This is a genomic window from Devosia sp. MC521, from assembly GCF_014127105.1.
Lineage (GTDB): Bacteria > Pseudomonadota > Alphaproteobacteria > Rhizobiales > Devosiaceae > Devosia.
On record NZ_CP059902.1, the window covers coordinates 979,334 to 1,209,181 of the forward strand.

212 protein-coding genes, 3 tRNA genes, 4 pseudogenes and 1 riboswitch (2 of these 220 only partly in view) are annotated in these 229,848 nt (G+C 57.5%); of the genes and pseudogenes, 107 read left to right on the top strand and 112 right to left on the bottom strand.

All coding sequences use genetic code 11. The features are described from left to right. Positions 1-123: the end of an IS481 family transposase gene (locus H4N61_RS04635; protein WP_182394494.1), read on the top strand. The gene continues 771 nt to the left of window position 1, outside the view; 123 of the gene's 894 nt are visible here — the last part of the coding sequence; its start codon lies off the left edge, out of view; the stop codon is at positions 121-123. Between the two features lie 142 nt (positions 124-265). Here H4N61_RS04635 and H4N61_RS04640 read toward each other — a convergent pair. The 3 genes from H4N61_RS04640 to H4N61_RS04650 form a co-directional block, all read right to left on the bottom strand. Next, a tRNA-Gln gene (locus H4N61_RS04640) sits at positions 266-339 on the bottom strand. A 220-nt stretch (positions 340-559) separates the two neighbouring features. Next, on the bottom strand, positions 560-2,203 hold the full coding sequence (locus H4N61_RS04645; RefSeq protein ID WP_169196671.1) for an iron ABC transporter permease: 1,644 nt from the start codon (positions 2,201-2,203) through the stop codon (positions 560-562). A 2-nt stretch (positions 2,204-2,205) separates the two neighbouring features. Next, entirely contained in the window at positions 2,206-3,267 is a 1,062-nt protein-coding gene (locus tag H4N61_RS04650; RefSeq protein WP_169196672.1) for an ABC transporter ATP-binding protein, read from the bottom strand. 129 nt (positions 3,268-3,396) lie between these two features. Here H4N61_RS04650 and H4N61_RS04655 point away from each other — a divergent pair, with 129 nt between their 5' ends. The 5 genes from H4N61_RS04655 (at position 3,397) to H4N61_RS04675 (ending at position 8,295) form a co-directional block, all read left to right on the top strand. Beyond that, the gene (locus H4N61_RS04655; RefSeq protein WP_169196673.1) at positions 3,397-4,383 is read left to right on the top strand and encodes an extracellular solute-binding protein; all 987 of its coding nucleotides are present in this window, start codon (positions 3,397-3,399) and stop codon (positions 4,381-4,383) included. 35 nt (positions 4,384-4,418) lie between these two features. Next, positions 4,419-5,432, top strand: coding sequence for a hypothetical protein (locus H4N61_RS04660; RefSeq protein ID WP_169196674.1), 1,014 nt, complete (start codon positions 4,419-4,421; stop codon positions 5,430-5,432). Continuing rightward, complete coding sequence (locus tag H4N61_RS04665; protein ID WP_169196675.1) at positions 5,432-6,250, top strand: DeoR/GlpR family DNA-binding transcription regulator; 819 nt, start codon at positions 5,432-5,434, stop codon at positions 6,248-6,250. The genes H4N61_RS04660 and H4N61_RS04665 overlap by 1 nt, the downstream gene beginning before the upstream one ends. A 130-nt stretch (positions 6,251-6,380) precedes the next feature. Next, positions 6,381-7,562, top strand: coding sequence for a Ppx/GppA phosphatase family protein (locus H4N61_RS04670; RefSeq protein ID WP_248306564.1), 1,182 nt, complete (start codon positions 6,381-6,383; stop codon positions 7,560-7,562). Further along, positions 7,552-8,295, top strand: a complete 744-nt coding sequence (locus H4N61_RS04675; RefSeq protein ID WP_169196676.1) for an RlmE family RNA methyltransferase — start codon at positions 7,552-7,554, stop codon at positions 8,293-8,295. Before H4N61_RS04670 ends, H4N61_RS04675 begins: the two co-directional genes overlap by 11 nt. Before the next feature lie 66 nt (positions 8,296-8,361). Here the strand turns inward: H4N61_RS04675 and H4N61_RS04680 are convergent, their stop codons facing one another. Both H4N61_RS04680 and H4N61_RS04685 read right to left on the bottom strand, forming a co-directional pair. Next, entirely contained in the window at positions 8,362-9,750 is a 1,389-nt protein-coding gene (locus H4N61_RS04680) for an MFS transporter (RefSeq protein ID WP_182395165.1), read from the bottom strand. Positions 9,751-9,852: 102 nt separating this feature from the next. Beyond that, positions 9,853-10,599: a GGDEF domain-containing protein gene (locus H4N61_RS04685; protein ID WP_169196678.1), complete on the bottom strand. Its 747-nt coding sequence runs from the start codon at positions 10,597-10,599 to the stop codon at positions 9,853-9,855. A 290-nt stretch (positions 10,600-10,889) separates the two neighbouring features. Here H4N61_RS04685 and guaB point away from each other — a divergent pair, with 290 nt between their 5' ends. The 12 genes and pseudogenes from guaB to H4N61_RS04735 all read left to right on the top strand — a co-directional run bounded on the left by guaB (position 10,890) and on the right by H4N61_RS04735 (position 22,645). Further along, on the top strand, positions 10,890-12,392 hold the full coding sequence (guaB, locus tag H4N61_RS04690; protein ID WP_182395167.1) for an IMP dehydrogenase: 1,503 nt from the start codon (positions 10,890-10,892) through the stop codon (positions 12,390-12,392). Positions 12,393-12,513: 121 nt separating this feature from the next. Then, positions 12,514-12,753: a hypothetical protein gene (locus H4N61_RS04695; protein WP_182395169.1), complete on the top strand. Its 240-nt coding sequence runs from the start codon at positions 12,514-12,516 to the stop codon at positions 12,751-12,753. Beyond that, on the top strand, positions 12,750-12,875 hold the full coding sequence (locus tag H4N61_RS18445) for a hypothetical protein (RefSeq protein ID WP_282567620.1): 126 nt from the start codon (positions 12,750-12,752) through the stop codon (positions 12,873-12,875). The genes H4N61_RS04695 and H4N61_RS18445 overlap by 4 nt, the downstream gene beginning before the upstream one ends. 74 nt (positions 12,876-12,949) lie before the next feature. Next, on the top strand, positions 12,950-13,375 hold the full coding sequence (locus H4N61_RS04700) for an MAPEG family protein (protein WP_182395171.1): 426 nt from the start codon (positions 12,950-12,952) through the stop codon (positions 13,373-13,375). 10 nt (positions 13,376-13,385) lie between these two features. Then, positions 13,386-14,675, top strand: coding sequence for an RsmB/NOP family class I SAM-dependent RNA methyltransferase (locus H4N61_RS04705; protein WP_169196682.1), 1,290 nt, complete (start codon positions 13,386-13,388; stop codon positions 14,673-14,675). Between the two features lie 68 nt (positions 14,676-14,743). After that, the gene (locus H4N61_RS04710) at positions 14,744-15,229 is read left to right on the top strand and encodes a TspO/MBR family protein (protein WP_182395173.1); all 486 of its coding nucleotides are present in this window, start codon (positions 14,744-14,746) and stop codon (positions 15,227-15,229) included. 102 nt (positions 15,230-15,331) lie between these two features. Beyond that, positions 15,332-16,900, top strand: coding sequence for a glutamine-hydrolyzing GMP synthase (gene guaA / locus H4N61_RS04715; RefSeq protein WP_169196684.1), 1,569 nt, complete (start codon positions 15,332-15,334; stop codon positions 16,898-16,900). Between the two features lie 265 nt (positions 16,901-17,165). Further along, positions 17,166-17,534: pseudogene (locus H4N61_RS18485) on the top strand (PAS domain-containing protein); the annotation flags it as partial. A gap of 182 nt (positions 17,535-17,716) precedes the next feature. After that, on the top strand, positions 17,717-18,892 hold the full coding sequence (locus H4N61_RS18490) for a diguanylate cyclase (RefSeq protein WP_349236475.1): 1,176 nt from the start codon (positions 17,717-17,719) through the stop codon (positions 18,890-18,892). A 92-nt stretch (positions 18,893-18,984) separates the two neighbouring features. After that, complete coding sequence (locus H4N61_RS04725) at positions 18,985-19,719, top strand: tetratricopeptide repeat protein (RefSeq protein ID WP_169196686.1); 735 nt, start codon at positions 18,985-18,987, stop codon at positions 19,717-19,719. Between the two features lie 24 nt (positions 19,720-19,743). Further along, positions 19,744-21,198, top strand: a complete 1,455-nt coding sequence (der, locus tag H4N61_RS04730; protein ID WP_169196687.1) for a ribosome biogenesis GTPase Der — start codon at positions 19,744-19,746, stop codon at positions 21,196-21,198. Between the two features lie 160 nt (positions 21,199-21,358). Continuing rightward, the gene (locus H4N61_RS04735; RefSeq protein ID WP_169196688.1) at positions 21,359-22,645 is read left to right on the top strand and encodes a hemolysin family protein; all 1,287 of its coding nucleotides are present in this window, start codon (positions 21,359-21,361) and stop codon (positions 22,643-22,645) included. Positions 22,646-22,719: 74 nt separating this feature from the next. Here H4N61_RS04735 and H4N61_RS04740 read toward each other — a convergent pair whose 3' ends face one another. The 10 genes from H4N61_RS04740 to H4N61_RS04785 form a co-directional block, all read right to left on the bottom strand. Continuing rightward, positions 22,720-23,454 carry an SDR family NAD(P)-dependent oxidoreductase gene (locus tag H4N61_RS04740; RefSeq protein WP_182395176.1) on the bottom strand — a complete coding sequence of 245 codons (735 nt, stop codon included), beginning with the start codon at positions 23,452-23,454 and terminating at the stop codon, positions 22,720-22,722. Further along, positions 23,454-24,944, bottom strand: a complete 1,491-nt coding sequence (gene purF, locus H4N61_RS04745; protein WP_182395178.1) for an amidophosphoribosyltransferase — start codon at positions 24,942-24,944, stop codon at positions 23,454-23,456. Before purF ends, H4N61_RS04740 begins: the two co-directional genes overlap by 1 nt. 151 nt (positions 24,945-25,095) lie before the next feature. Further along, the gene (locus H4N61_RS04750) at positions 25,096-25,734 is read right to left on the bottom strand and encodes a CvpA family protein (RefSeq protein ID WP_169196691.1); all 639 of its coding nucleotides are present in this window, start codon (positions 25,732-25,734) and stop codon (positions 25,096-25,098) included. Between the two features lie 116 nt (positions 25,735-25,850). After that, on the bottom strand, positions 25,851-27,257 hold the full coding sequence (gene radA / locus H4N61_RS04755) for a DNA repair protein RadA (RefSeq protein ID WP_169196692.1): 1,407 nt from the start codon (positions 27,255-27,257) through the stop codon (positions 25,851-25,853). A 207-nt stretch (positions 27,258-27,464) separates the two neighbouring features. After that, positions 27,465-28,622, bottom strand: coding sequence for an alanine racemase (gene alr / locus H4N61_RS04760; protein WP_169196693.1), 1,158 nt, complete (start codon positions 28,620-28,622; stop codon positions 27,465-27,467). Between the two features lie 2 nt (positions 28,623-28,624). Continuing rightward, positions 28,625-30,112, bottom strand: a complete 1,488-nt coding sequence (locus H4N61_RS04765; protein WP_169196694.1) for a replicative DNA helicase — start codon at positions 30,110-30,112, stop codon at positions 28,625-28,627. A 237-nt stretch (positions 30,113-30,349) separates the two neighbouring features. Next, positions 30,350-30,916 carry a 50S ribosomal protein L9 gene (gene rplI / locus H4N61_RS04770; RefSeq protein WP_169196695.1) on the bottom strand — a complete coding sequence of 189 codons (567 nt, stop codon included), beginning with the start codon at positions 30,914-30,916 and terminating at the stop codon, positions 30,350-30,352. Positions 30,917-31,013: 97 nt separating this feature from the next. Next, a complete protein-coding gene (rpsR, locus tag H4N61_RS04775; RefSeq protein WP_182395940.1) occupies positions 31,014-31,262 on the bottom strand; it encodes a 30S ribosomal protein S18 in 249 nt (82 codons plus the stop codon). Positions 31,263-31,287: 25 nt separating this feature from the next. Beyond that, the gene (gene rpsF / locus H4N61_RS04780) at positions 31,288-31,686 is read right to left on the bottom strand and encodes a 30S ribosomal protein S6 (protein WP_169196697.1); all 399 of its coding nucleotides are present in this window, start codon (positions 31,684-31,686) and stop codon (positions 31,288-31,290) included. Positions 31,687-32,001: 315 nt separating this feature from the next. Further along, positions 32,002-33,390, bottom strand: coding sequence for a GGDEF domain-containing protein (locus H4N61_RS04785; RefSeq protein WP_182395180.1), 1,389 nt, complete (start codon positions 33,388-33,390; stop codon positions 32,002-32,004). A 240-nt stretch (positions 33,391-33,630) separates the two neighbouring features. On the opposite strand from H4N61_RS04785, the gene fabD reads away from it, so the two are divergent. From fabD to gmk, 6 genes are all read left to right on the top strand, one after another. Next, positions 33,631-34,581: an ACP S-malonyltransferase gene (gene fabD / locus H4N61_RS04790; RefSeq protein WP_169196699.1), complete on the top strand. Its 951-nt coding sequence runs from the start codon at positions 33,631-33,633 to the stop codon at positions 34,579-34,581. A 49-nt stretch (positions 34,582-34,630) separates the two neighbouring features. Continuing rightward, positions 34,631-35,368, top strand: a complete 738-nt coding sequence (gene fabG / locus H4N61_RS04795; protein ID WP_169196700.1) for a 3-oxoacyl-[acyl-carrier-protein] reductase — start codon at positions 34,631-34,633, stop codon at positions 35,366-35,368. Positions 35,369-35,578: 210 nt separating this feature from the next. Beyond that, positions 35,579-35,815 (top strand): acyl carrier protein, encoded by a 237-nt coding sequence (locus H4N61_RS04800; RefSeq protein WP_169196701.1) that lies wholly within the window; start codon positions 35,579-35,581, stop codon positions 35,813-35,815. A gap of 17 nt (positions 35,816-35,832) precedes the next feature. Beyond that, positions 35,833-37,098 carry a beta-ketoacyl-ACP synthase II gene (gene fabF, locus H4N61_RS04805; RefSeq protein WP_169196702.1) on the top strand — a complete coding sequence of 422 codons (1,266 nt, stop codon included), beginning with the start codon at positions 35,833-35,835 and terminating at the stop codon, positions 37,096-37,098. Positions 37,099-37,233: 135 nt separating this feature from the next. Then, the gene (gene mltG / locus H4N61_RS04810) at positions 37,234-38,340 is read left to right on the top strand and encodes an endolytic transglycosylase MltG (protein WP_182395182.1); all 1,107 of its coding nucleotides are present in this window, start codon (positions 37,234-37,236) and stop codon (positions 38,338-38,340) included. Positions 38,341-38,446: 106 nt separating this feature from the next. Then, a complete protein-coding gene (gene gmk / locus H4N61_RS04815) occupies positions 38,447-39,082 on the top strand; it encodes a guanylate kinase (protein ID WP_169196704.1) in 636 nt (211 codons plus the stop codon). Positions 39,083-39,171: 89 nt separating this feature from the next. On the opposite strand, the gene rsmA is transcribed toward gmk, so the two are convergent. The 5 genes from rsmA to H4N61_RS04840 form a co-directional block, all read right to left on the bottom strand. Then, positions 39,172-40,026, bottom strand: coding sequence for a 16S rRNA (adenine(1518)-N(6)/adenine(1519)-N(6))-dimethyltransferase RsmA (rsmA, locus tag H4N61_RS04820; protein ID WP_169196705.1), 855 nt, complete (start codon positions 40,024-40,026; stop codon positions 39,172-39,174). Next, complete coding sequence (pdxA, locus tag H4N61_RS04825; RefSeq protein WP_169196706.1) at positions 40,023-41,024, bottom strand: 4-hydroxythreonine-4-phosphate dehydrogenase PdxA; 1,002 nt, start codon at positions 41,022-41,024, stop codon at positions 40,023-40,025. Before pdxA ends, rsmA begins: the two co-directional genes overlap by 4 nt. A gap of 71 nt (positions 41,025-41,095) precedes the next feature. Next, positions 41,096-41,986 carry a SurA N-terminal domain-containing protein gene (locus tag H4N61_RS04830; protein WP_169196707.1) on the bottom strand — a complete coding sequence of 297 codons (891 nt, stop codon included), beginning with the start codon at positions 41,984-41,986 and terminating at the stop codon, positions 41,096-41,098. A gap of 105 nt (positions 41,987-42,091) precedes the next feature. After that, positions 42,092-43,162, bottom strand: coding sequence for an LptF/LptG family permease (locus H4N61_RS04835; RefSeq protein WP_169196708.1), 1,071 nt, complete (start codon positions 43,160-43,162; stop codon positions 42,092-42,094). Beyond that, positions 43,159-44,232 (bottom strand): LptF/LptG family permease, encoded by a 1,074-nt coding sequence (locus H4N61_RS04840; protein ID WP_169196709.1) that lies wholly within the window; start codon positions 44,230-44,232, stop codon positions 43,159-43,161. Before H4N61_RS04840 ends, H4N61_RS04835 begins: the two co-directional genes overlap by 4 nt. A gap of 107 nt (positions 44,233-44,339) precedes the next feature. On the opposite strand from H4N61_RS04840, the gene H4N61_RS04845 reads away from it, so the two are divergent. Both H4N61_RS04845 and H4N61_RS04850 read left to right on the top strand, forming a co-directional pair. After that, positions 44,340-44,786, top strand: coding sequence for a DNA polymerase III subunit chi (locus tag H4N61_RS04845; protein WP_169196710.1), 447 nt, complete (start codon positions 44,340-44,342; stop codon positions 44,784-44,786). Then, positions 44,783-45,400, top strand: coding sequence for a YitT family protein (locus H4N61_RS04850; RefSeq protein WP_169196711.1), 618 nt, complete (start codon positions 44,783-44,785; stop codon positions 45,398-45,400). The genes H4N61_RS04845 and H4N61_RS04850 overlap by 4 nt, the downstream gene beginning before the upstream one ends. Here the strand turns inward: H4N61_RS04850 and H4N61_RS04855 are convergent. Together H4N61_RS04855 and H4N61_RS04860 are read right to left on the bottom strand one after the other, a co-directional pair. Further along, positions 45,397-46,296, bottom strand: coding sequence for a DUF4344 domain-containing metallopeptidase (locus H4N61_RS04855; RefSeq protein WP_182395183.1), 900 nt, complete (start codon positions 46,294-46,296; stop codon positions 45,397-45,399). The two genes, H4N61_RS04850 and H4N61_RS04855, sit on opposite strands and share 4 nt — an antisense overlap. Positions 46,297-46,367: 71 nt before the next feature. Continuing rightward, positions 46,368-47,171, bottom strand: a complete 804-nt coding sequence (locus H4N61_RS04860; RefSeq protein WP_182395185.1) for a DUF4344 domain-containing metallopeptidase — start codon at positions 47,169-47,171, stop codon at positions 46,368-46,370. 310 nt (positions 47,172-47,481) lie between these two features. Between H4N61_RS04860 and H4N61_RS04865 the strand changes: the two genes are divergently transcribed. Next, positions 47,482-47,868: a hypothetical protein gene (locus H4N61_RS04865; RefSeq protein WP_169196714.1), complete on the top strand. Its 387-nt coding sequence runs from the start codon at positions 47,482-47,484 to the stop codon at positions 47,866-47,868. Positions 47,869-47,883: 15 nt separating this feature from the next. Here H4N61_RS04865 and H4N61_RS04870 read toward each other — a convergent pair whose 3' ends face one another. Continuing rightward, a complete protein-coding gene (locus H4N61_RS04870; protein WP_182395187.1) occupies positions 47,884-49,755 on the bottom strand; it encodes an ABC-F family ATP-binding cassette domain-containing protein in 1,872 nt (623 codons plus the stop codon). Positions 49,756-49,935: 180 nt separating this feature from the next. Between H4N61_RS04870 and H4N61_RS04875 the strand changes: the two genes are divergently transcribed. The 3 genes from H4N61_RS04875 to H4N61_RS04885 all read left to right on the top strand — a co-directional run bounded on the left by H4N61_RS04875 (position 49,936) and on the right by H4N61_RS04885 (position 53,177). Beyond that, positions 49,936-50,319 carry a hypothetical protein gene (locus tag H4N61_RS04875; protein WP_169196716.1) on the top strand — a complete coding sequence of 128 codons (384 nt, stop codon included), beginning with the start codon at positions 49,936-49,938 and terminating at the stop codon, positions 50,317-50,319. Positions 50,320-50,471: 152 nt separating this feature from the next. Continuing rightward, the gene (gene ndk, locus H4N61_RS04880; protein ID WP_169196717.1) at positions 50,472-50,894 is read left to right on the top strand and encodes a nucleoside-diphosphate kinase; all 423 of its coding nucleotides are present in this window, start codon (positions 50,472-50,474) and stop codon (positions 50,892-50,894) included. A gap of 354 nt (positions 50,895-51,248) precedes the next feature. Continuing rightward, a complete protein-coding gene (locus tag H4N61_RS04885; protein ID WP_169196718.1) occupies positions 51,249-53,177 on the top strand; it encodes a DEAD/DEAH box helicase in 1,929 nt (642 codons plus the stop codon). A 141-nt stretch (positions 53,178-53,318) separates the two neighbouring features. Here the strand turns inward: H4N61_RS04885 and H4N61_RS04890 are convergent, their stop codons facing one another. Beyond that, positions 53,319-54,530, bottom strand: coding sequence for an MFS transporter (locus tag H4N61_RS04890; RefSeq protein ID WP_182395188.1), 1,212 nt, complete (start codon positions 54,528-54,530; stop codon positions 53,319-53,321). 94 nt (positions 54,531-54,624) lie between these two features. Then, on the bottom strand, positions 54,625-55,830 hold the full coding sequence (locus H4N61_RS04895) for an MFS transporter (protein WP_182395189.1): 1,206 nt from the start codon (positions 55,828-55,830) through the stop codon (positions 54,625-54,627). A 295-nt stretch (positions 55,831-56,125) separates the two neighbouring features. Here H4N61_RS04895 and H4N61_RS04900 point away from each other — a divergent pair, with 295 nt between their 5' ends. Then, entirely contained in the window at positions 56,126-56,743 is a 618-nt protein-coding gene (locus H4N61_RS04900; protein ID WP_169196721.1) for a hypothetical protein, read from the top strand. Between the two features lie 75 nt (positions 56,744-56,818). Then, a complete protein-coding gene (locus H4N61_RS04905) occupies positions 56,819-58,912 on the top strand; it encodes a molybdopterin-dependent oxidoreductase (protein ID WP_182395190.1) in 2,094 nt (697 codons plus the stop codon). 137 nt (positions 58,913-59,049) lie between these two features. On the opposite strand, the gene H4N61_RS04910 is transcribed toward H4N61_RS04905, so the two are convergent. Continuing rightward, positions 59,050-59,814 (bottom strand): sulfite exporter TauE/SafE family protein, encoded by a 765-nt coding sequence (locus tag H4N61_RS04910; protein WP_182395191.1) that lies wholly within the window; start codon positions 59,812-59,814, stop codon positions 59,050-59,052. 263 nt (positions 59,815-60,077) lie between these two features. Between H4N61_RS04910 and H4N61_RS04915 the strand changes: the two genes are divergently transcribed. The 3 genes from H4N61_RS04915 to H4N61_RS04925 all read left to right on the top strand — a co-directional run bounded on the left by H4N61_RS04915 (position 60,078) and on the right by H4N61_RS04925 (position 62,639). Continuing rightward, on the top strand, positions 60,078-60,518 hold the full coding sequence (locus tag H4N61_RS04915; protein ID WP_182395192.1) for a glyoxalase superfamily protein: 441 nt from the start codon (positions 60,078-60,080) through the stop codon (positions 60,516-60,518). 239 nt (positions 60,519-60,757) lie between these two features. Continuing rightward, positions 60,758-60,847, top strand: a tRNA-Ser gene (locus H4N61_RS04920). Positions 60,848-60,938: 91 nt separating this feature from the next. Next, positions 60,939-62,639: a site-specific integrase gene (locus H4N61_RS04925; RefSeq protein ID WP_182395193.1), complete on the top strand. Its 1,701-nt coding sequence runs from the start codon at positions 60,939-60,941 to the stop codon at positions 62,637-62,639. Here H4N61_RS04925 and H4N61_RS04930 read toward each other — a convergent pair. The 4 genes from H4N61_RS04930 to H4N61_RS04945 form a co-directional block, all read right to left on the bottom strand. Next, positions 62,626-63,237, bottom strand: coding sequence for a hypothetical protein (locus H4N61_RS04930; RefSeq protein WP_182395194.1), 612 nt, complete (start codon positions 63,235-63,237; stop codon positions 62,626-62,628). The two genes, H4N61_RS04925 and H4N61_RS04930, sit on opposite strands and share 14 nt — an antisense overlap. A 50-nt stretch (positions 63,238-63,287) precedes the next feature. Further along, entirely contained in the window at positions 63,288-63,827 is a 540-nt protein-coding gene (locus H4N61_RS04935; protein ID WP_182395195.1) for a recombinase family protein, read from the bottom strand. 313 nt (positions 63,828-64,140) lie between these two features. After that, positions 64,141-64,992 (bottom strand): ParB/RepB/Spo0J family partition protein, encoded by an 852-nt coding sequence (locus H4N61_RS04940; RefSeq protein ID WP_182395197.1) that lies wholly within the window; start codon positions 64,990-64,992, stop codon positions 64,141-64,143. After that, positions 64,982-65,122 carry a hypothetical protein gene (locus tag H4N61_RS04945; protein WP_182395203.1) on the bottom strand — a complete coding sequence of 47 codons (141 nt, stop codon included), beginning with the start codon at positions 65,120-65,122 and terminating at the stop codon, positions 64,982-64,984. The genes H4N61_RS04940 and H4N61_RS04945 overlap by 11 nt, the downstream gene beginning before the upstream one ends. 457 nt (positions 65,123-65,579) lie before the next feature. Here H4N61_RS04945 and H4N61_RS04950 point away from each other — a divergent pair, with 457 nt between their 5' ends. Beyond that, positions 65,580-67,199, top strand: a complete 1,620-nt coding sequence (locus H4N61_RS04950) for a hypothetical protein (RefSeq protein ID WP_182395205.1) — start codon at positions 65,580-65,582, stop codon at positions 67,197-67,199. Positions 67,200-67,435: 236 nt separating this feature from the next. Here the strand turns inward: H4N61_RS04950 and H4N61_RS04955 are convergent. Beyond that, a pseudogene (locus tag H4N61_RS04955) lies at positions 67,436-68,873 on the bottom strand (IS1182 family transposase). Between the two features lie 400 nt (positions 68,874-69,273). Between H4N61_RS04955 and H4N61_RS04960 the strand changes: the two are divergent. Next, positions 69,274-69,549 (top strand): hypothetical protein, encoded by a 276-nt coding sequence (locus H4N61_RS04960; protein WP_182395207.1) that lies wholly within the window; start codon positions 69,274-69,276, stop codon positions 69,547-69,549. 4 nt (positions 69,550-69,553) lie between these two features. Further along, the gene (locus H4N61_RS04965; protein ID WP_248306565.1) at positions 69,554-72,022 is read left to right on the top strand and encodes an ATP-binding protein; all 2,469 of its coding nucleotides are present in this window, start codon (positions 69,554-69,556) and stop codon (positions 72,020-72,022) included. A 660-nt stretch (positions 72,023-72,682) separates the two neighbouring features. Here the strand turns inward: H4N61_RS04965 and H4N61_RS04970 are convergent. Together H4N61_RS04970 and H4N61_RS04975 are read right to left on the bottom strand one after the other, a co-directional pair. Further along, on the bottom strand, positions 72,683-72,970 hold the full coding sequence (locus tag H4N61_RS04970; RefSeq protein ID WP_182395208.1) for a hypothetical protein: 288 nt from the start codon (positions 72,968-72,970) through the stop codon (positions 72,683-72,685). A 300-nt stretch (positions 72,971-73,270) separates the two neighbouring features. Then, entirely contained in the window at positions 73,271-73,903 is a 633-nt protein-coding gene (locus H4N61_RS04975; protein ID WP_182395210.1) for a tyrosine-type recombinase/integrase, read from the bottom strand. Between the two features lie 157 nt (positions 73,904-74,060). Here H4N61_RS04975 and H4N61_RS04980 point away from each other — a divergent pair, with 157 nt between their 5' ends. Next, positions 74,061-74,537: an NUDIX domain-containing protein gene (locus H4N61_RS04980; protein ID WP_169196963.1), complete on the top strand. Its 477-nt coding sequence runs from the start codon at positions 74,061-74,063 to the stop codon at positions 74,535-74,537. A gap of 433 nt (positions 74,538-74,970) precedes the next feature. Here H4N61_RS04980 and H4N61_RS04985 read toward each other — a convergent pair whose 3' ends face one another. Next, positions 74,971-76,416, bottom strand: coding sequence for an NAD-dependent succinate-semialdehyde dehydrogenase (locus H4N61_RS04985; protein WP_182395212.1), 1,446 nt, complete (start codon positions 76,414-76,416; stop codon positions 74,971-74,973). Positions 76,417-76,425: 9 nt separating this feature from the next. After that, on the bottom strand, positions 76,426-77,697 hold the full coding sequence (gene gabT / locus H4N61_RS04990; protein ID WP_182395214.1) for a 4-aminobutyrate--2-oxoglutarate transaminase: 1,272 nt from the start codon (positions 77,695-77,697) through the stop codon (positions 76,426-76,428). 102 nt (positions 77,698-77,799) lie between these two features. On the opposite strand from gabT, the gene H4N61_RS04995 reads away from it, so the two are divergent. The 10 genes from H4N61_RS04995 (at position 77,800) to H4N61_RS05040 (ending at position 86,681) form a co-directional block, all read left to right on the top strand. Continuing rightward, positions 77,800-78,696 carry a LysR substrate-binding domain-containing protein gene (locus tag H4N61_RS04995; protein WP_182395215.1) on the top strand — a complete coding sequence of 299 codons (897 nt, stop codon included), beginning with the start codon at positions 77,800-77,802 and terminating at the stop codon, positions 78,694-78,696. 79 nt (positions 78,697-78,775) lie between these two features. Continuing rightward, entirely contained in the window at positions 78,776-79,519 is a 744-nt protein-coding gene (locus tag H4N61_RS05000; protein WP_182395217.1) for a gamma-glutamyl-gamma-aminobutyrate hydrolase family protein, read from the top strand. A 94-nt stretch (positions 79,520-79,613) separates the two neighbouring features. Further along, entirely contained in the window at positions 79,614-80,093 is a 480-nt protein-coding gene (locus H4N61_RS05005) for a DUF3830 family protein (protein ID WP_182395219.1), read from the top strand. Positions 80,094-80,125: 32 nt separating this feature from the next. Beyond that, positions 80,126-81,160: an ABC transporter substrate-binding protein gene (locus H4N61_RS05010; RefSeq protein WP_182395220.1), complete on the top strand. Its 1,035-nt coding sequence runs from the start codon at positions 80,126-80,128 to the stop codon at positions 81,158-81,160. Between the two features lie 177 nt (positions 81,161-81,337). Continuing rightward, a complete protein-coding gene (locus tag H4N61_RS05015) occupies positions 81,338-82,159 on the top strand; it encodes an ABC transporter permease (RefSeq protein ID WP_182395221.1) in 822 nt (273 codons plus the stop codon). Further along, positions 82,152-82,955, top strand: a complete 804-nt coding sequence (locus tag H4N61_RS05020) for an ABC transporter permease (protein WP_182395222.1) — start codon at positions 82,152-82,154, stop codon at positions 82,953-82,955. Before H4N61_RS05015 ends, H4N61_RS05020 begins: the two co-directional genes overlap by 8 nt. 2 nt (positions 82,956-82,957) lie before the next feature. Beyond that, positions 82,958-84,001 carry an ABC transporter ATP-binding protein gene (locus H4N61_RS05025; RefSeq protein ID WP_182395223.1) on the top strand — a complete coding sequence of 348 codons (1,044 nt, stop codon included), beginning with the start codon at positions 82,958-82,960 and terminating at the stop codon, positions 83,999-84,001. 15 nt (positions 84,002-84,016) lie between these two features. After that, a complete protein-coding gene (locus H4N61_RS05030; protein ID WP_182395224.1) occupies positions 84,017-85,447 on the top strand; it encodes a gamma-aminobutyraldehyde dehydrogenase in 1,431 nt (476 codons plus the stop codon). 49 nt (positions 85,448-85,496) lie between these two features. Further along, the gene (locus H4N61_RS05035; RefSeq protein WP_182395225.1) at positions 85,497-86,417 is read left to right on the top strand and encodes a LysR family transcriptional regulator; all 921 of its coding nucleotides are present in this window, start codon (positions 85,497-85,499) and stop codon (positions 86,415-86,417) included. A 173-nt stretch (positions 86,418-86,590) separates the two neighbouring features. Continuing rightward, positions 86,591-86,681: transfer RNA gene (locus tag H4N61_RS05040), tRNA-Asp, on the top strand. Between the two features lie 624 nt (positions 86,682-87,305). Here the strand turns inward: H4N61_RS05040 and H4N61_RS05045 are convergent. The 4 genes from H4N61_RS05045 to H4N61_RS05060 form a co-directional block, all read right to left on the bottom strand. After that, entirely contained in the window at positions 87,306-87,938 is a 633-nt protein-coding gene (locus H4N61_RS05045; protein WP_182395210.1) for a tyrosine-type recombinase/integrase, read from the bottom strand. Between the two features lie 383 nt (positions 87,939-88,321). Then, positions 88,322-89,344 (bottom strand): glycine betaine/L-proline ABC transporter substrate-binding protein ProX, encoded by a 1,023-nt coding sequence (gene proX, locus H4N61_RS05050; RefSeq protein WP_182395226.1) that lies wholly within the window; start codon positions 89,342-89,344, stop codon positions 88,322-88,324. Positions 89,345-89,432: 88 nt separating this feature from the next. Next, positions 89,433-90,359, bottom strand: coding sequence for a proline/glycine betaine ABC transporter permease (locus tag H4N61_RS05055; RefSeq protein ID WP_182395227.1), 927 nt, complete (start codon positions 90,357-90,359; stop codon positions 89,433-89,435). A gap of 33 nt (positions 90,360-90,392) precedes the next feature. Further along, entirely contained in the window at positions 90,393-91,655 is a 1,263-nt protein-coding gene (locus tag H4N61_RS05060; RefSeq protein WP_182395229.1) for a glycine betaine/L-proline ABC transporter ATP-binding protein, read from the bottom strand. 455 nt (positions 91,656-92,110) lie between these two features. Between H4N61_RS05060 and H4N61_RS05065 the strand changes: the two genes are divergently transcribed. From H4N61_RS05065 to arsH, 6 genes are read left to right on the top strand one after another with little or no spacing between them, the layout of a single operon-like run. Beyond that, positions 92,111-92,473: a metalloregulator ArsR/SmtB family transcription factor gene (locus tag H4N61_RS05065; protein WP_182395230.1), complete on the top strand. Its 363-nt coding sequence runs from the start codon at positions 92,111-92,113 to the stop codon at positions 92,471-92,473. Continuing rightward, a complete protein-coding gene (locus tag H4N61_RS05070; RefSeq protein WP_126148534.1) occupies positions 92,463-92,993 on the top strand; it encodes an arsenate reductase ArsC in 531 nt (176 codons plus the stop codon). Before H4N61_RS05065 ends, H4N61_RS05070 begins: the two co-directional genes overlap by 11 nt. Continuing rightward, positions 92,993-93,397, top strand: a complete 405-nt coding sequence (locus H4N61_RS05075) for an OsmC family protein (RefSeq protein ID WP_182395232.1) — start codon at positions 92,993-92,995, stop codon at positions 93,395-93,397. The genes H4N61_RS05070 and H4N61_RS05075 overlap by 1 nt, the downstream gene beginning before the upstream one ends. Before the next feature lie 4 nt (positions 93,398-93,401). Further along, complete coding sequence (arsB, locus tag H4N61_RS05080; RefSeq protein WP_182395236.1) at positions 93,402-94,463, top strand: ACR3 family arsenite efflux transporter; 1,062 nt, start codon at positions 93,402-93,404, stop codon at positions 94,461-94,463. Then, entirely contained in the window at positions 94,460-94,882 is a 423-nt protein-coding gene (gene arsC, locus H4N61_RS05085) for an arsenate reductase (glutaredoxin) (protein WP_126148537.1), read from the top strand. The genes arsB and arsC overlap by 4 nt, the downstream gene beginning before the upstream one ends. Continuing rightward, positions 94,857-95,582 (top strand): arsenical resistance protein ArsH, encoded by a 726-nt coding sequence (gene arsH / locus H4N61_RS05090; protein ID WP_182395241.1) that lies wholly within the window; start codon positions 94,857-94,859, stop codon positions 95,580-95,582. The genes arsC and arsH overlap by 26 nt, the downstream gene beginning before the upstream one ends. A gap of 366 nt (positions 95,583-95,948) precedes the next feature. Here the strand turns inward: arsH and H4N61_RS18355 are convergent. Further along, positions 95,949-96,260 (bottom strand): annotated as a pseudogene (locus H4N61_RS18355) (IS3 family transposase); the annotation flags it as partial. A gap of 501 nt (positions 96,261-96,761) precedes the next feature. Here H4N61_RS18355 and H4N61_RS05095 point away from each other — a divergent pair. Continuing rightward, a complete protein-coding gene (locus H4N61_RS05095; RefSeq protein WP_182395242.1) occupies positions 96,762-98,522 on the top strand; it encodes a methyl-accepting chemotaxis protein in 1,761 nt (586 codons plus the stop codon). A gap of 797 nt (positions 98,523-99,319) precedes the next feature. Here the strand turns inward: H4N61_RS05095 and H4N61_RS05100 are convergent. Further along, complete coding sequence (locus H4N61_RS05100; protein ID WP_182395243.1) at positions 99,320-100,189, bottom strand: ferric reductase-like transmembrane domain-containing protein; 870 nt, start codon at positions 100,187-100,189, stop codon at positions 99,320-99,322. A 183-nt stretch (positions 100,190-100,372) separates the two neighbouring features. Here H4N61_RS05100 and H4N61_RS05105 point away from each other — a divergent pair, with 183 nt between their 5' ends. The 3 genes from H4N61_RS05105 (at position 100,373) to irrA (ending at position 102,177) form a co-directional block, all read left to right on the top strand. Beyond that, positions 100,373-101,056 carry a HupE/UreJ family protein gene (locus tag H4N61_RS05105; protein ID WP_182395244.1) on the top strand — a complete coding sequence of 228 codons (684 nt, stop codon included), beginning with the start codon at positions 100,373-100,375 and terminating at the stop codon, positions 101,054-101,056. Further along, complete coding sequence (locus tag H4N61_RS05110) at positions 101,053-101,646, top strand: hypothetical protein (RefSeq protein ID WP_182395246.1); 594 nt, start codon at positions 101,053-101,055, stop codon at positions 101,644-101,646. Before H4N61_RS05105 ends, H4N61_RS05110 begins: the two co-directional genes overlap by 4 nt. Positions 101,647-101,724: 78 nt before the next feature. Then, complete coding sequence (irrA, locus tag H4N61_RS05115) at positions 101,725-102,177, top strand: iron response transcriptional regulator IrrA (protein WP_282567621.1); 453 nt, start codon at positions 101,725-101,727, stop codon at positions 102,175-102,177. Between the two features lie 19 nt (positions 102,178-102,196). Here irrA and H4N61_RS05120 read toward each other — a convergent pair whose 3' ends face one another. Continuing rightward, on the bottom strand, positions 102,197-104,059 hold the full coding sequence (locus H4N61_RS05120) for a hypothetical protein (RefSeq protein WP_182395248.1): 1,863 nt from the start codon (positions 104,057-104,059) through the stop codon (positions 102,197-102,199). Positions 104,060-104,227: 168 nt separating this feature from the next. Here H4N61_RS05120 and H4N61_RS05125 point away from each other — a divergent pair, with 168 nt between their 5' ends. The 15 genes from H4N61_RS05125 to H4N61_RS05195 all read left to right on the top strand — a co-directional run bounded on the left by H4N61_RS05125 (position 104,228) and on the right by H4N61_RS05195 (position 118,225). Then, positions 104,228-104,728: a hydroxyquinol 1,2-dioxygenase gene (locus H4N61_RS05125; RefSeq protein ID WP_182395250.1), complete on the top strand. Its 501-nt coding sequence runs from the start codon at positions 104,228-104,230 to the stop codon at positions 104,726-104,728. 22 nt (positions 104,729-104,750) lie between these two features. Then, complete coding sequence (locus tag H4N61_RS05130) at positions 104,751-105,791, top strand: hypothetical protein (RefSeq protein WP_199368542.1); 1,041 nt, start codon at positions 104,751-104,753, stop codon at positions 105,789-105,791. A gap of 92 nt (positions 105,792-105,883) precedes the next feature. Next, complete coding sequence (locus H4N61_RS05135; RefSeq protein WP_182395251.1) at positions 105,884-107,347, top strand: aldehyde dehydrogenase family protein; 1,464 nt, start codon at positions 105,884-105,886, stop codon at positions 107,345-107,347. Between the two features lie 20 nt (positions 107,348-107,367). Next, a complete protein-coding gene (locus H4N61_RS05140; RefSeq protein WP_182395253.1) occupies positions 107,368-108,420 on the top strand; it encodes a maleylacetate reductase in 1,053 nt (350 codons plus the stop codon). A gap of 9 nt (positions 108,421-108,429) precedes the next feature. Continuing rightward, positions 108,430-108,735 (top strand): YciI family protein, encoded by a 306-nt coding sequence (locus H4N61_RS05145; protein ID WP_182395255.1) that lies wholly within the window; start codon positions 108,430-108,432, stop codon positions 108,733-108,735. Beyond that, positions 108,728-109,138, top strand: a complete 411-nt coding sequence (locus H4N61_RS05150) for a Rieske 2Fe-2S domain-containing protein (RefSeq protein WP_182395257.1) — start codon at positions 108,728-108,730, stop codon at positions 109,136-109,138. The genes H4N61_RS05145 and H4N61_RS05150 overlap by 8 nt, the downstream gene beginning before the upstream one ends. Beyond that, positions 109,135-110,121, top strand: coding sequence for an AAA family ATPase (locus tag H4N61_RS05155; protein ID WP_182395259.1), 987 nt, complete (start codon positions 109,135-109,137; stop codon positions 110,119-110,121). Before H4N61_RS05150 ends, H4N61_RS05155 begins: the two co-directional genes overlap by 4 nt. 716 nt (positions 110,122-110,837) lie before the next feature. Then, positions 110,838-111,743: an AraC family transcriptional regulator gene (locus tag H4N61_RS05160; RefSeq protein WP_182395261.1), complete on the top strand. Its 906-nt coding sequence runs from the start codon at positions 110,838-110,840 to the stop codon at positions 111,741-111,743. A 148-nt stretch (positions 111,744-111,891) separates the two neighbouring features. After that, a complete protein-coding gene (locus tag H4N61_RS05165) occupies positions 111,892-113,199 on the top strand; it encodes an ABC transporter substrate-binding protein (protein ID WP_182395263.1) in 1,308 nt (435 codons plus the stop codon). A gap of 5 nt (positions 113,200-113,204) precedes the next feature. Then, a complete protein-coding gene (locus tag H4N61_RS05170; protein ID WP_182395264.1) occupies positions 113,205-113,933 on the top strand; it encodes an ABC transporter ATP-binding protein in 729 nt (242 codons plus the stop codon). Further along, positions 113,930-114,631 (top strand): ABC transporter ATP-binding protein, encoded by a 702-nt coding sequence (locus H4N61_RS05175; RefSeq protein WP_182395266.1) that lies wholly within the window; start codon positions 113,930-113,932, stop codon positions 114,629-114,631. The genes H4N61_RS05170 and H4N61_RS05175 overlap by 4 nt, the downstream gene beginning before the upstream one ends. A 2-nt stretch (positions 114,632-114,633) precedes the next feature. Further along, complete coding sequence (locus H4N61_RS05180; protein ID WP_182395268.1) at positions 114,634-115,491, top strand: branched-chain amino acid ABC transporter permease; 858 nt, start codon at positions 114,634-114,636, stop codon at positions 115,489-115,491. Positions 115,492-115,585: 94 nt separating this feature from the next. Further along, positions 115,586-116,596: a branched-chain amino acid ABC transporter permease gene (locus H4N61_RS05185; RefSeq protein WP_182395945.1), complete on the top strand. Its 1,011-nt coding sequence runs from the start codon at positions 115,586-115,588 to the stop codon at positions 116,594-116,596. After that, entirely contained in the window at positions 116,593-117,453 is an 861-nt protein-coding gene (locus tag H4N61_RS05190; protein WP_182395270.1) for an intradiol ring-cleavage dioxygenase, read from the top strand. The genes H4N61_RS05185 and H4N61_RS05190 overlap by 4 nt, the downstream gene beginning before the upstream one ends. 7 nt (positions 117,454-117,460) lie before the next feature. Continuing rightward, on the top strand, positions 117,461-118,225 hold the full coding sequence (locus H4N61_RS05195; protein WP_182395271.1) for an SDR family NAD(P)-dependent oxidoreductase: 765 nt from the start codon (positions 117,461-117,463) through the stop codon (positions 118,223-118,225). A gap of 232 nt (positions 118,226-118,457) precedes the next feature. Here the strand turns inward: H4N61_RS05195 and H4N61_RS05200 are convergent, their stop codons facing one another. The 16 genes from H4N61_RS05200 to H4N61_RS05270 all read right to left on the bottom strand — a co-directional run bounded on the left by H4N61_RS05200 (position 118,458) and on the right by H4N61_RS05270 (position 134,197). Next, on the bottom strand, positions 118,458-120,335 hold the full coding sequence (locus H4N61_RS05200) for a cation-translocating P-type ATPase (protein ID WP_199368557.1): 1,878 nt from the start codon (positions 120,333-120,335) through the stop codon (positions 118,458-118,460). Further along, positions 120,326-120,532: a hypothetical protein gene (locus H4N61_RS18265; protein WP_199368559.1), complete on the bottom strand. Its 207-nt coding sequence runs from the start codon at positions 120,530-120,532 to the stop codon at positions 120,326-120,328. Before H4N61_RS18265 ends, H4N61_RS05200 begins: the two co-directional genes overlap by 10 nt. A gap of 121 nt (positions 120,533-120,653) precedes the next feature. Then, positions 120,654-121,091, bottom strand: a complete 438-nt coding sequence (locus H4N61_RS05205) for a cytochrome c (protein WP_182395273.1) — start codon at positions 121,089-121,091, stop codon at positions 120,654-120,656. Between the two features lie 136 nt (positions 121,092-121,227). Further along, the gene (locus H4N61_RS05210; RefSeq protein WP_182395274.1) at positions 121,228-121,719 is read right to left on the bottom strand and encodes an Rrf2 family transcriptional regulator; all 492 of its coding nucleotides are present in this window, start codon (positions 121,717-121,719) and stop codon (positions 121,228-121,230) included. Between the two features lie 23 nt (positions 121,720-121,742). Then, on the bottom strand, positions 121,743-122,378 hold the full coding sequence (locus H4N61_RS05215; RefSeq protein WP_182395275.1) for a HupE/UreJ family protein: 636 nt from the start codon (positions 122,376-122,378) through the stop codon (positions 121,743-121,745). Between the two features lie 100 nt (positions 122,379-122,478). Next, a complete protein-coding gene (locus H4N61_RS05220; RefSeq protein WP_182395276.1) occupies positions 122,479-123,453 on the bottom strand; it encodes an energy transducer TonB in 975 nt (324 codons plus the stop codon). Then, positions 123,450-123,887, bottom strand: coding sequence for a TonB system transport protein ExbD (exbD, locus tag H4N61_RS05225; protein WP_182395277.1), 438 nt, complete (start codon positions 123,885-123,887; stop codon positions 123,450-123,452). Before exbD ends, H4N61_RS05220 begins: the two co-directional genes overlap by 4 nt. Beyond that, positions 123,888-124,652 carry a tonB-system energizer ExbB gene (exbB, locus tag H4N61_RS05230; protein ID WP_182395278.1) on the bottom strand — a complete coding sequence of 255 codons (765 nt, stop codon included), beginning with the start codon at positions 124,650-124,652 and terminating at the stop codon, positions 123,888-123,890. A 45-nt stretch (positions 124,653-124,697) separates the two neighbouring features. Continuing rightward, positions 124,698-126,611 (bottom strand): TonB-dependent receptor, encoded by a 1,914-nt coding sequence (locus H4N61_RS05235; protein ID WP_182395279.1) that lies wholly within the window; start codon positions 126,609-126,611, stop codon positions 124,698-124,700. An 11-nt stretch (positions 126,612-126,622) separates the two neighbouring features. Continuing rightward, positions 126,623-127,450 (bottom strand): (2Fe-2S)-binding protein, encoded by an 828-nt coding sequence (locus H4N61_RS05240; RefSeq protein ID WP_182395280.1) that lies wholly within the window; start codon positions 127,448-127,450, stop codon positions 126,623-126,625. Continuing rightward, complete coding sequence (locus H4N61_RS05245; RefSeq protein WP_182395282.1) at positions 127,450-128,043, bottom strand: hypothetical protein; 594 nt, start codon at positions 128,041-128,043, stop codon at positions 127,450-127,452. The genes H4N61_RS05240 and H4N61_RS05245 overlap by 1 nt, the downstream gene beginning before the upstream one ends. A gap of 2 nt (positions 128,044-128,045) precedes the next feature. Further along, positions 128,046-129,023 (bottom strand): hypothetical protein, encoded by a 978-nt coding sequence (locus H4N61_RS05250; RefSeq protein ID WP_182395284.1) that lies wholly within the window; start codon positions 129,021-129,023, stop codon positions 128,046-128,048. Continuing rightward, entirely contained in the window at positions 129,020-130,222 is a 1,203-nt protein-coding gene (locus H4N61_RS05255) for an ABC transporter substrate-binding protein (RefSeq protein WP_182395285.1), read from the bottom strand. The genes H4N61_RS05250 and H4N61_RS05255 overlap by 4 nt, the downstream gene beginning before the upstream one ends. Continuing rightward, on the bottom strand, positions 130,219-131,274 hold the full coding sequence (locus H4N61_RS05260; RefSeq protein ID WP_182395287.1) for an ABC transporter ATP-binding protein: 1,056 nt from the start codon (positions 131,272-131,274) through the stop codon (positions 130,219-130,221). The genes H4N61_RS05255 and H4N61_RS05260 overlap by 4 nt, the downstream gene beginning before the upstream one ends. Beyond that, positions 131,274-132,371, bottom strand: coding sequence for an iron ABC transporter permease (locus H4N61_RS05265; protein ID WP_182395289.1), 1,098 nt, complete (start codon positions 132,369-132,371; stop codon positions 131,274-131,276). The genes H4N61_RS05260 and H4N61_RS05265 overlap by 1 nt, the downstream gene beginning before the upstream one ends. 269 nt (positions 132,372-132,640) lie before the next feature. After that, on the bottom strand, positions 132,641-134,197 hold the full coding sequence (locus H4N61_RS05270) for a carboxylesterase family protein (RefSeq protein ID WP_182395291.1): 1,557 nt from the start codon (positions 134,195-134,197) through the stop codon (positions 132,641-132,643). Positions 134,198-134,409: 212 nt separating this feature from the next. Between H4N61_RS05270 and H4N61_RS05275 the strand changes: the two genes are divergently transcribed. From H4N61_RS05275 to H4N61_RS05315, 9 genes are all read left to right on the top strand, one after another. Further along, positions 134,410-135,345, top strand: coding sequence for a hypothetical protein (locus H4N61_RS05275; protein ID WP_182395292.1), 936 nt, complete (start codon positions 134,410-134,412; stop codon positions 135,343-135,345). Positions 135,346-135,387: 42 nt separating this feature from the next. After that, on the top strand, positions 135,388-135,792 hold the full coding sequence (locus H4N61_RS05280; RefSeq protein WP_182395294.1) for a DUF6152 family protein: 405 nt from the start codon (positions 135,388-135,390) through the stop codon (positions 135,790-135,792). Between the two features lie 56 nt (positions 135,793-135,848). Then, complete coding sequence (locus tag H4N61_RS05285) at positions 135,849-136,331, top strand: DUF6644 family protein (RefSeq protein WP_182395296.1); 483 nt, start codon at positions 135,849-135,851, stop codon at positions 136,329-136,331. A 14-nt stretch (positions 136,332-136,345) separates the two neighbouring features. Next, a complete protein-coding gene (locus tag H4N61_RS05290; RefSeq protein WP_182395298.1) occupies positions 136,346-136,855 on the top strand; it encodes a DUF6644 family protein in 510 nt (169 codons plus the stop codon). 123 nt (positions 136,856-136,978) lie between these two features. Continuing rightward, positions 136,979-137,776: an AraC family transcriptional regulator gene (locus tag H4N61_RS05295; protein WP_182395300.1), complete on the top strand. Its 798-nt coding sequence runs from the start codon at positions 136,979-136,981 to the stop codon at positions 137,774-137,776. 365 nt (positions 137,777-138,141) lie between these two features. After that, entirely contained in the window at positions 138,142-139,173 is a 1,032-nt protein-coding gene (locus H4N61_RS05300) for a hypothetical protein (protein ID WP_182395302.1), read from the top strand. Positions 139,174-139,191: 18 nt separating this feature from the next. After that, complete coding sequence (locus H4N61_RS05305; RefSeq protein ID WP_182395304.1) at positions 139,192-139,671, top strand: DUF6152 family protein; 480 nt, start codon at positions 139,192-139,194, stop codon at positions 139,669-139,671. 65 nt (positions 139,672-139,736) lie between these two features. After that, positions 139,737-140,240 (top strand): DUF6644 family protein, encoded by a 504-nt coding sequence (locus H4N61_RS05310; RefSeq protein ID WP_182395306.1) that lies wholly within the window; start codon positions 139,737-139,739, stop codon positions 140,238-140,240. 11 nt (positions 140,241-140,251) lie between these two features. Further along, positions 140,252-140,773, top strand: coding sequence for a DUF6644 family protein (locus H4N61_RS05315; protein WP_182395308.1), 522 nt, complete (start codon positions 140,252-140,254; stop codon positions 140,771-140,773). 193 nt (positions 140,774-140,966) lie between these two features. Here the strand turns inward: H4N61_RS05315 and H4N61_RS05320 are convergent, their stop codons facing one another. Genes H4N61_RS05320 through H4N61_RS05330 form a run of 3 tightly spaced genes read right to left on the bottom strand, consistent with a single transcriptional unit; the run spans position 140,967 to position 143,542 of the window. Next, positions 140,967-141,356, bottom strand: a complete 390-nt coding sequence (locus tag H4N61_RS05320) for a cytochrome c (protein WP_199368554.1) — start codon at positions 141,354-141,356, stop codon at positions 140,967-140,969. A gap of 2 nt (positions 141,357-141,358) precedes the next feature. Then, on the bottom strand, positions 141,359-142,966 hold the full coding sequence (locus tag H4N61_RS05325) for an FAD-binding oxidoreductase (RefSeq protein WP_182395310.1): 1,608 nt from the start codon (positions 142,964-142,966) through the stop codon (positions 141,359-141,361). Positions 142,967-142,987: 21 nt separating this feature from the next. After that, on the bottom strand, positions 142,988-143,542 hold the full coding sequence (locus tag H4N61_RS05330) for a hypothetical protein (RefSeq protein ID WP_182395311.1): 555 nt from the start codon (positions 143,540-143,542) through the stop codon (positions 142,988-142,990). A gap of 473 nt (positions 143,543-144,015) precedes the next feature. On the opposite strand from H4N61_RS05330, the pseudogene H4N61_RS05335 reads away from it, so the two are divergent. Next, positions 144,016-144,990: pseudogene (locus tag H4N61_RS05335) on the top strand (DDE-type integrase/transposase/recombinase); the annotation flags it as partial. 78 nt (positions 144,991-145,068) lie between these two features. Continuing rightward, complete coding sequence (locus tag H4N61_RS05340) at positions 145,069-145,386, top strand: TonB-dependent receptor (protein WP_182395312.1); 318 nt, start codon at positions 145,069-145,071, stop codon at positions 145,384-145,386. A 61-nt stretch (positions 145,387-145,447) separates the two neighbouring features. Here the strand turns inward: H4N61_RS05340 and H4N61_RS05345 are convergent, their stop codons facing one another. From H4N61_RS05345 to H4N61_RS05365, 5 genes are all read right to left on the bottom strand, one after another. Then, positions 145,448-145,948, bottom strand: coding sequence for a flavin reductase (locus H4N61_RS05345; protein WP_182395313.1), 501 nt, complete (start codon positions 145,946-145,948; stop codon positions 145,448-145,450). Positions 145,949-146,106: 158 nt separating this feature from the next. Beyond that, positions 146,107-147,135 carry a methionine synthase gene (locus tag H4N61_RS05350; RefSeq protein ID WP_182395314.1) on the bottom strand — a complete coding sequence of 343 codons (1,029 nt, stop codon included), beginning with the start codon at positions 147,133-147,135 and terminating at the stop codon, positions 146,107-146,109. A gap of 23 nt (positions 147,136-147,158) precedes the next feature. After that, positions 147,159-148,145, bottom strand: coding sequence for a putative oxygenase MesX (locus tag H4N61_RS05355; protein ID WP_182395315.1), 987 nt, complete (start codon positions 148,143-148,145; stop codon positions 147,159-147,161). 242 nt (positions 148,146-148,387) lie between these two features. Then, a riboswitch (cobalamin riboswitch) is annotated at positions 148,388-148,602 on the bottom strand. Between the two features lie 127 nt (positions 148,603-148,729). Further along, positions 148,730-150,055 carry a sigma-54 dependent transcriptional regulator gene (locus H4N61_RS05360; RefSeq protein WP_182395316.1) on the bottom strand — a complete coding sequence of 442 codons (1,326 nt, stop codon included), beginning with the start codon at positions 150,053-150,055 and terminating at the stop codon, positions 148,730-148,732. After that, the gene (locus H4N61_RS05365) at positions 150,052-151,887 is read right to left on the bottom strand and encodes an ATP-binding protein (protein WP_169196254.1); all 1,836 of its coding nucleotides are present in this window, start codon (positions 151,885-151,887) and stop codon (positions 150,052-150,054) included. The genes H4N61_RS05360 and H4N61_RS05365 overlap by 4 nt, the downstream gene beginning before the upstream one ends. A 206-nt stretch (positions 151,888-152,093) precedes the next feature. Here H4N61_RS05365 and H4N61_RS05370 point away from each other — a divergent pair, with 206 nt between their 5' ends. Continuing rightward, positions 152,094-153,434, top strand: coding sequence for a dicarboxylate/amino acid:cation symporter (locus H4N61_RS05370; RefSeq protein WP_169196255.1), 1,341 nt, complete (start codon positions 152,094-152,096; stop codon positions 153,432-153,434). A gap of 117 nt (positions 153,435-153,551) precedes the next feature. Here H4N61_RS05370 and H4N61_RS05375 read toward each other — a convergent pair whose 3' ends face one another. From H4N61_RS05375 to H4N61_RS05460, 18 genes are all read right to left on the bottom strand, one after another. Continuing rightward, positions 153,552-154,544, bottom strand: a complete 993-nt coding sequence (locus H4N61_RS05375; RefSeq protein ID WP_169196256.1) for an SMP-30/gluconolactonase/LRE family protein — start codon at positions 154,542-154,544, stop codon at positions 153,552-153,554. Between the two features lie 467 nt (positions 154,545-155,011). After that, the gene (locus H4N61_RS05380) at positions 155,012-155,773 is read right to left on the bottom strand and encodes a TIGR02186 family protein (protein WP_169196257.1); all 762 of its coding nucleotides are present in this window, start codon (positions 155,771-155,773) and stop codon (positions 155,012-155,014) included. After that, a complete protein-coding gene (locus H4N61_RS05385) occupies positions 155,773-156,705 on the bottom strand; it encodes a sulfite exporter TauE/SafE family protein (RefSeq protein ID WP_169196258.1) in 933 nt (310 codons plus the stop codon). The genes H4N61_RS05380 and H4N61_RS05385 overlap by 1 nt, the downstream gene beginning before the upstream one ends. Before the next feature lie 88 nt (positions 156,706-156,793). Then, positions 156,794-157,735: a formylglycine-generating enzyme family protein gene (locus H4N61_RS05390; protein ID WP_182395317.1), complete on the bottom strand. Its 942-nt coding sequence runs from the start codon at positions 157,733-157,735 to the stop codon at positions 156,794-156,796. Positions 157,736-157,755: 20 nt separating this feature from the next. Next, a complete protein-coding gene (locus tag H4N61_RS05395) occupies positions 157,756-159,303 on the bottom strand; it encodes a sulfatase (RefSeq protein WP_182395318.1) in 1,548 nt (515 codons plus the stop codon). Positions 159,304-159,388: 85 nt separating this feature from the next. Then, a complete protein-coding gene (locus H4N61_RS05400) occupies positions 159,389-160,354 on the bottom strand; it encodes an aliphatic sulfonate ABC transporter substrate-binding protein (RefSeq protein ID WP_169196261.1) in 966 nt (321 codons plus the stop codon). A gap of 24 nt (positions 160,355-160,378) precedes the next feature. Next, the gene (locus H4N61_RS05405) at positions 160,379-161,161 is read right to left on the bottom strand and encodes an ABC transporter ATP-binding protein (RefSeq protein WP_182395319.1); all 783 of its coding nucleotides are present in this window, start codon (positions 161,159-161,161) and stop codon (positions 160,379-160,381) included. A 2-nt stretch (positions 161,162-161,163) separates the two neighbouring features. Further along, on the bottom strand, positions 161,164-161,892 hold the full coding sequence (locus tag H4N61_RS05410; protein ID WP_182395948.1) for an ABC transporter permease: 729 nt from the start codon (positions 161,890-161,892) through the stop codon (positions 161,164-161,166). 70 nt (positions 161,893-161,962) lie between these two features. After that, complete coding sequence (locus tag H4N61_RS05415) at positions 161,963-163,111, bottom strand: ROK family protein (protein WP_182395320.1); 1,149 nt, start codon at positions 163,109-163,111, stop codon at positions 161,963-161,965. Positions 163,112-163,322: 211 nt separating this feature from the next. Continuing rightward, on the bottom strand, positions 163,323-163,940 hold the full coding sequence (locus tag H4N61_RS05420) for a hypothetical protein (RefSeq protein WP_182395322.1): 618 nt from the start codon (positions 163,938-163,940) through the stop codon (positions 163,323-163,325). Next, entirely contained in the window at positions 163,940-164,548 is a 609-nt protein-coding gene (locus H4N61_RS05425; RefSeq protein WP_182395324.1) for a hypothetical protein, read from the bottom strand. The genes H4N61_RS05420 and H4N61_RS05425 overlap by 1 nt, the downstream gene beginning before the upstream one ends. Then, the gene (locus H4N61_RS05430) at positions 164,545-165,342 is read right to left on the bottom strand and encodes an ABC transporter ATP-binding protein (RefSeq protein WP_182395326.1); all 798 of its coding nucleotides are present in this window, start codon (positions 165,340-165,342) and stop codon (positions 164,545-164,547) included. The genes H4N61_RS05425 and H4N61_RS05430 overlap by 4 nt, the downstream gene beginning before the upstream one ends. Continuing rightward, positions 165,339-166,373 (bottom strand): iron ABC transporter permease, encoded by a 1,035-nt coding sequence (locus H4N61_RS05435; RefSeq protein WP_169196268.1) that lies wholly within the window; start codon positions 166,371-166,373, stop codon positions 165,339-165,341. The genes H4N61_RS05430 and H4N61_RS05435 overlap by 4 nt, the downstream gene beginning before the upstream one ends. Continuing rightward, the gene (locus H4N61_RS05440; RefSeq protein ID WP_182395327.1) at positions 166,366-167,415 is read right to left on the bottom strand and encodes an ABC transporter substrate-binding protein; all 1,050 of its coding nucleotides are present in this window, start codon (positions 167,413-167,415) and stop codon (positions 166,366-166,368) included. The genes H4N61_RS05435 and H4N61_RS05440 overlap by 8 nt, the downstream gene beginning before the upstream one ends. Before the next feature lie 286 nt (positions 167,416-167,701). After that, positions 167,702-168,400, bottom strand: a complete 699-nt coding sequence (locus tag H4N61_RS05445) for a fumarylacetoacetate hydrolase family protein (protein ID WP_182395329.1) — start codon at positions 168,398-168,400, stop codon at positions 167,702-167,704. A 15-nt stretch (positions 168,401-168,415) separates the two neighbouring features. Continuing rightward, a complete protein-coding gene (locus H4N61_RS05450) occupies positions 168,416-169,279 on the bottom strand; it encodes an ABC transporter permease (protein ID WP_182395330.1) in 864 nt (287 codons plus the stop codon). Continuing rightward, positions 169,269-170,093, bottom strand: a complete 825-nt coding sequence (locus H4N61_RS05455; protein WP_169196272.1) for an ABC transporter ATP-binding protein — start codon at positions 170,091-170,093, stop codon at positions 169,269-169,271. Before H4N61_RS05455 ends, H4N61_RS05450 begins: the two co-directional genes overlap by 11 nt. Beyond that, the gene (locus H4N61_RS05460) at positions 170,090-171,088 is read right to left on the bottom strand and encodes an ABC transporter substrate-binding protein (RefSeq protein WP_182395332.1); all 999 of its coding nucleotides are present in this window, start codon (positions 171,086-171,088) and stop codon (positions 170,090-170,092) included. The genes H4N61_RS05455 and H4N61_RS05460 overlap by 4 nt, the downstream gene beginning before the upstream one ends. A gap of 106 nt (positions 171,089-171,194) precedes the next feature. Here H4N61_RS05460 and H4N61_RS05465 point away from each other — a divergent pair, with 106 nt between their 5' ends. After that, positions 171,195-171,884 (top strand): GntR family transcriptional regulator, encoded by a 690-nt coding sequence (locus H4N61_RS05465; RefSeq protein WP_182395334.1) that lies wholly within the window; start codon positions 171,195-171,197, stop codon positions 171,882-171,884. Between the two features lie 2 nt (positions 171,885-171,886). Here the strand turns inward: H4N61_RS05465 and H4N61_RS05470 are convergent, their stop codons facing one another. Continuing rightward, positions 171,887-172,513, bottom strand: a complete 627-nt coding sequence (locus H4N61_RS05470; RefSeq protein WP_182395336.1) for a TetR/AcrR family transcriptional regulator — start codon at positions 172,511-172,513, stop codon at positions 171,887-171,889. Positions 172,514-172,950: 437 nt separating this feature from the next. Between H4N61_RS05470 and H4N61_RS05475 the strand changes: the two genes are divergently transcribed. Continuing rightward, positions 172,951-174,096 (top strand): FAD-dependent monooxygenase, encoded by a 1,146-nt coding sequence (locus H4N61_RS05475; RefSeq protein ID WP_182395338.1) that lies wholly within the window; start codon positions 172,951-172,953, stop codon positions 174,094-174,096. 31 nt (positions 174,097-174,127) lie between these two features. Next, on the top strand, positions 174,128-175,135 hold the full coding sequence (gene dctP / locus H4N61_RS05480) for a TRAP transporter substrate-binding protein DctP (RefSeq protein ID WP_169196276.1): 1,008 nt from the start codon (positions 174,128-174,130) through the stop codon (positions 175,133-175,135). Between the two features lie 107 nt (positions 175,136-175,242). Here the strand turns inward: dctP and H4N61_RS05485 are convergent, their stop codons facing one another. Then, entirely contained in the window at positions 175,243-175,632 is a 390-nt protein-coding gene (locus H4N61_RS05485) for a RidA family protein (protein WP_169196277.1), read from the bottom strand. 247 nt (positions 175,633-175,879) lie between these two features. Between H4N61_RS05485 and hpaD the strand changes: the two genes are divergently transcribed. From hpaD to hpaI, 7 genes are all read left to right on the top strand, one after another. Then, positions 175,880-176,899: a 3,4-dihydroxyphenylacetate 2,3-dioxygenase gene (hpaD, locus tag H4N61_RS05490; protein WP_169196278.1), complete on the top strand. Its 1,020-nt coding sequence runs from the start codon at positions 175,880-175,882 to the stop codon at positions 176,897-176,899. A gap of 26 nt (positions 176,900-176,925) precedes the next feature. Beyond that, positions 176,926-178,260 carry an FAD-dependent monooxygenase gene (locus H4N61_RS05495; protein ID WP_169196279.1) on the top strand — a complete coding sequence of 445 codons (1,335 nt, stop codon included), beginning with the start codon at positions 176,926-176,928 and terminating at the stop codon, positions 178,258-178,260. Between the two features lie 39 nt (positions 178,261-178,299). Next, positions 178,300-179,343 (top strand): amidohydrolase family protein, encoded by a 1,044-nt coding sequence (locus H4N61_RS05500; RefSeq protein WP_169196280.1) that lies wholly within the window; start codon positions 178,300-178,302, stop codon positions 179,341-179,343. A gap of 88 nt (positions 179,344-179,431) precedes the next feature. Continuing rightward, the gene (gabD, locus tag H4N61_RS05505; protein WP_182395340.1) at positions 179,432-180,886 is read left to right on the top strand and encodes an NADP-dependent succinate-semialdehyde dehydrogenase; all 1,455 of its coding nucleotides are present in this window, start codon (positions 179,432-179,434) and stop codon (positions 180,884-180,886) included. A gap of 25 nt (positions 180,887-180,911) precedes the next feature. Then, positions 180,912-181,781, top strand: a complete 870-nt coding sequence (locus H4N61_RS05510; protein WP_169196282.1) for a fumarylacetoacetate hydrolase family protein — start codon at positions 180,912-180,914, stop codon at positions 181,779-181,781. Next, positions 181,781-182,581 (top strand): 2-oxo-hept-4-ene-1,7-dioate hydratase, encoded by an 801-nt coding sequence (gene hpaH / locus H4N61_RS05515; RefSeq protein ID WP_182395950.1) that lies wholly within the window; start codon positions 181,781-181,783, stop codon positions 182,579-182,581. Before H4N61_RS05510 ends, hpaH begins: the two co-directional genes overlap by 1 nt. Before the next feature lie 8 nt (positions 182,582-182,589). Further along, the gene (hpaI, locus tag H4N61_RS05520) at positions 182,590-183,399 is read left to right on the top strand and encodes a 4-hydroxy-2-oxoheptanedioate aldolase (protein ID WP_182395342.1); all 810 of its coding nucleotides are present in this window, start codon (positions 182,590-182,592) and stop codon (positions 183,397-183,399) included. 384 nt (positions 183,400-183,783) lie between these two features. Here the strand turns inward: hpaI and H4N61_RS05525 are convergent, their stop codons facing one another. Next, positions 183,784-185,016, bottom strand: a complete 1,233-nt coding sequence (locus tag H4N61_RS05525; RefSeq protein ID WP_182395344.1) for a DUF3500 domain-containing protein — start codon at positions 185,014-185,016, stop codon at positions 183,784-183,786. 124 nt (positions 185,017-185,140) lie between these two features. On the opposite strand from H4N61_RS05525, the gene H4N61_RS05530 reads away from it, so the two are divergent. The 9 genes from H4N61_RS05530 (at position 185,141) to H4N61_RS05570 (ending at position 192,766) form a co-directional block, all read left to right on the top strand. Continuing rightward, positions 185,141-185,839, top strand: coding sequence for an FCD domain-containing protein (locus H4N61_RS05530; protein ID WP_169196286.1), 699 nt, complete (start codon positions 185,141-185,143; stop codon positions 185,837-185,839). A gap of 13 nt (positions 185,840-185,852) precedes the next feature. Then, positions 185,853-186,662: an IclR family transcriptional regulator gene (locus H4N61_RS05535; protein ID WP_169196287.1), complete on the top strand. Its 810-nt coding sequence runs from the start codon at positions 185,853-185,855 to the stop codon at positions 186,660-186,662. A 167-nt stretch (positions 186,663-186,829) separates the two neighbouring features. After that, positions 186,830-187,555, top strand: coding sequence for a dienelactone hydrolase family protein (locus tag H4N61_RS05540; RefSeq protein WP_169196288.1), 726 nt, complete (start codon positions 186,830-186,832; stop codon positions 187,553-187,555). Positions 187,556-187,565: 10 nt separating this feature from the next. Continuing rightward, entirely contained in the window at positions 187,566-188,348 is a 783-nt protein-coding gene (locus tag H4N61_RS05545; RefSeq protein ID WP_182395346.1) for an SDR family oxidoreductase, read from the top strand. Further along, positions 188,348-188,749 carry a nuclear transport factor 2 family protein gene (locus tag H4N61_RS05550; protein ID WP_169196290.1) on the top strand — a complete coding sequence of 134 codons (402 nt, stop codon included), beginning with the start codon at positions 188,348-188,350 and terminating at the stop codon, positions 188,747-188,749. Before H4N61_RS05545 ends, H4N61_RS05550 begins: the two co-directional genes overlap by 1 nt. A 37-nt stretch (positions 188,750-188,786) precedes the next feature. Next, positions 188,787-189,644, top strand: a complete 858-nt coding sequence (locus H4N61_RS05555; RefSeq protein ID WP_182395348.1) for a fumarylacetoacetate hydrolase family protein — start codon at positions 188,787-188,789, stop codon at positions 189,642-189,644. A gap of 134 nt (positions 189,645-189,778) precedes the next feature. Next, positions 189,779-190,798 (top strand): hypothetical protein, encoded by a 1,020-nt coding sequence (locus H4N61_RS05560; protein WP_169196292.1) that lies wholly within the window; start codon positions 189,779-189,781, stop codon positions 190,796-190,798. 140 nt (positions 190,799-190,938) lie between these two features. Next, positions 190,939-191,448, top strand: a complete 510-nt coding sequence (locus tag H4N61_RS05565; protein ID WP_169196293.1) for a TRAP transporter small permease subunit — start codon at positions 190,939-190,941, stop codon at positions 191,446-191,448. 1 nt (position 191,449) lies between these two features. Further along, positions 191,450-192,766, top strand: coding sequence for a TRAP transporter large permease (locus H4N61_RS05570; RefSeq protein WP_169196294.1), 1,317 nt, complete (start codon positions 191,450-191,452; stop codon positions 192,764-192,766). 73 nt (positions 192,767-192,839) lie between these two features. Here H4N61_RS05570 and H4N61_RS05575 read toward each other — a convergent pair whose 3' ends face one another. From H4N61_RS05575 to H4N61_RS05625, 11 genes are all read right to left on the bottom strand, one after another. Continuing rightward, positions 192,840-193,670 carry an IclR family transcriptional regulator gene (locus H4N61_RS05575; protein WP_169196295.1) on the bottom strand — a complete coding sequence of 277 codons (831 nt, stop codon included), beginning with the start codon at positions 193,668-193,670 and terminating at the stop codon, positions 192,840-192,842. 290 nt (positions 193,671-193,960) lie between these two features. Next, the gene (argG, locus tag H4N61_RS05580) at positions 193,961-195,298 is read right to left on the bottom strand and encodes an argininosuccinate synthase (protein WP_169196296.1); all 1,338 of its coding nucleotides are present in this window, start codon (positions 195,296-195,298) and stop codon (positions 193,961-193,963) included. Positions 195,299-195,480: 182 nt separating this feature from the next. Next, positions 195,481-196,227, bottom strand: coding sequence for an SDR family NAD(P)-dependent oxidoreductase (locus H4N61_RS05585; RefSeq protein ID WP_169196297.1), 747 nt, complete (start codon positions 196,225-196,227; stop codon positions 195,481-195,483). 49 nt (positions 196,228-196,276) lie between these two features. After that, positions 196,277-197,320, bottom strand: a complete 1,044-nt coding sequence (locus H4N61_RS05590) for a Gfo/Idh/MocA family oxidoreductase (protein WP_169196298.1) — start codon at positions 197,318-197,320, stop codon at positions 196,277-196,279. 11 nt (positions 197,321-197,331) lie between these two features. After that, positions 197,332-198,333 carry a Gfo/Idh/MocA family oxidoreductase gene (locus H4N61_RS05595; protein ID WP_169196299.1) on the bottom strand — a complete coding sequence of 334 codons (1,002 nt, stop codon included), beginning with the start codon at positions 198,331-198,333 and terminating at the stop codon, positions 197,332-197,334. Positions 198,334-198,346: 13 nt separating this feature from the next. Continuing rightward, positions 198,347-199,123, bottom strand: coding sequence for an SDR family oxidoreductase (locus H4N61_RS05600; protein WP_169196300.1), 777 nt, complete (start codon positions 199,121-199,123; stop codon positions 198,347-198,349). Further along, complete coding sequence (locus tag H4N61_RS05605) at positions 199,123-200,301, bottom strand: hypothetical protein (protein ID WP_182395350.1); 1,179 nt, start codon at positions 200,299-200,301, stop codon at positions 199,123-199,125. Before H4N61_RS05605 ends, H4N61_RS05600 begins: the two co-directional genes overlap by 1 nt. Continuing rightward, entirely contained in the window at positions 200,298-200,636 is a 339-nt protein-coding gene (locus H4N61_RS05610; RefSeq protein WP_169196302.1) for a hypothetical protein, read from the bottom strand. The genes H4N61_RS05605 and H4N61_RS05610 overlap by 4 nt, the downstream gene beginning before the upstream one ends. Positions 200,637-200,691: 55 nt before the next feature. Further along, positions 200,692-201,729: an ABC transporter substrate-binding protein gene (locus H4N61_RS05615; RefSeq protein WP_248306567.1), complete on the bottom strand. Its 1,038-nt coding sequence runs from the start codon at positions 201,727-201,729 to the stop codon at positions 200,692-200,694. A 143-nt stretch (positions 201,730-201,872) separates the two neighbouring features. Continuing rightward, the gene (locus tag H4N61_RS05620; RefSeq protein ID WP_169196304.1) at positions 201,873-202,721 is read right to left on the bottom strand and encodes an ABC transporter permease; all 849 of its coding nucleotides are present in this window, start codon (positions 202,719-202,721) and stop codon (positions 201,873-201,875) included. Positions 202,722-202,739: 18 nt separating this feature from the next. Further along, a complete protein-coding gene (locus H4N61_RS05625; protein ID WP_248306568.1) occupies positions 202,740-203,537 on the bottom strand; it encodes an ABC transporter ATP-binding protein in 798 nt (265 codons plus the stop codon). Positions 203,538-203,830: 293 nt separating this feature from the next. Here H4N61_RS05625 and H4N61_RS05630 point away from each other — a divergent pair, with 293 nt between their 5' ends. Together H4N61_RS05630 and H4N61_RS05635 are read left to right on the top strand one after the other, a co-directional pair. Then, positions 203,831-204,769 carry a MurR/RpiR family transcriptional regulator gene (locus H4N61_RS05630; protein ID WP_169196305.1) on the top strand — a complete coding sequence of 313 codons (939 nt, stop codon included), beginning with the start codon at positions 203,831-203,833 and terminating at the stop codon, positions 204,767-204,769. Positions 204,770-204,773: 4 nt separating this feature from the next. Further along, complete coding sequence (locus tag H4N61_RS05635; RefSeq protein ID WP_169196306.1) at positions 204,774-206,234, top strand: D-aminoacylase; 1,461 nt, start codon at positions 204,774-204,776, stop codon at positions 206,232-206,234. A 26-nt stretch (positions 206,235-206,260) separates the two neighbouring features. Here H4N61_RS05635 and H4N61_RS05640 read toward each other — a convergent pair whose 3' ends face one another. The 14 genes from H4N61_RS05640 to H4N61_RS05705 all read right to left on the bottom strand — a co-directional run. Beyond that, positions 206,261-207,190: a helix-turn-helix domain-containing protein gene (locus tag H4N61_RS05640; protein WP_169196307.1), complete on the bottom strand. Its 930-nt coding sequence runs from the start codon at positions 207,188-207,190 to the stop codon at positions 206,261-206,263. Positions 207,191-207,497: 307 nt separating this feature from the next. Further along, on the bottom strand, positions 207,498-208,274 hold the full coding sequence (locus tag H4N61_RS05645; RefSeq protein WP_169196308.1) for a transporter substrate-binding domain-containing protein: 777 nt from the start codon (positions 208,272-208,274) through the stop codon (positions 207,498-207,500). A 3-nt stretch (positions 208,275-208,277) separates the two neighbouring features. Further along, on the bottom strand, positions 208,278-209,144 hold the full coding sequence (locus tag H4N61_RS05650) for an ABC transporter permease (RefSeq protein WP_248306066.1): 867 nt from the start codon (positions 209,142-209,144) through the stop codon (positions 208,278-208,280). After that, positions 209,141-210,136, bottom strand: a complete 996-nt coding sequence (locus H4N61_RS05655) for an ABC transporter ATP-binding protein (protein ID WP_169196309.1) — start codon at positions 210,134-210,136, stop codon at positions 209,141-209,143. Before H4N61_RS05655 ends, H4N61_RS05650 begins: the two co-directional genes overlap by 4 nt. Beyond that, positions 210,133-211,062: a DUF58 domain-containing protein gene (locus tag H4N61_RS05660; RefSeq protein WP_169196310.1), complete on the bottom strand. Its 930-nt coding sequence runs from the start codon at positions 211,060-211,062 to the stop codon at positions 210,133-210,135. The genes H4N61_RS05655 and H4N61_RS05660 overlap by 4 nt, the downstream gene beginning before the upstream one ends. Next, entirely contained in the window at positions 211,059-212,060 is a 1,002-nt protein-coding gene (locus tag H4N61_RS05665; protein ID WP_248306569.1) for a MoxR family ATPase, read from the bottom strand. The genes H4N61_RS05660 and H4N61_RS05665 overlap by 4 nt, the downstream gene beginning before the upstream one ends. Beyond that, the gene (locus tag H4N61_RS05670; protein WP_169196311.1) at positions 212,057-216,214 is read right to left on the bottom strand and encodes a VWA domain-containing protein; all 4,158 of its coding nucleotides are present in this window, start codon (positions 216,212-216,214) and stop codon (positions 212,057-212,059) included. Before H4N61_RS05670 ends, H4N61_RS05665 begins: the two co-directional genes overlap by 4 nt. A gap of 34 nt (positions 216,215-216,248) precedes the next feature. Beyond that, positions 216,249-217,619 (bottom strand): hypothetical protein, encoded by a 1,371-nt coding sequence (locus tag H4N61_RS05675; protein ID WP_169196312.1) that lies wholly within the window; start codon positions 217,617-217,619, stop codon positions 216,249-216,251. Next, complete coding sequence (locus H4N61_RS05680; protein WP_182395353.1) at positions 217,616-218,188, bottom strand: hypothetical protein; 573 nt, start codon at positions 218,186-218,188, stop codon at positions 217,616-217,618. Before H4N61_RS05680 ends, H4N61_RS05675 begins: the two co-directional genes overlap by 4 nt. Then, entirely contained in the window at positions 218,185-219,075 is an 891-nt protein-coding gene (locus H4N61_RS05685) for a transporter substrate-binding domain-containing protein (protein ID WP_169196314.1), read from the bottom strand. The genes H4N61_RS05680 and H4N61_RS05685 overlap by 4 nt, the downstream gene beginning before the upstream one ends. Before the next feature lie 58 nt (positions 219,076-219,133). Then, the gene (locus H4N61_RS05690; protein WP_169196315.1) at positions 219,134-220,897 is read right to left on the bottom strand and encodes a PQQ-binding-like beta-propeller repeat protein; all 1,764 of its coding nucleotides are present in this window, start codon (positions 220,895-220,897) and stop codon (positions 219,134-219,136) included. Between the two features lie 99 nt (positions 220,898-220,996). Beyond that, the gene (locus H4N61_RS05695; RefSeq protein WP_169196316.1) at positions 220,997-221,515 is read right to left on the bottom strand and encodes a cytochrome c; all 519 of its coding nucleotides are present in this window, start codon (positions 221,513-221,515) and stop codon (positions 220,997-220,999) included. A 577-nt stretch (positions 221,516-222,092) separates the two neighbouring features. Continuing rightward, entirely contained in the window at positions 222,093-229,283 is a 7,191-nt protein-coding gene (locus H4N61_RS05700; protein ID WP_182395355.1) for a DUF5801 repeats-in-toxin domain-containing protein, read from the bottom strand. A 382-nt stretch (positions 229,284-229,665) separates the two neighbouring features. After that, positions 229,666-229,848: the 3' end of a TonB-dependent receptor gene (locus tag H4N61_RS05705; RefSeq protein WP_182395357.1), read on the bottom strand. It continues 1,731 nt past the right edge of the window; the window shows 183 of its 1,914 coding nt (coding positions 1,732-1,914); its start codon lies off the right edge, out of view; the stop codon is at positions 229,666-229,668.

The following is a 229,848-nucleotide window of genomic DNA, read 5'->3' on the forward strand; positions in this document are numbered from 1 at the left end:
TACAAGGGCGATGTTGATCTCGAGGCGAAACTGAACGAGTGGGAACGGTTCTATAACTTCGCCAGGCCGCACGGCGCGTTCAACGGAAAAACCCCTTACGAGGCCCTCCGAGAAAAGCTATAATCAGACAGAAAGATGTCCCGAAAGCACCTGCAGCTTACAACTGTACTTACAATGACTTAGCTGTACGTGACATGTGCAACACAGCGGAAGACTGCCAAGTTGCGGATGAAGCATAAGTAATTGATTTCATTGAAGAAATAGATGGCTGGGGAACCTGGACTCGAACCAAGATTGACGGAGTCAGAGTCCGCTGTTCTACCATTGAACTATTCCCCAGCAGGCCCAAAGGGCTGGCAGCGTGGCTGCTGGTCAGTCGGATGAAATTCGTAAACTTCACTGTCCCGCTGATGGGTGTGTCTTAAAAGCGGAGTGGGCTTTGGGTCAAGCCTTCATTGGGTAATCAGTTCGCGAGTTCGCGAAATCCTGTTGATTTCTTCTCGTGGTCCGTATCGGGAAGAGGGCCATCTCGCTTTGGGCGAGATGGCGGTTTGGGAGGCTAGAGCAGAGCCTGCTCATTTTTGCCCATCAGGCGGAACGCGATGTAGACCGCAATGCCACTGATCAACAGCAGAATGGTCGACATAGCGGCCGCCACCCCGAAGTCACCATCGAGAATGAGAACGTAAATGCGCACCGGCATGGTGATCGTCGATCCGACATAAAGCACGAGCGAGGACGATAGCTCGTTGATCGCAGTGACAAAGCTGAGCATTGCACCGGCGATGATGCCGGGAACGATCAGCGGCACGGTTACGCGTAGGAATGCCTGGAATGGGCTGTATCCCAGTGAGACCGCTGCTTCCTCAAGACTGGGCGAGATTTGGCGCAGTGCCGAACTTGTCGTGCGCACCGTATAGGGCAGCCGACGAATAAAGATCGAGAGGATGATGATGGCTGCCGTGCCAGTCAGGACGAGTGGGCCCGTGTTGAACGCGGCAATATAGGCGATACCGATAACAATGCCCGGCATCACATAGGGGATCATGAACGCCCCATCGAGCAGGGAGGTGTTGATGCTGGTGCGGCGAGCGACGAGCACGCCGATTATGGTGCCAGCGACAACGATCAAGGCCACGGCGATAGCGGAGAAGGTGAGCGAATTGCGCACGACATCGCCGAGGTTGAAGATGATGCGCTCATAGCTTTGTAGCGCGAAACCATCCTGAAACACAGGGCCGTTGGTCTTGCGCAGCGAGTAAATGACCGAAATGATCACCGGCATGGCACCGCACAGGCCGATGAAATAGACAGCGAAGTGCGCCAACCAATTGCGCCAGCCTCGGAGCTGGATTTTGATCGGCTTGTTGATCATGTTGCCGTGGTAGACGTTCTTGCGCGACATGAAGCGCTGGATCATCACAAAGGCCATAGAGACCATGATCAGCACCACCGAAATGGTGGTCGCCATGGACATGTTGGACCCAACTTCAGCCGAGTAAAGCGCATAGGCTTCGGTGGCGAGCACGTTGTAGCCACGGCCGAGCAGACGTGGCGTGCCGAAGTCCGCGATAGACTGGATGAGCGCCAGAAGACCGCCTGCCGAGAGCGCTGGCAGAACGAGCGGAAACGAGATCTTGAATGTACGCTGTAGTGGGGTCAGGCCAAGGCCTTCTGCTGCCTCTTCAAGCGAGCGGTTGACGTTCGATAGTGCGCCCGAAACCATCAGGTAGACGAAGGGATAGAACTTCAGCGCGAAGACGATGAGAATGCCGCCCAGCCCATAGATTGGAGGCATGTTGATCCCGATTTCGCGGGCCCAACTGCGGACGACACCGCCAGCGCCGAACAACACAATCCACGAGTATGCGCCGATGAAGGGCGGTGACACGAGGGCGAGGATCGCGAGGAGCGAGACGAACTTGCCGCCCTTAATCTGGAAGCGCGAGATGCAGAAGGCCATGATCGAGCCGAGCAACATGGCGCCAAAGAGTCCGCCAAAGCCCACCACGAGCGTATTCAAGAAAGCCCGCTGATAGCGGGGCTCCATAACGAACGCCAAATAGTTGGCGAGCCCGGTGTTGCCGGAACGATCGACGAAGCTCGAAATGAGTACCGAGCCGACCGGTATAATCAACAAGAGCGCAAGGATCGCCCACGTCGCGAAACTTACGATTTTCCAAAAGTCGAAACGCGCTGTCATGGTCAGCCCCCCAGTGCCACGCGCTTCTTATCTGCGTCGAACGCCATAAGGTGCTCGCGAGCAATAAGAATACGGACGGCATCGCCTGGAGTGTAGATTTGCTTCAGTTCGGCGGCGCCGAGCTGAACGGTGATCTCGCCCGCGGGTGTCTTCACGAGAATATGGGCTTCGCGGCCGAGGTAGGTGTATTTGACGATCTCGCCGTCAACAGCCACAGCGCCTAAACCGGCGGCCTCATCTGCTGCCAGAAGACGCATGCTTTCTGGGCGGATGGCCCAAGTTGTTGCGTTTGCGGCCACAAGGTTGAGCTGACTGAGAAGCTGCGTGAGCCCCGCCGAGTCAGAGAACGTATTCAGTGTCCCGACGAAGTTCGCGACGAACAGGGTCTGCGGATTTCCGTAGATTTCCTGAGGGGTGCCGATCTGTTCGATCTGGCCCGCGCTCATCACACAAATGCGGTCGGAGATCGCCAGCGCTTCTTCTTGGTCGTGCGTAACATAGATCGTCGCGATATTGACGCGCTTCTGAATGTCACGAATTTCTTCACGCAACTCGATACGCAGCTTGGCGTCGAGGTTGGAAAGCGGTTCATCCATAAGCAGAAGGCATGGATTGATGACCATGGCGCGAGCGAGGCCGATGCGCTGTTGCTGCCCGCCAGACATGGCGGCCGGAAGGCGTTCGGCTAGCGCGCCCAAATGCACGGCGTCGAGAGCCGCAGCGACGCGGGTTTTGATTTCTGCGGCAGGAACCTTGCGGGGCTTGAGGCCAAAAGCGACGTTATCAAACACGCTCAAATGCGGAAAAACGGCGTAGTCTTGGAAGACCATGCCGATATCACGCTGGTGAGGGGGCTGCGCGCGCAGGTCTTTGCCCGCCAATGTGATGCTGCCCGACGTCAGATCGTTAAATCCGGCGATGGCACGCAGAAGGGTGGTTTTCCCGCAACCAGACGGTCCCAGCAGCGTGAAGAATTCCCCTTCCTCCACTGAAATCGAAACGCCATTGAGCGCGCGGAAGCCCACGAACTGCTTCACCCCGTCGGTGACTGTCAAATAAGCCATTCCAGCCCCTCATTTCCCTCGTTCTCTGTGCTTTGAAAGCAAACACAATTTTCGTATTGCAACAAGTGCAATGTCGCTCCATGATCAGAAACGATCATAAGTTTGATCAAAAGGGAAAAGGAGGAACAAATGAGTGTTGCAAAACGGACATTGGTCGGATTTGCCTTCGCACTAGCAGCAACGACTGCAATGAGCCCCGCAATGGCAGCCGAAGGCTCGGTTGTCGTGTACACTGCGCACAAGTCATCCATCGTGGACCGCCTTCTGCCAGTATTTGAGGCTGACACAGGCCTTAAGGCCGAAGTTATTCAGCTCGGTTCGGGCGACATCTTCCGCCGCGCACGCGCTGAAGCAGGCGCACCAGCAGCAGACGTTATCTGGTCGGTGACCGGTAGCTTGCTGACCGAAAATGCTGATTTGCTCGAGCCTTATCAGGTTAAGGATCACGCAGCGCTCAACGCTGAGTTCGTTCGGAGCGATGCTTGGACCCCGTACACTGCGGTTGTTTATGTCCTCGCCGTGAATACCGACATGGTCTCGCTCGAAGACGCACCTAAGAACTGGGCTGACCTGGTCGATCCTAAGTGGCACGGCCAGATCGCATCTGCTCGCGCAGATAACTCGGGTTCGGCTGTGCAGCAGCTTCAGACCGCGCTCACCGTTTTCGGTGATGACGGTTGGGCCAAGTACACAGAAATGGCGAAGAACTTCGTCTTCACCGATAGCTCGGGTGCCGTTCCACGTTTCATCGCTGACGGCGAAACCTCGATGGGCTTGACCCTCGAAGACAATGCCATCGAATACCGCAATGGCGGCGCGCCAATGGCTGTCGTACTTCTCGCTGACGGCACAGTCGCGGCGCCAGATGGTATCGCGCTCGTCAAGGGTGGGCCAAACCCAGATGGCGGTAAGGTCTTCCTCGACTGGGCAATGTCCAAGTCGACCCAAGAACTCCTCGCCAATGAGATCGGCCGTCGTGCAATCCGCACCGACGTTGCTCCACCTCCAGGTGCACCAGACCTGAACACCGTCAAACTGATTGAGATCAAGTCGCTCGACGATCTTGGTGGCACCGAAGAAGTGCTCGCCAAGTGGCGCACGGCAATCGGCGAATAATCTGACTATCTATAAGACTGACGGGATTTGTTTGAATGAAGCACATGGAAGCCTTTTCGCTCGGCAAGAAGTTCGCCGATCCAGGGGCCAATGAAGATAGTCTCGTCATTCTACCAAATAGGGGTTACGCCGTTATCGACGGCGTAACCGACCGCAATGGGACGCGGTATAACGGCATGTTGTCGGGCCAGTTTGCCTCACGCACCGTCCAAGCGGCCATTGAGAAGTTCCTTCTGGCACAGGGCGATGCTCGCCAGCCGAACCTGCAATTTGCAGGGGCCGAGCATTTCATCGACTACCTCGGGCAGGCGATATTCGCCGAATATGAGAAGGCCGGCGCTGTCGACGCCGTTACAGCGGACTGGAAGCTGCGTGGCGGTTGTACCGTCATCGCCGCGCTGATCATCGGTGATCGCCTAGAGATCATCGCTGTTGGCGACAGTGGCGTGCGCATCAATGGCGAAGATGTTCTGCAGGTCCTCAAGCCTTTGGACGATGTTACGGCCATCATGCGCCGCGAAACGTGGAGCCATTTCCGCGCTCTGGGGTACGATAGCGTGCGTGCAGATGCGCTAGCAGCCAACATCACGTGGCGCGGCACCAAGCATCAGGAAGCTGGTACAGACACGGCCGATCCTCAGTTCCTCGCTGACATCGAGCAACGCGCGCTGGCGGCGTGCACGGCGCATTTGCCGAATGTTCCTGAGGCTGAAATTCAGGCGCTCATTCATGGTGGTATCTGTTTCGCGCAGGGCGATTTCCAGAACGTAACCGACTTGGTGCTGGGCTACGGCGGGCTCGACGGTTTTGCTGTGCCTTCACGCTACATCGAAACCCGTAGCTATGCCCTCAAGGATGTTCACACCATCGAGCTGTTCTCCGATGGCTACTTCAAACTTGGCGATCGTTTTGGCGTAGCCTCATGGGAGGCCGGTCACGAAGAGGTGGAGGCAGAAGACTTCCACAAAATCGCCCGCTATATGAGCACAAAGGGTACGACTGATACCCAACTCACCGATGATAGAACCTATCTAGGGATAAAGCTCTAATGAGTGGCCGGACGCGTGTTGAAGGATTGTTGTCTCAGCGCGCGGACTCTCCGGCCGCTTCTAACGGCCTGAATGAGCGGCAAGAGCGAATTCTTGTCGCCATTGGTGCCAATGGCGCAGCATCTGTTTCTGAACTTGCTGAGCAGTTTAACGTCACCACCCAGACTATTCGGCGGGACTTAAAACTGCTCAACGAACGGGGCCTGCTGGTCAAAGGTTTTGGCGGCGCTTTCGCGGCCCCGGGTGTCGCGCGATACACTTATAATGAGCGCGGTAGCACCGAAGTCGACATCAAACGCCAGCTCGTCAATGCGCTCAAGCCGATCCTGTTTGACGGCGCCACGGTCTTCGTGGGCCTGGGGACGACCTTCCATGGCCTCCATCAAGTTGTTGCCGAATTTCCTGGCATGCTCTTGGCGTCGCCCAATCTGGAAGTGATCTATAGCTGCGCGATGAATACCGACGCCACCGTCTATGTTTACGGCGGCTATGTGCGCAATAAGGACACTTCCATCCTCACCCTCGCCGACACTAGTCGACAAAAGTTCAAGTTTGATATCGCCATCATCGGCGCAAGCGCGATTGATCGGGAGGGCTCTGTGCTGGAGTTCGATCCGATGGAGGTCGATCTGGTGCGTGACGTTCTCGCTTTGAGTCGGCGGGTCGTACTCGTCGCTCATGACGGAAAATTCAGCCAGAACGCGCCCCATGTGGTCACGCATCTCTCCGAAGTCGATGTGCTTGTCACAAACGGTGATCCCGCCACATATTTTGACGACGCTACGACCTTGAAAGGTCTCGATATCATCCGCGTGTGAGGATGAGGCGGATGCTTTTGATTGCGCTGGGGCATGCCATGCTCTACCTTAGTCTCAACAACGCAACAAAGGTGCGTTCGGGCGCGGCCGGCTTTCCGGCCTTGGCGACCGCGCACTAAGGAGACATCCCGTGGCCGATCTTACTCGGTCCGCCGCTGTTTCGGTCTTAAAAGCCGAGGCAGGGGCCGGTGTATCTTCCGGTCAAAGCCGGAAGGATAGGGCAGCCATTGCGCCGCCCGGATCGCCGGATCCGCGGACCCTAAACGCCCCGAATCCCCGTCGACACCGCGGCGCCATTTACGCTGCGCTCGATTTGGGAACGAACAATTGCCGTCTTCTTATTGCCAGACCCCATGAAAGGGGTTTTCGCGTTTTAGATGGCTACACACGCATTGTCCGACTAGGCGAGGGCGTTTCTGTCACCGGTCGTTTGGCTGATGGCGCGATGGAACGCACCATGGACGCGCTGCGGATGTGCCGTAACAAGTTGCGCGAGCATCAGCCGACGCGCATGCGTTTGATCGCAACCGAAGCCTGCCGCGCCGCTGAAAATGGTCCTGCATTTTTGGCCCGTGTGAAGAGCGAGCTCGGGATCGAACTTGAGATCGTTGATCGTCGCACTGAGGCCGAATTGGCCGTTACCGGTTGCGCCGATCTGATTGATACTCAGGCGCAAGGCGCGCTGATGTTTGATATCGGCGGGGGTTCCTCAGAGCTGGCTTGGCTCGACTTCCGTGGCGGTCGCCCGCGTTCGCAGGGGCGGATGTCTGCTTCTATTCGGTCGTGGCAGTCCATGCCGGTTGGCGTGGTCTCGATTGCCGAAAAATTCGGCGGTGTGAATGTCACGCGCGAGACGTTTGAAGACATGGTCTCCTACGTTTCTGAGCACCTCCGTCAGTTCCGTGGCCGCGAAAAGCTGCGTCAGATGATTGCCGAACATCCAGTCCATTTGATTGGCACGTCAGGTACGGTGACGACGCTTGCGGGTTTACATCTCGGCCTGGAACGCTATGAGCGTCTGAAAGTTGACGGCCTTTGGATGCGGCGCGATCAGGTTGATGAAACCATGCGCGTTCTGCTGAACATGCCGTTTGAGCGCCGTGTCGCGCATGCTTGCATAGGCAAGGATCGCGCCGATCTCGTGCTTCCCGGTTGTGCTATTTTTGAGGCCATCCGTCGTGAATGGCCTACGGATCGCGTTCGGGTTGCCGATCGTGGTCTTCGTGAAGGTATTTTGATTTCCCTTATGGACGCTGATCGCTCCCAGAAGCGTCCAATTCGACATCCAAGGAGGGCGGGCAATGGCCAATAGTAAAGCCCTGGGCACAGGCGGTCGTAAGTCCGACAGAGACTTTAAAATTCGCGTTAAATCGGCCAAGGGCCGTAAAGTCGCGTCGACGAAGTGGCTTGAGCGTCAGCTCAACGACCCCTATGTGGCGCGCGCACGCTCTGAAGGGTATCGCTCTCGAGCTGCCTTCAAAATCAAAGAGATGGACGAAAAGCACAAGTTCTTCAAAAAGGGCATGCGCGTCGTCGATCTTGGTGCAGCGCCGGGCGGCTGGTCGCAGGTAGCGGCGACCGCTGTTGGCTCAACGCCGGACAACGTGCTCGTCATCGGTATCGACTATATCGAAATGGACGACATCCCCGGTGTGAACCTGCTGCGCAAGGATTTCACCGAGGATGATGCTCCGGGCATGTTGATCGACATGCTGGGTGGCCACAAGGCCGACGTCGTCATGTCCGATATGGCGTGGCCGACGACAGGCCACCGTCCGACTGACCACCTTCGTATCGTTCACCTGATCGAGATCGCGGCAGACTTCGCCATTGAGGTCCTCAAGCCCGGCGGCACGTTTGTGGCAAAGGTTTTCCAAGGCGGCACCGAGCATGAGCTGTTGCACATGCTCAAGCGTCACTTTGATACGACCTTCCACTCCAAGCCTCCCTCAAGCCGCAAAGACTCCGCAGAGGCTTATCTCGTGGCGAAGGGGTTCAAAGGCCTGGATTTCCGGCATGAACACAACAACGATCACGACGAATAGTCAGCCGCGAGACTGAACCATAAGACCGCCCTTCGAGGCGGTCTTTTCGTTTCATCTTGGTGCGCGTCAGCCTTTAGCGCGGCCCTTATGCCCCGACACGTCGCTGCCCGCGTTTGCGGGCAGGGTGAAATAGACCAATCCACCGAGGGCGCTGAGGGTGCCGACCGCGAAGAATGCGATCTGGAAGTTTATCAGCGTCAGCGCGCCACCGGTGAAATGGCGCGTGATCTCGATCACGGCACCCGCCACGGCAACACCGAAGGCGACCGACAACTGCTGGGATACCGCCACGATGGCGGTGGCTTGGCTGGCTTCTTCATCGGAAATGTCTGCGTAGCCCAGGGCGTTCGACCCCGTGAAAAAGATCGAGCGGAGTACGCCGCCGAATACGATTACGCCCATCATGACCGCCGCCGCTGTTTCGGCTGTGAACAGACCCTGCGCGCCGATGAGAAGGCCGCCTAACACCGCCGAGACGCCCAGGACGCGCGGGAAACCCCAGCGGGCGTAGACACGTTCGGCGATGAACTTGCTCCCCATCGCGCCGAGCGCCGACACGAATGTGATGGCGCCACTTTCAAATGGGGTCATGCCAAAGCCGAGTTGCAGCATCAGCGGGAGGAGAAACGGAACAGCTCCCACACCGATGCGAAACACCGAGCCGCCCGTTATCGAGGATCGGAAAAGCTTGTGGCGCAACAGCTTGGGATCCAGCAGGGGATAGGTCACCCGGCGCGCGTGAAGCACGTAAAGGGCAGCAGCAACAAGCCCAATCGCCAGTGTTAGATAGCCATACGTGATGGGAACGGCTGGAAGGCTGATCACAGACAGGCCGAATACCGTGCCCGAGAAGGCGACGGCGGCGATGAGAAATCCGACCAAATCGATAGGGCGCGGTGCGCGCTCATCCGGCACTTTGAGGTAGATGCCCGAAAAGATGATCCCGGCGATACCAATCGGGATGTTGATCCAGAAGATCCAATGCCAGCTGAGATATGTTGTCAGAAAACCGCCGATAAGCGGGCCTGTCACAGGAGCAATCAGCGCGGGGACTGTGAGCCAAGCCATGGCTGACACGAGTTCATTTCTGGGTGTTGAGCGCACGAGTAGTAAGCGTCCGACGGGTGTCATCATGGACGACCCTATGCCTTGGAAAAAGCGCGATGCCACAAAGGTCTCGAGCGAATTGGCAAAGGAACATGCCAGAGACCCCAGCATGAAAACGAAGATCGCCAGACGGAAGATGTTCTTCGCTCCGAAACGGTCGGCCATCCACCCGCTAATAGGGATAAAAATCGCCAGCGCCACGAAGTAAGCCGTCAGCGCCAACTTTAGGGCGATGGGCTCAGAGCCGATATCGGCTGCAATTGCAGGTAGGCTGGTGGCGATGACAGTCGAGTCCATCTGTTCCATGAACAGAGCGACCGCCAAAATGAGCGGGGTGACGCGGATCACAAAGCTAACCAATGAGTCTATGGAAAGGGTAGGCAGAAGCGGAAGCAATTATGGTGGGTTTGACCTCCTGCGGCCAGCCCGATCCATCTTAAATCGTTCGTTCTATCGAACTCTATTCTTACCTTCGCTTTTAGCGACCGACAATTTCGCGTCGGCGCGACGAATAAGTGTCTCAGGCGTGTCCTCTGCCTCAAGCTCTGCAACGCCTACGCTGATGGTAATGGCGACGGGGACCCCACCAAGCATAAACGCGTCGCTGGCCACGGCTGCACGCAATCGCTCGGCCATGATGTGCGCTGCCAATATCTCTGTTCTGGGCAGGATGACGTAGAATTCGGCGTCGCCCATGCGGCCAATGACGTCTTGACGTCTCAATAGGCTTTGGCATCGCTCAACCAGCATGGCGAGGACTTTATCGCCCGCCGCATACCCATATTGAAGGTTGATCTTCTTGAAGCTGTCGATGTCCAAGATCATGACAGCGAGAAAATTCTTGTTGTGTAGCGCGCGATTGAACTCGCTGCGAATGATCGCTGCACCATGTTCGCGGGTGAATACTTCAGTAATCGCGTCCGATTGTTCGACGATAGTGACTTCCCGTGCCACTCGAGAAATCTCGAAAAGTAGAAAGACAATGATTGTGCACGCTACAATAATGGCCATCAGGACCAGTGCATGGTCGGCGAAGGGGAAAGCGTCAGGAATATGGTCAGACCAGCGTTGGGCCTGTGAAACTTGGTGAAGCGCAAAAACGATGATGCTCAACATCGCGATTGTGCGCAGGAATCCTAAGCGCGCTGCGGCCGATCGAAAAGCATTGGTAATTCGGGAGATAGCGCGAATTCTCAAGCTGATCTCCTGAAACCGAAACCCATGTTGGGCTGCATACTAGTTCCCCACCGGAAGACTATGCATAGTGCCAATAGCTATTTACTAAGTGATTTAAGTTTGTCGCGCTATTACATCAAATGTGTCGATGAGCTCCTGATTGTGTCCCCTTACCAATCAGACGCACTCAGGCACTAGGCAAGTCGCCACTCCGGTGGTATGCACCATCGCCAACCTGAACCCGCGACGGTCTCCGCGCCGGTTCACATTCCAACATCTCTGTACTGACAGTAGGCAGGAAGGTTCTGGCCTTGGCAAAGATTATTACCACTATCACTGGCGATGCCGCGCTCACGTTTGACGACGTGCTCCTTCAGCCTGCGCGCTCTGACATTCTGCCGACCGAAACCGACATTTCGACCTACGTGACCAAGGATATCGCGCTCAAGCTCCCGATCCTTTCCTCGGCCATGGATACCGTTACCGAAGCGAACATGGCGATTGCTATGGCGCAGGCCGGTGGCATGGGTGTTATCCATAAGAACCTGACCGCTACTGAGCAGGCGGAACAGGTTCGCATGGTCAAGTCGTTTGAAAGCGGCATGGTCGTAAACCCGATCACCATTGGTCCCGATGCGACCTTGGCGGATGCGCTCTCGCTCATGCAGAAGAGCCGTATCTCGGGTATTCCTGTTGTCGAAAACGGCGGTAAGGGCGGTCGTTTGACTGGCAAGCTGGTTGGTATCCTCACTAACCGCGACGTGCGTTTCGCAAAGAGCCCAGCACAGCCGATCTCGGAACTGATGACTCATCAGAACCTGATCACGGTCCGTGAAGGCGTTTCGAAGGAAGAAGCGCAGGTTCTGCTGCATCGTCACCGCATCGAGAAGCTGCTGGTCGTCGATGAAGACTACCGCTGCATCGGTCTGATCACGGTTAAGGACATGGAGAAGGCTCAGCTCCACCCGAACGCCGTAAAGGACGAGCAGGGGCGCTTGCGCGTGGCTGCGGCCTCGACCGTCGGTGACAATGGTTACGAACGCTCGCAAGCCCTGATCGACGCTGGTGTTGACCTGCTGGTCATCGACACCGCCCACGGTCACTCGGTGCGCGTTGCCGAAGCTGTCGAGCGCATCAAGCGCGAAAACAATAATGTCCGCATTGTAGCGGGCAATGTTGCGACTGCGGAAGCCACCAAGGCCCTCATCGATGCTGGCGCTGACGCCGTTAAGGTCGGCATTGGTCCGGGCTCGATCTGCACTACCCGTATCGTCGCCGGTGTTGGCGTTCCGCAGCTTGCGGCCGTTATGAGCTGTGCGGAAGAAGGCGCAAAGGCCGGCATTCCTGTCATCGCAGACGGCGGCATCAAGTTCTCGGGCGACATGGCCAAGGCACTTGCTGGCGGTGCGGCCTGCGTCATGGTTGGCTCGCTGCTCGCAGGGACTGACGAAGCTCCGGGCGAAGTGTTCCTCTACCAGGGACGTTCGTATAAGTCTTACCGCGGCATGGGCTCGGTCGGAGCAATGGGTGCTGGTTCGGCTGACCGTTACTTCCAGCAGGACGTGCGCGATCAGATGAAGCTCGTTCCTGAAGGCATTGAAGGTCAGGTTCCGTATAAGGGCCCGGCTGGCGCGGTTCTCCACCAGCTCGCTGGCGGTCTGCGTGCATCCATGGGCTATACCGGCGCGCACAATCTCAAGGACTTCCGCGAGAACTCTGTGTTCGTCAAGATTTCTGGCGCTGCACTGAGCGAAAGCCACGTCCACGACGTGACCATCACCCGCGAAGCGCCGAACTACCGCTCCGGCCGCTAAGGTTTGTAGCCGGTTCAAATTGAGGGCCTCTCCCGCACGGGAGGGGCCTTTTTGCTTTGGGAGATTTGCCGGTTATCGCTGGGGGCTTTGGTGCTTAAAATCACAGTTTTGGAGGGAGCCTATGCAGTCTGATGTAAAACACGAACAGATCAAGCTTGCCGCGAATGCACTTAATGGGATCGGTGTTGGCACGATATTATCTTCAGTCGTTGCGCCCTATATCGGGATTGGGATCGGCTCATTAAGGCCAGAGGTGGATTGGCTGAACCTTGCCGGAGTGAGTGCATTTGGTCTACTCTTGGGTGTCATCTGTCTCTTTGAGGCGCAGCGGCGTCTAGAAAAATTGGAGTTGGCAGAATGAATGAAACTCTCTTTCTCTGGCTTTGGGCACCTTTCGCGATCGGCTTTGTAATCGTGGCGGTCCGTCTGATGGAATTTTGGGCCGACAGGCGCCATCGCAAGCGCCACCATCCGGCTGAATAAACACTGTCAGCCGAAACATCCTATCTTTCGGCGCGTTAGCCCCGCATTCCGACTCTCTTCCAGAGCTTTGCCAAATGCAGCTAACTGCGAAAATTCTGCTATTTTCCGTTGTCGCTCAAGTGATCCTCGCGCTCGTCATTTTGGTTTTGATGGGGCGGGAGCGGGTGCCGCGCATAGCACGCGGTGAAATCCGCATGGCGGATGTTGCGGTCGATCGAACCGCTTATCCGCTGAAAGCGCGTTTGCTTTCAAACTCCTTTGACAATCAATTCCAGCTCCCCGTGCTGTTCTATGTGGCCGTTGTGCTGTCGCTACAGATTGGCGCGGTCGGGTGGATTGAAGCGGCGCTGGGCTGGCTTTTCGTGGCGTCTCGCTATATCCACGCTGGCATACACGTCACTACCAATAATCTGCCAAAGCGGTTCGTGGTCTATTGCACCGGCCTTGTCGTGCTCGCCCTGTTCTGGCTATGGCTCCTCATTCGCATTCTCTTAGCTTGAGTATTTGTCCATGCGTCTTCCCGGCCGTATCGCCGCCGCCATTGTAGTTCTGTCCGATGTGGAGCAGCGCAAGCGCCCGGTTTCAGAAGCGCTCAAGGCTTGGGGTATCAACAACCGTTTCGCTGGCGCAGGTGACCGCGCCGCTATCGGCAATATCGTCTACGACGCATTGCGTTCGCGGTCCTCACTCGCGGCTGCCATGGGCGCAGACACCCCGCGCGCCCTTGTGTTGGGCGTTATCCTGCGAGGCTGGGGCGAAAGCCCGGAGGCGCTCAACGAGCTGTTTGCTGCGGATAGCCATGCGCCAGAAGCGCTGAGCGCTGAAGAAATCGCTGGCGCGACCGCCGATCTTTCGAGCGCGCCGGAACACGTCCAGGCCGATTTGCCCGAATGGCTCGTACCGTCACTCAAGCGCGCTTTTGGCGATGATTTTATTGCCGAAGGTCATGCCATGACTGGCCGTCCGTCGCTCGATATTCGTGCCAACGCGCTGAAGGCGACATCGCAAAAGGTCGCAAAATCGCTGGCGCGTTTTACCCCTGAAGAAACTGCGATTGCGCCATTCGGTCTGACCATGCCGGCCGGTCCACGCGATGCGCGGACGCCCAATGTCACCACCGACGAAGGCTACCTTAAGGGTTGGTTTGAAGTTCAAGATCAGGGCAGCCAGATCGTTTCGGCTTTGGCTGGCGCCAAGGAAGGCGAACAGGTTCTCGATCTTTGCGCTGGGGCAGGGGGCAAGACCCTTGCGCTGGCCGCGACCATGGGCAACACCGGGCAGATCTTCGCCTATGACAGCGACCGCTCGCGTCTGGCGCCGATCTATGACCGCCTCAAGCGCAATGGCGTGCGCAACGCACAGGTTCGCGCTCCGAACCCTGGCGCGCTCGACGAGTTGATCGGCAAGATCGACCGCGTCGTTGTTGATGCGCCCTGCACCGGTACGGGTACTTGGCGCCGTCGCCCAGACACCAAGTGGAAGCTCACTCCAGAGCTGATCGCTTTGCGTCAGTCTGAACAGGCTGCCCTCTTGGAACAAGCTCTGACCTTCCTGAAGGTGGGCGGAACGTTGGTTTATATTACCTGCTCCGTTCTCCCCGAGGAGAACGATGATCAAGTCGTTGATTTCGTTAAGAGCCACGCCAATGTCGAAACCGTCCCGATGGCAACAGCTTGGCGCAAGGCTTTGATCTCGGACTTGCCTGAAGGTTTGGAGACCCCAGCCGGTGGCTTGATGCTAACGCCAGCACGCACCAACACCGACGGTTTCTACATCCACCTGCTGCGCAAAAAGGCATAAACCGCCCTCCGCATTGAACTTTACGGCAAACTCGGCGTTCTCCTCCCAAATGGGCCTGGAGAACGCTAATGTCCGCCGCGACAACTGACTACCGCACGCCACAATCCTGGATTGTCCTCGCTGTCTTCATCGTCGCTGTCGTGGGGATCGGTAGCTTTATCGGCACCCAAACCCCTCCCGGTCCTTGGTTCGAGAGCTTGGCTAAGCCCTCGTGGAACCCGCCCGGCGCAGTTTTTGCCCCGGTCTGGACCATACTTTATGTCATGATCGCTATCGCTGGTTGGCGCGTGGTCATGGACAATCCCAAATCCAAAGCCATGATGCTGTGGTATGCCCAGATGGTGCTGAACTTTCTGTGGTCGCCCGTGTGGTTCGGGGCGGAAATGCCTTGGCTCGCCTTCGGCATTATTGTGGTGCTCTGGGTAACAATCGTCGCCTTCATTTTGACTGTGCGCCATCGCGATACGCTCGCGGCGTGGCTGTTTGTGCCCTATCTGGCGTGGGTGAGTTTTGCGACGGTCCTCTGCGGCACAATCGCCGCGATGAACAGCTAAGCCTTGCGAAACTGAGGGAGTGATCCGCTCCCTCGATTTTGCAACGCAAGTCTGCGCATCACTGGTCTTGCGGAATCCCGAAACTGGCTGTAAAGCCCGGCCATGCAGCACCCAGACACCGCCCCCACCGACACCATCCTCATTGTCGACTATGGCTCGCAGGTCACCCAGCTGATCGCGCGTCGTATCCGCGAGACTGGTGTTTACTGCGAAATCCATCCGTTCCAGTCCGCTGACGCCGCTTTTGCGGCGATGAACCCCAAAGGCGTGATCCTTTCGGGCTCCCCAGCGTCGACGCTCGATGAGAACGCTCCCCACATTCCAGAAGTCATCTTGACCTCTGGTCTGCCGATCTTCGGCATTTGCTACGGTCAGCAGGCCCTCTGCATGGCGCTCGGTGGCAAGGTCGAAGCCGGTCACCACCGTGAATTTGGTCGCGCCGAAGTTGTCGTCTCCAAGCCTAGTGCTCTTTACGAAGGCGTCTGGGATGACGGTGCCGCTCACCAAGTTTGGATGAGCCACGGCGACCGCGTCGTTTCCCTGCCAGAAGGTTTCGAAGTCGTTGGGACGTCGCCAAATGCGCCGTTCGCGATGATTGCGAACGAAGAGAAGAAAATCTGGGGCGTTCAGTTCCACCCTGAAGTGGTTCACACGCCAGATGGCGCCAAGCTGTTCCAGAACTTCGTCCATAAGATTTGCGGCCTCCAGTCCAACTGGACCATGCAGGCTTACCGCCAGAAGATGATCGACAAGATCCGCGAACAGGTCGGTTCCGGTCGCGTTATCTGCGGTCTCTCCGGCGGCGTTGATTCCTCCGTTGCCGCTGTTCTGATCCACGAAGCCATTGGCGATCAGCTCACCTGCATCTACGTTGACCACGGTCTGATGCGTATGAACGAAAGCGAACAGGTCGTGACCATGTTCCGCGATCAGTTCAACATTCCGCTGGTTCACGTCGACGTTTCCGACAAGTTCATTGGCGAACTTGAAGGTCAGGTCGATCCTGAAACCAAGCGCAAGATCATTGGCCGTCTCTTCATCGAAACCTTCGAAGAAGAAGCTAAAAAGCTTGGCGGCGCAGAGTTCCTCGCTCAGGGCACGCTTTATCCAGACGTCATCGAATCCGTGTCGTTCACCGGTGGTCCTTCGGTCACCATCAAGTCGCACCACAATGTGGGCGGCCTGCCAGAACGCATGAACATGAAGCTGGTCGAGCCGCTGCGCGAGCTGTTCAAGGACGAAGTCCGTCAGCTTGGTCGCGATCTCGGTATTCCGGATAGCTTCATTGGCCGTCACCCATTCCCGGGTCCAGGCCTTGCGATCCGTTGCCCGGGCGGCATCACACGCGAAAAGCTCGACATTCTGCGCAAGGCAGATGCGATCTATCTCGACGAAATCCGCAAGTCTGGTCAGTACGACAAGATTTGGCAGGCATTTGCCGTTCTGCTGCCGGTTCAGACCGTTGGCGTGATGGGCGATGGTCGTACCTATGAATTCGTCTGCGCTCTGCGCGCCGTGACCTCGGTCGATGGCATGACGGCTGATTTCTATCAGTTCGACATGAACTTCCTCGGTAAGACCGCGACCCGCATCATCAATGAAGTCCGTGGCATCAATCGCGTCGTCTACGACGTGACGTCCAAGCCACCCGGCACCATTGAGTGGGAATGATCTCCCGCACCTGATTTGAAAGTGCCGGTAGAGCAATCTACCGGCACTTTTTGTTTGTTGCCGTTGGTTTGCAACTCCGCCTCCGGTCGACGCGTTATTATGGTGCCAATAAGGCAAAAAGTGTCGGTTGGCGTCAGTGCCGGTTGAAGGGTTCATTTACTGCAGCAGAGTCTGTGATTTCAGATTTGCAGCAGTCTTTGGGATAGGTCTTCGATTGGCGGGCGCCGATAGGGGGTTAAGCGAAGTGACGAACCATCTCTCCATTGTGTCATTGCAGGCTGGGCCTCCACCCAACAAGAGCGACACGCAGTCCCGCTTACCGGTCGGTGATTTGGCGTCTACTATCGTCTCTGCCTTACCTTCGCCGGCTGCTGTGTTGAACCGACAGGGTCTAGTCTTGGCGATCAACGCTCAATGGCAGGACGTCAACACTCAGGCTGAAACCACAAGCATTGGAAATTCCTGGCTGAACCTTGTCGAGCCGGGGGATCGCTATGTGGCGCTTTCGTGCTTTTCTGAGGCAGCTGCCAATGCCCGCACCTCGATTGAATTGCGCCTGCTCACCCGGTCTGGATCATCCCGCTGGCATGTGGTCACATTGAGCCCACTGACCGCCGACACCTTGCTCTGCGTGGCCACGGACATCGATGCCATTCGCCGCCGTGAGGCTTTGCTCGAGACCAAGGCTTCGATGCAGACACAGATGCTCGACATCTCCGTAGATTGCATCAAGCTCATCACGCCCGATGGCATGGTCTTGCACATGAACAAGTCTGGTTGTCGCGCGCTGGGGTGCCAGAAGGCTCATCCTTTGGAGTGCCTTGGTTGGATCTTTTGCCCGACGATGTCCGCGAGGCCGGTCGAGCGGCCATTGAAGCTGCGCGCAATAGCAACATTGGTCGTTTCGCGGGTCGAAGCGTCATTCCCGGGCAGGCGCCGCAGCACTGGGACAATAGTTTGACGCCGGTTTTGGATGCCAATGGGCAAACCACTGCGATCCTGGTGGTCTCGCGTGAGGTCACCGCACAGCACATGGCAAATCAATCTCTCAGGCAGAGTGAAGAGCGCCTGAGCATGGCAGCCAATGTTGGCGGCCTAGGAATTTGGGACTACGACATTCGCGCCGACAAAATGGTTTGCGATGATAATTGGTATCGCATCGTTGGTCGCGACCCTTCGCAGCCGATCTCGTCGGTGGCCGAATTCGGACCGATGATCCATCCTGAGGATGTGCAGATCGCAACGGAGGTGCGCCACACTTCCGAAGAACTGCTCGCCACAGGTGAAGACTACCGGATCGTCTTCCGCGTGGTGCACCCTGACGGTGAGGTGCGCTGGGTGCGCTCGGCAGCGGCGATACAAACGCAAGACGGGCAGGCGGTGCGGGCGACCGGGTTCATGGTTGACGTCACTGAGAGCGTCCTGCGGGAACAGGCCCTTCAGGAGCAAAATCAGCGTTTGCTGATAGAGCGCGAATCTCTGGCGCTGCTGAGTTCTCAAGATGCGCTAACGGGCGTTGCCAATCGGCGCGAACTTGATGATCGGCTTGGTAAGCTTTGGGCGGACGCCAAATCGACTGGAATTCCGTTGGCGATTGTTATGGTCGATGTCGACCACTTCAAAGAATTCAACGATCACTATGGGCACCTGGCGGGAGACGCTGTGCTCAAGCGGGTCGCCGAAGCGTTGCTCTCGCTCACCCGGAGCACCGACCTTGTCGCCCGTTACGGCGGCGAGGAGTTCTTGATGGCTCTACCCGGCGTTATCAGGCCTGTGACCATACTCAACCGCATCAACGAAGTCGTGCGCGAGTTGGACGTTAATCACCTCTCCTCGCACACGGGGCGGCTAACAGTTAGCGCAGGATGCGCCGTTGGCGCGAATGTCGAAGGATCTGTCGAACACTTGATCGCGCGAGCCGATGAGGCGCTTTATCAAGCCAAACAGCAGGGGCGCGATAGATATGTGATCAACACTGCGGGGGAAGCCTAGAATAGTCCAACGAGACGCAGCCTATGGATGTTTGCAATCCGGGGACCTCATGCTAAAGCTGCCGGGAAATTTCGAACCAATTCAGGTTGCCAATGTCTCAGGACAATATCTTCCGCGAAATCGATGAAGAACTGCGCACAGACCGTATTCGGTCCATGTGGAAGCGGTATGCTCCTTTTGTCATTGGCGGTGCCGTCGCGATCGTCGCTCTGGTAGCGGTCAACGAAGGCTGGAGCTGGTATACGAAATCACAGTCGGCAGCGGCATCAGAAGAACTCTATTTGGCCTATGATGCGGCCGAAAATGGTGATCTTGAAGCGGCTCGCGCTCAGCTCGAAGCCATCTCGGCTAAGGGCGGCGGCTACGCTGTTTTGGCGCAGTTCCGCGCTGCAGCACTTCTGGGCGAACAGGGCGACTCGACAGCCGCCGTTGCCGCCTATGATGGTGTCGCCAACACCCAGTCCAACCCGCGCCTGCGTGAGCTGGCTCTCTTGTCGGCCGCTCAATTGCTCGTCGACACGGGCACTCTGGCTGACGTTGAAGCGCGCATTGCAACGCTGGCAACTGACGACAATCCACTGCGCCGTGTGGCGCGCGAACTGCTGGGCCTGGCTCAGTATAAGGCTGGCGAAGGCGAAGCGGCTCAGGCCAGCTTCGAAGCGGTTCTGAATGATCCGCTCGCTGCTCAGTCTACGCGCAGCCGCATGTCGTTCTATCTTGCACAAATGCTCTCGGAAGGCGTTGTCACTGCTGACGCGCCTGCCGCCGATGAGGCTCCAGCCGCTGACGAAGCGCCTGCGGCTGAAGAAGCCCCGGCAGCTGAATAACATACCCCTTGAAGGGACGCCGCCATGACGGTTACCGTTGCCATTGTCGGCCGCCCAAACGTAGGCAAGTCGACCCTATTCAACCGGCTCGTTGGTCGTAAGATCGCGCTGGTTGACGACACCCCCGGCGTCACGCGTGACCGCCGTGAAGCTGAAGGTCATATTGCCGATCTTACCTTCCGTGTTCTTGACACGGCAGGCTATGAAGACGTTCGTGACGGCAGCCTAGAAGATCGCATGCGCCAGCAGACTGAGCTGGCAATCAATGAAGCCGACGTCATCCTGTTCATGATCGACGCGCGCGCTGGCGTTGTGCCGCTCGACGAACGCTTTGCGCAGGTTCTGCGTAAGGCGGGCAAGCATGTCCACCTCGTGGGCAATAAGGCCGAAGCCAAGGCTTCCGAGCATGGCCTCGTGGAAGCGTTCAAGCTCGGCTTTGGCGAGCCGATCGCGCTTTCGGCAGAACATGGTCTTGGTCTTTCTGAACTCTACTCCATCGTTTCGGCTGCTATTGATAAGGCTGCTGAAAAGAAGGCGCAGGAAGAAGCTGATGCTGCGGCTGGTGAACAGTCCGATCTCGACTTCCTGCCTGAAGTTGATGTTGATATCACTCCCGACATGCTCGAAGGCGAAGGCGATGACGCAACACTGCGTTGGAACCCGAAGCGCTATTTGAACGTCGCCATCGTTGGCCGCCCGAATGCGGGCAAGTCGACCCTCGTTAACCGCATGGTTGGTGAAGAACGCGTTCTGGTCGGCCCAGAAGCTGGTATCACCCGCGACAGCATTCTCGTTCCATGGGAATGGGAAGGCCGCACGATCAACCTCGTCGATACCGCTGGTATTCGTCGTCGTTCGCGCGTTCAGGAAAAGCTGGAAAAGTTGGCAGTAGGCGACAGCCTGCGCTCGCTGCAATACGCGGAAGTCGTTGTGCTTATGCTCGACGCGACGATCCCGTTTGAAAAGCAGGATTTGGCTCTGGCCGATCTTGTGGAACGTGAAGGCCGCGCCATGGTCATCGCGCTCAACAAGTGGGACCTGATCGAAGACAAGAACAAGACGCTCACTGAGCTGCGTGAGGAATGCGAACGTCTGCTGCCGCAGGTGCGCGGTATTCCGCTCGTGACGCTTTCTGGCCTTACCGGCAAGAATATCGACCGTCTGATGGAAGCGATTTTCGAGGTGGAGCGTTCCTGGAATGCTCACGTTTCGACCTCGCGCCTCAACCGTTGGCTTTCGGGCATGATCGAGAGCCATCCACCTCCGGCAGTTGCTGGTCGTCGTCTCAAGATGCGTTACATGACGCAGGCCAAGACACGTCCGCCTTCGTACATCATTTTCGCTTCGCGTCCCGAAGTCGTCCCGATGAGCTATCAACGCTATCTTGTGAACGGCCTTCGTGAAGCCTTCGGTATTAAGGGATCGCCTATCCGTATTTGGCTACGCGGCGGCAAAAACCCCTACGCGCCAAAAGACTAAGCGTTTCGGTTCGGAGCTAGCTCCAAAAGTAAAGAGGGGGACGAGGGATTGTAAGGCAAACTTACTCCCTCGTCCCCTATTCACATCTGGACCGTGATCCCTATACTGGCGCGGTCGTAACAGCCCGTCATTGGTCACGGCCTGCCAATTTTGCACTTTGTTGCTTACAGAGATCCTCATCGTCGTCGTTCTGATTCTCGTGAACGGCGCCTTGGCCATGTCAGAACTGGCCGTCGTTTCTTCCCGTCCCGCCCGCCTCAAGGTCATGGCTGACCAAGGCAATAAAGGCGCAGCTACCGCTATGCGTCTCGCGGAAGAGCCTGGGAAGTTCCTTTCATCCGTCCAGATCGGTATTACGCTGGTCGGCATCCTTTCGGGTGCCTTCTCCGGTGCAACACTCGGTGCGCGCTTAACCGTCTGGCTTTACTCCGTTGGCGTTCCGACCAACATCGCCGATGTCGCTGGTGTTGGTGTTGTTGTCGTCCTGATCACCTACGGGTCGCTGATTTTGGGTGAGCTGGTGCCCAAGCAAGTGGCGCTGCGTAATCCCGAACTGGTTGCGTCGCGCGTCGCCCAGCCCATGTATATCTTGGCTAAGGTCGGTACGCCGATCGTTTGGCTCCTCGATATTTCGGGCAAGCTGGTGCTGCGCCTGCTCGGTCAGAGTGGTCAGAGCGAAGAAGTTGTGACGGAAGAAGAAGTCCGCACAATCATCGCTGAAGCGACTACTGCCGGTGTTCTCGAAACCGAAGAGCATTCGATGATTTCGGGCGTTATGCGCCTCGCGGACCGTTCTGCTCGCGGCATCATGACCCCGCGCCCTGACGTGGTGACGATCGATATTCGCGATCCTTACGAGGTCAGCCTGCAGACGATTCTGTCGACGAACCACACCAAGGTCCTCGTTGCAGATGGCGACGAAGATTCGATCATGGGTGTGATCTCGCTCTCAGACCTTCTGCCTGCAATGGCGACCGGACAGCAGCCCGATTTGCGCAAGCTCGTGCGCTCTATGCCGGTGGTGATGGAACACGCTGATGCCTTCGACGTCGTCGAAGCCATTCGCAACTCTTCAGCCCAAATGGCGCTCGTTGTCGACGAATATGGTCACTTTGAAGGTATCGTCACCTATGGCGATATTCTCGAAGTCATTACAGGCGTTTACAACGAAGAGCCGGGCGACGAACCCGCTATCGCTCAGCGCGATGACGGCTCGTGGCTGGTTGCCGGTTGGATGCCTGTCGATGACCTGTCGGAGCGCTTCAAGCTCAACATCCCCAAGGATGCGCGCTATGAAACCCTCGCCGGTTACATCCTCTCCATTCTCAATCACCTGCCAAAGCTGGGTGAGAGTTTTGAGCGGGACGGTTGGCGGTTTGAGGTGATTGACCTTGATGGTCACCGCATCGATAAGGTGCTGGTGACAGCGGTCGCCCCTGCGGCTTGAGCCGACCAAACAGAATAAGAAAAGGGCCCGTACCGGAATGGCGCGGGCCCTTTTGATTTGAGTGTCGGCTGCGATTAGATCGCTTCGAATGCCTTGGTTTCGATATTGAAAACCTTACCGTTTTCCGTGACCGAGGCGCTTAGCAGGTCGACAATTGCCGGAGCAATGTCAGACGGCTGGGGCAGGGTGTTTGGATCTTCGCCCGGCATAGCCTTGGCGCGCATCGCTGTGCGGACCGCACCCGGATAGAAAACATTGGCGCGCACATTGGTGGTGCTGATTTCACCCGAATACGACTTCACCAGTGCCTCAAGCGCCGCCTTGCTGGCTGCATAAAGGCCCCAGAAGGGCTTTGCGGAGCGCGCTGACGAGGAAGAGACGAAAACCGCACGACCAGCGTCGGCCTGGCGCAAAAGGACGTCCAGCGAGCGCAGCAGGCGATAATTGGCGGTGACGTTGACCGAGAAGACCTTGTCGAACTCGTCTGGCTTTAAATGCGCTACCGGGCTCAACACGCCTAGAAGGCCCGCATTGGCAACGAGACCGTCCAGCTTGCCCCAGCGCTCGTATATGGCCGCGCCAATGCGATCAATGGCGTCGCCATCGCGCAGGTCGAGCGGAACGAGGGTCGTTGAGCCGCCAATCGCCTGAATGGCGTCGTCTAGCTCTTCAAGGCCGCCTACCGTGCGGGCGATGGCAATAACATGTGCGCCGCGTCGAGCAGCCTCGAGGGCAGTGGCGTAGCCAATGCCGCGTGAGGCCCCGGTGACGACAATGACCTTGCCAGCAAGTTCAGTATTCTCAGACATTAACCAGCCACCTTCAGAAGCGAAGCTTTGTGTGGGTCGTGCTTAGACGTACCATTCATGTCCGTCAAAGCCGTTGGGTAATCGCCTGTGAAATAGTGGTCGGTGAACTGTGGAGCTTCTGGGTTCCGCTTTTCGCAACCAACAGCCTCGTAAAGGCCATCGATGGAGATGAACTCCAGCGAATCCGCGCCGATGAATTCACACATCTGCTGCAGTGTTTCGTACTGATTGGCGATCAGTGTTTCCGGGTCCGGAGTGGCGATGCCGTAGTAATCCGAGTGATAAATCATCGGGCTCGCCACGCGGAGGTGAACCTCAGTGGCTCCCGCATCGCGGATCATCTGTACGATTTTGACCGAGGTGGTGCCGCGCACGATAGAATCGTCCACCAGCACGACGCGCTTGCCAGCAATGACTGCGCGGTTGGCCGAATGCTTGAGCTTGACGCCGAACGCACGGATTTGCTGGGTCGGCTCGATGAAAGTGCGGCCCACGTAGTGGTTGCGGATAATGCCAAGTTCGAACGGAATGCCGCTCTGCTGGGCATAGCCAATCGCAGCTGGCGTGCCGCCATCTGGGACGGGCACGACAACGTCGGCGACGACGGGCGCTTCCTTGGCCAAGTTCGCGCCCATGTTTTTGCGGGCTGTATAAACACTACGGCCCGAGACCATCGAGTCCGGGCGCGCAAAATAGACATATTCAAAGAGGCACGGGCGTTCCGGCTGGGTATCGCGCGGCTTGCGGGCATCGATGGTCACAGTGCCATCGGGCTGCAGTTCGCAGATAATCACTTCGCCATTTTCCACGTCGCGGACATAGGTCGCGCCGATGATGTCGAGGGCGCAAGTCTCAGAGGCAAAGATTGGTTTGCCGTCGAGATCGCCCATGACCAGCGGGCGAATGCCGACCGGGTCACGCGCGGCCATCAGCTTGGTGCGGGTCAGCGCCAACATGGCGTAGCCGCCTTCCATCTGGCGAACGGCATCGATGAAGCGGTCGGTCGAGGAGGTCTGGCGGGAGCGGGCGATGAGGTGGAGAACGACTTCAGTGTCGGAGGTCGACTGGCAGATTGCGCCGGTCGCGATGATCTGGCGACGCAGGGTCAAGCCATTGGTGAAATTGCCATTGTGGGCAACGGCAATGCCACCGGCATCAAGTTCTGCAAAGAGTGGCTGAACATTGCGCAGGGCAACTTCGCCAGTGGTGGAATAGCGGGTGTGGCCGATGGCCATGGGGCCGGGGAGACCGGCGAGAACGGCTGGGTCGGTATAGTGATCACCCACGAGGCCCATGCGTTTTTCCTGATGGAAACGCTCGCCGTCGAAGGAAACGATACCGGCCGCTTCTTGGCCGCGGTGCTGGAGAGCATGCAAGCCGAGCGCCGTCAGGGTGGCAGCTTCAGGGTGTCCTAAAATGCCAAACACCCCGCACTCTTCATGCAGGGTGTCTCCATCAAGGTCGAAAGCGTCATCTGCGAGATGGGTCACCTTGGGTCTCCTTGCAGTTGGACCGAGCTATTCCATAACAGGAATGGGGCTCGTTTACGCCAGCTGTTGAGCCCCGCCAATAGCCCATTTTGCTATGGCTAGCAAAATGACAGTTTCGTTCGCCCGCCTAAGCGGTTGAGGCGAATGATTCTTAGTTCTGCGGTGTCGCTGGCAATGTGGTGATTGACGGCGAAGCGGCTGGCGCAGGCGCGACAGTGCCATTGCCGACAGCTTCGGGTGGAAGAGCCACAGGCGCTTCCGTATCGTCGGTCAGATTGCCGCCGCCGCCACGCAGAATGTCGGTGACCTGAGCTTCAAGCCCATCTGGCAGCATGGAAATCAGGGTGGTGCCCATGTTTTGCAGATGTGGGCGAGTCTGAGCCTTGTCGGCCCATTCCGGCAGGTTTGTTCCCAAGAGCCACACACCGAAGATGGTGATGACAATCGAAATCAGAATGCCGCGCAACACGCCAAAGACGAAGCCAAGCGTACGGTCGATCGGCCCAATGCGGCTATCGATGACAAAGTCAGCAATGCGCATGGTCAAAAGGTGGAGCACAATCAACGAGATGATGAAGCTCAGGACAACTGTGGCAATGTCCGCGACAACCGGCTCAGCAATGTAGCCGCGCGCGATTTCGGGGTGGTACTGCCACATATAGACAGCGATAGCGGCAGAGCCAGCCCATGTCGCCAGCGAGAGAACCTCGCGTGTAAGGCCTCGTGCGGTCGCTAAAATAGCGGAAATGAGCACCAGTACACCAACACCAACGTCAAATGCAGTTAGCATATGTTCTCGCCTACTTGTCCGAGCCGACAGTCAATTGAGGCAGCTTTAACGGAGTTAGTAGGGCCTGCCAAGGCTGTGTAAAAGCCAGCATGCAAAAGTCCACGAAAACCGTTTGTTTACCATCCCTCCGCCTCTGGCTCGGGAATGGCACGCTGCCCCTTGGCTGCAATGGCGCTCACCATGTCGGCCAATTGCGCATATTCAGTGACCATGAGGTTTTTGCTCTTATCGGCCTTGCCCAATTTGCCTGTCGCAACGGAGCCAAACCCCAGCTTTTCTGCCTCTCTCAGGCGTAGTCCAGCATGGGAAACCGGGCGGACGCCGCCCGCCAAAGAGATCTCGCCAAAATAGGCAGCGTCTTGCGGAAGGGGGGAATTGGTGAGGGAAGAAATAAGCGCTGCGGCGACGGCGAGGTCAGCAGCAGGCTCGTTGATTTTGAGGCCACCCGCGACGTTGAGATAGATGTCATTGGCGCCGATACGGACGCCGCAGCGGGTTTCGAGAACCGCTAACACCATGGAAAGACGTTGCGAATCCCAGCCAACGACAGCGCGGCGTGGGGTGCCGAGGGGGGAGGGCGCGACGAGCGCTTGGATTTCGATGAGCAGGGGGCGGGTGCCCTCCATGCCAGCAAAGACAGCTGAACCGGCGGAGTTTTTATCGCGCTGATCAAGGAAAAGTGCTGATGGATTAGCGACTTGCTCGAGACCGCCCTGGGTCATGGTGAAGACGCCGATTTCGTCAGTTGCGCCGTAACGGTTTTTCACGCCACGCAAAATGCGGAAGGTGTGGCTGGCGTCGCCTTCAAAATAGAGAACGGCGTCAACCATGTGCTCGACCACGCGGGGCCCGGCAATGGAGCCATCCTTGGTGACGTGGCCAACCAGAACGACAGCAGCGCCAGTTTTCTTGGCGACGCGGGTCAGAGCTTGCGCCGAGGTGCGGACCTGCGTGACGGTGCCGGGAGCGGAATCAACCCGGTCGGTCCATAGGGTCTGGATCGAATCGATGATCACGAGATCGGCTGGCGGGCCCTCTTCGAGAGTGGCGAGGATGATTTCGACATTGGTTTCCGCCGCCAGCAGTACACCTGTGTCCGCAAGGCCAAGTCTTTGAGCACGCAAGCGAACTTGCGCGACCGCTTCTTCACCCGAAACGTAGATAACGCGTTTCCCCTGGCGGGCGAGGGCGGCAGCGGACTGGAGGAGCAGGGTCGATTTCCCGATCCCTGGATCGCCGCCAACGAGGAGGGCCGAGCCTTTGACAAAGCCGCCGCCGGTCACCCGATCGAGTTCGGCAATGCCGCTCACCACACGGGCTGCGCCTTCGGTTTCACCGGCGAGAGACACCAGCGTTGTGGCGCGGCCACCGGCCTTGGCGGATTTGGGGCCCGCACCGACGCCAGAATCGACAACTTCTTCGACAATGGTGTTCCACTCACCACACGCGTCGCACCGCCCCTGCCAACGGCTCGAAACCGCGCCACATGCCTGACACAAGAACGAAGATTTCAGTTTAGCCAAGGTGGGTACTTTCCTCTGGGGCGCGGCTGGGCAGATAGGTGGCTTCTGGCTGGCATTCTCTGGCTTCTCGACGGGCACGCCATTGGCCTTTTGGGGCCTCAGTGCCAACAAAGAAGGGAGCGCCAAAACGGCAAAACCACCTGCTATTGGGCCGGAGCCTAACAGCAAGTGGTTTCAAAAAACAAGAACAAAGGCGGAACTTTGTAATCAGCCCTGTGGGTGGGGCTGAGACGGCTGGCTTGGTGGCAGCGCGCCATCACCAATGTAGATGCGATTATAGCGCCCTTTTAGGGCGGTGAGGATTTCATAGCCGATGGTGCCCGCTGCGTCGGCCTGATCGTCGATTGGAACATTGGCGCCGAGCACTTCAACGCCTTCGCCCGGCGTGGGGAGATCGGAGCCAAGCTCGGTGATGTCGACGATGGTCAGGTCCATCGAGATTTTGCCCACGATCGGGCAGAGGCGACCGCGCACGAACACCTTGCCGCCCGGACGCTGATTGGTGCCTGAGAGGGAGCGGAACAGACCATCGGCATAGCCGTGACCGATGACGGCGAGGCGCGACGGGCGATTGAGCGTATAGGACGCGCCGTAGCCTACGGTTTCACCCGTGCGACCTTCAATGACCGACAGAATCGGAACATGGAGCGTCACGACATTGGCCATTGGGTTCTTGCGACCAGCAACGGCTCGGCCGCCGTAAAGAGAGATGCCGGGGCGAACCATTTGGAAATGGTAGTCGCGGCCGCTCATCAGCCCGGCCGAATTGGCCAGCGAAGCAGGGATGCCGGGGAATTGCTGCATAACCGAGCCAAAGAGCGCCAGCTGGGTGCGGTTCTTCTCGTGGTTCGGTTGATCGGCACAAGCCAAATGGCTCATGATCATCTGCGGGGCAAAGCCGAGCTTTTCGATCTTTTCGCGCACGGCACTGGCTTCACTGAGGCGGAAGCCCAATCGGTTGATGCCGGTGTCGAAATGGAAGGCGGCTGGATAGGCCTCATTGCGTTCGACGCACTTGGCGAGCCATTCCTCGAGCATTGGCATAGAGCCAAGGACGGGCATGAGGTTCTGGCGAATGTAAAGGTTCGCCGCCCCCGGATAGAGCCCGTACAGCACGAAGATATGCGCTTCTGGAACGGCGGCGCGAACTGCCAATCCCTCATCGGGCGTGGCCACGAAGAAGAAGCGCGCGCCAGAGGCGTAAAGCGCCTTGCTCGCAGCTTCCGTCCCGGTGCCATAGGCATCGGCTTTGACGACGGCAGCCGTCAATGCACCCGCGCTCACCTTGTCGAGCGCGCGCCAATTACGGGCAAGAGCGCCCAAATCAATGCTCAGTTGGCCGCCAAGGCCGGAGGTCAGAGTCATACCTATTCCATGCGTTCGGGCAGATAGTCTGCCCGAGCAAGATTACCAAAGCGGGTAAATTGCGCCTCGAAGCTGAGCTGAACAGTGCCGGTGGGGCCGTGACGCTGCTTGGCGACGATAACTTCCGCCTTGCCGTGCACTTGCTCCATTTCCGCCTGCCAAGTCAGGTGTTCGGGCGTCCCCTCTTTGGGCTCCTTGTTCTTGAGATAGTATTCTTCGCGGTACACGAACATTACAACGTCCGCGTCCTGCTCGATAGAACCCGATTCGCGAAGGTCGGAAAGCTGCGGATGCTTGTCATCGCGCGTTTCAACCTGACGGGAGAGCTGGGACAAGGCGATCACTGGGCACTCCAGCTCCTTCGCCATGGCCTTGAGCGTCGTGGTGATTTCCGTCAGTTCCTGCACGCGGTTCTGCTGGGAGGCTTTTGACGAGCCCGAGAGCAGCTGCAAGTAGTCGACGATGAGGAGGTCGAGCCCCTTCTGGCGCTTCAAACGGCGGGCGCGCGCGGCGAGCTGGGCGACCGAGATACCGCCGGTATCGTCGATGTAGAGCGGCACCTTGCTCATCATATTGGACACGTCGACCAGCTTAGCAAACTGCTCGTCGTGAATACGACCGCGGCGAATGTCGGAAGACGAGACTTCCGCCTGCTCGGCCAGAATACGCGTTGCGAGCTGTTCGCTACTCATTTCGAGCGAGAAGAAGCCAACAACACCGCCATTGACGGTTTTCAGATTGCCGTCGGCCTGCACTTCGGCGCGATAGGCGCTGGCGACGTTGTAGGCGATATTGGTCACCAGCGAGGTTTTACCCATCGCCGGACGTCCTGCCAGAACGATCAAGTCGGAGCGCTGAAGGCCACCCATTTGTTTGTCGAGGTCGTGCAGAGCCGTCGCGACACCCGATAGACCACCGTCACGGGCAAAGGCTTCGCCTGCCATCTGGATCGATGCACTCAGCGCGGCGCCAAAGGCCTGGAAGCCACCTTCCGCACGCCCCTTTTCAGCGAGCTGGAAGAGTTCGCCTTCGACCTTTTCGATCTGCTTGGTTGGCGTGGTTTCAATGTCCGCGTCATAGGCGGTCTGCACCATTTCTTCGCCAACCTGGATGAGGCTGCGGCGAATGGCGAGGTCATAGATAGCCTGACCGTAATCAAGCGCGTTCAGAACCGTCGTCGCCTCTGCCGCCAAACGCGACAGATATTGCATCATGGTGACGTCGGGGAGCAGCTGATCGGGCAGGTGGGTTTTGAGCGTCGCCGGCTCCGCAGCCTTACCGGCGCGGATGATTTTACCGGCGAGTTCATAGATCTCGCGGTGAATGGGCTCGTAAAAATGTTCGGCCAGCAGAAAATCGGAAACGCGGTAAAACGCGTCGTTATTGATCAGGATCGCGCCCAGCAGCGCCTGCTCAACATCGACGTTATGCGGTGCGACGCGGAACGATTTTTCTTCTGCTGTGGGATGTAGACGGGCGATCTCAGCCAAAGCGCACTCCTGATGTTCACCGTATCAATGTCAGGCGAGTTTGCAGTGAGTCTGGCTTACGTCCCTAGGGTTAACGTCTCTGACCATGCTCTCGAATAACCCAATGTGAAGACTGGGAACAATGGGGATAACTTAGGTACGAATTTAGCTAAGTCTATGGCCGAACGTGTCAACGGACAAAAGAAAAAGCCGGGCATGAAGCCCGGCTTTTCCAAAGGGGTCGTCGCGTACCGAAGATTAGTCTTCGAAACGGTCGTCCTGTTCTGCGTCCTTCTGGCCAGCAGCGAAATCGCCGTTGTCTTCCAGATCGAACGAGTGAACGGTGACGTCTTCGCCAGCTGCCTGACGCTCAGCTTCGTCAGCCGAACGAGCGATGTTGACGGTGATCTTAACAGCAACGTCCGAGTGCAGGTTCAGCGGAACGGTGTGAACGCCAACGGTCTTGAGAGCGTCTGGCAGATCAACCTGGTTGCGCTGGATAACAAAGCCGTCAGCTGCGAGAGCTTCGACGATGTCACGCGATGCAACCGAACCGTACAGCAGGCCGGTTTCGCCAGCCTGGCGAACCATAACGATGCTGTGGCCGTTGAGGCCTTCAGCAATGCCAGCAGCTGCGGTGCGGCGTTCTTCGTTGCGCTGTTCAATGTGAGCACGCTCAGCTTCGAACTTCTTGCGGTTTGCTTCGGTTGCGCGCAGTGCCTTGCCCTGTGGGAGCAGGAAGTTACGTGCAAAGCCGTCCTTTACGGTGACTTCGTCGCCGATGGTGCCGGTGCGGCCGATGCGTTCGAGCAGAATGACCTTCATGTCATTTATCCTTTTGGCTGTCCCGTTTCCGAGAAACGGTTAGGAGCCGCGGACCATCCGCGACCCCAACAATGAGTTTTCGAAAGACGGTTAGGTCTTACGATACGACGTATGGCATCAGGCCGATGAAGCGCGCGCGCTTGATGGCACGAGCCAGTTCACGCTGCTTCTTCGCCGAAACGGCGGTGATGCGCGAAGGAACGATCTTGCCGCGTTCCGAAACGTAACGGGACAGCAGACGAACGTCCTTGAAGTCGATCTTTGGCGCGCCTTCACCCGAGAATGGGCAGGTCTTACGACGGCGCTGGAACGGACGGCGAGCCTGGGAAGTGGTCAGGTCTTTAATAGACATTGTTCTCGTTCCTTATATCTTAGAAGCGGCGTGGGCGACGTTCGCCCGAGAAGCCACCACGATCACCGCCACGGGCGTTGTCGCGGTCATCACGATCGCGCTTCTGCATCATTGCCGATGGGCCTTCTTCAAGCTCTTCAACAGCGATGGTCATGAAGCGCAGGATGTCTTCATTGATGCGCATCTGGCGTTCCATTTCAGCAACGGCAGCCGGAGTGGCGTCGATGTTGAGCAGGGTGTAGTGAGCCTTGCGGTTCTTCTTGATACGGTACGCGAGACCCTTGAGGCCCCAGTATTCGTTCTTGGTGACCTTGCCACCGTTCTGGCCGAGGATTTCGGTCAGCGCAGCGGTCAGTTCTTCAACCTGCTGCTGAGAAACGTCCTGGCGAGCCAGGTAAATGTGTTCGTAAAGGGCCATGGATGCGCCTTCCTTTGGATTTGAACCAAGCATTCTTCTGGCGCGGAGCCCCTTCGAAGCCGGAAAGGCATCAAAGCAGTCTTGCAAAGAGCGGGAACACGGGAGGCCGGACTTTTTGACGGTCCTATCTTGTCCTTATGGGCAAGAGCCCAAACGGCAAAACCCTCCGTTCAGCCCCCGGCCAAACGAATTGCTGGGTGGGCTATAGGAGGTTCATGGGGGAATATCAAGCAGAAACGCTGTGGTTTGGGTCTGCGGCGACAGCCTTGTGACGGGGAGCAGTAGCCGCTTTTGCCCCCCGGCGCTGTCGCTGAATTAGCGGTTGTGACGCCGGTCGGGAACGGGGGAGTTGACCATCTGCTTGATCTCTTCGGTGAAGGCGACCACGCGGTCACGCCCAGTGCGCTTGGCGAGATAGAGGGCGTTATCGGCACGACGCAGCATTTCAACGCTGTCAGCGCCAGGGCCGAATTCGGCGACGCCAAAGCTCATGGTGAAGGGCACGGGTTTCTCGACCGCGTCAAACACCTCTACGCCCAACAGACGTTTGCGAATGCTCTCAGCATGGCGCACGGCATTTTCCAAAGTGCCGTTGATAACGATGGCAAATTCTTCGCCCCCGATTCGTCCTGCGCCTTCGTTGCGGCCCAGGCCCTCGCGCAGCTCGAAGCCGACGTTGCGCAACACGTCATCACCGACATTGTGGCCGAAGGTGTCGTTGATGGTTTTGAAGTGGTCGATATCGCCCATGATTAGGCAGAACGGGGTGGCGCGATAAACGGCATTATTGAGGACTTCGATCGTGCCGCCACGATTGAGGAGGCCTGTGAGCGAATCTTGGTTGGCAAGCTGCTCTAGATTGTGGTGGGCGGTGCGCCAGCCGGAATTGATGATGGTGATGGCCAGAGTGCCAATCGCGATCATGGCGATAGACAGGCGGAAGGAGGTCAGTGCGTCCGCATCGGTGAGGTCATAGCCAAGATCGATACCGCCGAGGGGAGCTGCGATCAGCATAAAGGTAATAATGATCGCGCTGATTGCGGCGGCGGCAAAGGCGCGGAACACAATCGCGCACCAGATTAGGCCCGGAATGACGTAATTGGGCGAGCCGGGCCCGCCAATGAGCACCATGAAGCCAACGAGCAGGAACGCGCAGGCGAGCGCTGCATATTGATTATTGCGTTGGTTCGCATTGGCCGAAAAGAAGCGGAGGCGGCGCGTCGTGCCAATGTTGGCGGCCAGCAGTACGGGCAGATAGATAGCGTAATTGACCAGCTCGGCCGCGAGCCACACCATAAAGGAGTGGGAGGCATCCATATTAAAGTGCGTCGGGCCAATGATTGCCCCTGCCATCGCTGTGGCGACGGAGGCGCAGGTCATAATGAAGATGATGATGATGGCGTCGTCGGGGCGGGCGAGGGTCAAGGTTTCGAGTGTCAGGACACGCGCAAGGGCTGCGCCGACGAGAACGCCCACCATATTCGCCCCATTTAAGATGAGGGCGAGATTGACCGGCGCGCCGGTTGTGAGATCTGCAATCACATAGGCCGCTGCGGCGACACTCCACGTTAGCGCCGTGACGGCTTGTGCGCGCAGGAGCACAAAAGACAGCAAGATCGCGTTCGCTGGCCATATGCTGGCCAAGGAAAAAATCATCCGAGACTGAATGCCGACGTAGCACGCCAGCAAAATAACGATGCCCAAGAATAGGTTATCGAGGACCCAAGGCCTGACGAGAGGGGCGGCACTCAATCTTTTCGATAACCACTGCATAACTTATGGTGCTCTTAAACTTTGTCGTTGCGGAACAGCTCCACGTGGTTCTGTGGGCTTTGGTGATACGCGCGACGCCTTGACTCCGCCGCATGTAGGTTGCAAAGCCCGTTTTACCGGCGACTTACCTTATCGCCACCTTCCAACGAATTCGTTACCGGGGAATTCATAATGTCGAGCACAGCATTCACCTTTCCAGGTCAGGGCAGCCAGGCCGTTGGCATGGGCAAGGACCTCGCTGACGCGTTCCCTGAGGCACGCGCAGTCTTTGAAGAAGTCGATAGCGCGCTGAACGAGAATTTCACCGCCATCATGTTTGAAGGTCCGGAAGACGTACTCCGTCTGACCGAAAATGCCCAGCCAGCACTGATGGCTGTGTCGATGGCCGTTGTCCGCGTGCTGGAAGCCAAGGGCGTCAAGCTTGCCGATCATGCCGCTTTTGTTGCTGGCCATTCGCTGGGCGAATATTCCGCGCTTTGCGCTGCGGGCACCTTCTCCATCGGTGATGCGGCGCGTCTGCTGCGTACCCGTGGTCAGGCGATGCAGAAGGCCGTTCCGGTCGGGCATGGCGCTATGGCCGCTCTGCTGGGCCTTGATCTCGACACCGCACGCGCTGTGGCTGAAGAAGCCGCACAGGGCGACGTCTGTCAGGTCGCAAACGACAATGCGCCAGGGCAGGTGGTTGTCTCTGGCGCCACAGCTGCCATTGAACGCGCGCTGGAACTGGCCAAGGCCAAGGGCGCCAAGCGCGCCCTGTTGCTTCCTGTGAGCGCACCTTTCCACTGCGCGCTGATGCAGCCAGCGGCGGAAGCCATGCAGGCGGCGCTTGCCGACGTGGCGATGCACAATCCAGTTGTCCCCGTGATTTCCAACGTCCTCGCGGCGCCGATCACCGATGCGATTGAGATTCGTCAGCGCCTCGTTGAGCAGGTCACCGGCGTTGTTCGCTGGACCGAGAGCGTCACCTGGTTGGCCAATGAAGGCGGCGTAACCAAGCTGGTGGAAGCCGGTGCGGGCAAGGTGCTTACAGGCCTGGCCAAGCGCATCGCTCCGGAGCTGGCAGCACAGGCTATCAACACTCCAGCCGATATCGACGCATTCGTCGCCTCGCTGAACGCATAATGTGGGCTTAAAAGCCCCATCTGAGATACATCCCCGAAAGAGGACACCCATGTTTGATCTTACCGGTAAGCGCGCGCTCGTAACGGGTGCCAGCGGCGGCATTGGTCGTGAAATCGCCAAGGCCCTCGCTGCTGCAGGCGCAACTGTTGCCCTCTCTGGGACCCGCGTTGCAGCTCTGGAAGAGACCGCCCATGCAATCGGCAAGGATTGCCCGATTCTTCCAGCGAATCTGTCCAAGCTCGAAGAGGTCGATGCGCTCGTTCCAGCGGCTGAAGCCGCTATGGGCGGCGTCGATATCCTCGTGAACAACGCTGGTCTGACTCGCGACAATCTCTTTATGCGCATGAAAGATGCGGAATGGGATGAAGTGATTGCAGTGAATTTAACTGCGGCATTCCATCTCAACCGCGCCGTCCTGCGCGGCATGATGAAGGCCCGTTGGGGTCGCATCATCGGTATTTCTTCGGTTGTCGGTGTCACCGGCAACGCGGGTCAGGGCAATTACGCAGCCTCTAAGGCTGGCCTGATCGGCATGAACAAGGCACTCGCCTACGAAGTTGCAAGCCGAAATATCACTGTAAACTCAATCGCTCCCGGCTTTATTGCATCGGCAATGACGGATGAATTGAACGAAAAGCAGCGTGAATCCATTCTCGCTTCTGTTCCAGCTGGTCGCCTCGGCACCGGTCAGGAAATTGCAGCATGTGCCGTCTTTTTGGCGAGCGATGCTGCAGCCTATATCACCGGTCACACACTGAACGTGAACGGCGGTATGGCGATGATCTAAGGCTTCTAGCCTTGGATAGAGGTGTATTCGCGGCTGGCCTTGCCTGGGGAAACGTGTTACCCCGCGCCGCGTTTACCCATGCCGTCGGCTTGCGGGCGCACAATATGCCGCCTACATTGCCGCCGAGCTAGTCAACAGCATGCTTGATGTATTGGCTTGCCGCCAATAAGAAGCGAATACGAAACGTCGATTTCAAAAAGGAAGTCAAACATGAGCGATGTCGCTGATCGGGTCCGCAAGATCGTTGTAGAACACCTCAATGTGGATGCGGAAAAGGTCGTAGAAAAGGCCAGCTTCATTGACGATCTGGGTGCAGACTCGCTCGATCAGGTTGAGCTGGTTATGGCTTTTGAAGAAGAATTCTCGGTCGAGATCCCGGACGACGCAGCTGAGTCGATCCAGACCTTCGGCGATGCCGTTGCGTTCTTGACCAAGGCTACCAGCTAATATTGGCTGGCCACACCATGGAACTACGTCGAGTCGTCGTAACCGGACTGGGTCTAGTCACGCCTCTTGGCTGTGGTGTTGAGGCTACATGGTCCAACATCCTGGCTGGGAAGAGTGGCGCCAAGCGTATCGACGGCTTCCAAGTCGACGATATTGCCTGCCAGATCGCCCACCTAGTTCCTCGCGGGGCATATGCCGATGGCATGTACAACCCCGACGAGTGGATGGAGGTCAAAGAGCAGCGCAAGGTCGACGAGTTTATCGTCTACGCCATGGCTGCGGCCACTCAGGCTATCCAGGATGCGGGCGTTGAGCCCAAAACCCAAGAAGAGCAGGAACGCACTGGCGTTCTGATCGGATCGGGTATCGGCGGTATCGGCGGCATCTATGATGCCTCCGTTACGCTGCACGAGAAGGGCCCACGTCGGATCAGCCCCTTCTTCATCCCAGGTCGTCTGATTAACTTGGCCTCTGGCCATGTTTCAATCCGTTTCGGTCTCAAGGGGCCGAACCATTCCGTCGTAACCGCTTGCTCCACCGGTGCGCACGCCATTGGCGATGCGGCCCGTCTGATTTCGTTCGGCGATGCAGACGTTATGGTTGCGGGTGGTACGGAAGCTTGCGTCAATCGTTTGTCGCTGGCCGGCTTTGCGGCTGCCCGCGCACTTTCGACTGGCTTTAACGACAACCCAACCGCAGCGTCGCGTCCTTATGACAAGGATCGTGATGGCTTCGTGATGGGCGAAGGCGCTGGCATTGTCGTGCTCGAAGAATACGAGCGCGCTAAGGCTCGCGGCGCCAAGATTTATGGCGAAGTGATCGGTTATGGCCTTTCCGGCGATGCTTATCACATCACTGCACCAGCACCGGAAGGTGAAGGTGGGTTCCGCGCAATGAGTGCTGCAGTCAAGCGCGCAGGCATTTCTGCCTCCGAGATTGACTACATCAACGCTCATGGCACTTCGACGCCACTCGGCGACGAACTGGAACTGAGCGCAGTGACGCGTGTTCTTGGCGATGCTGCGAACAAAGCAGTTATGAGCTCGACCAAGTCGGCTATCGGTCACCTTCTGGGTGCTGCTGGTTCGGTTGAAGCGATTTTCTGTCTGCTCGCCATGCGCGATGGAATCGTGCCGCCGACCCTCAATCTCGACAATCCTTCCGTCGAGACCGCCATCAATCTTGTTCCCCACAAGGCGATCAAGAAAGAGATCAACGTGGCGCTTTCCAACAGCTTCGGTTTCGGTGGCACCAACGCTACTCTGGTGATGCGCAAGGTCTAAGCGCTTTTTTCCAATATTTTGCGAGGGGCTCTGCGCTTTCCAGCGCGGAGCCCCTTGTCTTTAATCGGTCTTCGCCACAGTTTGGCACTAGAAGACTGACAAAAGGCCACCTCAAGGCCCGGAGAGAGTTGATAGATGAACGAGCACAGAAAACGCCGCCGCAAACGCTCAGGTAACGGGCTGATTGACGTTCTCAATGGCCTTCTTACACTGCTCGTAATCGGGCTGGTTGTTGTGGGCGGTGCAGGTTTTTATATCGCTTCCCAGTATTATGGTGATGGCCCAACGCAGGAAGACCGCGTGTTTCGCGTTGAGTCCGGCAATACGCTGAGCACCACTGCGAACCGTTTGGAAGAACAGGGGTTCATTTCCAATTCGCTGATCTTCACCCAATTTGGATCGCGCGTTGAGCAAAGTGCTGTCGTCAAGGCTGGTGATTTCAACATCCCTGCTGGCTCCAGCATGTCCAAGATTTTGCAAGAGCTGACGCTGGGCGACCCCATGCGCTATGCTGTGACCATTCCAGAAGGCTGGACGGTCTGGCAGGCCGTGCAGCGCATCAATGCCGATGATCGCCTGACGGGTGACATTAGCCAGCTGCCGCCAGAGGGTTCGATCCTGCCGGGCAGCTATGACTATGTGCCGGGCGACTCGCGCCAGACTGTCCTCGAAAAAATGCAGGCGGCGATGACGCAGGCTTTGGCCGAAGTCTGGGACAGCCGTCAGCCAGATCTGCCACTACAGTCGCCAGCGGAGATGCTGACACTCGCCTCTATCGTCGAACGCGAAACCGGCGTTGCCTCGGAACGTCCGCAGATCGCAGCGGTGTTCGTCAATCGTCTGCGCACCGGCATGCGTCTGCAGTCTGACCCGACGATCATCTATGGCATTACGCTGGGTCAATCGACGCTCGACCGCGGCATTCGCCGCTCGGAAATCGAAGCCAAGACCCTGTATAATACCTATCAGATCGACGGTCTGCCGCCGACGCCAATTGCCAACCCTGGCATTGAAGCGCTCCGCGCTGTCGCCAACCCAGATAGCCACAACTATCTCTACTTCGTGGCCAAGGGTGCAACTCCTCGCGAAGGTCACGTCTTTGCGGAGACCTATGACGAGCATCGTCAGAACGTCGCCCGCTACCGTGAAATTGAGCGTGAAGCGGCAGCTCAGGCAGAGGCAGAAGCCGAGGCTGCACGGCAGGCGCTAGAGGCCGAAGAAGCCGAAGACGCGCCACAATAAGGTGAGATTGAGGGCAGGGCAGTGCGTAAAGCCTGCCTTGCCCTTGACCATTTTGGGGGGATGTCGCAACAAACGCGACAAGAGTTTTACGATAAGAGAACCGACAATGGACTTTCAGCGCCGCGGCGTCATGCTGGTGATTGCATCTCCCTCAGGAGCAGGCAAATCCTCGATTTCGCGAGCCCTGTTTGGTGATGATCCAAACATCCGCCTGTCTGTCTCTGTGACGACGCGTGAGCGCCGGAGCGATGAAATCGACGGCAAGCACTATCACTTCATCGACGTCGAGACGTTCAAGAAGATGCAGGCTGCGGGCGATCTGCTCGAGTCCGCTGAAGTGCATGGCAATTTCTACGGCACGCCGCGCTCCAAGGTTGAAGAGCAGCTGGTCGCGGGCCACGATATTCTCTTTGATATCGATTATCAGGGTACGCTGCAGCTCTATGAAAACGCGCGCGCCGATATGGTGACCGTGTTCATTCTGCCGCCGTCGATTAAGGAGCTGCGCTCCCGTCTTGAGCGTCGCGCGCAAGACAGCGTCGGCACGATCGAGAAGCGCCTCAAGAACGCAAAAATCGAGATGGACCACTTTGCTGAGTACGACTACGTGATCGTCAACGAGGACTTGGAACAGTCGGTGGCGCGCGTCCGGGCCATTTTGGCCTCAGCACGTCTTGCGAGCCGTCGTCAGGTGAACCTTGAAGGTTTTGTCCGCGAGCTGCAGGGCCAAATCGAAGGCTGATTTTTGGTCTTATTGGATGGTAAAGCCTCGGCGTGAGCCGGGGCTTTTTTGTTGGTTCTTACCCCGACCCTAAAGACTTGTGGCGGCGCTTAACCCTGGCGCAGGCCGGGGAGCGCGCGGGCCATGGCGAGGAAGCTTTCGACGGGAAGGACTTCAGCGCGTTCGTCGCCCTTCAAATCAGCCGCCGCGAGGAGGGCCTCAACCGGCACGCCAAGCGATTTGAGCGACTGGCGGATCATCTTGCGGCGCTGGCCAAAGGCGGCCTTGGTAATCTGCTCGACATGCTTGACCGCAAGACCTTCTTCCACGGGCTTGGGCACCAGATGGACGACAGCCGAGGTGACGGCCGGGGCCGGGACAAAAGCCTGCCGCGGCACATTGAAGGCAATGCGCGTGTGGCAGCGCCAATTGGCGAGAACGGCCAAGCGGCCATAGTGATTGTCGCCCGGCTGGGCGCAAATGCGTTCGGCCACTTCGCGCTGGAACATCAGCGTCAGGCTGTCAAAGAACGGTGGCCAAGGATCAGTCGTCAGCCAGCCAATAAGCAGCGGGGTGCCGATATTGTAAGGCAGGTTGGCGATGAGGCGCGTCGGACCAGTGGTTGAGGCGAGGGAGCGATAGTCCATCTCCATCGCGTCGCCGCTGATGACGGTGAGGCGGCCATTGTAGTGATCGGAGACTTCGGCAAGGGCGGGCAGAGCGCGGGCATCGCGTTCGATGGCGATGACTTCGTGAGCGCCTTCTGCCAGCAAAGCGCGCGTCAGACCACCGGGGCCGGGGCCAACTTCAATAACGCGAACCCCTTCGAGCGAACCCGCAACGCGGGCAATGCGGGCCGTGAGATTGAGATCGAATAGAAAATTCTGACCCAGCTCTTTTTTGGCGCGCAGATCGTGGGCGGCGATGACGTCGCGCAGCGGCGGGAGATTGTCGATTTGGCTCATGACTTATTGGCCGTCATTTGGTGCGCCATGGCAATGGCCGCAGCGAAACTGGAAGGGGAAGCTTTGCCGGTGCCGGCAAGAGCATAAGCGGTGCCGTGGTCGGGCGAGGTGCGCACGATGGGCAAGCCCAAGGTGACATTGACCCCAGCGTCGAAGGCCACGGTTTTGATCGGGATCAGGGCCTGATCATGATACATCGCCAACACCGCATCATACTGACGCCAGTGGGGCGGGAAAAACAGCGTATCGCCGGGCAGCGGGCCGATGGCGTTTATGCCCTCGGCGCGCGCGGCCTCAAGAGCGGGCACGATGATTTCTACGTCCTCGCGGCCGATGGTGCCGTTTTCCCCCGCGTGCGGGTTTAGCCCAGCCACAGCGATCTTTGGCGCAGCGATGCCGTAGCGCGCGGTGAGATCGCGCGCCATGACGCGCAGGGTCTCGACGATGAGATCGTGGGTGATGAGCCCCGGCACGTCCTTGATGGGGACGTGGATCGTCAGCGGAACGGTACGCAGGTCTTCATGCGCCAGCATCATCACCGGGAGAGGCACAATGCCGTTTTCGGCGCAGAGTTCTGCAAGATATTCGGTGTGGCCAGGATGCGCGAAGCCGACCTCATAGAGCGCAGCTTTGTTGATCGGGGCGGTTACCACGGCGCTGGTGCGCCCGGCGCGTGTATCGGCCACAGCGCGGGCGATAGCCTCAATCACCACTTTGCCGGTTCCCGCAACGGACTGACCCGGCGTGTCGGGCACGTCACCGGGTAGCGAGAGCACGGGCAGGGCGTTCGGAAACTGTGAAGTTGCCGTCTCTGGCGTCGCCTCAACTATAGAAATGGAAAGTCCGAGACGCTGGGCGCGTTGGCGAAGAAATTCGGCGTGGCCATAAACGAGAAAAGCGGGCAGGGCCCGCGCATCACGCTCAGCGTAGAGTTGGAGGATGAGGTCCGGGCCGATGCCGGCCGGTTCGCCCATGGTCACAGCCAATGGAGCAGTCATTCTGGCTCTCATAAATCATGCGGCCGCAAAACTGCGGCCGCTGGGATTGGTCCAATCAGCTGCGCTGAAGATCAGTTGTAGATGACCTTAGCGTTGGTGCGCAGCGTTTCCATATAGTCCTTGGCTGCCTGCTCGTATTGGCTCTGGCCAACTTCGTCACGCAGACCGCCCTTCACAAAGGTCAGATCCTGCGCCTGAACCTTTTCGCACACGGCGAGCATGGAGAGGCCGTTTTCGACAGCGCGAGGCTTGGTGACGCCGCCGACATTGAGAGCTGCGAGCTCCTTAGCGAGGGCATCTGGGAACTGGGTGGCGTGACGACGACCAACGTCAATCACAGCAACGTCGTTATACGCGAGTGAGAGATCAACTGCGGTATCGCAACCGGCAAAGCTCGAGCGGTACTTATTGGCCTGGCCGGAACGACCGCCACCACCAACGAAGATGACTTCCTTGAGGATGTAATCAAAGCTTTGGAAATCAGCCAGCTGCGAAGCGGCGCGCTGATCGAGTTCAAGGTCGGAAATCTGGACCTGCGAAGCCACTGCCGACTGCTGAATGCCGTTCCAGGCGATAGCAGCGCGCAGACGATCCTGCAGGGTTTGGGCGGAAACGCCGCCCTGCTGAAGAACCTGCATTAGGCGATCTCGGCTGAGCTGAAGATTGCGCGCGACCTGAAGGAAAGCGTCATCGACCTGAGCATTGGACACAGTGATGCCGATGCGCTTGGCTTCCTGCATCTGAATGGCTTCATCGACGAGCTGCTTGAGCGCGCCCTGACGGCCAGTCTTATTGCCTTCCATCTGGAAGAGACGCAGGCGCTGATCGACCTGCACGTCGGTAACAGGCTCGCCGTTCACTGTGGCAACCGTGGCAGCAAAAGCTGAGGTCGCACCGCCAGCAACGAGCATAAGGCTCACGAAGATTGCGCTCAAACCGCGCCGAAGGTTGACAAGAGTCATAGTTCGCGTCCGCTCATTCATTTGCCGCCTTCAATGCGGCGTCCGCACAGGACTGTCAATTGCTTGATGATTACGGCCAAAATCCGAATGGGACTGTTGGCAGGGTTAAGTCCAACCATCTTCGCGCCGTAACAATACGGTCACCCCAATGATAATGGCAACGAGGGCCGGTGAAATAGCGGCGACCAGAGGATCAATTGCGCCGGTCGAGCCTGCACGATCCGCCATCTCGGTGATCACAAAAACTAAGAAGCCCAGCACCATGCCATAGAGTACTGAAGGGCCGATTTGCATGCGGCGGCTGTAGCCTGCCGTGAAGGCAAACGCGATGAACAGCGAGCCGACGAGAACCAGAGGCAACGCGAGGAGCTTGATCAGGCGCATCGCCGTGGCCGAGGCGACCATTGGGTCAGCGATGCCCTTTTGCATCAGTGTCGCCAACTCGAAGAAGGTCAAATCGTCGGTTGAGGAGGTTTTGAGGCTGATTTCGGAGGGCGTCGAAATGGTCGAGAGGCGCACCGAAGGCAAAGTTTTGGCGACGGCGTCGGCACGACGGCCAATAGCATCGCTCAGAACCCAATAGCCTTGCTGGAGCACGGCCGTCGGCGCTTCATAGCGCGCGTAATCGGCTTCCTGGAGGTTAAAGACCGTGACATCGGTCAGCTGTTCGCCGCCCGGCGACATGGCGCGTGCCATCAGCACGTAGTGGCTGTCCTCGCCATATTGCTCCAGCCAGATTTCGCCCGCTGGGGTGAGCTGCGCCGTTTGACCCGGGGGAATGGGATAAAGATCGCGATTGATCTGCGTGCTGACGGTTTCTGCGCCAATGGCGATGACGAGGCTTGCAGCGGCGAGCACCAGAGTGGGCGCGCGCAACACGCGCCAAATGGAGATGCCGCTGGCCTTGATGACGGTCAGCTCGTGGCGCATCTTGAGGTCAACCAGCCCCAGAATGGCCCCCATCAATACGGTGACGGGCAGGGTTTTGATGGTCCAGCGCACAGCGCTCATGGCAACCATGAGAAGGGCCATGAAGAAGCCGCGTTCGCTCTCAACAACCGAAAAGCGCCAGGTGTCGAGTGACTCGACCAGCGCAATCAGGCCGTAGAAGATGAAGACGGTGACGCCGATACGGGAGGCGAGGCGGCCGAGGACGAGACGATCTATCTGGTTCATGCTGCAACCCCATCCCGCGTAATGCGCCGGGGCCAGATCTTAAAGGCAAAGACAAGAATGCCGACCACAAAGAGCACGACGCCACCTGTGCCGGGGCCCCAGGGAGAATAAGCGCTCATGCCGCGCTCGCCAAAGGCGATGAGCATAACGACCGCTTCCATCGGCAGCTTGAACCGGGTGCGCTTACCGCTTGGGAAGCCAGAGATAGCGACAACGAGAACGCAAAGGCCGATGACCCGCAGGCCTTCGGCGGAGCGGTTCGATAGGTGGCGCAAGATTTCGCTGTGCCAATTGCCCGTCTCGAGCGCTTCGCGGACCATGGAGATGGAATCCATGGAGGCGTATTTGTCGACGTAAACGCTTTGCTGGCTCAGCGTGTCGATGCCCAGCTCATATCGGGCAAAGCGCACTTCGGAATAGCGACCATTGGCGTCGAGGTTCTCGATTTTGCCGTCGCGCAATTCGAGGAAGTAGTTTTCGCCGTCGCCCATAACGCGTGCAGTTTCGGCGATATAGGTGCGGCGCATGCCGGGATCGCGTCGATCATCGGCATAGAATTCGTTGATCAGCCCGCTGCCTTCGCGTCCTCCAATGAGCAGCACGACGCCCGGCGTCGCCTGCGTGAAGCGATTGGGCTTGAGGGTGGAGCTGACGAGGTCGGCGGCGACCGCAGCTTGCAGCTCATAGGATTTGCGGTTGGCCATCGGCTCAAGGATATGAGCGAGGAACATCACCGCAATAACCGAGAGCGTGCACACGAAAATCGTTGCCCGGAACAGCGACTTCAGACCGCCGCTCGAATGGATAATGTGCAACTCGTGGCTGTTTTGCAGCGCTGCGAGCGCGCGCACAATGCCAATGCCGATACAGATGTAGAAGAAGGCGAGTGCCAGAGGCGGCATGGTATAAAGCGCTTGGACAGCGAGGGTGCCAAACCCTTGCCCCTTGACGGACACCACGTCGAACTGGCGCAAACAGTTCACCAGCCACAACAAAAAGCAGGCGATCACAAACAGGATCACCGCGTCTGTGGCGAATAATCGCGAAATATAGGCTGTCAGCTTCTTCATCGGCTGCACCATGCTTGAATTCGCCCCGGCAAACAATCTGTTAGGCGACAGAACCAGCGCTTGTCTTGTGCTAGCGCGCCGATTTGAAGCGCGATAAGGTCGCTTTCATGGCCGAAATCCTCTTCTATCACCTCGAAGCGCGTCCGCTGGAAGCTGTTATCCCGCAACTTCTTGAGAAGACCGCAGAACGCGGTTGGCGTGCGGTTGTCGAAGTGGGGAGCCAAGAGAAAGCGGAAGCGCTTGATTCTCTGCTCTGGACCTTCCGAGATGACTCGTTTGTGGCCCATGGTTTGGCCGGTGACGAGCTGGACAGCCAACAGCCTATTTTGATCACCACCGGCCAGGAAAACCCCAATCAGGCGACGGTGCGGTTCTTTGTCGATGGCGCAGTGCCGCAATCGGCAGAGGGTTATAATCGCCTCGTCTTTATGTTTTCGGGCCATGATGAGAACGCCGTGGCGCAGGCGCGTGTCGCTTGGAAAGCGCTGCGTACGGGCAATGAAGTGACGTATTGGCAGCAAGAGCCGACTGGACGCTGGGTCAAAAAGGCATGACGCACGATCTTCTAACGCCGAGCCGGCACAATCTTGCCGAAGACATTTTTGCTATTTTCATCGGCACGACGCTGGTGGCGCTCGGCATTGCCTTCTACGCCGAAGCCCAATTGGCGACGGGCAGCACAGCAGGCCTGGCGTTGCTTTTGCAATACGCCACGGGCATTCCGTTCGGCTGGCTGTTCTTTGCCATCAACCTGCCGTTTTATGCGCTGGCCTTCATGCGCATGGGCGTGCCTTTTGGCCTCAAAACCATGTTCAGCGTGGCGCTGGTGTCCTTGTTCTCGGCCCAGATTCCGGTGTGGATCGATATCCAAACCATCAACCCGCTCTTTGCTGCGCTGGTGGGTGGCGGGCTCATTGGGCTGGGTGTGCTCTCGCTATTTCGGCACAAAGCCAGCGTCGGCGGGATTAATATTCTCTCGCTCTACCTGCAAGAGAATTTCAACATCCGCGCGGGCTATTTCCAATTGGCAGTGGACGCCGCCATTTTGGTCGCTGCCTTTTTCGTCCTGCCGCTCGATCGCGTCTTTTATTCGGTGCTCGGGGCGCTGGTGATGAACATGATTGTTGCGCTCAACCACCGCCCCGGCCGTTACGTCGGGTTCAGCTAATTGGCCGTGTCGCCCCATCCCATGATGTCATAGACGTAAAGGGTGCGCATGGCGTCGGCCAATTCATAGCAGTAAACCACTTCCCCTTCCGCCGGGTAGTAATAGGCATTGGCTTCGCCGCACTGGGTCACGCGGAACGTCACCTTGCGGGGGAGGGTGAATGTCGTGGCAATCGATGCGGCCGCGATGTCGATAATGGCGCGGGACTTGAGTTCATCGGCGATGTCTTGATAGTCGCCAGCTTCCTCGTAAATCACCTCATAATCAGAGACCGCATCGCTCTCCGCGATATGCGGTTCGAGCAGGCGCATCCAGCTTCGGAAGGCGTCACTATAAGTGCTCTCGCAGCTCTCCTGACGGTCACTGTCGATGTCGTAATCATCCGCCGTATCGCCAAACACCGAATGGTCTTTGCCAACCATATAGCAGACCATCGCATAGGCGCGGTGGAGGTCGAGCGTGTGGTCGGCAGAGTAGGCGAGCTCTTCAAATGTGCTGGTGTCGGCCTTTAGAGCGTTGAAATACCAGCCATCGGCGGCACTGACCAGAGCGTCGTAGCTATCCTCAGCTTCGTCAAACTCCAGCAGCCAGATCGTACCCAAAGCGTCGGCGGCATCTTCTTCCTTGCCCAGAACTGGCAAATCGAGCTCTCCAATGAGCAGATGCGCGACTTCGTGGTAAATGGTGAAGCTGGCATCGTGCATGGCGAAGGTCATGGCATCGCTCATGATGTCGCCTGCGTCTTCTGGCAGTTCGGCTGGCGCCTCGTCCGATGCGGCTTCCCGCGTGATGCTGTGGGATGAATATGTGGCAAAGCCGTTAAAGCCTTCCCCTTCATCCAGCGGCCCGTCTTTGGCTAAAGCCGTGCCTGCAGACAAAACAAAACTAAGGGCCACCAGACTGGCCCCTAAACCTCTGCGCATGAGAAATCCCCCGATACGTGATCCCTCGATCACGTCACAATTTTCTAGCGCTGATTTACTGCAGTGGGAAGGTCCGCGGAATAGCTCTGGAGAAACTCTTCCATCAGTTCGTAGCAAAAAATGATTTCGCTGGTCGTGGTGTCATAAAAGGCATTGGGCTCGTCGCAGACGCGCACCGTCATCAGCACCCGGCCGGGGATTTTGAAGTTGGTGCGCAACTCGTCGGCGACCTTTTCAATGACGCCACTCCGCCGCAAAGCGCGCTCGGCGAGACGCAGCGAGCGCCCAGCGGGAAAGTATTTCACATCAACGCGCGAAGGGCCTGTCTGCTTGCTCAAAAGCGAGGAGACGCTTTGATAGGCCTGCTCATAAACGAAGGCGCATTCGTGTTGGCGGCCAGAGGCTAAGCCGTGGCTATTGGCAAACTTGCGGAACGCTGCACCATCGGCACCCACCATCAGGCACATGATCTGATAAGCGCGGTGGCGATCTGGGCTATAGCCTGCGGTATAGTCCTCGATATTGAACGCGGCCTGATAATTGCGTGCCGTGGTGAGCCACCCCTCAGCCGCATCCTGCAAGGCGCGGTTCATGTCGGGGGATTTTTTCTCCAGCATCACATAGGTCGCGATCGTGTCCGCTGCGTCTTCCTCGCGTCCCAGAACGGGCAGGTTGAGCTTGTCGATGAGCAGGTGGGCCGTCTCATGATAGAGCGTAAAGAGGCTGTTGTTTGCGGCATAGCGCAGGGCGTCAGCGCGCTGGTGCTTTGGCAGATCCCCGAACTCGGCAGCTGCGGCAGGCACAATTGCCATCAACGCGACGGTGAGCAGCAGCCAAATTTTACGCATCAACACGCCCCTTTGTTGCCGGCATGAAAGAAGACCCATGGCGTGGTGTCAATCTGGGCGTGTGAATTTGGTGAAGAGGCTGCCAAAGTTCGCTGTTCTGGCGCTTGTCATTGGGGCCCATGGGTGTTTAGCTCGATCAAGAGTTTTTTTAAGCCGTTTGAGTAGTTATGAGTATCTCGGTTTTGATGGCCCCTAGAGCTCGGGGGCGTGCACCCAATTGCGGGGCGCGGAGCAGATTCACATCCGCGTGTGTGATGGAACAGAGCCTGCGCTCGACCATTGCCGGACATTGCTATGTGAGACCGGCATTATGTATTTCATTTTAGGCTGCCTGTTGCTGGGCGGATTTTATTACGCTGAGCTTTGGTTCGTTGCTGCAATTATCGCGGCTTATCTGTTTTTCACCAGTCCCGCGTTTCGCCACGGTCCGGTCGAAGCCAAATTGATCCATATGGTGCAGCAGCACCAGAATTATGCGCAATTCTCAGACCTGGGGTTCGACCGCGCAAAGCGCTTTGCTGTCGATAAGGGCTCAAAGCGAGCCGATCAGCAGACGGCGTTTGTCGCCATTCTGCTGCACGATGTTGGCTATGCGGTGAGTTTCACCCGCGTGCCCGATGGTGGCACGGCGATCTTGCTCGAAAAACTGTCCGATCTACGCCGCCAGTTCCAATATGCTCGGGCACAGCGCCGCTGAAAGGCGAAAGAAGGCTTATTCCTTCTCCGCCTCTTCCAGCTCGGCTGACAGCATCAACCAGCTTTCCTCGAGGGTTTCGAGCTCGCTGCCGAAGCGGGACTTGTCCCTCCCAAGCGCGATAATCTTGTCCGAGGGGCCGTTGTAAATGGCCGGGTCGGCAAGCTGGGCGTCGATCTTGTCGAGCTCTGTCTTGAGCCGCGCCATTTTCTTTTCAGCGTCAGTGATCTTCTTCTTGAGCGGCGCAAGCTCAGCGCGACGGGCCGCGGCTTCCTGACGACCAAGTTTGCGCTCACCCTTGGCGTCAGAGCCATTGCCCTTGGTGTCTTTGCCGGAGGTAATGCTGCGCTGATAGCTATCGAGGTCTTCGTCCAGCTCGCGGATGGTGCCGTTTTCGGCAATCCAGAGCGTGTCGCAAGTGGCTTCGATCAAGTGACGATCGTGCGAGATGATGAACACTGCGCCCTGATAGTCATTGAGCGCATGCACCAGCGCATCGCGGCTGTCGATGTCGAGGTGGTTGGTCGGCTCGTCGAGGATCATCATCGACGGGCCACCAAAGGTGATCAGGCCCATGAGCAGGCGTGCGCGTTCGCCACCTGAAAGGTGCTTGGCCTTGGTGTCCATGCGGCTGGTGGTAAGGCCCATCTGCGCCAGACGGCTGCGGCGCTTGGCTTCCGTGTCATAGGGCGTGAGATCGACCACGTGCTCGAGCGGGGTCCACTCGGGCTTGAGCTTGTCCATCTGATGCTGGGCGAAGTGGGCGATCTCGAGCTTTTTATGCATCTTCATCGCGCCATCGATGACCGGGATGTCGCCCGCGAGCAGCTTGGCAAAGGTCGACTTACCATTACCGTTGACCCCGATCAGCGCGATGCGCGCGTCTGGGTCAATGCGCTGGGTGATATTGCGCAGAATGACCTTGTCGCCATAGCCGGTGGACACCCGATCCAGGGTGATCATCGGCGTGGGCAGGTCGATCTTTGGCTGCTGGAAGGTGAAGGGCGAGGAGTGCTCGTCAAACATCGCTTCAGGCGGCCGCAGCTTCTCGATCATCTTGACGCGAGCCTGCGCCTGCTTGGCCTTTGTGGCCTTGGCCTTAAAGCGATCCACGAACTTTTGCAGATGCGCGATCTGGTCGAGGGTCTTCTCGCGGCTCTTGTTGTTGAGCTCCATCTGCATGCGACGGGTCTGCTCGAAGGTGTCGTAATTGCCCTTGTAGAAGGTCAGCTTACGGTGCTCGAGGTGAACAATCGAATTGACGGCTTTATTCAGGAGGTCTCGATCGTGCGAGATGAGGAAGACGGTATAGGGATAGGTCGAGAGATATTTCTCGAGCCACAATGTGCCTTCCAGATCGAGATAGTTGGTCGGTTCGTCGAGGAGCAGCAGGTCGGGCTGGCTGAACAGCACGGCCGCGAGCGCCACACGCATGCGCCAACCACCCGAAAGCTCGCGAGTAGGGGAGTTTTGACGATCCTGCGCAAAACCTAGGCCATTCAGAATGGTGGATGCGCGCGCCTCAGCAGTGTGGGCCTCAATGTCGGCAAGGCGGGTGTAAATTTCGCCAATACGATCTGGGTCGGTGGCCGTTTCGGCTTCCGCCATGAGCGCGGTGCGCTCCTTATCGGCAGCGAGCACAACGTCGAGCACGGTTTCGTCGCCGGCAGGGGCTTCCTGCGCTACGGCGCCAAGCTTGGCTTTTTTGTTGATCTCATACGAGCCGGCATCAGCGTTGATGTGACCCTGAATGATATGGAACAGCGTGGTTTTACCGGTGCCGTTCTTGCCCACGAACCCAACTTTGGCACCATCGGGCAGAACCAGCGACGCATCTTCAAAGAGCTCGCGCCCTTGGATGCGGTAGGTCAGATTGTTGATGGTCAGCATGGGCCAAGTCGATCCGCTAGTCAGCGCCAGCTTGCGCCGGCGCTTTAGAAAAAATGATTGGTGCTGGATTAGGGGCTAAGCGCTGCGTTGGCAACCGCTGGGCGAATATCATGGGACAAGAGGGGGAGCGAAATCATCGCTTGACCATTGACGAGGACCAACTCCGAAGAGGACCGAACCATGATGAAGACCACTCTAGCTCTAGCCCTCGTCGCTGCAACCACACTGGCAACGCCTGTCTTTGCGCAGGAAGCGGCCAATGCGCTGCGCTTTGCGGACATTGATGCCGAACGCGTCAATGCTACGCAGGTCGAGTTCGACATCGAGTATAAGAATGGCGGGTGTGACCAGATCGGTGTGCCAACTCTGGGTGCGCTGACCAATGGCGTGCTTGAGGTGCAACTGGCCGTTTCTGGCGAGAGCCCAAACTGCACAACCCGCGATAAAGAAGGCGATGTGACCTATGTCATTGAAGCGGATGAGACGATCACCCAGCTCAACGTCACCCTGACCAGCGCCGACGGCAAGGTTTTGGGCAGTGAAGTGGTCACCATCGACCGCTAAGGGAAAAGGCAGACCGGCTCGCGGCGCCGGGCTGTCACTTTTTGTGTGTGCTCGGCGATGAAGTCTCATCCGAGCGCGCACACCGTCTTGCGCCTGTAACAAGGCTCCGCTAAAAGGCCCCACCTTTCTCCACGCAACAGGATTTGACCGCCATGGCGCTCGAACGTACTTTCTCCATCATCAAGCCAGATGCCGTCCGTCGTAACCTCATCGGCAAGATCGCTGCCAAGTTCGAAGACGCTGGCCTTCGCATTGTTGCGATGAAGAAGATCCACATGACCCGCGAACAGGCCGAAGGCTTCTACGCAGTTCACAAGGAACGTCCATTCTACGGTGAACTCGTAGAACAGATGTCGGCTTCGCCGGTTGTTGTTCAGGTTCTGGAAGGCGAAGGCGCAATCCTCAAGAACCGTGAAGTCATGGGCGCGACCAACCCAGCACAGGCTGCTGAAGGCACCATCCGTAAGGAATTCGCTCTTTCGATCGGCGAAAACTCCGTACACGGTTCGGACGCTCCAGAAACCGCTGCTGAAGAAATCAAGTACTTCTTCACCGACGCAGAAATCGTTGGCTAAGTGCCGATGACAGAGCTCATTCCGATAACGGGATAAGCTCTAGAGATTGGAAGGGCGGGCCAAAACGGTTCGCCCTTTCCCTTTAAATGCCCCTCTGTCGCACGGTCCATAGTGACGCACCATGCCTGTGGGGCAACCTGTCTCTGGTATTTTGCTCCAGTCCTCGTTACTGAGAGACTCATGGGGCTGCCCGCTAGAGGCGGCCTTTTTGCTTGTTTGTGCTATAGACAACAAACCTCCGGGTTCCCTAGCCCCCTGTGGAACCCAAATTATGCAGAAGCTTTATTGGTCATCCGTTCCTTCTTTGTCGGAACCGGCAACCGCCAAGCATGCTGCATCGCATGAAAGAACGTGATGACCCTGCCTGAAAACATCCTCGCTCCAATCGCCCGCGCGCTGACCGCAAAGGGCTACGACAGCCTCACTCCTGTGCAGGCTGCGATGATCGAGGACAACACCGAAGGACGCGACCTGCTCGTGTCCGCACAGACCGGCTCCGGTAAGACCGTGGCCTTTGGTATGGCGATTGCGCCAACCCTTCTCGGCGAAGACGATCGCCTGCCGCCTCCGGGCGCACCGCTTGCCCTCTGCATTGCTCCGACCCGTGAACTCGCTATGCAGGTTCAGCGCGAATTGACCTGGCTCTATGCCGAAACTGGCGCGGTTACCGCTGCTGGCGTCGGCGGCATGGATCAGCGCGCCGAACGTCGTGTGCTCGATCGTGGTGCTCACATCGTTGTGGGTACACCGGGTCGTCTGCGTGACCACATCACCCGTGGCGCGCTCGACATGAGCCAGCTGCGTGCCGTTGTGCTCGACGAAGCAGACGAAATGCTCGACCTTGGTTTCCGCGAAGACCTCGAGTTCATTCTCGACGCCGCTCCGGAAGATCGTCGCACCCTGCTGTTCTCGGCAACTGTTCCTAAGCAGATTGCTGAACTGGCCAAGACCTTCCAGAAGAACGCACTGCGCATCACCGCCACCAGCTCGGGCCAGCAGCACGCTGACATCGAATACAAGCTGATGTCGGTTTCCGCATCCGAACGCGAAAACGCGGTGATCAACACGCTGCTCTGGTACGAAAGCACCAACACCATCGTGTTCGCCTCGACCCGTGAAGCGGTAAAGCACCTCTCGGCTCGCCTTGCCAACCGTGGCTTCGCCGTGGTGACCCTGTCGGGCGAACTCTCGCAGGCCGAACGTACCAATGCGCTGCAGTCGATGCGCGATGGCCGCGCTCGTATCTGCGTTGCAACCGACGTTGCGGCTCGCGGTATCGACCTTCCAGGCCTCGATCTCGTGATCCACGCCGATCTGCCGATGAACTCGGAAACCCTGTTGCACCGTTCGGGCCGTACTGGCCGCGCGGGCCGCAAGGGCACCTGCGTTGTTATCGCTCCTGCACACCGCAAGCGCGTTGCGCTGTCGATCCTGCGTGGCGCAAAGATCGACCCAGAAAACATCAACCCGCCGACCGCAGACGAGATCGATGCGCGCTATCGCGAGCAGATGCTCTCGGCAGAAATGCTGAGCAATGCGGCTTCGGAAGATGAAGCACCATTGGTGGCAGAACTGCTGGAGCGTCACGCGCCAGAAGCCATTGCGGCCGCTTACATCCGTCTGCAGCTGGCAGCACGTCCGGTTCCAGAAGATGTGAGCCCATCCTCGGGCGACGACTTCAACTCCCGCGAACGTCCATCGCGTGACGCCTTCAATGGCGGCGCATGGTTCAAGGTCTCGGTTGGTCGCAAGCAGCGCGCTGAGCCGCGTTGGTTGTTGCCAATGATCTGTAAGGCTGGTGGCGTTGGCAAATCTGCCGTCGGCTCGATCCGCATCTTTGAAACGGAAACCGTTTTTGAAGTAGCTGCTGACAAGGTTGACGCCTTCAAGAAGGCTGTCGGCAAGGGCGGCACGCTCGAAAAGGGTGTCTACATCTCCGAGACCGAAGCTCCAGCAGCGCGCTCCAACGAGCGTCCGCAGGGCAACCGTCGTCCAACTGGTCCATCGAGCTACGATCCGATGGCGCCACGTGAAGACCGTAAGGCACGTTACCCCAAGAAGGCACGTTCTGACGACTTCGGTGGCGGTGAGCGCCCAGCCAAGAGCTGGGATGACAAGCCAAAGACCTGGGACGACAAGCCACGCGCCGAACGTCCTCGCGCTGACAAGCCAAAGTTCGACAAGGACAAAGGCAAGCCAGCTTGGTCCAAGCCAGCAACTGAAGGCGATTTCTTCGTGAAGAAGCCTAAGGTCAAGGACCACAAGAAGAAGCGCACTGAATAAGAGCGCAGAGTTTTAAAAGAGCCGGGGGGAAACCTCCGGCTTTTTTGTTTGTGGGCAGGGAGGCCGTACCTTGTATGCCGCGGGTTGTTCTTCCTTCTCCCTCCCCCTTGAGGGCAGGGCCGGGGTGGGGGTACTCCGCGCCTATCCCTCATTCACCGGCAAAAGCCGCAGCCGTTTCACATTTGCCCCGACCATAATGACCACGCCGAGAACCGCCACGCCCGCACCAACCATCAGCGCAAACCGATAATCGCCGCCGCTGGTCAGCACCCCGAAAGCCGTCGCACCCATCAGATTGGCGGAAATGGCGATGACATCGAGCAGCGAGGTCGAGAGCCCGACACGGCCTTTGATCGCTTCCTGCACATAGGAAATATTGAGCCCCATCAGTGCTGCAGTCGCAAAGCCGTTGAGGATGAGCAGCCAATACAGCATCGGCAGCGACTGGCTCATCGCCGCACTCAGCATAAACAACGCGAGGATAACGCCCGCGCTGGCGAGCAGGATCTCTTTGGTAAAGCGCATGCCCAGCCACCCCCAGATCAGCAGGCTGGGAACCTCAATCGCCGCGGTAATGGCGGCGTAAAAACCCACGTCTGGCAGAGAGCCACCCAAATTGGTGACAATGAGCAGGGGCACCGTGAAGGTGAGAATGCGCGCTGCGGCAGTCATCACGGCAAGGCTGATGAGCCCCCCAAGGGTGCTGAGCGGTAGTGCGAAGGTGGAGAGAAGCGATGCGCCTTCGGCCCGAACCGGCGGCGGCATTTGGACCGCGGTGGTCGGATCAACCATCATCAGCGCGAAAATCGCGCCAATGACCACATAGGCCAAAGCGGCCATGAGGTAGACGTTGAAGATCGAAAACTCAGCCGCCACCCAACCCGCAAGCGGGGGGACGATCACCCAGGCCGCCGTAAACACCGAGCGTAGCGTCGTGACCATGACGTCGGCGCGAGCGGGCGCGTTCTTGGCGTAAAAGACGCGGATATAGGCAAAGCACTGCGAAAAACTCGCGCCCGCCAGCGGCATGAGCACTATGGCCGAAAAGGCAAATCCGAATTGGGTGGGAACGGCATAGACCGTGAAATTGGCAGCAACCCCGGCAAGGGCCGACAAAAGCAGCAGACCACGCCGATCTTTGATCTTGTCGGAAATATAGCCCAGAAACAGCGACACCAATGTGCCGACGACCCCGCCGATGGCCATGATGGTTGCGAACACTCCGGGGCTCATGCCCAGCGTGTCGACACCCACGAGCGAGGCATAGGGGATGGTCGCCGCATAGGTGATGCCCGAAAAGAACATCGAAGTGGCCAGCATTGGTGTAACCGGCATTCGAAGCGTTCTGGCCATAGTGTCCTCCCTCAAGGCGGCAAAGGGGTAAGGGGTTAAATCGATTTCGTCTAATGAAAAGCGCTAATTTGAGCCATCTCGGATGCTGATCGGCCTAGGCCGAGCGGAGACGGCCTAGGCGTTTGAAATTGCTACCCGCCATAGAGAGCGCCCCAATGAGGGAGAACCCGGCCGCACAAGCGATGGCGAGGCGATAGTCGTTCAAGCCCATCAGCACAGCAAATGCTGCGGCCGATAGAAGGTTTGTCGCGATCCCCATTAGGTCGATCAGCGAGGTGGACAACCCAACGCGCCCCTTAATCGCATCCTGCGCATAGGCGATGTTCTGTGTCTGGATGAGCGCGACGCCGACAGCGTTAATGACGAGAAGGCAGTAGATCACAAGGATGGAGGGCGCGAGGCTCACGCTGGCGAGAAACACCGCGAGGCACAGGCCGGCAATTGCAAGCAGCGTTTCCTTGCTGACCTTGGTGGTCAGCCACGCAATAGCAAACATGGTCGGCGCTTCAATGGCAGCATTGATGCCCGAATAAATACCTACATTGGCAAGCGTGCCGTCCAGTTCTTTGACGATAAACAGCGGCACGATATAGCTCGCCGTCCGCGCGCCGGTCCACATCAGGACGATTGAACAGAGGCCAAATACCTTGGGCCGCTCAATCGCAAAGGTTGAGAGCAATGATGCCCCTTCCGCTCTTTCGATGCGTGGCGATTGCACCGCGGTGTCGCGGTTTCGCAGCAAGGCGAGGAATATGGCGCCAATGGCCAAATAGCTCAGTGAAGAGAGCAGATAGACCAGAAAAACGTTGTATGCCGAAGCGATCCATCCCACCAGCGGGGGGACGATCACCCAGGCCAGGGTGAACATCATGCGCATAATGGTCATGATGAAGTCGGCCCTGTCCGGCCGATGGTGCACGAAGTATACGCGCATAAAGCCTAGGCATTGGGAAAAACACCCCAAGCCCAAAGGCATGATCACGGCCGTGGCGATGATGAAGGTGAGGGGCGATTGACCCCAGAATATCAGTGCGTGGCCTGTCATGCCCGCAAAGGCCGTCAGTATGACAAGCCAGCGGCGATCTTTGATCCGGTCCGAGAGCAGACCCAGCCCGACAGCACTGATCAGGCCGATCAACGAACCAATGGCCATCACCGTTGCGAAAACGCTTGGTGCCATGCCCAGTGCGTCGACGCCAACCAGCGACGCATAGGGAGCGGTGGCTGCATAGGTGATGCCGGAAAAGAACATGGATGTTCCCAGCATCGGCGTCACCGGCATGCGGACTGAATGCCCCATTGTTTCCTCCCAAACGGCAGGAGGACGGGTAAGGGGGTAAATCGTTTCCGTCTAATGAAAAACGACAATTTCTGAAATCAAACTGAGTGATGATGGAGAAAGCAAGTCTCTCAATAGGCCTGATTGGGCTCAATTGATCAGGTCAATTCTGTGAGGGCTGCGAGACACACCCCCAGCAAGAAGTGCTGACATTCCTGCGAGCCGCAAAATTGTGAATAGCCAAAACAAGTTTCCTGCTGCGATGTAGGCGAAATTACTGCCGTTTGCGTCGCGGCCTATTTCTGGAGACAAAAGCGTGCCTTTGCGTTGGCAAGAAGTGGCTCTGCCGCTCGTTATTATTACTGTCCTGATCGCCCTCAAATATGTACCGGCGTTCAGTCAGTTGCCCCTTTCACGAGCAGCGGGTGTTGTTGCCTTCGGCTATGCCGCCTTCCTCGCATTGCGATTGATGCAGCCCGAGGTCGCCCTTGTGACAGAGGACGGATGGAGCGAATTGCGGCCCTCGCTGGTCGAATATTTTGCCTGTTACGGCGCTGCGGCCCTGTCGCTGGTGCTGCTGTTGGGTGTGATCACCTTGGGTCATAATGCCGATCTGCTGGAAGTCTTTGCCACCTATCTGGCCGCGCTCTTATTGCTGGTCGGGGCTGCCGGTATCGGGCTGGTTGGCCTCTTTACCAACACCCGTTGGGATCACCGCCGTCTGGTGCATCGCTCGGCCTTGGGGCGTACCACCACAATCGAATGGAGCAAGGTGCACAAAGTCATGCCCAATTGGCGTGGCGTTACCGTGGTTGCCTCGACCGGCGCGATTACTTTTTCTCAGTTTCACGCTGGTGCAGCGCAGCTGGTGAGCCACGCCGCCATGCGCGCGCGGCGCAATTCGGAAACCGCCACAAGCGCTTTCGGTCTCTAATTCATCAACGGGATTGATCCGAGCTATCGCAATTCTGCGTTTGCTCGGGTTAGGCCTTGGGGGTAGTTTTCGCCTATGAACGCACAAGCCCCCAGCCGCACCATCCGCTCTGTATGCCCGCATGACTGCCCATCGGTCTGCGCGCTCGACGTCGATATTTTGCCAGATGGCAAGGTGGGACGCGTGCGCGGGGCGAAGGACGACCCATACACAGCCGGCGTGATTTGCGAAAAAGTGGCGCGTTATGCAGAGCGTATTCATCACGCTGAGCGCTTAACCCATCCGATGCGCCGTGTCGGTCCCAAGGGGGCAGGGCAGTGGGAGCGCATCACTTGGGACGAGGCGCTCGACGAGATTGCGACCCGCTTTCTCGCCATCGAAACCGAGCATGGGGCTGAGGCCATCTGGCCCTATTTCTATGCGGGCACGATGGGGCATGTGCAGCGCGACGGCATTGAGCGCCTTCGCGCCACCCGTGGCTATTCGCACCAATATGACACCATCTGCACAGGTCTGTCGTGGCCCGGCTATATCGCTGGCACGGGCCTACTCGGCGGCGTCAATCCCGAGCAAATGGCAGAGAGCGATTGCGTGGTGATCTGGGGCACCAATGCGGTCAACACCCAGATCAACGTCATGACCCACGCCACCCGCGCGCGTAAAACCCGTGGCGCGAAAATCGTGGTCATCGATATCTACCGCACGACGACCATGGATCAGGCCGATCTGGCGCTCATCCTGCGGCCGGGAACGGATGGGGCGCTGGCCGTCGCGACCATGCACATCCTACTTCGCGATAGTCTCGCGGATCGGGATTATATGCGTGAATACACGGACTTCTCGCCAGAGTTTGAATCACATCTGCAAGCGCGTACCCCGCAATGGGCGTCTGAAATCACCGGCCTAAGTGTCGATGAAATAGAAGCCTTTGCCCGTCTGGTCGGCGAGAACAAGAAAAGCTTTTTCCGCCTCGGTTATGGCTTCTCGCGCCAGCGCAATGGCGCGACCTCGGTCCACGCCGCGCTCTCCATTCCGGCGATGACCGGCGCTTGGCAATATCGCGGTGGTGGCGCTTTTCACTCCAACTCCGGCACCTGGGGGCTGGATAAATCGCGCCTCAAAGGCACGTTCCTGCAAAAGGGCGCGCCGCGCGCCTTGGACATGTCCGAGGTCGGGCCCATCCTGACGGGCGACGCGAAAGCCTTGCAGGGAGGTGGGCCAGTGCGGGCGATGATCGTTCAAAACACCAATCCCGCCTCGGTTTGCCCCGAGCAGAACCGCGTGCGCGAAGGATTTATGCGCGACGATCTCTTCCTCGTCGTGCATGAGCAGTTTTTGACTGAAACCGCTGAACTGGCGGACATCGTCCTGCCTGCCACCATGTTCCTCGAGCACAACGACTATTACACTCGTGGCGGCCATACGCGTGTGCTCTATGGCCCAGCCGTGGTGGATCGCCCCGGCGAATGCTGGTCGAACCACGAGCTGATCAACGCCCTCGCCATTCGCCTCGGCGAAACCGATCCGGTGTTCTTCACCAAGGATCGCGAAGTCGTCGCTGACACCTTTGCCCGCTCGGGCTATCCGGCTTTGGAAGAGGTGGAAGAAACTGGCTATGTCGACCGTGAGCGGCCTGACGATGTTGCCCGCTTCGCTAAGGGATTTAATTGGGAAGACGGACGCTACCGGTTTGCGCCCAATTGGCAGGAGGTCGCCGATCGCAAGGGCTATCGTTGGGTGTGCGATCCCGCCATCATGCCGAAGTTCGCCGATCATTGGGCCGTGAACGAAGTCGTCACCGAGGCGCTACCCTTTAAGCTGGCGACAAGCCCAGCGCGCACCTTTCTCAATTCCTCGTTCAACCAAACCCCGGGCAGTCTCAAACGCGAAGGCGAGCCTTCGGTCTTCGTCCATCCTCAGGACGCCGAGCGGCTTGGCATTGCCGATGGCGATGCCGTCCTTCTTGGCAATGATCGTGGCGAGGTTGAACTGACTGCGCGTATCCACACCGGGCTTTCAACCGGGGTGCTGATTGCCGAAGGTCTGCACCGCAACAAATCCCATCGTGGTGGCAAAGGCATCAACGTCCTCACCAGCGCCATCCCCGCCGCCCCCTTCGGCGGTGTCCCCTTCCACGACGCCGCTGTGTGGCTGAAGCGAGCTCTGTAGTCTCCCTCCACCTCTCCCTTTGGGGGAGAGGTCGGCCGCAGGCCGGGTGAGGGGGCCTCACTATTCCGCCGAGAACTCCTTCTTCTCCCTCCCCCTTGCGGAGCGGGCCGGGGTGGGGGGCTAGCGCCCCAAAAATCTCACCCAAAAGCCGCCCAGAAGAAATACGCCGTCATAAACATCCCATAGACAATGACCCCAATGCGGATCCATTGGCCGGGGATGTGTTGAGCCATACGCGCGCCGAGATAGCCGCCCGTCGTCACGCCAATCAGCGCGATGGAGCCATGATACCAATCAATCGAGCCATTGAGCGCAAAGCGGATCACGGCGACGAGCGCCACCAGCGTCGAGATGTAGAGTTTTAGCCCATTCATCGCGTGAATATTGGTCAGCCCGGCCATGGCCAAGGCCGCCAAAAGCAGAATGCCTAGGCCAGCATTAAAGAAGCCGCCGTAGACACAAACGCCGCCCATTAGCAGCAGGATCAGTGCTGCGCCGAGCTTTGCCATGCGGCTTGTTCCGCTGGAGCGCGCTTTGATAAAGCCGTTGAGCTGATTGCCAAAGGCAAAGAGCGCGACCGCAAAACTCATCAGCCAGGGCACGACCAACTCGAACTGCGCGTCACTGACGACAAGAAGCAGTTCCGCGCCGATATACCCACCGATGATCGCGACAATACCGAAGGACAACATTTGCCCCCGATACATCTTCATGGACTGCCAATAGCCCGCTACGCCGCTGGCATAGCCGGGCAGGGCCGCATAAGTGTTGGAAGCATTGGCTAAAACCGGCGGTACGCCGACAAACAAAAGCGCCGGAAACACAATAAACGAGCCGCCGCCCGCCAGAGAGTTCACGGCACCGCCGAGAAAACCGGCCAACAGCAAAATGATTTCAGTCATAAGTCCCCCAAGCGCTTGGCGCTTTGCTAAACACTAGAGGTTTGGCAGCCTTCGTCCACCCCAATCTGCCTCGGTTGGACCTGCTCTTGACTTCCGCGCGGCGTCGCACCATTTACGCGACAGGGTGCTGCCCCTGCCGCTCGCGGGCCTTTGGCCTATGGTGAAGTCAGCGTGAGACACGATCCGCTTCGGAACACTCCCAAGGCGCATCATGGCAATGCGGGCTCCCATGAACACAGTCGCCTCTCATTGGAGAGACCGAAATGTCGTATTCACTTGATACCCCGACCGCCACCACTCTGAAATCTGAAGCCAAAGACCTGCGCGATAGCTTGGCTCAGATGGGTCAGACGCTCAGCCACAGTGCGGCTTTGGAACAAATCGCGCAAAAGCATGGCTTCCGCGATTGGAACACCGCTCGGGCGGCGCTGCCAGAACGCGCGATCGCTCCCTATCAGGTCGGCGAGCGGGTCAAAGGGCTTTATCTGGAGCAAGCTTTTTCCGGCCAGATCATCGGCGTCCAGATGTCTGGTAATATGCAGAGCTATACCGTGACCATCCAATTTGACGAACCGGTCAATGTCACGCCCACTTTCATGTTCGCGGTCCTGCGCCATCGCGTGACCGCAACGCTCGACGAGCACGGATTTTCCATATCGCAGCGCGGCAATGGCAATCCGCAGATGCATATCTTCCGCCGCTAACAATATGCCCCTCCCAGCTCCGGGAGGGGCGAACACTCAACTGCCGCTGTGCGACGCCAAGTTTGGCCCTTGCTGACACTGATTTGCCCCGCAGGAGGCCAAACAATGCCGGCACAGTGCCAATCATCGGCCCACAAATGCCAAAAACACAGCAATCGAGGCACTCGATGGGGAAAAACCCAAATGGGGCGATAAATCCCTTGCCAGACAACGCCGAAGCCCTGTATCTCCCCGTGTGTGGAGAGGTGGCCGAGTGGTCGAAGGCACACCCCTGCTAAGGGTGCAGATCGGGAACGGTCTCGAGGGTTCGAATCCCTTCCTCTCCGCCACTGACCTCTGGAATGCCCAGAGCTCCTCGATTTCCAGCAATTCCAGTGCCTTAGCCTTCCTGCTGTTCCAGTGAACTGTTACAGTGAGGGCATGACTGACGTGCCAAATCATCCCCGACTTATGCTCCGCAAGGGCGTCTACTATCACCGTGCTTCGGTGCCGTTGGACATCCGCGATACTTACCCGAAGACCGAAGAGGTTTTCTCTCTCAAGACCAAAGACCCTCGCGAAGCCGTCAAGCTGGTACGTAAGGCCGCTGCCGAGGTGGATGCTCGGTTCGATGAACATCGTCGTCGTCAGAACGCGATGGTTACCATGCGCGATGAGCTGACCGATGCCGAGCTGAAGGCTGTGGAGCAAGCCTACTATGTCCACCTTCTGGAAGAGGACGACCAGCGACGTGACGGTGGTTTTTACGATGGTGAGATGCTCGAGCTGCCAGCGCCTACCTTCGATGAGTACGCCGAGAATGTTGCCTTCGGTCTCAAGCTCGCTGAGCACTATCTGCCACGCCGTGCGTCTAGCGAGTTTTACGATGACGAGGCGGATGAGGTCCTAAGCTGGGATGGCTTCGACATCAGTTTGTCCAAGAGTTCCATAAGTCGCAAGAAGGTCGTAGCGGCGATCCAGCGGGCAGAGATCAAGGCTTACAAGGACATCGCGCTGCGAAACCAAGGTGAGCTGATCGACACTCCTGTGGTCGACACACCTGTCGTCCGTAGGGCGAGTGGGGTCATGCTAAGCGACGCTGCTAAGGCTTGGGTCGCAGACAAGCGCCCGGGCTGGACTGACAAAACCGCCAAAGCGAATGAGGTTGCCATAGGTTGGTTCATTGACTTGGTAGGGGATAGGTTTCTCGGAGGCTACACCAAGGCAGATGGCAGAGCGTTCAAGGCGGCACTACAAGCGCTTCCCGCCAACTGGACCAAGCAACCACAATTGAAGGGTCTGAGCTTCAGCAAGGCTGTAGAGAAATCCGCCCAGCTTGGACTGGAACCGATGAGCCTAAAGAACGCAGCGAAGAACATGCAGTTCGTCGGGGCATTCTGGACGTGGGCGGAGGGCAACTACGATGAAGTGTCGGGCAGTCCGATGGTCAAGCTGTCGCTTCCGAAGAGCTCGGCTCGGGATGAGCGTGATGCGTTCACGTCTGACGACCTAGCTGCGATCTTCTCAGCTCCGCTGTATCGTGGGTGTTTGTCGCTGCACAACTGGAAGCAGAAGGGCAACGTCGTACCAGTCGATAGCGGTCGCTATTGGGTTCCACTGGTGGGGCTTTACACTGGCGCTCGTCTCGCTGAGATAGTGCAGCTCAACGTAGAAGACGTGAGGTTCGAGGGCGATGTGGCTTACCTCAGCTTGATGCCTGGAGCTGAAGAAGGCGACGATCGTCGGGTCAAGAATGCGAATGCTCGACGCAACATTCCAATTCACAGCCAGCTTGTCGCCGCAGGGTTCTTGGAATTTGTGCAACGGGCCACGTCAGGCAAGCAAAAGCGCCTGTTCCCAGACATTGATAAAGCCGCAGACGGCACGTACTCGTCCGCGTTCTCCAAGTGGTTCGGCAACTTCCTGAAGGCTTGCGGGGTCAAGACAAAGAAGAACAGCTTCCATAGCTTCCGTCACACGTTCGAAGACGCTTGTCGTGCTGGCGGTGTGCCGATGGAGTACATCAATGCCATCCAAGGCCATGCGCAGGGCGGCGAGGCTGATCGGTATGGCAATGGTGGTTATCCGGTAGCGTTGCTCAAGGCACAGATTGAGAAGGTGCGTCTGGTCAGCCTTCGGTGATGAAACATTCCGTGAATGCGCCTAGCTCCTGACTAACGCGGAACAGTGTTTTAACTACCAACGGTGTGCGCGGCGCCAGCTCTCTTTCTCTTGGGGTGTATCGCAATTGGTTTTTGGCCTGTAGCTGAGCAAGTACTAGGAGGGCCTCAATGATGACATCCCCGGCAACGTCATGGGTTATCATGCCCTTGTAGTCAGCTGTGCGGAGTTCCTTAGCGACACGCTCGGCTTGCCAGCGGATGCGTGAGTGCAGGTTGGTGCAAACTGGGTGACGCAACATGGTTGGAATGTCATGTCCGGCCGCTCCGGAGGTGGCGGGCGTTACTCCATTCAGATAATGGCAGGCTTTCACCAAATGTTCCAAGCCTTGTGCTGCAGCCGTAAGAGTGGGCACCCAGAGATAGCTGTTTAAGTCAATAAGTCTGGCTCTGTGCAGAAGCGCATCATCTTCGTTGAGTATGGGGATTTCATAATGACGATCTTGGTGCACGGTCTCGTCAAGCACATAGGCAGCGAAGCAAAACTGTTTCGCCTTATCGATACATTCTTGCGCTTTCTGTGAGGTTGTTGTCTCGTTGACGCTATCGGATGTAGTCATTCGGGGGTAGCTCTCGTGGTGACCCTAACGCTAACACAGCAATTGTGCGGTCAGCCAACTTTAAGGCGGTAAACAGTCGACCTCGCCACGTTTAGTCGCTTTGCAACGGCCGTAGGAGTCTCACCAGCAGCCAAAGCTGACCGGATGGCATCAGCGTCCACCGTGACCGGACGGCCTTTGTAGCGTCCATCCTGCTTCGCCTTTGCGATCCCTTCAAGCTGACGGTCCCGGCGTAAGTCGGTCTCAAACTCTGCAATAGCCCCGAGCATGTTGAACATCATGCGACCAGTGGGTGTCGTCGTGTCGATGCTCTGTTCGGTGACGATCAGCTCAACGCCCTTGGCTTTTAGCTCCTCGCTGATGTTGTGGAGATCGATGACTGACCGCGCCAAGCGATCCAGTCGTGTCACCAGCAGCACATCACCAGAGCGAGCAAACCGGATTGCCTCTTCGAGCTTCGGGCGATCTTCACGAGATGTCCCGCTGGCTTTGTCGATGAACAGCTCCTCGGCCCCCTTGGCAACCAACAGGTCAACCTGAGCAGCTTCGTTCTGACCAGTGGATGATACGCGAGCATAACCGATCTTCATGCTGTCCTGCTGTGTTCGATAAGGTTTAAGACGATACCGGAATAGTGTCCGATATCTCTCCAGTCAATCCGTGTCGGACGCGGTTAGGTCGTCTTTTTGGTGTCCTGTTTAGGTATACTCATGTCGGACGAAAAATGAGGCCCGCCCACTCCAGCCTCGCGGCATAGGAAACGGACGGGTCCCATCAGGGTGGGGCACGGGGGAAATCAGCGCATGGGCACTTGTAGGAATATGCTTACACATGCCGTCACCAAAAAGGTCCGAGGTGTCCACAATGGACATTCAGTGGTGGACACCGCCGGACTTCAGCAGGTCAGTACTCGAGGTCTTCCTCGTCGATGTCATCCTCGGCTTCGTGCCGGTGGATCGCGATGTCACTGATGGACCGCCAGAGTTGCGGGGAGAGCTCCATCAGCGCCATGATCATAGCCTCAGTCTGGAAGTGAGGTGTCCGCCCGAGGACGGGCTTGAGGGCCTCTTTGATGTCGTTTGCTTTCATGCGTGTCTCTAGGTCGTAGTCCCGTTCTCCGGGCTCAAAGTTGTTGCATTGGCGTCGGATGCTCTCCCAGCTTTCATCAGCGAGGCTCATCCGGCGGTGGCCTTCGGAAACCAGTTGATCGACAGCTTTACGGATCTTGGCCACCTGCGTTTTGCCAACGCCGCTGATCTTGGCGATCTCGCGTAGGGACTTCTCGGGCATGAGGCATACGTAGAACACGGCCAGCGTCATGCGCTCTGCGTTGTTCATCGGTAGCTTGTTCCGAGTGTTGCTCAGGCCCACGTGAGCGAGGGCGGCATTCAAAGAGCCAGACACTACCCTGACGGGTACTCGCCCGGTGAATGATAGGCGCTCGTAAGCCTGATGACGATGATGCCCGTCTACAAGGTACCATCCGTCGCCCCCCCACCAGACATCGATGGGTTCCATGCCTGTGGGATCGTCCTTGATCGCTCGCTTGAGTTCGCGAATGTGCTCTTCGCGGCCAAGCTTGTTAGCCCATTGGTCGCGTCTTTGGAACAACGTCTCGCAGACGATGATTTCCGACACGCGGAGACCATGGACTGGTGGTTGCGGTGGTTGGGGATATGCTGCGAGGGTCTTTTCCAGCGTCTCGATGGCAGAGCCGATGCTGTCGTATGTTCGTCTTTCGGCCTTAGCGGACATTGAAGCGCTCCGAGTGGTGTGCGGTGGACTGGATTAAGGCAATCGCCCAGCAGAGGAGCGAGTGGTTCTGCGGGCAAGCGCCGACGATGGTCAGCACGAAGCTGCGCCCGAAAGAGGTGTTGATGGTCATAGGAAATCCTGCGGGCACCGCTCAGGGATGCCCGGTTACGAACGGTGTAGATTGGGGGAAGCGCCCGAAAAAGGTGGGCGGAGGGACGCGCTCGGATGAGCGTTCTATGTCCTCATTATGGGTACGTAATCGACCGAAGACGGGGCGGTCAAATTGCTGGCAATGCTACAGTTTTATGCTACAAGCCTCGTCGCAGCAGAAGGCTGAAAGGCCCGGAAATGCTGGACTTCAGGCGTCGGTCAGGAAACTCCCTTCCTCTCCGCCACTTTTCGTATGCTATTGATTTTCCAGCATTTTCTTTGCTGCAGCGCGCCGGTTGTACACCAGAAAGTACACCGGAAAAATGCCTCTTCCATATCTTAGACGAAAGAACGCCGGCTGGCAGGTTCAGGTTCGCTTGCCTGTCACCCTCGATCCGAGCTTGTGTCTTTCACCGATCCGACTGACCATACCTGCAATGCCCGCGATCGATGCGCGGCGGAAAGCCTTTTCCGTCGTCTCGTCCGTGCATAGTGCAATTGCTGAGGTCGAACGCTTGAACAAAAAATCTCCCATGTCACCCCAGGCGGCACGCGACGCTACGATAGACTGGATGAAAATGGTCACGCCCACGTTAAAGGGATTTGATGCGCTCGCGGCGCCGACTGTGACCGAAAATAGTGAGCTGATCGAGAGCATCTTCGATGTTCTGGCGCAGATTGGTCACGATCGAGTTACGGGTAAGGGGCTTTTCGCCAACCAGGCCATCCGCCATGAAGAAATTTACGCCGCGGCCTTACTGGTTCCGCAGATCGCTAAGGCGGCCACCGATCTAAAGCCTGTAGACGAAAACCTGTCAGCGGACGAGATTGTAAAACCCATCGACGAACTTCTCGCGCAACCCGACAGGATCGCCGAGCTGACGGCAGCCCTGCGCACGATGCAATCGATCGGCGTGGCACCCGTCAATGACGGTCCGCTCTTCAGCGCCGTCCTAAAAAACCAGATCGCGGAGGTCATCAAGCGCAAGGGGCCGAAGTCGGAGTTGGAAGGTATCTACGAAAAGGTCGGCGCGGAGTTCATTGCCATTGTCGGCGATCGGCCGATCGGTTCTTACCGCCGCGTAGACCTGCAGGAATATGCCAACGAAATTTCATGGCTTTCACCGAATGCGTCGTCCAGCGACAGCTACCGCCACGAGAATGTTAAAACCTATATCGCGCGCAACAAGAAGGCGCAGGGCCAAGGGCTTGCAGCTAAGTCGATACGTGACGGCCGCATCAGCCATTTGAAGGCCATTATTGGCCGTGGCTGCGAGGACAACGACCAGCAGAACCGCGTTGCTAACACGCGCGTTCGAGTGCCGGACCGCGCTAGGCCGCCCGTTAAGCACAAGGCGCCCGAACCGCACGCCCTCAACTACGTCCTCAATGTTGCAGTCGATACCGAGGGCCTCACCACGCCACTGATGTTGGCCTTGGGTACCTTGACCGGGCGCCGGGTCTCGCTCCTTGCAACGCTTCGCCGCGAGGCGTTGGTGCGCTGGCATGATGTGTATGTCATCGAGGTCGAAACTCACCGCTATGAAAATGGTGTCTGGACCAGGATCCCGTTCAAGACCAATGAATCGCGCGAGTGCATTGTGGTGCCAAATGCGCTCGTTGAAGCTGGGTTTGTCACTTGGGCTCAACAGGCGCCAGGGCCGATGTTCCCCGAGTTCATGGCTTGCGCTGATCCTGGTGACGCCGCGCAAAAGCGCGTCAACCGGGTCATCCAGAAGATCATCGACAAGCATAAGTTACCGCGATTCACTTACCACGGTCTACGCGCGGGGCGAATTGACGATGCACTCGACAACCAGATCGCGCCGCATCTCGTTCAGCACCAGGTCGGGCACAAGGCGGACAGTGTGCACGGACGGTATCGATCGCTAACTCCTAAACAGGCTAGCTTGATAGCCAACCAGCCGCTGCCGGAAGGCGTGGACTGGTCCTGTCTTGAGCGGCTCGACTTCTCAGCGCCACAAACGCCGACGCGGAAGCGCCGAACCTCTGAGCAATTGAAGGTTGTCCGTGCAAGGAGGACGCGGTCAAAGTAAGTTGGACTCTGAAATTTAGTTGGCAGTGAAAAGGGTCTCAGGAATGAGAGTTTGGTTGAGTTGTTAACTCAGCGGTTAAGGGCTCTCATTTCTGCGGCCCAGACGGCCATGTCGGCCTCCCGAAAGCCGCCAGTCGCATGACTGATTGGCGGCGTCTCGAATGGGGTGGAGGCTGTGTGAAAACTCGTTGAAGTTGGTCTCGCACGTCGGTTTGTGACAGCGCGTTTTGGCTCTCTTCATCCCGATATGGCTTTGAGGGTGGCAGTCACACCGGCGACAGCGATGGCGCGCTTGAGGTTAGGCCAGGATGGTCAAGCTGGCCTCAGTTGCGACGTTCTTTAGGCCCCGCGTTCGGAAGTGAGTGGCACCCATCCAGCCTTTTATAGTGCCGAAGACATGCTCGACTGTGCAGCGCCGAACCGCCATTGCGTCAGGCATGGCCTCAAGCCGTCGCTCCATTTGATCGAGAACAGCTTCGTGCTCCCAGCGCCTTATGCGCTTTTCCTTGCCGGTCGTGCACTGCGAACGGGACGGACAGGCCCCGCAAGCCGTTTGGTTGTAATAGACCTTGATGAGCTTGCCAGCCTCAACGGTAGCGTGGCGCTTTTGTAATTGCGCGCCGACAGGGCAGCGATAGGTGTCGGTATCCGGCTCATAGGTGAACGACGGCTTCCCCCAAAGACCACGCGCTTGCGCGGGTGACGTGTTCGGCCTTGGTACCATCGGAATAATGCCCGCTTCAGCGCAGGAGCGGATCTGCTCCCCCTCGTAATACCCACGATCGGCGATGGCGATCATGCCTGTCGCGCCGATCTCGGCCTGTGCGGCCTTGGCCATCTCCAACAGGTGCGAGCGGTCATGACCGCGGTTGGTCACCGCATTGGCAACCACAATATGGTGCTTGGTATCTACGGCCGCCTGAAGGTTGTAACCGACAACACCACGATGATCGCTTCCAGTTGCCATGGCGCGGGCATCCGGGTCGCTCAGTGATATCTGCGCATCGGGAGCATCTTGTAGCTGTCGGCCGATTTCCTCGAGTTCCCCGAGGCGTCCACGCAATGACGCCAGTCGCTCCGTCAAATGCTCGATCCGCGGCGTCGAAGGTCCTGTCTCGGCGCTGTCGGCTTTATCAAGTTCGGCTAGGTAATACGCGATGCTCTCCTCGACACGAGCCTTCCGTCGCGCCAACTTGCCTTTGGTGTAATTCTTCTCGTGCGTGTTCATTGCGCGAAGACGCGAGCCATCGATGGCCACGACACCACCTGCAACAAGGCCAAGTGCCCGACAGACGCCAACGAAGCGCTGACACGCCGTCTGGATCGCGCTGGTATTGTCATGGCGGAAGTCGGCGATGGTCTTAAAGTCTGGCGCGAGCTTACCGATCAGCCACATCAGCTCGATATTGCGACCAGCCTCCCGCTCCAGCTTCCGGCTCGACGTCACCTGATGCAGATATCCATAGACATAGAGCTTCAGCATCGTACTCGGCGCGTAGCCGGGCCTGCCGGTTAATGCCGGCTGAACGCGGGCGAAGCCGAGCTGAGCGAGATCAAGTTCATCAATGAAAGCGTCGATCACTCGTACTGGGTTGTCGGGATCAACGTAGTCTTCCAGGCGAGCCGGCAAAAAGCTCGCCTGATCTCGGTCTGCGGCTTCAACGAAACGTCCCATCTGGCACCTCCGAAGCAGTCCCAGATTATAGCATGATCAACAGTTTTCACACAGCCTCGGGCCGGAAGCGGACTGGCAGCTCTTGGTAGAAAACCTGCGAAAGCGGACGTTCAGAATCTGTGCGCGCCAAGACTCGCGTTGGTGCCGTTTGCTGACTTTCCGCTTAAAGCACCAGCAGTAAGAAAGCAGACGTTCGTGCTTCGGCCGACTTCGTACAATCACGCAGGGAGGGGGCGGCTAAATTACCTTCGACCATTGACGTCTTTGCTATCTGGTTTCACGTTGATTGGGGGGGTAATCAGCGCTTGCAGGTATGCCGCCCAGCCATCTGATTTTGGCAGCATTGCTACGCCGTCATCTTCGATGGTTCTTGGAAGAGCGCCGGCAGTAGGGGGGAACTATGAGACAGGATGAAACGGGGGCACCGGAAAAAGCGGCGACTCCCAATATGCTGGCGGCACTGGCCGCGCCGAAAGTCAAACAGGCGGATACGCCCGAAGTGTTCCTCGCGACCCTGTCCGATGCCCTCAAGGCGTCGGACGATGTCGACGTTGATCTTGCCGGCATCCTGTCCGATCACCTGCTGACAGTCACGCCGCATGCCAATGCCGTAGGCAATGCCAAAGCTGCGATCGTCGCGCTCGCGGCAAAGCGCGCCGCACCAGTTGATGAGTAGGTCGATGGCTGATCCGACGCTGTTTCACTCGCTGACGCTCGAAGGCTTCCGCGCCTATCTTCAGCCCAAGACTTTCGACCTCAGTAAGAAGCCGTGCCTCGCGATCTTCGCGCCCAACGGTCTGGGTAAATCGAGCGTCATTGACGCACTCGAATTTTTATTCTCCGAACATGGGACGCTCGAACGCCTTGGGCAGCGCACTCAAAACAACCAGGCCGGACCGCCCGCCCTCGCGCACAACGGCTCACAGGCGGCGGGCATCGCGCCAATGGTTAAGTTCTCCACGATCACCGGCAACACAACGGTCGAGGGCAGCCGTACCGCCACGGGCAATCTTCGGCCGATACATGCGGCAGCGACCGCGATGAAAGCTGGGTTCGTCGTCTCGCCGATCATCCGAGGCTATACGCTGCGCACCTTCGTTGAAGGGCATAGTCCGGAGAATCGCTACAGTGACGTGGCGAGCTGGCTGCAGCTTTCACCGCTGGTGGAAGTGCAGAAAAACCTCCGTCTTCTGCGCCGCGATGTGAAGGCCGCTGCCGAGAGTGCCACCGAACAGGGGCGCCTTGCCGGTCTGTTGCGGACTGAGACCGTACAGGCCGTTCAGACGTGGGACGACGCGACCGTGCTCGATTTCGTCAACGTGAACGTCATCGCTCCGCTCGATCCCCAATTAACACTCGCAGCGCTCTCAGCCGAGGACGAGGGTTATATCGAGGTTGGCAACCGTGTCGAGGCGGAGGAAAAGCGGCTGGGTCTTGCCGGTCTCAAACAGATCCGTAATTCGCTGATCGCGCTGTGGGAAAAGATCATCCCCGAGGACGGCGGCGACGCCAAATATTCGGGCGCCATCGTAGCGTTCAATAAGGCGGTTTCTGCGCTGGCCGACGCGAAGGCCACAGAGGTCGTTGAGCGCGACAAGGCGTCGGGCACGGTCTTCAGGTCAGTGTGGAAGGAAGCCGAGAAGCTGTTTGTCGACGACGCGACCGCGCCCGACGTATGCCCGGTCTGCGCCACGACGATCGGTGACACTGCCGCGGGAAGCGTGCTCGCCATCCGCGATCTATTGGCGACCCATATTGAGGATTTGCAAAGCTACAACGACGCGAAGACCGCGTTGGACAATGCCGAGACCGCCGCCAGCCAGGCGCACAATCGGCTCGTGGCGCGTCTTCCCGCGATGATCGAGCACTTGTCCGATGACGATGGCGACGGATTCAAGACCGCTCTCATCGCCTATCATTCCGGCGTTGGAGGATGGCCGACCGTTGACGCACCCGATTCCTCCACCATCGTCGCCGAGTTGGAGACGCGCCTCGCCGACCTTGATCATGAGATCGCCGACATCGAGGCGAAACAAGGCGAGCATACTTGGGTCAAGGTCAAGGCCAGCATCGACCGCCTGCTTAAGCTCCAAAAGGAAGTGACGCTGGCAACTCGCACCACCGAGCAGTTGACCACGCTGCACGAAGCGCTTGTCGCGCAGGCCACGCTCGTCTCGGGCAAAATCCGGGAGAAGGTCCAGTCGCTCCTCGACACGCTTCAGGCGCCGATGAACGACATTTACAAGGAGATCCAAGGCGCCAAAGCCAAGCTGATCCGACTTGAACTGCCTGGTGAGGACGACACCAACCAGCAGCGCATGCAGCTAGTGATCGACTTTGCGGACAATCGTCAAAGCGTCGCGCCGGGCGGCTATCTCAGCGACTCCCAGATCCATTCGGTCGCGCTTGCACTGCGCCTCGCGGCGATCAAGAAGTTCAACAGTGCCGCGCCGGTACTTGCGCTGGACGATGTCGTCACATCTTATGACGCCGACCATCGCCGCGCGATCGCTGCCCTGCTCGCGAAGATGTTCACGGACTGCCAGATCATCCTCACCACACATGACGAGCGCTTCTTCAATTATCTGAAGGACCAGCTCACTGCGAAGGACTGGCAGTTCACCCGAATCATCGGACTTGATCCGGCGTTTGGGCCCCGCTTCGCCGACCACAAGGTCACCGATGAAATGATCTCCGATCACTGGGCCAAGGGAGAATCCGCCGCGAACGAGATGCGTCAGGCGGAGGAGGAGTGGCTGCTGGGTATCGCCCGCGGGTTCGGCGTCAATATCCGCATCCGACAGCTCGAAAAGGCCTATTCCTACGAGCGTTCTGAACTGGCCTCGGCGATCGGCGGCTTCCTGGGCGACCTCAAGCTGACTCCCGCTGATGTGCCGGGCGTGAATAACCGCTTCATCACTAGCCTTATCAAAGGTGATATTGAGAATTTCGGAAGCCACTTTCAGGACGCCCCCTATGGCGACGGCTCGATTGGGGACGAGCAGACGCGGTGGAACGAGTTCAAGGCGTTCCGCCAGCAATTCGAATGTGTGTGCGGTCGCACCAAGTATCAGCGGCCTTTCGGCCTTAACAAGCCAGTGTGTGCGCATGATAAATGCGAGACCCAGTTCGCGTTTAAGCAGCCTTAGCGGGAGCAACTACAGCCGAACGGGGGGCACATGATGGGAGTGCATGAACTATCGCGACTAAGCGTCGTTTGTTGCGCGGTGTCCACGTGACAGTCGTGGCCGGCCAAACCGAACCTCCGGTGACGAAGGTGCGCAGCGCGCATGGCCCGTGGAGCGACCTTGCCCTTCATACGATCGGTTGGCGCGCCTTGCCAGCCGTCGCAAGGTAGTGGCGACAAGTTCTCGCGACTTCGGCCATCGCTCCCATTAGGTCGGGCTTCAGGTACTACGTTTTATACGGAGACAATCGCGTTCCGATGATCGTGCTGCAGCGAGCCTGACGCCGCCTGCCGAGTTGATTTACTGCTCCGGCCGGTCAGAGCGCCTAGCGACGACAGCGGCCGGCCTGTGGCGCTTCGCGGAGAGAACGGCTGGACGCTTTTCAATGGAGAGTCTCCCGGCGGTGTAGCCCCATCTCCGTCGGACGCATATGCGCCGACCTGTCGGATCCCCGTTGCGCGCTGGCGGCGTAGCCCAGTCGGGCGAAGGCGGCCCACTCCGCCAGCGGCGACGACCTACCGAAGATCGGCGGCATTTACATGCCCAAGCTGATAAGTGGGTAAAGCACAAACCCTGGTCGCTCAGAACCGGCCTGTGCCAGGTGAGCAATAATGCGTCGCGCTACAGCGCCGACCGTCTTGGCGGTATGCAGTATGCACTCATCGAGCACTGAGCGGCCGACAAAGATTTCGTTCGACCAGCGCTCGCTGGCGATGGCCGCGCGCAATGTGCGATTGGCATGCTCAATGGCTTTGCGGTCAGACGCGCCAACAGCCTTGTTGTTGTGACCAGATAGTCGACCGAAGCGAAATGGTTGAGACGATTGTGCTTGCTGGCGAAATAGATCTTGGCCTGTTTGACAGCCTTTTCCTGTTTGACGACAAGGCCGGCCATCTTGCTGACGGTCAACTACTTCTCCCGACAGACCTGTCCGGATGCTCAGCGCGCGCTCAGCCGTTCGACGCCGACGAGCGCACAGCCGAGAATGAGCATGTTCAACACCAGTGGAGCAGAACTTACGGGTGCGAGGACATCCCGCTCGATCGCGCCATCTATCTAATGGAGGATAAGTGGCAATCCGCCCCATTTAATACGATACCGGCACCGTTCAGCGACGGCAGCTCTTAGGAAGTTGCCGGAGGGTTCTGAATAGCCGGAATGGGGCGCTTCGCCGACGAAGCACAACCGGCTGCCGGCGAAGTCGCTTGCTCAGATTTCGGTTGCCTCTGACAACGACAAAGCGTCGTCGACATCCACGCCAAGGTAACGAACTGTGTTCTCGATCTTGCTATGGCCAAGAAGTATCTGGATGGCCCGAAGGTTGCCTGTGGCTTTGTAAATGAGCGACGCCTTTGTACGGCGCAGCGAATGGGTGCCATATTCCTCAGGCGTCCGCCCGATTGCAGTGACCCACTCGTCCACCAGCCTGGCGTATTGACGGGTGCTCAGATGACCATCGTGCACTACACGGCTTGGAAAGGCGTAGTCATCGACCGTCCCGCCGCGTCGCTCAAGCCAAGCAAGCAGGCTGGCCCTTGTGTCAGCGGTGATCTCGAATTGGACGGGTCTGCCTGTCTTCTGCTGGATTACCATCGACCGAGTTCGAATGGCAGGTCCCGCCACGAGCGTGCCGATCTTGATCTTCACCAGATCGCAGCCGCGAAGCTTGCTGTCGATAGCCAAGTCAAAAAGTGCTCGGTCCCTCATCCTTCCCTCTCGGTCAAGGAAGAAGCGAATTGACCAGATTTGTCTGACCTTCAACGCACGTTTGGCGCCAACCTGCCTACCGGCATTCCAAGCAGGTCTTCCTGCAGCAGCAGGGTCGTACTGTGAGATACCCATCACATTTCTCCTCTGGCCGAAGCGGCCATGAAGAGAACGAATATGGCAGGCTTATCAGCGGCAGATCCCGACCCCAAATCGGTCATCCAAGCCTCTCACCATGAATGGCAGCTTCAACCCCATTGCGGACGATCAGTATCCAACGTAATCCATCTGCATGCACACATGGCGCCCCGCATCTACAATCCGTTTCAAAGCTCTGGGACTGCAGTGGCGAGGCGACCGTCTCCTTGCATCTGAAGTTTATGATGATGCTGGGCGGCTGAAGGGCGTTCGCCCGCTTGGCGGCACCGTCGAGTTTGGTGAAACGGCCGAAGCGGCCCTCATCCGAGAGTTTCAGGAAGAACTTGGGATAGAGGTGAACATCGTAGGTGGCCCTACCTTCATGCAGAACATCTACACCCATGAAGGCGAACTTGGGCACGAGATACTGGCGATATTCGATGTGCAGTTTCCGCCGGACGCCTTTGCCGGACAGAGCCGCATCACATTCAACGAGGATAGCGGAGTGGGATGCTTCGCGGAGTGGTTTGCATTGGATAGGCTGGACGGGACAGGGCAGCCCCAGCTTTATCCTGCCGGCCTAAAAGCACACCTACTTAACGCGAAAAAAGCGGCAGCCTTGCCCATATAGCCGCCATTCGCTCCCACGCACCGATATGGCAGCTAACCACCCCTAATTCGCCGTAGCTCCGTTCAATCGGTAATGTCGGCTTTCCGGCAATCGCGAAACCCCGTTCAACGGCAGGAATGGGGCGCATTGCTGCCGCCCAATTAAATGTCCGCTTTGAGGAGGCCTTAGTTTTGAGCAGAACGTACTGCATGGGGGCGTTAGCAGGCGAGATGGTTGGCCCGGTAGTTGTTCTACCAGCGGCGCAAAGTCGAAGTAGGTTGCGGCTTCGTCGGCTACACACGTGTTGATCGAAGTCCGAAATTACCTTCTACTCACGTGTATTAGATGTTGTCGCAAGGGGGAATTTAGCAAAAATCCAGCGGTATAGCCGTACTAATAGAAACAGAGCGCAGACTTCTGCGCTCTTGAGGTTTGTGGGGGAGGCTTGAAAGCGTTAGATCGCGCCGATGCAGGCGTATTTGAGTTCGGTGAACTCGGTGATGCCGTGGTGCGATCCTTCGCGGGAATTGCCGCTTTCCTTGACGCCGCCGAAAGGGGCGAGCTCGGTCGAAATCAGCCCGGTATTGATGCCAACCATGCCATATTCAAGCTGTTCCATGACGCGGAACACTCGCCCTAGGTTCTGCGAAAAGAAATAGGCCGCCAAGCCCGTCTCGACATTGTTCGCCGCAGCGATCACCTCTTCGTCGGTGTCGAATACAAACACAGGCGCCACAGGGCCAAAGGTTTCGTCATTGGCGATCGCCATTGTTTCGGTCACCCCGGACAAAACAGTGGGCTCAAAGAATGTCTGCCCTAGCGCATGGCGCTTGCCGCCTGTCTCGAGCTTCGCCCCCTTCGCCAAAGCGTCGCTGATATGCTCCTCGACCTTGCTAACAGCAGCCGCGTTGATCAGCGGCCCTTGCACAACGCCGGTCTCAAACCCGTCACCAACCTGGAGCGCTGCGACGCGCGCCACCAGCTTTTCAACAAACTGCGCTTCGATCGAGCGGTGAACATAGATACGATTGGTACAGACGCAGGTTTGTCCCATGTTCCGGAATTTCGAGACCATCGCGCCTTCAACTGCAGCGTCGATATCGGCATCGTCAAAGACGATAAAGGGCGCATTGCCGCCTAGCTCTAGAGCAACCTTCTTGAGCGTATCCGCAGACTGACGCATCAGCATCTTGCCGATTGGCGTCGAACCTGTGAACCCAACCATGCGCACCTTAGGGTGCGAAGTTAAAACGCCACCAATTTCGCTCGCGCTGCCGGTGATGACGTTGATCACACCAGCTGGGAAACCTGCTCGCTGCGCCAGCTCCGCTAGTGCTAAAGCAGTAAGAGGCGTTTCCATAGCGGGCTTGACCACGACGGTGCATCCCGCCGCCAGCGCTGGTGCGATCTTCCGAGTGATCATTGCCGCAGGAAAGTTCCAAGGCGTGATTGCCGCCACCACGCCTATAGGTTGGCGCAGAACCATAATCCGCGCGTCGCTGCGGTGCGAGGGCAGGATCTCACCCGCAATGCGCTTGGCTTCTTCCGCATAAAACTCGATGTAGCTGGCTGCGTAGTCCACTTCCCCTCGCGCCTCTGCGATTGGCTTGCCTTGCTCCGCAGTGAGGATGGTGGCGATGTCTTCACGGTTGGCGATGATGAGATCGAACCACCGACGCAAAATAGCTGCGCGGTCTTTGGCTGTGCGGGCAGCCCAAGCGTGGAATGCGGCGGAGGCAGCTTCAACAGCCTCGGTGGCTTCTGCTGCTCCGAAATTGGGCACATGCGCCAGGAACGTTCCATTGGCAGGATTGGTCACGGCACGCTCCTCATTGCCGATGAAAACCCCATTGATGAGGTTTTTCGAAACGAGGAGGCTCGGATCAGAAAGAGTTTTCATGTGAGAGCCTTAAGCGGATTTGGCCAGCGCTGAGGTGAGCTTTTCGAGCCCTTCGGAGAGCAGTGCGTCGGAAATTGTCAGCGGGTTCAAGATACGAATAGTGTTGCCATGAATGCCACACGATAGCAGCACCAAACCGTCGTCAATTGCTGCCTGGATAACCGCTTTTGTACGCGCCGCATCGGGAGCGCCTGATGCGTCAACGATGTCAAACGCCACCATGGCGCCCGGACCGCGAACATGGGCGATAGGGTGAGCGACAGTCGCCAGCGCTTCGAGATGGCGTTTGATTGTTTCACCGATGAACTGCGCACGCTCAAGCAGATTTTCTTCTGCGATAATGTCCATTACAGCCAGCGCCGCTGCACACGCAATCGGACTACCGGCATAGGTGCCGCCGAGCCCCCCAGGTTCAGCTGCGTCCATAATGTCTGCACGGCCTATCACACCAGACAATGGGAATCCGCCAGCGAGAGACTTAGCCACTGTGACCAAATCCGGCTGAACGCCAGAGTGCTCGATGGCAAACATTTTGCCGGTGCGGGCGAAACCCGTCTGCACCTCGTCAGCGATTAGAACGATGCCATGCTCATCACAGGTTTTGCGCAGAGCCTCCAGCAGAGCCTTGGGCGATGGCAGGAAGCCGCCTTCACCTTGAACGGGTTCAATGATGATAGCTGCAACATCGGTTGGTGCGATATCGGCCCGGAATAGGTTGTTTAGGGCCCGCAGTGTTTCTTCTACCGTGACCCCATGGCTCTCCGCCGGGAAGGGCAGGTGATAAATTGCCGGTGGCGCAACTCCAAACTTGGTTTTGTACGGTACCACTTTCCCTGTCAGTGCCATGGTCAGCGTGGTGCGGCCGTGGAAGCCGCCGGTGAAGGCAATCACGCCAGTTCGACCGGTTGCTGCGCGGGCAATTTTAATGGCGTTTTCGACTGCTTCAGCGCCCGTCGAAAACAGCACCGATCTCGCCGGGCCGTCGAATGGCGCTACAGCGTTCAGCCGTTCGCAGACCGCAACATAGGGCTCGTAGGGGAGGATCTGGAAAGCGGTGTGGGTGAAGGCGTCTAACTGCGCCGAGACCGCCGCAACGACTTTCGGATGGCGATGGCCCGTGTTGAGAACCGCGATACCACCTGCAAAGTCGATGTAGCGCTTGCCTTCTTTGTCCCAGAGCTCACTGTTTTCGGCACGCTCGACATAGACAGGGAAAGCATTGGCGAGGCCGCGAGGAATGGCTTCGAGCCGGCGGGTCTGCAGATCAGTATTGGCGGACATGGCGTCACTCTTGGATAGGCGTATTTCGCCGTTTTAATGCACGCTGCCGAAGGTGGAGTATGACATTGATTTCGCCAGAGTGGTGCACTACAGCTTCCACTCATGAGTGACGAAGGCCCAAAATTACCGCCCATGATCCTGCTGCGCGCCTTTGAGGCGACTGCGCGGACCGGAAGCATGCGCCGCGCAGCGGATGATGTTGGCATCAGCCATACGGTGGTAAGCCGCCATGTTCGCAATCTCGAGCATTGGTTTGGGCAGGACCTGATAACGGCTGGACCGCGGGGCGTGGTGCTAACCGAGCAGGGGGAAGTGCTGTATGAGGCGGTGTCCCGGGCCTTCCGGATTATAGGCAATGCGACAGCCGAACTGCGCCCCTCACCGACAGCGTCTCTGAAAATCTGGTGCTTTCCAGGCTTTGCGACGCGCTGGTTGGCCCCAAAACTCACCCAGCTCGAAGAGGCTTTGGGCAATTGCGACATTACCCTGCGCGCGATTAATCGTATCCCCAACTTCGCTGAAGGCGAAGCCGACGTGATGATCGTTTACGCGGGGCGAGATGCAGTTCCCGAAGGCGCAACGCCGCTTCTCGCGCCTCGTATGTTCCCGGTCGCTAGCCCGCTTTGGATTGCGCGGCATGGTGTGCCGCAATCACCTGAAGAGCTGGCATCCGCCTCCCTGATCCATGAGGAAAGCAAGCAGCAGTGGACCGATTGGTTCGAAGCGATGGGGGTGAGGCTGCGGCAAGACCTCAAAGGGCCGAAACTGTGGGACGCCAATCTCGGTTTTGATGCGGCACTGGCCGGTCAGGGCGTGGCTTTGGCGAGCCGCATCACGGCGGGGCAAGAGCTTGCCGAGGGGCGGCTGGTCGAACTTTTAAAGAGCGATATTCGCCTTGGCGGCTACCATCTGCTCTTCGGGTCGAAAAACCAGAACCAACGCGTTGTGACGCGATTTGCGCAGTGGTTGGGTGACACTCTCGCAGCTGAACCGCTCTAGACGTATCGCTGCGCTTGCGCCTTGACGGCGCAGGCAAACACCCTTCACACTCGCGAGAGTTATTCGATTTGGTGTGAAAATGTCTAATTACGGCAAGCCTTTGATTGGTGTCATCTCGTGCAATCGGGAGGTCGAAGGCGAAGCGGCCTATATCGTCAAGACCCGCTATGTTGACGCGATTACGCGCTACGCTAATGCTTTGCCGGTCATTTGCCCGAGCATTGACGAGGTCGACAACGCCCGCGCTCTTGTGGAGCGGCTCGACGCGATTTTGCTGACCGGCAGCAATTCGAACATTGAACCCTCGCGCTATGGCGCCAACGCAGGTGCAGGGCCTTTCGACCCAAAGCGCGATGCGATGTCGTTTGCATTGATCGCTGCGGCTCGTGAGTTGGGCAAGCCCGTCTTCGGGGTGTGTCGCGGGCTGCAGGAGATCAACGTCGCCTTGGGCGGCACCTTGCGTGACGAGCGCACGGCAAACACTGGAACACTGGTCCATCATGCGCCGCCAGACGCGAGCCTCGACGACATGTTCGACCATGGTCACCTGGCGCGGCCGCAGACCGGATCTCAGTTCGCCGCAGTCGCGGGCGAAGAACCGATTACGATCAACTCCGTGCACTACCAGTGCATCGATGTTCTGGCTCCCGAACTCGAAGCGAATGTGCTCTCGGAAGATGGCGTTGTCGAAGCGGTGAGCAATCGGGACGGCAGTCCAATTCTAGCCGTGCAGTGGCACCCAGAGTGGTGCACAGCGGGCAGGACGCATGACCTCGCATTCTGGGCAGCCGTCGGCGAGATCGCACGCAATGGTTCGTTTTGATAAAAATTCCTTATCGGCAGGATTATTATTCGGAATTGGACATTCCCCCGAGCTATCAGTTGATTAGTCACATCAACCTTTGAATGTGGCTAAAATGTCCGAAAAGAAACTTTATCTGAAATTCGTCGACGCGAACGTTCAGGGCATCATTACGCCCTATTGGGATGTTGCGCCAAAGACCTGCGACGCTCTTTGGAATGCTCTGGAAAAGCCATTCCAGTGGAAGGCGACGCACGCGATGTTCTCGGGCCCAGAAATCATGATGGGTCTGCCAGAAACGCATCAGAATTTCGATCCAACTGCTCTGCCACCAGAGAACCAGACCGTTCTGCCTGAGCGCGGCGAACTGCTGTGGTTCTATCAGCCCAAGAACTTCTTCAAGATCGACCCAACTGAATTTTGGGAAATCGGCATGTTCTACGGCAACGGTGGCCGTACCTTTGGTCCAACCGGTTGGATCTCCTGCACCTACTGGGCCAAGATGACAGAAAACCTCGATGCTGTGGCCGAACAGTGCCGCTTGATCCGCATCGAAGGTGCCAAGACCGTAGAACTCGGTCGCTACGAAGGCTGATAAGCGCTTGTAATACAAGGAAGGGAAAGACAATGAACGCGAAACTTGGTTTGAGTGTAGTTAGCCTCGCAGCTCTGCTCGGTTCGACAGCAATCGCCCAGGCAAACAGCCTGACGATCAACTCCTTTGGTGGCGCTTATGAAACCGCCCACCGCGAATGCGTGATCTCGCCATTCGAAAAGGAAACCGGCGCGACTGTAAACGTCGTAACGGCATATTCGGCAGACGCTTTTGCGCAGGTTCGTGCCCAGAAGGATGCGCCACAGTTTGACGTCATCCACTTCTCGGGTGGTCAGGAAATCGTTGCGGCAGCTGAGGGGCTGCTCTCGCCGATTGACGACACCAAGCTGACCAATGCTGCGGACCTCTATGACTTCGCAAAGGCAAAGCTTGCAGCTGGCGAAGGCCCTGCCTATTCGATCGCTGCAATTGGCTTGGTCTATAACACCGAAGCTCTGGCCGAAAAGCCAACCAAGTGGACCGACCTGCTCAAGCCAGAACTGAGCGAAGGCCTTGTTCTGACCGACATTTCCAACGGTTACGGCATGCTCGGCTTCCTGATGCTGAACCAGGTACAGGGCGGCGACCTCACCAACATTCAGCCTGGCCTTGATGCAGTAAAGAGCCTGCTCGATGCTGGTGCACTAGTGGTCGCGACTTCGCCTGAAATCCAGCAGGAATTTGCGCAGAATGGTGCGTTGATAGCGCCATACGCGTCCGACTATGCGTTCACCCTGCGTAACGCTGGTCTGCCATCTGGTTTCCAGGCTGGTGAAGAAGGTACCCCTGCAAGCTTTATCACTGCCAACCTCGTTGCTGGCCGCGATAACGCCGATCTGGCACTCAAGTTCATTGATATGACCATCTCGGCAGACGCTCAGGCGTGCTTCGCGAACGCTCTGCGTTACACCCCAACCAATTCTAAGACCGAATTGGCTCCTGAAGTGGCAGCTGACGTTGCTTATGGTGAAGCGGCTGTTGCTGGCCTTCTGCGCTTTGACCCAACCGTCATCGAAGCAAACCGTTCGGCTTGGGTCGAACAGTGGAATCGCACGATCGCTCAGTAAGAGCGGTTTTGATCTGGGAAGGGCGGTCGGGCTCCACGCCCGTCCTTCCCAGGACCTCGTATTGAATTAAACGCCGTTCGAGCTGAGTTTTGGCTCCGTTCGAATTTTAAAGTGTAGCACTCTCATCCGGCAGCTGCCGCGTTAGCGCTACCTCATCTTAGAGAAGCAGTCCGCCTCATGAATGACCGCACAGAGAATCTGCTGCTGGCGCTTCCGGGCATCTTGTTGTTAGCGCTCGCGTTTTTATTCCCAATTGGGCAGATGCTTATTCTTAGCGTCTCCGGCCCGGATGGGTTTACGCTTGCGCCTTTCGCCCGATTTTTGAGTGACCCATATTATATGGGCGTTCTTTGGCGCACGGTCCGTCTGTCGCTGATTATTACGATTATCTGCGCCGTTATCGGATTCCCGCTTGCCTATATCATGACCAAGGTCGGGCCTCGCCTGCGCCTCTGGCTCGTGATCATGATCATTCTGCCGCTTATGACCAGCGTGGTCATTCGTACCTTTGGCTGGATGGTAATGCTCAGCCGTAGCGGTATCATTCCGCAAATCCTGCGAGATTTCGATTTGGTTGGGCGCAATTTTGCGCTGATGCAGACCGAGACCGCCATCGTTATCGGCATGGTGCAGGTGCTGCTGCCGTTTATGACCCTGTCTATTCTGGGTGTTCTCACGCGCGTCGATGGACGCTTAGAAGAAGCTGCGCGCACCATGGGGTGCTCGTTCTTGCAGACCGTTCGCACAGTGGTTTTGCCCCTGTCGCTGCCAGGCTTGGTCGCTGGTTCGCTGCTCTGCTTCACCCTCTCGGCTAGTTCCTTTGTGACGCCCAATCTTCTGGGGGGATCGCGAATCCAAGTGCTCGCCGCCTCGATCTATCGCTCGGTGACCAGCGCCCCAGATTGGCCATTTGCTTCCGCGCAGGCCGTCATTCTTTTCGTGGGTATCCTGTTGGTTCTTATCCCCTATATGAAGCTCACCGGAGGCAAGAATGGTTAAAGCTGTTCCTCCCTGGTTACGGATCGCTTCGGGCCTTTTCTTGGCGCTGACGGCCTTGTTTCTCTTGGCGCCACTGGTTGTCGTTATCGGTGTGTCGTTCTCGGAAAGCCAGTTCATCGCTTTCCCACCAAATGGCCTAAGCCTGAGGTGGTATGAGCAAGTTCTCACCTCAAACGTTTATCTCTCGGCCGGTTGGGTGAGCTTGCAGATCGCCATTTTAGTGACGGTCTTGGCCACCCTGATTGGCGGCGCTGCCGCAATCGCGATCCATCGGCGGCAACTGCCCGGAACCGACGTTCTGGCTACCGCGCTGCTTTCGCCATTGGTGCTACCAACCATCATCTATGCTATCGGCATGCTGATGTTCTGGAGCGCGGTGATTGGGCCAATCCACCCGATAGCCCTCGCCATCGCGCATACGGTTATTGCCCTGCCTTATGTGGTGCGCACCACTCTTGCGGTTCTGGCTGAATCTAACCCGTTCCTCGAAGAAGCGGCGCGGACGATGGGGGCAAACCGCCTGCAAAGATTGCTCTATGTGGTGCTGCCACAGTGTGTGCCCGGCTTGGGCGCTGGCGCCTTCTTTGCCTTCAATATTTCCTTCGACGAGGCGGTGCTGTCTCTGTTCCTGCGTGGGCCAACGCTCAATACGCTCCCGGTGCAGATTTACGGGCAACTCGAATTTTCGCCTGACCCTTCGGTCGCCGCCGTCTCCACAATTATGATTGTCCTCACCATCGTGCTGATTGTTGTCATCGATCGCATGTTGGGCATCACCAAGTTCGCGAGTACCTGACCATGGCAGAGGTGCGCCTCAACACGATCCGCAAATCGTTTAACAAAACTGCCGTTCTTCACGGGATCGATCTCAACATCGCCTCGGGTGAGTTCATTTCGCTGCTCGGTTCCTCCGGCTGTGGCAAGACCACTCTGCTGCGCATTGTAGCCGGGCTGGAAAGCGTCACCGAAGGGACTGTCTCCATCGACGGTCGCGATGTGACCCAGCTGCCGCCAGAAAAGCGGGACATCTCCATGATGTTCCAGTCCTACGCTCTGCTGCCGCACTTGAGCGTGGCGGAGAATGTTCGTTTCCCCCTGCGTATGCGACGCATTGGGACGCGCGATGAGCAGGCTGAAAAGGTGCGAGCTGCCCTCGAAACCGTACAGTTGGGACACTTGGCTGAACGCCGGCCCTCTCAACTGTCGGGTGGACAGCAACAGCGTGTGGCGCTCGCCCGCGCCATTGTCTCGAACCCAAAGGTTCTGCTGCTCGACGAGCCGCTCTCCAACCTCGACGCGCGCCTGCGTGAAGACATGCAGGTGGAATTGATTGAAATCCATAAGCGCTTGGGTCTGACGACGATCTTCGTGACCCACGATCAAGAAGAGGCGCTGAGCCTTTCCGATCGCGTGGTCTTGCTCAATGCGGGGCGTGTCGAGCAGCAGGGGACGCCTGACGAGATTTACAACCAGCCCTCGACGAGTTTTGCCTCCAACTTCATTGGCTCGGCAAACCTAATCCGGGCCGAAATTGTCGATGGCGCTTCAGGTCCAGTTGCCAAACTTGCAGATGGGCAGGTGCTGGCACTCGGCGCCAACGAGGCGAGCCGTGGGCCTGTGACGTTGGCCATCCGCCAAGAGGACATCACCCTCGCGCAAGACGGGGAAGGCGTGGACGCGCACCTCAGAACACGCGTCTTCCTCGGCGCCCGCAATCGCTATGTGCTCTCTGTGGCAGGCGAAACGCTGCGCGCACTTACATCTAATGACGTGGTCTTTGCCGACCAATCCGCTGTTCGGGTCACCGTCGATCCGAGCCGCATTCGCGTGATCCGCGACTGATTTCAAGGTATACCAATGACTTTCGAAACGCGTCTTTTCATTAATGGTCAGTACGAAGCCGGGCAGGGTGAAGCCCTCCCTGTTTATGAGCCAGCGACCGGTAAACTCCTCGCCGAAGTGGCCTCTGCATCGAGCGAGCAGATCGATCGGGTTGTCAGGCTGGCGCACGCGGCCTTCGATGGCTGGAGCCAGACGACGCCGAAACTACGCAGCCTCACTATGTTCCGTATCGCTGATGCGATTGAAGCAAAAGCAGAAGCGCTCGCCGATATCGAAGCGACAAACGCCGGAAAGCCCTGGATCTATGTCAAAGCCGGCGAGCTGGCCAACGTCGCGGACGTGTTCCGCTTTTTCGGTACCGCCATCCGCAATATGCCCGCGACCGCAGCGAACGGCTATCGCTCCTCCAAGCACACGAGCCTGATGCGTCGTGATCCACTCGGCGTTATCGCCTCCATCGCGCCGTGGAACTACCCGCTTCTCATGGCCGCTTGGAAGATTGGCCCAGCGATTGCGGCTGGCAATACGGTTGTTATCAAGCCTTCGGAAAACACCCCGCTTAGTCTGCTCTTCCTCGCCTCGATCCTCGCAGAGCATTTGCCTGAGGGGGTGGTCAATGTTGTCTGTGGCAATGGCCCGGATGTTGGCCAAACCCTCATCTGCCATCCTCTCGTGCGCATGATCTCCCTGACCGGTGACGTCCGCACCGGCCGCGCAGTGCTCAAGGCCGCGGCAGGCGAAAGCATCAAGCGCACGCACCTCGAACTCGGTGGCAAGGCTCCGGTGATCGTCTGCGACGATGCCGATATTGATGTTTTGGTCGAAACCCTGCGCGAGGCGAGCTTCTATAACGCTGGTCAAGATTGCACGGCGGCCTGCCGTGTCTTCGTTGACAGCAAGATTGCACAGGTCGTCACCGATAAGCTTTCTGCCATGATCTCAACCTTGCGCTATGGGGCGCCGCATGAGGATAATATCGAGTTTGGCCCGGTCATTTCTGCTGCACAGCGAGATCGCGTGGCAGGCTTTGTCGACCGTGCCCGCACTGCTGGAACAGATGTAGTCGTGGGTGGTAGAGCGCCAGATCGCGACGGTTTCTTCTACGAACCGACCCTGATCGCCGCGCCGATCGAGGCCGAGGTCGTGCAGAAGGAAATCTTTGGTCCAGTCGTCACCATCACCCCATTTGACGAGCCCGCAACGGCTCTGGGCTGGGCCAATGCCTCTGAATATGGGCTTGCCTCCTCGGTGTGGTCGCGCGACGCCAACCGGGCCATGCAGATTGCCAACCGCCTCGAATACGGCGTGACTTGGGTGAATACACATGGCGTATTCGCCACGGAGATGCCTCATGGTGGTATGAAGAACTCGGGTTACGGCTCTGATTTGTCAATGCAATCTCTGCTCGACTACACGCAAGTTCGCCACATAATGTTGGCGTCGTAGCGTTTTGACAGAGCTGTCCCCCGGCGGGAAGTCTGATAGAGGTAGCGCCATGCGCATCCTCGACATGATGACCTTCGTCACTCTTGCGCGGCATCGGCACTTCGGCCGTGCCGCCCAAGAGCTGCATCTCACCCAACCGGCGATCTCCATTCGACTTGCGGCAATAGAGCAAGAGTTTGGGTGTAAACTCATGCATCGGACCGGCCGCGATTTTTCGCTCACGCCAGCCGGAGAGAGAGTTCTCGAGACCTTCCATCTGGTACTCGAGAACTATAATTTGCTCAAACAGGAGCTCGTTAACGATCCCGCTATGCGCAATAAGGTGGTTAGAATTGGTGCGATGGATTCTGTTTCAGCCACTTGGCTAACGCCTTTCGTTGAAGATTTGCACCAATCAAACCCGACGCTCAAAATTGAGCTCACCATTGAGGGGACCAAGAACCTCATCGATGGTATGAACAGAAACGAGTTCGACATCATCTTTGCCGTGGACCCGGCCATTGGTGACAACTTCCGCAGTTTTACCTCATGCACGCTGCAAATGGGGTGGGTGGGGTCGGCGAGGCTGATCGACCCCGATCGCAACTATAGCGTCGATGAGCTGGCACGAATGCCGATCATCACTTTCCCAAAAGACACGCCGCCCTATCGAATGATCGCGCCGTATTTTCAGGATGAGCAGGTGCTTGCGAGCAAGCTGACGAGTTGCAATTCGCTTTATTCGATCATCAACTTGCTAGTGGACGGCTATGGCGTTGGCGCAATCCCAACTGTAACGATCAAGCGCGAGTTGAAGATGGGAATTCTGCACCAGATTAACGTCAGCAAACGCTTCCCGCCGATGCCAATTATCGGAAGCTACCAGGCCGCAGGCGAGACGACGCTGATCAAGCGAGTGGTGGAACAAGCTCGGCTTAGTGCCGCCCGGTTCTGTGCGACCGTTGAACCCAGTATGGCCTGGGTTGACTAGTGAAAGTTTGCGGGCCGAATGGTGAGTTGATCGCCAATCGAGATTCAAAAGTCCTATGATGCTTGCTCTGTTTCCGACTAGCCGATCATAGCGAAACATGGTGTGATCGAAGTAACTTGGGTGACCAAGAGGCGTAGTTTCAACTATGCGGTCACCGATCACTCGTTATGACCGCGAAATTGTTAAAACAGCTACTGGTACAAATTGCGCTTTCCCGGCCTGTCACGCCGGAGGTCGCGGGTTCGAGCCCCGTCTCTCGCGCCACTTATTTCTCTGAAATCTTTGAAATAAATCGAGCGCCACCTTTTTGAACTCATTGTGGCCTGACGCTAGCTTATGTCAGCCTTAACCACGACCTTCATCGGCTTCTCGAACTTCTGCATAGTTGACCAGCATATAGGTCTCTTGCAGCCTCTCGCTCGTATAGATGCCATTTTCCATTTTTGCAACAATCGGCACGATGGTTGCGCCCCTAGCATTAGCTTCTACCGCACCGCCCCTACGCTGACGCTGAGGCGCCGTTTTTCCTTGGTGCCAAAAACTTGATTTCGTAGCGCTGCAAATGCACGCGCTAAGGTGTCTTTTGTGTAGGGGGCGAGCAAGGTACGGCCTGCCGCCGCTTTACAGAGGTCTATGTTCATCCATCAAATCGGCATTTGCATCGAGGTAGGCCATAAGGAACCAATGAACGCGACTGTTCAGGTTGCCGATGGCGGCTGCGTTGGTATTCCCGCGTTCAATTTGGAATGCAATTTTACATTGTTCCCAATTCTCGGAGTTTGGCTGGCGTAATGCGTCCGCTTCTAAGGAGTGTCGGTAGCGGCACCGACGTCTGAAATGGGGCGCTTCGCCGACGAAGCACAACCGGCTGCCGGCGAAGTCGCTTGCTCAGATTTCGGTTGCCTCTGACAACGACAAAGCGTCGTCGACATCCACGCCAAGGTAACGAACTGTGTTCTCGATCTTGCTATGGCCAAGAAGTATCTGGATGGCCCGAAGGTTGCCTGTGGCTTTGTAAATGAGCGACGCCTTTGTACGGCGCAGCGAATGGGTGCCATATTCCTCAGGCGTCCGCCCGATTGCAGTGACCCACTCGTCCACCAGCCTGGCGTATTGACGGGTGCTCAGATGACCATCGTGCACTACACGGCTTGGAAAGGCGTAGTCATCGACCGTCCCGCCGCGTCGCTCAAGCCAAGCAAGCAGGCTGGCCCTTGTGTCAGCGGTGATCTCGAATTGGACGGGTCTGCCTGTCTTCTGCTGGATTACCATCGACCGAGTTCGAATGGCAGGTCCCGCCACGAGCGTGCCGATCTTGATCTTCACCAGATCGCAGCCTCGAAGCTTGCTGTCGATAGCCAAGTCAAAAAGTGCTCGGTCCCTCATCCTTCCCTCTCGGTCAAGGAAGAAGCGAATTGACCAGATTTGTCTGACCTTCAATGCACGTTTGGCGCCAACCTGCCTACCGGCATTCCAAGCAGGTCTTCCTGCAGCAGCAGGGTCGTACTGTGAGATACCCATCACATTTCTCCTCTGGCCGAAGCGGCCATGAAGAGAACGAATATGGCAGGCTTATCAGCGGCAGATCCCGACCTCATGCCAGACATCAGCAGTTGCTTTGGTAGTGCCAGAAAGCTGCCGTCCTCAACGAGGCTTTTAATACCGCTGCGCGCCCCAAAATGGCCTTTCGACAAGCCTCTGCGACGTCCCGAACGCTGCCATTTCTACTAGGCAATCGCCATGCCTAACTGGAGTGGTCGGACGGACAGCTATGCAGTGGCTACGGCCATGGAGCGGACAGCCCGCAGACGTTGAAAATGGCCAGCGCGTCAACACTGCTCTTTCCCGATTATCATATTCCCAAGCGAAGGCCGGGGCACAATTGCCCCGACCTTCCTTAGTCGTCACATGGCCGACCGAGCGGCTTCAAGCCAACCATCGACGACGTCGCGGTTGTTGCTGATCCAGGCTGTTGCCTGGGCCTCGATATCGTTGTCGCCAGCATTCATGGCCGCGTTCTGGGCGTAGACATCCGAGATCGGGATCTCGCCATTCTCGAGCAGCGCACGAACGGCCGGGTTCTCATTGAGGAATTCGCTGTTGACCACGGCGTCGATCGTATTGGCCGGGAAGCCGAGCATGCAGGGGTCGTTAACGCAGCCTTCGACGCCACTGCGCACCGCGGCATCGGTGAGAGCAGCCAGATCGTCCGGCAGGTTAACTTCCGGGACCTGGATCCAGACGACATCCTCGCCCGGCACCAATTCGTTCACGGTCCAGTTCGGCGTCCACGTATAAAATAGGATGGGACTGCCGGTCTCATAGGCGGCGACGGCATCAGCCATGGCGGCCGGGTAACCTGCCTTTATGAGATTAACGTGGTCATTGAGGTCATAGGCATTCATGTGATGCTCGATGGTCAGCTCACAGCCCCAGCCGGGCGGGCAAGCGACCAGGTCCGCCTTGCCATCGCCATCCCTGTCAAAAGCGGCTTTGACGTCATCGCGCTTGAAGTCCTCGAGCGAGGTGATGCCCAGTTCCTCCGCCGACTTCTTGTCAACGAGATAACCTTCGATTGCGCCCCCGCTAACGACCGATGGGATGATGTCCGCCGTGCCCTCGAAAGCGCTCTTGTAGGGATTATGAATGGGGAACCAGCCATCGACCCACATGGTGACGTCGCCGAAGCCGACGGACTGATAGAAGGCGGGATTGTCCAGCGTCACCACGGTCCCGACCGAGTAGCCCAGCTCGCCCAGAAGCTGCTTGTAGATCTCGGTATAGAACCAACCAGTGTCCCAGGTTGGTTGCGCCATGATGATCTCTTTGCCTTCGCCCGGCTGTTCCTGGGCGAGGACCGGGGCGCTAAGTCCGGTAGTGGCGAGCATAACAGTGGCGAAGGCGGGAATAGTCTTGAGACGGAACATTGCTGTCTTTGTCTCCTTTGTTTTGCTTTTCGTGGATCCGCAGAGACGCGGAAGGCGAAGGGGATAACCCCAGCATGCGGCCTGACGCTCAGGCCGCCTTTCCGTTCAGCTCGGGCGCCGCGGCGCGCGGCCGGAACATGGAAACGAATATTTTGCGCAAGGAGATCGAGGGCACTTTGTTGTGTGCTCCAAAGCCTTGAGTGATGCGATCGAGCACGATGGCCAGAATGACAATGCCCACACCGCCGGCTGTGGCCTGGCCGACATCGAGCCGTCCGAGACCCGTATTGACGGTAAGGCCAAGGCCGCCCGCGCCAATTAGTGCGGCGATCACCACCATCGACAGGGCCAACATGAGCGTCTGGTTGAGCCCCGCCATGATCGTGCGCATGGCGAGCGGTAGCTGCACATCGAACAGCATTTGCAGGGGAGTCGAGCCGAAGGCGTCTGCTGCCTCGATCAGGTCTGCACGAACGTTGCGGATACCCAGATTGGTGAGACGCACGATCGGCGGCAGCGCGAAGATAACCGTGGCAATGATGCCTGGTGCCATGCCGACGCCAAAGAGCATCACGATTGGCACGAGATAGACGAAGCTCGGAATGGTCTGCATCACGTCAAGCGTGGGGCGCAGGGCCTTCCAGGCCATCTCGTTGCGAGCGGCCAGAATGCCAAGTGGGATGCCGATGACCGCGCAGAACAGTACCGAAGTGACGATCATCGCCAGCGTAGTCATGGTCTGCGGCCAGAGGCCGATCAAATCGATGAAGATAAATCCTACAATGGTGAAGATGGCCATCCCGCGGCTTGCAAATTTGAGCGCAAGCAGAGCGAAGGCAGCGGTGATTGCCAGCATAGGTACGAAAGCGAAAAAGGCATCGAGCCCATTCAGTACCTGCGTGATGGGCACTTGCACCGCCCTAAAAAACGGTCGGAAATTGGGTACCAGCCAACCGCGGACAAAAGCGGTGACCCATTCGTCAAAGGGTATGACGAGAAAATCGGACGGGCTCATCGCACGTCTCCTTATTGTTTCTTGGCGCGGATGTTAGCGCGCGTCGTCGAGCTCCAGCTCGGCCTTCTCAGACACCACCGTCTCGGCGGTGTTCTCGCCTTGATCATTTTCGGCAGGCGTTGAAAGTTGGGCGAACACAGCCTCGGGAGCCACGACGCCCACCAGGCGATTATCGGCATCGGTGATGGCAATGGGCAGCCCGCCGCTGGCGGCGCCATAGAGATCTGCCAGTTGTGTATCAGCGTCGGCAGTCGGGTAGTCTGTCTGCATCACCTCTGAGAGATGCACATCCGTCAGGCCGCTTTCGCGGTCTGCGGTCGCGGCCTGTTGATAGGTCACGACCCCGGCGATCTCCTCGCCGTCCATGACGTAGACCGCGTTGAGGTTCTCGTCTTCCATGGTCTTCACGGCGTCGCTGGCCGTGTCGGAATTGAGCTGCACAACCGCAGGCGTGCTCGATACCGTGTCCGCAGTAAAGACACGGCCCCGGTCGATATCGGCGACGAAAGCGGCAACGTAATCATCGGCGGGGTTGGAGACGATCTCCTGTGCCGTGCCGATCTGAACGATGCGCCCATCCTTCATAATGGCGATCTTGTCCCCGAGGAGAAGTGCCTCATTGAGATCATGTGTGATGAAGACGATGGTCTTTTTCAGCGTTGCTTGAAGGCTTAGAAGCTCATCCTGCATTTCCCGTCTGATCAGCGGGTCCAGTGCGCCGAAGGGCTCGTCCATGAGGAGCACTTCGGGGTCCGTGGCGAGGCCGCGGGCAAGGCCGACACGCTGCTGCATGCCACCTGAGAGATCGGCTGGCTTGCTCTGCGCCCAGGAGGCTAGGCCAACCTGTTCAAGCGCGGCGAGCGCCTTGCTGTTCCTTTCCGCCGCAGGGACGCCCTTGACCTTGAGGCCATAGGCGGCGTTCTCGAGAATGGTACGGTGCGGGAAGAGCGCGAAGTGCTGGAATACCATCGCGATCTTGTTACGCCGAATGTCCCGCAGTTTGGCGCTGGTGCAAGAGGCGATATCGTCGCCATCGATCAGTATTTCGCCGCTGGTTGGCCGGATCAGCCCGTTCAGCATGCGCACCATGGTAGATTTTCCGGACCCGGAAAGTCCCATGATCACAAATATCTGCCCCTCATCGACGTCAAAATTGGCGTCCTGAACACCGACAGTCTGGCTGGTGGTTTGGAAGATTGATTCTTTGCTTTCACCCTCGGCAAGGAGTGCGAGTGCCTCTTTGGGTCGGTCACCGAAGATCTTGAAGACCTTCTTCACCTTCAATTTGGCAGTCATCTGACCTCATAAGTAGTTACGTTAATAATAAAGCCGATCCTGGCTCCAATATTATCACAATTGAAAAAGGATAAGCAAATATATTGCCCGGGACAAAGCTGGGCCCAGTCACAATATCTGCTGCATGTTTATGTTGGATATAATGGTAGGTCAGCGAATATGACATTTCAACCGCAAAAATGACAAAATGTGGATTTGCTGCCCTGAGGGCGGGCGGCGGTATTCTTGGACTTTCGGGTTCAGAGCCGTCAAAATCTGGAGAAATACAGGGCCTGGGCCTTGGCATTGCCGGGCCTGGAGCAGACCTCCAACTCTCCTACCAGGAAGGTCCACATTCGACCCCATTTCTGCCATTTGGGCTGTCGCATCTAAGTACTGAAAGCTGCCAAGGCACTCCAAGAAACGTGGAATGTCCACATCTTGACACTGGCCCATAAATCCATAATCCTCGATATATGGAATCAAATTACGCTATCGAAATCTTCGCTGCGCTTTCGCAACCGACACGCCTCGAAACGCTCCGTCTCCTTATAGAGCACGAGCCGGCGGGGCTTCCGGCCGGCGAGATCGCGCGCCGCCTGGAGGTACCGCAGAACACGATGTCCTCGCACCTGGCGATCCTTGCGCGCGCCGGGCTGGTCGAGTCGGAGCGTCACAGCCGCTCCATCATCTATCGCGCCGTCCTCGACCGCGTCCGCGAACTCACCAGCTTCCTGGTCCAGGACTGCTGCGGTGGTCGTCCGGAACTGTGTGAGCCGCTCGTCGCCGAATTCACCCTATGCTGCACCACCCCTTCGGAGGGAAAGAATGCCTGCTGATCGCGTCTACAACCTCCTGTTCCTCTGCACCGGAAACTCGGCTCGATCGATCCTAGGGGAAGCCCTGATCAACCATGTGGGTGGTGATCGCTTCCGCGGGTTTTCGGCCGGCTCGACGCCCAAGGGTGCGGTGCATCCCCTGACCCTGCAGACGCTGCGCAAGGCGGGAATCTCCACCGACGGCCTGCGCTCGAAGGCATGGGACGAGTTCGCGACGCCTGACGCGCCGAAGATGGACTTCGTCTTTACCGTCTGTGACAACGCCGCCGGCGAAGCCTGCCCGGTCTGGCCGGGACATCCGGTGACGGCGCACTGGGGCATCGAGGACCCCGCCGCAGTCGAGGGCCCCGACTTCAAGAAGGAGGCTGCGTTCGACGACGCCTTGCGCTACCTGCGCAACCGCATCGCGGCCTTCATGAACCTGCCGCTGGCGACCATCGATCGGATGTCGCTCACCTCGAGGCTGCAAGGCATTGGCGCCATGGATGGCTCCACCGGATCGGACAAAGGGGCGGCCTGATGCTTGAATACAAGGTTCACGCAAGGCGGGTCGACGCCAATGGCAGCCTCGCCACCTGCAAGGAGGCGGAATTGGTTATCGACACCGCCCTTGCGGGACGCCCGGACGCCTTCAATCCGGCCGAGTTGTTTCTCGCCTCGATAGCCGCCTGCATGCTCAAGGGCATCGAGCGGGTCAGCCCGATGCTGAAGTTCGAGCTTCGCGGGGTGGAGGTGAGCCTTGAGGCCAAGCGCCAGGATGCTCCGCCGCGCATCATCTCGGTCGATTACGTCCTGACGGTCGACAGTGACGAGTCCGACCAGAGGCTGGAACTGCTGCACACGAACGTACGCAAATACGGCACCATCTTCAACACCGTCGCCGAGGCTGCCGGTCTCAACGGCAAGCTGATCCGAAAGACCTGACCCCGTGTCCATCTTCGAACGCTACCTGACCCTTTGGGTCGCCATCTGCATCATTGTCGGGGTCGCCGCCGGCCATTTCCTGCCTTCGTTCTTCGAGGGCTTGGCCGCTCTCGAATATGCGCGGGTCAACCTGCCGATGGCGGTCCTGATCTGGCTGATGATCATCCCCATGCTGGTGCGCATCGACTTCATGTCGCTGCGCCAGGTCGGCGCCTACTGGCGCGGTATTGGCGTCACCCTGTTCATCAACTGGGCCATCAAACCGTTCTCCATGGCATTGTTGGGCTGGCTTTTCATCGGCTGGCTGTTCCGCCCCCTGCTGCCGGAAACGCAGATCGACAGCTACATAGCCGGCCTTATCATCCTTGCCGCTGCACCCTGTACCGCCATGGTATTCGTGTGGTCCAACCTGACCCGGGGCGAGCCGCACTTCACCCTGTCGCAGGTGGCGCTCAACGACGCCATCATGGTGATAGCCTTCGCCCCCATCGTCGGCCTGCTGCTCGGTCTCTCCGCTATCACCGTCCCCTGGGACACGCTGCTGCTCTCGGTCGGGCTTTATATCGTCGTGCCGGTGATCGCCGCACAGCTCTACCGCCGCTGGCTGCTGGCCAACGGCGGGATCGACAAGATGAACCGGGCGCTTGCAGTCCTGCAGCCGATCTCCATTGCCTCATTGCTGCTGACCCTCGTCATGCTCTTCGGCTTCCAGGGCGAACAGATCATCGCCCAGCCCACGGTCATCCTGCTGCTGGCGGTGCCGATCCTGATCCAGGTCTACTTCAACTCCGGCCTCGCCTACCTGCTGAACCGGGTGTCGGGGGAGCAGCACTGCGTTGCGGGACCGTCCGCCCTGATCGGTGCCTCGAACTTCTTCGAGCTGGCAGTTGCCGCCGCCATCAGCCTGTTCGGCTTCAATTCCGGCGCAGCGCTTGCCACCGTTGTCGGCGTGCTGGTGGAAGTGCCGGTGATGCTCTCGGTGGTCTGGATCGTGAACCGCACCAAGGGCTGGTACGAACGCGGTGCAGCCGTCAGCCGCAACACCGAAGCGAGGGCCGCCGAATGAGCGTCACCATCTATCACAACCCCGACTGCGGCACGTCTCGCAACACCTTGGCGATGATCCGCCAGAGCGGCGTCGAGCCCGCGGTGATCGAATACCTCAAGACCCCGCCCGACCGGGCCACCGTCACCCGGCTGATCCGCGATGCCGGGCTCACTGTGCGCGAGGCGCTTCGAAAGAAGGATACACCCTTCGATGAACTCGGATTGGCTGACCCCACCAGGACCGACGATGATTTGCTCGACGCGATCGCGGAACACCCAATCCTGCTCAACCGTCCCTTTGTGGTGACCCCGAGAGGCACGCGCCTATGCCGCCCCTCCGAGGTCGTGCTCGACATCCTCGAAAACCCTGAGATCGGCCCGTTCACCAAAGAGGACGGCGAGGTCATCATCAATGCAGAAGGGAGCCGGCTTGTCTGATCTACCCAACGTCGTACCGGCCGCTCTCGAAGTTCCAGATTTCTCTCGTCTCAATGCTCCGAACCTGCAGCACAAGCCACGCATCCTGATGCTCTACGGCTCGCTGCGGGAGCGCTCCTATTCCCGGTTCCTGACCCTTGAAGGGCAGCGGCTGCTCGAAGCGTTCGGCGCCGAGGTCCGGGTCTTTCACGCTAACGGCTTGCCGCTGCCGAACGACGCACCGGACACTCACCCCAAGGTGCAGAAACTGCGTGAGGCCATGCTGTGGTCGGAGGGGCAGGTCTGGACGTCGCCCGAGCGACACGGTGCCATGAGCGCAGTGATGAAGGCGCAGATCGACTGGATACCGCTACCGGGAGGCGCCATCCGCCCCACGCAAGGTGGAACCTTGGCAGTCATGCAGGTGTCGGGCGGGTCCCAGTCCTTCAACGCCGTGAACCAGATGCGTATCCTGGGCCGGTGGATGCGGATGGTCACCATCCCGAACCAGTCGTCGGTGGCCAAGGCCTTCCAGGAGTTCGACGACGACGGACGCATGAGACCGTCGTCGTATTACGACAGGGTTGTCGACGTCATGGAAGAGCTGGTGAAGGTCACGCTGATCAATCGCGGCGTTTCCGGCTACCTGACCTCCCGCTACAGCGAGCGTAAAGAAACGGCAGCTAAACTTGAGGAGCGGGTCGGCATTAAGTCGATCTAAAACGCAGGTTGGCTCCAGAATTCGTCGATACGAGACGTCAGTTTTCGTAATGCGGACATTCCAAAGCAGCCTGTCAGCATTCCACCCCTAATTCGCCGTAGCTCCGTTCAATCGGTAATGTCGGCTTTCCGGCAATCGCGAAACCCCGTTCAACGGCAGGAATGGGGCGCAATGCCGACGTCCATTCAATGGCTGCTTGTGGGGAGCGTTCGTTTCGAGTTGGACGTCCGATTTGGGGGCGGCTGATGACGCAAAGTTAGGGAACGCACCTATTCGATGCCTCGATAAACTGCAATGATTGGTCAGAACCTGTGTCTCAGAATTAGGTTCTGACGCCGGGAAAAGCCTAGGCAGGGAGTGGCTCATGGCTTTGATACCGGCCCGCCGCGCTAGGCGCGCAATATGGATCAGGCAACTGGTCTCACCTTAATCGAGCAGATCATCATGTGGCTCGCGGTAGCCATAGACCTTGCCGCTCTACTGCCACGCATCAGCGATCCGCTGGGTCTTTGGGAATGTCCTCCTGCGCCCGTTTGCTCAATGGGCCCCTAAGCCAAGCGTAAAAGCCTCTGGCGTGGATGCGCAGGCACCGGCACATAAAGCGCACACATTATTGAAGGCGACGCTCGATTGAAGGCGACGCTCGGCAACGAACGCGTACCTCACTTTGCATCCTTGGCTAAGTCGCAGCCGCTTTCCTAAGGAACACTCACAGCTTCTGTCGCAGGCTCAAGATGATAGCCGAGGGAGTGGGCATGGCGCTGCAGATTGGCAAGAACCCGGCCGCGGTAGTCGTTATCATACGATGCAGTTTCCGTACCCTGATAGCGCATGCCGTGATGAAGGGAGTTGTAGAACTTTTAGCGACCTTACGGGCGGTGGCTGTTACCGCCTTCTGTTCGCCAATGCGCCCGGCCAAACGCCGATAGGAATGCCCCGCAAAAAAAACGGGGCATTGCCAGAACACATTTAAGTAACCATGGGGGCTGAGGCTACCGGTGGCTCGCAAATCCAATCGGCTCCGTGTTTCGTAAATCTAAACTGAATGTTGCTGCTCCGCACACGGAGCCTTGCCTTGGGCCTTATTTGGCTATGGTGGGAGGGATTATCCTAGCCAATGGGAAAGTTTGTATGTTGCGTACAGTAGTTGGGCGGCCCGATTATATGGGGGCACGCTAAGTGGCCCTTCAGTTTTTTCAGCGCGCAAAAGCGAAGCGAAATGCTATCAATGCTGATGCGATGGCGGCCCTGAACAAGTCGCAGGCTTTTATCGAGTTCGAGCTGGACGGAACCATCATTACAGCCAACGACAATTTCTTGTCGGTGATGGGGTATAAGGTGGAAGAGGTCGCTGGCCGCCATCACAGCATGTTCCTCGAGAACGATTATGCCAACTCTCCGGAATATAGAAAGTTTTGGGACAAACTGGCCGCGGGTGAGTTTCAGCGCGCGCGCTTCAAACGGCTTGGCAAGGGCGGCAAAGAAGTCTGGATTGAAGCCTCCTACAATCCGCTGATCGACGCTGACGGCAATGCCTACCGGATCATCAAAGTGGCGAGTGATGTCACCGCCCGTCACAAGGAATCTTCGGACGCGCGCGGTCAGATCAGCGCCATATCGCGCTCCCAAGCCGTTATCGAATTCGAGCTTGATGGCACTATTATCTCGGCCAATGAGAACTTCTGCAGAGCGCTGGGTTATCGGCTCGATGAAATTCGCGGCCAACATCACAGCATGTTCGTCAACCCGATCGAAGCGTCCGGAGCGCAATACATAGAGTTCTGGCGCAGTCTCAGCATGGGTGAGTTTTCGTCGAATGAATATAAGCGCATCGGCAAAGATGGCAGAGTGGTGTGGATCCAAGCATCCTACAATCCGATCTTCGATGCCAACGGGCGTCCCTACAAAGTGGTCAAATACGCAACGGACATCACCGAGCGTAAGATGGCCGTCAATGCGCTTAGTCATGCATTGAATTTGCTGGCTCAGGGACATTTGGACTGTCATATCACCGAGGCGTTTCCCGGCGAATTGGCGCAGGTTCGCACGGCGTTCAACGACACCGTGAGCCGGTTTGGCAATCTCGTACAAGAACTGCGGGGCACGACGACGGCGCTGCGGTCGGCGACTGGCGAAATCCTTGCCGGAACAAATGATTTAGCCGAGCGGACGATGCGGCAGGCCACCGCAATTGCCGACACCAGTTCGGCTATCGAGCAGCTTTCACAGGCCGTAACGGAAAATGCGCATCGTGCGGAAGCCGCCCGGGCAAATGCTAAGAATGTGTCTGACGATGCCGTCGACGCTGGCGATGTTATGGGCCAGGCGCATCAGGCCATGGAAGACGTGACGGTTCAGGCCGCGAAAATCTCCAACATCATCGGTATGATTGATGAAATCGCATTTCAGACCAATCTTTTGGCGCTCAATGCCTCTGTAGAGGCGGCGCGCGCTGGCGATGCCGGTAAGGGCTTTGCCGTTGTAGCTGTGGAAGTCCGTCGGCTCGCGCAATCGGCCTCCAGCGCCTCCAGTGACATCAAGGTCCTCATCGAGCGATCAGCAGAGGCCGTCGCGACGGGGAGTAAGCTCGTTTCGGCAGCGGCTGATCGCTTGGTTGCGATGGTTACCCGCGTTCGGGGAAGTGCCGAACTCATGGAAGAGATCGCTCGCGCCAATGGCGAGCAGGCCAGTGCCATCTCCGGCGTCAACTCAGCTGTCCGGAAGATGGATGAGATGACACAGCACAATGCAGCGCTTGTCGAGGAAACCAACGCGGCGATTGAGCAGACTGAAGGCCAGGCGAGCCGTGTCGATAGTCTCGTTGAGTTTTTCGTGGTTGGGACTGAAGCACGGGTTCATTACAAAACCTTCCCAGTGCGAAATTTAAAACCTGTAGCGAGCCGGGGAGCGCTCACTCACCGAGTCCAAACGCCGTCCTGATCTCTTGGCTTATTGGCGATGGCTCGACGCTGCGCCTTTACGCCAACCTTGCGCACTACGCGCAGTCGGATGTGCCCCGGTTGTCGGCAGGGAGTCTATCTCCGCAGCCTTGCCGACGCGGACCGCCTCGGCGCATTGTCGGTACTGTGGGCTATAGAGGTTTAGCGCTGCAGCGTTAATTACAAACTCAATTGTTCGCAACTAAGGGGCCGCCCGGCCATTGGCGGGGTGCATGCCGCGGCGTTCTGACGGGACGGCGGTGCGCAGAATGCCCCAGAGATACTTCTTCGGGAGGCCCGGGCCATTGCCTCTTGATGCGTCATCGTCTGACGTAGCGGCCTGGAGCCGATTGTCGGCTCACTGTCCCAACTACGACGCTTTTAGTATCTCTGACGAACGGCAGCTTTTAAGTAGTACTACAAGGCCGCTTGACGTCTCAAATGGGGGCGTAACTGGCAGGTTGGGTGACCAGGATAGAGCAGCTTTTCCAATTTCTCCGCAGCCATGAAACTACGATCTGATTTCTGAAACAGCGTGAAGCACCTGTTCTGGGTCTTTCGTAACTCAAAGAGAGCCAAAATTCTCCTAGGTCGAAAATTTTGTTGTCCGACAGGAGTACCGGGTCGCACAAACACTGTCACATCCTGATGATAAAGGTATATGATGCATCGCTTTTTGGTGCCACGAATGATCGTATCTCTTCGGCTGTCAGGAGTGCGTGAAGGTCGCTCACGAAGGCCACTAAAGGTCTGGCCGCACTGCTGATACTAGGTCTTTCTTTCGTGACCTCGTTACCTTCATGTCATCCGCTTCTGCCTGAACGCGGCGCATAGGCTGGCCAGTCCACCCAAAATCAATACCACAAGCACTGGTGGAAAGCCCAAGTACTCCCATGTGTCTGGTGACAGCGCGAAAAATGTTGTGCTCCACGGTTCTACCGGTTGTGGTGCGGTTTGGAACGCACTGAGCCAGAGCAATTGCAGTAGGACAGTGATCACTGCGGTGGTGATTGTGAGCACGAGCAAGAGGAAGGGGGATGTCCCTCGGTCGCGCTTGTCCAGCCAACGCCAAACCATCAGCCAAAGGAATATCCCCGGCAGTAAAAACGGCGTGCCAACGATCGAGCCGGGGGAGAGCAGGAAATGGATGAGGCCGGCGATCGTCGCCGTATAGGTGAGGCGGTGAAGGCGCCGCCAATTCTCGCCGCCCATGCGCTGAACGGCGCAGTCGAGCGAGGTGATGGTGAGGGCCGTGAAGATGAAAAGGGAGATAGTGGCGAGCCAAAGTGAGGGGCGGGACAGGCCTTCGATCAGCAGTGTCTCCACATTGTAGTACCGCAACCCAATCCAAGCGTAGAGATGCACGACGAGGTAGAAGTAGCTGGCCACGCCGATCATGCGCCGAATTTGGAGGAGCTTACTCCACCGCAAAATCTTGCGTAAGGGCGTGATGGCCAGCGCTGCCAAAAGCAGGTATGCGGTCCAAAGTCCGGAATGGTAGATGAGCGGAATATAGGGTGAGGGGAAGTCCCATTCGCCCGATGTAAAGCCGTGAGCCAGCCACAGAGCAGGCAAGGCCAGAAGCACTAGCGTCAATGACTTTAGAGCTGAGAAGCGCCCCTGTGGGTCGAACAACGGCAGCAGTTGTAGAATAGATCCAGTACGCATGTGAGGTCGAGGGCTCCCCATCGAGAGCGTCATCCTATTGCGCGTAGGAGGAAGAGTTCTGCCTGAAATAAATCTCCTTTGTGCAGCTTCATTCTGTTCGTGCTGTTTGTCTGCGCGTTTAGGCAGGCACTTGCGACCCCTGGGTAGCACTATTCGGCTTTAGTGAAATGGTGTGGGGTGGTGATGAAGGTACCAGCGCTTTTTATGCTGCTGTTTAGCTTCGCCTTTGTGGGGCCGGCTTGGGCTCACGGTGTTGCAGGCGGAGACGCGGCATTTTTGGAGGCGTCGCGGGGCGTGGACATCGGTCCATACCTCTATCTCGGCGCCAAGCACATGTTCACCGGCTATGATCATTTGCTGTTTTTGCTTGGGGTGCTTTTCTACGTTTTCCGGATGAAAGACGTGGTGATTTACATCACCCTGTTTTCGCTCGGGCATTCGGCAACCCTGTTGCTCGGCGTACTGACTGGCCTGCACCTGGACGCGTATCTTGTAGACGCGGTGATCGGTCTTTCGGTCGTTTATAAGGCGTTGGACAATCTTGGCGGCGTGCAAAAACTGCTCGGCTTTGCGCCGAACCAGCGCGCGATTGTGCTCGCCTTTGGTTTGGTTCACGGTTTTGGCTTGGCGACCAAATTGCAAGATATCAACCTGTCTCCCGATGGGCTGATAGCCAACATGGTCGCGTTCAACGTTGGCGTTGAGCTTGGCCAGCTTTCTGCGCTGGCGTTCATCTTGACGGCGTTGGCTCTTTGGAGAGCGCAGCCAAGCTTCTCCCGTCAGGCCGCTTTCATCAATGTTCTGATTATGGCTGCAGGCTTTGCGCTGACGGCTATCCAACTCATCGGCTTTTGGAGGCAAGTATGAGCGATAATACTGCGAAAACACAGACAGCAGCGTCGTGGGGAGGCTTGGCGCGCCAAGTGGGTGCCGCGGCCGTTTTGGGAGCGGCGCTCACTGTGTTGGTGGCAATGCCGGCGGAGTTCGGTGTGGACCCAACTGGCTTTGGAAAGCTGACAGGCATTCTAAAGTTATCGCAGCCGCAAGAAATAGTGGTCGAGACGAAGTTCTCAGCGCCGCCAGATATTTCCAAGGCTGAGCCTATTCCGTTCCGTCAGGACGAGATCGAAATTCCACTTGGCGCGCTTGGTGCAGGGCTTGGCGCGACCGAATATAAGGTCACGATGGAAGAAGGGCAGACGCTTGTCTATTCGTGGACAGCGTCAACTCCGGTGGTCGTTGAGTTCCACGGTCACACCGTCACCAGCGATGGCAGTCCAGAAATCGTGATGGATTATATTAAGGGGGAAATGCAAGAAGGCCATGGCGCATTGACGGCACCATTGACCGGAATTCACGGCTGGTATTTTGCAAATCCAACCTTCGAAGACGCAACGATCACGCTGAAACTCTCAGGCTATTATCTTCTTGAGCCGGGTTTAATCGGCATCCACTGACAAGCATGTGCAGGCCTGTGCATTGTTTTTGCAGGCACAGGCCTATCTGCCTTGGCAAGGTATGGCTCGGAGGTCGCGATGTCGATGAATATCAAGAAGGATATGTATGTTGACGATGAGCCATCTCGGCGCGGCTGTATCAAAACGCTGCTGCGGATGTCTGGCCTTAGACCAACGCGGCAGCGCGTTGAACTCGCTGATCGTATATTTGGACGCGGGCGGCACTTGACCGCTGAGGATCTGCACAGTGAGGTTCACGCTGCGGGGCAGGAGATGTCCCTGGCAACGGTTTACAACACGCTGCATCAGTTCCAAAGCTCAGGCCTTATTCGCGAACTCTCGTTCAAGGGGACGCGTGCGGTTTTCGATACCGATACCTCAGGTCACCACCACTTCTATATCTTGGATGATGACAAGATTATCGACATGGAGCCGGGGGCGGTGAGCGTGACTGACGTTAAATCGGTCCCTGAGGGCTACGAAGTGGCCAAGATTGAGATCGTTGTCAGTTTGCGAAAAGTAGAAATTTGAAAGGGGCCGAATGGCCCCTTTATCGTCTGAGCATCTGGTCGAGCATTCCGATGAGCGCGGGTCCTAAATCGTCGATGGCATCGATGCGCTTGGCATGGCGATAGTATTGGTCGACCTCGTGACGAATGCCTAGGGCCGCAAGCTCGATCTGACCCGTACGTTCGATCTCGGCAACCACTTCTTTGAGATGACGGTCGAGGATGGATTTGTCTTCGTTTGCCTCGATGGTCGCTTGATCAACAGGAGCGCCATCGGAAATGACAAGCAAAATCCGGCGTTGCTCTGGTCGGCCAACGAGACGACGCGCCGCCCAAAGCAGTGCTTCGCCGTCGATGTTCTCTTTGAGCAGGTCGTTGGACATCATTGCGCACAGGTTGAGCTTTGCCCGGCGATACGGTTCGTCAGCGCTTTTGTAGATGATGTGGAGGAGATCGTTTAGGCGGCCAGGATTGGCCGGGCGACCAGCACGCATCCAATCTTGGGCTGCGGCACCGCCCTTCCATCCTTGAGTGGTGAAACCCAAAACTTCCGTCGACACGGAGCAATTCTCCAGCGCCGAGCAGATCAGGTCAGACGCCATGCAGGCGAGTTCAATGGTCTTGCCGCGCATAGAGCCGGAGTTGTCGATGAGGAGTGTAACGCAAGTATCCCGGAACTGAGACTCTTCTTCCTGCTTGTAGGCGTCAGCGAAGCCCGGATTGACAATGACGCGGTCAAGGCGAGAGGCGTCGATGAGCCCATCTTCGAGGTCAAACGCCCAAGACCGCGTTTGTTTAGCCATGAGCCGGCGCTGCAATTGGGTAACAAGACGGGCCATAGCCCGCTTATTGGCGGAGCGCTTTTGTTCCAGCGCATCTTGCGCTTGCCGCATAATTTGTTGCGGCACGAGTTCGTCTGCGCGGGCGATGCGATCGTGAGAGTCTGTATAGGGCCTGTATGCAGGAGATCGGGGCGGCGGGATGAAATCGATGTTCGGTAACGCATCCAGCTTCTCGTCGGAAACTAAAGCCTCCGGGCCAGGCTCAAAGCTGTTGTCTTCATCGGTCTGGGTGCCGCCGTGTTCGAGCTCTTCCTCCTCATCGCCGCCACCAGTGCGGTTACTGATCTCGCGGCGGGTTGGGCCGTCGCCGCGCCCCTGCAGAGCCTCGTAAAGCGTCTGTAAGAACCACTTGGCTGCAAAGGCGTAGTCCTGCTGATCGCCCATCGTCTCGCGCAACTTGGCGAGTTGGGCGTGCAAACGCTGGTGCATCCAACGGTGCCACATCCAGAAGCCAGAGGTGGGAATTGACGCTTCGGTGCGGCCATTCAGGACGTCGCCAACCACCATCCGGATCGCCTCTTCGAGCGGAATCAAAGCTGCTAAGTGGGCGCCCATGATGTCGAGACGAGAGAGGCGATCAATGTGGTTGGCAACAATGTTCTCAGCAACACCTGGCAGACGCTCTGCGCCAAAGGACTCGCAACGTACGAGCTCCAGTAGGTCGAACAAACGACGCTCGTTTGGATCGGGAGGAGCGAGGGCGGCATGAATTTGGGCGTCATGGTGCGCTATAAATAGCGCTACTGAATCGACGCGGCCGCGAAGCGCGGGCATGTTTTCGTCGGTCAGCTCACCCAAGCTTGCCTTCAGACCTGTATACACGCCGTCGTCGCCAACGACTTGAATGTCGAGATCGTCACGTCCTGAAAGCGAGCGCGCCGAGGCGGCCAATTGTTGCGCCAAATCGAGACGATGCCGGTCGTGCGCCTTGGCGTCGGATTTTTCAGCGCGGCTCATCATGGAGGATGGGTCCGACCATAAGGCGAGCCATTCGGCGCCGTTTCGCACTGCGCCCCTGTCGTCGCGCTTCAGGATCGTTGATCTGATTTCGCCGTCTGTCATAGCTTCCTCCAACCGCTTCAATTGTAACAGTTTTGTCAGCGTGAAAGGGCGGCATTTGGCTCGGAATGCGCAGAAGCTTGGCAGCTTTGTGCAGGCTCAAAAGGTGTACTCGAAATACAACTCGTAGATGGAAGGTTAACACCTGATACAAACAGAGGAGAGTGTGGCGTGGCACAGTACACCACAGAGTTCGGCTCGATCCACTCGTACAAAAAAGGCGGGATCACCGCCATTGATGATGATCCGAAGCGCTACGTATTTTCGAACATGTTTGAAGTTGCTGCGAAATCAGCGCCTTATGAGCGTGTAGCTGTCGCAAAGAATTTTGAATACGTCATTGAATCTGCCAAGGCTGAAGGTGAATCTCCTTGGTACTCTGCCGCGCATGATGAGTTCGTCATTGCTATGGACGGCAAGGTTCGTGTCGATTTCATCAAGCTCACTGATCCGGATGCTGTTGTCGATCCTGAGAGCGAAGGTGCTGTGATTGTGCAGGGCCAGCCTATCGGTGAAGCGATGGGTTATGTGGTGCTGAGCCGTGGTCACATGGCCATGCTGCCCGTTGGCTGCGCCTATAAATTCTCAGCAGCTGAAACCTGCACCATCATCATTCAGACCATCGACGGCGCCGTGACCCAGCATAAGTGGGCGCAGTTCTGCCAGAAGTAAGGCCGGAAGAGGAGATCCTAAAATGGCTATGAAAGAAGGCTTTGATAGCAGCGAAGGCGAGATCAGCAATCCGCGCGGTCTTCCCATCACTGGTGGTTATGCCGTCAATCCGGCTGACAACGTTACTGGTTATAAATCTTTCCAGGCTGGCTCGTTCAAATTCCATCGTGACGAGTACTTCTGCTACGTGAACACTCCGAATGGCGTGCACACGATGCCAGCAGACGCCTTCCTGCGCGCGCTGATGCGTGACGTGGCTTGGGGCTTCTTCTATGGCACTGTAAACTTTGACCAGGTCTTCGGCACCACCAATTATTATGGTGAAGTCGATATGTTCCTGGGCTCCACCAACGAGGCCTACACCTCAGCTGGTCGTGATTTTGTCGAGCGTTTTAAGGCCGACAAGCTTATGGACATCTTCAAGCAGATGGTCTCGGACTGGACCAATGAGGGGTACGATCCGTTTGCGGCGCCAATGGAAACCGGTGTTCCATGGGGTATCAAGAACGGTGACAACGACGAAGCTGTTAGCCGCGAGCGCGTGACTGCACGCCGTATGGTTGGCCTACCGGGTGATACTCCGGTTCGTACCGACGGCAATGGCTACCCAGTCAATCGCATGTTTGCTGACGTACCGCAGGATCAGCCAGAAGTTCACGCTGCACCTGGCTTCGAGCACGAAGTTTCGGCTTACAATCTGTTTGGTTATCTGTCGCGCTCTGACGTGACCTGGAACCCATCTGTTTGTTCGGTGGTAAAGGACAGCTTGTTCTGCCCAACTTCGGAAGAATACATCCTTCCCGTTGAGCACGGTAACGACCGTTGCGAATGGTTCATTCAGTTGACCGACGACATCACTTGGAACGTAAAGGACGGCGCAACCGGTCGTCCACGCGCGGTGATCAACATGAAGCCAGGCGATTGCTGCTGTATGCCAGCTGACATTCGTCACCAGGGCTTCTCGGCCAAGCGCTCGATGCTCTTGGTGTGGGAAAACGGTTCGCCCAAGATTCCTGAGCTCATCCGTCAGGGCATGGCCCCTGATGTGGCTGTTGAGTTCTAACGAACGGGTGGTTGCTCCCACTTCCGCCCTGCGGCCGCCTCAGTACTGGGGCGGCCGTTTTTCCAACACGCTCAGAAACATCGGTGCGACCAGTGCAAACCAAGCTCTTCATTAACGGTGAATTCGTCGACGGCATCGCCAAAGGCACGATCCCTGTTTTCAACCCGTTCTCCGGCGAAGTCATTTGCGAAATCGCAGAGGCACGTGCGGAAGACGTTGATGTTGCCGTCGCAGCCGCCAAACAAGCTCAAAAGGCCTGGGGCCGTGCCGATGCCGCTGAACGCGGGCACCTCCTGCTCAAGTTGGCCGACGCGATTGAGGCCAATGCGGAAGAGCTAATCCAACTTGAAGCGCTTGATACCGGCCATCCTGTGCGCGATGCGCGCAAGCTGGATGTGCCGCGCACATCGCGCTGCTTCCGCTATTTCGGCGGCATGGCTGACAAGCTGGAAGGTTTCGTCCCGCCAGTCTATCCGGGCTTCCTTAATTACGTTCAGCGCGAAGCAATCGGTGTGGTTGGTCAGATCGTGCCATGGAACTTCCCGCTCATGTTCACCAGCTGGAAGATGGCACCCGCTCTGGCCGCTGGTAATGCCATTGTTATTAAACCAAGTGAACTGACGCCGCTGAGCACGTTGCGTATCGCCGAACTGATGCGCGATGTTGGCTTCCCAGCAGGTGTCGTCAACGTTGTTCCCGGCTATGGCCACACCGCTGGTCAGCGTCTGGCTGAGCATCCTCATGTTGGCAAGATCGCTTTCACCGGTTCAACCGCTACCGGCCGCCGTATCGTCCAGTCTTCGGCTGGTAACCTCAAGAAGGTTCAGCTCGAGCTGGGCGGCAAGGGCCCAAATATAGTCTTTGGTGATGCCAATGTTCGGGCTGCCATTGGCGGTTCTGCCTTCGCAATTTTCCATAACCAGGGCCAGGCCTGCATCGCGGGCTCGCGCCTCATCCTGCACAAATCGGTAGCCGACGAGTTCCTCGACGGTTTCACCAAGCTGGCGAAATCCATTCGCCTTGGCGATCCGCTGGATCCGCAGACCGAAATGGGCCCGCTGACGTCCAAGATGCACCAGGAACGCGTGCTGCAGTTCTGCCAGGTTGCCAAGGACGAGGGTGGTGAAATAATCACCGGCGGCAAGCGGCCTGATCGTGAAGACCTCGCAAATGGCTACTTCGTTGAGCCCACAATCGTGCGCGCGAAGCCCACCGATCGCGTGAGCCAAGAGGAAGTGTTTGGTCCGTTTGTGACGGTCACCACTTTTGAAGACGACGAAGAAGCATTGGCGATCGCTAATGGCGTTCAATACGGTTTGGGTTCCGGTCTTTGGACGCTGAACCTCACCCGTGCTCATAAGCTCGCCCAAGACATTCACGCCGGCATGGTTTGGGTGAATTGCTACAAGATCGTTCACCCAGGCTCGCCATTCGGAGGGGTTGGCGAAAGTGGCTATGGTCGCGAAATGGGCTTTGAAGTCATGCGCGAATACACGCAGCCAAAATCGGTTTGGGTCAATTATGACTCGAAAATGCCTCCCCACTACGAGCGTTGATCGCACCACAGGAGAGCACTATGGACTTTGTATATAACGCCAATCCTTCGCGTGTCATTTTCGGGGCCGGGGCGCGGGCGCGCGTCGGCGAAGAACTCGAACGTCTGGGCATCAAGCGCGCCATCGTGCTGTCCACCCCCGATCAATCTCAGCTTGCCGCTGAGATCGCCAAAACCATCGGTGGCCGCGCTGGGATTATGTATCCCGGCGCCGTCATGCACACCCCAACTGAAGTGACAGAGTCGGCCTTGCAGGCGGTCAGTTCGGTGCGCGCAGATGGTTGCTTGGCGATTGGCGGCGGCTCGACGACAGGCCTATCTAAAGCCATCGCCTATCGCACAGACCTGCCGCAGTTGATCGTGCCGACCACGTTTGCCGGCTCGGAGATGACGCCTATTTTGGGGCAGACCGAAATGGGTCGAAAAACGACGCTGTCTAGCCCGAAAGTCCTGCCCGAAACGGTGATTTATGATCCCGAGCTGACGGTCACGATGCCGAAGTTCATTTCGGGACCGTCAGGCCTGAACGCAATCGCCCACTCGATGGAAGGGCTTTATGCCCGTGATCGCAACCCGATTATCTCCATGATGGCCGAAGAATCCATTCGGGCTTTGGGCGTCGCTTTACCGAAGCTTATGGACGATCCGAGCAATCTGGAGGCGCACGGTGATGCGCTTTACGGCGCTTGGTTTGCTGGCATCTGCCTTGGTTCGGTGGGTATGGCTATTCACCACAAGATCTGCCACACGCTGGGCGGCACTCTGAACCTCAACCATGCAGATGTGCACGCGTTGATGCTTCCCTATACCGCTGCCTACAATCGTGAAGCTGCGCCTGAAGCTATGGCCGCCATTGCGCGCGCTCTGAAGGCCCATGATGGTCCTAGAGGCCTTTATGCCCTCATGAAGGTTTGCGCTAGCAAGCGCTCGCTTAAGGAAATGGGCGTGAGCGAGGCGGACCTCGAAAAGGTCGCTGATATTGCGATGGAAAACCCGTACTTCAATCCTCGTCCGGTAACGCGTGAAGGTATCCGTGAGATGCTTCAGGCTGCCTATGAAGGTCGGGAGCCGTAAGGTCTGACAATGGCATATTTTTGCTTTCACGCCTTTGATAAACCGGGTGTCCTCGACACACGCTTGGCGCTTCGCGACACTCATAGGGCTTTCTTACGCAATCACGACCACCCATTGACGGTGCATGTCGGTGGGCCGCTGTTGAACGCCGATGGACAGATGCATGGCTCGATGCTGGTCATTGAAGCGGAGACCAAAGCTGTCGTCGAAGCCTTCTTGGCCCAAGACGAATATATGAAGGCAGGCATCTTCGCCTCGTACACTCTTGAGCAGTTTAATTGGGGTTTAGGCCAGCCAGAGGCCCGCAATGGCTGACGCACTTTCGCAGCCCGATCCAAACCTATGGCGCACACGGCCGCGTGCGCCCATGCCCGGAACGGTTTTAGGCCCGCTCGAAGACGTCGGGAACGGCAAGGCAAAGGAATATGTCTTTGGCCGCGGAACGACCGTGTTCTCCATGTTTGTTGTTCGGCGGGACGAGCACGTCTACGGCTATCTCAACATTTGTCCGCACTATTCATCGCCGCTGAACCACCGTGCAGGCCATTTTTTAAACGAAGATGGCAGCCGAATTCGCTGCACCATGCATTTCGCAGAATTCCGGATTGAAGACGGATTTGGTGTAGCAGGTGCCGCTCAGAATTGCTGGCTCGACCCGGTTCCGGTTCATATCGAAGATGGCAATATCGTCATCTCTAAGTTGCAGGCGAGTTCATGAGCGAAGACAATTTCACTTTGGCAAAGCCAGACACAGAAGTGTCCATTCGGCATACGTTTGGGATTGATGTCGATGGGACGGTTCCTGCCTTTTCGACAGGTAACGAGCACGTGCCGACCGTTGATCCGGGCTATCAGTTCGATCCGTCGACGACGATGGCCATCCTGGCTGGTTTCCGGGACAATTTGCGTGTTCTGCTGCAGGGGCGTCATGGCACGGGTAAATCGAGCCATATTGAACAGGTCGCTGCACGTCTTAATTGGCCCTGTGTTCGCCTCAACCTCGACAGTCACGTGTCGCGGATCGACTTGATAGGGAAAGATGCCATCGTTCTCCGGGACGGTAAGCAGGTCACAGATTACCGCGAAGGGCTGTTGCCTTGGTGCTATCAGCGGCCGGTTGTACTGATCCTCGATGAGTATGATGCTGGCCGTCCGGACGTCATGTTCGTGATCCAGCGCATTTTGGAAGCTGACGGCAAGCTGACCATTATGGATCAGAACAAGGTCATTCCGCCCAACCCTTTCTTCCGTCTGTTCGCCACGGCCAATACGGTTGGTCTGGGGGATGTGACAGGGCTCTATCACGGCACCCAGCAGCTTAACCAAGCCCAGCTTGACCGCTGGAACGTTGTGGCCCGTCTCGACCACCTCTCGGAAGAAGCTGAGCTTAACGTCGTACTAAGTAAGCAAAATTGGATGGCAGACGAACCGCACCGCTCGGTCTTGTTGCAGATGGTGCGCATGGCAAACCTCACGCGCAGCGGTTTTGTGCAGGGCGATGTATCCGTCGTGATGTCGCCACGAACGGTCATTTCTTGGGCGCAGAACCTGCGCGTATTTGGCGATCTGGACTTCGCATTTCACACCTCATTCCTCAACCGCTGTGATGAGGTGGAGCGCGCAACGTATGGCGAGTATTACCAACGTTGCTTTGGTCGCTTGCCAGGTGACGCCGCACCAGAGCTGTGGAAGCGGTTATGAAATCGGCTCTGGTGACGTCCGTTGCACGTGTCGTTATGACCTAAAGCGCGACTCAGCCCGAACCGTCCATCACAGGTTTTTACAGGGTGACGCTGGTATGCGACTAAAGTCGCGTACCGGTCGCGCCCTGTTTTTCATGATTTTGTTCTGTTTTGCACAGCGACACTAACCGAACACGCCCTGAAATATGAGGGCGTTAGTCATGATAGCTTTGTGCATAACCGCTTTTGATGCGTGCCCGTTTGCAACGATTTCGTGATTATTTCGAGCGGTAGAAAAATAGTTGTTTTGTGCAGTTTCTTGACCAATTGATGCCCTGATCCGCACTCGTCAACGTCGCATCTTGTGCGTTATGTCAACAAAACTCGCATATCGCTCAGATCATCTTGCGGCAGCCTCTGGCGAATGCATTAATTACATCATCGGTTCCGCCACCTAAGGCGCCTAACGATCTGTCGCTGATGTAACCTTGGAGGAGGGGCAGCGTAGCAGTACGCGGTCTCGTCGACATGCGTCAGCCAGCATTTAAAGCAGTCCATAGCCACTTCGTCCAGTGCGTTAGAGCGCTCGGTTGAGCGTTCAAAAAGGGATCGAGTGGTGGGCTGGAAAATGCTGATCGGGTCTCGATTAAGGTGCGGCGCCGAGAGTGCCTTGGCTCAAGGCCCTGAAGGGGAAGAAGACGAAAAGTCCGACCTTCAGAAGTGGGAGAGACTAATATGTATTTGACTAGGCCTTTCGGCATTGAGGAAACGCATGGGATGTTATCCCTTCCTGGTGTGAACTTTCGTTCCACCAGCAATGGGAAAGACTGGACTTCAGTCTTCGCGTCCGTGCAGTGCGAGCGCCCTTTTGAAGGCGTTTTTGGCCCAGCGCGCGATCAGCTGTTGGTTCTACATCGCAATGGTCCGGTCGAGATCGAGAATATCCTAGACCGGAAGATTGGTGCGCGAACGGTTCCTGCGGGATCCATTCATTTGATTTCGTCGGGTGAAGAGTTTGGCATCAATTTGAAAGAGAGTGTCGAAACCGCACACGTCTATGTCCGTCGTGCCGTTATCGAAGAAGTTGCTGTGGACATCGCTGAGAACGACCCCAGCAAGGTGATTATCAATTCTGATGTCATTCAGAACCCAACCTTGCGCTCGTTGATTGAGGCAACTGCATTTGCGCTCGAAGACGACAGTACAGCGTCCGGCATGTTCGCCGACTACCTGTCGCGTGCTATCGCCGCGCAACTGATCCGCAATCACTCAAATGCTAAGCTTAAGCCAAGTAACGGCATTTTGAATGTTTCTCGAGTAACGCCTGCTCTCTCAGAGGCGATCGACTATATGTCGAACAACATGGACTCAACGATCAATCTGAGTGACGTTGCGGAAGCGACCAACCGTAGCCCTAGCCATATCGCGCGAATGTTCCGGTCCGAATTGGGGATGCCTCCTCATCAGTTTTTGATCAAGTTACGCATCGATCGTGCAAGAACCTTGCTGGAAAAGTCGACCATGTCGATTGCTGAAATTGCCTACGAATGTGGCTTTTCGCATCAAGAGCACCTGACTCGACTGTTCCGCCGTCATCTGGACACGACACCAGCAGCATATCGCCGTTCGAAACGGAACTAGTCTGCGCGTTTCGTGCAAAAATCTGCGTCTCTACTGGCAGGATGGACAGTTGAGACGCGTTTAGCATTCCCCTCGACAGCACCGAAAATAACAGCCTGAGCATGCTCGGGAATAAGGCTTGCTGTGAGGTCATCCTGGAGGAACTTCAATGTCCAAACTCGTGCATACGGCGTTCATTCGCCGCCGCTTTTTCTTGGGAGCCACGTCGATTGTCGCAGTTGCAGCGATGGCTCCGGGGGTGTTTGCGCAAGAGCAGACCGTCAAGATCGGCTATGTAACGCCACAGACTGGTCCGCTTGCTGCCTTCGCCGAGGCAGACGAATACGTTATCGCCCAGGTTAACGAGCTCCTTGCAGGCGGCATTGAAACCGCATCTGGCAAGGTGAACGTTGAGATTATCGTTCGTGACAGCCAGTCGAGCCCGAACCGTGCGTCGGAAGTTGCACGCGAACTGATCGTGGATGACGAAGTTCAGCTCATCGTTGTTGCCTCGACCCCAGAAACAGCCAACCCCGTATCCGCCCAGTGCGAAATTGAAGGCATTCCGTGCATTTCCACAATTGCACCGTGGCAGCCGTGGTTCATTGAACGCCAGGCGAACCCGGGTGATCCGGCTGCGTGGGAATCCTTCGATTACACCTACCACTTCTTCTGGGGTCTCGAAGACATCATCACCACATTCCAGGCGATGTGGAATCAGGTCGACACCAACAAGAGTGTTGGCGGTCTGTTCCCGAACGACGCAGACGGCAATGCTTGGGGTGATGCGGTTAACGGCCTGCCGCCAGCTATGGCCGCTGCAGGTTACCCAATCACCGACCCAGGTCGTTTCCAGAACCTGTCTGATGATTTTACCGCGCAGATCGGTGCCTTTAAGGCAGCCAACGCAGAGATCGTAACCGGCGTTGTCATTCCGCCAGATTTTACCACGTTCTGGACGCAAGCAAATCAGCAGGGCTACAAGCCAAAGGTCGTTACCACCGCAAAGGCAACCCTGTTCCCGGTTGCAGTCGATGCACTTGGCGATCTTGGTCACAATCTGTCGACCGAAGTTTGGTGGTCGCCAAACCATCCATTCTCGTCGTCGCTAACCGGTGAAAGCTCCAAGGAGCTGGCAGATGGTTATGTCGGTGAAACCGGTCGTCCTTGGACCCAGCCAACAGGCTTCATTCACGCTCTGTTTGAAGTCGGTGTTGATGCGATCAAGCGTGCTGAAGATCCATTTGATCCAGACGCCCTTGCTGCAGCTGTCGCTGAAACCGAACTCGATACCGTCGTTGGTAAGGTCGACTTCGGCGCTGAAGGTCTGCCGCCAGCTGTTGCCAAGAACGTCTCCAAGACCCCGCTGGTCGGTGGTCAGTGGCGTCTGAAGGATGGCGCATATGATCTCGTCATCGTTGAAAACTCCGCGCATCCGGAAATTCCGGCAGCAGGCGTAATGGAAATTATCGAGTAAATAGAATGATCTTACGACTTGCCGGCGTTACTAAGCGCTTTGGTGCAGTCGTTGTGGCCGACAATATCGACCTCAATGTTGCACGTGGTGAAGCTCTCGGCATTATCGGCGCCAATGGTGCTGGCAAGTCGAGCTTGTTCAACTTGATAACCGGGGTGGTGACCGCTGATGCGGGCACCATCACTATCGGCGATAAGGACGTGACCAAGGTGTCAGTCCCCGATCGTTGTGTAGCCGGGGTAGGGCGCTCGTTCCAAATTCCCCGCCCATTTGAAACTCTGACTGTTTTCGAAAATCTTTTGGTTGCCGCGGAGTACGGTCGTGCGTCGCGTGCGCTGAGTTCGGAAGCTCTGTGTGCTTCTATACTGGAACAGACTGGTCTTGCCGCCCATGCCAATACTTTGGCCGGTAAATTGACCCTGCTCAACCGCAAGCGCCTTGAGTTGGCGCGGGCTCTGGCTACAGAACCTGATCTTATTCTGCTCGACGAAATAGCGGGCGGTCTGACTGAAGCAGAATGTCACGAGCTGGTGGCGTTCATTCAGCAGCTCCATCAAACCGGCGTCACGATCATCTGGATCGAACACGTCGTACATGCGCTGCTTTCGGTTGTAGATCGCCTGATCGTTCTCGAGTTTGGCCGCAAAATTGCTGACGGAAAGCCCGACGCCGTGATGTCCGATCCGGTCGTCCGCCGCTCGTACCTCGGTATTGATGATGAGGCAGCAGCATGACTGCAGTACTAGAGACAAAGAACCTGGAAGTTTTCTATGGCGACTTCCAGGCCGTATTCGGCGTCGATTTTCACATCAATGAAGGTGAAACGGTTGCCATCATCGGCGCAAACGGCGCAGGAAAATCGTCATTTCTAAAGGCACTTTCTGGTCTGATCCCGGCAAAGGGCCAGATCATGTTGGATGGCCAGTCTGTTTCGGGCAAGCCAGCCTATGACATGGTCAAGCAAGGAATTGCGCTGGTTCCAGAAGGGCGTCGCCTTTTCCCAACGCTCTCCGTTTCGGACAATCTCCGCATGGGCGAGAACGGAAAGAGTGGAGAACGTGGCTGGAGCTACGAGACCATTTGCGAACTGTTCCCGTTGCTGGCGGAGCGCGCTGATCAGCTCGCGCCGACCCTTTCCGGTGGCCAGCAGCAGATGGTTGCCATCGGCCGCGCACTGATCACCAACCCTCGCGTGTTGCTCTGCGACGAAATCAGTCTCGGGCTTTCCCCCGCAGCTGTCAAAGACGTCTACGCAGCGATCAGTGAGATCAAGAAGCGCGGGACCACAATCGTCATTGTTGAGCAGGATCTGAACGCCGCTCTGTCGGCCGCTGATCGCATTTATTGTTTCCTCGAGGGGAAGGTCAGCCTGGCTGGCCGTGCTGACGAGTTTGATCGTTCGCAAATTCTCGCGGCCTATTTCGGGAACTAAGCATGGATTACGTCAACACAATCGTGCAGGGCATTTTGCTCGGGGGGCTATATGCTCTCTATGCAGCCGGCCTCTCGTTGATTTTCGGCGTGATGCGCCTGATCAATCTCGCCCACGGCGATCTGATCGTTCTGGCCGCATTCGTGCTTTTGGCAATGGTGACGGCTCTGGGCTTGCCACTGCCTGTTGCGCTTCTGATCCTGCTGCCGTTCGCTTTCGCGCTCGGTTGGGCTTTGCAGCGCTTTCTTCTGAACCGGACCCTTGGCGACGATATTCTTCTGCCATTGCTCGTCACGTTCGGTCTGCAAATCTTGGTTCAGAACGGCCTTCTCGTGGCGTTCAGTGCGGATAGTCGCAAGCTGTCTCTAGGTGCTATCGAGACGCAGTCCGTCAACATTTTGGGCCTGAACCTCGGTGTCATCCCACTTCTGACATTTGCTGTTGCCGTCGCGGTTTTGGGTGTTTTGAGCTATATATTCTACGGCACGGCGCTGGGCCGTCGTCTGCGTGCCACCTCTGACTCCACCGAAGTCGTCCAGCTGATGGGCGTGAACCCGCGTGTCGTCTTCGCAGTGGCAATGGGTATCTCCTTTGTCGTTCTAACCATCGCGGCGTTCTTTATGGGCATACGCTCGAACTTCGATCCAAGCGTTGGTCCTGCTCGTCTCCTGTTTGCCTTCGAAGCTGTTGTTATCGGTGGCTTGGGCAGTCTTTGGGGGACATTGGCTGGTGGCGTGATCCTAGGTGTCTCGCAGGCTATTGGCGCCCGTATCAACCCTGAATGGCAGATCTTGGCGGGCCACCTCGTGTTCCTCGTCTTCATCATTCTGCGTCCCCGTGGCCTGTTCCCGAAGCAGTAAGATCATGACCGATATTCAATCTAATGCGTCACGCCCCTCAATCGACGCGTCGCGCTACACTGTTAACGTCGCGACTAAGACCTCGCGTATATTCATGATCGTTGCCTTGATCGCATTGGTCGCACTGATCTTTGCTCCGGCAATTGTCTCACGCTCTATGCTGCAGGATATGATCCTTGTGTTCCTACTCGCTTCACTGGCGCTGTGCTGGAACCTTATGGCAGGCTACGCAGGCCTGATTTCCGTGGGTCAGCAAGCTTTTGTGGGTTTGGGTGGTTATGCGCTTTTCGCGCTAATCATCATCGGTGGCGTTGATCCCTTGCTGGCAATTCCCACGGCCGCGCTCGTCGTTGCGCTTTTGTCGGTTCCGGTCGGTACGCTCGTCTTCCGCATGCAAGGTGCTTACTTTGCTGTTGTCACCTGGGTCGTCGCCGAAGTGTTCCGCCTTGTACTGGCGCAATGGCGCGAGCTGGGGGGCGGTACGGGTACGTCGCTGCCACGCTCGGCCACAGGCAACATGTTCGGTATGGATTTTGTGGCTGAACTCTTTGGTGTTCGTTCTGCCGCAGCACGCGAAATCATCATCTATTGGGCCGCACTGTTCACCATCGCCCTTGTGGTCGCTGGGAGCTATTACTTGCTGCGCTCGCGCATCGGTCTAGCTCTACGCGCTATCAAAGACGGTGAAGTGGCAGCGCAGAGCATTGGTGTGACGACCACGCGTATCAAGTTTGCAGTTTACGTTTTTGCGGCGTTCGGTGCGGGCCTGGTTGGGGCGATTTACTTCCTGCAGGCCTCGCGTATTTCGCCTGATGCTGCCTTTTCGCTGCTCGATTGGACGGCCTACATCATCTTCATCGTGGTGATTGGTGGTCTCGCCACCATTGAAGGGCCGATCATCGGAGCCATTCTTTTCGTCCTTTTGCGCAATGCAATGTCTGGGTTCGGCCCGTGGTATCTCTTGGTTCTGGGCGCACTCGGTATCGCCGTTATGCTGCTCGCTCCAAAGGGGATCTGGGGTAATTTCTCCCTACGCACGGGTATTCACCTGTTTCCAACCCGCAGGACGCTCTTTATTGCCGATAAGGAGGATCGGTCCAAATGATCTCATCTAATCCCGTACTTGCAGCGATCACCGAACAGGTGATCGCCAGCTTCGCCGAAACAGAAAATCCTCGTCTTCGTGAAGTTTTGGAGTCCCTAGTCAAGCACTTGCATGCGTTTGCTGAGGACACGCAACTGAGCTTTGACGAATGGATGGTCGGTATCCAGTTTCTGAGCCGCGTTGGTCAGATGTGTGACGACAAGCGGCAGGAATTCATTCTGCTCTCGGATACGCTCGGCCTGTCGATGTTCGTCGACGCCGTGAACCACCCAGATGCAGATGGGGCTACTGAGACCACCGTTCTTGGCCCATTCTATGTGCCGCCACTAGCGGAGTCCGCACACGGTTCAGATATCGCCAAGGGTACCCCAGGCGTTCCAATGTATGCCGAGTGCCAAGTCCTTGCTGATGGTCTGCCACTATCCGATGCTTGGGTCGACGTTTGGCAGTCGGATGATGACGGCTACTACGATGTGCAGAAGCCCGGTCAGATTGAAAATCTGCGTGCCCGCTTCCGCACCGATGCTGACGGTCGCTTTACGTTCTGGTCGATTGTGCCGACGTTCTACCCAATTCCAGATGATGGTCCAGTTGGCGATATGCTCAAGGCGACCTCGCGTCACCCATACCGACCAGCGCACATCCACTTCATGATTGGGAAGGACGGTTTCGAAACGCTCGTCACGCACCTTTTTATCGACGGTGACAAGTATCTCACCAGCGACGCTGTGTTTGGCGTGAAGAAATCGCTGATCATCAGCCTCGCCGATGGCGAACCAAGGACCCGTGGGAGCGGGGATCATGTTCCTGCTCACAAGCGCCTCGTTCATAGTTTCGGTTTGAGAAAAGTTGACTAATTCCTCAATGGCGAATGAAAACGGCACCGGATCTTCCGGTGCCGTTTTTGTATTGGGCGCTAGTCGTGGAATTGGACTGGCCACTGGGGTCCAATCGGCGCGCCTAGGCCACCCCACTGTTTTTGGATGCCGAAACCCTAAGGCTGTCGAGGGAGTTGTCACAGAGCTCACTCTGGCGGGGCATTGCGCGCTCGCTGTGCGGGTGGATGCGGAAGAGCCTGCCAGTATTCACGAGGCCTACCGGCAAACAGTTGGATTTGCAGGGAGCATTCGCACGCTCATTTACAACGCCGGGACTATCGAACCTCTCGCGTTGTTCTCGGACATTTCCGAGTATGATTGGGAGAGGATCATACACGCCAATCTGCTCGGTGCTGCACGCGCCGTTAGGCACGCTTTACCGCTTTTGTCGCCAGATCCGCGGATAATTTTGCTTTCAAGCGGCGCTGCTCGCCATGCAGTGGAAGGCTGGAGTGCATATTGCGTGAGCAAGGCCGGGCTTTCCATGTTGACGAAAGCGCTGGCGCTAGAATTTGGGAAAAAGGCTTTTATTGCCGCTCTTAGCCCCGGCATGGTCGATACCGATATGCAGGCGGAAATTCGCGCATCCAGTCGGGGAGCAATTAGCGCCGTTGCGCGCGACACGCTCACTCCAGCTCCCCTGGTGGCTGAGACGCTGGTCGCCCTCTCTGATCGGGCGCCAAGAGCTTTGCATGGGTGTGACGTGACGCTGGAGGAGGCCCGCCGGATGCTCAAAATGAACCAAATTTAAACCTGCCAATTCCGTCAGGTTTATGCCAGAAAACCTGCTCATTTATGCAGGTTTAAATTCCAAGTCTGGGCCAATGTGGTTGCAATACACCACGAGCTTCTCCTCGGCGCTTCTTGGTGATCACTTTGGCTGACAGGCTTGCCTGTCGGCCTTTTTCTTTTGGGCGGGAGGCACAAAAAGGTACGCCCGCCACTGGTGTTGCGGCGGGCGTTGGAGCGTCGGGGAGGGGAGTTTAGTTCTGGCGTGCTGGTAGCCAGGTGGCGATGCCCGTCTTGGCCGTCTCGATGCCCTTGAGCATCGTTTGGCGCGGAACGAGGCGCGCGGAGTTGAGGATGAATGCAAGCTCAGAGCCTGTGTGGATGAGCGAAGCTTCTACGGGGCCGATCCAGCCCAACATGGCGGCGGCAATGCCCAAAATGTCGACCAGCACAGTGCCGGCGAAGTTGAACCAGATGATGCGGCGCGTGCGGCGGGCAACATGAACCGTTTCGGCAAAGCGCATCAAGTCATTGCCAAGCAGAACGATGTCCGCTTTTTCTCGAGCCACCTCTGTTCCTGAACCCATTGCGATGCCAACAGACGCGGTCGCAAGGGCAGGGGCGTCATTTACGCCGTCACCAACCATGGCTACGACACGACCTGACTGCTTGATAGCTTGAATACGCTTGAGCTTATCGCTCGGCAGGAGGCCAGCTTCCACAGCATCGATACCCAGTTCGGACGCAACCTGACGAGCGACTGGTGCAGTGTCGCCAGTCAGGAGTTGAACATCGATGTTCATCGAGCGCAGCTTGTCGATTGCCCGACGCGCTTCTGGGCGGATTTGGTCTTCGACTAGGATTTGCCCGATGAGGGTGTTTTCGCGTGCAATGTAAATGCGGGAGGCGACGTACTCGTCCTCCGCAATGTCGAGGGCGATATTGTTGGCGGCAAGCCATTTGGCATTGCCCACCAGAATTAGGCCTTGGGCGTCGCGTGCCGAAATGCCGAGGCCTGGTTCATAATGGAACTCACTTGCATTTCCCGGCACAATATTGCGTTCGGCCGAGTAGCTGATGATGGCCTTGCCAAGCGGGTGCTCGGAAAGTGCTTCAGCTGTGCTGGCGGCGCGCAATATGTCTTCAAGGTTGGCGCCATTGTGTGGGAGGACCTTGGTAACTTCGGGTTTGCCGAACGTCAGGGTTCCAGTCTTGTCGAGGACGACCGTATCGAACTTGCCCAATGTTTCGAGGTGGATACCGCCCTTAATGATCGCGCCATTCTGCGCGGCGCGACCAATGCCACCAAGGATGGCGAGTGGCGTGCCTGCTGCAACGCCACAGGCACCAGCAACAACGATGACCGAGATGGTTGCGCTGATATTGCCTTGGGTAATCCAGTATTCAAAAGCCGCAAAGCCGAGGGCCACGTAGACGATATAGCCTGCGAGTTGATCGGCGAGGCGCTGTACGGGCGCACGCGAGCGCTCGGCCTCCTCCACGGTCTCAAGAATTTGGCCGTAGCTGGTGGCGCGACCGATGCGTTCAGCGCGAACTTCTAGAGCGCCTGATTGGTTAATTGTGCCGGCATAGACGAAGTGGCCCGGCATTTTCTCGACCGGCATGGACTCGCCGGTGATGCGGGATTCATCAATGAAGGAATTGCCCGAGATGACCGGTCCATCGACAGGAACGCGGGCTCCAGGGGCCACCACAACAACCGATCCGGTTTCGATGTCGTCGATCGAGGCGGTTATGACTTGGCCGTCGCGACGCAGCTGCACTTCGCTTGGCAGCAAGGCCATGAGGTCACGGATAGCCTTGCGGCCGCGTTCCAGTGTCATGCCTTCGAGTACTTCTGCGATGAGCACGAAGAAAGTGATCATCAGCGCGACAAGGAAGTAGCCGGTATATGCGGCCGCCACCACAGCGATGCACATGGACAGTTCCATGGTCATGCGGCGACGTTTGAGGCTTGCCCAAGCTTCTTCAAAGAGCGGGAGCCCGCCGATAGCCAAACCGATCAGAGCGTACCAAGAGAACGACAGGAATATCTGGCCGCCGATATCGAGATAGACGTGGTCAGGCAGTTGAAGCCAAACTGCCAGTGCGCATAGGCCTGTTAGTCCGATGCGAAAGAGCTCGGTCGGACCAAAGGCGTGGGAGTGATGATGACCGTCGTGATCATGATGGTGATCGTGGTCATGGTCGTGACTGTGGCCGTGATGATCATGCCCATGATGGTCATGATGGTGGTCATGCCCATGGTTATGAGCGCCGTGATGATGTTGATGACCATGATCGTGGTGATCATGGTCCGAATGGGCATGCTTCCCCATAGGCCTCTCTCCCAGATGCTGTTCGCATTCTTTGGAAGAAACACTGGCCAGAGTGCATCGCTAAATCCTGCACGTTTTCTGCAGGTTTTCGGCAGTTATGCCGTTTTGCCCTCAGAATGCAGCGAAAGGATCATAGAAAACAAAGGCTTCGTGACAGGATGCGCAAGTTGCTTCAACAGACTTCCAGGCCTTGGCGAAGGCAGCGACATCGGTGCTTACTGCAGCTGCTCGGGCCTTTTGGGCGCTGTCTTGCACAAGCGCACGAAAGGCTTCGATGTCGTCCCAAACTGCGGCCGCAGCGGTTGTCGTCACTCTTTCGATAGGTGCTGCACCACCCAGCAGGTTAGTATTTTCCTGGAACATGACCTCGAATGCTTCTAGCGACTGCGCCGTTGCCATGCCCATTTCATAGAGCTCGGTGATCTTACTCTCGTCGTCCAGATCAGCAGTTGAACGGGCAAGGGCGGACAGAAAAGCGGTTTGTTGCATCAGGCCTTGGCGTATTGAAATAATGCGCGCCGGGTCTTCAGCATAGGCGGCTGACGCCATGCTGGTGGATGCAATTGTTGCCAGAATGATGGACCGCATCATTTCGCCCTCACGTTAGGATTTCTATATTGTTAGGCGTGTGACGCCCTTGGTTCCTGCATGTTTGAAAGCCCTGTTGCCCGAAACATGCAGCGTTTCACGTACGCGCAGCTAAATTATCTGTTGTCCAAGTCACGCGGTCTTGCTTGCTGGGCTCCGTTAAGCCGAGCGTTTTGACGACAGCGTCTCGGTCTGCGACCAGATCTGCGATTGTGTAGCTTTCAAGAACCTTGGTGAAGGCGCGAAGAGCATCACTGATTGCAGTTTCATAGCGGCAATGGGTGGTGAGAGGACAGTGCGCGCAGCGTTCTCGTACGCATTCGCTGAGGTCAAAATCTTCCTCAGTTACGCGAAGAACGTCCATTACCGTGATTTGATCAGCAGCAGCGCCCAAGCGCACACCGCCATTGCGCCCGCGTACAGTGGTAAGCAGTCCACTGCGGCCGATGGGGACAAGGATCTTGAATAAGAACATTTCGGAGACGCCAAAGGCGTCGCCGATGTCTCGAATTCGGCTCAAACCATTGGGGTTTGCGGCGCAGTAGATCAGCGCTCGGATCGCATAATTGCTTTGTTTGCTCAGTCGCAAAGCGCCACCTCTCCGGTATGCGCCTAGGCAGTCGCAAACAGCATAGAGATCTGGGTCTGGTAAAGCGCCGTGACGCCGATCCCGGTCAATACACCACCAACAACGCGTGCGTTCGCGTAGAGCCGATCTCCATGCCAGAACCAATAGGCTGCGAACATTGCGCCGACGGCTATGAGCGTTTGCGTGATGCCGAAGCCCATAAGGTAGCCGACGAGAGAGTTGTTTTCGCTACCGATGATTGACTGCGAATAGGCAAGTCCGTGCAAAAGGCCTGAGACGAGGAAGACGACATGGTGCCAGCGGCCGTTGTCGCCTTTGCCCGAGGCCATGAATAAGCCGAGCACCAGTGCGCTCATTGGGACGAGCCAAGTTGCCGAGGAAACCTCAAGGCCGACGGCATTGAGGAGACAGGCCGCGATTGTGCCGGCAACAAACCAGATCGGGAGCAAAAGTGTGCCTTGCGCAACAGCGGTCAAAATGCCGACCGCGATGACGAAAGCGAAGTGGCTCATCTCAATGACAGGATGTGCAAGGCCCGAAATAAATCCTTCAGCAAATCCAAGGGGCAGTTCACCGCCGAGGGCATGATGCGCAAAGGCTGGTACAGACAGGCCTGCAAAGGCAGTAATCGCTATTCCGCCGCGTAAAATCGTTCGCATTGTCCCCTCCTGGCCGCACTTCCGAGCAACCGAGGCACTTTGGCAGGTGGTGATCGAGCTCTCCTGCACGTTTCGTGCAAGCAAGGCGGTCTTTCTGTGCCTAACGAAGTCCATAGGTAATGGGCACGCGCAGCGCCATCTTATCAGCGCTAAGACCTTCTGGTGGGGCAGGGTAGGGTGAGGCCTTCTGAACGAGGGCCACGGCTGCCTCATCTAACGCTGCAAAGCCTGAGCTTTGAGCGATGGTCGCGCTGACCAATCGGCCGTTTGCGTCAATCGTGAAGCGCATAACCACAGTACCTTCCTGACGCGATCTTTGTGCCTCACGAGGATAAGTCTTTTTCCTGTTGAGATGTGTGACCAGTCGCCCCTGCCAGTTTGCTTCCTGCGAGGCTGTTGGCATTGCAGCGACGGGAGCACGGGCGGGCGCGACCGCAGAAGTCGTTCGCGGCGCTGTGGTTTGCGCAGCACTTTTCGGCACGTCCCGTTCCGGGCGCGGCGGTTTGGGTGCCACCAAATCTGGCGGGCGCATGACGGGCATAGCGACGTCCACCAGTTTTGGCTCTGGTATCGGCTCGGCGACAGGCTCAGATGTGATGGGATCTTCAGGCGGAAGATCTTCTTCTTCAGGCACATCAGCACTTGCAGATAGGGGCCCCAATTGCTCTGGCTCTGGCTCTGGCTCTGGCTCTGGCTCTGGCTCTGGCTCTGGCTCTGGCTCTGGCTCTGGCTCTGGCTCTGGCTCTGGCTCTGGCTCTGGCTCTGGCTCTGGCTCTGGCTCTGGCTCTGGCTCTGGCTCTGGCTCTGGTTCCGTTTCCGAAACCGGTTCCTGCAAAGTATGTGGCTCAAGAGCGGGTTCGATAATGGGCGAAGTGAGTTCGGCTGTTTCAAACACAACTTCAATGCTGGAGATCTCTTCGGCGATGATGCCACGGTTTGAGCTTGGCATGCGCTCCACAGCAACAAACCCCGCAGCGCCTCCTCCGAATACCAATAGACCCGCAGCGACCCAACGCAGAAGTTCTGCCGCGTCAAACTGTGCGGTCGGATCAATGGCGTGTGGCGAGCGTTTCATGGCGCCGTGCTGGCTCCATCCAGACCGACGAGTGCGACGCGATTGTAACCGCTTGCGCGCAGATGGTTCATGACCACGATCACATCGCCATAGGGGATTGAGCGGTCCGCACGGATTAAAATGCGTTTTTCGCTGTCGTTTTCCGTCGCCAGATCAAGCGCCGCTTTCAACATTGTCTTGTCGACAGGCTGTTCGCCAACAAGCAGGGTCTTGTCGAGCTGAAGCGAGACATAAACTGGTTTGTCGGTCGTCGGTTGGCTCTGGCTGTTGAGTTTAGGAAGGTCGACGGGTGCATCCACCGTTGCCATTGGGGCGGCCACCATGAAAATAATGAGCAGGACCAACATGACGTCGATAAACGGCGTGACGTTGATCTCTCCGACTTCTTCGATGCCGTCGTTATCGTCAAAACTGTTGCGAAGACCCCCGGCCACTTATGAATGCCCCTCGCGTGTGAGCGCTTCAGACAGCATCATGTCGCGATCGCGCGACACGAGGCGCTCGATGAATGCGGCGGTGTCCGTGAGGTTTTGCTTATAGTTGGCGATGCCACGCGAGAGACCGTTGTAAAACACAACAGCGGGGATTGCGGCGACGAGGCCGAGTGCAGTGGCCAGAAGTGCCTCGGCAATACCTGGCGCTACGACCGCAAGGTTGGTGGTTTGTGTTTCGGCAATGCCGATGAAGGCATTCATAATGCCCCACACGGTACCGAAAAGGCCGATGAAGGGCGCCGTAGAACCAATTGTCGCCAGAAGCCCGACGCTGCGTTGCAGCTTGCGACCAATGCCGCTCTGCAAGCGGGCAAGGCGCGAATGCACGCGCTCCTTGAGCCCTTCACTGCCTATTGCGAGCGCATGCATGTCGGAGAGGCGAACTTCCTGCTCGCCCGCCGCGAGCAGTAGGGCGATATGGGTCTTGCTGCCGGTTTCGAGAGCCGCGGCTTCGGTGAGCGACGAAACATTGTTGAGTGCTTTTCGGCTTATTTTGAGCGCGCGGCGGCAAGCGATCAGTTCGAACCATTTGGCAAGCCAAATGACCCAGGCGACAATTGCGAAGGCGAGCAGCAAGAGCATAACGGATTTGACCACCAAATCGGCTTGCTCAAACATGCCCATGACGGAGAGGTCATGAGGCAGTGGCGTGGGTAAGGTGCCTTGGTCTTGCGCCTGAACCGCGTTCCCAGCAAGAAAGCTCACTGGGAACACGCACCACTTTATAAGCTGAGCTTTGATTTCCATGGCTTAAAAGCTTGCCTTTGCGCCGACGTAGAATGTGCGCCCGGCGTTATTGTAGCCGAGTACATTCTGGTACGAGACATTGAGGAGGTTCTGTACGCGCGCGTACACTTCGACGTTCTCGCTCACTTCATAGTTGATGCCTGCGTTGAGCAGCGCGTAGCCAGGGAGCTTTACATTCGTGCTGGTCGCAAAATCGGTGTCGTCGGCCTCGCCGACCAGCATGAGGTCTGTATTCAAACGCAGCGGGATTTCTTCGAAATCATAGGCGAGATTGATAACGCCCGAATGCTTTGGGCGGCGGATTTCGGTAACGCCAGAGCCATCGCGCGAGTCGGTATAAGTATAGGAGCCTGACGCCGTGAAGCCGTTGAAGAAGTCTAGAGCCGCCGTCAGCTCGACACCTTGGCGCGTGCTGAGCCCAGTATCATTCTCGACTGTCGCTGGCGACCAGCCAACCGACTTAATCTCGTTTTCGAGGTTCTGGTTGAAGTAAGTTGCGTCTAGGGTGATCAGACCATCAAGCAGTGACTGGCTCACACCGATGTCCCAGCCAATACTTGTTTCTGGCTTGAGGTTAGCGTTCCCGACGAATGAACTCGGATTGTAGCCAAACTGCTCAACAAAGGTCGGGTTGGTCGAGCCGGTGCCGAGCGATGCGTGCAGCGTCGTGTCTGAATTCGGAATTTCCCAAGAGCCGGAGAGGCTGTAGGTCGTCACGTTGGCAAACTGGTCGTTGATATCGTGCCGTACAGCTGCGGTCAGATTCAATTGATCTGCAAAGCGACCTCGGTATTCACCCACGATGGATTGGGTATTGCGTTTCTGTTCATCGAGAGCGTTTGGCGGTAAGCGCTTAAAAGTCTCGGCGACAAGGTCGTAGCCGAGAGTAAGGGTGTGTTCTGCGTCAGCAAAGTCCGGGGTATTGAACTTGTGGCCGAGTTGGAACGAGCTCTTATACCGGCTACCGGTATGAGCCCCGTTTTTCACGCCATTGGTGTCAAAAGTCTCGCGATCTACCTTGGTTCCGCTAAAGCGCCCGCCGTGGAAAAACGCGCCATCATCGCTTTCCCAGTTATAGCCCAGAGCTGCAAGAAACTCTTCGGTGCGGGTTGTGTCGTATGTATCAATCAGCTTGCCATAGGTTGCGCTGCCGGAAGTCCAATCCTCACTATCGAGGTCCGCGTGAACACTACCATATCGTAAGTTACCGTCGACCCGCAGGTTTTGGCTCACATTGGCATTGAAGCGGATGTTGGCATCGATGTGGCTGGCGCCGTCCAGTTCATTGCCAAAAGACGACACGTTAAAGCCATCGGTATGGCGTGCGCTTAGCGCGCTGGTGATATCAAAATTATCCTGGCCGAACGTCACTTGAGCGTTACCCATTTTGGTGCCGTCAGTGCCAAATTCAGTCGCAAGAGTGGTGCGAATGCCATCTCTGCTGCCCGCCTTGGTGATGATGTTGATGACACCAGCCATGGCATTCGAGCCCCAGAACGCGCTTTGTGGGCCGCGCAAAATTTCGACGCTTTCAATGTTTGAAACTTGCAGGCGACCGAAGTCAAACTCGCCGGTGGATGTTTCACTGACCGGCACGCCGTCTATCAGCACCAAGACGTGGTTGCCTTCAGCGCCACGCATACGCACTTGGGTGTTTGCGCCAGCCGAGCCTGACGTCGAAACAGAAAGCCCTGGCACCTGTTTGAGGAGGTCCGCAACATAAGGGACCTTGGCGCGATTGATCGTGTCGGAATTGATCAGCGTATAAGATCGACCGACCTCGTTGGCGGCAACGGGGGTGAGGCCTGCAGATACCACGACAGGTCCAAGCAAGGTTTCTTGCGCATTCGCCGTGCCGAAAGTGAGCAGCGAGGCTATTGCTGTAGCCGAAAGCAGCGTCATATTGAGCTTAAACATAGGACTTCTCATCAAATAGCGCGCTGGGAGACCCAGTCGGCATTGCGCTGGAGGCGTTCGAGTTCTGGGACCAGCGGGCAGCTGGCGCAGAAATTGTTCTTTTCGGATTTGTAGTAGAGGCAGCACGCCGCACGGCGCTGGCACACCCGGTTTTGGCCGTCTGATTTGACTGAATAGAGTTTTGGCCGTGCACTGGTCGGAATGCCTGTGAGGCGAATAATTTCGTCCGCTTCCTGTTGCGCGCGCTCTTCCTGGCCCAGCGCTTCGCACATTCCATAAATTTGCGCGGCCCAAGACGACGAGACCATCGACCAGAGAGCCTTGTAGGAATAGTTCGACCAGCGGTGGAGCGCTTCAACCGTGTCAGCGCTCATCATGAGCAATTGTTTAGCAACTGCTGCGCGACGCGCTTCCACTTCCCCTGAAAGGCTGTCGTCGACTTCGAGCCCTTCAACACCTACTGATTGCAGTAATGTGCTGGATGAGAATTTGAGCGCAAACCGATGGTAGGAAATCGTCGACTGGCTCAGAAGGTGGGCGGCGACGGGAAGGCCTGCCGCCCAGCCCGTGCGCAGCAGAAGCGAGGCAGCGGCTCCCTTGCGACTGCGCCCAAATCCTTTGTGTTGCAGCTCCTCAAGCATGGTCGGCAAGGGGCCGTCGTTGGCGTCGCTCAGCTGTTGTTGAGTGATCCAACCATCCAAATTGGACCAAGTCGCGCCGATGTCGCGGACAACAAGGCTAGGCTGAAGATAAAACTCCTCAGCCTTTTCCAAGAAACGCTCTGTGGTCGAAGCTTTTAGTCCCCGAGAGCCATTGAGGATGGTCTGCGTCGTCTCCATCACGATGCATCCATCATCATGTCTTGGTAGCCCTCTCCGGTTTCATCGAATGCTTCCGGATCGCGGCCGAGGTAACGCTGAGCAATGTCGCGCCACATGGCCAGATTTTCCCAGCGCGCTGGTTTGAGCAGCTTGTCGCCTAAGTCAGCGTGCGGGTTGGCGAAGTGGATGGTCAGCATCGGAGTGCCGGCACTGTTGATGAGATCGAAGCCCCAAGTGAGCGGTGCGCCTTTCATGTCGAGGCGACGGAAAATGACGGCTTTCCCGGGCAACCGGGCTGGGCGCGTTTCGCCGACGGGCCAGCCACCGGTGCCCACACAAATATGGAAGTGCTGCGTGCCGCAAGCGATGGTTAAAAACCCATTCGATAAATCGAAGTAGGACGGGGCCGTCGCACACGTCATCTCATAGGACGCGCCTTCGATCAGTGGACCGAAGTTGACCTGATCCCAGTAGGTTTTGAAGACGTATTGGATGAACTCAGCGAGGTAGTTCTCATCCAAAGGCAGAGCCCATTCCTGTACGGCGCTGGTAAAGCCGTCGTTGGAGGGAATGATCTGCGGTTCGCTCGATACGGGAATTGGGTTGGTCATGGTTATTCCGCCAGCAGTTCTGCGTCTTGATCGGCAGGGATGTTGTCGAATTGGCTTGCCCAGGCAGCGACATTGGCATCGCGCTTTTGGGTCAGGCGGCGCAGCGCAACGCGAGCGGTTGTCCGACCGCGGCGGGTGTCCGGCCACACATCGGGCCGCGGGGCCGTGCCTGCCGTGACTGTTTCGCGGACGGTCTTGGCGATGGCGTGCTCGTCGGGCAGGGCGTACTGGTTCCAGAGCGCGAGGAACGCTGCGTCCTTTTCGTCCGAGAAGGGCTGTTCATGTCCCAGTACGTCACGCCAGGGGGAGCCCGGGTGCAGCGTGAGAATGGGCTGGTAGCCTTCTGGTATCGGGTCTGTCGCAGCATGCGTGCGGCCTGAAGTGATCGACTTGGCGATCAGATGTGTATGCGGACCTTCCGGGCTTTTGCCGTTGGGGTGCGGGATCTCTTGGTAAACCTCAAGACGCCCGAGTGGGCTCAGCATGACGCGGTGCGGTTGTGCACGCAAAGTGTCGGCGTGAAGGTGCCGTGCCTGCTCGGAGAAAATGGACAAGCCTTCAAGCGAGCGCATAAATTTGATGTGATCTGGATCGTGCGTGCGGGCGCACATGTGGACGTGGCCGATGCCGACACCGAGATCAAACAAGATCGCGTCGCGTTGGTCCTCACGCAGTGCATCGCGGTCTGGGCCAAGCTCGCGGACAACATGAGGCTTGTCAGCCTCAGCAGTGCGCTTCATGCAAAACGCAACATCGTTGTGCCAGCTCTTGCCATCAGCGGCGAGAGTTTCAAAGGCGATGATTTTGATATCATCGGCTGGTGTGATGCGAATGGCTGCGCGCTTGGTCACGCGGCTCAACGCGTCGGTATGCAGGGTCTCCTCACCGGCATCCCAGCGGAATTCACCAATTGCACCAAATGTGCCAATGCTCCACGTGTTGCGCGGATCAAGCAAGGCCTGTCGGACGACTTCTTTCACGTGTTCCCCCCAGTGGTCTTCGTGTCATTCGTGATGGATCGGTAAAAGACGCGCTCGTGATCACCCACCAGATCAGGGTGAAGGATTGAGATCAGGTCTTTGATGACGAGGTCTGGGCGCAATGTGCCCATCTCATAAATTTGGACGCCCCCGTTGGGGCCTTTGAGTGCGTCTGGCATCCACACCTGACCCGCTTGTGCGGCGGGAAGGGCCGCAAGGCGTGGGTCATCAGCGGCGATGTCTGCAAGGCTCAGATAGTCGTTCGACGCATGGATCCAGAATTGTGCATCCAGCGCGGACCCGATGAGCCGCTCAAAATCGTGGATTTGAAAGCTGCCCGCGTTGGTGTCAGTTTCGAAGACGTAACGCCCGCCAGCATCGACGATTGACGCGGCAACAAAGCTGGCGCCGCCTGCGGCAAAGAACGTGCCTTCAAAAGCGCTGCCACTGAGAACCCATGGCTTCTGCTCGTCGGTTAGATGGGCAACTCTGGCGACGGCTGTCGCGTATTCTGTCGTGATTTCGTCGTAAACCGCGTTGGCTTTGGCTTCTTCGTTATAAAGCGCGGCAACGAACTTGACCCATTCGGCCCGACCCAGTGGCGTTGTTTCCTGCCAATCAGAGTGATTGACCACCGAGATGCCGAGATTGCGAACTTGCGCCATCTCAGCCGAGCCGCTACCGGCAGCCAGCACTACGTCTGGCTGAGCCGATACAATACGCTCGACATCAATGGCTCCGCTTGACTCGAACTCGGTCACATCCGGTTTTGAGATCTGTGCGAGCACTTCGGGCAGGGAGACAAAGTCCTTGCGCGCTATGCCGGTGATTGTTTCCACCTGCCCAAGCGCCAGAAGTGAAGGATTTTGTGTGGTGCTGCCTGCGAAAACACTGCGGATTGGCACTTGGATGACAGCGTCGATCTGCTGGTCAAGCTTTGGAAGCGGTGCGCCGCAAAGATTGAGTAGATAGGTCTCTGGTCTCCCACCCGGAAAAGGTTTTTCGACGGTGAGAAGCTTATAGCTATCGTGGTAACTGAGCGAAAAGTTCTTGGCGTTTGTGATCTTAGCCTTATGGGCGAAATAGTCCTCACCGGCGCTGTAAGACGTTAGGCAGCCATCACCATCGAACGGCGCGGCTAAGGCGCTCGTGCACGCACAGACGGAAACAGCGGTAAGGATCGACACGCGAGACATCATGAGCCGGTGCGCTCCAAAATCTGAGCGACGCGTGTAGGCTGTTCAGTGAGGTTGAGGCCGCGAGCGCAGCATGCGAGCTCGCCAAAGCTTTGACCAAAATGGGCCTCGTCGTCGTAGCGCAGAGACCAACCGTGCGCGGTCACATTCACAATAATTAGGTTGGATGCATCGACGGGGGCAGGCGGGGGCAATAGGCCTTCCCGCTCCAGTACGGCTGCCGCCAAGCCCACATTGTCTCCATCACCCGTCACGGTCGCATAGCCACGCAGGGTAGGGCGCACTGTGAAGCTGCGCTCTGCGGCGCAAAAGCTCATCGTTGGACCAGAAAAGCAGCTCTCAAGATGGCCCGAGGCGATCAGATCTTCCGGCGCGCCATTGTGCAGCTGACCGTCCTTCTCAACGAGCCAAACGGTATCAGCGGTGCGAAGAGCAAGTTCGAGATCATGGCTAGAAAGGATAATCGCCACATTGGATGCACGTGCGAGAGCACGGAGCATGCCGACCAGTTCAATGCGAGCCGTTACGTCAAGGAATGCTGTGGGCTCGTCGAGCAGCAAAAGGTCCGGTTGCTGCGCCAAAGCGCGCGCAATCATCACGCGCTGGCGCTCGCCGTCTGACATCTCCGAAACATCTCGGTCAGCGAGATGGCTGCCACCGACCGAAGCTAGGGCGTTGCGGGCTATAGTGCGGTCGTTGGCGCTCAACAAGCCTGCCCAGCCGGTGTATGGATACCGGCCAAGTTCGACGAGTTTTTCGGCGGTGATTGAACCAATGGACAAGCGATCAGTCAGTACCAAGCCCAAATGTTTCGCCAAATCCATTTGCGACAGATGAGCGATATCGCGTCCGGCAATCTCTACTGAACCACCCGTGGGTTTCTGTGCCCGGGCCAACGTACGCAGCAGTGTGGACTTGCCAGCCCCGTTCGTTCCCAGAAGGAAAACCAGTTCGCCGGGCATAATGGTGAGATTCAGATTGGCGAGAACGGTACGGGCACGTTTGCCAGTGACATAGCCAACGCTCAGGTCATGGGTCTGTAATGTCGGACGCATTAGCTCAGTACTCCACGGCGTGATTTGAGGATGACGAACAGAACGACTGGCGCACCCACGAGGGCGGTCACAGCGTTGAGGGGGAGCGAGCCGAACTGTCCGGGGAAGAGCGAAACGATTTGCGCAAACAGAGCGATCTGGGCGCCCAGGAGCACTGAAACGGGAACGAGAACCGCATGGTCAGACGTGCTGGTCAGCGCGCGCGCGAGATGCGGGACGGCGACCCCCAGAAACCCAATCGGGCCGCAGAACGCCGTCACTGCTCCGGCGAGCATTGAGGCTGATCCCATGGTGATGAGACGGGTGAAGCGGGTGTTGACGCCCATCGATCGCGCATAATTGTCGCCCAAGAGCATGGCGTTGAGCTGCTTTATCGAGATTAGCGCAACAGCGATGCCAAAAAGGATTACAGGTGCGAATACGGGCAAGTCAGACCAGGTAACGGCGCTGAACGAGCCAAAACCCCATGCGGTCCAGCGCTGCAATTGTTCGGGCGATGCACCAGCAACAAGCACAGTAACGAAAGCAGAGACGCCATAGCCGGTCATCAGACCAAAAATGAGAACGGTCGAAGGGTTGGCAAGGCGAGCAGCAATGATAAGCGTTGGAATGAGTATCGCGAGCGCCCCGAGCGTTGCCGCAGTCACCAAGACCAGACCCCCACCGATGCCAAATCCGCCAGTCAGCAGACCCGCCATAGCGCTGCCGGAAGCCAAAACCACGAGGGCAACACCCAAGCTTGCGCCTGAGGTGATCCCCAAGACGAAAGGGTCGGCCAGTGGGTTGCGCAGTAGGGTCTGCATCTGAAGACCGGCTACGCCCAAAGCCGCTCCAGCGAGCAACGCAGTTAGGGCGCGGGGCAGGCGGATGGAGGTGATAACGCCAGCCGTGCTTGGCTTCTCTGTTGGCAAACCAAGAAGCGCTGCGGCGACGTCGGACAAGGCGATCGCAGTCGAGCCAATCGCAACCGCCACGCACAGCATGACGAGTAAGCTTAGGCTCAATGCGGCCAAGATCAGGCTATGACGATGGCGCGCAACAAATGCGCCCCAGGCGTTGCCTGATGGCCATCTGCTATCCGCAGATGTCTGGAACATTCCCTCTCCCTCCTGACACCATGTTCAGGATCTCCAGCGCTCGCGTCGGGCTTTGCCTCTTAAGCGTGTGGCGCTTGGTGATGGGATTACCGTGCACTGTCTGGCGCGTTCCGTGCCTGCACGTTTTGGATTTAAACTTGCCGATTTTTGCAGGTTTGTTTTGTGTAAATTCAACGCGCTAGGGGATACGAGTTTTTGCGGTGCGCTTGGGCATTAGAAAAGGAGGCGCAGGAGCCAACCCGCGCCTCCTAATTATGCTTTCAACTGGATTATGGTTTGAGCGCTTCGCCGAGAACCGCAAGGCGGGCCGCAAACGGATCTGCAACCGACCCAGTACTAGCCCCAAAGATCATGCCGTTCTTGCCGTCATTCCAGGTCTTCCACTCGGGAACCCCTTCGCCGTTTGGATTGCCGGTACGTGCAAAATTAGCCCAAGCAGTGCTCATCACAGTAGCAAGCGCGCGATCATCGGCATCTGGTTCACCTACGGTCGCCTTGGCTAGGTCAAGGTTGTCGAAAACATAAGCGATCTCTGCAGTGTGTGGCACGTTGAGTTCGCCATCACGGCCGCCTTGGCGCTGAGTGAAGTGGTAGACGTAGGTTTCGGCGTCTTGCCCGGAGCGAAGGTCTGCTACACGTGACACCAGCTGAGTCATCCATATGTCGGAAGCAATGATCTGGAACACTTCATGGTCCGGCGTGCCAGGCAGAAGGGCGCGGTAGCCATCCATTAGAGCGTCGATACGCTCGGCTGGAATGCGACCGGTGAAGTTGCCCTTAGCAAATGCTTCCTTCAAGCCATCAGCATCAACAGGCTTTGTTGGTGTGTTGTTGAAGAATGTCGACTCGGTAAAATTCGACCCGATAATGAGTGGTATCGACTTGCCTGCTGGATCGGCATCCGGCGCAAATGGACCGCGGGGGAGAGTCGAACCCTGTACTGGACCCCAGTTTCCGCCTGCGACCAGCTTGGTCACATCCGCCGACTGCAATGATGCCAAATCAGTTACGCCGGCGGCTTCCAGAACGGTCGCTGTCGATGCTTGCGCAGCCTCAACTGTAATTGGTGCGGTAGCGATACCGCTTTGGGCGATAACCTTGGAGAAGAGGCCTTGGGCTGAAGGCATCGACATCAGCGTCGTTACCTTGCTGCCACCACCGGATTCGCCAAAGACTGTCACGTTGGACGGGTCGCCGCCGAGTTCTTCAATGTTGTCGCGCACCCATCTGAGCGCTTGTACGATATCGAGCATACCGGCGTTGCCGGAGTCTTTGTATGCGTCGCCAGCTACAGCAGATACGTCCATAAAACCGAGTGATGCCAGACGGTGGTTGAGCGTTACGACAACCACGTCTTGGTTGTCGACGAAGCGTGATGCCTCGTAGCGAATAGTGCCGCCCGAACCGCCGGTGAAACCGCCACCGTGCATCCACACCATGACGGGGCGCTTGCCGGAGTCGACACCTGGAGTCCAAACGTTCAAGAAGAGACAATCTTCGCTAGGTGCGTTGGGGTCGAGGTCAACGCCTTCCTCAGGCATCAAAATTGGTGCATACGGCAGCCCGTAGCACGTCGCGCCATAGTTTGAGGTGTCATAAATGCCGTCGATTGCTGGAACTGGCTGTGGTGGTAGAAAGCGGTTTGCGCCCCCGGCATCAGCCGCGTAGCGAATGCCCTTAAACACGGAGACGCCGTCAACATAGGTGCTGGCCTGACCGGCGATCTTGCCATTGCTGGTCTCTACGACGATTTGTTGAGCCAGTGTAGGAACGGCCAGCATTGCCAGCATGCTGCCGCCAAGCAGCAGCGAATTCAGTAAACGCATATTCTCCTCCAATGCGCATCGGTTCCATGAGGAACTTCCCGGCAAGCTTGTCCGGACTGCATCGATTTCACCTGCACGAAATTCGCAAAATGTCGGGATGTTTGTGTCTTGTTGGTGATCGCTAAAAATCCCAGCATGACCCTGGCGATCTATAAAAGAACCTACAAAAGTTGATCGTCACACATGAGAAGCAAACTTTGAGGAGAGCTTGCGTGAAGGTGCTGCCTATTCTTGTGGCGACTACATCTTTAGTCGTAGCTTCAATAAATTTTACTGTTTACGCGCAGGAGTTTGTTGAATTCCTGCCGTCGGCGGGTGAATCTGCAAATTGGACTGAAAGCAAAGCTAAGCTGCAGGCGTTTGGCGAGGAGTTTGATACTTCCGAGACGCTGTTTGCATTCCTGAAGGTCAAAGCCAACGGCGGCGTGCAGCTGACATGGGAAGATATGAAGAAGCCAGAATACGACTGGTCAGGTATCTTTACTCGCACCAAGGGCGGGTTGTCGTTCGATCCTGAGCTCCCTGCCAATGAAATTAGTGCCACACTTACGGACGAAGGTGCCGCAGCTCGTCAGGCTAAAATCGACCTGATGAACACCATTCACGGCGAATATGATCCAATCTCCGATTGTCGTGCGCCAGGGTTCCCGCGGTGGATCACCGAACCATTTCTGCACGAGTTCATCGTGACACCAGACACAACTTGGCTGGTCAACGAGATGGTCAACGACACTCGCCGCGTCTACACAGACGGTCGTGATCATACGGCTGAAGAAGACGCATACCCAACTTGGAACGGCGATACGATCGGCTTCTGGGATGACGATACGCTCGTGACCCACACGAAGTATCTGATGGAGGGTCAGTACCAGCGCGGTACGCAGCCAAACTATTCGGATCAAGTGCAGGTTGTAGAGCGCTGGCGGAAGGTCGATGGTGTCACCTTGCAGTCCGACGTCTGGGTGTTTGATCCGGTGAACCTTGCAGAGCCATGGTACACCCGTCAAAGCTGGACGGAACTCGCCAATGACGACCATCTGCTGCGTATTCGTTATTGGGACTGTCGCGAAAATCCAAACAACGTCGTCATCGAAACTGAAGACGGCAATAGCGACTTCCTCGCCTTCGACTTCATGAAGAGCGAATAGTTCCTAGCCTTTCGCTTATCGATTAACGTACGGAAATTCAAAATGAAAAAGCTTATTTTCGCGGGCGCTGCCTTGGCAGTGGCCTTTCTCATTGCGCCTGCTTACGCGCACCACTCTGCTGCCATGTTCGACCACGAGCAACTAGTCGAGCTCAAAGGCGTAGTGAAGGAATTTCAATACACCAACCCACACTCATGGCTGATCGTTGATGTCACCAATGACGACGGCACCGTTACTACATGGGGATTCGAGGCTGAGGGGCCCAGTACTTTGATGCGGGCTGGTATCCGCAAGAGCACGCTACAGCCCGGCACAGAATTGACTATACGTGGCAATCCAATGCGCGACGGCCGTCCGGGAGCCGCTTGGGTCGATGCTCAAATGACCAACGGTGAGAAAATCAATCCGCGGAACGGCTTTGCGGTCATTCCGGCCGGCAAAGAATAGGTTTTGGACTAGCCCCTCGCTTTGGTGAGGGGCTTTTTAGGCCAGAAGGACAGCAAGTGCTTCAGTTCGCAACATGGCTCAGCGAAACAGCGATCAGCCGCTATATTCAACGCGAGTTTTGGGTCATTCCCACGATCCAATCTCTTCATATTCTGGCCATTGCGAGTTTGGTGTCCTCGCAATTGTTTATCAATTTGCGTTTGCTTGGCCGTGCCGGCGTCGATGCGCCCCTGAGTGCCATTGCGGATCGTTACTTGCCGTGGTTCTGGGGTGCCGCGCTTGTTCTGGCGCTGAGCGGCACATTGCTGATTGTTGGCGAACCAAAGCGTGAACTGCTTAGTGCGCCCTTCTGGATCAAGATGGCGCTGATCCCCCTCGGCCTTCTGGCCACTGTTTGGTTCGGGAAAGCGCTATTGCATCCTGATCTATCATCGCCAGCCAGCACGCTCAAAACGCGCTCCATTATTTATAGTTTGGCCACCACCGTCATCTGGATCTCCGTGATGACCGCTGGGCGGTTGATCGCCTACGTTTATTAGTCGGAGTGAGTTCGGTGGATATATCTGAGTTTCTCCTGTGGGTTGAAATGACCGCATTGGGCGAGTTCATGCAGACCTCAGCCTGGGCCTTTCCGGCCGCAGAAGTCGTTCATGTGATCGCGGTGGTTCTGGTTTATGGCGTCATAGCCGTTGTGGACCTGCGTCTGTTGGGCCTCGCCGGGACGTCGCGGCAATACACCAAGATTGCTCACGAGAGCCTGCATCTGGTGTGGATAGCGTTTGGATGTGCGGTACTGACAGGCCTGATGATGTTTGCCACGCAGCCGAGCAATTACTTCGAAAATCCCTGGTTCATCGCCAAGATGAGCGCGATCCTGTTGGCAGGCGTGAACATGCTGGTTCTCGAGTTCGTTTTTGCGCGGTCGGCGAGCGAGTGGCATTTGACGGGTATTCCGCAGCCAGCTCGGATCAGTGGCGGGATATCGCTGACACTCTGGACCATTGTGGTGGTCGCGGGCCGTTGGATAGGTTTTACGATTTTTGGTGGCCCATCGTTTCTGTGATCATGACGCAGCGCCGCTTCGGCGGCCGGAGCCTGACTGAATATGAGATACTCCCCGTCAGACCGAATACACACAAATCCTCGCAGGCCCTATGCAGAACACGCGGTTCACAGCTGGGGTAAGATGAAGCTCAGCTCAAGCATGGGGGCAATCGTTGAGAGTGCGCCGGTACTAGCCAATCCGCTCATCGCACTGTTTGCTCAAGTTGGAGGAGAAGGGCTCTCTCTGGCGTCACCGAATGGTCTGGTCTCGTCGGAAATCGGGGTCTATGGTCCGGGCTCTGATCTACCATCGAGCAATGTTCAGCAGCGCGAAGCGCTTGTTCTCAGTCTCGATGTTGAGACACTCTGCGAGGTTGCCGAAGAGACGGTCGACGGCGGCATGTCCCGTCTCAGATTGCGGACCGGGGAGGGGCAAAGCGATCCGCCATTGGCTCTCCTCATAAGTGCCGTCCAAACCGCCATTTACAACAAAGCAGATGAAAACAGCGCCTTGCCGATGGCGCGGGCTATCGCTGCCCGTTTGATCCAATCTCATTCCACTGATCAGCAGTTGCGCTACACACGGTTTGAGCCCGAAGCATCGGTTTGTGCCGATCTTCGGCCTGCAATTCGGTACTTGCGGGATCACATAGACCGCAACGTAACTCTCGCGGAGTTGTCCGGAGTTGCCAATAAGAGTGTGTCCGCACTCTCGCGCTTGTTTGTGGCCGAAACAGGCAGTGCGCCGCACCAGTATCTTATCCAGCTTCGTCTAGCGAAGGCCAAGGCCCTCTTGCAGACAACCGATCTGCCGCTATTCGACATCGCGGACGCTTGTGGTTTCTCGCATGTTGAGCACTTGGCGCGGATTTTCAGGCGCCACACAGGATTCTCTCCTGGCGTCTATCGCGTCCGCCTACAAACTCGAGGCCTAGACTAAAGACTATGCTTGCGTAGCCAAGGGGTTGCGGTTCCCAAAGGATGTTCATCGAGCACGCTCTTACGCGTTCGTTTCGTGCAAACATTGGGCTAGCTCCGTGCAGGGCTAATCTCGATACTTCTGAGAATTTACCCTCGCAGCACCTCGTGGGCTGAACGGAGGAATATCCGAGCAAAACAGTGTCGGACCAAACTGCTGAACGCTCGTTCAGCCGTGTCGGTACTGTCGTGCCTGAAATCCTCAAATGAATTGTGCGGGTGGGAGACCGTGCGACTGCGGGACTTATGTCGCGCCAAAAAACAGCGGGGGATTGGGCGTGGCTGGCCATCCTCTCGAAATTATCAGGCCGAGGAGAGGATCTACCTATGAAGGTAACTAAAGTCTTGGGAGCCATGGCTCTTGGACTCATGGTTGCAGCAAGCGCTGCTTCCGTAAGTTATGCTCAGTCTACCAATCCACTTGCTGTTGAAGTCGTGAAGCCGCCAAAGGCGTTCAAGACCGCAGAAGAGCACTTCAACTTCCTCAAGCGTCAGCATGACGGTGGCACCAAGCACACCTATGAATCTGTGCCGAAGTGGGAAGGTCTGTGGGAAGCCAGCTGGAACAGCGTAGCGCTTCGCGGTGGCGTGTCCCCGTTCTTTGAGGGCCCAATCCCGCCAGGTCTAGCTGCTGGTGGCGTCGTCAAGGAAGGCGTTCTGACCCCAGAATACGAAGCTGCGTTCAAGCAGCGTCGTGAGGCCATGATCCCGCATAACGAACAGGCCTATGACCGCCTCACCACGTGTGAAGCGATGGGCGTGCCGCGTTGGCTGCTTGAGCCGTACGTTCGCGAATGGGTGAACACCCCAAGCCAGTCTTGGTGGTTGAACGACTTGGCGAACGAAAATCGCCGCGTGTTCATCAATCAGGACCATGCCAACATCGATGGTAGCCACTCTCCAACTGGCGACAGTATCGGTTTCTGGGCTGACGATACTCTCGTCGTCTGGACCAACGACATGTGGCCAGCTGATTACTTCCGCGGTTATCCGGTGTTCTCCAACGAAATGGAAACCATCGAAATCTACCGCATGGTCACCGAAGAAAACGGCATGAAGCGTCTGGTTGCTCAGGTGTCCTTCTATGACCCGGTGAGCTTGGTGGAGCCGCTGCACGGTGCTTACACTTGGGTTCGCGCTAGTGTGCACGAAGATGCAGGTTACCGCATTCGCCACTGGGAGTGTGACCAGGCCATTCAGCGCAAAACCGAAGATAACCTGACCACCATCATTCTTCCTGGCGAAAGCGGCCTAACCTGGCACGAGATGCGTAACCCGGATCTTCCGGCTGACCTGTCAGGTCAGACCAAGACCCCAGGTGAAACCGACTTCACCGATTTCTTCAACGCAGCTGAATAAGAGCTACCGGAGAACATAATGAAAAAGACTATTCTTGCTGTTGCGCTTGCTGCAGTTGCTTCTGTTGGCGCGGTGTCGGCTTCGTTGGCGCACCATAGCTTCTCGATGTTCGATCCTGACCAGGAAATCGTCATCAAGGGTAAGGTTGCGCGCTGGGCATTCACCGCTCCGCACACCTTCATGATGATCGAAGACGAAAACGGCGACGTTTGGGCATTTGAAGGTGCGGCTCCGCCAAACTTCCTTACCCGTAATCCGCCGATGAAGGGCGACACCTTTGTGACCGGCCAGGAACTGACCGTGATCATGTGCCCACTGCGCGACGGTCGTAAGGGCGGCGCTGCAGGCCTGTTCATCGACGCTGAAGGCGTTGTCTACAACCCATCTGACGCTGGTTGCTTTGCAAACCGTCGTACAGCCGAATGGCCGGTTTGGCTTGAAAAGGGCTACAAGAACGCTGCTGAAGCGCTCGCTGCAGAACCAGCTAAGGCTGAATGAGCAGAACTAGTTCGGAGGCCGGGGTGACCCGGCCTTCATCCTGATAGGGCACAGGAGGCAGCCCAATGGTAGATATCCTATTAGAATTCGGTCAGTCGCCGTTCAGTCTGGCCATGGCAACATCCCCTTGGGTCGTGCCGACAATGCAATCGCTGCACATCCTTGCACTTGCTATTATTTTCACCTCGGTTCTGGTCATTGCTGGACGCATTCATGGCTTGGTCTGGGCCGATGTATCGCTCAAGCAGACGGCAGCGCGTTTCTCACCTTGGGCACTGGGCGCGCTGGCTGTTCTGGTCTGCACCGGTATAATCCTTATCTTGGCGGAGCCTGTCCGAGAAATTCTCGCCCTCTCGTTCTGGATCAAGATGGCATTGCTGGCTGGTAGCATCGTGATTGCGATGCGCTTCATCAAGAAGATGAAGTCGGATGACAGTGAGATAACCCCAGCGATGCGCCGTATGGCCATCGTGACCGTCGTTCTTCTGGTCGGCATCATCTTCTTGGGGCGTTTCATCGCCTATGACCCGCTGATCTGGGGTCAGCTGTCTCCAATCACCCATATTTAGGCCGGTGCATCATGGATATTACACAATTCCTATATGATTTGCAGAACTCTGGCCTCGCGAACTGGGTGAACACCGGCGGCGCGACATACCCCGTCGTGGAAAGCTTGCACGTTCTGGCCGTAGCGTTGGTTTTCGGTACGATCTTGATCGTTGACGTGCGCCTGTTGGGCTTTGCCTCGACCAATCGCCCTTACACCAAGGTTGCGCATGATCTGTTGCACCTGACTTGGGTCGGCTTTGTCGTTGCTGTCATCACCGGGTTCCTGCTGTTCCTGCCGAACGCGACGGGGATTTTTGCGAACGTCAACTTCCAGATCAAGATGCTGATGATCATGTTGGCCGGCGTGAACATGTTCATTCTCGAGCTGATCAGTGCCCGTGACGTTTCCGTATGGGATACGAACAATCCTCCTCCGAACAAGGCGCGCATTGCAGGTCTGCTCTCGCTTTGCTTCTGGACAGCGGTAATCGTGTTCGGCCGATTGATCGGCTTTACCGCAGTCGTCGATGACCCGTTCGCTGCGCTTCTCTAAAAACACTAACTCCACGAAAAAGCCCGGCAATTGCCGGGCTTTTTTTCGTTGTGAGGAGGGCGGGTTACTCTCCTGTCCAAGGAACGCCGCTCGGCGCGTTTGGCCAGCATATAAGCTTGCCGCGACGGGTTGGTTGGCCGCAATAAAGAAGGCCCCGGAGAATATCCGGCGCCTTCCGTTAGGTCCTGCGCGCTTATTGCAGGTTGTTCCTAGTGAGATAGTCCACCAGCGCTTCGAGTTGCGTGTCAGAAATGTGCGTCTGCCGGAAATGCGGCATGATGGAAACGCCATTACGTACGAGGTAACGGATATACTCTGGGTCGAGGTCCGTACGCTCCTCCAAAACGGCAGGCAAGCTGTCCCCGTGCAGTGCAGCGAGCGCGGTAGTCCCCGGCTTACCGGGACCTTCACCGTGGCAGTTCCAACAATGGTATTTGTAGATCTGCTCGCCATCCGTCATCGTCAAATGGTCTTGCAGGGGAATGAAGTTGGGTGCTGTGCCAACCCCGCTTTCCTGCGCCAACGATGCAAATGAAGCCGAGCCCAGAAGAGCAACAGCAGCTAAGACCTTAAACATGTTCATGATCATGACTTCCGCAGGTGTTTGGGCCAAATGCCGCCACGACCGGCCGCAATAATACCGTTGGGGTCGATGGCATCCTTGATGGTCTCGTTGAGCCGGAGTAGCGCATTGTCGTTGAAGTTATAGGCGCCAGCGATTTCATCGACAAAGGCTGGCGGCGCACGGTACTCGCCATAGCCATGCTGACGGGCGATCTCGATGATACGAGAGAAGCCTGCACGGTTCTGGCGCGCAACTTCTTCGTTCCCCTTAACCACTGGGAAGCCAGTGATGAAAATGAACGTGTGGTACATCCAGGTTGACGGTGTGCTGAATGGACCGAACATCGGTGGCATACCAGCATCCCGGAATGCCTTGCCCATAACTTCTTGGGCTTCAAGCACACCTTCGCCAGAGCGGGGAATAACAGCGGCAAACCAGAGGTGACCGTCGCGTGGGGAAGGGTTGGTGGCAGTACGAGCGCCGATCGAGAAAATCTCGAGCTGCGGTACGCCGAGTGCAACGCGATGTTCGGCATTATGGATCTGCTCATCCGTCATCGGCATCGTGTAGAACTCACGATCTTCGAAGACGGCACCGGGGATCGCCGCAGCGATCTTTTCCTGAGCATATTCCCAGTTGGCTAGGGTTGTCTTCTCGGGGCCATAGAACTGGAGCAAGACGTTCCAGTACATGTGGCCATTGTCCTGAACCCATGCGTCGATAGCGTCGCCGTTCCAGCCTTCTGGCGCGTTGACTAGAGCAGAGAGGCCTTCATCGCGGACAGCGCTCATCGGGCTACCATAACGTGGCATGCCGATTAGACCCTGGTCTTCGAGGTCGTTGACGATACGGACAAGTGCCTTGATGTCATTACGGCGAGGCACTTTGACCATGCCAGAACGATAGGTTGCTGGGCGAGGCATAAGATGGATACCCATCTTCGTGACAATACCAGCGTTGCCCTGTGCGAATAGGCTATCGACTTGAGGGCCGAAGCCATAATGGAATTCGCCCCAGGTCTTTGCGCCGGGTAAGGCGCCCATGCCGGTACGGAGCAGTTCGCCATTTGGCAGGACTGCCTCTAGGCCGCTGTGGGAGCGGAAGTGATCGCGATAGTGACCCCAAGTATAACCCACACCGTGATCCAGTGCGTTACCTACGATCGAACCCCAGCCTGGATCGGGGCAGTCGATCCATACATCGAGGTCATGCTCGACGATGTAGCGATAGAGATCAAAATAGGAGACTCCCGGCTCAACAATCGCGAAGTGGCGCACATCATCGACTTCGATGATCTTGTTCATGCGCTTTAAGTCGACGACGACTGAGTTGTTGAGAATTGGCGCAGAGCCGCCGTAGCCCAAGTTCATGCCGGTCGAGATAGGATAGATCGGGATCTTAAGCTCGTTCGCGACACGGACGACTTCTTGAACCTCTTCAACCGTCGCCGGGGCTACAGCCGCTGACGCCATCAGCTCACTGTCTTCTCCGTACATCGGTGAATAGGCGTCACGATAGAGGATCACATCTTCCTCTTCAGTGAAAACCCATTCGGCGCCAACTGCTGCTTTGAATTTTTCAATGGCGGCAGCGAATTGGTCTTCTGTCACTCCAACAGGAAGTGCCATTTATTTATCCTTCCTAGGAATTCAGATGTATTGGGCTGCGCCAGCTAAGGGGGCGATGATCCAGGCGTAGACGGGATCTTCCTCGGTTGCCGCTGTCAGGCCGGTGTTTTGGCTAAAGCGCGAGGAGCGAGGAACATTGACGCCCGAGACGGAAAGGAATGATGTCGCGACATCTTCCGGCAGTCGGGCCGCATCAGCGCCGACAAGGCCGCAGCTGTCGGACATGCTGGATAATCCTTGAACGCGAATGCCACAGTCCGCACCGCGCTGGATGATTTCAGCCTGATAGACGAGGCGCATGCCATGTCGTTGGGCCAACTGGGTCAACATGAACATGGGTCCATGTTGGGTGACCCCGGCAATTGCCATAGGCTGCTTGCGCCAAACCGGATCGATTTCACGCGACCAGACATTGGTCCAGTTATCGACTACGCCTGAAGACGCTACGCCGTTGCGCGCTAACTCAGTCGAAAACCGACGACCGAAGTCGAGGTTTGCGTCATGAAAATATTTGCCAATTAGGGGGGCGCCGTCGGTCATCTCTAGACCAAACGCCTGCGGGAATAGTGCACTCAAGGCCGCCGCTCCCACAGCGCCTTTTATGACTGATCGTCTTGTTGCCAATTGATATCCTCCTCAACAGCGTTGCGGATCTCGCCGCAACGCTGGAAGTCTTGTTGTTGAGGCTAAATCTCGTCCTGCACGAAAATTGGCTGTGTTCCCACGAAATGACTATTCTGCGGGCTTTCGATGGTAATTGGGTAAAACGCTCTGTGAGCGGAGAGTTGGGGGAGCGTAACTTCTGGTTTGGGTAACAAAGGCGCATGTCCCTTCCTCACCGCTACTGACCTGTGGAATGCCCAAGAATCCTCGATTTCTAGAAATTTCAGTACCCTAGACTTCCAGCTGTTCCAGTGAGGGCATGACTGACGTGCCAAATCATCCCCGTCTAATGCTCCGTAAGGGCGTCTACTATCACCGTGCCGCGGTGCTGTTGGGTATCTGCGGCACCTACCAGAAGCCCGAAGAAACCTGCTCGCTCAAGACAAAAGGCCCGCGTGAGGCCTGCAAGTTAGTCCTTGTGGCTGATGTAGATGGCGGGTGCCCGCCAAGCAGAGCCGGGTTGGCTGGGCATCCCGCGGCGGACCTTCTGCGGTTGGTGTGATCGCTAGACTGACGGTCGCCTGAGGTGCTGGATGACCGGTCCTCGGTACCCCGCCGGATCTGGAACCGTATCACTGTTCACATTCCAGCAGCGCATCGTCGATGTGGCATTGGAACAGCCTGATCTTCTCCCTAGGGAGCATGCGCTGCGCTTCACCGATGAGAGAGGGTATTTTATCTCGGAAGCCAGCGTTTATAGGCTTCTCAAGCCCCATGATCTCATCACCAGCCCCGCTTATGTCGTGAGCAAGGCGGCTACTGAATTCCACACCAAGACCAGCCGTCCCAACCAGATGGGACAGACCGACTTTACCTATTTCAAGATCATCGGCTGGGGTTGGATGTATCTTTCCACGGTGCTGGATGACTATTCCCGCTACATCATTGCCTGGAAACTGTGCACGACCATGCGGGCTCAGGACGTCACCGATACGCTGGACTTGGCATTGGCCACTTCAGGGAACGATCAGGCGCATGTGCGGCACCGACCGCGCTTGCTGAGCGATAATGGTCCCAGCTACATCGCCCAGGAGCTTGCCGGCTATATCGCAGCTAATGACATGGACCATGTTCGAGGCGCCCCGCTCCATCCCCAGACACAGGGCAAAATTGAGCGCTAGCATCAAACGTTGAAGAACCGGATCCTTTTAGAGAACTACTTCCTGCCCGGAGACCTCGAAAGCCAGATCGAAGCCTTCGTTGAGCACTACAATCATCGGCGCTATCACGAGAGCCTCGACAATGTGACACCCGCAGATGCCTACATTGGCAGAGCATCTGCCATCATCAAAAACCGTGAAAACATCAAGCGCAAAACAATCCAGCATCGACGGTTGATGCACCATCGGCTTGCCGCATAACATCAACCGAACGACGACCAGTGCTCTCCTCTAATTAAAGCGCAAATCTGAGACAAAGCATCTGACGACGGACATAAGGTGAAAGGCAACTTTGCCGTGTTCGGCTCGGATGCCCACACAGAACGTTTGCCAACGATTGACGAGCTATATTCGGTTGCGGCGGCATCCCCTGCGGACCCGCCGCGAAGCAATGGTAGCTCGGGCAAGACTGCCAAGGCTTTCGCTACGCTTGATCTCTTCGCCAATTGGAAGCCTGAAACGGGTCCCTTGGCAGGAACGCAGATCCAAGCTGGTATCGACAATGTCTTCAACGCCGACTTCCGCGAAAATCTGGCCTATGACCGCTCATCTGGCCGGACCTTCAAAATCTCGCTGTCCAAGCAGTTTGACTACTGAGGCCGGGCGAGTTTAGCACCTATTGTAGCGGGGGCATGAGGGATCATGCCTCCGACGCACTTCACCCGCTTAGGTACTCCCTGTTACAATAGAGCAGGGTGCCCGGCTGGTTATTTTCTCGCACGGAAATGACGCGGCCAAATAGGATGCGGTGCGTTGCTTCGTCGACATAGCTTGCCAATTCGCATTCAAAGCTCACCGCAGCATTGGCCAAAATCGGCGCGCCACTGTGTCCGCGGTGCCAGTCGCCAGTCGCGAACCTTTCGCTCATAGGCGTGCCGCCACCAAAACGACGCGAGAAATCTTCCTGTCCCGGCGATAGAGTGTTGACGCAAAATTGGCCGGTCTTTTCGAACGCCTTGAAGCACGAACTCGCCCGATTAATGCACACCAGCAGCGTGGGTGGCGTATCGCTGACGCTGCACACGGCCGAAGCGGTGAAGCCGTAGTCTTGTCCTTCAAACACGGTGGTGACGACGTTCACGGCGGACCCCAGGCGTGCCATGCCGTTGCGGAACGTGGTTTTGTCGACGATGGTGGAGCGAAGGTCTATCGTGCCCATGGCAGTCTCTTAGTCAAAAGGGGCCTGCGGTCGCCGCGCGGTCGTCGCGCGGGGTCGCTAAGTCTGCAGATATTCCGCGGCCTAGTTTTGGAAACAGCGCGAAGATATCTGCGGCAAGGACGTGGCGGCGGCGGGCCGCCACGCGAAGGCTGAGCGTTTTATGACGCGAGCTCTGAGCGAACGATGGCTGCGCCCGCGCTGAGGGCGCTGAGCTTGCCGCGAGCGACGTCGCGCGACAGTGGCGCGAGGCCGCAATTGGTGCAGGGGTAAAGCTTGTCGGCGTCAACAAACTGCAAAGCCTTGCGCAAGGTGTCGGCGACTTGCTCAGGCGTTTCGATTGTGGTGGTTGCCACATCGATAGCGCCCACCATCACATCTTTGCCACGCAAAAGCTCGATCAGATCCATCGGCACATGCGAGTTCTGGCACTCCAGCGAGACCATATCGATGTTTGACTTCTGCAGCTTTGGGAATACCTGCTCATACTGACGCCACTCTTGGCCCAGCGTCTTTTTCCAATCGGTATTGGCCTTGATGCCATAGCCATAGCAGATGTGAACGGCGGTCTTGCACGTCAGCCCTTCAATGGAGCGTTCGAGCGCGGCGACGCCCCATTCATTGACCTCATCGAAGAAGACATTGAACGCTGGCTCGTCGAACTGGATGATGTCCACGCCAGCCGCTTCCAACTCTCTTGCTTCCTCATTGAGGATTTTCGCAAACTCCCAGGCGAGTTTTTCGCGGCTCTTATAGTGGGCGTCATAGAGCGTATCGATCATGGTCATCGGGCCGGGCAGGGCCCATTTGATCTTCTGCTTGGTTTGCTGGCGCAAGAATTTGGCGTCTTCAACGAACACAGGCTTGTCGCGGCTGACAGCGCTCACCACCGTGGGGACACTGGCATCGTAGCGATTGCGAATGCGGACTGTTTCGCGCTTTTCGAAATCAACGCCCGAGAGGTGTTCGATGAAAGTGGTGACGAAATGCTGGCGGGTCTGTTCGCCATCGCCAACAATGTCGAGGCCCGCAAGCTGCTGCTCATGCAGCGACAACCGCAGAGCGTCTTGCTTGCCTTCCAAAAGGCCTGCGCCTTCCAGTTTCCAAGGCGACCAAAGGGTTTCTGGCTGCGCCAGCCACGAAGGTTGGGGCAAGCTGCCGGCGGTCGAGGTGGGGAGGAGTTTTGTCATGGGAATGTCTCGATCTTTGGGGCTTAGCGATGTGCGTTTTCGCGCGCCCATTGGCTGAGGACGTGCTGGTGGGGCTCAATGAGCTGCTCTTTGGCAAACTTGCCTTGGTCAACGCCCAGTCGGCTGCGTTCTTCGCGGTCGTAGACCACTTGGGTCAGCGAATAATCCTGATGGTTCAAACTCGGCTGATAGCGACGACCGGCGACTGAATTGGCGTTGTAGATTTCCGGGCGATAGATGCGCTGGAAGGTCTCCATCGTGGCAATCGTGCTGGCCAGTTCGAGGTTGGAGTAATCATTCGCCAGATCGCCGGTGAAGTAGAAGGCGAACGGCGCTGAACTGTTGGGCGGCATGAAGAAGCGCGGCTTGAGGCCGGTCTTGAGGAAATAGCTGTCGGTGAGCGAAAAGTCGTTTTGACGATATTCAACGCCAAGCACGGGATGCGCATTCCCGGTCTGCTCATAGATTTTGCTGCTCGATGCGCTGATGCAAATCACGGGTGGTTTACGGAAGTGCGCCTTGTAGACGTCTGAGTTCAGCAGGCTCTTGAAGAGATCGCCGTGCAGGTCGCCAAAGTCGACGGGCACGCTCGTGCCTACGCCGCTGGCCTTATGCGCCGCCAACACCACGCTGAAATCATAGTCGCGCACATAGGACGAGAGGCTGTTGCCGGTCACGCCCGGGATAAGGGCATCGGTGAGCGTGTCGTGGATTTCAGTTTGGAGCATTTCGATCAGCGGAAACGCCGTCTTGGTGCTCTGGTCGGCTATGTTGAGATCGATGGAAATGATCTTGAGCCGGACAGCGTATCGGTCACCACTCTCATTGTCCCAATGGATTAGGCTGTTGAAGCGGTTGTTGATCATGCTCAGCGCGTTGCGCAGATTTTGCTGGCGCGTTTCCCCGCGTGCCAGATTGGCGAAATTGGTCGTCAGGCGGGTATTGTCGGCAGGGACATAGTTTTCGTCAAAATCAATGCTGCGGATTGAGAACTCTATGGTTTTGGTCATCGTCTTATCTGCCCCAAACTGTCTGTTGCGCTGGCTTTGCAAAAGCCGTCGTGGGCCGTTACCGGTGCCGCCTCACGCCCGTGCCCACAGCGGGAACGGAAGCAAAGCTGCGCCACGGATGGCGGCGGTTAATTCTGTTTGGGACAGGTTTGCCCCAAGTGTGGGGGCAAGGCATCGCGAACGCATAGCAAGGCTGGCCGCGCAGCGACCATTGCTACGGCACACTGGGACACCCCGCCCGTGAACGTTATCTCGCCACAGGCAGGTCTCCTGGCTCGTGGGTCAAAGCCTCCATCCGTCTTCCCAGGGATAACCCCAGTGACACTTTGGATGTCAGCTCGCCACTTACAGTTGCGGGGGCAGCATTGGCTTTCTCGTCGAAACGAGGCACCAACTTCCCTCTTAGCTTCAACACGTTACAGCGAACGGCTGAAGAACCTAGGCCTGAGTACTATCGATCACATTCGTTCGAACGTCAAGCCATATAAAGATATCTTTATATCTTTAAGTCTTGATGCTGTGCGAAACGTTCTTGAGCGAGAGCAGACGCTTCCTTCGCTGGACGGTGACGTCGTGGCTAAGTCTCACACGTCGGCGCGGGTAATGCCGTGGCGCTTGAGCTTGTCGTAAAAGGTCTTTCGCGGGATACCGAGATCGGCCAGACAGGCAGCCACATCGCCTGAGTGCATCTTGATGGTTTGGCGTAAGATCTCGGCTTCGGTTCGCGCCAAACGCTCGGGCAGGGGCAGCCGGGCGGCGGCTTCAGGCTGAGCCGGTTGATCTTCTTCTAGACCGAGCACAAACCGCTCAGCGAAATGGCCCAATTCGCGCACATTGCCCGGCCAGTCGTGCATCATCAGGAAATCGTAGAGCACGCTGTCGACCTCCGGGGCTTCAACCTTGAACCGCTCCGCCGCCCGATTGAGGAAGTGCGTAAAGAGCAGCGGAATGTCGTCTCTGCGTTCACGCAGTGGGGGAATGGAAACGCTCACCACATTGAGGCGATAGAACAGGTCTTCGCGGAACTCACCGCGTCGCGAGGCTTCAGCCAAGTCCACTTTCGATGCCGCGACGACGCGCAAATCGAGGTCGCGGATTTTATTGGTGCCAAGCGGGCTGATCCGGCGCACCTCTAAAACGCGCAGAAACTTCACTTGTGTCGCCAGAGGCATGCTTTCGAGTTCGTCGAGGAAAAGCGTGCCGCCAGATGAGTGTTCGAGCCGGCCAATACGTTGCTTGGCAGCGCCGGTAAAAGCGCCGATCTCGTGGCCAAAAAGCTCGCTCTCGATCACGCTCTCAGGCAGTGCGCCGCAGTTAATGGGCACGAATTCGTTGACCGATCTGCGGCTCCACTGGTGCAGGGCGCTGGCCACGACCTCTTTGCCAGAACCGGTTTCGCCCAAAATCAGCACGTCGACATCGGCGTTAGCGATTTGCTTGAGCGTCCGACGCAAGCGTTCCATCACCGGCGTTTGCCCCAGCAGAGGCAGGCTATCCTCGGTCTCAACCAGCGCGGTCTTTAGGCGACGATTTTCAAGCGTCAGGCGGCGTTTTTCGAGGGCATTTTCGACAGTGAGAATGAGTCTCTGCGGTGGCATGGGCTTGGCGATGAAATCGTAAGCCCCGGCCTGCACCGCGCGCACAGCCATATCGATGTCGCCATGCCCTGTGATGAGGATCACCGGCAGAGCGGCGTCGATAGCGCCAATTTGGGTGAACAGATCAAACCCGCTCATCTTCGGCATGCGAATGTCGCTGACCACCACACCCGCGAACTGGCTGTCGATCTGCTTGAGGGCGTCTTCCGCCGACCCGAACTGCAAAACGTCAAAGCCAGCCAGCGTCAGGCTTTGCGCTGTTGCCGTGCGAAAATCGGCATCATCATCAATCAGGGCGATGGTTTTGGTCATGGGGTCGGTCTCGGAAAACGGAGCACAAAGCTCGCGCCGGATGCTGTGTTTGGTTCCAAAAGCAGGCTCGCGCCAAAGCTCTGTGCAAGGTCTTGGCTGATCACGAGCCCAAGTCCGAGCCCCTTCGCCTTGCTGGTCGAAAACGGGGTGAACATGCGTTCTGCCATGTCCGGCGAAACCCCAGGTCCGTTGTCCGTCACCCTCAGGCTTACGCTTCCGGGCTCACTTGAAAAGGCGATGGATATGGCTTTGTTCGTTCGCCCCTCCAGAGCCTCTAGGGCGTTCTGGATGAGGTTGACGATGATCTGTTCGACCCCGGTTTCATCTGCAAAAATCGGCACATCTGTCTGCGGCCGCGTGTAGCAGATCCGCACATTCTGGTGCCGAATGTTCGCGCCCAATAGGCTCAGCGCCGCGTCCACGGCACTGCGCAGATCCATCATCACCGCGTTCCGTCCACCCTTCCGTGAAAAATCGCGAAGGTGTTCGGTAATCTTGGTAATGCGGTCCGTGAGGCGCGAAATCGCCCCAAAATTCTCCATCGCTTCGGCATTGGCGCTGCGCTGCAGAAAGACCTGCCCATTGTCCGCATAGGCGCGGATGGCACCCAATGGCTGGTTGATTTCATGCGCCACACCGGCCGCAATTTGCCCCAGTGATGCGAGGCGATTGGCTTGGGTAAGTTCGTCCCTCAACCGCGCCGCGTTCAACTCGGCCGCGTCGCGCTCGTTGATCACTTCCACCAGAGCGTGGTTGGTCGCGGCCAAATCGGCGGTGCGCGTCTCGACGGCAAGCTCCAATGCGTGGTGCTGGTCGGCCATGCGCCGTCTGACCCGGTCCGACCGTTGCAGCAAAGCCAAGGCCAGAGCGGCCAAAGCTGCCCCAGCAGCCAAGACCAGTAAGGCATTGGAGCGCGTGGTGGTGATCGCCGCGGCCCGCTCCGCTTCTACTGGGAAGAGTGCGGAGAGCTGCCAATCCGTTGTCGGGACCGCAATCTGCACCCGCGCAAACTGATGCGGCGTTTCGTGGGGTGGAATGAGGGCCTCAACGACATCCGTGCGCCCTTCATGAGACGCAATGGGCAGCGGCCGCAGAGGCGCAGAGAGATATTGCAAGCTTTGTCGCAGTGCCGCCACTTCAGCCGCGCTCTTCGTCTCGGCGGCGTAAAACTGCCAGTTCGGCACACTTGAGAGCAGCACGACGTCTCTGGCATCTGTCACGTAAGTGGCAGCATTCCCCGGTGCCCAGAGGGTCTCGAGCAATCTAAAGTCAATTTTGACAACGGCCACGCCCAGCGTGCCATCGGGTCCCTCAATGCGCTCGGACACATAAAGCCCGGGAACACGGCTGGTCGCTCCCATGGCGAAAAGCTGGCCCGTGCCGCCCGACATCGCATCGCGGAAATAGGCGCGATACTGGTAGTTGTTCCCGACAAAGCTCTCGTCAGTGTCGAAATTGCTCGCCGCAATGGTGTCACCTGCGACATTGATCACATAAATCACACTCGCCCCAGCGCCTTCAGCGAGCGTTCTCAGCTTCTGGTTTAGCCCCGCGACGGCAAATGGCTGACCGTCGTTGAGGGTCGCGATGACGTCGGCGTCCCGGGCCACCAGAAAGCGGACCGCGCGCTGCTTATCGAGTTCTGCGAGCAGCGCCGACACCTGCAATTGTGTGGTTGCGTCTCCACGCTCGAGCACCTCGGCGTCCGCTTCCGCCTCACCAACATAGGCGCCAACAGTCAGCGCCACTCCGCCGAGGGCCAGCAGAACAGCGCCCAAAAATGCCCATTGCAAAAGCGGGCCGCGGACTATGCGTTTGAGAGAAAAATCCATGCGCATCCTTGTGCGGATTTTCGCACAAACTGCAATTCACGATGTGTGGATTTACGCACAAACTCGCATAATGTGGCAGTTCTTTGGAAGTTTTGTGACGGTTTATCAGACAGATAGGGGTGAAGTCGGTAACTGGCACACTAGTTGCGAAAGGAGTGGGAGCACAACGAGCCGCGCAACTGCGGCCCCCCTACGGGAGTGAGACCATGATGCCCCATTCAATGGCAGACTCTTCTGCCCCAAAGATACCTCTCTACAAGCACCTCTATGTGCAGGTGATCTTCGCAATCGTTGTCGGTATTTTGCTCGGCCACTTCTGGCCAGCCATCGGCACAGAAATGAAGCCTCTCGGCGATGCCTTCATCAAACTGGTGAAGATGATCATTGCGCCGGTGATCTTCCTCACCGTTGCCACAGGCATTGCTGGCATGAGCGATCTGAGCAAGGTTGGTAAGGTCGTTGGTAAGGCGATGATCTACTTCCTCACCTTCTCGACCCTGGCGCTGATCGTTGGCCTTATCGTTGCCAATTTGGTTCAGCCCGGCGCTGGCCTCAACATCGATCCAGCAACGCTCGATCAGGCTGCAGTGCAGGGCTATGCGGACAAGGCGCATGATAGCACCATCACAGGCTTCCTGATGGGCATCATCCCCGACACCATGGTCAGCGCCTTCGCTGACGGCAACATACTGCAGGTTCTGTTCGTCGCCATCCTGTTCGGTGTCGCTCTCGCCGCCGTTGGCGAACGTGGCAAGCCGGTGCTGGACCTGTTCCAGACGCTGACTGCACCAATCTTCAAGATCGTTTCGATCCTGATGAAGGCCGCTCCAATCGGTGCCTTCGGCGCTATGGCCTTCACCATCGGTCGCTATGGCATTGGCTCCATCGCCAATCTGGCGCTGCTTGTCGGCACCTTCTACCTGACCTCTTTCCTCTTCGTCGTGGTCATCCTCGGCGCAGTGGCGAAGTACAATGGCTTCTCCATTTTCGCCCTCATCCGCTACATTAAGGATGAGCTTCTGCTCGTTCTCGGCACCTCTTCCTCCGAAGCTGCTCTCCCAACTCTGATGCAGAAGATGGAAGACGCCGGTGCGAAGAAGTCGGTTGTGGGTCTGGTGATCCCGACTGGCTACTCCTTCAACCTCGACGGCACCAATATCTACATGACCATGGCGGCGCTGTTCATCGCGCAGGCCACTGGCATCGAGCTCTCGCTGTGGGATCAGATCATCCTGCTGCTGGTGGCGATGCTGAGCTCGAAGGGCGCTGCAGGCATCACTGGCGCGGGCTTCATTACCCTGGCGGCAACCCTCTCGGTTATTCCATCCGTGCCAATCGCAGGCATGGCTCTGATCCTCGGCATCGACCGCTTCATGTCCGAATGCCGCGCACTGACCAACCTTACCGGCAATGCCGTTGCTTGTCTGGTCGTGGCCCGTTGGGAAGGCGAGCTGGACGTTGAGCAGATGAATAGGGCGCTGTCTGGTGAAGCCGTGGCAACACCACCCGCTTCTGAAAAGCCAGCTGCCTTGCAGCCAGCAGAATAAGCAAAATGGAAAAGGCGGCTCCTGAGGCCGCCTTTTCTTTTAACCGATGAAGTCTTGGTCCATTGCTGAGCGCTGCACCACTGCGGCGCTCAGTTTTGAACACCGCAAAGCTCGGTGTTAGCTCAATGGCACGAATGCCAAGCCGTTGTTGTTGTTGAGCGGAACAACCAGCTGATTGGCTTCAGCATCGTAGCACATGGAGGCTGCGCTCGGGATGCTGGTTGCGATCAGCTCAGCTTCAGCGCCCGGCACCATCTTCGAGATCCCGCCTTGCATGACGCTGCTCACATATTTGGTGCCGTCAGCCATGATGACGAGGCCATCGCTGCCTGGTTGCGCGGCTTTTTCTGTGTTGAGCAATTCGCCATCGACGGAGAAGGTCAGAACGGCGTCATCACCCATGTTGGCGATCACGATGTTTCCGTCATTGTCGATACCAACACCATTGGGCAGAGCCAGTGGCGCGCCTTCGAGGAATACGCTGGTTTCACCATCTGGCGTGACCTTGAAAATGCGCTGTGGTGTACCCGCAGGGCCCATGCCTGTGTCAGAGCCGTAGATCGTACCGTCACTGGCCACTTCAATGTCATTGAGCCAAGCGACACCAGCCACAGGCACTTCGCCGACCGGCGCGCCGGTGGCAATGTCAAACTTGCGGATCACGGCTGTGCGCGGATCGTCCTCTGCGGTGCCGCCATCGCTGTCAGCGAGATAGAGGATGCCCTCATGGATGTCGCTGCCGAACGGCTCATTGAGAGTGAGGCCGTTGCGGTTGGCGCCGATCCAGCGCGGGGTGTGGACGGACCCATCGTGATTGATGAGCGAGACGAAACCATCATTCGGGAAGCGGTTCTGTGGTGCACCACGGTTCACCGCAATAACCAAGTTTCTCGTCTCGTCGTAAGAGCAGCTCTCTGCACTGACGATGGCGCCAAAGACCTTCACATTATCAGAGGCCGGAGTGTGCGCGCCCTCCCTGTCCACAATGCCCACAGGCATGCCGGCAGCGAAGGGAAGGTCCTCCGGCTTTGGCGCGGCGTCCTGAGCAAGGGCAATGGATGAGCTGGCTAATACAGCAGCGCAGCAGGTCAGGCTGAGTAATTTGAGCATGAGGTCTCCGGGATTCTAGTAATGCTAATGAATTCGGAACGTCGAAATGACTTAAATTCTAGGGACAACACGCCTCGCCACACCGGGTGGGAAGCGAAAATCCCCCTACAACCATCTGATGGTATTGGCATTCTCCATAGGTGTCTATGGGGGAGACGCGTTGATTTGCTGGATGCTCTGCTCCTCGCAGAAGCGAGGATATCTGGTTTTTGTCAGCGTCACAGCGCGCCAAACGCCAGCAGTTTAGCTCTAGACAGCCTGTCTGTCGGTACACAAAAGTGCCGAAGAAATGCACATTTCAGACGGCTCTAATATATTAGTAGAAAGGGGTGCTGCGTAATCCGCGCAACGCTTTAGCACGCAAGTCGGCCGCCGGGCGCGCACGCGGTCATCTGCGCGCTGTCTTGTGGCCAGCGCGCAGCATTTTTCTATGAGAGCTAACTCGGCGATCCTAAAAGAAGCCTCGGTTAGCGCCGGAAGACGACGCCGCCGAGCCAGCCAGTGAACAGAGCGAGGAATGCTGCGGCGAGGCCATAGAGCAGGGAATGATTGCGCGCGCTATCCACCAGCATGCGCTCGAACCCTTCGGTGCGAACCGCAAATCGCGTGGTGGCTTCAGTTATCAGCTCGCCATTGGCGTAGAGATAAGCCTGCGCAATATAGAGCCCGTTGGAGACATGTGAGGGCAGGGAGATGCGCGCGGCAAAGCCGGTCCGAGACAGAAACACCACGCCCATGGCGTTTTCGCTATAGGTGCCGCCCTTGGTTTTGATGCGCACAAACTCGCTGTTGAGCTCCTGTGGTCCCGACAGGTGGGAGGCTTCTACGACGCGCAGCAGACTGAAGTCCGGCCGCTCATCCAAGCCTTCCGGCAGGATGACGTTGAGCGGCCGATTAGACAAAATGGCGTAATAGCTTGGGACGCCCTTATACATCGTCATGTCGGTGGTCAGCACCACGCCAAGCTCGCGCCCCTTCATGCTGACACGTTGGTCATGCGGTGGGCCTTTGATCACCATCACCACGTCATAGCTAGTGTCAGCGGGCAGATTGTGCGCAGTCGGGTCGATGGCGCCAAAGAGGGTAAAACTCTGGCCTGCAAAATTGGAGTGGACCGCAACCACGGGGTCCGAATTGGCCAGAACCAGGCCCTGCGCTGCAACGGGCGTCGCGGCGGCAACGATAATCAGCAGTGTGGCGGCGATGGCTGTGCGGAGGCGGGAGAACATCACAGTGTTTCTCCAAAGCCAATGGTTGTGACGGTGAACGGGTCGGCTGGCATGGTGAACAGCGAAAAGCCGAATCGCGTCGCGATCAGCAAAATCAGCAGAGCCAACAGCGCCCGCAATTGCTCACCCTTGATCGTCTGACCAGCGGAGGCGCCAAATTGCGCGCCAACCACGCTGCCGACCATCAGGCAGAAGGCGAGGAGAATATCGACAGATTGATTGGTCACAGCCTGCAGCACGCAGGTGACGAGCATGACTACCAGCAGGTGGACGAGCGAGGTGCCAATGACCACATTGCCCGGAACGCGCAGGAGGTAGACGAGGGCAGGGACAAGGATAAAGCCGCCGCCCAGACCGAGCAGCGCTCCCAAAATGCCGACGCAAAAGCCGATGCCGATCACCGGAATGACAGAAATATAGAGCTTTGAGCGTGGGAATTGTGTGCGCAACGGTAGGCGCTGCAACCAGGACGAGCCCTGTGGCTTCGGCGTCGGCACATAGTCCTTGCGGCGCGCGCGGATGATCGAGCGAACACTTTCAAACAGCATGGATGAGCCGACAAAGCCGAGAAGTACCACATAGCTAATAGCAATGAAGAAATCGACCTGACCCCATTGGCGCAGCAGAGCCAGAACACCAATGGCGGCGATAGATCCGCCAACGCCTCCGCCAACGAGATAGGCGGCAAGCTTGAAGTCGATCCCGCCCTTGCGGAAATAGGAAATCGCCCCGGACGTTGAGGAGGCGGCGACCTGCGCTGTAACCGAAGCAACGGCAACTGCGGCGGGCACGCCGGAAAACAGCAGCAGCGGCGTCATCAGAAAGCCGCCGCCAACACCAAACAGACCCGAAATGAAGCCGATCGCGGCACCGATACCGATCAGGAAAAACAGATCGACGGAGAGTTCAGCGATAGGCAGATAGATGGGCATTGCGCACCGGGGACGATATTAAAAACAGGCGCTTAAAGCGCCGAAGCTAACCACTCAAGAGCGATAAACATGCGAGGTGTGTTGGACATCACGTACGGCTCGAAAATGCAAGGCGGAAGCCTGCATTTGATCCCGCACTATCCGGCGACATGGCCATACGTGCCGCAATCCGATAGCGGTAGCAATAGGAGATGTGACAAAGGAACGAACCTCCTTTGAGTACTTTCTCTTTATGCTGCGCGGCACTAGCATTTCGAAGCTTGGCCGACTTGCTCAGAGAGCGAATTTTGAACGCGTCCTGCGTCCACTCCCAAACATTCCCCGCCATGTTGTAGAGCCCCAAACTATTGGGTTCGAAGCTCTTTGCGGGCGCCGTCAGCAGATAGCCGTCGGTAAGACTATTGTGCCGCGGGAAGCTGCCTTGCCAGATATTGCAGTGAATATCGGTGTCGCTTGGTTCTGCATCGCCCCAGGGAAAACGCTGTGGATGCGCGCCACCTCGGGCTGCATGTTCCCACTCCGCCTCGGTGGGCAGTCGCCCACCCGCCCAGCGGGCATAAGCGTTCGCATCATTCCACGAGACTTGCACGACGGGATGATCTTCCCGGTCCCGCAGATCCGACTGCGGCCCTTCTGGGTGGTTCCAGCGTGCCCCTTCGACAATCTTCCACCACGGCAATTGATTGCCAACCGAGGCGGCGTGCGCGAGGTGTTCGCGGGAACTGTCGAAAACAGGCGACCAGCCGATCCGCTCGGCTTCAGTGATATAGCCTGTCGCGGCGACAAACCGCTCAAACTCAGCGTTCGTCACCGTCGTAGGGCTTATCCCATACGGTGCGAGGGTGACACTTCTTTGCGGTCCCTCACCATCCTGCTCAATGGCCGGTGTGTGGGTGCCGACAAGACTCTTGCCGCCCGCAATCGCTACGACGCCGACCGAAACCTCGGCAGCAGAGACTGTGGTGACAGTCGTCTGCTCCTGGCTCAGGCTAGTGGCATTCGGCGATGGTGGGCGGCAACATTGGCTCATTTTATGGGCGACGGATCATCTTAGTTTTGTGCGCGGAGAGCGGCACTATCGTGTTCTGCGATATCGCCGATTTCCGTCATCTTGTGATCCAGCTTTTCCAGCATGGCTAGGAAAATCTCACGATACTTCGGATCATTGGCAAGATTGACCAGTTCTTTCGGGTCGCTCTGGCAGTCGAACAATTCCCATTCAGGTGGCTCATCGCCATTGAATGCACCGGGCTGGTCGAGCGCATCATTGTACCAATAGATCAGCTTGTAGCGATCATCGCGAATGCCGTAGTGCGCAAAGGCGTTGTGGTAATAGTCCTTGTGCATCCAATAGCGATGGTAGGCCAGATCCTGCCAGCTCGCATCGTCGGTCTTTTCCAAGATGGGGCGCATGCTGACGCCCTGCATGAAGTTCGGGATCTGCACGCCAGCGTAATCAAGGAATGTCGGAGCAAAATCGACATTTGATGCGATGCGCTTGGTGACCGACTGTGGCGCGATACCATCTGGGTAACGGATGACGAACGGCATCTGCAGCGACTCTTCATACATGAAGCGCTTATCAAACCAGCCATGCTCACCGAGGAAGAAGCCTTGGTCGGAGGTGTAGATGACCATGGTGTTGTCGGTCAGACCATTGCTGTCGAGATAGTCGAGGAGGCGCCCAACATTGTCGTCAATGCCCGCGACGGTGCGCAGATAGCGCTTGATGTAGCGCTGATACTTGAACACATCGAGTTCACGCTTGGTCTTGAAGGTGAAATTGGTGCCAGTGTCCTTGCAGATCAGCACGAGGCCGGACACGTCTTCCAGATCGGGAACATTGCGGCTGATCGCGCCGTTTTCGCTGCGAATAGCGCTGCCGACTTCGTCGCCGCCCTCAGGCTGTACCAGCCCTAAGTCTTCGTAGGTCATGTCCTGACGAACCCGCATACGCGCCAGTTCCGCCGCTGAAGCACGGTTGGAATAGTCGTCGTCATAGGTTTCTGGGATCGGCAGATCTTCGGTGTAAAGCTCGCGATAGCGCGGATGCGGCACGAATGGGCGATGCGGCGCCTTATGGTGACACATGACGAAGAACGGACGTTCGCGATCGCACTGGTCCATAAACGCGATGGTCTTGTCGGTGATGATGTCGCTGGCGTAGCCGGGCTCAACATGTGGCCCATTGCTGTCGATCATCACAGGGTCGAAATAGTCGCCCTGGCCCGGAAGAACCGACCATTGATCAAAGCCGGTGGGCTGGTGAGCCTTGCCCTCGCCGAGGTGCCATTTGCCGAACATGCCGGTCTGATAGCCGGACGCCTGCAGATAACGCGCCACATTCGGCAAGCGATTATCGAGGTCGGTGGTCAGCGTAGTGACGCCGTTCACGTGGTTATACGTGCCCGTGAGGATCGAGGCACGGCTCGGGGTACAAATAGAGTTGGTGACGTAGCAGTGGTCGAGACGCATGCCTTCTTCTGCCAGCCGATCAATATGGGGCGTGGCATTCAGGCCCGAGCCATAGCAAGAGATTGCGCTTGCAGCATGATCATCGGCCATGATGAACACGATATTGGGTCGAGTTGTCGTCATCAACTTAGTATCCAAAAAGAGAGACAGTCTGGGTCTCCGCTGCCGATGAAGGCAGCGAAGACCGTGTGGATTTCAGCCGATTGGCTTACTTGGCGTAGAAATCGCCGAGGTAGAATTCAGACGCTGGCTGAACGCTCTCAACCTTGCCGAAGGTCACATAGAGCTGCGCCATGGTGTCGAGCCAGGAATTGACCGAACCATTGATGGTCAGGCCAACCAGCTCTTCCGAGTTTGGCTGGGTCGCAAGCGAAGCTTCTGCCTGCAATGGCTCAACTGGAACGCCAAGGAAATCTGCGGTGATGGTGACGGACTCGTCGAGGTTGTCACGGCGGAAGTCGATGGCTTCCTTGATTACCGCATTGACCTTGCGAATGGTGTCGCCGTCTTCAGCCATGGTGTTGGAGACGATGAACGAGCTTGGGAAAGCCACAGCCGGGAAGAAGTCGGCGTTAGACGACAGTTCCTTCAGCTCTGGAATACGCTGACGAATGATGTCAACGAATGGGTACCAGATGCCCGCTGCATCGACCTGACCGGAGGCAAATGCGGTCACGATGGTGCTTGGGTCCATCATGATCGGCTCGATGTCAGCAAGGGTCATGCCTGCTTCTTCAAGCGCGAGGCGCATCAGCATGTCGCCCGAAGTGCCTTCAGGAATAGCAACGCGCTTGCCGCGAAGGTCTTCCATCGACTCAATGCCTGGCTGGGCAATAACGCGGTCGGTCGAGCCGAGCGCGTTGATCGCGATAACCTTGGCCTGACCGGAAGCAGGAAGCCACAGAGCGCCTGGTCCGATGTAAGCAAAGTCAAGCGAACCAGCGCCAAGAGCCTGAACCTGGATCGGGCCGTTGGTGAAAACGCTCAGATCAGCCTTAAGACCATGCTTGGTCCACAGGTCCTGCTTGGTCGCAATTGCTGCAACACTGCTGCCGAAGTAGTCAGCGATATAGCCCATGCGGATTGGGGTCAGGTCCTGAGCCGAAACTGGCACGAGGCAAACGCTGGTCAGGGCAATCCCTGCCATCAACTTGATAAAGCTACGCTTTTTCATATCATCACTCTCCCTTGAGTTTTCTTATGAATGGCTTGGCTGCGAGTAAACAGCGTGCCAAACCTTATTGCGGATTTCCGCAAATTCTGGCGACAGACGCAGTTCGTCATTGCGCGGGTAGGGGAGATCAACATTGATGACCTCCTGCAGGCGGCCCGGGCGGGCGGCCATGACGATTACGCGATTGGCGAGATAGACGGCCTCGTCAACGTCGTGGGTAATAAACATCACCGTGCGGCGTTCTTTAGACCACGTGTCGAGCAACTGATCCTGCATACGGACGCGGGTCAGCGCATCGAGCGCGCCGAAAGGCTCATCCATCAGGAGAACCTTTGGGTTCACCGCATAGGCACGAGCAATCGCGCAGCGCTGCTTCATGCCGCCCGAGAGCATCTTGGGCAGCGCATCGGCGAAGTCGCTGAGGCCCACGAGACCGATATAGTGGTCCGCAATGCGACGGCGCTCTGTCTTGTCGATGCCCTTGAGCTTGAGGCCAAACTCAACGTTCTCGCGAACGGTCAGCCATGGGAACAGCGCGTATTGCTGGAAGATAACACCCCGGTCGGGGCCCGGGCCGTTGACGGGTTCACCGTCAACGAGGCACTGGCCGCTCGTGACATCGAGTAGGCCTGCCACAATGTTCATGGCTGTGGACTTGCCGCAACCGGAAGGGCCTACAACGGTGATGAACTCGCCATCGTAAACATCGAGATTGAGATTCTGCAGCGCGGTGAAATTGCCCTTATCGGTGCCAAATTCACGGCCAACATTCTCAAAACGGATTTTGACGTCTTGCGTGTTCGACATGCTTAGATTCTTTCCTGCCAGACGGTCAGCTTGCGCTCGGTGAAGCTGACGACGCGATCCATGATCAGGCCCAATACGCCGATAGAAATCAGCGATACGAAGATGACCGGCAGATCGTAGTAGAGCTGGCCCTGCTGCATGCGGAAGCCGAGGCCCGCCTGCGCTGCGATCAGTTCTGCTGCCACAACTGTTGCCCATGCGGAGCCGAGACCAATGCGGAAACCAACCAGAATGAAGGGGGTCGATGCTGGGATAACCACGCGTGTGAAGATGACCCAGTCCGACGCGCCCAGAACGCGAGCGGCGTTGATGAAGGTCTTGTCGACGCTGATCACGCCCTGATACGCAGCAACAACCGACGACAGGAACGAGGCCAGGAAGATCACGAAGATCTTGGGCGTTTCGTCGATGCCCATGGTCACAATAGCGAGCGGAATGATCGCCAGTGGTGGGATCACGCGGAAGAACTGGATCCAAGGATCGATCAGACCACGCGCAACCTTATACCACCCCATCAAGAACCCGACTGGGATCGCAAGGAGTACGCCAAGGGCAAAGCCGGTGAGAACGCGTGTCAGAGACGCCCGCACGTCTACCCACCACTGACCAGAGCTAAACGAGCGAATGAACCGTTCGAGTACTTCTACGGGGCCGGGCAAAGGGGTGGTGGTCAGCGACGTAGCAATCCACCAGAGAGCCAGACCACCAGAGATAGACAGCGTGGTCAGCATCACAGCTGATCTGTCCACGGTGAAGCCTGATTTACGCGCTGGAGGCGCAGCTTCGGTATCTCCCATTGAACTATCCTTCAAAGACATATTTCTCGAGCGCGACACAGGCAGCCCCAAGGGCGCCAGCATCGGGCACTAAGTGAGCACGTTCGATCCGAACGCCTTCAAACTGGCGCATCAGACGTGGGGTGAGATCAGATTTGAGCTGATCGATGAATTCTTGTGGTGCTTCGCCCAAATGACCGCCGAGCAAAATCAGATCGGGGCCGAGTAGGGTGATGGATGTGGCCAGGGTCTGCACGAATTGCTCGTAGGGCAGGGCCCAAACCTCAGCATTGGCGCGTGCAGCCGCGATCAATCCCTCTTCGGGCACGTGATCGAGTTGTAACGCCGACAACAGAGCTGGTTCAGAGAAGCGGGCTTCCAGACAGCCACGTGTGCCGCACACACAGGTGAGGCCGTGCGGCTCGACCACCACATGGCCGATTTCGATTGGGCCGGGCGAATTGGCTTCGCCATTGCGGAAATGCACAAGGCCCGCGCCAAGACCGGATCGCATATAGATATGCAAAACCGAAGCATTGCCCGCCCCAGCGCCATAGATGGCTTCCGCCAAGGCAATGGCCGAGGCGTTGTGTTCGAGCACGACGGGCAAAGCTAGTCTCTGTTCGATACGGTCCGCGAAGGGCACCGCTTGCCCAGAGCGTTCGAGTTTCGAATAGAGATTTGAGCGCTTGGCCGCGTCGACCTTACCGGGAACGCCCACGCCAACACCGGCTATTCTGGTGCGCGGGAGCTGGCTGTCTTCGATGAGTCTGTTGGAAATTTTGCTCACCAAATCAATCATGTCGTCGACTGTCGTCTTCGTCTGATCGAAGTTGGCGCTGGCCGTCTGCTGCACGTTCAGGGCAGAGTCCACCAAAGCAACGCTAATGCGTCCATAGCCAATATTGGCGCCAATGACGTAAGCGCCACTGGGGTTGAACGCGAGCAGGGATGGGGGACGGCCCATTGGGCTAGGCGCTGTCGTGTCGGCTTCTAAAACCAGACCGCGGGAAATGGATGCAGCCGCCAGCTTGGTCAGCACCGATGCAGAAACACAGATACCCCTTGCCAGATCAGCTCGTGACTGTGCACCGCCATCGCGCAGCATAGTCAGCAATTTCCCGGACGTGCTTTTCACAGCCCAATTCCCCCACAGATCGGAAATATCTTTCATACTTTCTTTCTACTGACAAGAAAGTATTTTCGTTGGTGATGAGGGCGTGTTTCTGGGCATTTTTCGCGCCACCTCTTTGGTGCGCATGGCTTTTTGGGTCAAGTCCTAGCCCCGTAGACACTTGGGCGCTACGACATCACAGGAATGTCACAGCGTCCAAACTGACTCGGGTCAGCACCGAATTCGCCGCTCAATCGGGGTCGTTTATGCCTTAGCGGGGGCGGATCGCGTCTTTCGTGCGCAGCCAGGGAAGCAACCCATCCAAGAATCGTGTGGCCGACGGCATGAAGTGGCGGCCGTGATGCGAGAACGGATCAAGGCTCGTGACGATCATGCGCCCCTTGGTCGTCACATCGTCGATGTAGAGGATCGGCCGATTGTCAGGGCCAGTCGCCAACACTTCAGCGCCTTCTGGCACATTGTAGAAGCCGTGCAGATGCCAGGTGATCGCCTTGTGGTCGATGTATTGGAAGAGGCTATGCTCAGGCTTGGCTATTTCTGTCCCCAGCGTTTCACCCGGCGTCAGCCACCACCAAAAATTGGTCGGGCAGGGGTCAAAGCTGACGTTTGGCAGCCACTGCTCATTCTTGCTGCGGCCACTGGCGAACAGCGTCCCGCCACGCTCCAGAAAATCGAGCAGAACCTGCTGCTTGGCCAAGATGCGATGCACCGGCGTGTGGCACGGAACGATGAGCACATCATGCCCTTCTAGCGCTTCGGCCGAGAGCTCTTCTGGGCGTAGGGCCAGGTCAAAATACTCGCGAAAGCGCGGTCCTTCGAGGCATTCGAGCTGGAAGCAGGCGCCAGAGTTTACAAACACAACGCCCATTACATCTCTCCCTTACACCAAGCCACGAGCTTGGGTGCCATTGCCTTGCGCGCATCGGGTTGGTTGCCCACTACCCAAAGGTCATTGCCGGAGTGGTTGAACACCACGCCCCCCTTTGGACGCTCCCAAATCCAGTCGACCGGAACCTGTCGCTCCCCAAAAACCTGAATGGCTTCTGCCCCTTCCGGCATAGGGTTGTGGCCGCGCCCATAAAAGCCCACCACACCCTTATTGGACTCAAGCGCTTCCGTGGGCACGTCAGCAAAGATGGCGTGCTCACGCAGGCGGAAGAGATTGAAGTCTGGACGCTTCGGCTTTTCCATCGGCACGAAAATACCCGGACCATCAATGAAGGGGCGCAGCATGTGGCACATGATGGCGATGCGGCCGCCACGATCCAGAAGCGCCTCTAGCTGAGGCTTGATGTCCATCAGGGCAATCTGATCAACCGCCAGCGGCAGGATCAGACCTTTGGCATCGGCGAGATCATCCTCTGTAACATCGGACTGACGCAGCCAGCGCAGATCACCGGCCGCAACGCTTGGCTCAAAGCTGGAGGCAACGCCTCCGTCTCCATTGTGCAGGAGGACCACTGGCGCTCTGGTCATTGTGAAAGCTCTCGTAGAATTTGAGTGTATTTAGGCGCGATCAGAACGTCGCCATCGGCAGTGACGGATTTCGAAACCGGCACTGAGAAGGTGTCTTCAAGCAACTGCTCGGTGAGGGTCGTACCCACCGGACCAAAAACTGGTCCGCGTGTTTTAGACAAGACCAAAACCTGCCCGCCGCACACTAAGGCATGCTCTGGATCATGTGTGGTGACGATCACGGTATTGCCACGCTCGCGCAGGCGCTGGATTGCGGCGATCACCTGCATCTGATTGGCAATATCGAGATGCGACGTCGGCTCATCCAGCACCACCACTTGCGATTGTTGCGCCAGCGCCCGCGCAATGCGCACCATCTGGCGTTGACCTCCCGAGAGCGACGGCAGCTCACGATCGGCGAGGTCGGCAACGCCCATCACCTCAAGCACCGCCGAGGCGATCTCCTCGTCCTTCTTGCCCGGACGTTCAAACAGCCCCAAGTGCGGTGCGCGCCCGGTGAGCACGGTTTCGCGCACAGTCAGCGCAAAGGTCATGTTCTCGCTCTGCGAAACCAAGGCGATGGCCTTCGCGCGATCGCGAATGCTCATCTCTTTCAGCGGCTTGCCGAGCAGTGTCACAGTGCCACTGATGGGGTTAGAGAGCCCGGTAATGGCGCGCAGCAACGTCGTTTTGCCAACGCCATTGGGCCCGAGAATATTGAGAACGTCGCCTTTTGCGAGGTCGCAATTGAGGTCGCGGACCAGCACGTTCTTGCCATAGCCGGTGGCGACTTTGCTGAGGCCGAGGGCGGTCATGACCAACCCTTTCCGCTACGTGCAAGCAGGACGGCAAAGAACGGCGCGCCGACGAGGGCGGTGACGATGCCCAGCGGAATTTCCGCCATGACGAGGGTGCGGGCGAGCGTATCGACGATCAGCAAGAACGTCGCGCCCAGTGCCATCGACATCGGAATGAGTTTGACGTGGTCGGGGCCGACAATCATGCGCGCCAGATGCGGGGCAACAAGCCCAACCCAACCGACGATCCCGCAGGTCGAAACTGCGGCCGCACAGAGTAGGGTGCCAAGCGTGATGTGCAAAATGCGCTCGCGCTTGACGTTCACGCCAAGCAGCTGCGCCTGTTCATCGCCAGAGGTGAGCAGGTTCAGTCGCCAGCGCAGCAGATAGACCAGCACCATCGCCGGGATCGCCACCACGGCGATATTGATGAATGCATCCGTGCCAGCAGCGGAGAGCGAACCGAGTAGCCAATATTCGATCACCGGCAGCTTGTTCTCGGTGTCGGCGGTATATTTCAGAAGGCCGAGGAGGGCGGTGAACACCGAGCTCGTAATCGTGCCGGAGAGGATCAACACCAGCGTGTTGGAATTCTTATAAAGCCGCGCCAGAAGCACAGCCGCAATCACTGCCAGACCGCCAAAGGCAAAGGCATAAAGCTGAATGGTGAGCGTGCCGCCGCCCTGCAAAATCGCGACAGCCGCACCAAAACCGGCACCGGCGGAAACGCCGAGCAAGAAGGGACTGACCAGCGGATTGCGGAAGACGCCTTGGAAGCTCACGCCGCTCGACGCCAGACACGCGCCAACCAGCAAAGCAACGCCGATGCGCGGCAAGCGGATATTGAAAATGACCGTTTCAACGCGCGCATTCCAATCGACGGGAATGTCGATAAAGCGCGACAGGATCACTTTGATAACAGTAACAGGATCAATGCCGTAGCGGCCTGCATTCATGGCGAAAAGGCTCGCCGCGATCATGCAAACGCAGGTGATAGGCAAGGCGGCGCCGGACAAAGTCCGGCGCACAAGGCTGTCGCGATTAGTCACGCGCGTAACCGATGCGGTAGAAGGTCTGGTAATAGTCCTGAACTATCGCTTCTAGGTCGAGATCGGCATAGAGTTCTGGATAGAACAGCGAGCCGAGATAGGCTTCGCCGAGGCCAAGGCTTTCTGGAGCCGGATGGCCATTCGGACGCACGAATTCTGGCAGCAGGTAAACCTTGCCGTTCTTGACGGCGTCGATTTCGGCCCATTCGGCCTTGGTGGTGATCGCCTCATAGGCCTCCACCGAACGCTCTTCGACGATGATCACTTCCGGGTTCCACGCCAGAACCTGCTCAAGCGTCACGGTTGCGTTGCCGTGCAACTCGCCAGCGACGTTAAAGCCACCAGCCTGTTCGATGATCAGGCCAGTATACTTGCCCGCGCCACGGGTGCTGGTTTCGGACGAGGCGAGATAGACGCGGGTGCGGTCTTCTTCTGGGATGCCTGCGGTGCGTTCATCCGCAATCGCACGACCCTTTTCCATCGCCGCGACGAGCTTTTCGGCCTGTTCTTCCTTGCCGTAAATCTCACCGAGCAGTTCCACAGCCCCGGTCACGCCAGCGGTGTAGGCGGCCTTCTCGTCTTCCAGCTCTGGGTCGGTCTTGCCATATTGGCTTTCCGGCAGGTCCGCAAAGGCAAGCGCGATGGTTGGGATATTGGCGTCTTCAAGCTGCTTGATAACGGCCGCATCCATAAAGTGTGGGATGATCACCAGATCAGGGTCCAGCTCCAGCAGGCTTTCCATGTTCACCGCGCGCAATTCGCCTGGCTTGGCGATGTCGATGAACTCGGGCGTGATCTTGCGGAAGCCGGGGCTCAGGCGCTTGTCCCAATCCACCAGAACGCCCGCCACCTGCGCTGTCGCATCCAGCTGTGCAACCACATCGAGCGCCTGGTGGAAGAGAACGACCGAGCGCTCAATCTTATCGGCGACAACAACTTCACGACCCATCTGGTCGGTAAAGCTACGGTCGGCGAAAGCCGGGGTGGCGATCAAAGCGATAGCAGTTGCGAGCGTAAGGGAGCGTGCGAAGGGGAGACGCATAATACAAACCTGATCTAGGAACTCAGATTTGCGTGCTCTATTGCCATTCGCCGCCGAGTCCAAGCCCCGGCCTAGCCGATTTAAGCCATTGGTTTTGAAATGATTGTTGATAACATGATGGAGTGGTTCATGTTTTCGGTCGACAGCGCCCCGCGCCGAGACCTTCTGACGCACAAACACTACGCAGCGTGGAAAAGCCCCCGCGCCATAAAAATAGCCCCGCCGTTGGGCGAGGCTAAAAACCTTGTGGTGCCGTGCGAGCGGGGTGGCCCGCGAAAGGTTTGCGTTATTCAGCGGCGAGAATGTTCAGGCTGATGGGCTCGAGGCCTTCAACGCCGCCTTCGATGCTCTGACCGGCAACGACAGCACCGACACCGGCAGGGGTGCCCGTGTAGATCACGTCGCCGGGCTGCAGGTGATAGTAGTGCGAGAGGTGCGAGAGCAGCTCTGGAACCGACCAGACCAGATCGGAGAGCTTTGCGTCTTGGCGGGTTTCGCCGTCCACCTTGAGCCAAATCGACTGCTCGCCAATCGCACCAAATTCCGCAGCCGGAGTGATCGCGGTCAAAACAGCTGACTGTTCAAAATCCTTGCCGAAATCCCACGGACGACCCTTGGCGCGTGCGACGAGCTGGAGGTCGCGGCGCGTCATGTCGAGGCCACAGGCGTAGCCGAACACCGCATCACTGACCTCATCGATAGACGCCTTAAACAGCGGCTTGCCGATGACCACGACGAATTCCATTTCGTAATGGTAGTTCTCAGTGCCCGGCGGATAAGGGATCGACGAGCCATTGGCCGTCAAAGCCAGAGGGTTCTTGAGGAAATAGAATGGTGTCTCGCGATCGACCTCAACACCCATTTCCTTGGCGTGGTCGGCATAGTTGCGACCCACGCAGAAGATACGGTGAACCGGATAGAGATCGTCGGTTCCGACAACTGGAACTGCCGGGAAAGACGGGTCAGCAAAGAGACGATTAGACATAGAAAACCTTATTTATCAGTCGTTTCCGCGACGGTTCTGCCAGAAGACAACGCGCTTCTCGGTGAACATGACGATGGCGTACATCGATAGCCCGACGAGGCTTAGATAGATGATGAGGGCAAACACGCGCGCCGTATCAAGCTGCGATGCAGCCACACGGATCAGCTCACCAAACCCCTTGCCGCCACCGAGAAATTCCGCGGTGATTGCGCCGGCCATAACCGATAAGGCGCCAATCTTCAGACCCGTAAAGATCTGCGGCAGACCAAAGGGGAACTTCATGCGGATGAGCGTCTGAAGGCGGTTAGCGCCCATGGTGCGGAACAGCATGTGAGCGTTCTCGTCCGCAGATTGCAGGCCCGAGGCCGTGCCGACGATGATCGGGAATACCGATACGAAGGTTGCCAGAGCGATCTTGCTTTCTAGGCCAAAACCCAGCCAGGCGACAAACAGCGGTGCAAAGGCAATCTTGGGCATGGTGTCGATGGCAACCAGATACGGCATCACCGCGCGTTCGCCGAACTTGGTTTCACCAACCAGCGTGCCGAGGCCGATACCAATGATTGCGGCGAGCAAAAATCCGATCAGCACTTCCTGCGTGGTGATCCACAGCGCGGCCAGCATATAGCCACCCGTCGCCAAATTGAGCCCGACGGTGATGATCTGGTTCCACACCTGAAACGGCGTGGGCAGGATGACAGTGTTGATCAGGCCCGACATGGTCACGAGATGCCAGAGCGCAAAGATAATCGCGCCCAAGCCGAGAATGGCGACCGAACGGGGCAGGCGGTCGATGGGCGATACTTTTTCGGTCCATACGGTCGAGGGAAACTCAGTTGTATCAACCAGCGGCGGGAGGACCTTGATGTTACTTCCCATGGTTCACACCCATATCTAGTCGGTTGCGGATGTAAGCAACGAGCTCGCCAAAATGAGGATCAAGCATCATCTCCAGCGTACGCGGACGCGGCAGATCGATGATCACTTCTTCCATGATCCGACCGGGGCGTGCGCCCATGACAAAAACCTTGTCCGACAGCAGAACGGCTTCGGGGATCGAGTGGGTGATCAGGAATGTCGTGGCATTGCGCGCCATACAAATGCGCTGCAATTCCATATTCATGTGGTCACGCACCAACTCATCGAGCGCCGAGAACGGCTCGTCGAGGAGAAGGATTTGCGGTTCGGTGATCAGCATCCGGCATATTGAAGCGCGTTGCTGCATCCCGCCCGAAAGCTCTTTGGGATAAGCGTTTTCAAATCCCTGCAGACCAACCAGCTCCATCAGCGCTTCGGCATTGCTCCGCTGGGCGCGTGCAGCAGCTTTCCCGTGACGGATTTCAATGGGTTGAAGAATGTTCTCGATCGTGGTCATCCACGGCAGTAGCACCGCCTGCTGGAACATCATCCCGATGTCCGGGCGCGTGCCCAAAACGGGTGAGCCAGCCAGCATCACTGAGCCCGCCGTTGGCGAAACCAGACCAGCCATGATCTTGAGCAAAGTAGATTTGCCGCAACCCGACGCGCCGATCACCGAGGTGAAACTGCCACGCGGCAGGTCAAAGCTCACATTTTCAAGCGCGGTAACGGCCTGTCGAGCGAAGGCCTTTTGGAGGTTGCGGACCTGATAGACCGCAGGAGCCGAAGCTCCTGCGTTTGTTGTTTCCAGACCCACAGAAGGGGACTGCGTCATTTGCCGTTCCAAGTGTCGATGAAGTCATTGGTGTAGACGACGCTGAGGTCATCCAGTGGCTTTTCCAGTTCGCCGGAAGCCACAAGGCTTTCTTCCCAGGCCTTCCAGGCGTCGAGGTCCTGATAGCCATAACCGAGCGAAGCATCGAACGGGGTCTGACGAATGATGATCTGGTCGATCAGCGCATTCGCGAACTCTTTGTCCTCAACTTCCTGCGGGTTTTCAGCGCCAATGTGCTGGATCAGAGCTTCGCGGTTTGCCGGATCAGCAGCCCACTTTGCACCCTTGACCAGAGCGCGGCCGAAGGCTTCAACGTCCGACTTGTTCTCATCCAGATACGGCTGCATGGCTGCGAGCGCGTTGCCGAAGAAAGTCTTGAACTTGTCCGGTGTGATGTTGGTCAGCTTGACGCCACGCGCGTTCAGAATTGCCGCGTCGTTGGTCGCTGCCGCATAGGCATCAATATCGCCGCGCAGGAAACCGGCAGTGGCCTGGCCACCATCACCAACCACGAGGAAGGTGAAGTCCTTACCTTCTTCAAGGCCGGCTTCGGTCAGGATCGAGCGCGCAAACGCCGATTCAGACCCGTCAGCGGTACCGATACCGATGACTTTCCCCTTCAGCTGATCAGCCGAAGTGATTTCCGAACCTTCTTTGACCACGATCGAGAACGAGCTGAGTGGGTTGAGGCGATAGATATTGGTGATTTCTACGCCACGCGAACGCGCCTGCAGCAGCGGGCCTGCACCCGGATTGCCGATCTGTGCCTGACCAGCGGCCAGAGCCTGAATAACGGCACCCGAGCCGTTCAGGGCTTCGATGGTGACGTTGACGCCTTCGGCTTCAAAATAGCCTTCGCCCTGCGCTGCAATAATTGGCAGGAGCAAAACAGCCGATGGATTAGGGACCGCAACGGTGATGTCACCGGCAAATACTGCTTGGCTGCTCATAATTGCGAAAGCCGATGCAGCGATCCAACCCTTGAAATGATCCATGATTTCTCCTCCAAATAAGATAATGGATTATTCTTATAAATTCGAATAGATTTCCATTTTGCGACTTTGTCAACCTGCGCTAGAACAGATCGGTCTGGGGGACGCCATGAACGAAGACAAACCTGATGAGCCGACCAAGCTGACGGCCGCGAGCCAAATCGCCTTGGAGTTACGTCAAGAAATATTGCAGGGCTCATTGCCGCCCGGCAGTCGTTTGCGTATTGAAGTGCTTCGCCAGCGCTTTTCGACTGCGATCAACCCTGTTCGAGAAGCGCTCAACCGCCTTGTTGCAGAAGGCTTAGTTGATCTGCAGGACCACAAAGGCTTCTCGGTCAGCCAGGTATCTTTGGAAGTATGGCGTGATCTGCTCGAGGCCCGGTGTATTCTCGAGGTTGAGGCGCTCCGCCGGTCCATCGCCAATGGCACCGAAGAGTGGCGCGACGAGATTGTCGTAAGCCTTCATCGGCTAACCCGCACGCCGCGATTCTTGGACGACGCGCGCAAAGTCCGGAATGATAAGTGGGAGGTCTACCACCACCGGTTCCACCGGGCGCTGGTGTTCTGCTGTGGCTCAGACAAAATTATGGCGATCTGCGATGACCTGCGGGAACAGTCGGACCGGTATCGCGCAGTTGCCGCTTCATCGCATAAGCCCCGCACCGATTATGATGATGAGCACAAGGCGATCGCTGAAGCCGCAATGGCCGGAAATGGCGATGAGGCCGCAGGGCTATTGGAGCGTCACTACCGGAAAACGCTCAAGGTGATTGAGCAATATTTCGCTGAGCAGCACTGATCTCAATCGGCGCGGACGGCTGTTTCGTCCAGAACAAAAACCGCGTTGATCACCACGTCGATAGACTCGCCAATTTTCTGCATCACCGGATTATTGCCGGTGAGCATGGCAGTCATCAGATTGACGCTGCAGGTCGCGCCAAACAGCATGCCAGCGATGAGGTTGGAGCTGAGCGCAACGCGTCTGCGCTGTTCGGGTATCCGGTCGATAGCCTCCACCAGCGAAGCGCGACTTTGATAAATACCCAGCTCCAGAAACGTATCCGCAATCCCGTTCTTGGAAATGCTCTCTCCAACAGCGAGCCGACACAGATTGATGTGGCGGGGCGACAGCACATGCTTTGAAATAATGCGCAATCGTTGGCGCACCTCGTCAACCGGGTCATGCGCCACGGCCTGCGATGCCCCGGCGTCCCACAGGTAAGACGACGACACCAGCTCGCGCAGCAGTTCCTCTTTGTCAGCGAACATCACATAGAGCGTCTTCTTGCTCATGCCCGCTGCCTTGGCGATTTCGGTCATCGTTACGCCGGAATAGCCCTTGTCACAGAACAGACGTTCCGCATGTTCAAAGACCAGTTCACGTCGTTCTTCTGCTGCCATCGTCACTGGCCGGCCGACACGTGCCATACTCACTGCCTTCGCTTTATTCGCCGCTCTTTTCACCGACCGTGCACGGTAAGACACCGCCCGAACCTATTCTTGTCCATATACTGGAAAAGTCTCAAGATCGTTGGTGAAGACCCAAAACTTTGTGTGTCGCCAAACCTGACACTCCGACCTCTCCTCTAAGTATCTGAAATTAAGATATTTTCTGTCCATCCTTTGAGGCGCTGCATCTGCTCCCACCGATGGACTTTCAGGCCCATGGTTTTGCCTTTTCGTCCGCGAAACCCGCGCGGAAAATACGGAAATCCAGCCAGTTTTTCCGCGCTGCACCCGCACCTTAGCGCCAAAACCCACCCTCAACCGATCCAAAGAATTCCTACGATACCCGATACTTGACTTGGGAAACTGTCAGGTTTCCTAATGGCGGCAACAAAGGAACTCTAGGGAGGAGGTTTCCGATGAAGGAAATCAAGGTTCTCGTTGTCGGAGGCGGGATCGGTGGACTCGCAACGGCTATTGCAATGCGTGGCAAGGGCTTTGCCGTCGACGTTATCGAACGCAGCTCCGATATGCATGCATCGGTTTTTGGCGTCGGCATTATTCAGCCTTTCAACGCCTTGCGCGCTCTGGATGCTATTGGTTGCGCGCAGCAGTGTTTAGAATTTGGCTACTCCACTCGCGCATGGGGCAAGACCCTCAATGCCGAAGGCGTCGAAGTTCGTCAGATGCCGGGTGCGACCATTCCGGGTTCTAACCTTCCGCCCATGAATGGCATTACCCGTCCAAAACTGCACGAAATTCTGACAACGCGGGCAAATGACGTCGGCGTCAACATTGCCTATTCGACCACTGTTTCCAGCTACGAGCAGGGCGCGAATGGCGTTGACGTGGTGTTCTCGAACGACACAGCGGCCCATTATGATGTGATGGTCGCGGCGGACGGCACCTATTCCAAGCTCCGTGAAGACATCACCGGCGACGACACCAAGCCCGCTTACAACGGCCAGTCGGCATTCCGCGTCAACATTCCACGCGTCATCGACGGCGAGATGGAGATTGACCGCATCATACTTCAACACGCTCCCCACGGCATGGCCGGGTTCGTGCCGATTGGTCCAGACTTGGCTTACATGTTCTTCAACACCAGTTGGGACAAGTCGGTTCGCTATGAGGCCGCGGAATTGCCAGCGGTCCTGCGCGAGCAGCTTAAGGGCTTTGGCGGCCTGACCGGCGCGGTGCGCGATCGTTACATCTCCGATGATGCCAATATCGTGCTGCGCCCCATCGAGTGGATGATCGCTGATGGCCCATGGCACCGCGACCGTCTCGTGATGATCGGCGATGCCGCACACGCATTCCTTCCGCACATGGGGCAGGGCGCTGCTCAGGCCATCGAAGATGGCGTCGTGCTCGCGGAAGCACTCGCCGAACACGACGATTACGAAGCCGCTTTCGCCAGCTACTTCGAGCGCCGTTACGACCGGTGCCGCCGGGTTATTCAGGCCTGTGTGGACATCGGCGAATGGGAGAAGGGCCGTCTTAAAGACTTCGACAACGTGGCCACCACGCAGTCGATCATCGAGACCTTGGTCCAGCCCATCTAAATCCATCAACCTGTCATTCAAGGAGGAGAGAATGACACTACTAAAGCGCTTGGCTGTTTTGGCTGCGCTGGGGGCGTTTTCGTCCCCAGTCGCTGCCCAAACGGAAATTATTTTCAACACTTACCTGCCGGTTTTTGAAGTCACTCAGCAAGTCGCTGTGCGCGAATTTGCTGAGCGTATCGAAGCGGAAAGCAAGGGCGACATCGACATCCACATCCCTGATGTGTCGTTGGCCCCGATTGATCGCCAATATGAGATGATCCTTGATGGCATCTCCGACATGGCCTTCATTCCAACCAATACTGTCCCGCAGATTGTTGCGCTCAACCGTATTGCCGATCTGCCCGGCCACGCCCCATCGGCGTCCGCTGCCTCGCAGGCGCTCTGGGCCACCTATAAAGAGCACTTTGAACCCTTGAACGAATACAAGGGCCTAGTTGTTCTTTCGGTGCATGCCCTACCAGGTCGCCAGTTCATGTCGATCAAGAAGCCCTTGGAAGAGGTTGCCGATTTCCAGGGCATGAAGCTGTGGACCCCACCGGGCGCGATGAGCGAAATCGTCACCGGTCTTGGTGGCGTGCCGGTGATGGAGCCCTTCACCAGTCTGCATGAGAACGTCAGCAAGGGCACTGTTGAGGGCTTGGTGATCACACCGGACTCGGCCAACTCGGCCCGCGTTCTCGAAGAAGCCCGGTTCCAGACCAAGATTGATGGTGGTCTGGGTTCAATCTCTTTTGCGGTGGTTATCCGTGAAGAGCGTTGGAACGAGCTGAACGACGAGCAGCGTGCTGCAATCGTCCGCGCTGCTGAAGGTTTACCAGCCCGCACAGGCGCAGCCGTTGATGCGCGTGAAGTCGAAGTTGCTGCCAAGTTTGATCATCTGGCTCAGGTTGAGCCATCGGCAGGATTGGTGGAAGCCATTACGCCGATTTTGGCTGGCCAGCTTGAAAACTGGAAAGAACTCGCGAAGTCGAAAGGTCTCGCCGATCCAGACGCTGCAATTGCGACCTACCGCGCGGCCCTCGCTGCCGCTCAATAAGAACAAGCTCCCTCCCGGAGCTCGGGGCTCGATCTTCGGATCGGGCCCTATTCCTCTTTCTGGCGGCACAAGAAAAAGGCCCAATCTTCCGATCGAGCCCTAATTGGTTACTTGCTGGCGACGGCCACAAAATCACATTGCACCAGCATTCCCCCCTGCAAATCTGCCTGCACGGCCTGCCGGGTTGGGCGGTTTTGCGGATCGGGGAACATTTTCACCCAATGCGGATTGACCATGTCGCGCTGCGAGCGGTCTTTCATCAAAATGGTGATTTTGATGATGTCATCGGTGGTCAGGCCCGCCGCTTCCACGATGGTCCGCACATGGCCGAACATCAGCTCGCATTGCTTTTCCATGCCCTCAGTCGAGGTTGCCATTGTTTCGGGGTCGAAGCCATGAATACCGCCCGAGTAAACAATGTCACCGATCCGGCACGCAGCCGGTGTCGGGTTTTTATGGACGAAGCTATCGACGTAGATGCTCTGACGTTTCGACACGTTTAGGGCTTCCTCTTCCCAATCTTGTTTGGTGCCAGCAGCAGTCACAATCGTTGATTGTTCAAGGTAAAAGCCCACTCTTTTTCACAATACGGACAGGCTCTTGCTTGTCGGTGGGCGCATCCGCTCTGGGTGATTTTAGTTTTCGCTATGTGAACAAAAACGCCAGCTTCAGTTGAGGCAAACTTCAGCACGCGCTCAACTTGCCTTCCAAGAAAAGTCAGCAATGACCCCGGGAGGCAGGTCCATGAGCATGGACGATATCGTTCTTCATCCGCCGTTCAACATCACGCGTTCGAGCCACATTGTGCTCACCGTGGCGGATCTCGACGCGTCTAAGGCATTCTACACCGATCTTTGCGGCTTGGTGGTCAGCGATGCCGATAGCGAAGCGGTCTATCTGCGCGGCATGGAAGAAGCGGCGCATCACTCGCTGGTTCTGCGCAAAGGCAATGATCCAGTCTGCCAGCGCGTTGGTTTCCGCGTGCAGACAGATGACGATATCCGTGCCGGTTATGACTACTTCCAGTCCAAAGGTGTTGAATCTTCCATCGTGGAAGTCCCGTATCAGGGCCTGACCCTGCATGTGCGTGACGCGGTGGGCGTGCCGCTGGAGTTCACCTCCAGCATGGAACTGCGCCCACGCCTGATGACCGCTTACGATCAATACCGCGGCGCCTCGGCTCAGCGCCTTGATCACTACCAGCTGCAGTCGGCCAAGGTTCGCAAGAGCTACGAATTCTATCAGCCCCTCGGCTTCCGCACCTCCGAATACACCTTCTCGGAAAACGAAGATGGCTCTGAACACCTCTGGGGCGTGTGGATGCAGCGCAAGGGCAATCCGCACGATATCGTCTTTACCCATGGTCCTGGCCCGCGCCTGCACCACTTTGCCTACACCCTTCGCGACGCGTCCGACATGATCCGCGCTTGCGACGTGGCTGGTGCTCTTGGTTTGGGCCAACGCCTCGAGCGCGGTCCGGGTCGTCACGGCATTTCCGGTGCCATGTTCATCTACTTCCGCGATCCGGACGGGCATCGCATCGAGCTCTTCAACACCCATTACCAGCACATCGACATCGAACCCGCTGTGGGTTGGTCGCTGTCCAATCCCAAGCGTGCGGATCAGTGGGGCCTACCGGCTCAGGAGCAGTGGTTTGCAGAAGCCACCCGCTTTGCTGGCGCCGAGCCGAGCCAGCCAGACGAAAACATCCCGCTGCCAACTCTTGAAAAGTTCTTGGCGCGCAAGGCGGCCGAACGCGCCTGACGCGCGGCCATTAGAGGAGAAATGACATGCTGAACATTGCCATTATCGGCGCTGGCCCCGGCGGCCTCGCACTGGCTCTGCGCTTGCAGCAGAAGGGGTTTAACCCCACGATTTATGAAGGCGCACCAGAGCTGAAGCCGCTTGGCGTTGGCGTCGACATCAAGATCTATGGCGTCAAGGAAATCACCGAAATGGGGCTCCTTGAAGAGTTCCAGTCGATCTCGGTGGAAGCCATCGACAGCATTTTCTACACGCGCTACGGCCAGATGATCTATGGCGAAAAGTGCGGCAAGCACATGGGCTATCCCCATGAGCAGCGCTTCGTTCATCGCGGCGATCTGCAGATGATGTTCTACCGTGCGGTCCTGGATCGTCTCGGCCCGAACTCTGTTCAGCTGGGCAAGCGTTGCACGGGCTTCGAACAGGATGAAACCGGCGTCACCATTCACTTCGAAGGTCTGGACGGCACCAAGTCCTCGGCCCGCCACGATGTGCTCATCGGCGCCGATGGCATCAAGTCTGCTGTCCGTAACCAGCTCGTTCCCTCGTCTTCGGCCAGCCACTATTCGGGCGTTGCCATGTGGCGCGGCGTCACCGTTATGCCTCCATTCCGCAATGGCGGCACCATCCTGCACATCGGCGATCCAATCGCTCAGGGTTCGATGATCGTTTATCCGATCACCAACAATGTCGACGGCAAGGGCAACCAGCTCGTCAACTGGGTGGTCGAACAGAACGGCCAGCCAAAGTCGCTGGAAGACTGGAACCAGCGCATGGATCAGGGCGAAATCGCCCACAATTTCGACGAGTGCAAACTCGATTTCGTCAACGTGGGTGAGATCATCCGCAATGCGCGCGAAGTCTATCTGTATCCGTTGATCGACCGCGATCCTCTCGACCAATGGTCGTTTGATCGCGTCACCCTCATCGGCGACGCCGCCCACGCCATGTATCCGCGTGGTGGCAATGGCCTGTGTCAGGCGCTGGTTGATGCCCGCGTTCTGGCTGAAAAGCTCGCTGAGATCGACAATCCCGCTGAAGCCTTCAAGGCCTATGAAGGCGTTCGCCGGGAATTCGCCAACCGTCTCGTCATTGCCAACCGCGGGGAAGGCCCCGAGGTCGTCCGTCGCATTGTCGAAGAACGCTCTGGCGGCAAGCCCTTCGACAATATCGAGGACATTTTCCCCATCGCCGAATGCGAGAAAATCTTCCTCGAATACCACCGCATGGCCGGCATGCAGCGTCCCGACGACGCTGGCCCGCTCGGCTTCCGTGACGAGGGCTTCTTCAACGAGGATCGCGCCAAGAAGGCCGCTGTCGAAAACGACATCGCTGGCGCCAAGGGCTCGGCGCGCGCTTAACGCGCGCCCTCCCGCCGTAGAGATTTGAAAGGACTACCCATGACCGTTATCGACGCCAATATGCACTGGCTGCCAGACACGCTCTTCACCGATGAGAGCCTGCGTGATCTGATGATGAGCTGCATTCCACGCCAGCACGGCATCCACGTTTCGATGGTGCCAGTCGAAGGCAAGGACATTCGCCAGATCATCATCGAAGAGCCAAAGGGCGTAGTGAACATCAACTACGCTGAAGGTCAGTACAACATTGAAAGCCAGCTGGCGGACATGGACAAGGCTGGCATCGACCAGGCTGTGTTCCGTATTCCAGTGTGGCAGGAATGGCTGAACCTTGAAGCCTCCAAGCGCCTCAACGATGGCCTTGCCGAATACATCTCGCGCTCCAATGGCCGCTTCACCGCGCTGGCGGTTTGCCCACCTTGGGGTTCCAAGGACATGATCCGCGAAGTCGAACGTTGCGTCGACGATCTCGGCTTCAAGGGCGTTCAGCTCGCTTGTAAGTATGGCAACATCTACCTCGATGACGAAGCCTTCTTCCCATACTTCGAATTCCTCAACGACCGTAAGCTGCCAGCAGTTGTGCACCACACCCCGCTGCCAGTCGATCACGGCTCGATCCTGACCTTCAACAACATGCGTCGCCAGTACGGTCGGTCGATCGCACAGGGCACCGCTATCGGTCGCGAACTCTTCTCGGGTCTGTTCGATCGCTTCCCAGAGCTGCGCCTGTCGCACTCCATGCTCGGCGGTGGTTTCTTCGCTTTCGTCGACATGCTGGTACCAAAGCCAAAGCACACCTATGGCGATGCTGTTGATCGTTTCGACACCGGTCGTTCCGATCTGCGCGCCCAGCTGCGCAAGAACCTCTTCTTCGATATCTCGGGTGCACCGCAGTGGGGCAAGGCCCAGCTTGAATGCGCTATCGAAGTGCTTGGCGAAGACAACATTCTGTACGGCGGTTCCTACCCGATCCGTAAGGACTGGTTCTTCGACGGCGTTCCAACCGTCAATGGTCTGAACGTTTCTGACGAGATCAAGACCAAGGTTCTGTCGGGCAACGCCAAGAAGCTCTTCAATATCTGATAAAAATACAGCCGACGCCTGCTTTTGGGCGGGCGTCGGCGTTATGTTTTCCTTTGGAAACACGAAACACCTCCCAAAGGAGCGGGATATGACCCTGAAAGATCCGAGCCTTTTCCGTCAGGCTGCCCTTGTTGGCGACCGTTGGATTGAAGGCACAGCCGAAAACGGCTCTCCGGTAAATAACCCCGCCACCGGGGAAATCATTGGCTACACGCCAAAGCTGGGCGTTGCCGAAACGCGCGAGGCTATTCTTGCCGCCGAAAAGGCGCAGAAGGCTTGGGCCGCACGCACCGCCAAAGACCGCTCGAACATATTGCGCAAGTGGTTCGACCTGATGATCGCCAATAAGGAAGATCTCGGGGCGATCCTGACCATGGAGCAGGGCAAGCCGCTTGCTGAAGCCATTGGCGAAATCACCTATGGCGCAAGCTTTATTGAATGGTTCGCCGAAGAGGCGCGCCGCGTCTATGGCGATCTCATTCCCGGCCACCGTCCCGATGCGCGCATCATGGTGATGAAGCAGCCTATCGGCGTGGTCGCTGCCATTACCCCATGGAATTTCCCCAATGCCATGATCACCCGCAAGGCGGGTCCGGCATTGGCCGCTGGCTGCGCTATGGTGCTCAAGCCCGCAGCCCAAACCCCATTCTCCGCCATTGCACTCGCCGTTTTGGCTGAGCGGGCAGGGCTGCCATCTGGCCTATTCTCGGTCATCACCGGCTCCTCGCGCGAAATTGGCGGCGAACTCACCGCCAGCCCCATCGTGCGCAAGCTCACCTTCACCGGCTCCACCGAAGTCGGCGCTGAACTCTATAAGCAAAGCGCCCCGACGATTAAAAAGCTCGGCCTCGAGCTGGGCGGCAATGCTCCCTTCATCGTCTTTGACGATGCTGATGTGGACGCCGCCATCGAAGGCGCATTGATCGCTAAATTCCGTAACAACGGACAAACCTGCGTCTGCGCCAACCGCATCTATGTGCAGGATGGTGTCTACGAAGAATTCGCCGAAAAGCTCGCCAAGGCGGTGGGTGGTCTCAAGGTCGGCAATGGCTTTGACGAAGGCGTCAATCTTGGCCCGCTGATTGACGAAAAAGCCATGGCCAAGGTCGATGAACACGTCTCTGACGCGGTCAGCAAGGGCGCTCGCCTCCTCCAGGGCGGCAAGGCCCATAAGCTTGGCGGCACCTTCTATGAACCCACCGTCATCGCCGATGTGACGCAGGACATGGCCGTTGCCCGCGAAGAAACTTTTGGACCACTGGCCCCGATCTTCCGCTTCACCGACGAGGCCGATGTCATCCATCAGGCCAATGACACCGAGTTTGGTCTGGCGTCCTATTTCTACGCCCGCGATCTCTCGCGCGTCTTCCGCGTCGCTGAAGCGCTCGAATACGGCATGGTCGGGGTTAACACCGGCCTTGTCTCCACCGCCGAAGCGCCCTTTGGCGGGGTTAAGGCATCCGGCCTTGGCCGCGAAGGCTCGCGCTACGGCATCGATGACTTTGTTGAGATTAAATACGTCTGCTTGGGCGGCATCGCCTAAGCCTATACTTCCCAGGGGGGACCCGATGAGGCCGAAATTTGCCAGCTTTGTAACACCAGAGGGGGCGTCTTTCGGCCTCGTCAGAGATGACGGTGTCGTCGATATTGGTCGTCGTGACCAGCGCTATGCTTCGCTCAAAGCCGTTGTCGAGGCGGGAGCTCTGTCCTCCCTCGCAACCCAATATGCCGATACGCCTGTCGACCACGCGCTCGACGCGATCACCTATTCCATCCCGCTCGCCGATCCGGAAAAGATCATCTGCGTCGGCGTCAATTTCCCAGATCGCAACGAAGAGTACAAAGATGGGCAGGACAGTAAGCCCAACCCGTCGCTGTTCATCCGCTTCCCGCGCAGCTTTACGGGGCACGGCCAGCCGCTCATCCGCCCGCCCGAAAGTGTTCAGCTCGATTACGAAGGCGAAATCGCTATCATCATTGGCAAAGCGGGCCGCCGTATCGCTGAGGCAGACGCTTACGATCACATCGCCGCACTAACCCTTTGCAACGAAGGTACGCTGCGCGATTGGGTCCGCCACGCCAAGTTCAACGTCACCCAAGGCAAGAACTTTGACAATTCCGGCGCTATCGGCCCATGGCTTGTCCCCTTCGAGAACGCCGACCAGCTTGCAGACGTTCGCCTGACCACCAAGGTCAATGGCGAACTCCGTCAGGAAGATCGCACCAGCCGCATGATCTTCACCTTCCGCAAGATCATCGCCTACATCTCGACCTTCACCACACTCGTACCCGGCGACATCATCGTCTGCGGCACGCCCACTGGCGCCGGCGCACGCTTTGATCCCCCGATCTGGCTCAAGCCCGGCGACACTATCGAGGTCGAAGCCGAAGGCATCGGCCTGCTCCGCAACACAGTTGCCGATGAGGTATTTCCATGATGAACACGGCAGACGTCATCGACGCCGCTCAGTCGCTTGATGGGGCCGAAAAGTCCCGCCAGCAGATCGGCCTTTTGTCCCTAAAATACCCCGACATGACCATGGACGACGCCTATGCCGTCCAGGCCGAATGGGTGAAGCAAAAGATCGCCGCTGGCCGCAAGGTGATTGGCTGGAAGATCGGCCTCACCTCAAAGGCCATGCAATACGCGCTGAACATCGACATCCCGGATTCCGGCGTGCTGTTCGACGATATGCTCTTTGAAGACGGCGCGACCATCCCGCCAGATCGTTTCATCCAGCCGCGCATCGAAGCCGAAATCGCCTTCATCATGAAGTCCGATTTGTCCGGCCCCAATGTCTCGACCTTCGACGTTCTCAACGCCACCGATTACATTACCCCGGCGCTCGAAATCCTCGACACCCGCATTCTGCGCGTCGATCCGCAGACCAAGAAAACCCGTACCATTGTCGATACCATTTCCGACAATGCCGCCAACGCGGGCATCGTTCTCGGCGGCCGCGCCATGCGTCCCAATGAGGTCGATATGCGCTGGATGGGTGCGATTGTCTCGCGCAATGCCGAGGTCGAAGAAACCGGCCTTGGGGCAGGGGTTCTCAATCACCCCGCGCGCGGCATCGCCTGGCTGGCCAATCGCCTGCACCAATATGGCGACAGAATTTCCGCCGGCGAGATCGTGCTCGCAGGCTCCTTCATTCGCCCCGTCGAAGCGCGCCACGGCGACACCATCACCAGCGATTACGGTCCATTTGGCACCGTCAGCTGCCACTTCAAATAAGGCGCGCCATGCCAGCACCCATCAATAAATTTAAGCAGAACATCCGCTTAGGCAATCCGCAGATCGGCCTCTGGGCCGCTCTCGCCAATCCCTACACCACCGAAATCCTCGGCGGTGCTGGCTATGATTGGTTGCTCTTGGATGCCGAGCACGCGCCCAACGATCTGCCGGTTCTTATGGCGCAATTGCAGGCTCTGAGCGCATCGCCCAGCCACGCCATTATTCGCCCACCGATCGGGGAAACCTGGGTCATCAAGCAGCTTCTCGATATTGGCGCGCAGACCCTGCTCCTGCCCATGGTCGAGAGCGCTGCCCAGACCGCTGAACTGGCCCGCGCCATGCGCTACCCACCCTTTGGCGTGCGTGGCGTTGGCGCGGCCTTGGCCCGCGCATCCAATTTCAATCGCATCCCCGATTATCTGCAGACTGCCAATGATCAGGTCTGCCTTCTCGTCCAGCTCGAAAGCCAAAAGGGCATCGCCGCGCTCGATGAAATCGCGGCTGTCGACGGCGTCGATGGCGTTTTCATCGGCCCGTCTGATCTCGCCGCTGACATGGGCTTTTTAGGCAAATCCGGCGCGCCGGAAGTGCAAGCCGTGGTCGAAGCCGCAATTCTGCGCCTCGTGAAACTCGGCAAGCCAGCGGGCATTCTCATCGGCGATCAGGCTCTCGCCCGCCGCTATCTCGAACTCGGCGCTACATTCGTTGCCATCGGCAATGACGTCACCCTGTTCTCGACCGCCGCCTCAAAGCTGCTCAGCGAGTTCAAAGCCGGAGCGCCCATCGTCTCCGCAGGCTCCAAAGACCCTTACGGCTAAGGCGAGCACTCCAAATGCAAAAGGCCTCCAACGGGAGGCCTTTTTCTTTGTTGAAATGACTACTTCCCCCACCGTCATTGCCGGGCTTGTCCCGACAATCCAGTCAAACTTAGCGCCGCACTGGATCACCGGGACAAGCCCAGTGATGACGAGAGCTCGCAACCGAATATACCCGAAAAGTCAGCCCTGCCTGAGCATTTCTCACCAGCCCCTCGTTCCTTCGTCTCCCTCCCCTTTGAGGGGAGGGACTAAGGGTGGGGGTAAATCCCCCCAACAGAACTCTCCTCGTGACGACAAAAATTCGTCACCAGCCCAGCGCTCCTTCGTCTCCCTCCCCCTTGAGGGGAGGGATTAAGGGTGGGGGATAAAATCCCCCCAAAACGACTACCCCTGTTTCGCTTCCCAAGCCCGCAGCAGCGCCCGTCCATAATCATTCCCGTTCGGAATACGGGTGATGTGGTGGATATGGAACTTGGCTGGCTGTTCATTGGTCAGCCACATGCCGGAGTGATGGTCAAATTCCAGCATGATCACCGGGCTCTGGATACGGAAATAGAACGGGTCTTCGTCCCCGTGTCCGCCGATCCAGCTCCAATAGGTTTCATCCAAATGCCTGGCAATCAGTGCCATCTGCGCCTGACGCGCCGCATCCGGAACATGCTCAATAAAGGTCTCGATCAGCTTGAGCAGTGCGGCCTGTTGTTCTGCTGAGAACTCACTGGCCCTCACCCCCTCATAGGGGATCACGCGGTTGTCCTGAAACGCCCCGCCAAGGTGGCGTTGGTCGGCGAAGTTGAACCGATCCGGCCCCATCTTTGGGTCTTCCATCAGCTCAAAAATCGTCGCGCGCTGCTTCTGCTCGGCGCTCAGCGATTGCATCAGCGCTAGGCCCTGCCGCTCTTCTTCGGTGAACAGCGCAAAGCAATTGCCATTGCCGCGATCGATCACATTGGGCTCAACGCCCATGAACGTCGGTGAAATCACCATCTGATTGCCCACGATCAGACAGTTGAAGGCAACGTGGTGGCCATAAATATTCCAGCCCCAAGGCGCGGTAAGCGACGGCGTGCCAAACATCAGGAAGTGGAAGCTCCACTCGTTCATGATGTTGAGCAGGTCATAAATCTCGCCCAGATAGCGATTGGCCGAGAGCAGGTTCTGCACCTTGGTAAAGCCTACTTCACTCGTGCAGGCCTTAAGCAGCTCTAGGAAAGCATCGCGCGCCGCCTCCGGCATATATTCAAGCCGGACCCCATGGTCGTTGAATGGGATTTCCGGATTATACCAGCCGCGCCATTTGTCATCGTCGCTCTTGTGCGCAATTCCGACCTGATGCTCGGGCGATAGCGCTGCCAGCATCTTTTCCATAGCCGCCACAGCAGGGGCCGGATCGAACCCCTGATCTTCCAGCGCAAACAAATCTTCAATGACCGTGCCGTCGGATGTCACGCCTTTGAACGGCTGGTTGTAGCGGCTCTGCCATTCGGCATTGAGCGCAATCGCGCGTTCCGTTTTCAGAATCGGCTGTGCGTAAACGAACGGGTCCAGCCCGTGCGCATTGGCAATTCGAGGCGTATCCAGCGCCAGCATGTAGTCGCGGAAGTTGTTGCTCGCCATGGTTTTCCTCCCAATCTCTGCATCTAATCGATGGTCTTATACAAAATCGATTTTTTATGCAAAATAGTTTTGCTTGCATCTGATCCCATTTTAGAGGAACAAATAGACCCAATGGAGACTGCCTATGGCGCAAAGCAAAACCGCTGCTGTTTATGAAACCCTCAAAACCGAGCTGCTCGACGGCATGCATACGCCTGGCCAAAAGCTGGCGATTGACCAGTTGGCCGCGCGCTTTGGGGTAAACATCGGCGCGGTTCGCGAAGCGCTCTCGCGTCTCACTTCCGATCATTTGGTCACCTCGCAACCGCAAAAGGGGTTTCTCGTCGCCAAGGTGTCGGTGGCCGACATGCTCGACCTCACCGCTGTCAGAACCGACATTGAAACCCGCTGCCTGCGCCGGTCGATTGAGCTGGGCACTTTGGAGTGGGAAGGTCAGATGCTGGGCACATGGCATCAGCTGTCTCGCACCACGCCCCTCATCGGCGGCGAGCCCAATATCGAATGGTCGCGTCTCCACCAGAAATTCCACGACGATCTGATTTCCGCTTGTGATTCCGTGTGGTGGCTGCGGTTGCGTTCGCAATTGTTTACGCAAGCTGAGCGCTATCGTCGGATGATCCAACCCCATCGTCGGGGTGGCCGCGATGTCGATGCCGAACACCGCCAATTGATCGAACTCTGTCTGGCGCGTGACGCCGACGGCGCCTGCGCCGCGCTCACCGAGCACCTGAACAGAACCGCTCAGACGCTGATCACTTATGGCGCACGCTATTTAGACGAAGCTGAAGACGTAACGAAAAAAAACGCTGCATCAGCAGCATAACAGGGAGGCGACTATGTCTGAGGAGACCGTTACCAAGCCCCGCGCACGTCGGGATGAATCCGGTACGCAGTGCATTCACCGCTCCATTGGCGTCATGCGTCTTTTGGCGTCTAGCCCGCGCGAGGGGCTCAAGCTGGTCGACATCGCTTCGATGCTCGATCTTTCGCACCCCACGGCGCATCGCATTCTCAAAGCCCTCGAAGAAGAAGGCGTTGTCGAGCGCGTTCAAGGTTCGCGCCGCTACACCGTTGGCACCGAAGCCGCTTGGCTTGGCCTTGCCGCCAATGAGCGCTTCCCGATCACCTCGGTCGCCGCTCCTGTTCTCGATGGGCTTTCGGCCTCCATCAAGGATACCGTGTTTCTTGCCGTTCCCAGCATCAATGACTCGGTCTATGCCGACCGTCGCACCGGCTCTTATCCGGTGCAGGTGACCACTCTTGCCGTTGGTGCGCGTCGCCCGCTCGGCATCAGCGTTGCCGGTCGCGCCATGATGGCCTTTATGGGGGATCGCAAGATCGAGGCGGTTCTCGCCCAAAACAGCGCCCGCTACGAACCCTATCGCATGACTGCCGAAACCGTCAGCGCCAGTGTTCGGGAAGCGCGCAATGCTGGCTATCTCTGGGCCGATAGTGTCACCGCCAAAGATCGCCGCGCCCTCTCGGTTCCCGTGCTGAATATGGCCGGAAACCCTGTGGCCGCGCTCAGCGTCATTGCGCCGATCCACCGTCTGCCAGAGGGGCGTATTCCCTCCATCGTGCCTATCCTCAAGCAAGCCGCGGCCGAGATTTCTCAGTCGCTCGTCAAGCGGTCGATAGCCGCCTGATAGGCTTATAAAAATTCCACAGGGCGGCCTTCGGGTCGCCCTTTTTTGTGTCGTTGGTGGCTTTGTTTTCGCAATGTGAACAAAGCCCCAAGCGCAAGTTGCGAGCAAGCCGCCCTCACGGAAAAAGTCGTTTCTAAAATACGGCTTACCGCATGGGAGGGGTTCGTATGGCCCAGACGATCGCCAGCGATCTCGAATATAGTTTTGATGGCACACGCATGATTGGCCGCCGCTTTGGCCCTGTTGGGGCAGGGGATGTGCCGGGCGTATTGGTCATTCACGCCGCTCATGGCCTCGGTGAACAGGTTCTCGGCTGCGCCGAACGTGTCGCCGCTTTAGGCTATGCGGTTCTCGCCATCGATCTTTGGGGTGAGCGCAAGCAGATCACCAATCCGGCCGAAATCGGCCCCATGCTGGGCGCGTTTAATGCCAATCCCGACATGTGGATGGGGCGTATCGAAGCTGCGCGTCAGGCGCTGATCGCTTCGGGCAATGTCGATGCCAAGCGTATCGCTGTCATGGGCTATTGCTTTGGTGGCTCGTCATCCATCGAATTCGTGCGCTCAGGAGCGCCAATTGCTGGCGCAGTGAGCTTCCACGGCGGTCTCGACAATGTCGGCGATGATTTCACCAAAGCCGGTTCAGATGCCCGCGTTCTCATCCTGACCGGCTCTCAAGATCCGCTCGCCTCTGCAGGTGATCTTGCGCGCATTGAAGCCGGGATGAGTGCTGTCGGCCTCAATTGGGAAACCAATGTCTACGCCAACACCAAGCACGGGTTTACCGAGCCGGATCGCGGTCCCCGCCCACCCTTCGCCGCTTACAATGCCATCGCAGACCGTCGGTCGTGGTCGGCTATGAGCGCCTTCCTCGCCGATCTTTTCGCCCACTAAGGATAGCACAATGGATCTTGGTATTGCTGGGCGTAAGGCCCTGGTTTGTGCGTCTTCGCAGGGGTTAGGCTTTGCCTGCGCCACCTCGCTCGCGCGTGAAGGTGTGGCCGTTACTCTCAATGGTCGCAACGCCGAAAAACTTGCCGCCGCAGCTGAAAAGCTCCGCGCCGAAGTGCCGGGTGCTGTGGTTGATTTTATCACCGCCGACCTCACCACCACTGAAGGCCGGGCCGCGATCCTATCTGCCCTGCCGCAGGTCGATATTCTGGTCAATAACAACGCTGGCCCCGCGCCTGGCGCTTTGGCCGATTGGTCCGAAGAGGCCATCCTCGGCGCCATCAACGCCAACATGCTCCCCGCTGTGCAACTCATCCGCGCCTATGTGCCGGGCATGCGCGAGCGCAAGTTTGGCCGCATCATCAACATCACCTCCGCCATGGTGAAGTCGCCCCACTACATGATGGGCCTCTCCACCTCAGCCCGCGCAGGCCTCACCGCCATTTCCAAAGCCATCAGCCGTGAAGTTGTGGTCGACAACGTCACCATCAACAACATCCTGCCCGAGCGTATCGATACGCCGCGTCAGGAGTTCATGGCCGAAAAGCTCTCCAAGATGCATGGCATCACCAGGGAAGAAGCGCGCGCCCGCTCGGTCTCCGAAATCGCTGCCAAGCGCTTTGGTCGCCCCGAAGAGTTTGGCGATGCCTGCGCCTATCTCTGCAGCGCTCAGGCCAGCTTTATTTCTGGTCAGAACCTGCAGCTCGACGGCGGCTCTTACGACGGGTTGATCTAATGAACACGCTCGAAAAAGACCTGGCCGACGTCCTCGAAACCGAAGAAGCGCGCCAGCACGCGCTCGTGAAAAACGATCAAGGCGCGCTCGAATGGCTCCTCGCTGACGATCTCGTTCATGTCCATTCCTCGGGTCAGGTCCACACCAAGCCCGAGTTCATGGCTCACCTTAATCGCATGGGCGGCTTCCGCTCCATTGAGCGCGGGCCCCTCGACATTCGCGTCGAAGGCGACATCGCCATCGTCACCGGCTCGACCATCAATGGCGTCACCAAGCCCGACACCAGAGAACCGGTCACGCTCGAAGGCTTTGCGACCCAAATTCTGCGCCGCGGGCCGAAGGGCTGGCAGATCGTGCTTTCACAACTCACGCCATTTCGCGCCGGACCGCAGGGCAAATAGCCCCGCTCCCCGCACAGCTCATTAGCAAGGAATAAACATGAAACTCGCTCGCTTCTCACAAGGGTCGGTCGACGGGGTCCGCATCGGTCGGGTCGAAGGTGATACCATCATCGACCTCTCGGCACTTCTGGGTGTGAATGCCTCGATGCGCCACGTGATTGCCAATCTGGAGGCCCTTAAAGGCCAGCTAGATGCCATCAAAACGCCCATCCTCAAACTCTCTGATGTGACGCTTGAAGCGCCCATCAACGATCCACAAAAATACCTCGCTATCGGCATGAATTATAAGGAACATGCCGAGGAAGCCCGCGCTGCGGGGATCACCATTCCCACCAGCCAGATGTGGTTCAACAAGCAGGTCTCCTGCATCAACGGTCCCTTCGCCCCGGTGGTGAAGTGGAACGCCGTCGAGAAATGCGATTACGAAATCGAACTCGCAGTCGTAATTGGCAAGAAATGTCATCAGGTTAAGCGCGAAGACGCACGTTCCGTCGTCGCTGGTTACATGGTCTCCAACGACGTTTCCGCCCGCGATTGGCTGCCGAAATCCCCGACCTTCACCCTCGGCAAATCCTGGGACACCCATGGCCCAATCGGCCCGTGGGTCACCACCGATGATGAAATCGAAGATCCGCTCAACCTTGAGATGAAACTCTGGATTAACAACGAGTTACGCCAGAACCATCGCACCAACGACATGATCTACAACATCTGGGATCAGATCGCTTATCTCACCCAAGTCATGACCCTTGAGCCGGGCGACATCATCGCCACCGGCACGCCGTCCGGCATTGGCGCTCCAAAGGGAATTTTCCTTCAACCAGGCGATGTTATGCGCCTTGAGATTGAAGGACTTGGCACGATCGAAAACCCTGTCGTCGCCGAAAAGGCCTAAGCGAGAAAACACCAATTCCGCATTGTGAAATTTTGGTCGCGCGCCGATTGCGGTGGACGCGGCCAATTAACACTATTCAAATTGCCGGTCTGTGTTTTTTATAAATCTGACAGGCACTAACGGGAGGAAGTACCATGTTATACATTCGCAAGATCGCTCTTGCATCCATCTTCAGTCTGACCCCAGCCGTGGCTTTTGGTCAGGCGATCGAGCTGATTTACAACAACACGCTGCCGCCGTTCAATGAGACCTATCAGGTCGGCATTCGCGATTTTGCAGCAGCCATCAACGAAGCCTCCGGCGGCGAAATCAAGGTCACCATCCCAGATGCGCAGCTTGCGCCAGTGGACCGCCAGTACGAAGCCGTCCGTGATGGTATCGTTGATATGGCCCTGATCGACGTGAGCGCGGTCACCCAGCACGTTGTGCTCAACGGCATTGGTGAACTGCCAGGCTTTGCGCCGACCTCCGAAGCAGGCTCCGTAGCCCTTTGGGAAACCTACCAAAAGTTCTTCGAAGGCGTTGGTGAATGGGACGGCGTCAAGGTCCTCTCGACCCACGTTCTGCCGGGTCGCCAGATCCTGTCCGTTAGTGAATTTGTTCCAGATACCCCAGAGGGCATGCGCGGCGCTCGCACTTGGGCCACATCGGCAACCTTGGCCGTGATCGCCCAGGCCTTTGGCGGCGTGCCAATGGATACAGCCTACCCAGAACTGCAGGAAAACGTCGAACGCGGTAACTTGGACGTGCTGTTTATCACGCCAGGCTCTGCTGATGGCGCCGGCGTCCGTCCAAGCGTAACCCATCTCACCAAGATCCCTGGCGGTATCGGTACCGGCTCCTTCGCGGTCATCATCGCCGAAGAGCGTTGGAACGAGATGACCCCGGCGCAGCAGGAAATCATTTTGGCTACCGCCGAAGGCCTGCCACGTCGTCTTGGTCAGGCCAATGACGTCGAAGAAATCGAAACCGCTCCAGCCTATGCCAACGTCCCGACGACGGAAGTTGAAGGCGAGGCACTTGCTGCGTTCCACGAAGTTCTCGACCAGCAGGAATCGCTGTGGTTCCAGCGCGCTGAGGCTGCTGGCCTTGCTGACCCACAGGCGGCAATCGACTTCTACCAGAGCGTCCTAAAGCGTGAAGCAGGCGAATAAGCATCACGTACTCCACTCGGCTCCTCAGGCCTTAAACCTGAGGGGCTGCCCCCCGGCACAAGCCCCAAGCGTTGTGTCCATTCCAGACCATTTCACGTTGCAAACGCGCGAAAGGGCCTGGTCTCTAAGGAAATACCGTTATGATTGACAAGATCAATCACTGGCTGATCATCCTGCTGAAAGTGGTGTCAGGCAGTGCCATCGTTTTCATGGCTCTGATCGCCTTCGTTGACGCTGGTGGACGCCAATTGCACATGCCCATTCTGGGCGCCTACGAGTTCGTCAAGCTCGCCCTAATGCTCTTCTTCTTCGCGTCGATCGGGCTCGTTGTTCGCGACGACTCCCAGATCCGTGTTGGTCTGATGGCCGAGCTGTACAAGCCGCTGGCAGCTAAGATCGAAGGGCGCATCACCCTTGTCGTCGAGGTGATCGCAATGGCGGGTCTGTCATGGATGATTTTTGACCAAGCCAGCCGTTTGAACCGCTTCGGCACGGTTTCGTCCTTCTTCCACTTCCCCATGGGGCCTTGGGTTTTCCTCGGCGCTGTCATGACACTGGTTGGGGTGTGGTTTGCAATATTGAATTTGGGTCGTTGGCGCACGATCGGTGAAGCACCGGTCAGGCACCTGCAGCCCGGTGAGGAGATTTGACGTGGGGGATTCCCTGATTATCGAAATTCTCGTGATCGGCAGCCTGCTTGGGCTCATGGTGTTCACGCGAATTCCGCTCGGCTTTATTATGATGTTCTGCGGTGCAGCGGGTATCGCTGCCATGCACCCACGCGGTGTGGGCGCTGGCCTTGCCGTCGCCGAACAGCAGATCATGGATTTGGCCCTCAACTATAACTTCTCGGTTCTGCCGCTGTTCATTCTTATGGGCATTTTCGTGGTCAAGGCAGGGCTCGCCGACGAAATGTTCGACGCAGCAAGAGCTTGGCTTGGTCACTATCGTGGTGGCTTGGGCATGGCCACGATTGTTGCTTGTGGTGGCTTCTCGGCCATCTCGACATCGTCAACTGCCGGTGCCGCAACCATGGGGCATATCTCGATCCCGGCGATGATCAAGGCCAAGTACAACACTGGCCTTGCGGCAGGTGCTGTTGCTGCGGGCGGTACGCTGCTCATCCCGCCATCGGGTGCACTAATCGTTTATGGCCTCGTGACCGAAGAAAGCATCACCAAGCTTTACATCGCGTCGCTGATCCCGGGCTTGCTGCAGCTTGCCTTCTATCTCGTCGTTATGCTGCTGTTCGCCTATATCGTGCCATCTTGGGCTCCAGCCGACACCCGCGTGAGCTGGAAGGAAAGAATGCGCGCTCTCAGCAAGGTTTGGGGTATCGCGGCTCTGTTCCTGCTCATCATGGGCGGTCTGATGGCAGGCTGGTTCTCGCCAACCGAGGCCGGTGGCATTGGTGCCGGTGGCGCACTGATCTTCGCCTTGGCGCGCCGGAAGCTCAACTGGGCCAGCTTTGTCGATGCTCTAGCGGATACCGCTAAAATCTCGACCATGATCTTCCTCGTGGCTGCCGGTGCTATGGTGTTGAACCAGTTCATCAATATCTCCGGAATCTCCGGCGATACGGTGAATTTCATCCAGTCGCTCAATCTTGAGCCTTGGCAAGTTATCCTCGGTCTCGTGGTCTTCTATATAGTGCTGGGCACGCTTATGGACGGCTACGCGATGATCCTGCTGACCGTGCCAGTCATTGTGCCGGTGGTTCAGGAACTGGGCTTCGACCTTATCTGGTGGGGTGTGATCACCGTCATCTTGGTTGAGCTGAGCTTGATCTCGCCACCGGTTGGGCTGAACGTCTTCGTGCTGCGTTCCGTCTTGCCAAATGTGCCTCTGAGCGCATTGTGGCGCGGCATGTATGCCTTTATCGCGGCTGACACGGTCCGTGTCCTTATCCTGATCGCGTTCCCAGCTCTTGTGCTGTGGTTGCCATCGTTCACGGGTGGTCACGGGTAGCGCTACCAAAACAGCGAAGCGCACTTAAGGATGCGGCCATCTTGGTGGTCGCATCCTTCGTCTTTTCAATGACTTAGCTCCTATCGCGAGCTTGCATGGCCGCATTCCGCCAGATCGCCTCAGAGGCCTCACGAGACCCGGCATTCAGCGCGTCAATAATGTGAGGAAGGCGGCCATCGTCGAGGCGCGACCGCGTCCCGATCACGCTAATCGCGGCGATGGCATTGCCCGCCATATCTCTTACGGGCGCTGTGATCGCGCGCGTATCGCGGACGGTCAGCCCTTCGCTCACCAAATGGCCTCGCTCCCGCACCGAAGCGATTTGATGGCGGAGCCCATTTTGCTCGTCCGCGTCCGCGGCCGCGATAATGGGTTCAACCAGACGGTCCGGCATATAAGCGAGCATTGTTAGGCCCGCGGGGGTGGCTTGTAAGGGCATTCTCGCCCCCACAGCGGCAGACGTAACACGGATTGGCAGCTTGCCATTCCGACGCTCGACACAAACGGAATAGATGCCACTGCGCACACTCATGATGACGGTATCGCCGACCCCATTGGCGATGGTGCTTAGTGCTGGCGCGACAAGCGAGAGAAGCGGGAAGCGTTGCGCGGCACGTAGCCCGAGCCACACCATCTCGACACCAATCACATAGCGCCGAGAATCTGCGCTGCGCTCCACCAGCCCTTGCTCTTCTAAGGCGCGCAAAATGCGATAGGCCGTCGGGTGCGACAGGCCAGTAGCCTCAGCAATATCGATCAGTTTCATACCGTTACGCGGTCCTGCCGATAGGACTCGGACGATATGCAGCGCGCGGTGTATAGCTTGCGCTCCGCCAGAACTTGTATCTGATTTCAGTTGGGCCAATGGCAGCTTCTGCTCGCCATCTTCAGTATGTTCGCTCATGCGTCTCGTTCCTCCCGCGCCGCGGCCTGGCCACAGCGCGATCCCTAAGGCATCGTATCAGCAGCGCTCGGCTCTGCCATACATGCTTTCAGGAATTCTGCTCATTCCCCATACCTATTTCCAGCCAACTCAATGGGCTCACGCGACCGACCTTGTCAGTCTCCGTCGTGATGAAGTCTTCAATGTGAAGGGGAAGGGGGCGCTCGACGCACTCTTTGGCGGAGCCGAATGGTGACGGTGCCCAGTGTGTTGCCGGGCACCGTTAAAGTCATTTAGTCAGAGACGAGGTCTCAGTCGTTGTCGTTCTCGAGGCGGAACATCTTGTCGCCTTCGCGCGACGACAGCAGGCCAGTCTTAGAGTAGAGGTCCAGCTTGGCGCGGGTGTCGACGATGTCGAGATTGCGCATGGTCAACTGACCGATACGGTCCGCAGGTGAGAACGGCGCGTCTTCGACCTTTTCCATGCTCAGGCGTTCTGGAGCATAGGTCAGGTTCGGGCTCTCGGTGTTGAGGATCGAATAGTCGTTGCCACGACGCAGTTCGAGCGTCACTTCACCAGTAATCGCCTGTGCAACCCAGCGCTGAGCGGTTTCGCGCAGCATGAGGGCCTGCGAGTCAAACCAACGGCCCTGATAGAGCAGGCGACCGAGACGCAGCCCATTGATGCGATACTGCTCAATGGTGTCTTCGTTGTGAATACCGGTGACGAGGCGTTCGTAAGCAATGTGCAGCAGCGCCATGCCTGGTGCTTCGTAGATGCCGCGGCTCTTGGCTTCGATGATGCGGTTTTCGATCTGGTCGCTCATGCCGAGGCCGTGACGGCCACCGATGGCATTGGCTTCGTAGAAGAGGGCGACTGGATCGGTAAAGGTCTGACCATTAAGCGCAACAGGCTGGCCTTCAACGAAGCGGACCACAACCTTCTCGGCCTTGACGGGCTCTTCGTCCTTCCAGAACGGCACGCCCATGATCGGGCTAACGATCTTGATGCCGCTATCGAGGCTTTCGAGATCCTTGGCTTCGTGGGTGGCGCCCAGCAGATTGCTGTCGGTCGAATAGGCCTTCTCGGCGCTCATCTTGTAAGCAAAGCCGCTGGATGTCATGAACGCCGACATTTCAGCGCGACCGCCGAGCTCGTCGATGAATTGCTGATCCAGCCAAGGCTTGTAGATGCGCAGGTTCGGGTTGGTCAGCAGGCCATAGCGATAGAAACGCTCAATGTCGTTGCCCTTGAAGGTCGAGCCGTCGCCCCAGATGTTGACGCCATCTTCCTTCATCGCCGACACCAGCATGGTGCCGGTTACGGCGCGGCCAAGCGGGGTGGTGTTGAAATAGGTAACGCCGCCGGTCGAAACGTGGAACGCGTTAGCCTGAATGGCCGCGATGCCTTCGTGAACGAGCTGGGTACGGCAATCAACGAGGCGTGCTTCCTCGGCGCCAAATTCCATGGCCTTGCGCGGAATCTCGTCATAGTCGGCTTCGTCTGGCTGGCCGAGGTTCGCTGTATAGGCGTAAACCTTCGCGCCCTTTTGCTTCATCCAAAGCAGGGCAGCGCTGGTGTCCAGACCACCGGAGAAAGCGATACCAACTTTCTCACCCTTGGGCAGGTTTTTAAGAATTGTACTCACGGGTGGATTCCAGTCGGCTTGATTGAAATGATGTTCGCCGCGAATACCAAATCTCGCGCCACCCGCCAAGGGTGCGTATGGCCGCGTTGCATGATCAATACGTGTGATGGCCGCTGACGGGATGCCGTGGCTGAGGTGATCAGTCCACGGCAAATGGTACAAGCGCGTTTAGGACGCGACTTCTAATAGGTGCAGCGACCACCGGAGAGGTCGAACACCGACGCCGTCGTAAAGCTATTGTCCTTCGAAACGAGCCAAGCGACCATGGCGGCCGCTTCATCGACTTCAAGGAACCGCCCACGCGGAATACGCACCAGCATGTAGTTGATAAACTCCTCGGTCAGCGTTTCGAGGATGCGGGTTTTGGCTGTCGCAGGGGTAATGCAGTTCACTGCAATGTCGTACTTCGCCAGTTCCTTGCCGAGTGACTTGGTCAAGCCAATGACCCCTGCCTTGGCCGCAGAATAGGCGGACAGATTGGGGTTGCCTTCCTTTCCGGCGACGGAGGAAATGTTGACGATACGCCCGTAATTCCGCGCTTTCATCGAGGGTATGACGACCTTGTTGACGTAGAAGGTGCCATTGAGGTTGATCTCGACCACCCGCCGCCATTCATCGGGATCATAGTCCTCCAATGGTGCGTTGTTTCCGGCAATGCCTGCGGAATTGACGAGGATCGAAACGGGACCGACTTCGCTTTCGACTTCCGCATGAACCTTCATCAGGCCCGCAAGGTCAGTGATGTCGACGACCTTACTCGACGCGCCAGCGCCGAGCGCTGCGACTGCCTTGTCGAGAAGCGCCGCATCGCGGTCCCACAGGCTCACCTTAGCGCCAGAGGCCAGAATGCGTTGGGCCATGGCAAAGCCGAGCCCTTGCGCCCCGCCGGTGATCACGGCGACTTGGCCGTTAAGATCAATGTTGTTCAATTTTCTCTTCCCAAAACGAGGAGGCCCGGTTGACCCGGGCCTTTAGTGTTTAGAGGCGTACGACTTCGCCAGTATGGATTGACTCATCTGCAGCCAGAACGATGCGCAGGCTATTCACCCCGTCGTTCATATGCGCGCTCAAGTCCAAATCTTCGGTGATGGCCTTGAGCAGATAACGCTGCTCGCGTTCACACAGGTCATCGTGATCTGGTTCATCGGTCATGTCGATCCGCTCGTCTGGGCGGGTCATGTCGGCATAGTGGCGCAGGATTTGGTTGGTCTTAGTGTGGGCGTTGATGTCGTCCGATTTCACGCCCGACGCATTCTCTGCCATGACGATGGAGACCGAACCCTTTGGCCCGAACACGTCTTTCACAAAGAATGCAGTCTCGCTGACCATCGGGCCCCAGCCAGCTTCGTACCAGCCAACGGACCCATCATCGAACTGCACCTGCAGCATGCCGTAGTTTTGCTTGGCCACTTCGTCGGTCAGACGAGCGCCAATGGCGTGAACTTTCACCGGCTTGGCGTCGGTCATCTGACACATGACGTCAACATAGTGCACGCCGCAGTCAACGATGGGCGGGAAGCTGTCCATGAGCCGCTTGTGCCATGACCAGGTTTCGCCATTCGACTGTTGGTTGAGGTTCATGCGGAAAACCAGCGGCGTGCCCAATTCGCGCGCGATTTCAATGAACTTCGTCCAACTCGGGTGCTGGCGGAGAATATAACCGATGACGAGTTTCTTGCCGGTCTGTCGTGCGACCTCGACCACCTTTTCTGCGTCAGCCACGGTGAGCGCCATCGGCTTTTCGACAAAGACATGGGCACCGGCCTGCATGGCTTTGATGGCATAAGGAGCATGGGTGTCGGGCAGGGTGTTGATCGAAACAACATCTGGTTTGAGTTCCGCCAGCGCGGTCTCAAAATCATTGTAGCGTGCCGCACCTGACAGCGCGTCAGGGAGTGACAGGCTTTCAATATGTCGCGTGCAAACGCCAGCCACCTCAAAGCCATCAATACGCGTGTAGGCGAGAGCATGGCTCATGCCCATATTGCCTAATCCTACAACCAGAACACGCAAAGCGCTCATGGTTAGCCTCCTCAACGAATATGAATAATAGTTCCTGTTCGGGCGGACTCCTCGGCCGCCAGACAGGCTTGCAATGCACCGGCGGCGTCCTCTGGTCGACCAACATCAGGTTGTTCGCCAGCAAGCGCTTTCCGAGTGAAGTAGTCGAACTCGTCTCGCAGCGCTCCTCCTCGAACGCCGTCGAACATCGGCCAATAGGTCGTGTCCGGGCTGTGCAATTTGTTGTTATCGACTATCGCCAGATTGGGGAAGGTATCCTGAATATGGATGATGCCTTCCGTGCCGATAATCGACATGCGCTCGTCGATGTCGAAGGGAGTCTTTTCCGGCATGCACCACACGGTTTCCAGTGTTGCCGTCGCGCCGCCTGCAAAGCGGAACATCGTCTGGCCGATATCTGGGTGCTTGAGATTGCGCAGCGAGGTCGTTTGGGCATAGGCGGAGACGATCTTGTCGCCCGTCAGCCAAAGCATGATGTCTGTGTCATGGATCGCATCGCCAACGATGGGACCGATTTTCTGCAAGATTGTCGGCGTCCAGGAGGCCGGAATATTGCGGCGTGAGGAAAGGGCAATGATCTTACCAATGCGCCCCTCATCGATCGCTCGCTTGGCCATACGATAGCGTGGATTGAACCGAACCACGTGGCCAATGAACAAAATGCCCTTGGACGTTTTGGACGCTTCCGCGATTTTCTGTGCGTCTTCGACGTTTGAAGCGATCGGCTTTTCCAGGAAGACGTGCTTGCCAGCCTTGAGTGCCGCGATTGCAGGTTCGGTATGTTGGTCCCACATCGTGCAGATTGAGACCGCGTCGATGTCTGGGTCGGCGAGCATGTCGTTGTAGTCAGCGTAGAGCTTGCTAACGCCAAACTTTTTGCCCAGTTCAGCCAATCGATCCGGCGTGCGCGTGCAGAGCGCGTCGAGCTTTAGGTTGGGGATGCCCATGATCGTTTCGGCGTGGATCTCCCCAAACCAGCCCAGCCCAATGATGCCAATTCGTAATTGTGACATTGTTCTTCTCCCCTCAAAGATCCTCGAGCGTAAGCTCGCGGGTCATCACGATATTTCCTGAACTGAGGCCGCAATCGACCGGGATGACGGCACCTGAAACGGCGCTCGCTGCATCCGACGCCAAAAAGCCCACCACAGAAGCGACCTCTTCGGGTTCGACAATCCGTCCCAAGGGATACCAACGCTCTAGGGTCTTGAGGACATCAGGGTCCTTTTGCGCTCGTTCCCGCCACAGAGGCGTGCGAACTGTCCCTGGCATGACGCAGTTGGAGCGGATGCCGAACTTGCCCAACTCCTGCGCAAGCGTCCGGGTCATCGAGATCATGCCCGCCTTGGCGGCGGAATACGCCGGGTCGCCGAGAGCACTTTGGCCGTTGACCGAGGCAACGTTGATAATAACGCCGGACTTCTGCCGCTTCATCCGCTCTGCCGCGGCGTGGGCGCAAAAGAAAGCGCCGTTGAGATTTCCGTTGATCTCTTCGATCCAGCTCTCTGGGTTTGTGAGCCGTAAAACGTGATGATTGGAATAGCCCGCATTGTTGATCAGCACGTCGACCTGCGGGATTTCGCTGAAGGCCGTCTCCACAGCCTCTGCATCGCCAATGTCGAGCCGCAGAAAGCGGGCTTTCGCTCCGGCATCCTCGAGTGAACTCATGGCGCCGCCCGAGGTTATGGATTTGTCGATCCCCACAACCTCGGCACCTCGGGCCCCGAACCAGTGGGCAAGGCAAAGGCCTATCCCGCCAGCCGCTCCAGTGATCACGACAGTTTTGTTCGAAAACTCAGCCATCACGGAACCCGCGCCAAAGCTTCGCCGATCCACTCAAGGTTGCGGCGGCGCTGGTGGCCCCAATTGTAAAAGGCGATGTCGGTCACTCCACCGGCAACCAGAATATCGACGGCCGAAAGGAATTCCGCTTTGCTTTCAATGTCCGGATAGCTCGGGCGAAGAATGCCGCGGATCGTCGTGTTCGTTGGAACTCTATGTTTCAGGTCGAACAGGTCAGTGGCTATCCGAGCAGCATTGGGCTCGTAAAAGCACGCTTCGATAATGCCTGTCGTTTCGCCAATGGCCTTGAGATCGGTCCCTTCGTACCACGCCCCACCCGTGGGGCGAGCGACAGATGGGATGATGGCAACATCGACGTCCTGCCGAACCGCCTCGCGTATCTCCGCGATAAGGCTGGTGACCTGGCCGGCGCGAAAATCGAGATAGGTGCGAAGATCTTTATTGGTTGCGATTTCCGCCAACCAGAAGGCTCGGCCCATATCGTCGGGAATATCGACGTCGCTCTGCAAAAAGCTATCGATGCGGTTTGCGACATAGGCTTTTAAGCGGTGCGCATCAAAACCCTGTTTGGACGCAGCGCTCACGCAGTGATCGCAAAAGCACAGGCCCATCAGACCCTCAAACATAGGATCCTGACGCACGAAGCTCATCTCGTGGTGATAGCCATGGGCATAGGGCGTAAAGCCGGGCGCCTCGAGGGAGAGACCGGTAACAGAGTAGTTTTCTGTCACATCGACGCAAAGGCCAACGGCATAGGCTCGGGCCTCTGGGGCGCTTGGGCAGAGATTGTAGAAATAGCGGTCGCCGAAGGCGTTCCGGACCACTGCATTCGGGTGCTTCATGCCCAAGGTCGTATTGTGCAGCAGCACCATCCAGACGTTGATGTCCAGTCTGCCGTCGTCACAAAGCTCTTGAAGAATGTCTCGCTCGGCCAAAAGGGAGTTAGGCAGAGGCTTAATCTCACTATAGCAATCATCGTCGTGGCGGAAGTAAGCAGTTCCGTCTTCAGGGAAATAGACCTTTCCCGATTTGCCCTCTGGTCGCAGAAACTTCCCAGCGTGGTAGGTGCCTGCGATCGAGATCGTGTTGAGACCCATATTTTTGAACGCAGAGATGGACTCGGTGACACCGTGGTCCGCAAAATCCCAAGCATAGGTCAGAATGGCTTTGTAGCTCATTGTCCGAACCAGCCGTCCTTGAGGTAACGCATATATTCAAAGACCATTCCGTGCTTGAGCACGAAAGCGACTTGAAGAAAGTCCCCGACGACGAAAGGCGGGATCAGCACTTCGTCAGCCTCAGCGAGACGTTTCTCCATATCGTCGATCCGATAGGCAACATGAGGATTGTTTTTGACAATCTCTGGGGTTGGGCTATCCGGCTCGTAGCGCAGAAACTCGATATGTTCCGGGTGATTGCGCGGGTTTGTCACCCACAAGCGCGATTGCTCGACCCAGTCTTCTTTCGGCTGTTTTGTGGTTGTTGTGATGCCAACATGGTCAAATTCGAACACAGCGATGCCTCGTCGGTTTAGAAGGGGCGGGGAGTGACCCCGCCCTCAGGCTTGATCAGAGGGTGGCTTCAATCGCTGCGATGTCGACGGCTTTGTACTCGTCGCGCAGCTCAAAACCTTCGGCATCGGCTTTGACCTTGGCGTGGTCAAAGTCATTAGCGCCGTCGATCAACGCATTGGTCACGACATCACCGGCCTTCAATGGCTGCGATATCTGACCGATCTTGTGGATGGCGTCGAAATACGACTGCCAGCTGTCCTCGAGGTGGAGACCCCACTTGCCGCGCTTGTCCCAGTGAGCGTGCATCAAGCCACTCTGCTGCATAAGGGACTCGACGGCGGTTGCAGGATCCATCTGAGTTGCCAAACCAGGGAACTCATCCATTGCGATCTGGGTCGCTGCGGCAGGGTTCAACCAGCCAAACTCAAGGCCCATCGACCAGCCACGCAGATACTTCGTATAGGTCTCGACTAGCGCTGGGTCGTCGAGGTCTTTCGCGCGAATAACGAAGCTGTTGGCAGGGAAAACCGAAGCGTTCTTGCCGAGCAGATAGTCGAAGTCGAAGCCTTGTCCACGCCACTGGGCGCGCAAGCCTTCCCAAGTCAGAGCTGCGTCCGCCTGGCCTTGGGCGAGCGACTGTCCCCAACCGGCCACTTCCACATACTTGATCGTGGAGAGGTCGACACCGGCTGCCGCCAACATTGGGTCGGCGATAGACTGCCAGCCAGCAGAACCCAGAACGATGGTCATGCCTTCCATGCCCTTGAGGTCGGCAGGGGCCTTGCCCTTTTGGAACGCAAAGTCGAACACGTCGCCAGCCATGATGTGGAAGACGGACTTGAGCTTCATGCCCTGTTCTAGGCCCAGAGAAAGCACGCCGGGTGATGGGTAACCGAAATCGGACTGGTTCTGGTCAACCAACTTGATTGCCGCTGTTGCATCTGGCGGGCCAGCTTCAACGGACGTGTCGAGGTCGCCGAAGTAACCCATGCGCTTTGCCACCCAATAGGCGAAGTCGTCGACGACTTCCAAAGAGCCGCGTGGCGAAACCCAACGGACTGGACCGCTTTGCGCGAAGGCGCGAGTGTTCATTCCGATCGCCGACAAGGCAACGCCTGCGGCGGAGATTTGAAGCATTCGGCGACGGTTTAACGTAGTTGTAGTCAGCAGATTGGACATAGATTTCCTCCCATATGTCCGGTTGACGCCCGTGTTCGGTTGTCACGCTGGGCCCATCAGGACTCCCAGCTGGTCCATTTCTTCCCGATCTGGAAGAAGATGACGTAGATGCTGATGCCGATGGTCGCGAGAAGCACGATCACAGCGAAGAACTGCGGCATGCGGATCATCGACGAATAGTAGTTGAGACGGTTCCCGAGGCCTTCCGCGCCGCCGACCATTTCGGCGCCGACGGTTGTCAGGAGGCCAAAGATCGAGCCGATCATCAGGCCAACCATGATCATCGGCATGGCCATCGGAATGCGGATCTTCGTAAAGATTTGGAAGGTCGATGCACCGAAGGACTTTGCCAGTGCGATTTTCGCTAGGTCGACACGACGGAAACCCGTCGCCGAGTTAATCATCACCATGGGGCCAGATGCGAGCGCCACAGCGATAATGCGTGGTTCCCACCCAAAGCCGAACCGCAGCACCAAGAGTGGGACGAGCGCCAGCATGGGCGTTGTGACCAGAAGCAAGATGTAGGGCGTGATGATCTTTTCAGCGAACGGGAACTGAGTGATCACCGCCGCGAGAATGAACCCTATGGATGCCCCGATTGAAAACCCAATGAGCAGCTCGCAAATAGTGGTGACGAGATGTGGCCACAGGAATGGCCATTCCGTAATCAAAGCCGATCCGATCGCGCTCGGCGGTGGCAGAATGTAGAGCGGAACTTCAAACAGGCGTATCAGCAGTTCCGCGCCGCCAATGATGACAACAGCGACCAGCGCGATAATTGCAGTTTCGAATGCGGTGCGGTTTGAGTTGCCTAAGAGCGCGCCTGCGCCTCCGGCTAACCCTGCCTCAGTCTTCTGCCCCTTGTTCCCAAAGCTTGGGATTTTGTCGTGCAAGGCGTCACTCATTTCAATCTCCTTGCGCGCTCAGGTGGCCGGACGGTGGTCGATCATGCCCTTGATGGCTTCGACCCGTTCGAGAAATTCGGGGGTTGTCTGGAGCTTCACCGGGCGAGGGCGCGGCAAGTCGACATCAACAATATTGGAGATGCGCCCTGGGCGGGCGGACATGACAACGATCCGGTCCGCCAGGAAAACCGCTTCAGCGATGGAGTGGGTAATGAAAATGATCGTCTTGCCCGTCTCCATCCAAATCTCTTGAATGAGAAGGTTCATCTCGTCGCGCGTGAAGGCATCGAGTGCGCCGAATGGTTCGTCCATTAAGAGGACTGATGGGTCGACGGCCAAGCTGCGAACGATTGATGCACGCTGTTGCATGCCGCCGGAGAGTTCGCGCGGATATTTGTTCTCAAAACCTTCGAGGCCAACACGCTTGAGTAGCTTTTTAATCAGCTCCCGATTGGGGGGCTGCTTTTTGATCTCAAAGGGCAATTCGATATTGCTGCCCAAATTGCGCCAAGGCAGCAAATTGGCTTCTTGAAAGATCATAGCGATTTCAGGATGAGGCTTGGTAATAACGTCAGAGCCGAGGCGGATCTCGCCGCTGGTGAGGCCGTGCAAGCCGGCCATGGACCAGAGCAAGGTAGACTTGCCGCAGCCCGACGGTCCGAGCAGACACAGGAATTCCCCTTCTCGAACGTCTATCGAAACATTGTCCAGGGCATGTACGCCCCCTGACTTCGTTTGATAGATTTTCGTTGCCTGCGATATTCTCATTTTGGCTGGCATATGGGCGTCAGATATCGCCCCTGCTGCATTAGTCACGCAGCGTCCTCCCTCAGCAAGCTGTCGTGTAAAGCATGCTCGCCTCCTCTGGCAGAGCACACGTTCTCCTGACCTGACTGAAACAGAATTTCATGATCCAGCGTATTATACTTTAGTCGCATCATAGTGGCGATTTTCGGGCTAAATCGGCTGTCTGAAACCGAAAATGTTGAAATTTCTCAAGCGTGTTAGTGATGGCTCTGACCACTCAAGCTTCCTGTTTCAAAAATTTCTTGCTTAAAAGTCGGAAGGCTGTAATTCAATTTCATAACAGTGAAGAGGTGTTTGGCCGTATGACTGCTAAGTCGGCGAATGTTGTTCAGTCGGATGTCATTGATATCGTCTCGCGCATGCAGCGCGTGGAGGGCGAGCTGTCCCCAGCCGAGCAGCAGGTTCTTAAAGCCGTGCGCGTCGACTTCGAAGCCACGACGCGAATGACCATCGCTGAACTCGCCAAAGCGGCGGATGTCAGTCAGCCTACCGTGACGCGTTTCTGCCGGTCTATCGGTAGCGCTTCCTTTGCCGATTTTAAGATCAACCTCGCCACGACCTTGACCGTCGCCGCCGCCTATTTGCAGCCAGACCGCCAGTTTGACGATGATGCAGGGCAGCTTGCGCAATCGATCATGTCGCGTGCGATCAACGCCATGCGAGATGCGCTGAATGGGCTCGATACTGACGCCGTAACCCGCGCTATCGCAGCACTATCCAATGCGCGTCGCGTGGATATTTACGGGCAAGGCGGGGGCTCGGCGAGCCTGGTCGAGGACGCAAAACTGCGGCTGTTCCGTATTGGCTTGCCTGTGTCGGCCTATATCGACGGGCATCAGCAACGCATGTCGGCAGCGACCCTGAGCAAGGGTGATGTGGTAATCGCCATTTCGAACAGCGGGCGGTCGAAAGCGGTGGCAGAAGCCGTTCAAATTGCGTCGTCTTTCGGCGCGACGACAATTGCGTTGACCCGACCTGATACGCCCGTGGCAGAGGGCGCCACGATCCTCATTCCAATCGTTATCGCAGAGGACGAAAACGTCCTCGCGCCAACGCCTTCCAGATACGCCCACATGATGGTGATCGATACGATTGCCGCAGGTGTCGCCTCAGAGCGAGGCGCTCAGGCGCGCGAAATCTTGCGGCGCGTTCGATACACGGTCGCCAGCATTGGCATAGCCATTCCCGCGCCATCCACTGACCCAACGATCTTGATGAAGACCATCAAACCGCACGAGTGATCCCATGACCTTGGCCAGCAACAATACGCCCGATTGGGTGTTCCGGAACGCGCGCATCATCGATGGCAAGGGAGGAGCGTCCTATCACGGGGAGTTGGCAATCGTTGGCGACACGATTTCTGCAGTGGGGCCGGTCGGGTCAATTAGCCAGACGGGACGCAATGAAGTCGATCTGGAAGGGCTAGCACTCGCACCTGGTTTTATCGACTCTCATACCCATGATGACCGCATCGTGCTCGATGCGCCGGAAATGCTGCCAAAAATCAGCCAAGGTGTGACCACCGTTGTCGTTGGAAACTGTGGTGTTTCCCTCGCTCCCGTGACTTTTAAGGGCGATCCTCCACCGCCGATGAACCTTTTGGGTGGCAATCGTTCCTATGAATTCGTCACCTTCGCCTCTTACGCGCGGGCGGTGGCCGAGGTTGTACCCGCTGTAAACGTCGCTGCACTGGTCGGCCATTCAGCCCTGCGATTGGCGGTGATGGCTGACGTTAACGCGAAGGCGAGCGACAGCGAGATCGAGCGCATGGGTGCATTGCTATCCGAGGCAATGGAAAATGGGGCAGTGGGGTGGTCGACAGGCCTGTTCTATCCCACAAATGCAGCAGCAGATGCTGACGAGGTATCCCGGTTGGGGCGCTATGTTGCGCGACACAGCGGTGTCTACGCGACCCACATGCGCGACGAATTCGAGCATGTTCTAGAGAGCATCGATGAGTCTGCTGACACCGCTAAAGCGGCGGGTACAGCATTGGTCATCTCGCATCATAAATGTGCGGGGGTCGAGAACTGGGGGCGATCGCAGCAGACACTGCCCAAGATTACGCGATTGGCCCAAGATCAGACGATTAATATCGACGTTTACCCCTATGCGGCTGGCTCGACCAATCTGCGCGCGGATCTGATCACCGATACATATCCGATCATGATCTCGTGGTCCGGGCCGCATCCGGAAATGACGGGTCGTTACCTTATCGACATTGCCGCAGAGTGGGGCCTCGACCTGAGTTCCGCTGCCGCGAAGCTGCAACCTGCAGGTGCGATTTACTTTCAGATGGATGAAGCCGATGTGCGGCGTGTCCTCGCCTCGCCGCTCTCGATGATCGGTTCGGACGGTTTACCGCATGACGTCCATCCGCATCCGCGTTTGTGGGGAACATTCCCGCGCGTACTGGGGCACTATGCACGAGACGAGAATTTGTTCGATCTGGAGACTGCGGTCCACAAGATGACGGGCAAGACTGCAAAGGTCTTCGGGCTGACGCGGCGCGGTCAGCTCAAAGCCGGTTGCTTTGCCGACCTCGTCGCATTCCGCCCGGACGCCATTGCGGATTTGGCGACATACGAAAAGCCAGTCCAACAATCGGTTGGCATCGAACTGGTCATGGTGAATGGCAAAATGAGCTTTGGCCAAAGTGGTGCGTCGGTCACGCGTGCTGGACGACTTGTCTACCGCGACAGGTAATGGTGTTTCTTGGGCCGGTGGTGGAGTTACGAGGCGACGTGCAATCTGAGCACAATGTCCTGATCGTAATTGCCAAAACCCTTGCCAAAAATATTGATGCCGCCGGGATGCTTGGCGTCGTCTTTGACCGCGATGCGTAAGCGGATCGAGTGGTGCGTGTCCAAATCAAGGTCGGCCATCGACACCGGCGAGATTTTCATCCCGTCAACGTAAGTGCCGGCGGCTGTCACGCGCCAGCTTTTCAGCTTGCCATATTGGCTGCCCTTAAGCTTCCACCAGTCGGGCGTGTAGACGCCTCGTTTGTCGCCATAGTCGCCAGTCGACATCCAAGTGCCGATTTCGATGCCATTGATCGAAAGGGTAATGTCGCTTGGCCAATCGGCGGATGTGCCTGGCACCTCGGAGCTAAGCTCGATTGCGAACTCTAGGGTTTCTACGGTTGTTTTGGAGAGGCGGGCATTATTGGGAAATTGGTATTCTAGATAGCCGCGCGTGAACCATATCAGTCCGGCCTTCATGCGGTCGGGGTCGAGGAATGTGTCTGGCACGTCCAAGAGCCCAATGATGCTTTCCGTAGAACACAATCCGCATGGCGCCGTGACCTCACAACTGGTGTAAAGCCCCAAGGGCATGGACACTTCTATGACGCTGTCACGCTTGTCACTTTTGTCCTCGTTGAACATGACGAGGATCTCGTCAAAAGTGGAGTGGCAGATCTTTTGATTGCCCTTCCGTGCCTTTTGCGTTTCGAGCCGCAAGAGGCCTGCGGCCTCTAAGATTTGCACATTTGTGGAGACGGTCGATTGCGGTAGGCCCAAGTGGTCGGCAATGTCGTTGCCATTGAGTGGGCCTTCGGTCCGCAAAAGTTTCAAGATTTTGACGCGAATAGGGGAGGCTAAGCCTCTGATGATGTCTTGGCCTTCTTCCGGGTCAACCACTAGAAAATTGCGGCTCATCAGGTCCTCGTGGCCCAGATCGGCGAATGTATATCAGATAGACTGATACGTATTGGCTGGCAACTCTGGCGCGGGCTTGCCGCTAAAACAAAAGAGACGCGCGCCGCTCCAGACGCACGTCCCTTCTGCGCGGCCATACTTCGGTGAGGATGGCCAGCTATTACCTACCCTTTGTGTCCCTCAGAAAACTGATAACGCAGGTTTTTGGCCGTGGCTCTGTCGATCGTGACTCGGTCGTGAGCCTGGCCAATCCGTCAAATGGCGACTAACCCCTTTGACGGTGTAGGTAACGTATTCCGTTCGTCCGTTATCGGACTGTCAGACCGTAGTTCTCCGCCAGTTTTGCAACCGTGCCATCTGCCTTGAGGTCAGCAAGTGTTGCGTCCATTTGACGGCGTAGGGTTGTGTCACCCTTCCAGAAACCGAAGCTCAGCCCTGTGGCCGCGGGACCGTTTGGGACGGGGCTGAGGCTGAACTCGCTCGTGTCAAAATGGGCGGCCGCGATCGTGCTTTCGGTGATTGCAGAGCTGATTTCGCCTTGGGTGAAAGCTTCGACTAAGTCCTCGACGTTTTGCATTGGCAGAGCGTCGACACCGTCCCGAATAAGGCTTTGAGCCAGCGCGACGCGATCCAGCGCGAAGGTGCCCGGTGCGAAAGCAACGCTCTCGGGTGGCCACGCTGCCTCGCCTTTGTGAACCCATGTCCATTCGCTCAAAAGGTAAGGGGCGGTTAGCTCTAAAAGGCTTCTGCTCCAAACATTATCGCGGATGCCGCCAACAATAACGCGGCAGTTGGCGCGCGAAATCCGCCAGTTGGTCGGATTGTATTCCCGGTTCATCGCCGCGTTCTGTGTCACCGTGATGGTGAGACCCATCCGATTGGCCGCTTCCCGGAGCAGCTCGATCTCAAAGCCCGGCTTCTCGCGGTCGCGCGTGACAAGGGGGCCCATCTCACGCGGGGCGCAAACGGTGAGGCGTTCAGCCTGATGAATTTCAGACCAAGACTCGTCGGACGGCAGAAAGCTAACGCCGAACAGAATGGCGAAAGACACTGTGAGCGGTACGAGGGGGCGAAGAGAGATCATCGCCTATACCTTGCGGAATTCGTACATGGCGACGAGAAAGAGAACGATAGCCATGCCGCCCGCGACCTGCCAGCCCAGCATAAGGGGGAAGGAGTGAAAGCCGATGAGGATGCCGCGTAAGCTATCGACAGCATACGTAATCGGATTGGCTTCAACCAGCGCCACGAGCCAGCGCGGATAGACGACCAACGTCTGAGCACGAGTAAGAGCCGGATCAAGCGGAAACACCGAGGACGAGGTGAAGTAGAGCGGGAGCACGAGCGCGTTTGAAAACACGCCAAAGCCCTCAAACCCTTTCACATGGTTGGCAATGACGATGCCAAGCGATGTCATGCCAAAGGAGATGACGAACATCAGTCCCAAGGCGGCAATGAAGTCCTCCAAGCTGATGTGGATATTGGCAAAGCGCGCTACGGCCAAAACCAGCATGCCGTGAACCACAGCTGTGGTGGCTCCGCCTAAGACTTTGCCCAAAAGGATGAAATTGCGCGGCAGCGGCGAGACGAGAACTTCACGCAGGAAGCCAAACTCACGATCCCAGATTAACGAAACCGCCGATTGGATGGAGGTGTAGAGGATGTTGAGGACGATCACGCCGGGAAAGATGTACTGCAAATAGGTGAAGGGGACGATGAACTTAACGTCGCCCATGACTTCGCCCCGGAAGAACGGGTTGAGGCCAACGCCGAGAATAAGCACCCAGAGGAGCGGCCGAGAGACGCCACCGATCAGCTGTCCGCGATCGGTGAGTGAGCGCTTTACTTCGCGCCACCAAATGACCTGCACACCGCAAGCGATGTCCCACATATTGCGCAAGGCCGAAGGATTGTACTGACGGCGCGCGCGCGGAGTTGGGGTTTTCTGGCTCATTTGCGAGCTCCTTTGCCAGCGGGCTTGCCGCGTCCAGAGTTCGGTGCTTCTTCGCGCAAAGCGCGGCCGGTGAGGCTGAGGAAGACACTTTCGAGGCTTGGCGGTTCAAGGGTAGCCAGCGCAACTTTGCCACGCAGGGCGGCAAGCGCAGCCTCAGCTTCAGGTAGAGAGGCGAAGCGTACGAGCATCTGGCCGTCGGGCATTGTCATGGCGTCGGGGTGAGCAGAAACAATAGCTTGGCGGCCAGCGCTGCCTTCCGGCTGCAACCGCAAGAGCGTCGTGCCATGCTTGGCTTTTAGATCTGCCGGCGTGCCCTCAACGAGGATTTTGCCACGGTCGATGACACAGACGTCGTCGGCTTCTGCCACTTCGTCGATGTAGTGCGTGGTGACGACAACCGTCAGTCCGGTCTGCTCACGCAAGTCCGTGAGGTGCTGCCAGATATTGGCGCGGGACTGGGGGTCGAGACCAACAGTGGGTTCATCCATAAAGAGAATTTCTGGGTCGTGGAGCAGGCCGCGAGCGATCTCGAGGCGGCGCTTCATACCCGCGGAAAGGGCGCGTACGGGCGCTTTGCGCCATTCTTCCAAGCGGACGAGTTCGAGCATTTCATCAATGCGGCGATTGCGTTCGGAACGCCCCATGGCGTGAACGCGCGCGTGAAAGTCGAGGTTGTCGAAAACCGACAGTCGTGTGTCCAGCGTAGAGTTCTGAAATATAACGCCAATCCGGCGACGCACGTCGCGCGGGTGCCGTGCCACGTCGATCCCCGCGACGACAGCACGCCCGGCAACTGGCTTGCGAATGGTCGAGACAATATCGATGAGCGTCGACTTGCCTGCGCCATTGGGGCCGATCAGGGCAAAGAGGCTACCGTTAGGAACGGTGAGGCTGACATTGTCCAAAGCCAGGGTGCGGCCATAGCGCTGGGAGATGCCGTCCACAACAATAGCGGCGTTATCACTGACGGGCGCTGACGAAGATTGGGTCATGCGATGACTCCTGCTTGAGGCAAGGTCTCAAAACACAGTGTGCTGAGACTGTCCTCGGCATGCAGAGTGAGGAAAATATTGCGTGGGTTTACCGCGGTGCGGAGCGATAGCTGCAATGTATCAAGGGCTTGCCTGTATTGGCTAAGCATTGTTTCGTCGATGGTTATGTCGCGCTCATGCCCCGTTTCTGCGTCGACAAAGCGGTGAACGCCTTCGCCATAGGCACCGGGATCACGCTCGACAGCGCTAAGTATTTGAAGGGCGGCTATACTCGCTGGAGTGGCTGCCAAACTGCCCAAACTCTGCGCCGCGCCGGGTTCCCAGAAATCTGAAAGCACGATGCAGACCGAGCCTGCATCGGCCGTTGCACGAAGAGATTCAATGCTTTGGGCAAGGCTAGACAGCGCTGGCCTTGGTTCGCCGACTTCACGGTCGTGGACTGGCCTTAGGTCTGTTTGCGCGAATGCGAACAGCTCTGGTGCTCGGCTGCGGCCCTGCCAAACGGGGGAGCGACGGATCGAATTGTCGCCCTCTAAGACGAGTATTTGAACGCGATCTTGACCGACTAGCGCGACAAAACCGAGGGCTGATGCCAGGGCTGAGGCAAGGCGAGCCTTCGCAGGAACGCTGACCATAGAAGGGGTTAGGTCGAGAACAATGGTAACAAGGAGCTGACGACGTTGCACATAGCTACGGGTCAGCGGCGCGCCAAGGGCTAGGCTGCGCGGATCAACATGGCGCAGATCATCACCAGCGCGATAGGCGCGGTATTCGGCAAACTCCATGCCCGCGCCGCTCGTTTTTGATTGACGCTCGCCAACACCGCGCGTGGCCCGTGAAGAGCCCGCTACGATGTGCATTGCTGAAAGCTGATCCATCAATGCAGGCGTGAGTGCCGCCTGCGCTTGATTTGCCTCTAAGCTCATGAAATCGAACCGAGATGTTTGTCAAAGAGGCGGTTGAGCAGCTTGGTCACGGCCAGCGGATCTGCCTTGGCTTCAAAGCGAGCGTGGAGGCGATGGAGCACGGTCGGGCCCATGACAGCACGGAGGTCCTCTACGGCAACGTGGTTGCGACCGGCGAGGAAAGCGTGGGCCTTCGCCCCGAGGAGCATTGACTGGGCCCCACGTGGGCTGATGCCATAGCGCAGAATGCGATTGGCTTCGGCATCGCTATCGGGGCTGCCCGGCTGGGTTGCTGTCGCGAGTTTGGCGACGGCCAGCGGGATGGAGGAGTGAACTGGCATGTCGCGGACCAGCGCACGCAGGATAAGAATTTGCTCAGGCGTTAGAACAGCTTGTAGCTTTGGCTTCTCGGTGCCGGTGGTGGCAATGAGGATTTCAGCGAGACTTTCCGGGCTCGGGTATTTGACCTCAATGCGCAGCATGAAGCGGTCAACCTGCGCCTCGGGGAGGGTGTAAGTCCCTTCCATTTCAATCGGGTTTTGGGTCGCGAGAACTGTGAATGGCTGCGGCAGCTGTTCGGTTCGGCCATTGTGAGAAATGGCCCCGTCCTGCATCGCTTCGAGCAAGGCGGACTGGGTGCGTGGGGTGGCGCGGTTGATTTCGTCGGCCAACAGGAGCTGGGTGAAAATCGGGCCCTTCTGGTAGTCGACGCGGGGGCGGCCGGTCTCGTCTTCAACCAGTGTCATGCCGCCAGTGATGTCGGCGGGCATAAGGTCAGGTGTGAACTGAATGCGCGCGAAATCGAGCCCGGTTGCAGCGTGAAGGCTTTGAACGAGAAGAGTTTTCCCGGTTCCCGGAGGACCTTCAAGGAGAACGTGGCCGCCTGAGATAATGCCGATCAGGGTTAGCAAAATGGTCTCGTCCTGACCGCGCACGGCCTTGGCAATCTCACTGCGTGCAGCGCTGAGGGCAGTGCGGAGCGTTTCAATATCTGAAGCAATTGGGGCGTGAGCGGTCACGATGCCAGTCCTTGATTGGTGGGGGCTTGCATACCGGCCTTGGCGCGGGGGCGCGGGGGACGCATGTAGAAGAATAGGGTGATGAGGAAGGCGAGGAGCGCCAGGGCAGTCCAAGGCGTCGTGAGGCCGGGGACAAGGCGCAGGGCCATGCCTTCGGGGGCTTTTTCGATGCCGCCAACAAAGCGTGGCGCGACGTCTGAAATTGGCTCTGCCCAGTAGGCTCGATTGATGAAGGTGGCAGATTCTGCAATTAAATCAGAGGCATCGCGTGCGGCCGCGCCGAGACGCTTCGGCGGGGCGATAGCGACGCGGGCGTGAATGCGGCCGGTTTTCTCGGTGAGAATATTGGCCGTATAGGTGCCGGGCGCAGTTTCTTGCAAAGCGATGTGTTGGACCGCTCCATCGGCGAAGGTCACTTCGGCGATGGGGGCGAGACCAAATCGTGGCGCGCCTTCATCGTCCAAAACGTCGAGCGTAAGCGCAATGGTTTCGCCTTGGCCTCGAATGGCCAAAAATGGGCCGCTGGCCGGCACTATTGGGCGTATCTGGCGCAAAACATGGGCCCAGAAGGGGCCTATGGTGGCGTCATTTCGCCAGTTCCGGGTCCATTCACCGGTGGCGTCACTGGCAAAAGCGAGAACGGAACCATTGCCATAACGCCAACTGGCCATGAGGGGCGCTTCTTCGCCCTCGGCATTGGTCGAGGTCATGCTGACGAGTGCTTCCGGCTTTTCGGTGGTGAGCACCAAGCCAGAGATACTCGGCGGGGTCGCGGACAAGCCGCGCATCAGATCGGCGCTGAGCTGTTTAACGCGCGGCTGTTCAACGCCCTCACGTACGGGCGAGGACAGCAGCATAGCCTCTTGCGAGAGGATGGAGGGTAAACTTGCGAAGTCGTCGGAGGCGTGGACCGAACCGCCACCCGCTTGCGCGATTTCGATGACGGCACGGGTATCGGCTTCGGTGCCGACAGCGACGGCCGACACGGTAATGCCTTGGTCGCGCATTTGGCCAGCGATCCCAGCGAAATCGCCGGGAAGGCTAAGACCATCGGACATGACAATCATGTGGCGCGCTTGCGCTTCGGAATTTTGAAGCAGACCCCAGCCAGCTTCGAGACCGGGCACGATGGCAGTGCCGCCGCCGGTATCGACCTCGGCGAGGGCTGCGCGAATGGCATCGCTCTCGCTTGCAGCAGTGAGCGGGAGAATGACCCGGGCTTCGGTGTCGAAGACCACAATGCCGACCTGGCTGGCCGGATTGAGCAGCTCAATTGCGCCAGCTGTTGCCTGCCGTGCGAGTTCAAGGCGCGTGCCACTACCAACGGTCTGGTTCATGCTGCCTGAACGGTCGAGCACAAACACCATTGTCACCTCTGGCGCTTCGCGGGGGACGCGGGCCGAAAGAGGGGAGAGGTTCTCAAATGGCGTGGCGTAATAGCCGCCGGGTCCAAAGGCCTTGTTGCCGCCTAGGGCGATGAGGCCAAGGCCGTGTTCGGAGACTGCTGTTTCAACCAGACCAGCTTCGCGGGAGGTAATCGCGCGCGCAGGCATGTTCACGAGAACCACGGCGTCATAGTTCAGCCAACCGCGCAGATAGTCCGGTGCTGAAGCCGGGTCGAGTACGGCGACGTCCGCTTCCGTGTGGCCGGGCAGCGCCATTTCGGCAAAGGCCTCGCCGTGCGAGAGGGCAGGCGCGAGGACAAGAATAGGGCGACCGGCACGGGCCGTGGTGATCGCCGACATTTTGCTGGCGAAGCCGCGCTCGGTGGAGACGTTGACCGTAAAGAGAGTTTCGCCCAATGCCAGCGGAGGGAGTTCAGTCTCAATCCGGTTCATGCCCGGCAAGAGGGCGATGTTTTCTGCGGCAAGCTGGGTGCCGTTGGCATGGAAGGAAACTTCCGCGGGGAGTTCCACGGGAGTGCTGACGAGAGCCGTTAGCACAATGCGATCGCCGGGCTTGGCGTCGGCGGGGACGGCGATCGCTACGAGTTCAGGCTGCTGTGTTTCTGGCACTGAGGCATCAGTGTGGGTGATGGCGGTCCGACCGGATAAGGCAGAGCTGTTGCTTGCCGACATCTCGGTGCGGATCGGTGCGCTGATGGTGATCGCTGCGTGTTGATGGGGCGGAACGAGCGCTTCAGCGAGGGCGAGAGCAGGGCCCAAATGAGTTACGCGCGTGGCGGGCTGTGCGGAGGTATCTGATGACGCTAAGCGCGGAACTGGCCCGGCAGCAATTGTCGTGGTGCCCGGCACTGACGCCGCGCCCTGAGGAGCGATGGTCACAGCAACACTGCGCACGAATGGCAAAGGCAAAGCGACGCCGATCACTGCAGCACCCAGCAGAGCCATGGGTATGAGAGCGGTCAGCGAGCGTCGGCCGCTTTTGCGATAGCGGAGGGCTGCATCGGCAGCCATGAGGGCCAAGGCGAGTAGGATCAGCCAAGGCATCAATGCCAAGGGAGCCGACCCAGAATTTGGGTCAACATTTTCAGCGGAAACTGCTGGTGCGCGGCTCGGAGCGGCGTTTATGGCAATGAACTGGCCAGTCTCGGAGGTGAAGACGCCAGCGTTGCTTGGGATGAATGCAGCGGCTGAGACCGAGAACGGCTCCGCGCCCGTTACGGAGGTGTACGACCCAAGCTGTGCGCCACAGGTCAAACCGACCTGACAGTTGAGCAGCGGCATGCCGGCGAGGCCAAGCCAATCGGTGATCTGGCCCGAAAGGAGCGGCAGAACATCTGAGCCCTTCCAGTCAACTGTGCGCGGGTCAAAACGGACGAAGAGATCGCGATAGGTTTCTCGCTCGATTGTTGCGAGGAGCGGAAGGGTATTGCCGGCAACCAAGACTTCGGCACCAGCCGGGAGCGAACGCGTGGACACCTGAGCATAGTCGGGAATATGCCAATCCAGCCCACGGGTGAGGGGATGTACCGGGTGCCAGTAATCAGCGTCATGTGCTGCGGCAGTGGCGTCGCTGATTTCAGCAACTCCGGCAGAGCCAAGCCAGATTGTGTGCGCGGCGGGCGCATTTGGAAGTGTGAGATTATCGACCACGACGAGAGCAAACTCGCTGAGGCCCGACGGCAGCTCTGAGGTTTTGAAAACCTCAACATTGTCTTGCGCCAGCAATGCGCGAATGAGCGGCTGATCGGCGCTGGTCGGCTCGGCAACATAGAGAACACGCTGCGGCACTGAGCTCGTGGTTAGCGTGTAGTGGGTCGAGCCCGCCCAAGGTTGTGTATCTTCGGCTGAGACGCTGACGGTGATCAGGCCCAGATCCTTGAGGGTGATGGTTTCGTCGATTGACGAAACGCCATCGACAAACTTGAGACGGAAACTGGTCCACGGAAGGGGTTGATGTTCGCCAATGTCAACGAGGCTGGTGAAGCCAATTTCGAGGCGCGCTTCTTCTACTGTGGCTGCCGCGGTTGCGCCGCCCTGAATGCGCCACTTACCGTCTGGTGTGGGCGATAGACGCAGATCAAGACGCGGCGCGAGGGCTGGAAGCGTGATTGGCGTGTGCTCAAAGCTTGGCAAGGCTTCATCCGAACGAAGCGCCTGGGGCAGGTGCGCACCGATATAGAGGCCTTCCACCGTCTCATTGGGGAGGAGGGTTTGGCGAATGAGGTCCAGAACTTGCGCGGTGTTTGCGGGACCATCACTTGGCAAGGTGGCAGCGACGAGGGGCGCTGCCATTTCGGGTTCATAAGGATGGCGTGCCGCCAGCAATTGCGGCGCGGGACCCGAGAGAATGATGGAGACACGCTGAGGCGCTGCGCCGTTGCGCGCACGTAAGCTCGACTCTAGATCGGCACGGGCCTTGTCGAATGTGCGCACGCCATCGGTCGAGACATTCATCTCGGCGGAGCCATCGAGAACGACCACTAAATGGTCAGCCGGACGCGCGCCGAGGAAAGGCTGCGCGAGCGCCAGGACGAGTGCGGCGAAGGCTGCCAGTTGCAAGAACAGCAGGGCCGAAGGCTTGGGCAGGCGGCGGCGACGCTTGGACACGCCCGCCATGTCTGGCAGGGAGAGCCAAATTTGCATGCTGGGCACGATGCGACGCACAGGCTGGGTGCTGTGCAGCCATATGATCAGTGCGCCAAGCGCGAGAAGGAGGAGCATCGCGGGAGCGAGAATGCCTGGGGTCACGACGTAATGGTCCCGGATAGTCTAGGGAGAGAGTTCATTCCGACACCTTCTCGAAATAACGCGACAAGGTAGATCGGTGGCTGGCGCTGATGGTTGACCGGGTGACCGGGACAGGCGCATGGGCGCTGACTGTCGCTCCGGCTTCACCTGAACCGGCACCTGCAAGTCCTTGTTCTGACTCAGAAGGGGGCAGGCTGATACGAATGCGACGGCCTGTTTCCTGTGTCGACTGGGGCAGGGAGAAATCTTCTGCTCCGTTGGCGCCAAGGGCAAAGCTTTCGCCCAACAGATCGCTGCTGCCACCACCGGCTTGATCGGCTGGTCCCTTGCCAGAATCCGCCGATGCGCCGACCGCTTCACGAGCCGCGATCTGCAACTGCTTGGGTTCAAGCTTTTGCATCGACATAGCGCCGCTCATCGGCTTGTTGTCGCCTTCGGTGATCTCGCCAAAAGCTTCGGTTTCGTCCAACTGTTCGCCATTGGCTTCCATAATGTTGAGCTGGCGCTGGCGGCGCGCGCTTTCGAGATCATCCAGATTGATCGCGAAAGTATCGTCGCCAGCCTGCTCGGGCGCATTGCGCGGGCCACCGGTGATGGTCGCGCCTGCTGTGCCGTCTTGCGGTTTGCCCGTGATACGATTGTTGTTGAGCCAACTCGGTGGCGTGTCACCGAAAGCGGACTTTGCTTGATCGATCAAGGCGTCAAGCTCAGCCTCAAGCTCTTCGCTGGAGGTCTCCTCGCTGGCATTGGCAACACGCTCTTCGATGGCGCGGGCGAGCGCTTCGAGAATGGGTTCATTTCGGCCAATGGCTTCGCGCTTGAGCTGATCAGCAAGGGACTGCGCGCTGTCGCGAATGTCGTCGGCAGAACGCTCGGACGTCTCGACAACAGGCTGGAGGGACGGCGTGAGGACGGTGTTTTGAAGGGCTAATGCAAGACCGCCGACGAGCAAATTTACGGCCAAAAACACCTGAACGGTCTTGGTGAAATAGGGCCAGAGCTTGGCTTGGTCCAAACCAGATGATGCAGCTCTGGCGTTATCAATCAATGCCTTAGCGACTGAACTCGACTCATCGCGCGAATAGGCTTCGAGCGCTGTGGCGTACCCCAGGCGCATATCGCTTTTGCGGTCGATGGCGAGAGCGAGGTGCTGCGGGTTGGCGAGGCGGCGCCAATCGGACGACAGAACAACGCCGAGGCCTATACCAGCAAAGGCTGCTGCGCTCATGAATTGGTTGAGCGGCGACAGGCCTTGCTGACCGAGCAGGCGTAGACCCGTATCGACCGCCAAAACGATCGACATTGCAGAGGTTGCACCAATGCAGGCCGCTGCAAACAAGCGCAGCTTGAGCCTCGACCGACCTTGGACGAGGGGCTGGAGAATTGGGTCGGCTGACGCGTTCATCGCCACACCCAAAGTTTGATCGCAAAGGCCAGAGCGAGCGTCAGTGCGGAAAGCCAGGTGGTGGGCAGACGCAGGCGGGCGGGCAGATAGGGCTGCACGATGTGCGCAGCGGTCAGAGCGAAGAGCGGCAGGAGATTAAAACCAGCGATGCGATCTGAGAGGCGGGTGAAGGAGAAAAGCCAGGCTTCCGCAAACTGCAGTAAATCGGGCGGGGTGATGGCAATGAGGGTGCCGCGATTGGCCATGGCCAGTCGGCCGAGTGCGAAGGTTGCGGCAATGGCGAATAGCGCAGCGGCCGCAATGCCGAAGAGGCGGCCTTTGATGTCATTGGGCCGAATGTCCATGGGCTTGACCCAGCCAAAGCCGGTCACGACCACACCAACCAAGGCGTAAATGTCGATATGAACGCTCGGATCAGCAGTGAGGCGCCCATCGTAGCTCGGTCCACGATCGCCCAGCCACTTGGCTGCCAGCGCCAAGAACAGGCCATGCAGGGCGAGGACGACGACACCAGCACTGGCGTCGTAGAGTATGCGGGTCGGGTGGAGTTCCCATAGGAGCGAGATCATCGCGCTTCGCTCCAGAGAACTTTGTGACGGAGGCCCATTTCCACCAGCGTACCGTTCTCGTCGAGCGCGTTCAGCGCTTCATCGATGAGGACACCCAGAAAACGATCTTCAATGCGAACGGCGGCGCTGACGCCGATGGGATCAACTGGGAAGGGCAGGCGGGCCATGGGATAATAGCCCTCGGGGTTGCCGTCGGTGCCGGCCATAAGCGCGCCTTCCCATATCAGGGCGGCGTCGACTTGATCGGAACTGAGCGCCGCGAAGAGATCCTGATTGGAGCGGAAGCTGACGCGTTCTGGCGTCGTGCCCTTCGCTTGCGTGTTGAAGTAGCTCACAAGGGCAGCGTCGCCTGAAGCTTGACCGTGCACTCCCAAGCGAATGTTGGGACCGAGGTCTTCGAGCGACTTTAGCGCGGGATCGCGCGTGATGCCGATAACATTGGCAGAGATGTAGGGGCGCGACAGACGCAGCCATTCCGGCGAGGCCGCGGACAGGTGCATGCCCAGAACGACGTCGCAATTCTGCGCCATCATGATGAACATCTGATCGTCGGTGAGGCCGAAATAATAATCGAAAATCGAGGGGCGAACCGGGAAGCTGCGCGGGTTGAGTGTATAGGTGCGCACTTCGGTGAGGAGCATCTTGCCGATCTGCTCGGCGAGCTCGGCTTCGAAGGCTGCGATGGGGCCAAAGGGGCGCAGGCAGAAGGAGATGAGATTGCCCTCGTTGCGCGTACGCTCGGTGTAGAGATCACGCGAGACAATATCGAGTTGGGCAAGGGACGGAGCGCTGGTTGCGAGGAATGCGCTGCTGATTACGGCGGCCAAGCAGATGCAACGGCTGGCAAACTTGCGAGCAGACCGCAGCGATAGAGAAAAATAGTGCATTAGGCCGAACGTTCTTGAGGGCGATCGGCGCGGGGTGAGCCGCGCCGATCTGGGAGGATTATTCCTGCGGAAGAGCGAAGACGTGGATCGAAGCGCCGAGTGCACTCATGTCAGTTGGCTTTTCGTTCAGACGGGTTTCGAGGGTCGAACCGTAAGCCGGGTTGCCGGTGACGATTGCAACATACTGCTTGCCGTCGACTTCGTAGGAGACTGGAACGCCCATTGCCGAAGCAGCGAGACGGGTCTTCCAAACCAGATCACCAGTGGTCTGGCTGATGGCCTTCAGGTAGCGGTCAGCGCCACCGGAGAAGAGCAGGTCGCCAGCAGTGGTCAGGAGCGATGCGTAGTTCACCGAATCCTGCTCGTAGCGCCAAACAGTTTCACCGGTTTCCATGTTGATCGCGTCGATACGGCCAGCCTTGTCCATGCCTTCTGGCAGGGAGTAGGTCGAAGTCTGGTTGTACGAGTTGACCGGAATTGGAGCATCCGGACGTGGGGTCATGGTCTGGCACGCGTTGGTCAGCGGTACGAACATAACCTTAGAGGTTGGGTTGTACGCAGTACGCGGCTGGTCACGGCCACCGAGGAAGGTTGGGCAGTGGTAAACGGAGTCGCCACCTTCCTTGTGAACGACGTCTTCGTTGACGGTCACGAGACCGGTTTCGTCGATGTTGTCGATCATGTTCTGGAACGCGGTGTCACGAGCGTAGATGAACTCGCCGGTGACTGCGTCGAACTGCCAAACGGTACCAGTCTTACATGGCACGCCGGTCAGCACGCGGCGTTCGCCGGTTGCAGCCGAGGTGTTGATCGCCTGGAGGGTTTCCATGTCTGCGCTTGGATTGACGTTGAGGGTATCAACGACCATCTCGAAGGTGCATTCCTGATCCCAGTTGTCGCGGGGCAGGGTCTGGTGACGCCAAACGATTTCACCGGTCGATGGCTTAACAGCAAAGCGGGTGTTGGTGCCGTACTGGGTGCCGCCGATGGTGCCGCGCTGAACTTCAGACGCAGGGCCGGTCGAGGTCGAGCCGTAGTAAACGAGGTCGTTGACCGGATCATAGGTCATCTGGCCCCAAGCGCCGGTCATCCAGCGGGATTCGTAAGCCGAACCACCCCAGGTGTCGTCGCCTTCTTCACCTGGCTTCGGGATGAAGTAGTTGCGCCACAGTTCTTCACCGGTCTTCGCATCGTGGCCGGTTACGTAGCAACCAAAGCCCGAGTACTGGCAGGAAGAACCGAGAACGATCACGCCGTTAGCGATGATTGGACCGGAGGAGTTGGAGATGCCTTCATCGCCCTGGCCACGGTCGATGTCGAATGCAACCTGACCAGTACGCATGTCGAGAGCGACGAGGTGGTTGTCCCAAGTGGCGTAGTAAACGTTCTCGCCATAGATGGCGATGCCGCGCTTACGGTCACGGGTGATGGAGTTGAGCTCTTCTGGCTCAGCTTCCATACGGTGGCGGTATTCCCACAGCAGGTCGCCGGTCACGGCGTCGAGCGCCTGCATGACTTCGCCTGGGGTCGCGATGAACATAACGCCGTCATACACCAGTGGTGCAGTCTGGGTCTGGCCGGATTCAATGCCGCGTGCCCAAACCTGAGTCAGGGACTTAACGTTGTCAGCATTGATCTGTTCGAGAGGGGAGTAACCAAAGTTGGATACGTCACGACCATAAGCGAGCCAGTTGCCTGGAGCTACGTTCTGCAGGTCGGCATCGGTGACCGGCTTCAGGTCAGCGAGTTTGTCAGCAAATGCCGGAGCACTCGCCAGAGCGAGCGAAGCGACCGTTGCCATCAGTAGGCGATTGATCTTCATAGGTACCATCCTCTTTTGAAGAATCGTGGTCGACAAATCCCTGCCGCTGGCGCGAATGCGTCAGCGGAGCGATGTCGAAATAGGTGTTTTGAGAGTGGCTTAGTGCCCGTCGTTAAACGGTACCTTGACCTCTTCTTCTTCCTCTTCGCCTTCAGCCTTAGGAGCTGGAGGTGGGAGGTCAGCTGGGGTTTCGATGATTTCGAAGTCACCCAGTTCCTTGATCTTGTACGGCAGCTCAGTTTCGCCTGCTGGTGCGCCATGCAACTCAAGCATGAAAGCGAGAACGTCCGAGTATTCCTTGTTCCGCAGCTTGCCTGGAGCTTCAGGCGGCATCGCCATGATCATGAAGTCCATGACGTCGGCAAGCGTACCGCCCGCCTTGTAATCAAGTGCGCTACCGGTCAGCGGAGGAGCAGCTGGGCCGCCACCACCCTTGGAACCATGGCAGTTCGCGCAGCTATCCATATAGATCTGCTTGCCACGGCTGGCTTGGTCGGCGCTGTAGACGCCTTCGAAGATGTTCTTCGGGCCAACGGTGTAAACGGTGTCCGCCAGTGCGGCAGAGGTTGAGAGTGCCGCGATTAGGCCTGCGACTGCGACAATTTTGGTTCTGGTCATGAGGAGGACCTTCTTGATATTCAAAGGGAATTGCCAAAGCGCAAACCGGTAGTCGTGCCCTCTCCAAAGTGCATAGCGGCTAACCGAAAGTTGCGCCGTAGACCGATCTCTACCCGTTAGGCAAAGAAACAACGTTCTCCATGTCCGTAGGATGTGGAGGTGCAGTGGTGCAGCACTTTTCGTGATGTATTACTGGCGCGACAAAATGTTCAGTTCGGCGTCACTCCGATCCGTGCAGAAAGACTAGGCGTACGCGTGGCGAGGTGTTTTGTCGCTGTGTACTTGTATGCCATTACGTCGCACTTATAACTTAAGTCAATGATCGACTTTAGCTTTGCCTATAAGCGTCGTGGCCACAATTTGCGCATTCAGATGCCGTGAAAATGCCGCAACCATGCGGGTGTGGTCATTTGATGCAGGGTCAAATAGAGATATTAGGCAAAAAGTTTTCCACAGTAGTCTATTCAATTTGCGACGTTTTTCTGTCGCAGGGTGGAACCAAGCTCAGCCGATAGCGACCGCCACGGCGAAAAAAAAACGGCCCACCGAAGTGGGCCGCGTTGATCATGAGTTTTGCTTAGATCGTCTGGTTGTGAAGGTTGACGTCATACTCCTGACCGTCAATCACCACTGTCACGGTTGGACCAGTATCTATGAGCTTGTCCAAATCGGCACTGTTGACCTCAATGATCGTGCCATTGTTATCAGCGCTGCTTGAGGCTTCAGTCTGGCCAGTGGCTCGATCGAGGAGCTCTGTGATGTCGAGAGTGTCCTCTGCCATGTATTCGTCGAGGCTCGCGGACGCATCCATATCTGAGCGTGCTTCGGCGGCTTTCTCACCATCGGTCCACGCCTGTGTCGCGGCTAGGCTGGAAGCGAGATCATCTTCAGCCGGGGTGTAGTCATCCGCGTCGCCATCGCCAAACTCGGTATCGAGTTCCACTTCGACATAGGTGCCTGTGGTGCCGTCGTCGCGCGTGAACGTTCCTGTGCCAACGACGGTTTGGCCATCGATCTCTTGGCCCGTCGAGCTTGTCGACGCATCGATACTGGTGATGCCGTGCTCAACCAGCGTCTTCAACTCGCCGGCGTCCGTAAACCCGTCGCCATTATCGTCTTGCCAGATGCGTAGCTTGGAGAAGGCCTCATCTTCAGGCGAAATTATGCCATCGCCATTGCTATCGAGGGAGGCGAGAGCGTCTGCCCCGCTGACGAAACTTCCGCCTTGGAACCAAGGTGTGAACAGCTCTGTACCATCGTCGGCAATACCGTTTTCGTTGCCGTCATAAACCAGAATGCCATCACTGGTGTTGTTCCAGGCCAGTTTGTCTTTGGCCCCGTCACCATTGAGGTCGAAGACGACACCATGGGAAAGGCTGCTAAAGCCAACACCATTGCCATCGAGATCGAGAATAATGGGGTCGTTTGCATCGGAGTAGACGACGAAGTCTGATGCTTTGAGGGCGGATACTTCGGCAGCCGAAATAACGTTTTCGAGCGTCGCAATCAGCGTACGGGTTGAGGAGACGCTCCAGTTTGTTGCGAACCAAATCTCGCCGTGCTGCGAGTCGCTATTGTAGACAATGACATAGCTGTTGTTTGCGCTCGCTACGTTGCCGGTTTTGATCGTGGCCTCAAACTGGGCGGTCGATATGACGATGACCCTTTGATCGTCGGAGTTGTCGATATTGCCCATCGACGATCTGGCGACGAAGTCATTGCTGTTAAGCACTGCCCCTGCAGATGTGCCCGTCGTGTTGGCAAAGTTGACACTGCCACTTGCACTAGTGCCTGTATCCAAGAAGCCAATCTTGTCGCTTTGGAAACGATTAAAATCTCGCAGGACATCAGTGCCTGAATTGGACGACAGCCGGAACTGATCGGCTCCCGTGCCGCCGGTGACGATATCGTTACCGGCTCCACCAGCAAGGATGTCATTGCCCGATCCGCCAATGATCACATCATTGCCAGAGCCGCCAAGGATCTTGTCGTTGCCACTGGAGCCGGTGATGCGGAGGCTTTCAGTTTGGTTGGTTAGATCCGCGATTGTGCGGTTGCCTGATGTCGGCGCGGCGAGTTCGACCCGTTCAAAGTTGACAAGTTGTGCATTGCTGGCGGTCCGGAATGTGCCCGACACGCGCAATGTGTCGATGCCTGAACCACCATCGATGAGGGTGTCGTTACTATCGGCAATTATGATGTCGTTGCCGTCGCCAGCATTGATCGTGTCGCTACCAGCTTTGCCATCGATGATGTCATTGCCGACGGTACCGGTGAGCGTTTCAGGCCCTGCCGTGCCGTTGATCGTTTGACCGGCAGTGATGATCTGACCGTTGCTATCAACCTTAGAGATGTCGAGCGTGAATGTGGCTTCATCGGTGTCCCCGTCACCATCGGTGATGCGATAGGTAAAGACCTCCTTGGCTCCTGTCGGAACTTCGCTCGCATCCTTGGTGAGGGTGTATTTGTATTCACCCGCACGATTGACGGTCAGCGTGCCGTATAGACCTTGCACCTGATAGACGCCATTCTCGAGCGTTGTATCAGCCGCGCCGGTGCCGATGAGGGCAACGACTGCCAGGCCACCATCCGCGCCCGCAGTGTCCGCATTGCTGAGCAAATTGCCATTCGCCGTAATGTTGGTGGTGTCAGATGAGACCAAACGTACGGCCAGCTGATAGGTATTGCTCTGTCCTTCATAGGTCCGGACAGTGTTGACGATCTGATTATTCTCATCAACGAAACCGGTGACGTCCAAGGTGTACTTCTGGCCGGCAATGGTAATGGTCGTGGTTGACGTCGCAATCGAGATGATGTCTCGGCTGGCCTCTGGGTCGGTAGAGTTTGGCGTCTCGTTGTGGGTAAACGTTATCACCACAGGGCCGACGTTTACTGTCTGCCCATTGATGATGACTTGGAAATTCACTGTCAGCTGAGCCTGAGTGATGGCTGTACCAGACGTGACAGGCAAGTTCCTGTGCGTGAACTCGCCCAGATAGAAAGTCTGGTTTGTGAGCAGATTTTGGAGGTCTGCCGCTGGGGCATCAACAAAACCATAGCCCGAGCGACCACTGCTGTCGCCCCAGGTGACGTGGTCACTGAGCCCGTCTCCATCCTGGTCCGTATAAACGAGATTTTGACCGCCGCCAGTGATTTTCCATGCGGCATTAATCGCGCCCACGCCAAGCTTGTCATAGACGATCTCAAGAGTGCCGGTGTCGTCTTTGGCGGTTGGACCGTCATCCTTGAAGGCAAAAGTGCCCTTGCTCAGATCGAGGCTGTGGGACGCGGTATCACCATCGGCGTCGGTGACGGTGGCAACGAGCTTGAGGGCATTGGCCACAGCGTTGAGGGTCTGCGTGTCATCTGGATTGGTTTTGTCGCCGTGCCAGATGGCCTTGATCTGATCGAGCTTGAGTGTGCCATCGGCATTGAGCGTGATGGTGAAGTAGTTTTGTCCACCAGCTGAGCCGGTGATGACATTGCCCGTTTGATTGAGAACGATCTGCTCTCCCTGAGCGCCATTGGTGCCATGGGCGTAGAGGCCACTGGCGACATTGGAGCCGGTGAGGCTGAGGGCATAGGTGGTGGAGCCAGCGCCGTCAGCGCCATAGGAGATGGCACTGCTAAACAGATTGGTCAGATTAGCCGAAGCGTCGGTTGTGAGGGTGGTTTCATCGACGATGAGTTGGGTTGGTTTCCCGACCTTGTCGCCGTCGATCTTTGGACCATCATCCTTAAAGGCAAAAGTGCCCTTGCTCAGATCGAGGCTGTGGGACGCGGTATCACCATCGGCGTCGGTGACGGTGGCAACGAGCTTGAGGGCATTGGCCACAGCGTTGAGGGTCTGCGTGTCATCTGGATTGGTTTTGTCGCCGTGCCAGATGGCCTTGATCTGATCGAGCTTGAGTGTGCCATCGGCATTGAGCGTGATGGTGAAGTAGTTTTGTCCACCAGCTGAGCCGGTGATGACATTGCCCGTCTGATTGAGAACGATCTGGGTCCCCTGAGCGCCATTGGTGCCATGGGCGTAGAGGCCACTGGCGACATTGGAGCCGGTGAGGCTGAGGGCATAGCTGGTGGAGCCAGCGCCGTCAGCGCCATAGGAGATGGCACTGCTAAACAGATTGGTCAGATTGGCCGAAGCGTCGGTTGTGAGGGTGGTTTCATCGACGATGAGTTGGGTTGGTTTCCCGACCTTGTCGCCGTCGATCTTTGGACCATCATCCTTAAAGGCAAAAGTGCCCTTGCTCAGATCGAGGCTGTGGGACGCGGTATCACCATCGGCGTCGGTGACGGTGGCAACGAGCTTGAGGGCATTGGCCACAGCGTTGAGGGTCTGCGTGTCATCTGGATTGGTTTTGTCGCCGTGCCAGATGGCCTTGATCTGATCGAGCTTGAGTGTGCCATCGGCATTGAGCGTGATGGTGAAGTAGTTTTGTCCACCAGCTGAGCCGGTGATGACATTGCCCGTTTGATTGAGAACGATCTGCTCTCCCTGAGCGCCATTGGTGCCATGGGCGTAGAGGCCACTGGCGACATTGGAGCCGGTGAGGCTGAGGGCATAGGTGGTGGAGCCAGCGCCGTCAGCGCCATAGGAGATGGCACTGCTAAACAGATTGGTCAGATTGGCCGAAGCGTCGGTTGTGAGGGTGGTTTCATCGACGATGAGTTGGGTTGGTTTCCCGACCTTGTCGCCGTCGATCTTTGGACCATCATCCTTAAAGGCAAAAGTGCCCTTGCTCAGATCGAGGCTGTGGGACGCGGTATCACCATCGGCGTCGGTGACGGTGGCAACGAGCTTGAGGGCATTGGCCACAGCGTTGAGGGTCTGCGTGTCATCTGGATTGGTTTTGTCGCCGTGCCAGATGGCCTTGATCTGATCGAGCTTGAGTGTGCCATCGGCATTGAGCGTGATGGTGAAGTAGTTTTGTCCACCAGCTGAGCCGGTGATGACATTGCCCGTTTGATTGAGAACGATCTGCTCTCCCTGAGCGCCATTGGTGCCATGGGCGTAGAGGCCACTGGCGACATTGGAGCCGGTGAGGCTGAGGGCATAGGTGGTGGAGCCAGCGCCGTCAGCGCCATAGGAGATGGCACTGCTAAACAGATTGGTCAGATTAGCCGAAGCGTCGGTTGTGAGGGTGGTTTCATCGACGATGAGTTGGGTTGGTTTCCCGACCTTGTCGCCGTCGATCTTTGGACCATCATCCTTGAAGGCTAAAGTGCCCTTGCTCAGATCGAGGCTGTGGGACGCGGTATCACCATCGGCGTCGGTGACGGTGGCAACGAGCTTGAGGGCATTGGCCACAGCGTTGAGGGTCTGCGTGTCATCTGGATTGGTTTTGTCGCCGTGCCAGATGGCCTTGATCTGATCGAGCTTGAGTGTGCCATCGGCATTGAGCGTGATGGTGAAGTAGTTTTGTCCACCAGCTGAGCCGGTGATGACATTGCCCGTCTGATTGAGAACGATCTGGGTCCCCTGAGCGCCATTGGTGCCATGGGCGTAGAGGCCACTGGCGACATTGGAGCCGGTGAGGCTGAGGGCATAGCTGGTGGAGCCAGCGCCGTCAGCGCCATAGGAGATGGCACTGCTAAACAGATTGGTCAGATTGGCCGAAGCGTCGGTTGTGAGGGTGGTTTCATCGACGATGAGTTGGGTTGGTTTCCCGACCTTGTCGCCGTCGATCTTTGGACCATCATCCTTAAAGGCAAAAGTGCCCTTGCTCAGATCGAGGCTGTGGGACGCGGTATCACCATCGGCGTCGGTGACGGTGGCAACGAGCTTGAGGGCATTGGCCACAGCGTTGAGGGTCTGCGTGTCATCTGGATTGGTTTTGTCGCCGTGCCAGATGGCCTTGATCTGATCGAGCTTGAGTGTGCCATCGGCATTGAGCGTGATGGTGAAGTAGTTTTGTCCACCAGCTGAGCCGGTGATGACATTGCCCGTCTGATTGAGAACGATCTGGGTCCCCTGAGCGCCATTGGTGCCATGGGCGTAGAGGCCACTGGCGACATTGGAGCCGGTGAGGCTGAGGGCATAGCTGGTGGAGCCAGCGCCGTCAGCGCCATAGGAGATGGCACTGCTAAACAGATTGGTCAGATTGGCCGAAGCGTCGGTTGTGAGGGTGGTTTCATCGACGATGAGTTGGGTTGGTTTCCCGACCTTGTCGCCGTCGATCTTTGGACCATCATCCTTGAAGGCAAAAGTGTTCTGGCTCAGATCGAGGCTGTGGGAGGCTTTGTCGCCGTCTCGGTCTGTGGCCGTTGCGATGATGGTTATCGCTTCTGGCGCGGCAGACAGAGTCTGGGTGTCATCGGGATTGGTTGTGTCGGCGTGCCAAAGGGCGTTTTTTTGGACGAGGGTGACCGCACCCGTGTCCGGGTTGATCGTGATTTCGAAATAGGTGACGTCGCCCACCTTGCCGAAGATGATATTGCCGCTCTGGCTCAGGAGAATTTCGGCACCTTTGCCGTTATCCGCGCTAGCGTCGAGGGCATAGAGGCCGGAGCCGACGCTGGGGCCCGAGAGCTTTAGTGCGTAGTTTAGGGAGGCTTTGCCATCAGCGCCGAACTCTACGGCGTCTTCGAAGGCGCTGGCAAAGTTGGCTGTGTGCTCGGTGTTGAGATGGGTTTCGTCGGCAGCCAGCGGCCTGACCGCGAGTAGGCGCTCAGCGTCAAAACTTGGCATGTCGTCGGCAATTTCAAAGGTCAGCGTGCTGCTGGCCTGATCGCCCGAACCATCGGTGACGCGGAATGCAATATTGGCCAGGATGTCGAGATCCTCGCCCTGGGTGGCGTGCTGGATTGGGCCGAGCAATTGCGCTTCGAGCGTATAGGTGACCGCGCCGTTTTCGCCGCGCGTGGCTCCACTGAGGGAGATGGTGAGCAGGGGCTCGCCAGTCGAGGAGCGTCCGACGATGGCGCCGCCTTCCACTGCGAAGGTCAGAGGCAGGCCATCAAGACCTTGCAGCTGACCGTTGAGGTTTGCAGAGCCAAGGAGTTCAAAGGAGCCCATCAGGTCGGTAGGGGCGTCGTTGCCATACTGAACAAGGATGTTGATCTGTTGGGAGGACGCTCCGGAGGATGCGGTTTCGCCGGCGCGGAGGGGTGAACTGTCGGCAGCTGCCTGCGGCAGACCATCTTCATCGAGCATGCCGACGCGGCCGCCAACACCATAGACAATGCTTTCAATGGTTGGCTTGTCATTGTCGGGCGCGATGCCGCGACGCAGCACGCTAGGATAGAGTTCACGCAGTTCGGGGAGGGTGAATGCCAGCGCGGTCGGCGGCAGAAGATCACCGAGTGGGAAGGCATCGCCAATGCCACCGACTGGAACCTCAAAATTACCGCCGGAGCTTTGCGCGGTTATGCGACCCGGGCCAGCTGCGATGTCGATGTCATTGGCTGCGAAGAGCAGCGCAACGGTCTGCGATGGAATTTCGACGGTGCCCAAGATGATCCGGATGCCATCAACGGCACCGTTCTCCACGACCAAAATCGTGCCGTCGGGTTGAACAAACTCGAGGTTGGCGCCGTTTACGCGGACTTGGTCAAGATTAGCGTCTGCCGGGAGTCGAACCGTCTCAGCGTTGTCGAGTTCGAATACGACCTGTTTGCCCTCAGTAGCTGGACTGAAGTCCTCCGTAATTGGAGTGTCAGTTGCTGCTTCCGCGACCACTTTTACATCATTGAGGTCGAGGCGTGTCGCGCCGTTGCTCACGTGCTCAAGAGAAGGGGTGTGATCGTTTGTAAAGCGCGCGGCCATAATAGTCTCCGGCAGAAAAATTGCGTCCTGCCGAAGTAACTACGTAAAAATACTGATGTGACAATTCCGTGAGGAGCTTGCCTTTATACTCCCGTATGTACGGGGTGTTCACGTTTTTCGATAAAGATTTAGAGGAGCATAACTCCGTATAATTCAGGATAAGTATCCTAGAGATTCTGGGAGTTGCTGGTGCCAATTTTCGTGATGATTATGGAGATTTACGGATGTTACCTTGAAATGTTGAAGATTCTAGTAACGTCGCAATCGCCGAAATGGCGATATTATACGGTTATTATTTCGCAGTAAGAGGCGTTTGCTGGTACGTTACACGTTTCGAGATGATGCTCGGTAACACGCATCGCTTGTCACCGAGCTTGATTGATTAGAAGCTGGCCTTAGCGCCGACGTAGTAGGTGCGGCCGGGAGAGTTGAACCCGTAAACGGTTTGATTGGCCGTGTTGAGAATGTTCGTCACGCGGCCATAGACTTCGACGTTCTCATTGACCTTGTAGTTGAGGCCTGCGCTGAGGTCCGTGAAGGCGGGGATTGTGGCGAGTCCGCCGTT

Excerpts from the sequence above, each read along its gene's own strand:
- H4N61_RS04645 (WP_169196671.1), bottom strand. The coding sequence starts at position 2,203 with ATGACAGCGCGTTTCGACTTTTGGAAAATCGTAAGTTTCGCGACGTGG.
- H4N61_RS04650 (WP_169196672.1), bottom strand. The coding sequence starts at position 3,267 with ATGGCTTATTTGACAGTCACCGACGGGGTGAAGCAGTTCGTGGGCTTC.
- H4N61_RS04655 (WP_169196673.1), top strand. The coding sequence starts at position 3,397 with ATGAGTGTTGCAAAACGGACATTGGTCGGATTTGCCTTCGCACTAGCA.
- H4N61_RS04660 (WP_169196674.1), top strand. The coding sequence starts at position 4,419 with ATGAAGCACATGGAAGCCTTTTCGCTCGGCAAGAAGTTCGCCGATCCA.
- H4N61_RS04665 (WP_169196675.1), top strand. The coding sequence starts at position 5,432 with ATGAGTGGCCGGACGCGTGTTGAAGGATTGTTGTCTCAGCGCGCGGAC.
- H4N61_RS04675 (WP_169196676.1), top strand. The coding sequence starts at position 7,552 with ATGGCCAATAGTAAAGCCCTGGGCACAGGCGGTCGTAAGTCCGACAGA.
- H4N61_RS04695 (WP_182395169.1), top strand. The coding sequence starts at position 12,514 with ATGCAGTCTGATGTAAAACACGAACAGATCAAGCTTGCCGCGAATGCA.
- H4N61_RS18445 (WP_282567620.1), top strand. The coding sequence starts at position 12,750 with ATGAATGAAACTCTCTTTCTCTGGCTTTGGGCACCTTTCGCGATCGGC.
- H4N61_RS04700 (WP_182395171.1), top strand. The coding sequence starts at position 12,950 with ATGCAGCTAACTGCGAAAATTCTGCTATTTTCCGTTGTCGCTCAAGTG.
- H4N61_RS04705 (WP_169196682.1), top strand. The coding sequence starts at position 13,386 with ATGCGTCTTCCCGGCCGTATCGCCGCCGCCATTGTAGTTCTGTCCGAT.
- H4N61_RS04710 (WP_182395173.1), top strand. The coding sequence starts at position 14,744 with ATGTCCGCCGCGACAACTGACTACCGCACGCCACAATCCTGGATTGTC.
- guaA (WP_169196684.1), top strand. The coding sequence starts at position 15,332 with ATGCAGCACCCAGACACCGCCCCCACCGACACCATCCTCATTGTCGAC.
- H4N61_RS04725 (WP_169196686.1), top strand. The coding sequence starts at position 18,985 with ATGTCTCAGGACAATATCTTCCGCGAAATCGATGAAGAACTGCGCACA.
- der (WP_169196687.1), top strand. The coding sequence starts at position 19,744 with ATGACGGTTACCGTTGCCATTGTCGGCCGCCCAAACGTAGGCAAGTCG.
- H4N61_RS04740 (WP_182395176.1), bottom strand. The coding sequence starts at position 23,454 with ATGTCTGAGAATACTGAACTTGCTGGCAAGGTCATTGTCGTCACCGGG.
- H4N61_RS04750 (WP_169196691.1), bottom strand. The coding sequence starts at position 25,734 with ATGCTAACTGCATTTGACGTTGGTGTTGGTGTACTGGTGCTCATTTCC.
- alr (WP_169196693.1), bottom strand. The coding sequence starts at position 28,622 with ATGACTCTGACCTCCGGCCTTGGCGGCCAACTGAGCATTGATTTGGGC.
- rplI (WP_169196695.1), bottom strand. The coding sequence starts at position 30,916 with ATGAAGGTCATTCTGCTCGAACGCATCGGCCGCACCGGCACCATCGGC.
- rpsF (WP_169196697.1), bottom strand. The coding sequence starts at position 31,686 with ATGGCCCTTTACGAACACATTTACCTGGCTCGCCAGGACGTTTCTCAG.
- fabD (WP_169196699.1), top strand. The coding sequence starts at position 33,631 with ATGTCGAGCACAGCATTCACCTTTCCAGGTCAGGGCAGCCAGGCCGTT.
- fabG (WP_169196700.1), top strand. The coding sequence starts at position 34,631 with ATGTTTGATCTTACCGGTAAGCGCGCGCTCGTAACGGGTGCCAGCGGC.
- H4N61_RS04800 (WP_169196701.1), top strand. The coding sequence starts at position 35,579 with ATGAGCGATGTCGCTGATCGGGTCCGCAAGATCGTTGTAGAACACCTC.
- fabF (WP_169196702.1), top strand. The coding sequence starts at position 35,833 with ATGGAACTACGTCGAGTCGTCGTAACCGGACTGGGTCTAGTCACGCCT.
- mltG (WP_182395182.1), top strand. The coding sequence starts at position 37,234 with ATGAACGAGCACAGAAAACGCCGCCGCAAACGCTCAGGTAACGGGCTG.
- gmk (WP_169196704.1), top strand. The coding sequence starts at position 38,447 with ATGGACTTTCAGCGCCGCGGCGTCATGCTGGTGATTGCATCTCCCTCA.
- rsmA (WP_169196705.1), bottom strand. The coding sequence starts at position 40,026 with ATGAGCCAAATCGACAATCTCCCGCCGCTGCGCGACGTCATCGCCGCC.
- pdxA (WP_169196706.1), bottom strand. The coding sequence starts at position 41,024 with ATGACTGCTCCATTGGCTGTGACCATGGGCGAACCGGCCGGCATCGGC.
- H4N61_RS04830 (WP_169196707.1), bottom strand. The coding sequence starts at position 41,986 with ATGACTCTTGTCAACCTTCGGCGCGGTTTGAGCGCAATCTTCGTGAGC.
- H4N61_RS04835 (WP_169196708.1), bottom strand. The coding sequence starts at position 43,162 with ATGAACCAGATAGATCGTCTCGTCCTCGGCCGCCTCGCCTCCCGTATC.
- H4N61_RS04840 (WP_169196709.1), bottom strand. The coding sequence starts at position 44,232 with ATGAAGAAGCTGACAGCCTATATTTCGCGATTATTCGCCACAGACGCG.
- H4N61_RS04845 (WP_169196710.1), top strand. The coding sequence starts at position 44,340 with ATGGCCGAAATCCTCTTCTATCACCTCGAAGCGCGTCCGCTGGAAGCT.
- H4N61_RS04850 (WP_169196711.1), top strand. The coding sequence starts at position 44,783 with ATGACGCACGATCTTCTAACGCCGAGCCGGCACAATCTTGCCGAAGAC.
- H4N61_RS04860 (WP_182395185.1), bottom strand. The coding sequence starts at position 47,171 with ATGCGTAAAATTTGGCTGCTGCTCACCGTCGCGTTGATGGCAATTGTG.
- H4N61_RS04865 (WP_169196714.1), top strand. The coding sequence starts at position 47,482 with ATGTATTTCATTTTAGGCTGCCTGTTGCTGGGCGGATTTTATTACGCT.
- H4N61_RS04870 (WP_182395187.1), bottom strand. The coding sequence starts at position 49,755 with ATGCTGACCATCAACAATCTGACCTACCGCATCCAAGGGCGCGAGCTC.
- H4N61_RS04875 (WP_169196716.1), top strand. The coding sequence starts at position 49,936 with ATGATGAAGACCACTCTAGCTCTAGCCCTCGTCGCTGCAACCACACTG.
- ndk (WP_169196717.1), top strand. The coding sequence starts at position 50,472 with ATGGCGCTCGAACGTACTTTCTCCATCATCAAGCCAGATGCCGTCCGT.
- H4N61_RS04885 (WP_169196718.1), top strand. The coding sequence starts at position 51,249 with ATGACCCTGCCTGAAAACATCCTCGCTCCAATCGCCCGCGCGCTGACC.
- H4N61_RS04890 (WP_182395188.1), bottom strand. The coding sequence starts at position 54,530 with ATGGCCAGAACGCTTCGAATGCCGGTTACACCAATGCTGGCCACTTCG.
- H4N61_RS04895 (WP_182395189.1), bottom strand. The coding sequence starts at position 55,830 with ATGGGGCATTCAGTCCGCATGCCGGTGACGCCGATGCTGGGAACATCC.
- H4N61_RS04905 (WP_182395190.1), top strand. The coding sequence starts at position 56,819 with ATGAACGCACAAGCCCCCAGCCGCACCATCCGCTCTGTATGCCCGCAT.
- H4N61_RS04910 (WP_182395191.1), bottom strand. The coding sequence starts at position 59,814 with ATGACTGAAATCATTTTGCTGTTGGCCGGTTTTCTCGGCGGTGCCGTG.
- H4N61_RS04915 (WP_182395192.1), top strand. The coding sequence starts at position 60,078 with ATGTCGTATTCACTTGATACCCCGACCGCCACCACTCTGAAATCTGAA.
- H4N61_RS04925 (WP_182395193.1), top strand. The coding sequence starts at position 60,939 with ATGACTGACGTGCCAAATCATCCCCGACTTATGCTCCGCAAGGGCGTC.
- H4N61_RS04930 (WP_182395194.1), bottom strand. The coding sequence starts at position 63,237 with ATGACTACATCCGATAGCGTCAACGAGACAACAACCTCACAGAAAGCG.
- H4N61_RS04935 (WP_182395195.1), bottom strand. The coding sequence starts at position 63,827 with ATGAAGATCGGTTATGCTCGCGTATCATCCACTGGTCAGAACGAAGCT.
- H4N61_RS04940 (WP_182395197.1), bottom strand. The coding sequence starts at position 64,992 with ATGTCCGCTAAGGCCGAAAGACGAACATACGACAGCATCGGCTCTGCC.
- H4N61_RS04945 (WP_182395203.1), bottom strand. The coding sequence starts at position 65,122 with ATGACCATCAACACCTCTTTCGGGCGCAGCTTCGTGCTGACCATCGTC.
- H4N61_RS04950 (WP_182395205.1), top strand. The coding sequence starts at position 65,580 with ATGCCCGCGATCGATGCGCGGCGGAAAGCCTTTTCCGTCGTCTCGTCC.
- H4N61_RS04960 (WP_182395207.1), top strand. The coding sequence starts at position 69,274 with ATGAGACAGGATGAAACGGGGGCACCGGAAAAAGCGGCGACTCCCAAT.
- H4N61_RS04965 (WP_248306565.1), top strand. The coding sequence starts at position 69,554 with ATGGCTGATCCGACGCTGTTTCACTCGCTGACGCTCGAAGGCTTCCGC.
- H4N61_RS04975 (WP_182395210.1), bottom strand. The coding sequence starts at position 73,903 with ATGGGTATCTCACAGTACGACCCTGCTGCTGCAGGAAGACCTGCTTGG.
- H4N61_RS04980 (WP_169196963.1), top strand. The coding sequence starts at position 74,061 with ATGCACACATGGCGCCCCGCATCTACAATCCGTTTCAAAGCTCTGGGA.
- H4N61_RS04985 (WP_182395212.1), bottom strand. The coding sequence starts at position 76,416 with ATGAAAACTCTTTCTGATCCGAGCCTCCTCGTTTCGAAAAACCTCATC.
- gabT (WP_182395214.1), bottom strand. The coding sequence starts at position 77,697 with ATGTCCGCCAATACTGATCTGCAGACCCGCCGGCTCGAAGCCATTCCT.
- H4N61_RS04995 (WP_182395215.1), top strand. The coding sequence starts at position 77,800 with ATGAGTGACGAAGGCCCAAAATTACCGCCCATGATCCTGCTGCGCGCC.
- H4N61_RS05000 (WP_182395217.1), top strand. The coding sequence starts at position 78,776 with ATGTCTAATTACGGCAAGCCTTTGATTGGTGTCATCTCGTGCAATCGG.
- H4N61_RS05005 (WP_182395219.1), top strand. The coding sequence starts at position 79,614 with ATGTCCGAAAAGAAACTTTATCTGAAATTCGTCGACGCGAACGTTCAG.
- H4N61_RS05010 (WP_182395220.1), top strand. The coding sequence starts at position 80,126 with ATGAACGCGAAACTTGGTTTGAGTGTAGTTAGCCTCGCAGCTCTGCTC.
- H4N61_RS05015 (WP_182395221.1), top strand. The coding sequence starts at position 81,338 with ATGAATGACCGCACAGAGAATCTGCTGCTGGCGCTTCCGGGCATCTTG.
- H4N61_RS05020 (WP_182395222.1), top strand. The coding sequence starts at position 82,152 with ATGGTTAAAGCTGTTCCTCCCTGGTTACGGATCGCTTCGGGCCTTTTC.
- H4N61_RS05025 (WP_182395223.1), top strand. The coding sequence starts at position 82,958 with ATGGCAGAGGTGCGCCTCAACACGATCCGCAAATCGTTTAACAAAACT.
- H4N61_RS05030 (WP_182395224.1), top strand. The coding sequence starts at position 84,017 with ATGACTTTCGAAACGCGTCTTTTCATTAATGGTCAGTACGAAGCCGGG.
- H4N61_RS05035 (WP_182395225.1), top strand. The coding sequence starts at position 85,497 with ATGCGCATCCTCGACATGATGACCTTCGTCACTCTTGCGCGGCATCGG.
- H4N61_RS05045 (WP_182395210.1), bottom strand. The coding sequence starts at position 87,938 with ATGGGTATCTCACAGTACGACCCTGCTGCTGCAGGAAGACCTGCTTGG.
- proX (WP_182395226.1), bottom strand. The coding sequence starts at position 89,344 with ATGTTCCGTCTCAAGACTATTCCCGCCTTCGCCACTGTTATGCTCGCC.
- H4N61_RS05055 (WP_182395227.1), bottom strand. The coding sequence starts at position 90,359 with ATGAGCCCGTCCGATTTTCTCGTCATACCCTTTGACGAATGGGTCACC.
- H4N61_RS05060 (WP_182395229.1), bottom strand. The coding sequence starts at position 91,655 with ATGACTGCCAAATTGAAGGTGAAGAAGGTCTTCAAGATCTTCGGTGAC.
- H4N61_RS05065 (WP_182395230.1), top strand. The coding sequence starts at position 92,111 with ATGGAATCAAATTACGCTATCGAAATCTTCGCTGCGCTTTCGCAACCG.
- H4N61_RS05070 (WP_126148534.1), top strand. The coding sequence starts at position 92,463 with ATGCCTGCTGATCGCGTCTACAACCTCCTGTTCCTCTGCACCGGAAAC.
- H4N61_RS05075 (WP_182395232.1), top strand. The coding sequence starts at position 92,993 with ATGCTTGAATACAAGGTTCACGCAAGGCGGGTCGACGCCAATGGCAGC.
- arsC (WP_126148537.1), top strand. The coding sequence starts at position 94,460 with ATGAGCGTCACCATCTATCACAACCCCGACTGCGGCACGTCTCGCAAC.
- arsH (WP_182395241.1), top strand. The coding sequence starts at position 94,857 with ATGCAGAAGGGAGCCGGCTTGTCTGATCTACCCAACGTCGTACCGGCC.
- H4N61_RS05100 (WP_182395243.1), bottom strand. The coding sequence starts at position 100,189 with ATGCGTACTGGATCTATTCTACAACTGCTGCCGTTGTTCGACCCACAG.
- H4N61_RS05105 (WP_182395244.1), top strand. The coding sequence starts at position 100,373 with ATGAAGGTACCAGCGCTTTTTATGCTGCTGTTTAGCTTCGCCTTTGTG.
- H4N61_RS05110 (WP_182395246.1), top strand. The coding sequence starts at position 101,053 with ATGAGCGATAATACTGCGAAAACACAGACAGCAGCGTCGTGGGGAGGC.
- irrA (WP_282567621.1), top strand. The coding sequence starts at position 101,725 with ATGTCGATGAATATCAAGAAGGATATGTATGTTGACGATGAGCCATCT.
- H4N61_RS05120 (WP_182395248.1), bottom strand. The coding sequence starts at position 104,059 with ATGACAGACGGCGAAATCAGATCAACGATCCTGAAGCGCGACGACAGG.
- H4N61_RS05130 (WP_199368542.1), top strand. The coding sequence starts at position 104,751 with ATGGCTATGAAAGAAGGCTTTGATAGCAGCGAAGGCGAGATCAGCAAT.
- H4N61_RS05140 (WP_182395253.1), top strand. The coding sequence starts at position 107,368 with ATGGACTTTGTATATAACGCCAATCCTTCGCGTGTCATTTTCGGGGCC.
- H4N61_RS05145 (WP_182395255.1), top strand. The coding sequence starts at position 108,430 with ATGGCATATTTTTGCTTTCACGCCTTTGATAAACCGGGTGTCCTCGAC.
- H4N61_RS05150 (WP_182395257.1), top strand. The coding sequence starts at position 108,728 with ATGGCTGACGCACTTTCGCAGCCCGATCCAAACCTATGGCGCACACGG.
- H4N61_RS05155 (WP_182395259.1), top strand. The coding sequence starts at position 109,135 with ATGAGCGAAGACAATTTCACTTTGGCAAAGCCAGACACAGAAGTGTCC.
- H4N61_RS05160 (WP_182395261.1), top strand. The coding sequence starts at position 110,838 with ATGTATTTGACTAGGCCTTTCGGCATTGAGGAAACGCATGGGATGTTA.
- H4N61_RS05165 (WP_182395263.1), top strand. The coding sequence starts at position 111,892 with ATGTCCAAACTCGTGCATACGGCGTTCATTCGCCGCCGCTTTTTCTTG.
- H4N61_RS05170 (WP_182395264.1), top strand. The coding sequence starts at position 113,205 with ATGATCTTACGACTTGCCGGCGTTACTAAGCGCTTTGGTGCAGTCGTT.
- H4N61_RS05175 (WP_182395266.1), top strand. The coding sequence starts at position 113,930 with ATGACTGCAGTACTAGAGACAAAGAACCTGGAAGTTTTCTATGGCGAC.
- H4N61_RS05180 (WP_182395268.1), top strand. The coding sequence starts at position 114,634 with ATGGATTACGTCAACACAATCGTGCAGGGCATTTTGCTCGGGGGGCTA.
- H4N61_RS05185 (WP_182395945.1), top strand. The coding sequence starts at position 115,586 with ATGATCGTTGCCTTGATCGCATTGGTCGCACTGATCTTTGCTCCGGCA.
- H4N61_RS05190 (WP_182395270.1), top strand. The coding sequence starts at position 116,593 with ATGATCTCATCTAATCCCGTACTTGCAGCGATCACCGAACAGGTGATC.
- H4N61_RS05195 (WP_182395271.1), top strand. The coding sequence starts at position 117,461 with ATGGCGAATGAAAACGGCACCGGATCTTCCGGTGCCGTTTTTGTATTG.
- H4N61_RS18265 (WP_199368559.1), bottom strand. The coding sequence starts at position 120,532 with ATGCCCATTCGGACCATGATCACCACGATCATGGTCATCAACATCATC.
- H4N61_RS05205 (WP_182395273.1), bottom strand. The coding sequence starts at position 121,091 with ATGGCGTCAGCCGCCTATGCTGAAGACCCGGCGCGCATTATTTCAATA.
- H4N61_RS05215 (WP_182395275.1), bottom strand. The coding sequence starts at position 122,378 with ATGCGAACGATTTTACGCGGCGGAATAGCGATTACTGCCTTTGCAGGC.
- H4N61_RS05220 (WP_182395276.1), bottom strand. The coding sequence starts at position 123,453 with ATGAAACGCTCGCCACACGCCATTGATCCGACCGCACAGTTTGACGCG.
- H4N61_RS05235 (WP_182395279.1), bottom strand. The coding sequence starts at position 126,611 with ATGTTTAAGCTCAATATGACGCTGCTTTCGGCTACAGCAATAGCCTCG.
- H4N61_RS05240 (WP_182395280.1), bottom strand. The coding sequence starts at position 127,450 with ATGGAGACGACGCAGACCATCCTCAATGGCTCTCGGGGACTAAAAGCT.
- H4N61_RS05245 (WP_182395282.1), bottom strand. The coding sequence starts at position 128,043 with ATGACCAACCCAATTCCCGTATCGAGCGAACCGCAGATCATTCCCTCC.
- H4N61_RS05255 (WP_182395285.1), bottom strand. The coding sequence starts at position 130,222 with ATGATGTCTCGCGTGTCGATCCTTACCGCTGTTTCCGTCTGTGCGTGC.
- H4N61_RS05260 (WP_182395287.1), bottom strand. The coding sequence starts at position 131,274 with ATGCGTCCGACATTACAGACCCATGACCTGAGCGTTGGCTATGTCACT.
- H4N61_RS05265 (WP_182395289.1), bottom strand. The coding sequence starts at position 132,371 with ATGTTCCAGACATCTGCGGATAGCAGATGGCCATCAGGCAACGCCTGG.
- H4N61_RS05270 (WP_182395291.1), bottom strand. The coding sequence starts at position 134,197 with ATGCGTTTACTGAATTCGCTGCTGCTTGGCGGCAGCATGCTGGCAATG.
- H4N61_RS05280 (WP_182395294.1), top strand. The coding sequence starts at position 135,388 with ATGAAAAAGCTTATTTTCGCGGGCGCTGCCTTGGCAGTGGCCTTTCTC.
- H4N61_RS05295 (WP_182395300.1), top strand. The coding sequence starts at position 136,979 with ATGAAGCTCAGCTCAAGCATGGGGGCAATCGTTGAGAGTGCGCCGGTA.
- H4N61_RS05300 (WP_182395302.1), top strand. The coding sequence starts at position 138,142 with ATGAAGGTAACTAAAGTCTTGGGAGCCATGGCTCTTGGACTCATGGTT.
- H4N61_RS05305 (WP_182395304.1), top strand. The coding sequence starts at position 139,192 with ATGAAAAAGACTATTCTTGCTGTTGCGCTTGCTGCAGTTGCTTCTGTT.
- H4N61_RS05310 (WP_182395306.1), top strand. The coding sequence starts at position 139,737 with ATGGTAGATATCCTATTAGAATTCGGTCAGTCGCCGTTCAGTCTGGCC.
- H4N61_RS05315 (WP_182395308.1), top strand. The coding sequence starts at position 140,252 with ATGGATATTACACAATTCCTATATGATTTGCAGAACTCTGGCCTCGCG.
- H4N61_RS05320 (WP_199368554.1), bottom strand. The coding sequence starts at position 141,356 with ATGAACATGTTTAAGGTCTTAGCTGCTGTTGCTCTTCTGGGCTCGGCT.
- H4N61_RS05325 (WP_182395310.1), bottom strand. The coding sequence starts at position 142,966 with ATGGCACTTCCTGTTGGAGTGACAGAAGACCAATTCGCTGCCGCCATT.
- H4N61_RS05345 (WP_182395313.1), bottom strand. The coding sequence starts at position 145,948 with ATGGGCACGATAGACCTTCGCTCCACCATCGTCGACAAAACCACGTTC.
- H4N61_RS05350 (WP_182395314.1), bottom strand. The coding sequence starts at position 147,135 with ATGACAAAACTCCTCCCCACCTCGACCGCCGGCAGCTTGCCCCAACCT.
- H4N61_RS05355 (WP_182395315.1), bottom strand. The coding sequence starts at position 148,145 with ATGACCAAAACCATAGAGTTCTCAATCCGCAGCATTGATTTTGACGAA.
- H4N61_RS05360 (WP_182395316.1), bottom strand. The coding sequence starts at position 150,055 with ATGACCAAAACCATCGCCCTGATTGATGATGATGCCGATTTTCGCACG.
- H4N61_RS05365 (WP_169196254.1), bottom strand. The coding sequence starts at position 151,887 with ATGGATTTTTCTCTCAAACGCATAGTCCGCGGCCCGCTTTTGCAATGG.
- H4N61_RS05370 (WP_169196255.1), top strand. The coding sequence starts at position 152,094 with ATGATGCCCCATTCAATGGCAGACTCTTCTGCCCCAAAGATACCTCTC.
- H4N61_RS05375 (WP_169196256.1), bottom strand. The coding sequence starts at position 154,544 with ATGCTCAAATTACTCAGCCTGACCTGCTGCGCTGCTGTATTAGCCAGC.
- H4N61_RS05380 (WP_169196257.1), bottom strand. The coding sequence starts at position 155,773 with ATGTTCTCCCGCCTCCGCACAGCCATCGCCGCCACACTGCTGATTATC.
- H4N61_RS05385 (WP_169196258.1), bottom strand. The coding sequence starts at position 156,705 with ATGCCCATCTATCTGCCTATCGCTGAACTCTCCGTCGATCTGTTTTTC.
- H4N61_RS05390 (WP_182395317.1), bottom strand. The coding sequence starts at position 157,735 with ATGAGCCAATGTTGCCGCCCACCATCGCCGAATGCCACTAGCCTGAGC.
- H4N61_RS05395 (WP_182395318.1), bottom strand. The coding sequence starts at position 159,303 with ATGACGACAACTCGACCCAATATCGTGTTCATCATGGCCGATGATCAT.
- H4N61_RS05400 (WP_169196261.1), bottom strand. The coding sequence starts at position 160,354 with ATGAAAAAGCGTAGCTTTATCAAGTTGATGGCAGGGATTGCCCTGACC.
- H4N61_RS05405 (WP_182395319.1), bottom strand. The coding sequence starts at position 161,161 with ATGTCGAACACGCAAGACGTCAAAATCCGTTTTGAGAATGTTGGCCGT.
- H4N61_RS05410 (WP_182395948.1), bottom strand. The coding sequence starts at position 161,892 with ATGCTGACCACGCTGTCTATCTCTGGTGGTCTGGCTCTCTGGTGGATT.
- H4N61_RS05415 (WP_182395320.1), bottom strand. The coding sequence starts at position 163,111 with ATGAAAGATATTTCCGATCTGTGGGGGAATTGGGCTGTGAAAAGCACG.
- H4N61_RS05420 (WP_182395322.1), bottom strand. The coding sequence starts at position 163,940 with ATGGGCGTTGTGTTTGTAAACTCTGGCGCCTGCTTCCAGCTCGAATGC.
- H4N61_RS05425 (WP_182395324.1), bottom strand. The coding sequence starts at position 164,548 with ATGACCAGAGCGCCAGTGGTCCTCCTGCACAATGGAGACGGAGGCGTT.
- H4N61_RS05430 (WP_182395326.1), bottom strand. The coding sequence starts at position 165,342 with ATGACCGCCCTCGGCCTCAGCAAAGTCGCCACCGGCTATGGCAAGAAC.
- H4N61_RS05440 (WP_182395327.1), bottom strand. The coding sequence starts at position 167,415 with ATGCGTCTCCCCTTCGCACGCTCCCTTACGCTCGCAACTGCTATCGCT.
- H4N61_RS05445 (WP_182395329.1), bottom strand. The coding sequence starts at position 168,400 with ATGTCTAATCGTCTCTTTGCTGACCCGTCTTTCCCGGCAGTTCCAGTT.
- H4N61_RS05450 (WP_182395330.1), bottom strand. The coding sequence starts at position 169,279 with ATGGGAAGTAACATCAAGGTCCTCCCGCCGCTGGTTGATACAACTGAG.
- H4N61_RS05455 (WP_169196272.1), bottom strand. The coding sequence starts at position 170,093 with ATGACGCAGTCCCCTTCTGTGGGTCTGGAAACAACAAACGCAGGAGCT.
- H4N61_RS05460 (WP_182395332.1), bottom strand. The coding sequence starts at position 171,088 with ATGGATCATTTCAAGGGTTGGATCGCTGCATCGGCTTTCGCAATTATG.
- H4N61_RS05465 (WP_182395334.1), top strand. The coding sequence starts at position 171,195 with ATGAACGAAGACAAACCTGATGAGCCGACCAAGCTGACGGCCGCGAGC.
- H4N61_RS05470 (WP_182395336.1), bottom strand. The coding sequence starts at position 172,513 with ATGGCACGTGTCGGCCGGCCAGTGACGATGGCAGCAGAAGAACGACGT.
- H4N61_RS05475 (WP_182395338.1), top strand. The coding sequence starts at position 172,951 with ATGAAGGAAATCAAGGTTCTCGTTGTCGGAGGCGGGATCGGTGGACTC.
- dctP (WP_169196276.1), top strand. The coding sequence starts at position 174,128 with ATGACACTACTAAAGCGCTTGGCTGTTTTGGCTGCGCTGGGGGCGTTT.
- hpaD (WP_169196278.1), top strand. The coding sequence starts at position 175,880 with ATGAGCATGGACGATATCGTTCTTCATCCGCCGTTCAACATCACGCGT.
- H4N61_RS05495 (WP_169196279.1), top strand. The coding sequence starts at position 176,926 with ATGCTGAACATTGCCATTATCGGCGCTGGCCCCGGCGGCCTCGCACTG.
- H4N61_RS05500 (WP_169196280.1), top strand. The coding sequence starts at position 178,300 with ATGACCGTTATCGACGCCAATATGCACTGGCTGCCAGACACGCTCTTC.
- gabD (WP_182395340.1), top strand. The coding sequence starts at position 179,432 with ATGACCCTGAAAGATCCGAGCCTTTTCCGTCAGGCTGCCCTTGTTGGC.
- H4N61_RS05510 (WP_169196282.1), top strand. The coding sequence starts at position 180,912 with ATGAGGCCGAAATTTGCCAGCTTTGTAACACCAGAGGGGGCGTCTTTC.
- hpaH (WP_182395950.1), top strand. The coding sequence starts at position 181,781 with ATGAACACGGCAGACGTCATCGACGCCGCTCAGTCGCTTGATGGGGCC.
- hpaI (WP_182395342.1), top strand. The coding sequence starts at position 182,590 with ATGCCAGCACCCATCAATAAATTTAAGCAGAACATCCGCTTAGGCAAT.
- H4N61_RS05525 (WP_182395344.1), bottom strand. The coding sequence starts at position 185,016 with ATGGCGAGCAACAACTTCCGCGACTACATGCTGGCGCTGGATACGCCT.
- H4N61_RS05530 (WP_169196286.1), top strand. The coding sequence starts at position 185,141 with ATGGCGCAAAGCAAAACCGCTGCTGTTTATGAAACCCTCAAAACCGAG.
- H4N61_RS05535 (WP_169196287.1), top strand. The coding sequence starts at position 185,853 with ATGTCTGAGGAGACCGTTACCAAGCCCCGCGCACGTCGGGATGAATCC.
- H4N61_RS05540 (WP_169196288.1), top strand. The coding sequence starts at position 186,830 with ATGGCCCAGACGATCGCCAGCGATCTCGAATATAGTTTTGATGGCACA.
- H4N61_RS05545 (WP_182395346.1), top strand. The coding sequence starts at position 187,566 with ATGGATCTTGGTATTGCTGGGCGTAAGGCCCTGGTTTGTGCGTCTTCG.
- H4N61_RS05550 (WP_169196290.1), top strand. The coding sequence starts at position 188,348 with ATGAACACGCTCGAAAAAGACCTGGCCGACGTCCTCGAAACCGAAGAA.
- H4N61_RS05555 (WP_182395348.1), top strand. The coding sequence starts at position 188,787 with ATGAAACTCGCTCGCTTCTCACAAGGGTCGGTCGACGGGGTCCGCATC.
- H4N61_RS05560 (WP_169196292.1), top strand. The coding sequence starts at position 189,779 with ATGTTATACATTCGCAAGATCGCTCTTGCATCCATCTTCAGTCTGACC.
- H4N61_RS05565 (WP_169196293.1), top strand. The coding sequence starts at position 190,939 with ATGATTGACAAGATCAATCACTGGCTGATCATCCTGCTGAAAGTGGTG.
- H4N61_RS05575 (WP_169196295.1), bottom strand. The coding sequence starts at position 193,670 with ATGAGCGAACATACTGAAGATGGCGAGCAGAAGCTGCCATTGGCCCAA.
- H4N61_RS05590 (WP_169196298.1), bottom strand. The coding sequence starts at position 197,320 with ATGAGCGCTTTGCGTGTTCTGGTTGTAGGATTAGGCAATATGGGCATG.
- H4N61_RS05595 (WP_169196299.1), bottom strand. The coding sequence starts at position 198,333 with ATGTCACAATTACGAATTGGCATCATTGGGCTGGGCTGGTTTGGGGAG.
- H4N61_RS05600 (WP_169196300.1), bottom strand. The coding sequence starts at position 199,123 with ATGGCTGAGTTTTCGAACAAAACTGTCGTGATCACTGGAGCGGCTGGC.
- H4N61_RS05605 (WP_182395350.1), bottom strand. The coding sequence starts at position 200,301 with ATGAGCTACAAAGCCATTCTGACCTATGCTTGGGATTTTGCGGACCAC.
- H4N61_RS05615 (WP_248306567.1), bottom strand. The coding sequence starts at position 201,729 with ATGAACACTCGCGCCTTCGCGCAAAGCGGTCCAGTCCGTTGGGTTTCG.
- H4N61_RS05620 (WP_169196304.1), bottom strand. The coding sequence starts at position 202,721 with ATGAGTGACGCCTTGCACGACAAAATCCCAAGCTTTGGGAACAAGGGG.
- H4N61_RS05630 (WP_169196305.1), top strand. The coding sequence starts at position 203,831 with ATGACTGCTAAGTCGGCGAATGTTGTTCAGTCGGATGTCATTGATATC.
- H4N61_RS05635 (WP_169196306.1), top strand. The coding sequence starts at position 204,774 with ATGACCTTGGCCAGCAACAATACGCCCGATTGGGTGTTCCGGAACGCG.
- H4N61_RS05640 (WP_169196307.1), bottom strand. The coding sequence starts at position 207,190 with ATGAGCCGCAATTTTCTAGTGGTTGACCCGGAAGAAGGCCAAGACATC.
- H4N61_RS05645 (WP_169196308.1), bottom strand. The coding sequence starts at position 208,274 with ATGATCTCTCTTCGCCCCCTCGTACCGCTCACAGTGTCTTTCGCCATT.
- H4N61_RS05650 (WP_248306066.1), bottom strand. The coding sequence starts at position 209,144 with ATGAGCCAGAAAACCCCAACTCCGCGCGCGCGCCGTCAGTACAATCCT.
- H4N61_RS05655 (WP_169196309.1), bottom strand. The coding sequence starts at position 210,136 with ATGACCCAATCTTCGTCAGCGCCCGTCAGTGATAACGCCGCTATTGTT.
- H4N61_RS05660 (WP_169196310.1), bottom strand. The coding sequence starts at position 211,062 with ATGAGCTTAGAGGCAAATCAAGCGCAGGCGGCACTCACGCCTGCATTG.
- H4N61_RS05675 (WP_169196312.1), bottom strand. The coding sequence starts at position 217,619 with ATGAACGCGTCAGCCGACCCAATTCTCCAGCCCCTCGTCCAAGGTCGG.
- H4N61_RS05680 (WP_182395353.1), bottom strand. The coding sequence starts at position 218,188 with ATGATCTCGCTCCTATGGGAACTCCACCCGACCCGCATACTCTACGAC.
- H4N61_RS05685 (WP_169196314.1), bottom strand. The coding sequence starts at position 219,075 with ATGCACTATTTTTCTCTATCGCTGCGGTCTGCTCGCAAGTTTGCCAGC.
- H4N61_RS05690 (WP_169196315.1), bottom strand. The coding sequence starts at position 220,897 with ATGAAGATCAATCGCCTACTGATGGCAACGGTCGCTTCGCTCGCTCTG.
- H4N61_RS05695 (WP_169196316.1), bottom strand. The coding sequence starts at position 221,515 with ATGACCAGAACCAAAATTGTCGCAGTCGCAGGCCTAATCGCGGCACTC.
- H4N61_RS05700 (WP_182395355.1), bottom strand. The coding sequence starts at position 229,283 with ATGGCCGCGCGCTTTACAAACGATCACACCCCTTCTCTTGAGCACGTG.